Here is a 230,686-nt window from a genome sequence, read left to right on the forward strand (position 1 = left end):
TACGAAGGAGCAGTTTTCCACCGCCGAATATCCCAAAATCTTTGACCTTCAAATGCCAATTCAATCAAACGTTCCCTATGGATAATTTCTCTCATTCCATCCTGTGTGAGATATTTTTTCGTGTTAGCGAAATTGTCCCATGAATATTTGACACCTTGCAATCCTGCTCGTTGTCTTACCAAGTCGATATATGTAAATAATTCACTTTGATTTTCACCTATTGGTCCCTCGGTTTCATTAATAGCCTCGGCATACAGAAGGTATAAATCTGCCAATCGGATTACAGGCCAGGGATAGTACTCAATGTCATATCCGTTTTCGGAGGATTGCACATTTTGAAAATGCACATTTTTCTTCCACCAATATCCCGTAAATGGGCCATATTCACGACCTCTGTTTTTTCCTTGCGTACCGCCTCTGCGAGCGGCTACATAAAACAGATCGAGTGGTTTCGAATCGTCGTATTTTCCTTGTCCGTACCATATTCCGCCGTCGAACCCCAAATTGGCATAAAAGCGAGGTTCACGATTAAAATGTAATAGAATGGTTTGATATCCCTCGCGGATATAAAGATTGTCCTGTTTCCCGGCAACTTTTAGTTCTAACACATCTATTCCTGCCCATTCCGAATCTTCCTCAATGGGGACACCATGATCGGTATAGAACAATTTCGCAATTTTGAGCGGCGGTTGCAATTGCGATCTCATCTGAAAATTATCGATGTAACGGATATCCAGATTGGGCGATGCCAATCGTTGATTTTGCAGAATATTGCCACGACCGGTCTTGGTGTTTGCCCAAATGATTTCACTGTTCCATTTGTCACAAAAAGCATTTCTGATGGATAATTGAGTAGTGATCGTATCTGTCAGTTTGTATTGTTGATAATTGGGATTGTAGGTGTATAATTTCATTCCGGCACTATGACAGGTTTCAATCGCCTCTTTACATGCTGTTACGGCTTTTTCCCATTTTGATATTTCATATTGAGCTGGGAAAAGAGGTTTTCCATCCGGATTTTTCAAAGTAACCTGATCGGAATTTCCATTGAATAACGGACTGGCTGCCGTGACCAGTACCTTTGCCTTCATCGCTGCGGCAATGGGTTTAGTGATTCTCCCCAGGTCTGAGGTAGGGTTGTCTATAATCAAGGGAAGATTCGGCATAGCCCCATCAAGCAGTTCAACAATATAATGGAAACAATCATCAATGGGATTTCTATAGACTTTTACTTCATCCACACCTGCATCAATGGGTAAATTCTCTTTTATCAATGGAATTGGGCCATACATACGTACCAGGTAAAAATGGTAATAAGCTTTTAAGAAAGTGACTTCTGCTTTCCATAATTTTTTTTCCCACTCTGGTAAATCGGGAACTTTGTCTACATTTTCCAAAAAAATATTGCAATGTCTCAATGCTATATAGAGACTCACCCAATAACCGTTTCCTATAGGGTTGTTAGAGTTTTGGAATCCTTGCGCCAATCTAAACATATCCTGTCCAAATTGTGAGGGTGCAGGATCAATGAGTGACCACATCTCATCTCCGCCTATAATCGCAGGATCGGATCCCAGATTACCATCCTGAGGTAAGTATGAGTAACAGGTATACAGGTACTTCTTAGCTTCTGACCTCATGGTAAAAGCCATTTCAATAGTAGCGATATTATCTGGTACAATATCCAAATAGTCCGAACAAGAGATGCTTATTGTTCCTATGAGAAAAAATGAGACCAAATAAAGAGTGATTTTATTTCTTTTCATTTTATAAGCGATTAATTAATTGTTAAATTTATTCCAGCATTAAATACCCGCTGAATAGGATATCCCAGCCCTTCACCAGCCATTTCCACATCCCATAATTTGAATTTGCTGAATAGGAGCAAGTTGTTTCCACTCAAATACAATCTCAGATTACCTAGATGATATTTCTTTTGCCATTTTCCTGGTATTGTATATCCGATTTCGGCTTGTTTCAAGCGAACAAATGATCCATCACGCATAAACCAAGTACTTGTCTGAATATTGTTATGGTTGAGTGTTGGAGAAAGTCTTGGCCAAATGGCATACATATCCTGGTTTGCTTCCGACCAATGGCTGTCCGCATATGCTTGTAATATCTGAGTCTGGTTCCGGAATGGAGAGGTGTTTGCCGCGTTCATCCAGAATGATTCGTTCGCTGCTCCCTGAAAGAACAGGGAAAAGTCAAACCTCTTATATCCCATTGAAAAACCAAACCCATAAACAATTTCAGGGACGGTAGGGTATCCTATTGGTACTTTATCCGCTTCTGTAATTTTACCATCTCGGTTTATATCGGTATACTTTATATCTCCTCCGCCATATAAGGAACCGAATCCCTGATAGGGTGAATTATCTGCTTCCGCATCATCCATAAATAATCTTTCTGCAATATAGCCCCAGGTCTGATTCAAGGACTGCCCCACCCTTGATCTCCAATATTCATTATATTGGGGTTCTTCAAAAACCTCAAACTTACTGCTTGCATAAGTGAAATTACCTCTCGCGGATGTCCAAAAATCTTTATTCCATGATTGTTGGTAGTCTAAAGAGATATCTATTCCTTTTCCTGATGCCTCTCCAACATTTGCTCTTATTGGTGCAGTTAATCCCATGGTAGTGGGAATAGCTTCCCTTGTCATTAATATCTTGCTACGATGTTCGGTAAAATATTCGGCAATGATATTAATCTTGTTCCATAATCCAAATTCCAAAGCATAATTGTTTTTTAAAGAAGTTTCCCAGCTAATATTCGGGTTTGAATATCTCGAAATAGAAATGCCAGAAAGTCCCTTATCTACGTTGGTTCCAAATGTTGCTCCATGATTTCCATCATTCATATTTACATTGGATAGGTAGAAAAATCGATCACTGGATGTGCCTATCTGGTCATTTCCAACCAACCCATAACTATATCTTAATTTTAAGTTTGAGATGACAGGCTTTATCGGATCCCAAAAATTTTCATTGGAGACCACCCATGCAACACCGGCTGACGGAAAGAAGCCAAATCGTTTATCTTTCGAAAAGCGCTCGGAGCCATTATACCCGAAATTGAATTCTGTAAAATACCGGTTTTCATATGAATAGGTTAATCTTCCTGATAGGCCAACATTCCTCGAAGGGAGGGACAATTGAATATTTCCTGCATTAGCTTTGCTCTGATCCCGCAACATATAGACTAAAAGCCCGCTTACATTATGTTTTTCGTTGAATGTCCGTTGATAATTCAATGTGGATTCCATGTACATGATACTGGTTATATCCTTGCCCCCTTCTGAATAATTCAAATATTCTGTACCGTTATCATTCGTTTGTATCAGTTGATATTTGTCAGTTACACTGTAATAACTGCCGATTTGGTAATAATAAGGATTATAAAACCTTCGAACATCATATTTCGACACTCTTGTGATATTCATTAATCCTTTGATTGAAAGTCCTTCGGTCAAAAAATTAAGATCCTGCTTGAGCTCCAGGTGTGCCATCATTTGTGATCTTTTTTCTTCCCTATACCCTCTTACCATTTCAGCATAGGGATTGGTATATGAATCGTCATAATTCCCGAACATAATATGATTAACAAATTTATGTTCTTCATCTACCGGGTAAAAAGCGGGGAACATGACCGGATTGGCGTGCATTACCATATTATACATCTCCTTTCCTGAATAAATAGGACCTGTATAATCATCGAAATTACCGTTTAACCGGACGATCATTTCGGTTGTTTTTGTCAAATCAATATTAATATTACTTCGCAATGTGTAAATTTCAGATTTGATGTTATTATTAAAATTGTTTCTTTTATCTACATTAAGAATCCCGTTATCTACGCTATAAGAGCCAGCTACATAATATCTGGCAACGCCACCGCCACCACTAACATTGAGATTTACTCTCTGGTTAGCTGTGTAATCTTTGAACAACATATCTTTCCAATGGACGGCAGGATAGATAAGAGGGTTCATTCCTGCAGCCGTATTCTCAATTTTCTCATCACTGTACGGTAATTCGCCTAGGGGATCCCGAGTGAGCACTGCTTCATTATGGAGTTTCATATATGTTACCGGATCGGCAATTTTTATGTCTTTCGTCGGTTGAGAAATAGAGTTCTCTATGCGGACTGATATCTTCGCAGGACCTTCTTTCCCCTGTTTAGTTGTAATGAGAATGACCCCATTGGCACCTCTTGCGCCGTATAACGCGGTGGCTGTAGCATCTTTCATTACGGAGAAACTTGCAATATCATCGGGTTGTAACCTGGCTAAATCAGTAGTGGTTAGTTCAATCCCGTCAATCAATATTAAAGGATTCTTGTTCTCTCCGAAGGTGGTGATACCACGTACAAAAAAGTCAGCATAATCCTGTCCCGGTTCGCCACTTCGCTGATAGGATATAACACCAGCCATTCTACCGGCAAGAGCCGTAGTAAGATTGCTTGATGGAACTTTGAGTTCGGTCGGATTTACTGTCGTGATTGAACCTATTACACTCTCTTTCTTTTGCTTTCCGAAAGCAACAATCGTTACTTCTTCGAGTTCGCTTGTCTCCGGCCTTAAAGACGCCTCGATAAACGTTTTATTTCCAACCTCAATGGTTTGTGACTGCATCCCTAAAAACGAAAAAACGAGTTTATCGGATGTGGTCACTTTAATTTCAAATGTTCCATCTATATCCGTGGTTACTCCTCTTGTTGACTTATCTACAAGGATGCTCACGCCCGGCAACGGTTCACCGGTTTCCGCTTCTATCACTTTTCCCTTTACTTGTACCGGTTGCTGTGCAATTAACGATAATGGAAAAAGAAAAATTAAAAAAAGTAATTTCGTTTTTTTCATTAGTAAAATCTATTATAATAATTTAAGTTTGTTGATAAGCATAAGCTAAACCGGTTAACTAATCATGTATAAAAAATAGTATCTTCATGATCAATTAAGTTTTAAATAGAATGTGTAATTTCGGCATCGAGGACTAATTGTTGAATATTTTTAATCCCTTTGATCTGTTCAATCAGCATTTCAACTGCTTCCTCTCCCATTTTTTTGATCGGTTGTTCAATATAATTAATCGGAATATTGTTAATGGAAATCGTATCTATTTTATCAAAACAAAACACTTCCATCTCCTCTGAAACCTTTATATTTTCTCTATGCATATACTTTATTCCGGTAATAAACACCCTTCTGGAACAAAAAAATATAGCCTCAACCTTATCAGGATTATTTTTCAGATCTACAATAGCTTGCCTAATTTGCTCTTCTTGTTCTTCATATTTAATGTCTTTTATTAGTGCAGGATCCAATAAATTATAACGTTTCATTGTATCAATATATCCCTGCCTCCTATCCGTCAATGCATTAAGATTAATATCGTAACATATAATTGCAATTCTCCTATAGCCTTTTTCTATTAGAAACTTAACTGCATCTGTAGATGCTTTATAATTATCCACAATTATATAGCTGGCTTGAATATCCGGATAATAACGGTCAACTTGCACCATAGGGACATGTCTTTTAACGATTCTATCAGCAATTCTACCTCCTCCAGCAACAGGAACAAGAATAATTCCGTCTATCTGTTTATTTAACAATATTGTAACTACATCATCAAATTCTTCTAAAGATTCGTTCGTATTTGTGGTAATCACCACATAACCATATTTTTTGGCACGTTCTTGAATGTGAAATGTAAGATTTCCAAAGAATTCATTCGAAATATCAGTCACAATAACTCCAATAGTCATGGTCATTCCGGTACTGAGGCTACGTGCAATCTCATTCGGGTAATAATTCATCTCTTCCGCCATTCGTCTGACTTTTAAGCACATTTCTTCGCTAATACGATTACCTTTTGCCTTACCACTCAATACAAGGGAAACTGTCCCCTTTGAAACTCCTAACCTGTCTGCTATATTTTGCATTGATACCTTTTTCATATTTTTTAAACCTGAGAGCAAACGCTAAACCGGTTAACTATATATACAACAAAAAGTTCTAAGTTTTTGCAATTGTATATTAAAATCTCATACGAAACAAAATATTTAAATTTATTTTGCATCATTTAATAGACACGATAATTTACTCTTAATATATGTAAACAGCGTAAGAAACGGGCTTCAGCAGTTTTCTTATAAATGAACAACACAAAATGCAAGCAGATAACTTGATTTAAGAAAAACCCGGAGATAAATTGGACAAACCTGTCAGAAGAAAACAGAGATGTGATAAATGAGATTAAAGATATTTTGAAATTAGATTGTTGAACAGATTCTTTTATTCATTGTTTTAATTCTATATCAAAACAAAAAGGAGCCAGTAATGAAACCAAAATATTTGCCGGTCGATCACGACTATTTTGAAATCTTTGACAGAGAAATGGAAAAAGAAGAGGCAAGGGTAATATATTTTGCTTTTTCAGATGAGCCTGAACTGGAAGAGTTGCGTGGGAAGATTATGAAAATCAGAGAAATAAAAGACGAGGGGTATTATCTTTTTTTTGAAAATGGCGACAGAGTGCGTTTAGACCGGATTGTGGTTATCAATGGAATTCCAGGCCCGGCTTATGACGAATACGACTCGTATGCCCTTGCCCCTCTTACATGTCAGGCAGGTTATGACAATTGCAATTGGTAGTAAAATCATTATCTTTGCTAGTGATTTATTTTTGAACAAAGTCTTATGGCACTCAAGCAGCAACAGGAACTAAAACAAATACAGCGACTCTCCCCCTTGCAAATGCAGGTGATAAAGTTAGTGGAGTTGAACTCCATTGAGGTGGAAGACCGGATTAAACAGGAGGTTGAAGATAATCCCGCGCTGGAGACTGCCGATGCCGAGATATCGGCCGATGTCGAAAATGAAGATATGGAAAGCGGGGAGGACACGTCTCTTTCGCAGGAAGATATGATTCTTGGCGACTATTTCTCGGAGGATGACATCCCCGACTATCGCCTGAACGCAACATATCATAAAAACGAAACAAATATTGCCGAAATAAATTACTATGACGATAAATCGCTCAGCGATTACCTTCTGGAACAGATAAGGTTGTTAAATCTGGACAACCGGAAACAGTTGATCGCGGAATATATTATCGGTAGCCTCGATGAGAATGGTTATCTGCAGCGCGACCTGCAATCGATATCAGACGACCTGTTGTTCCAGCAGCAAATGGAGGTCACTCCTCTACATCTGGAAGATGTATTATATGAGATACAGGATCTCGATCCGGCTGGTGTGGGAGCCCGTGGACTGCAGGAGTGCCTGCTGATACAGCTGAATCGCTGTGAACCAACACCATCAGTAAGTCTTGCAAAAAAAATACTTAAAGATTATTTTGATGAGTTTTCACGAAAACACTACGATAAGATCATGCGACGGATGAATATTTCACAGGACGATCTACGGGATGCCATTGAAGAAATCACGTCGCTGAACCCGAAACCTGGGAATAACATTGGAGATACTATGCAGACTGCAATGAACAATATTACTCCCGATTTCATCGTAGACTCCTATAACGGTGAAGTATCTATACACCTAAATAACAGCAATATTCCTACACTGAAGGTGAGCCGCAGCTTTTCGGAAATGCTGAAAGGTTACAGCGATAATAAAGAGAGTATGTCAACCGATGATAAACAAACAATGCTTTTTATGAAACAAAAGGTTGATTCCGCTAAATGGTTCATAGATGCTGTCAGACAACGCCAAAACACACTACAAAAAACCATAGAGGCAATTGTACACATTCAGTACGACTTCTTCCTTACGGAAGATGAAAAATGCCTAAAACCTATGATCCTAAAAGATGTTGCTGAAAGAACAGGTTTCGATATTTCTACCATTTCCCGAGTAAGCAACAGCAAATATGTACAGACCAACACCGGTGTTTACCCTCTGAAGTTTTTCTTCTCCGAAGCGATGCAGACTAGAGGAGGGGAAGATATTTCTTCAACAGAGATAAAATCAATTTTAAGGGAGAGCATCGACAACGAAAACTCTTCTAAACCTCTCACAGATGAGCAACTAACTAAAATCCTCAATAATAAAGGGTATGTAATAGCACGACGCACAGTGGCGAAATATCGTGAACAATTGAACATTCCGGTAGCCCGATTGAGAAAAAAAATATAACTTTGCCGTTTCAGAAAATGAAACTTAGCAGGATGAAGTCAATTTCACACGTAATTTCCACTATTTTCCAACCATTGTTGATGCCGACCTACGGGGTATTGCTCCTATTTGTTTATACCTATTTCGGTTTGATGTATCAAAATCATTTCTGGCAAATTATTACTCCTGTAGTCGTTTTTTCATTCGTGATACCTTCTATTCTCATTTTTTTACTGTACCGAATGAAAATTATATCCGATTTATCGCTAAAGATACGCAGAGAACGTATATACCCTTATCTGATTACTGTAGTATCTTACTCAGCAATGATAGTATTCTACAACAGGATGTACATGCCCGGATGGTTTCTTATGATGCTTGCCGCATCTGTTGCAATAATGATCTTTGCAATAATTATCACGCTGAAGTGGAAGATAAGCGCACATATGTTCGGGATTGGCGGACTCATTGGCGGGGCAATGTCGATAAGCTATTTTGTGGAACGTTCAAATCCATATTACATGTTTATGGGATTGTTTATCATTGCCGGGTTGGTAGGCACATCAAGACTAATACTGCGACGCCACACACTTTCCCAGGTAATTGCCGGTTTTTTACTCGGTTTCCTGGTCTCGTTCACGTTCGTATGGTTTGGAGTGAAGATTTGAACTGAAAAGTTTGATTTTTGATAATATAGAATTAAGTTGTAAATTTACCACATGAATTAATTTTTTTAAAATTTTAATCGTTATGAATTTTCCTGAAAATGTAAAGTATTCTTCCGATCACGAATGGGTGAGAGTGGAAGGCAGTGAGGCATACGTCGGAATTACCGATTTTGCACAGGATGAGTTGGGTGAAATCGTCTATGTTGATGTAACCTCTGAGGGAGAAACCCTTGCACAGGGAGATGTTTTCGGAAGTATTGAAGCTGTGAAAACCGTATCAGACCTGATGATGCCTATGGGTGGTGAAGTGTTGGAGTTGAATCCAAAACTCGATGATGCACCTGAGCTTGTAAACAAGGACCCATACGGTGAAGGATGGATTATCAAAATCTCAGTTAAGAACAGCGAAGAACTGACAGGCTTAATGTCGGCCGAAGCATATAAAGAGTTTATAGGTAAATAAAACAAAAGGATCTGAAAATGGAGGGAATCACCAACACCAGTGATTCCTTTCTGTTTATCGCAGGAAATATGCAGTAATACCATCTGTTTTAACACAGATGGTATCTGTGAATTATATTAATCAAACGGATAATTATATTATTTATGCAACCTGTTGTAAGCATTATTATGGGCAGCACATCTGATCTGCCCGTGATGGAAAAAGCGGCACGCTTCCTCAACGAGATGGAGGTCCCTTTCGAAATGAACGCCCTGTCGGCACACCGTACACCCGAAGAGGTTGAAATATTCGCAAAAGGTGCCAAAGATAAAGGGATCAAGGTTATTATTGCCGCAGCGGGAATGGCAGCACACCTGCCAGGTGTGATTGCCTCCATGACCACCCTCCCGGTGATAGGCGTGCCCATCAATTCATCGCTCGAAGGAATGGATGCACTGCTTGCCATCGTGCAGATGCCCCCGGGTATTCCAGTAGCCACCGTAGGAATAAACGGCTCTTTGAATGCCGCTATTCTGGCACTACAGATAATTGCCGCCAACAACGAGCCTTTGCAGAAAAAAATGTCTGACTATAAAAACAGCCTGAAAAACAAAATAAAGGAAGCCAATAAAGAGCTGGCATCGGTTTCCTATAAATTCAAAACAAACTGACAACAGTAATGAATCACGAAGATATAAGCACTATACTGAAACAGGAGGCTGATGCCATCCTGAACATACCGGTAACCGACAGATATGAAAAAGCCATTGATCTGATAATAGAGAATGTACACGGGAAACGGGGAAAATTAGTAATTAGCGGCATGGGCAAAGCTGGACAGATTGGACAAAATATGGCAACCACATTTTGTTCAACAGGTACACCAGCCATTTTCCTTCATCCCAGCGAAGCGCAACATGGCGACCTCGGAGTCCTACAGGACAACGATCTGCTTTTATTGATTACCAATTCAGGGAAAACCCGCGAGATCATAGAACTGATAGATTTGGCAAGAGGGATGTATCCAAAAATTCCCATTATCGTAATCACCGGCAACAAAGAGAGTGTGCTAGCCAAAGAAGCGGATGTGACACTCCTAACCGGAAACCCGCCGGAGGTATGCCCTCTAGATCTTACTCCCACCACCTCTACCACAATAATGACAGTCATGGGAGACATACTTGTTGTAGGAACAATGAAACGGATCAACTTCACTGCAAGTGAATATGCCAAACGTCATCATGGCGGATACCTGGGAGATAAATCGAGAAATGCATGTACAAAGCCCATATCTTAAACAAATAGACAAATAGTTATAAATATGAAAAAAGTAATCTTTATGCTAACAACCTTTTTTTTGCTTTCTTCATGTATAAGCAAAAACACAGATAATCAGACGGTAGCTGATGATGGTATTGATTCCGCTTTCCAGTATAAGGTCGACCGGTTTGCCGATATAGAAATCCTCCGCTATCCAGTCCCCGGATTTAACAGCTTGCCGCTCCAGCAGAAAGAGCTGATATATTACTTGTCGCAGGCTGCATTGGAAGGCCGCGATATACTCTGGGACCAGCATAATCGGTACAACCTGACCATCCGCCGTGTTTGCGAAGGTGTATATGAAAATTATATGGGTGACAAATCTTCCACAGAGTGGGATAATTTCGAGACTTACCTTAAACAGATATGGATGGCGAACGGTATACACCACCATTATTCAGAGGACAAAATTATGCCGGAGTTTACAAGGGAGTACTTCGTGTCCATAGTGAAAAGTGTTGATCCGGGACGGATGCCTTTCCGCGATGGCATGGCTGCCGACGAAACTCTCAAAGAGATACTCCCGGTGATGTTCGATCCGGATGTTATGCCCAAAAGAATGAACCAGTCGGCCGGTGCCGATATTGTAAGAACATCGGCTGTAAACTTCTATGAAGGGGTTACTCAGAAAGAGGTGGAAGAGTTCTACAACGCCATGAAAAAGACAGACGATAACACACCTGTCTCTTACGGACTCAACAGCAAGGTAGTAAAAAAAGATGGAGTCGTTACCGAACAATTATGGAAAATAGACGGTATGTACGACAAAGCTATCGAACGTATAGTTGGATGGCTGGAGAAAGCAGCCGGCGTTGCAGAAAACGAACATCAGAAAGAGACCATCAACACGCTCATTGCGTATTACACAACAGGAGATCTGAAGATTTTCGACGATTTTTCGGTAAAATGGGTAACTGACACCGACTCGCGCGTTGATTTTGTAAACGGGTTCATCGAGACCTATACCGATCCGCTTGGCATGAAAGCCACATGGGAGGCATTGGTGAATTTCAAAAGCGAAGAGGCATCTAAGCGCACGGAATTGATCAGCAATAATGCGCAATGGTTTGAAGACAACTCTCCTATTGACAATCGTTTCAAAAAAGAGGAAGTGAAAGGAGTTTCCGCTAAAGTGATAACCGCAGCAATACTGGGAGGCGACACGTATCCGGCCACCCCTATAGGTATCAACCTGCCCAATGCAAACTGGATCCGCCGCGACCATGGCTCCAAATCGGTGACTATAGACAATATCACCTTCGCCTATGCCAAAGCAGCTGAAGGAAACGGTTTTAAAGAAGAGTTTATGTGGAGTGATGTCGAACGTGAAATTTCAATAAAATATGAAACTATTACAGATAATCTGCATACCGACTTGCACGAATGTCTGGGTCACGGTTCAGGTAAACTGCTCCCCGGTGTTGACGGAGATGCCCTGAAAGCATATGGCTCTCCCCTGGAAGAGACACGCGCCGACCTGTTTGCTCTCTACTATCTTGCAGATCCGAAGCTTGTGGAACTGGGGCTGCTGCCCGATAGCGAGGCTTATAAGGCTGAGTACTATAAATATATTATGAATGGGGCAATGACACAACTTACACGCATCCAGCCTGGCAAAGACATTGAACAAGCACACATGCGCAACCGGGCGCTTATATCGAACTGGGTAATTGAACACGGAAAGGCCGACAGTGTTGTTGTGATGCAGAAGCGCGATGATAAAACATATGTGGTGATCAGCGATTACAACAAATTGCGAACACTCTTTGGTCAGTTGCTTGCTGAAGTGCAACGTATAAAATCGGAAGGCGACTATGAAGCCGGAAAGAACCTGGTAGAGGCATACGGGGTAAAAGTGAATACTGAACTCCATTCAGAAGTATTGTCGCGCTATAAAGCCCTTGATATAGCTCCCTACAAAGGGTTCGTAAATCCCGTATACAAGCTGGTCACTGATGAGAATGGCAAGGTAACCGATGTTACGATATCATACGACGAGAACTATGTTGAACAGCAATTGCGCTATTCAAGACAATACTCGGTATTGCCACTTAAGAACTGATAGAAAAACAAATTTTTGGAATAAGCGTTTCGGTTCAGCCGAAACGCTTATTTTTGTATCAGAATTATTTAATGAATTTATGACTTACGAAGAGACTCTCAACTACCTGTACAGGCAAATGCCCGAATATCAACGAATTGGGGATAGAGCATATAAAGAAGGGCTAGACAACAGCCTCGCGTTGGACGAGATATTCGGCCATCCCCACAAGCGCTACAGAACCATACATGTAGGGGGAACAAACGGCAAGGGTTCAACCTCACATCTGCTAGCGGCTATCTTGCAGAAAGCCGGTTACAGAGTGGGACTCTATACATCACCTCACCTGATAGATTTCCGCGAGCGAATTCGTGTGAATGGAGCAATGATTGAAAAAGATTATGTTGTGGAATTCGTGGAAAAGTATAAAGATAAATTTGAACCTGTGATGCCCTCCTTTTTTGAGCTGACCATGGAGATGGCCTTTCTCTGGTTCTCCCTGCAGGAGGTTGATGTGGCAGTCGTTGAAGTGGGACTGGGCGGGCGGCTCGACAGCACTAACATCATCACTCCCGATATCAGCATCATCACCAACATTGGATTTGACCATATGAAATTTCTTGGTGATACACTGCCAAAGATAGCTGCCGAAAAGGCAGGGATAATAAAAAAACATACTCCTGTAGTGATTGGCGAGACGGACAATACGGAAGTAGCTCAGGTTTTTATTGATAAGGCACATTCCGTGAAAGCACCCATTGTATTCTCGGAACTATATATGAACGACTTTGAAGCTGAGAAGAAAGATTACGGATGGTTGTTTCAATCCGGCAAATACCCGAATCTGAAGGGCGAACTAAAGGGTATGGCACAGGACAAGAATGCCCGTACGGTATTAACAACAGTGGAGGCCCTACTTGAAACAGGGTACAACATACCGGCAGAAGCAGTTTACAAAGGGTTTGCTAACGTAACAGCTATCACCGGTTTAATGGGACGATGGCAGCAGCTACGGACTTCTCCTGAAATTATCTGTGACATAGCGCATAACGCCCATGGATTAAAGTATGTGGCGGAACAGTTGCTTTTGGAAGATTACAACAGATTGCATATTGTATTCGGAATGGCTAACGACAAGGATGTAGACTCCGTGCTTACATTAATGCCGCAAAATGCTGTTTACTATTTCACTAGGGCATCTGTAGAACGAGCATTAAACGAGAAGACGCTGGCAGGTTATGCAGCCGCACACGGGTTAGCAGGCTACATCTTTCCATCCGTTTCCCATGCTGTTGAAGCAGCACTGAAAAACGCCGGTGAAAATGACCTCATTTTCATCGGCGGCAGTTCCTTTATCGTGGCAGATGCGTTGCCGTTGTTTATATGATTACCATATTAATACAATCCGAAAATTATATGTTTGCGGTGCTGCAAGGTCTTTCGCCAATTGCGAATCCTTTATAAAAAAGGCTACCATCCTTGGCTTACCATACTGATAATCAACGCTGATAGTCTCAGTGAAATAGATAGGGTTACCATTTGAATCATCCCCATCGTAATAGGTGTTAACATAGGGAAGCAGCTTTTGAACTTCATCAACACCCTGCTCTCCTAAAAACAGATATCCGATTAATGCACCATTTTCATAGATAAACTCAGTCAGGTCAGGCAAATCATAAATTGCTTCCCATTGAGATTCATCATCGCTCCATTTCCAGTCACCTTTATTGACTGTAATATTCACAATTTTCCATTTAGTAAATTCAAGTTCTTTATTATTTTCTCTCAATGCCTCTTCAATCAATCTCCTCACCTCAAACTCATCAAGGTAATCATCGGAGGTGGAACAGGAATATCCTACAAGCATTAATGCAACAAGGACAAAAGTGGATAACAACAATTTGACTATTCTTTTTCTCATCTTCATTCGTTTTAAGTCGTTTAAATATTTTTTTACTGTTAAAGAATGTGCACTTCGCTGTATGACATAAAAAAAGCCGTTACGTTTAAATTAAACAATAAGAATGTAGAAATGTTTTAACAAAACAGATGAAAATAAACAGTCAATAATATTTATTAAAACAGCCGGATGCGATAAGGATCTGAAAATTTTGTTGACGGGAAAAAGCCATAGGCAGGAAATGCATACAATCGCAATTACTTTTCAGAAATAGATTGTATGCTTTAAAAAAAGAATTAATTTTGTCTGAAGACATTTTGACAGATACGCAAGGGACATTAAAAAATCGGTGGCAAATAATTTGATGCTGCCCTTAATGTCAACGCAGAATAATATATTAAAGCAGAATAATAGAATGAAACAATATCTTGATTTATTGCAAAGGGTGCTCGATGAGGGTGTCAGTAAGGATGACCGTACCGGTACTGGAACAATCAGTATATTTGGCCATCAGAGCCGGTATAGGATGAGCGATGGATTTCCTGTGCTCACAACAAAAAAACTCCATTTAAAATCTATTATACACGAATTGCTCTGGTTTCTGAATGGTGATACCAACATCAAATACCTGAACGAACACGGAGTAAGAATATGGAACGAATGGGCGGACGAAGATGGTGACCTGGGACATATCTACGGTTATCAGTGGCGATCATGGCCCGACTACAACGGTAGCCATATCGACCAGATATCACAGGTAATAAACACACTCAGGAAGAATCCGGACTCACGCCGAATTATTGTAAGCTCGTGGAATGTGGCCGATTTACCGAAAATGAATCTCCCACCCTGTCACACTTTTTTTCAGTTTTATGTTGCCAACGGTAAACTTAGCCTACAGCTTTATCAGCGCAGTGCCGATATATTCTTAGGTGTACCTTTCAACATTGCGTCTTATGCATTGCTCCTGAAAATGATGGCACAGGTTACAGAGCTGGAAGAAGGCGATTTTATTCATACTTTTGGCGATGCCCATATATACCTTAACCACCTGGAGCAGGTTAAGCTGCAACTCACACGTGAGCCGCGCGCACTGCCGCAAATGATAATTAACCCTGATGTGAAGGATATCTTCAGCTTCAGATATGAAGATTTTGAGCTGGTGAACTACAATCCCTATCCACATATAAAAGGAAGCGTTGCCGTATGATGAATAATGCCGTAAAAATTGCTATTATTGTTGCACTCGACGAAGATAATGGTATCGGTAGGAAAGGAGGATTGCTTTGTCATCTGTCAAACGACCTTAAGCACTTTAAAAAGATTACTACAGGACATACTGTAATAATGGGCAGGAAAACATATGAATCGCTACCAAAAGGAGCTCTGCCCTACCGTACAAATATCGTAATCACTTCAGAAAAAGCAGAAAATTTTCCCGGCTGCATTGTGGTTCATTCTCTAAAGGAAGCAGTTGAACATTGCAACAAAGAAGGTGAAGCCTACATCATTGGCGGAGGACAACTGTACCGCTCTGCTATGCCTTTGGTGAAAAAGTTATATCTTACCCGTATACACCATACTTTTGAAGATGCGGATACTTTTTTCCCGGAAATAGATTTCAATGAATGGAGACTGATCAAAAAAGAAGAACATAAAGCGGACGAAAAACATAGCTATGACTATTCTTTTCTGACCTATTCAAAAAAATAAATCGAAGAAAATGAGTAGAGAAGCCTGGCAAAAATTCCTGAAAGGAGACGAAAATGCATTCTCAGATCTTTATAGTTTCTACTTTAAAGAGCTTTTTGCGTATGGACTTAAAATAGGATTCAATGAAGATGAATGTAAAGATGCTATACAAGATGTTTTTTTTAATATCTACATTTCCAGGAAAAAACTGTCACATGTACAAAATATTGAATTTTACCTGCTTCAAAGCCTGAAAAATAAATTGTTCGACTTTCATAACCGCGAAACAAAAATCAACCGCATAAACTATGAGGATATTTTTATAAATAACGAAGATGGCATAGTTGAACAGATCATCAATAAAGAAAAACAGCTTGAAATTAAGAATATTATTTCTCAATTTCTACAAAAGCTGCCGCCAAAACAGAGAAAAATTATCTATTACCATTATCAGTTGAATCTTAATATTGAAGAGATAGCCACAATTTTAGAGATGACAACACCAGCAGTAAAAAAATCACTCTACAGGGCTCTACAGAAAATAAAGGAGACTTCATCAGATATAACGCAAAACATATTCACTCATTTTTTAACCATTGTTGGTTAATCTTCCTTAAATATGTCTTTTTTTTTATTATTCCCGGTCTTTGTATTATAAAGCCTAAGGTAGTTTGTGTTAAGAGATCTCTATAGTGTTTTTCAAAACATTCGAGACAAGAGTTCCCTTACAAAACGTTTCTACCATTGCAATTAGGTCAATTTATGTGTTGATAAACTTTATATTATGAATATTTATTATTGATATTCAGTTTTTTAGAAGAAGACTCGTAATAATAAGATTAAGATAAGACAAGATGAGCCATAATGATTTTTTGTGTGACGACCTTTTTATTTATTGGAGATTACATCCAACCAAAGAGCTGGACTCCTTTTGGGAAGAATATCTTCTTGAGAATAAGAAAGCCAGCGTCCCATTCAATGAAGCTATCGAAGCTTTCGAAATGATAAGGAACGAACAAAATAATTATCATTTCGACGAATCTTCCCTACGAGAAAAATTGAATGAGAGAATTAAAAAACATAAGAATAAAAATATTTATAGAATATTTGCCTCATCTGCAGCTGCCATATTACTAGTTACATTGATATCCACTTTTTACGTTCTTAACAGAATGGGTGATAGGGAAGGAACTGACATATCCTCAACGGGAGTGATGATCAACAATAGCAGTGTGCAGCTTGTTACTGGAAACAAAGTACTGGAAATTGACAACAACTCCACTTTAAATCTTTCTGAAAAAAAACATAGCGCATTAATTACTAATTCGCTTGCACATAAAGAGATCGATTTAAAAGACAACCAATCTAACAGACTAATAGTACCGTATGGTAAGAGATCGACTTTGGTATTGGCTGACGGATCTAAAGTACTTCTGAATTCCGGAACCAAAATGGAATTTCCTTCAATGTTTAGTGGGGAAGACAGAGAAATAAGAGTAGAAGGAGAAATATTCATCGATGTTGTAAAACAAGACAATGTACCTTTTATTATTCAAACACCTAATTCCAGAATAACTGTCTTCGGCACCTCATTTAACGTCTCTTCATATTCCGATGAGAAGAGTGAATCGGTTGTTTTGGTTGACGGTTCGGTTGAGGTAAGGAGCGGAAACAGCGCTTTGATATTAAAGCCAAATGAAATGGCAGTGATTGAAGACGGATATATTGAACATAAGACTGTTGATGTGTTAAATTATATATGCTGGACTAGTGGCTATATGCAATTGAATAAAACTCCACTAAATGATGTATTGAGAAAAATTGAAAGATACTATAATGTAAATTTTCAATACAATGATGATTTAAAATTAAACGTTCAGACCTGCTCGGGTAAATTATTTCTTTCTGACAATTTCGACGATGTACTCGAAGCGTTTTCAAAAATGACCTACTTGCAATATGAAAAGCACGATGATAAATCTATATTCATCCATAAATAATCAAGTTATTAACAAAAAAGATAAATATATATGCCTATGAGAAAAGATAAATGAAAAAAAAGTCGGATAGTGCCGCAAACACTATCCGATCAGAGTTGATTTTGATGTCAAACAGGAGCAAAATTTGTATGATTATGCCTTGCGACAACAAAATCTAAAAGTGAATCATAATTTATTGGTAACAAATTAAAATTCAATACAAAGATATGCAAGAAAAGTATAAATGTAAACAATTTGCCACGAAAAGAAACAAAAAGTTTTTAAAAATCATGAAAATCTATTTTTTGATAACTTTCCTTTGCATTTTTTCCGTTACGGCAGAAAACACATACTCCCAGTCGAAGGAGGTAAGTGCTGAATTGAGAGACGTAGCGTTAAAAGATGCATTTCGTGAATTAGAGAAAAACAGCGACTATCTCTTCCTTGTTATGGACAACACAGAGAGTTATTTAACAACTAAAGTTAACATCTCAGTCAACAATAAATCAATGGTAGAGATACTCGATTTGTTGCTTAAGAATACCAACCTGACCTACTCAATTGTTAACAGACAGATTACAATTTCGAGAAAACCGGGTATTGCTGAAAATAAGGAGATTGATGTAAAAACAAGCATCAAGGAAGTTCAACAGACAGAAAAAACAATTACAGGAGTGGTTACCGATGCGAATGGAGAAGCCATTATCGGAGCCAATATAATTGAAGTGGGAACTCCTTCCCATGGAACTATTACCGACATTAACGGAAGATTTACACTAAATGTAAGCAACAATGCATCCATTAAAGTCTCATTTATAGGATATCTGAGTCAAACAATCAATACTATTGGGAAGACCAGCTTTAATATCACCCTGGCTGAAGATACTCAGGCACTTGAGGAGGTGGTGGTGGTGGGCTATGGAACACAGCGGAAAGCAAATCTTACAGGTGCTGTATCTTCAGTAAACGTTGACGAGGTGCTGGGCAGCCGTCCGGTTGCCGACGTGGGGAGAGGGCTGCAGGGGACTATACCAGGGCTGTCAATTGTTGTCCCAAGCGGAGAAGTAGGTTCTAACCCAATTATGAAAATTCGTGGACAAATTGGCTCTATTGCAGGGTCAAGTGATCCGCTGATATTAGTGGATAATGTTGAAATACCGAATATTCAAATGATAAATCCAAATGATATAGAATCGATATCCGTTTTGAAAGATGCCGCAGCAAGTTCAATATACGGATCGAAAGCAGCATTTGGAGTAATTCTTATAACCACAAAAAAAGGAGCTAAAACTGAAAAGACAGATATAACATATTCAACCAACTTATCCTGGCAAAAACCCTTTAAAAAGATTGATATTGCAGGTATAGACGGACTGGAGTATACACTGGAAGCTCATGAGAATATGAAAGCCGGAGGTCCTGCAGGCGGTTTCTGGCGAGTAAACAGGGAAAGTTTTGAAAAAATAAAAGAGTGGCAGGATAAATACGCAGGAGTTGTAAAATACAATGATCCTGTAATTTATGGAAGGGACTGGATTTATGACGGAACTGATAAATTCGGATATAGAATTTATGATCCTGTAGAGGCCATGATCAAAAATTCAGCCTTTTCTCAAACACACAACCTATCACTTAACGGTAAAAGAAAAGATACTAATTATACATTAAGTGTAGGTTACCTTGGACAAGAGGGTATGATGAAACCAGCTGTTCATGATGATTACAGTAGGTTTACAGGCAATCTGAATTTATCTACAAAGCTCACAGATTTCTTAACAGTCAGGGGGGGAGCAATGTTTACCGATGCAACCAAAAGATACCCAAACTCGGCAACTGGGTTCGTTGCAGACCCATGGTTATATCTTTACAGATGGAGCCGCCTGTTTCCTACCGGTGCCCTTGAAAACGGAGAAGAGGTGAGAGACCCCTATTTCGACACCAAAAATGCACATACAGCGAAAGATAAGAAGAAATACACGAATCTGAATATAGGAACCACCTTTGATTTCAATGATAACTGGAACCTTCTTGCAGATTATGCATTCAGTACCCGATTAGATCAGTCAACATCGTCCAGACCCACTTTTAGCGGACGTGAACCATGGTACACACCTGTTGCCTGGAATGATGCCAACGGAAACCGTATTTATGTGGATGAAAACGGCAACATTACAAATGACGAAGGAATGCCGGGATACAGGCTCCCTTATGTAAATTATATTACATCTGATAAAACCTATTTTTACAAATACTCCTTTGTTTCCGAGAAACACACTTTCAATGCAGTGACTAATTATAATTTAAAACTGGCAGAGGACCATAATTTTAAATTTATGGCAGGTACAAATATAGAAAGTTATAAATGGGACAGTCACTGGTCTAACAAAACTGAATTAATAGATGAGAAAAATCCACAGTTTAATTTTGCCGTAGGTACTGAAACTGTAGGAGGTGGTGCCAACTGGGACTCACAGGTAGGGGTTTTCAGCCGGATAAATTACTCTTTTATGGATAAGTATCTGTTAGAGGCGAACCTGCGCTATGATGCGACTTCTAAGTTTCCAAGTAATCTGAGATGGAGATGGTATCCGTCATTTTCCGGAGGATGGGTAATCACTAATGAATCGTTTATGGCTCCATTGGATCCGATTTTGAGTTTTGCAAAAATACGTGCATCATGGGGTAAGATTGGAGATCAATCAGTTTCCAACGCATTATACCTGGCAACAATGGATATTAATAAAAATTCCTGGCTCTCTTACGACGGTGAACAGTATTTTCAGCTTAGCACTCCCAATCCTATTTCTGCAGGTATCACCTGGCAGGATATAGAATCTTTAAATATTGGTTTGGATTTGCGTTTTATCAACAATAAGATGGGGCTTGTGTTTGAATGGTTCCAGCGCGATACAAAAAACATGATTATTGCCGGTGACGCTCTTCCAGCAACATATGGAGCAAACGCTCCACAGGGAAACTATGGTAATCTGCGCACAAAAGGCTGGGAAATTGCTGCCGACTTCAACCACCGGTTCAGTAATGGATTGGGCATAAATGTAAATGCCAATATTTCAGATGCTATTACTGATATAACAAAAGGTGCTGATTGGAATACACCATGGGAGAATCGCTTGATACATAACAATTATGCTACTGGCAGGCGCTATGGTGATATATACGGATATGTTACTGATCGCCTATTTCAAAAAGAAGATTTTATTTACGACGACAACGGTAACATCCAGCAAACAATAATCATCTGGGAAGGCACTGCTAAACGAACCAACCAGCTTGCAGGCAAAAATCCGGTTTATCAGACCTATTTTGAGGATGGCAACCAGGTGTTACTGGTAGGCCCCGGTGATGTTAAGTTTGTTGATGTGAATCGTGACGGATATATCACCCCTGGTAAAAACACTTTTGGAGATCCAGGAGACCAGGTTGTTATTGGGAACTTTACACCCCGTTACGAATTCGGATTACGTCTGGGAGCCGATTATAAAGGTTTTGATGCTTCAGTTTTTTTCCAGGGAGTGGGGAAGCGAAAAATTTGGGGTGCCGGACAATTGGCCATACCCGGATTTCACGTGAAAGATGGTGCGATGCCACAAGCAATAGCTAAAGATTTTTGGAAAAAGGACAGGACAGATGCTTTCTACCCAAGGGCATGGAATTTAGGCGGTTCGAATGAAGGATTCGTGATGCGAAAGCAGTCGCGTTATATGCTAAATATGGCATATTTAAAAATTAAAAATATCACATTGGGTTATACTGTACCAAAAGATATTGTAAGCCGGATGTATTTATCGAATGCGCGCTTATATATATCATTTGAGAACTTCTTTACTTTCGACAAGTTAAGGGGTCTTCCGATAGATCCGGAAGCAATTTCCGGACATTCTATGTTATTGACCAATGGAAATTACAACCTTGGCCGAACCGGGACTTCCAATCCTACATTTAAATCAGCATCTGTAGGTTTTCAAGTTAGTTTATAATCAATTAAATTAATATTATGATGAAATTCAATAAATATAGTTTTGCCATTTTATCCTTGTTAATATTTTTCTGGGGGTGTGACAGTTTTCTTGACAGGCCGCCTCTTACTCAAGCAAATGATGAAACAGCCTGGGTAAGCGAGAATAATTTGAGATTATATGCCAATAAATTCCTTCCTGATTTTTTTATAGGGTATGGAGTAGGATGGACAAATTCCAGTGCACCGTTAATGGGATATCAGTTCAGTGATGACATTGTGCATAATGGCAATCAGGGTAACTTTACCCGTGCCGTACCCAACAGCCAAATATGGAACATGAGTCTTATCAGGTCGATAAACATTATGCTTGACAGAATTGAAAACAAGATGGGAGATGTTCTTACATCTGAGCAATATTCACACTGGACTGGTGTTGGAAGGTTTTACAGAGCGATGAGATACTCTACTCTGGTATTTGCCTATGGTGATGTACCATATTATAACCACGTGGTCTCAGATACCGATATGGATGATCTGTACAAGGCCCGTACTCCACGCAATGAGGTAATGGATTCGATATATTATGATTTGAACTATGCATTTGAAAACGTTCGGGTAAACGATGGGGAGATGAATGTAAACAGATACGTAGTTGCCGGATATATTTCAAGAATTGCGTTATATGAAGGGAGCTGGCAAAAATATTATTATAAAAACAATGAGCGGGCTCAAAAATTCCTCGAGCTTGCAATAGAGGCAGGCAACTACATAATAAACAGTGGCAGATACGATATTGTCAGCGAATTCAGAGCTCTCTTCACATCAGAAGATTTGAGAGGGAACAAAGATTGTATTTTTTACAGGCATTATGATCCTGCTGTTGGCATTACACATAGTGTAGCATCGAACAACAACCTATCGGAATCGATCAATTTCGGTCCCACAACTGCTCTGATCAAGTCGTTTATTATGAATGATGGTGATGTGTGGCAAAATACGAGCATGCCTGGAGCAAAAAACTTTGAACTGGCAAATATGATTAAAACCCGTGATCCAAGGCTGGAAGCTACTTTTTACGATAAGCCTACTCCACGGAACAAAGGATCTTTCTGGTACATTAATAAATTTTTGCCAAGAAGCGTTGCCAAATCAGTAGAAGAAGGGAATACACCTCCGGTTGAATTTACAAGTACCAATAACCGTACAGATTATCCGGTAATGAGATATGCTGAGGTTCTTCTTAACTGGATTGAAGCAAAAGCCGAACTGCAAACCATTGGCGGTGCTGCTGTAGATCAGTCAGATATTGATAAAACAATAAACAAGATAAGAAACAGGCCGATAGCTTCAGAAGCAGCGGAGATGGGAGTACAAAAAACCTCTCCTTTACTATTGGGTGAACTGCCTGATGATCCTGAAAGAGATGCCGATGTTTCTGCACTGATATGGGAAATAAGGAGAGAGAGAAGGATGGAGTTTGCTTTTGAACATTCACGTATCGCCGATTTGGAGCGTTGGCACAAACTGGAATACATGGATACAGATGCTGAAGAAGATCTACTGCATGGCGGATGGGTAAACTTCCCAAAAGAGCTTGCCGATGAATTAAATGCAGGAAATACAGGAAAATTTTCAGTGTTAAAGCTTAATGGCGATGAAGTAACTTTTAACGGAAGCAATAAAGCCGATATGGTGGGTTTCTACAGAAGTTCATCTACTAATGGACGACAGCCATTCCTGAACCAGGTAAACGTTAATCCTTACTTGTCTCCCGTAGGCAAAACACAGATTGACGATTATGCCAGTAAAGGTTATCTGTTAAAACAGACCGAAGGATGGCCGACCAACTAACAATTATAATGAAAACAGTATGAAACGAGCGGGTAAACGGTCTGCACATATGTACATGATTAAAAGCAAGTTCCATACAATACAGTTGAAAGTCAATAATTTTAATAGTATGAAAATAGCAGAAGATAAATTAAAATATTTTGGATTATTTGCCATATTAACGATATTCTTTTTCGTTTCTTGTGGCGATGATCTACCTGTAAACGTAGAATCACCTAACGAAACAGTACTTAAATCCATTAAGATTTTAAATGCTGGAGAGGGTGGCAATATAGTTATTGATGGTGTAATAGATGAGAATGCCAAGACCGTCTGGTTCCCCAGAGTTGAACCGGAAACAGATGTAAATGCCATTCGTTTTCAAGTAGAATTATCTGATGGAGCAAAATTAGATAAGGATAGCTACAGTTTCGATTTTGAAGAGGGCCAGGATGCCGCAACCATCGTAATAAAAGTGGTCAATGCGCCACGTTTTCGTGAGTACTTTGTTACTCTCAGGCTAAATGTCCCTGTATTTGGTGCAGATTTCGAAAAGCCGCAAATATATGACAACACAGCAAATGAATTGGGCAATCCACTCTATCCTACCTTTGTCTCTTCCTCGACAAGAGGCTCTGGCTTCGACGGGAAACACGTTCTTATTGTTACACGTGCCGCCGGAGGTTCACATCTTTTGGATGTAAATGATCTTAGAAAAAATGAAATAAAACCAATTCCGCTGAATCTTACAGGAGTTTCCGGGGGAACATTCCCCGTAAATCTGGGAGCTCAGATCAATGGACATACCTACATTGCCAACCTTTCAGGTGGCCTGGTATCGCCATTAAAGATCTACCATTGGTCTAATCCGGAACAAGAACCACAGGTAATCGCCAACATCAACAAAAGTGAGATCCCCGGTGCAGGAGCACGTCATGGCGATAACCTCTCTGTGAATTTAGATGAGGATGGAAATGGACACATATTTTTTGGAGATAATGCCTCTACACAAATTTTGAGATTAAAGGTCACAAATTATACTGAAATAACCGACCCAACAATAATTGAAATGCAGCCTCGCTTACTGGAACCGTTCATGAATATGAATCGGGTAGGAACATCGGATAATTATCTGTTAACCGGCCATGCCGCCCCAATCATGGTGGCAAGTGTTGAAGGAACCATTGGCTACAAAATGGCTAATTCTTCCATTCCCATCAGAAGTTGCGACCCAAGGGTTGTTTACTTCAACGGTGAAAGATATCTGCTCGTGGTTACTGCTGCAAGAGGTGCGGGAGATGCCGTTGTGATGTATCTTTATAACATAACAAAAGGCGAAACCATTACCGAAGCGCTGGAAATTTTTGAATCGGGAAATATGACGCCTATTTATCAATATCCGTTACTTGGGCCCGTAAATACGTCTCCATCCACTCAAACCGGTTGGTATGTAACAAAAGATAATGAAGGGAATGATGATACACTCATGCTTTATGGCGCCTCAAACGATGCCGGTTTTGTGCTAATTGAGTTTCCTAAAAAAACGTTGGATGATTAACAAAACGGATGATTTTAATATAAATACTTTAAATAACTTTGCCGGATATTTTTCGGCAAAGTTATTTGTTTCTGTATTATTAACAATACTTCGGTAATTTATTTAAAAATGAAAAAGTCACTATTCTACTATATCTTATTTCTGTTTGCGGCATTTGTAGTATCATGTAATGATGATACCCCAGGTACAGATAATAATGACGAACCTGAACCACCACCATCCAAACCTATTTTGAAGTTTCCCAAAAAAGAGATGCGGTCAGTATGGATCACTACAGCATGGGAATTGGACTGGCCTATGGGAAAATATGATGCCCAGTCACAAAAAAATCAGTACATCCAATATCTTGACAGATTTAAAGAAATAAATATAAATTCGGTAATTTTTCAGGTAAAACCTATGGGGGATGCTTTCTACAATTCACCATACGAGCCGTGGAGTAAATCGATAACCGGAACAAGAGGAAAAGATCCTGGCTATGATGTGTTGGCATTTTTGATTGATGAAGCACATAAACGCGACATTGAGTTCCATGCCTGGATGAACCCATACAGGATTGCAACACGTGCAGGCAATAGTACGCCATACCCTCCGTTGCATGCATCGATAAATCCGGAATGGGTAGTAAATCACGAAAAAATTCAAATCTACAATCCCGGGTTACCCGAAGTGAGACAGCGACTTGCTGACATAGTAAAAGATCTGATCACAAAATATAATGTTGATGGAATACATTTCGATGACTATTTCTATCCCGATCCATCTTCTGCAGGAGTGATGGTTTCAGATGCAGAAGACTTCAGGAAATATGGTGCTGGTTTTGCAAAAATAGAAGATTTCAGACGCGATAATGTGAATAAGGCAATAAAGGCTGTGCATGATATCATTGTCACAAACAAGCCGGATGTTGTCTTTACCATCTCTCCCACAGCGAGTCCCGATTATAATCTGAATACATTATTTGCCGATGTGACTAAATGGTGCCGTGAAGGATGGATTGACGTGGTAATGCCTCAGCTATATCAGGAGATTGGAAATCAGTATAACGATTTTCAGGCCAGACTGGGTTGGTGGACACAGTATAACTACAAAGCTGTACCAATGGTGGGACATGGATATTATAAATTCGGAGATCCGCAACAGCCGGCAGCCTTTCAGTCGGCACTTGAACTGGAAAGGCAGTTTGAATTGACACGAAGAAATCAGAAAGTATTGGGAAATGCAATGTACAGTGCTAGATATATTCTGTTCAACAAAATAAACATTACCGATAAATTGGCTACAATATACAAGAACCCTGCAGTTATTCCATTCCTGGGACGTGAGGTTGCACCAGCACCTGTCAAACCGCAGAATATAAAAATAGAAAATAACATGTTATCATGGAACAGACAGGGTGATTTGAGTTCTGTTGTATATTATTTCCCGGACCAGACAAAAGAAGGTGTTGTTTTGTCGATAACAAAAGATACAAGCTTGCCGGTTTCCTCTTCGGGATTCTATTGTGTTACCACCATCAACAAAGACAATAAAGAGAGTGAACCATCCGATGCAGTAGAGAAAAAATAAGACAGAGATTTGCAAAAACAATTATGCCAATTGTCAGAGTTTTGCTATTTTTACCGTTTTATGATTCTATTACAAAACAATAGTTCGGTATTATTTCATAAGATCAACCATAACTGATTGGTTGTTAATAACAAATATAACTTTATAAATAGCTTTAATTTCGTGATTATTTGAATATCAAGTAAAATATAGCCGTGCAATCATTTAATAATATTCACATTGAATGAATATCAACCGGACATATAATAAAAGAAACAACTTGATAAATTGAAAGAATGCTTACATGGGTAAATCAATATGTATATTAATAGGGCTCATACTCTCTTACCCGCTATTTTCCCAGGATCTTCAGGAGGATTCCCTGAAATTCAGACTTAACGGGTCGTTGACCAACATTTACCGGGAGACGCTGCTTCGCCCGGGAAAGGTGACGGTGGACAGTATCGCGCTGAATGAACATAAAAAAAGCATTGAGTTGCATACCAACCTCTCCCTCTCCTACCTGCCGATGCGCGAAAATACAGTACGCCAAATTTACGATAGCATACGATATCACTTGCCTTTGGCACAAAAGAAATATCGCATCAGCGTGTTTTCTGATAAACAGGAAATAAGGACGCTTGTTCCCAATTTTTACCGTCAATCGAAGAAGGATAAAAACCGGATGATTTCACACAAAGTGAAGCCCTCCCTCGTAACCAACTTTTCCGCACCCGAAAACTCATTCGATAAGGGTCTCACAAACAACCATATTGCACTGTGGCAAAGCCATGGTTGGTATTATGAGCAGAAGCTGGGACGTTGGGAGTGGCAGCGGGCGCGTATTTTTCAAACGGTGGAAGATCTCTATACACAGAGTTATGTGCTGCCTTTTTTGGTGCCGATGCTGGAAAATGCCGGGGCCAATGTGCTGCTTCCACGTGAGCGTGATTACAATAAACAGGAGGTCATCATCGATAACGATGGCAGCAAAAAAGGCTCTACCTATAGGGAGACGAATGGCAAAGAAACCTGGCGAAATAGCGATTCAGCCGGTTTTGCAAACCTTCGCGAGATATGGCTTGATGGCGAAAATCCTTTCCGGATGGGCACGGCAAGGCAAACAAAAACCGTCTCACGGGGTGAGGAAAGCATTGCCACCTGGACACCCGATATTCCGGAGAAAGGACGATATGCGGTGTTTGTCTCTTATCAGACGGTCAAAAACAGTAGTAACGATGCACTCTACAGCATATATCATGCCGGCGGCAAAACCGACTTCAGGGTAAATCAACAGATGGGTGGCGGCACATGGATTTTTCTTGGCAATTTTGATTTTGAAGAGGGTACCTCCCACAGAATTACCCTCTCCAACAGGAGCAAGCGAACAGGTAAAATTGTAACAGCTGATGCTGTAAAAATAGGAGGCGGCATGGGTAATATTGCCCGGATGCCTAACCCGGGTGGCTTTGAAAGGGAAAACACAAAAAGCGCTGAAGAACAAACTCAAAAAGAGATGCTGGCATCAAAAATAAACTACTCACCGGAAATAAGTGGATACCCGCGATATGCCGAAGGGGCACGCTATTGGATGCAGTGGGCAGGAGTCCCCGACACTATCTACAACCGCACAGAGGGAAAAAATGACTATACCGATGACTACGCCAGCCGCGGCGTGTGGGTAAACTGGCTGGCAGGAGGGTCGTCGGTACTGCCTGATGCCAAAGGGCTGAACATTCCCTTGGATCTGGCCTTTGCTTTCCATACCGATGCAGGTACTTTCTGGGGCGACACCATAGTAGGGACACTCGGTATATACATGACACACTTTAACAATGAAAAGTTCGAAAACGGAAGGTCGCGATGGGCATCACGAGACCTGTCGGAGTTGATAATGGAGGAGGTCACCTCAGATATACGAAGGGAGTTTGAACCCGAGTGGACACGCCGCCACCTCTGGAACCGCTCCTATGCAGAGGCGCGCATACCCAATGTTCCCACTATGCTGCTGGAACTGCTGTCACACCAGAACTTTGCCGATATGCGATATGGGCTTGACCCTTCGTTTCGTTTTACTGTAAGCCGGTCGATCTATAAGGGGATGCTCAAATTCATCGCCTCACAATACAACCGGGAATATGTGGTACAGCCACTGCCGGTAAAGGATTTCAGTTTGTCTTTTTCGGGAGAAAGAGAGGTTGAGCTAAAATGGAAGCCCACAATAGATGCAACGGAACCTTCGGCAAACCCCACGAAATATATTGTCTATACCCGTATAAACGGAAGAGGATTTGATAACGGGGTGATTGCAAATACTAACAGCTACAAAGTTTCCATACAAAAAGATCTCGTGTACAGTTTTAAAGTGGCGGCTGTGAACGAAGGAGGGGAAAGCTTTCCATCTGAAATATTGTCAGCTTGCCGTAAGTCTGATCAAAAAGGTGAAGCGCTTATCGTAAATGGATTCACCAGGGTCTCAGCCCCATTCAGTTTTGTTACCTCTGAGGATAGCATCGCCGGTTTCGCGGGAAGTGTGGACAATGGCGTGCCCTATATTGCCGATCACCACTTTATCGGGCAGATGCATGAGTTCCGGCGCATCATACCCTGGATGGATGATGATGCTTCGGGCTTTGGAGACAGCAATGCGAACTACGAAACCACCAGGATTGCCGGAAACAGTTTCGATTATCCTTTCGTTCACGGACAAGCCTTCGCAGAGGCAGGATACTCTTTTGTTTCAACTGCGGCGGATGCTGTGGAAAACGGTACTGTGAAACTGTCTGATTACGAGACTGTGGACTGGATACTGGGCAAACAGCGCGAATGGAGTATAGCCAGGGGAGCGAAACCACCGAAATTTAAAACCTTCTCACAGTTGCAGCAGAAGGCCGTAACCGATTACTGTAACGGCGGCGGCAACATCATAGTGAGCGGCGCTTTTGTGGGGACCGACCTGTGGGATAATCCGTTTGCCACAGAAAAAGACAAAGAGTGGGCACAACAAACGCTCAAATATAAATGGCGTAACAACAACGGTGCGGTGACCGGACATGTTAAGTCCGTACCCTCCCCTTTTCTCCCGATACAGGGTAATTACAGATACTACAATGAGCTGAACAGCGATAGCTATGTGGTAGAAAATCCTGATGCAATAGAACCGGCCGATAAGAACGCCTTTACTATTTTCCGCTATTCCGAGAACAACCTGAGCGCAGGTGTTCTGTACAAAGGCGAAACTTACAGTACGTGTATACTGGGTTTCCCTATTGAAGCGGTAAAAGGCCAGGATAAACGTAATGAGCTGATAAAACAGATTACAGATGCATTTAAATAACCACATCACGCGAAGAGCAGGTAGCTTTCATGACACAAACAACGCGTGATGCCTAAACAATATTGAACAATGAAGAATATAGACGCCTTTATCCTTTTCAGTCAACCTGATCAGGCAAAAAGAACAGTAGAAGAGCTCAGGCAGTCGGCATTGATAAACAACATCTTCCTGCTTTCTCCCGAAGAGATCACATCTGTTATTGAAGGATGTGAGAAGATCGTTATCGACAATTTGCAGAGTACACAAACAATTAAAAGAATCGCTCAAAAATCTACAACACCTTATACACTCATCTATCAGAAACCAACAGTGCTGAAGCCGGGGTATTTCGCCCTTGAACGGATGGTGCGTATTGCAGACGATACGCAGGCGGGAATGGTGTATGCCGACTATTATGCGGTAACCAACGGCGAAAAGAAAAATAATCCGTTAATAGAATATCAGGAGGGAAGCCTCCGTGACGATTTTAACTTCGGTTCGCTACTACTTTACAATACAACTGCATTAAAGGACGCAGCGATGAGGATGCGCGAAAACTATCCGTATGCCGGGCTGTATGACCTCAGGCTAAAAGTGTCGCAAAAGTATCCTGTTGTACATATAAACGAGTACCTTTACACCGAGATTGAAGAGGATACCCGTGCGTCGGGCCAGAAAATATTCGACTATGTAGATCCTAAAAACCGGCAGGTGCAGATAGAGATGGAACAGGCCTGCACACAACATCTGAAAGATGTGGGAGCATTTCTGGAACCTGCATTCGAAAAGATTGAATTTAACCGGGGAGATTTTGAATACGAAGCGTCGGTAATTATTCCGGTACGAAACCGTATCAAAACCATCAGAGATGCAATCTCCTCTGTTCTGATGCAAAAGGCTGATTTTCCATTCAACCTGATAGTGGTTGACAACCATTCAACCGATGGCACCACTGAGGCTATCGATTCTTTTAAAAATGATGAGCGGTTGATACATATAGTCCCTGAAAGAGACGACCTGGGCATCGGAGGCTGCTGGAACATGGGTGTACATCACACAAAATGCGGAAAGTTTGCCGTGCAGTTAGACAGCGACGATGTGTACAGCGGAGAGGACACGCTACAGAAAATTGTAAATGCTTTTTACGAACAGAACTGCGCCATGGTGGTAGGGACCTATCAGATGACCGACTTCCATATGGAAGAGATACCGCCGGGGATCATCGACCACCGCGAGTGGACTCCCGAAAACGGAAGGAACAACGCGCTTCGCATAAACGGGCTTGGGGCGCCACGGGCTTTCTATACGCCAGTACTGCGAGAAATCAAGGTGCCCAACACCAGCTACGGAGAGGATTACGCACTCGGGCTCAACATTTCTCGTCGTTATCAGATAGGACGCATTTATGATATATTGTACCTTTGCCGCCGCTGGGAGGATAACAGCGACGCTTCGCTGGACATTGTGAAAATGAATGCACATAACCTTTACAAAGACAAAATAAGGACATGGGAGCTACAGGCCAGAAAAAATCGCAAATAAAGGAACCGTTTATTCACGTCGGCATTTTACTGGAACAGCCGAAGATCAACTTTTCGCTGCAGACAGCTTATAAATTTAACGGAAAAGAATACGCGCCAGGCGACTACTCGGTAGAGTTTTCGGATGGAAAGATTCTCTTCAATGGTCAATTATACGATGATATTTCTTTCGAAGCAGATCGTCCGCACAAAGATAGTTTTGAACTTAAAAATGTGATTATCGGTGTTAATTTCCACTGGGAACAAAAAGAAAATCAGAGCTTTATTGGTGGATTGAAATTTATCACAGAGAACAGTGCGGTCTCTGCAATCAACATTGTTTCACTGGAAGATTATCTCACGAGCGTTATTTCGTCAGAAATGAGTGCCACCAGCTCGGAAGAGTTGCTGAAGGCACATGCGGTAATTTCCCGGAGCTGGCTTCTGGCACAGATTCAGAAGAATAAGTTGATCAGGAAAGATTACAGTACCTCGTTCGTTAGATCTACCGAAATCGTCCGATGGTACGACCGTGAAGACCATGCCAATTTCGATGTTTGTGCAGATGACCATTGTCAGCGTTATCAAGGAGTTACTAAACAATCGACGCCGTTGGTGAAGCAAGTTGTCGAGCAAACACGTGGCGAAGTGCTCACATTTAACGGGACAATTTGCGATGCCCGCTTCTCGAAATGTTGCGGAGGGGTGACGGAGACATTTGAAAATGTATGGGAACCGGTCATCCACCCCTACCTGCAGGCTAAACCAGATAGTGAAGCAGGGGCACTTCCCGCGGATCTCACCGGTGAAGAGAGTGCCGAAAAATGGATACGCACCTCTCCCCCAGCCTATTGTAACACGCAGAATGCGAAAGTACTGAAACAGGTTTTAAACGACTACGACCAGGAAACCTCCGACTTTTACCGTTGGAAGGTGGACTATTCTCAACATGAATTGGCAAATCTTATCAGAGAACGGTCAGGTATCGATTTTGGAGAGATTATCGATATGCAGCCACTCGAAAGGGGCACATCGGGCCGTATTATCCGGCTGAAGATTATCGGTACAAAACGGGTTATGACCATCGGCAAAGAGCTCGAAATAAGGCGTACACTTTCAAGATCGCACCTCTACAGCTCTGCCTTCGTGGTGGATGCCTATGATGAAAACAATGAGGGAGTGCCGCAACTGTTCACACTCACAGGGGCCGGATGGGGACACGGTGTGGGATTGTGCCAGATCGGAGCTGCCATGATGGCGGAGAAAGGGTACAGCTACGAAGAGATACTGCACCACTATTTCCCCGACACGAAAATCAACAATAAATACTAAAACACAATGCAAATGAATCAATCTACACGATCCCCCTGGTCTTGGATACCAACCCTTTACTTCGCCGAAGGCCTGCCATACGTGGCAGTAATGACCGTTTCGGTTATCATGTACAAGCGTTTCGGACTGTCAAACACAGAGATAGCCCTGTACACAAGCTGGTTATACCTTCCATGGGTAATCAAACCCTTCTGGAGCCCGTTTGTGGATATCCTGAGAACCAAACGGTGGTGGATCATCTCCATGCAATTGTTGATAGGTGCCGGGCTTGCAGGGGTGGCTTTTACCCTCCCTACTCCCTTCTATCTGCAGGCATCACTTGCCTTCTTCTGGCTGATGGCTTTCAGTTCGGCCACTCATGATATCGCAGCAGACGGTTTTTATATGCTTGCCCTTGACGATTCACAACAATCCTTCTTCGTTGGTATACGCAGCACCTTCTATCGCCTTGCCTCAATAACCGGTCAAGGATTACTGGTTGTTCTGGCTGGATTCCTGGAAAAATCGACCGGCAAAATTCCTTATGCATGGAGCATCACCTTTTTTATCCTGGCGGGACTTTTTCTGACATTTTTCGTCTATCACCGCTTTGTTTTGCCTTACCCGCACGCTGATACCGGAAAATCAGCCCACACACCACAGGAGGTGATGACTGAGTTTGGAAATACCTTCAAATCTTTTTTTACTAAAAAAGGAATAGGGCTGGCAATCGCTTTCATGCTACTGTACAGGCTGGCCGAAGCGATGCTTGTCAAACTGGCATCACCATTTTTATTAGACAGCCGTGATATGGGCGGATTGGGACTACACACTTCTGAAGTAGGCATAACCTATGGTACGGTGGGCGTGATCGCCCTTACACTTGGCGGAATCATCGGCGGAATTGTGGCTTCCCGTCAGGGATTGAAATTCTGGTTGTGGCCGATGGCATTGGCCATTACGTTGCCCAATGCGGCTTATCTTCTCCTTGCGTACTTTCAGCCTGATAGTTTCATATGGGTGAATGTGGCTGTAGCTGTTGAACAGCTTGGATACGGTTTCGGATTTACGGCATATATGCTATACCTTATCTATTTCTCACAGGGTGAACACAAAACAGCTCACTATTCCATCTGCACGGGAATTATGGCACTCGGAATGATGCTTCCGGGGATGGCTGCAGGATGGATACAGGAACAACTGGGATACCAGCACTTTTTTATCTTTATCATGATTGCTACAATCCCTACATTACTGTTGATTCCTTTCATGAAAGTGGACAAAGATTTCGGAAAATCAAAGAAAACACCTTTGCCGGGTGAAGAAGTCACTACTGAACAGTAACCATTCCGGCAAATAAATAGGAATTAATCATTAATCCAGTAAAAAAACAAACTCAAAAAAAATGCACCGGTTAATAATCACAAAAATAAATAATTTAGGCAACTCCTGCTTTTTATTAACTAAAACAGTAGCAGCTATGGCATTAATGCTTTACTGTATGACAATCACATCATCAGCTTTTGCCCGGAATATACGTGTCAAAACCGGAATTGAAGTGCTGAAGGAGTCTAACTTCAAGATCCTTCAGGGAAAACGTGTGGGACTGATCACCAACCCTACCGGAGTGGATAATGACCTGAAATCGACGATAGATATTCTGCATGAAGCTCCCGGCGTGCAGCTTGTAGCGCTTTACGGGCCCGAACACGGTGTGCGCGGCGATGTGCATGCCGGCGACAAAATCGATTCATTCACCGATTCCAATACGGGTGTGCCCGTTTATTCCCTCTATGGTGCCACTCGAAAACCGAGCAAAGAAATGTTGAACGGTGTAGATGTCCTCGTCTACGATATTCAAGACATCGGATGCCGGTCATACACCTATATCTCAACCATGTATCTGGCAATGCAGGCGGCTGCTGAAAACGATATTGAATTTGTGGTGCTCGACCGCCCAAACCCGTTAAGCGGTTTGAAAGTAGAAGGAAATCTTGTGGAGGAGGGATTTGTTTCGTTTGTGAGCCAGCTAAGGATTCCTTATATTTACGGCCTTACCTGTGGCGAGCTGGCAGAGATGATAATTGGCGAACAGATGATATCAAGGCCTTGTAAGCTGACAGTGGTGAAGATGAAAAAGTGGCACCGGAAGATGAACTTCGAGGATACCGGACTACCCTGGGTGCCCACCTCGCCACACATCCCGTTTTCTCATTCTGCATTTTTTTATCCTGTATCAGGCATTTTAGGTGAACTGGGATATATGTCTATCGGCGTTGGATATACGCTGCCGTTCGAGATGTTTGCCGCTGAATGGATCAACGCAGAAGAGTTTGCCAGGACGCTGAATGCAAAACAGCTGCCGGGTGTCATTTTCCGCCCCATACACCTGAAGCCCTATTATTCAGTTGGACAGGGACAGGACTTTCAGGGAGTACAGATATATCTTACCGATTTTTTCAGTGCGCGTCTGTCGGATATCCAGTTCCATGTAATGGAGGTGTCTGCGCAGCTCTATCCAGACAGAAAAGTGTTCGAGCGTGCTCCCGAAAACCGATTCAATATGTTCGACAAGGTATGCGGTAGCGATTTTATCCGTCTGGAATTTTCCAAGAACCATCGTTTTGCCGACATTCAATCTTATTGGACAAAAGATGAAAAGTCGTTCAGATTATTATCAAAGAAATATTACCTTTACCGGTAAACTTCGTAAAAAGAAGTTTTTTGCACAATGGTACTAACATAATACTTGCATAAACCGGGTTTATGCATTCAATAAATAATTCAACAACAATATATTATTGAAAGATGAACAGAATTACTTCACCTGATAAAAGCGGAAGGCTGCTTTCGCTTGATATTCTGCGCGGAATAACTATAGCGGGTATGATAATGGTCAACAATCCAGGCTCATGGAGCTACGCCTATGCGCCACTCAAACATGCTCATTGGCATGGACTTACACCGACCGATCTTGTATTCCCGTTCTTTATGTTTATTATGGGTGTATCCACCTTTTTGTCGCTGCGAAAATTCAACTTTGAACCTTCAAGAGCAGCAGTATGGAAAATTGTACGGCGTACCTTCCTCATTTTCGTGATGGGACTGGCACTGGGATGGTTCGGGCAGTTATGCAGGGGATTGGCTTCGGGAGAGTCTTTTTTTGAGGCATCAACCCATTTCAACACCCTCCGCATACTCGGAGTACTGCAAAGGCTGGCGCTGGCATACGGGTTTGCCGCCCTGGCCGCAGTTCTGGTGAAGGGCAAACTGCTGCCGTGGGTGGTTGGCATCCTGCTTCTGGGGTATTACCTGATTCTTCGTTTCGGAAAAGGGTTTGAGATGTCGGAAGAGAATATTATAGCGGTGGTGGACAAAGCACTTCTGGGGACTGCCCATATGTATAGAGACACCACGCCGGAAGGGGTACGCATAGCATTTGAACCAGAAGGGTTGCTTAGCACCCTCCCCTCCGTCGCCCATGTACTGATCGGTTTTCTTTCAGGGAAACTGATTGTGGAGAACAAAGACAACCACACACGGGTGGAGAAGCTGCTTATATGGGGAACTGTACTTGCTTTCTCAGGCTTATTGCTGCAATATGGATGCCCAATAAATAAGAAAATATGGAGCCCCACCTTCGTGCTCGTCACCACCGGCTTTGCCGCGCAACTGCTGGGACTGCTGATCTGGATCATCGATATCCATCAAAAAGAGAGATGGAGCCGTTTCTTTCACGCCTTCGGAGTGAACCCGCTCATTGTATATGTTTTTGCAGGCGTAATGGCCAACCTGGTCGCCAACATCCGGCTTAACTGGCAGGGAGAGATAATCTCTGTAAAAGGGTTTATTTACGAAGTGCTGCTGCGCCCGTGGGCGGGGGACTATTTCGGATCGCTGCTCTATGCGCTGCTGTTCATCACTGTATGCTGGCTGTTCGGATATATTTTATACAAAAAGGATATCTATATAAAAATTTAGCATTTTAATTGATTCGAAACTCTTTTAAAGATGAGCAAATCAAAATTTTTCACCTCTTCAGGTTCAGAAGAAATAACAGACCCCATTCTTATTGCCGACAGTGGTGCCACCAAAACCGACTGGTGCCTGACTAAAAAAGGGGAGATACTTCACAGGTTTACAAGTAGAGGGATAAGTCCAATTTTTCAGACTCAGGAAGAGATAGCCGAAGAGATAAGATTGCGTGTTTATCCTAATTTGGAAAAAACTGAAATTCAGGCACTCTTTTTTTACGGAAGCGGCTGCATCCCGGAGAAAACAGAACAGGTGCGCAGCGCCATCTATCAGTCATTTCCTATTAATACCATCCATGTAAATAGCGATCTGGTAGCAGCTGCTCACAGCCTGTGCGGCCACAAGCCCGGCATTGCCTGCATCATGGGTACCGGCAGCAATTCATGTGAATGGAGCGGATCTGCAATAGTAAAACAGATATCACCACTCGGTTTTATTCTGGGTGATGAAGGCAGCGGGGCCTCATTAGGAAAAAAGCTGGTGAGCGATGCGTTAAAAAATCAATTATCCAAAGGTTTAAAAGAGGAGTTTCTGGATGAATACGGGCTTACCCCCTCTCTTATTATCGACAGGGTGTATAAGCAACCCTTCCCAAGTCGTTTTCTGGCAAGCCTCTCGCCCTTTCTGCTTAAACATATCAATGATCAGAGTATTCGCCGTATTGTTACCGGCAGCTTTTCAGATTTCTTCGAGAGAAACGTTATGCAATACGATTATCAGAAAAATAAGGTTAATTTTGTAGGATCAATCGCTTGGCACTACTCTGACCTGCTGAAGGAGATAGCAATAGAAAAAGGAATTGAGATTGGGAAGATATCACAATCGCCCATGGAGGGATTGATAGAATATTATATATGAATATGGCTTTTATAAAAGTAACAGAACAATCATCTTTATACGATGATCTGGAGAAAAAAACGGTTCTCGAAATTCTGACAGAAATCAATCAGGAGGATCACAAAGTGGCAGCAGCTGTCCAAAATACTATTCCCGAAATTGAGAAGCTCGTAACAGGTATCGTTGAAAGGATGCGGCGGGGAGGACGGCTTTTTTACATTGGTGCCGGGACAAGCGGCAGGCTTGGTGTACTTGACGCCTCGGAGATACCACCCACTTTCGGTATGCCCAACACCTATGTGATAGGGCTGATAGCAGGAGGCGACACAGCACTGCGTAACCCGGTTGAAGCAGCTGAAGACGATCCTGACAAAGGATGGGAGGAGCTTATGGAACACAAAATAAATGAGAACGATGTACTTGTGGGCATTGCCGCATCGGGTACAACACCCTACGTGGCAGGTGCGCTACGGCATGCGCGTAAAAAGGGAATACTTACCGGTGCTATCAGTTGCAACCCAGGCTCACCCGTAGCAGCTGAAGCTGAAATAAAAATAGAACCCGTTGTGGGACCGGAATATGTTACCGGGAGTACGCGAATGAAATCCGGGACGGCTCAGAAAATGGTATTGAATATGATCACCACCGGCACTATGATTAAACTTGGCAGGGTGAAAGGCAACCGCATGGTCAATATGCAACTTACAAACCAAAAGCTTGTGGATAGAGGTACCCGGATAATTGTAGATGAACTGGGCCTTTCATATGGACAGGCGAAAAATCTGCTGCTTTTACACGGATCCGTCAAAAAAGCAATTGACAGCTATAAAAATCAGCAAAAACTGTAATCAGAATGGCTATAATTGTTCATACCGACAACCCTCACCTTCTGCTGGACAAGATTTACGAAGCAATAGATTCAAGAAAGGCTGATAAATGGATACTTACAACTGACGGGCGTCTTACCTACGGTTCCCTTTTATGGAAAAACGAAGCTTTTTTCAAACCAGAGATATGGGTTGATGACAACGAGTTGCGCTTTGGGTTGCATAAAAGGAAAGATAGGAGGCACATCTCTTCTAAGCTCTACACAACATTTCATGCAAAAATGACAGAGTTGCTCCTGGCTCATTTCGACAGGGATTTCAGGAGTGTGACCGCTTCAGCAGCACGCACAGAGCCTGACAATTTCTAATCTTTCTTAATTCTCATTTATAGACTGTCACTATCTTTTTTACTTTTATGTTTTTCAGTCACGACCCGGATTACAACTCTCATAATGCTCATCGTTTCATTCACATAAAAATAGCGGTCGTACTTGCACTTTCATCCGGTCAATTTCAACCCACATGATGCCCATAGTTTCATTCACATATGCGATAGCAAAGGAAACTAAATAAAAAAACTTTCCAACATACCCTATTATGCCTGATAAATGAACCTTTAAGTTAACTATATCACGCTAAGTGCAACTTTCCGCTAAGTTCAATTTAGAAGTGCAACTTTCCCGGTAAGTTTTATTTAGATTTTTTTTAGCCGACTTATTTTGGCTACCTTTGCGGGTTTAAAATGCAAATGGTATGTTAACGAACATTCGTTCAAAAGGGACGGAAGAACTTTATGCCACACCCATTTTACAGCAGACAGCTTTCTGGTCGGCAGTGAAGAGAACACTTGGAGCAGAGGCGATAGCAATTAACTTCTCGTCGCGAAGATCCGGAATGTACTCAGTTTCAGGAAAAGATAGCGACTATGTTATAAAGTCTGATGTGCTGGTTATACTTCAGCAAATAGACAGGAATCACTCCGTGGCATATGTTCCATACGGGCCGGAAATTGAACCCGATGACGAGTTTCAGGGATTGTTTCTGGAAGAGTTATCTGAATGTCTGCGCTCATTTTTACCTAAAGAGTGTATTCTCATCCGATACGACCTGTGCTGGGAATCGTATTGGGCAAAAGAGAAAGATTATTTCGATGAGAACGGTATGTGGAAAGGTGAACCTGAAATCCATACACAGGAGTTGCGTTTCAACTTCAACACGCACAACTGGAATTTCAAAAAAGCCTGTTCCAATATCTTGCCGGCAAATACTATTTATCTGGATCTGACACACGATGCTGACACCCTTTTAAAACTTATGAAACCTAAAACACGTTACAACATAGGTTTGTCTAAACGCAAAGGAGTAAATGTAAGATCGATGGGAATGGAAGGTATTGATATCTGGTACGATCTTTACAAAGAAACGGCAGAAAGAAACAATATTCTCCTCAACGACATAAAATACTTCAATGCAGTACTTACAGCACGCACCGATAACACCAGCTCACCGGCAAACGTGAAACTATTAGTGGCGGAATTCAAAGGAAAACCGCTGGCGGCCATGTTTCTGGTTATAAGTGGTAACAGGGGTTCGTACCTTTACGGCGCATCTTCATCGCAACACCGGAACCTTATGGCAACCTATGCATTACAGTGGGAGGCCATCATGCAGTCAAGAAACGCAGGCTGTACAGAATACGATATGTTTGGCATCTCTCCTTCTCCTGAACCTTGTCATCCGCTTTACGGGTTGTACAGATTCAAGTCAGGTTTCGGCGGCGAAATTTTTCACAGCCTCGGCTGTTGGGATTATCCCCTTAACAGCGAAATGTATACACTTTTCCGTGCATCGGAGTTGAACAGTCAGGGATATCATTTAAGTTAAATAATATATATGAATATCAAAAGATTAACACATGTAGATGAAAGCATTGCCACTGCTTTCAAAAAACTAATGCCTCAGCTGACCGGCAAGGAGGAATACCCCTCTTGTGAAGAACTGGAAATGGTGATTAGTAAGGAAGATACCTATCTTTTTGTTGCTACCGGGGAAGATGAAGTGATCGGCACCCTTACACTCGTTTTTTACCGTATCCCATCGGGATTGAAGGTTTGGATTGAAGATGTTATAGTGAATGAAAACTCTCGCGGGAAAGGGGTTGCTACTGCCCTGATATGGCACGCACTGCAGGTTGCCCGCGACAAAGGGGCGAAGAAAGTGGATCTTACATCGGCTATCGGTCGAGAATCAGCCAACAGGTTGTATCAAAAGTTGGGTTTCGAACAGCGTGAAACAAATGTTTACAGGTATCACCTGTCAGGAAAATAAAAACCCCATGCATAGGTATGCAAGGGGTGAATATTTATTACTGTTTATAACTATACCATCTGCTTTAGGCAATCATCTCAGGGAATTCTGTAAACAATGCTGTTGATGTTCATTCCCGCTCCTACCGAGGCAAGTACAATATTATCGCCGCTTTTCAATTCATGACCGTTCATCTTCTTGCGGGTAATCATATCTAACAGTGTAGGTACGGTTGCTACCGAAGAGTTGCCTAACCATGAGATGGTCATCGGCATAATGGTTTTGGGCACATCTTTTATATTGTATAGCTTAAACAGGCGTTGCAGGATAGCATCATCCATTTTCCCGTTTGCCTGATGAAGAAGCACCTTACTTATTTCAGATATGTGTAGTTTAAGCTTATCCAGGCCGGCTTTAACCGTTTTCGGTACATTCTCAAGAGCGTACTGATATAAACGGCGGCCGTTCATCTTAAGGTAATAATCTTTCTTCTCTGCCAGCTTTGGATTATATGAGTATCCCATATGGAGCATATTCACATAATTGAGGGCATCACTGCGTGAGTTGTGTCCAATAATTCCTATGGGTGAGCTACTCTCCCGTGCCTCCATAATTGCTGCTCCCGCGCCATCAGCATATATCATACTGTCACGGTCGTGCGGATCAGCTATCCGTGATAATACATCAGCGCCTACCACCAAAATCTTTTTTGCATCCCCTGAGCGTATATAGTAGTCGGCCTGAATTACTGCCTGTATCCATCCGGGACAGCCATACAGAGTGTCGTATGCCACAGAAAAAGGATTTTCGATACCCAGCTTGTTTTTCAAACGTGACGCCATCGTTGGCAATATATCTATCCGCACATTATTTTTAAGTGTCTCCCCGAAATTGTGAGCGAAAATTATATAATCGAGTTCTTCCTTGTCAACTCCCGAAGCTTCAAGTGCCCTTTGCGCTGCTATAAGCGCCAGATCGGTTGTTACCTGATCATCTTCGGCGTACCTTCTCTCGGCAATAGTAGTAATCTCTTCAAATTTTCTTGTGATCTCTTCATTTGGTGTAGGCAGCTTCTCACCTTGTGAGTCAAAAAACTTATAAGTATGAAAATAATCGTTTGTGATCTGCTTTGTAGGCACATAGCTCCCTGTCCCTGTAAAAACGCTGTAAAGCTTACTCATTTGTACTATTTTTTATTATTAAGATAGTTAAGCATTATTGCAAGATATATTACATCACAAAAAAGTATGAAACCATTTCAACAAATTGAAAGTAATATCCTATAGTGCGTACCCATCATTTTCACCGATAACCCTTTTTTTGTTCGGATTTTCCACATAATATACTTCAACAGACAAAGGTAAAAAATTTAATCGATATAAAATCCAATTTTTAAACGCTATAAGAAAAAATAAGCTGATGCATCAGAAAAGGCAGCAAATTACAACTCTGCTTCTTGATCGGTTTCTCCATACGAGACATAAATGCATAATTATACACATGCTCGCAAAACAGAATACAAAAATATTAACCTGCTGCACACAATATAGCCGAATATATCGGAAACAATTATACCGTACTCTATCTATTTTATACTCTACATACAAAGATACGATTTTTTGAAGACTTACTCAAAATTGCAAATTTTAAACACAAAGCAACTCTGTTTCACAGATTCATTGTATATTTGCGGTAAATCGGGCGTCAAGCCAACCGTTATAATAACAGTTATAGGGCAAGGGTGTTATACTGTCACTCTGCAAATAACAGTCCGTAAAGAGTACTGTCAGGTTAACGATGTGCCGGTGTAAAGCTCTATGGTAAACAGAGCTGGATTTGACAAATAATATTATAAACGAAAATATGGGAAAAGTACTTATTATTGGCGCCGGAGGTGTGGGAACGGTGGTTGCCAACAAGGTGGCACAAAATAACGATGTGTTTACTGAAATTATGCTGGCGAGCCGCACCAAAAGCAAATGTGATGCTATTGCCGAAGATGTGAGACGCAGAACAGGCGTTACCATAACAACTGCAAAAGTTGATGCAGACAAAGTGTCAGAACTGGTTGCATTATTTAATGAGTTTAAACCAGAGATAGTAATTAATGTAGCACTCCCTTATCAGGATCTTACCATTATGGATGCTTGCCTTGAGTGTGGCGTGAATTATCTTGATACAGCCAACTATGAACCTAAGGATGTGGCTAAGTTCGAATACAAATGGCAGTGGGCTTATAAAGATAAATTCGAGAAAGCGGGACTTACAGCTATCCTTGGTTGCGGGTTCGACCCGGGTGTAACAAGCATATTCACTGCTTATGCGGCCAAGCATCATTTCGATGAGATTAATTATCTGGATATCGTGGACTGTAACGCAGGCGATCACGGCAAAGCGTTTGCCACCAACTTCAACCCCGAAATCAACATTCGGGAGGTTACACAGAAAGGGAAATACTGGGATAACGGCCAGTGGGTGGAAACAGAACCGCATGAGATCAACAGGACTCTCACCTACCCGGATATCGGGCCAAAAGAATCATACTTGATCTATCACGAAGAGCTGGAGTCGCTTGTAAAAAACTTTCCTACCCTCAAGCGAGCCCGTTTCTGGATGACATTCGGGCAGGAGTACCTAACTCACCTGCGTGTTATACAGAATATCGGTATGGCACGAATTGATGAAGTGGAATACAACGGGCAGAAGATTGTTCCAATTCAGTTCCTGAAAGCAGTGCTCCCCGATCCCGGTGAGCTGGGAGAAAATTATACGGGCCAGACCTCTATCGGATGCCGTATTCGCGGACTAAAAGACAGCAAAAAGCGCACCTATTACGTCTATAACAATTGCAGCCACGAAGAGGCTTACAAAGAGACCGGGGCTCAGGGAGTCAGTTACACCACAGGCGTTCCAGCAACCATCGGTGCCATGATGTTTCTACAGGGTATATGGAAGAAACCGGGAGTATTCAATGTAGAAGAGTTCAATCCGGATCCTTTCATGGAACAACTCAAAAAACAGGGATTACCCTGGCATGAGCTGTTCGATGTAGATCTGGAGGTCTGTTAAACAAATTACAACCCTGTGTTTACCTGCTTTTGCCGGTAAATTACACCTATCACGTAAAATAAGCAAGATGAGCCCAAAAAGTTTTGTAAATATTGGCGATTATGACCAGGATGATATTTTTCGTATTCTTGAGAGTGCATCCCGGTTCAAACAAAATCCAAATCGTAGCCTGCTAAAGGGAAGGGTATGTGCCACATTATTCTTTGAACCTTCCACACGTACACGTCTCAGTTTTGAAACAGCTGTCAACAGGCTGGGTGGACGAATAATTGGTTTTTCTGATTCGGCTACCAGCAGTTCAACCAAAGGTGAATCGCTGAAAGACACCATTATAATGGTGGGTAACTATGCCGACATCATTATCATGCGCCACCACCTTGAGGGGTCGGCGCGTTATGCATCTGAGATATCACCTGTACCAATTATCAATGCAGGTGACGGATCCAATCAGCATCCCACACAAACGATGCTTGACCTTTTCACGATTTACGAAACACAAGGATCTCTTGAGAATCTAACAATTACTATCGTGGGAGACCTCAAGTACGGGCGAGCGGTACACTCACTCATTCAGGGATTATCATACTTTAATCCTAAATTCAACTTCGTGGCACCTGAGGAGCTGCATATACCGGAAAAGTACAAAGCATTTTGCAATAATAAAAATATTGAATACAGAGAATATACAGACTTCTCTTCCGAATCGATCAACAGTGCCGATATACTATATATGACACGGGTACAGAAAGAACGTTTTACCGACCTTATGGAGTACGAAAAGGTAAAAAACGTCTATATACTGCATAACAAAATGCTTAATGATTCCAAAGAGAACCTGCGGGTGATGCATCCGCTTCCCCGTGTAAAGGAGATAAGCCAGGATGTGGACGACAACCCTAAAGCCTACTATTTTCAACAGGCTAAAAACGGGATGTATATACGTCAGGCGATCATTTGCGATTTGATGGGAATCGAAGTTAAATAATAAACCCAAATAGATTATGAGAAAAGAATTGCAAGTTGCGGCACTCGAGAACGGAACCGCCATCGATCATATACCCACCGAAGCCGTATTCAAGGTAGTTTCTCTGCTCAAGCTGGAAAAACTGAAAAACAGGATAACCATCGGGAACAACCTAAGAAGCAACAAGATGGGCAAAAAAGGGATTATAAAAGTCTCCGATAAGTTCTTTAGGGAAGACGAAATAAATCGTATAGCTCTGATAGCACCGAATGTAAATTTAAACATAATAAGAAACTTCGAGGTAGTAGAGAAAAAAAAAGTTACCCTTCCTGATGAAATCGTAGAAATTGTTGTATGTAACAACCCGAAATGCATCACAAACAACGAACCGATGAAAACTAGGTTTCACGTAATCGATAAGGAAAAAGTGGAGCTTCAGTGCCACTACTGCGAATTAAAAATTAAAAAAGAAGAAATCGTGTTATTGTAGATCTTTACTTTTTCTCAACGAGTCTCCTAAGAGAAATCTCTTTAATTGGAAGCAGGCCAATATACATATTGATAATCAAAACATTACATATTTTTACTCCTGACATTCAAGGTTATTGGGGAGAACTTATCATATTAAAAAAAGGCCTGAAGCAAGTAGCAATGAAGTAACCGTTCTTTGCATTATTAAAAATTGAATTATGCCTCTGAATTTACCCGATAAATTACCTGCAATAGAGATATTAAAAAAGGAACACATTTTCGTGATGGATGACCTTCGTGCTTCCACACAAGACATACGTCCGCTTAAAATACTAATTTTAAACCTTATGCCGTTAAAGATCACCACAGAAACCGATCTTATACGGCTGCTATCAAACTCTCCTCTTCAAATTGAAATTGAGTTTCTGGGGTTATCAACACATACCCCCAAGAATACACCCATTGAACATCTGATGTCTTTTTATACCAAGTTCTCAAAAATAAAGAGCGCATACTACGACGGGATGATTATCACCGGTGCTCCGGTAGAAATGATGCCTTTTGAGGAGGTTAAATACTGGAATGAACTTACGAATATACTGGACTGGGCCCGTAAACATGTCACCTCAACCTTTTACATATGCTGGGGTGCCCAGGCTGCTTTATATCACTTCTTCGGAATCAACAAATTCCCTCTTGAGAAAAAGCTGTTTGGAGTTTTCAGCCACACGATCAACGATCCCTCTTTTCCTCTGTTCCGCGGATTCGACGATGAATTCTATGCGCCTCACAGCCGCCATACAACTATCAATGCCGACGAAATCAGTCTTCATCCGGAGCTGACTATCCTATCTGAATCTGAAGAGGCAGGTGTTTATATTATCTGTTCCCGTGGAGGAAGGGAGTTTTATGTAACCGGCCATTCCGAATATTCACCCCTTACCCTGCACAATGAATATACCCGCGATATGAAAAAAGGGATGAACAACGTAACAATACCTGTAAATTATTATAGAGACAATGACCCGAAAAAACCACCTATGGTTCAGTGGCGTTCTCATGCAAATCTTTTATATATTAACTGGCTGAATTACTTTGTTTATCAAGCCACACCATTCAATATCAATAAAATTGAGCTGTTGGGAGAATTATAAACAATTGCACCTTTAAAACGCAGGTGAGGAAACTGCACTTTTTTTTGAGCATATTCCCTCACCTGATATGTTTTACATTTTTGCCTCCGACCGATCATTCAACCGATTTTACCTCGACATATTCTTCTATGCCCCACATATAGGCGGCTACCAGTTCACCATTGTTGAACGCTGCAGCATTCATCTTATTAATTTCATTTATCAACTCTTCCGCTTTCGCCGGATCAGCCTCCTGCACAACAATAGCAGAGTTATAGCCGGGCCATACAGGAGTATTTTGCCGTGGTTCACCCCAGCGACTCTTTGCTGTTACCTGCTCAATTACCTGATAATCGGCAAACTCCTTTTCATCAAGTAAAAGTGTCAGGGTCTCCAGCATACTTACATTACATGTGATATAGATAAACTTCATATTCAAAACTATGATTGGTATTGATAGCGGGAGACGACTTGTTGCCGACTTCCGCTAAAAAAAGATTATAAATTACAATTGACCTTATTAATTTTTACTGTTCCCTTCAGATTTATTCAGTTTCTTCCTCAACCGGACAAGAGTACGATCACTAATCAGTGTACGGTGATAGATAGTGGCATACATTGTTGGTACCATAATCAGGGTAGTTAATACAGAAATAAACAGTCCGCCAATAATCGTGATCCCAAGCGGGGCATACATCTCTTTTCCCATTCCTGTACTGAGTGCCATTGGCAACATGCCAAGAATGGTAGTAAGCGAGGTCATCAGCACGGGGCGAAGACGCGAACGGCCCGCCTCCATCACTGCGTCACGGAGTGAATAGTCCCTCTTACGCAACATGTTGGTATAGTCAACCAACACAATTCCATTATTCACCACAATCCCTACAAGCATAATAAGCCCGATAAAGGTTACAACACTCAACGTGATATTAGTGATAAAGAATGCCAGGATAACTCCCACAAGGGTAAATGGAATTGCAAAAAGGATTATGAAGGGGTCTTTAAACGATTCAAACTGGGCCGCCATCACCATATATACAAGAGCGATACCTAAAAAGAAAATCAGATAGAGTGATTGAAATGATGATGACTGGTCATCTACCTGCCCACCTATCTCAACAGTTACACCCTCAGGTACAGTGGTTTCAGCGATCAGTTTTTCAGCCAGCTGAGTGGCTTCACCCAGAGATATTTCGTTCAAATTAGCGACAGCTTTCACATATCTCTCCTGTGAAAGACGCTGTATCTCAATAGGGCCGCTCTCTTCCACTATGTCGGCTACTGACGAAAGGGGAATCTGCTGACCCAGCAGGTTGGTAATCTGCATTTCATTGAGCTTAGATACTTCATTCCGAAACTCCGGCGCATATTGTATAACTACTTCGTAATCGTTTCCCTCTTCTGTAAAGTCGCCCGATTCTGTACCAAACAAGTTCTGACGCACCTGTAATCCGACCATGGCAACATTCAGTGCCATCTGCGATGCCTTTTCCTTGTCTACACGTACCTGAACTTCCAGTTTACCCGGATCTACAGTGGTTGTAACATCTGTAAACGAATTCTCGGCTTTCATTTTTTCCTCAAAATCAAGTGCCACAGCCTTTATTTGCTCCAGGTCGTTGCCGGAAACAATAATTTCAATAGGTTTTTTATTTCCAGTTACGGCAGTAGCCAATGCACTACCACCCTGAACACTCACCTCATCTATTTGCGGTATAGCTTCCACACGATCACGAATAGCATCGGCTATTTCGCCGGCAGAGCGACTCCTTTTATCAACAGGTACAAGGTGACACAGTACCGTACCCACGTTTTTACCCTCTTTAAAGCCAACGGTCGTGAGCACACCATCACGTGTCTGCCCCGAGATGGCGGCGATGGCTCCATCAGCCATTTCAGGAATCTCATCGAGCAGGATTTTCAATATCTGCTGCCCTACACTGTCTGTTTGTTCTGCAGCTGTACCCACTTCGGTCTTGAAGACCACCGATACCGTTCCCGCATCAAAATCGGGAATATAGTCGGTACCTATTCGCTTACCTAACCACATTGTTACAACAAAAACAAATAGTGCTATACCCAGCGTAAGCCCTTTATGAAAAACAGCCCATCCAAGTACTTTTTTGTACCATTCTTCAATATTGCTGAAAATCTTCTCACTGGCAATATACAATTTTGAACGACGTTTTGCCTCATTACCGCGAGGAGCTCTTTTCAGCAGCTGCGACGAAAGCATCGGAGTTAGTGTGAGTGCCGTAAACAGCGACATAGTCATACAAACAACCGTAAGAATGGCTAGCTGTTTAAACATTATCCCGACAATGCCCTCCATAAAAAGAAGAGGAAGAAACACCACCAGGGTAGTTGCCGTTGAAGCTGCAATAGCCATGCCCATCTCCGATGTTCCAAAGATGGCAGCCTGTTTTGGATCGGCTCCCTTTTCAATATGCTGAGTAATATTTTCGAGTACCACAATGGCATTATCCACCACCATTCCTATGGCGATAACAAGCGACATCAGAGAAAATATATTGATGGTGTAATCCATAATATACATCGCTATAAAAGCGGAAATCAGTGACACCGGCATGGTTATGAAAACAATAAAACTCGATTTCCACTCGCGCAGAAACATAAGAACAACCAGCGTTACAAAGATAAGGGCGTACCAAATAGAAGAGGTTAGGTTGTTAACAGAACCGGTTACGATCTCTTCAGAGCTTAATACCTCATGCACCTGAAAATCGTCGGGTAGCTGTTTTTGAAGCTCTCTCATCTTATCACGGACCGCATGAACCACATCAACGGTGTTTGCGCCGGACTGTTTCTGTACCATCAATGCCACTCCCTCACCAACGTGATTACGGGCAAACGACTCTTTTTCCTTGAATGAATCTTCAACCACGGCAACATCTTTAAGCCTGACAACCTTACCGTTGAACGCTTTTAATACCGTATTGCCTATTTCATCAACCGTTTCGAACTTCCCCGGCACACGAACAGAGAAATCGTAAACTCCCAAATTGATGTTTCCGGCAGGGACATTAATATTGTTGGCCTTGAGCATTGATGATATCTGTGATGTTGACAGCCCGTATGCCTTCATCTGCTGCGGGTTGATAGATACCTTAATTTCACGTTCCGGCTGGCCCAGATAAAGTACTGTACCCACTCCATCTACCTTGCGCAATACAGTTGCTATGTCCTCCTCTACAATATGTTCAATGCCACTGTAGTGAGCATCGGCATTAATAGCATACACAAGCACTGGCATCATTGAGGAGTTAATCTTGTAGATAATTGGTTGCTGTGCTGCTACAGGAAGACGGCTCTTTGCCAACTCTATAAGGTCACGTGCATTATTTGCCGCGGAGGTAACATCGCCTCCCCACTCATAACTTAGTTGAATGAATGATACATTCTCTTTCGATGTAGATTTAATTTCCGTCAGATACTCTGCGGCAGATAGCACGGTTTCCAACGGCTTTGAGACCTGCTCTTCCACCTCGTTTGCCGAGGCACCGGGATATACGGTAATCACCGTTATGGAGGGGAACTCCATTTCAGGCATGAGGTCAAGCGGCAACATCTTGAGCGATACTACTCCAAGCAGAAGTATAGCTATGAATATCATAGCGGTTGCCACAGGTCTTTTTACACCTATTTCAGGTAATTTCATTTGTATGTTGTTTATTAGATTATCAAAAGAAGTATAAACTCACTGTTAGCTATTAACTATTTCAATGGGTGAACCTTCGTTCAATTTATTTTTCCCATCAATAACGACAGATTCGTTAACCTTGATTTCGGGAATACGTATAAAATTCTCTTTAGACTCTCCTCGGGTTACTCTGCGGCGGGTTACTTTATTTTCATCTGTAACGATAAAGAGGTAGTCTTCGCCGGTTCCCTGCTGTCTGTATAGTGCATTTACGGGTACAAATACACCTTTTGACTGCGGCATGGAGACTGAAACCCTGCAAAACATTCCGGGTTTCAGTTTCATCTCTCTGTTTGGAATAGTTACCTCAACTGTTGCAGTGCGGGTTGTCGGCGACAAAACTGGTGAAATGTAGTTCACCTTCCCCGAAACAAGTTCACCGGGATATGCATCAAACAACACATCCGCATGCTGCCCCCTGCTGATTAAAACGATCTCTTTTTCGTTCACCTCTATAGAAATTTTCAGAGGATTGAGCTGGCGTATGGTAGCTATACCGCTCTGTACCTTTAGATCGGAGCTTATAGAAGGCACAAAAGAATAATTCTCCCCCTCATCAACAGTTATATCGGTTAATACACCTCCGAACGGTGCAGTAATAGATGTATTCTTTTTCAGCATGTTTACTTTTGTTTGAGATGCGTCAAACTTTGCCTTTATATGGTCATAGTCCATGACACTTATACTCTCTTTTTCTCTCAGACGGCTTATTCGTTCAAAATCCTTACGGATCGCTTCAAGCTCAATTTGAGCCTGAATAAGCATTTCGTCTGACATCTCGGCTATCACAGCCCCTTCAGGGACATAACTGCCCTTGGTGAAGTGAATCTTCTCTACCCGTCCCGGGATTGAAGCTCCCAAGTTAGCCTCCCTGTTTGCTTCTGCCGTTCCTGTAAAATTCAGCACAGGTACATAATCCATCTCTTTGGCAACATAAACGGTTACTTTAGTTGCAGTTGCCGAAGTTGCAGCTTTATCGCTGTTCTCTGTCGTTTTTTTTCCGCATCCGCTAGCTAAAAGGGCGAGCAGACAGGTTGTATAAGCAATTTTATTTGTCAGTTGCATCATTGTAATGTATATTATTTGTTTAAAGGGTTGTTATCATATAAATACGGAGTTCCATCTTCCCGGCTCCTGCCTTAAATCCATTTATGAATTTTTATTATCACATGTATAAGGAATTAAGCAGACATTTTTCATACACCTTTGCAGGAGCCCTCTGATACAGATCCGTGTTATTACAACTCTGAAGTTTAAAATGGAACAAAAAAGTATTAATATTGATAATTGTAGATCTCACCTGTTGATTTATCCAATTCCAGGAGAGTTGTTCTTATCTCAACAAGTGCATCGATATGTTCCGAGGAGGCATTCTCCCACTGCAACTGAGCTTCAAGCAGTTCAGTCAGACGGCTTCGTCCTTCCATCAGGTTTTCTTTTGTAATACGCATATTTTCTTCAGCCTGCTCTCTTGAGAGCCCTGTCATCTCAGCTTTTTTCAATGCCTCGCTGTAGCGATAACGATTCTGCCGGATTTGCAGGTCTATCTTTTCACGGGCTTCGTTAAGTTCAAACTGCGCATTCTCCATTTTCAGTTTAGCAGCATGCAGATCGTGACGGCGTTCACCCCATGTAAAAACTGGTATCGACACCACGACCCCAACATTCCAATTTCCACCGAACTCACTTTTCAACCCTTTGTAGGGATTGGGATTCATCCAGCCATAACCACCGGTGAGCATAACATCAGGCATAAATTTTGAACGTTCAATATTTTTTTTCGATTCCATAATGGCTGTCTTCTCCTTTAGCATTGATATTTCAGCCCTGTTATCAGGAGAGATCTCCTGCATGAATGATAACGGCATTTCAACAGGCGGCTCTTCAATATTATCTGAGTTAATTTCTATAGCGTCATCATCTATCCCAATAATCTGTGCCAGCGCCATTTTTGAGAGTGCAACGCCATTTTCGGCCTGCAATGTTTTCAGCTTTGCCTCGTTTTGTTTTACCTGGGCTTTCAATACATCGTTTCTTGTAATTATACCCTCGGCATACATATTTTGGAGATCTGTGACAAGCCTGTCGAGCAATGCTTCATAAGCGTTTGCAAGCTTCAGCTTCTCCTGAACCGACACCACACGCCAGAAGGCTTCATCGGTCCTGGCGAGAATCTCAGCCCTTGTCAGCACCTCTTTCTCTTTTGCAATGTTTTCGGCTCGCTTGGCAATATGATTCGCTTCAGTAATTTTAAAGCCTGTAAAAAGCGGCTGATTAACGTTGAAGCGGGCGAAATAACTGTTTTTATTATCAAAAACAAGTTTATCGGAAGGTAGCAATGCATAATTCTTGAATATTGGATTCCCCGCCTGATCAACCATGGGTGCTCCCGTTTGAGGATTGATGACAAGTGCATTCATAGCAGTCTCAGGATCTTTTAATGCTTCAGGTTTAAACTTCCCGGTCGCGGGATCTATGGTGTTAAAAGGAACTACCGGTAGAAACAGATCGTTCTCAAGCAGTTGAATAGACTTACCGGAATGCAACCATGCACCACCGAAGTTAATCTTTGGAAGGTAATGTGTTTGCGCTGATTTCCTGGCAGATTCGGCTGCCTTCGACTCGTTTTGTGCAATACGTACCTCTCTGTTCTGTTTAAGCGCCATCGTACGACACTCATCGAGTGTGAGTTTTTGCTGTGCAGAGAGAGAGGGGACAAAGAGTGTTATCAGTATCAGCAAACAGGTAAATTGCTGTTTGTATGGGTTCATAATTGTTATTTTCATCTGTTTTAGCTGTTGTTTTCTTTCTACATTTACGGCTGCAAAATTATAACATAACAGCTCGAAATGATCCTAAAAAAATGCTGAGAGGTGCAAATTCAGTACCCAAGCGGCATAAATGCATCCTGAAGCGTCATTTTTGTTGAAAAATTACCTCTTTCTAAATAGCAGCCATTAACACTGCTTTACCCTGAGTAAGATCCTATCCCTCTTTCTGATCCTCTGGATTTAGAGCAATAAAGTATCACAAAAAAGTGATTTGAAATCGAAAAACATATATTTGCCGTACCTAAATTTTCAGATCTACAAGTCATCACTCTTCCTTATGAACGAAGAGTTGCTCATTTGGAACTTAAGTACCGCCAGTTGTGAAGATAGATGAATTTAACTGACAATGATGTTTCTTTACAATAATAAAGGGAAAAAGGACTACCTGAAGGATTTATGTTATGTATGAACAGGAGGAAAACGGGATGAGAAAAGAAATCATGTGGCATTATCCATATACCAGTTTCTAAATTCCTTGTTTCGTGCACGGCTTACAATTATTCGTTCAGGCGTTTGCACCGAAAGATTTACCGCAAGCTTGCCTCCGAACCAAACCGACATATCGACTATGGCGCAATGAGATACAATGTATTGCCTGTTGGCACGAAAGAAATGAGCAGGATTCAAGTGACTCATTAATTCATCTAACGAGCTGTCAAGAGTATAAGTTCTTCGATTGAAACAAACAATTGATGTTATTTTATATTCGGTATATATATATGCAATTTCATCGACCGACAGCGGGATTAGCTTATCTTTATAAGGAATAAGGAAGTGCCTCTTATATAAGCTTTTGGCTTCATGTATTGAGCTCACAATTTGTGAGACAAGCTCCGTGTTGTTTTGTTTGAATGTAAATGACTTGAGCTTGTTCAGTGCCTTCTCGAGATTCTGCCTGTTTATTGGCTTCAGCAAATAGTCGATGCTGTTGACCTCAAATGCTTTTAATGCGTATTCATCGTACGCGGTAGTAAATATAATCGGGCTGTGGACCTCAATCTTATCAAAAACCGAAAAAACATCACCATCGGCCAGATGAATATCCATAAAAACAACATCGGGAGAAGAGTTAATCGAGAACCACTCAATGCACTCCTCAACACTTTGCAGCACAGTCAATATTTCCATATTTCCATCCACAGTATGAATCATCCGCTCCAGGTTTCGAGCAGCAACAAACTCATCTTCTACTATTACTACTTTCATTAAATGTGGTTTAATTTTCGTCTATAAATATTTATATCTTTTATAAGAGGAATCTCAACGGAGAACGTTTCATCTGAATAATATACAATAATCTCTTTCCCGAACATCAAACGGTATTGCTCGTTAAGATTGGTCAACCCTAAACCGTTACTCGATCTATCCCCCGTTTTTATCTGAAGATTATTTTTCACTCGTACTTTATTGTCATCCAGGCTTTCAATAACAATACGGAGAGGGTTTTTCCGACTAATAACATTATGCTTAATGGCGTTCTCAATAAGTATTTGAAGTCCTGACGGTATAATATAATACCCCTTTTTATCATCTTCAATACTTATCTGAACATCCAAACCATCGTTATATCGTATCTTCATCATATATATATATGCCTCTGCAAACTCCAACTCATCGGACAATTTTGACACCTCCTTGTTCTGCATTGTATAACGGAAAACATTGGAGAGTTGTTCTAAATAATCACTGGCACGTTGATCATCATATCCGATGAGCCCGTTCAACGTATTAAGCGAATTGAAAAGAAAGTGCGGATCGGTCTGGTTCTTTAGTGCATTGTACCTGTTTTGCAGATTTTCGAAAACAAGATGCTGATTTTCTGTCACCCTCATTTGGTTCTGATTGATAAAATAAATCAATAACGTGAATAGGAAAGATATGATAAGTATAATCAGGTCTTTAACATAGTGAAGCGTTGAATAGGCTCCGGGTGATACCTCATCGCGAAACCACCACCACTGCATCTGTGAAAAAAGTGGACTCAAGAATATAATAACCACAAAAAGTCCTAATAAGATCAGCCACATTTTATACGGCCTGTCAAGGAAATGCGTTACCGCCCAAAATTGCACACGAAAAAGAAAATAGAAAAACAGAGTATTGAATAAAAGAGTTACAACAGACTCCGGAGTGATAATATCAATCAACCCCACTCTGCTGTTTTTATCTAAAGATATGGCGTAATACATCGATGACGACAACATGACAAACGCCAGTATAAAACTTATTACGATAGAAGCGGTTAGTGCCGTTTTTTTATCGTAATTGAGTATAAAAAATCGTTCTTTTCGTAGTTTCATTTTTTCAATTGCTGTTACTTTTATAACAGACTTGCAAATATACAGAAAAAGAGAGAAAAAGACCCGATAAACATCTGTCATGCGGATGTTCATCGGGATCAAAAAAAGGAAGGTGTTTGTTCGAGGAGATTGTCTCATTTATTCACCTGAATCAAACTACGGCTCACCTCTACGTCGTCACTCAGTTTTCTTCAAGCCTATAATTAAACAGGTTTTATTTCCGGCAATCATTGCTGGATTATGAGACAATCTCTTTTAGTTAAATATCCTTATATTATCAAAAACGAAATCCTATCCCCAGGTTCACAGTTTGAGTTTTCATTTTGGCATCGTCTGTACCGCTGATTACATCTTTCAATCCAGATAAATCGTCCACCTGATTAACCAGTCCGATCTGATATCCTGCGTTCACTTGTATACCATTGTCAAACTCATATCCCAGTAGGAGTCCGAGACCAAAGTCCCAGCGTTTCATAGGAGTTTTATCCGCAGATTTTTTGTATAAGTCTATGTCAAGGTCATCGAGAGTTGCATCAAAGCCCAATCCCACAAACGGCCCAATACCTCCGTAGAATAAACCGTTATATGCTTTATACTGTCCCAAAGCGTATATAGGAAGCTGCATTCCCCACTGCTGGAATGTATCTTTTTTATCTGAGTCAACTTTCATTTTCATTTTTGAATTTCTATAGAAAAAAGAAAGTTCAGGCTGAATTGCAAAATTTTCATTCAATTCTACTCTCATAAACCCACCTAAATTTGGACCTACCTTCATTCTACTCTTAAGCGTTTTAAAATCGCTTAGCAAAAAATTCGACATATTCATTTCACCCTTCACACCCCAATATATAGGTGTTTGAGCTTTTACACTTGTTGTCCCTATGGTTATAAGGGCAATTAAGCTTAATAAAATTGTTTTTTTCTTCATTTCTTAATTATTTAATTTTTAGATGTCTTCTCAATCTTTCTAATAAAGGTTGACGATACAAAAATAGTATGAGAAATAACTCCTGGTTCAGAAAAGACATCCAAACGAATAATTAGAGACTTGAAACGTTAAAAAAGCATTCTGAAATGAAATTAGAATCTATATAAAATGAGTCTGCTAATAAAAAAACAAACATCTAAAATGATTATTTATAATGTATTCAATATCAACATCTGTTATGACCCGATTGCAATTAAATAGACTTTTAGAGGGAAGTTGATAAATATTACTGTAAATAGAAAAACGATATAATGTTTTATTTAACATTGTTATAAAATGATATTTATCTGGTCATTTTAATTTAAGCATATCAATTCTTTAAAGTACTTTTTGCTGGTTTATTATAATATTGTACCTTAGCAATTCAGAAGAACAACTCCATTGGTAAATAACATATTATAAAAGGTGGCTATCAACATTTTATTGGTACTTGAGTCCACTTTAAAAAGTCCCTGACTTTAATTTTGTTGTTTTATTTCCGTTTTTTGTTGATAAAACGCTCTGAAAATCCCTTGTTATCAGATAAAAAAATCGTATTTTGCATCACCTAAAAGAGAAGAAATCATGTTCAAGAAGACATCTGTAAATCCACAATATGACATGTTTTCCACACCTTCCACCCAAATGGGTAAGCGTGAGGCAAAAAAATATGATGATCCTGCGGCGTGGCACAACCGGTTTTATGCAAACGTCACCTCCCAAATAGACGAAACCATATTTGCTCCCCTTTTCAAACAGGGTAACATGGGCGCTCCCAATGCTTCCATACGGGTGATTATCGGAATGTCCATCATCAAGGAGGGTTTTGGCTGTAGCGATGAAGATCTGTTCGATAAATGCCAGTTCGATCTCCTGGTGCGTAAAGCCCTGGGTCTAGTCTCCCTGAGTGATGTTGCACCCTCTATCGATACTTATTATTTACTGAGAAGGCGTATTTGTGAATACGAAAACCGGTATGGTGTAAACCTGATGGAAAAGAGCTTCGAGCAGCTCACTGGCGACCAACTCTCCACCTTCAAGATATCCGGCAAATCTGTCCGTATGGACAGTAAGCTCATTGGCAGCAACATCGCCTGGTACTCCCGTTTCGAGATCATTCACAACACTTTCCGCGGGTTTATCAAGGACCTGGGCGATAGGGGGATGCTTCTTTTGAACCCCAGGCTCAGGAAACAGGTACTTCTATTTTTTAGAAGAAGATGCTCAGAATATGGTTTACCGCTTAAACAGTGAAACTCTCGGCGAGAAAATCTCTTCCCTGGGTGGGCTCATTTATCAGGTTCTTAAACGCCTTGCAGAGACCACTACCGGCTACGACCTTCTTCACCGTGTCTTCCACGAGCAATACGAGGTGGTCAAGGGACAGGCTATCCTTCGTCCCAAAGAGGACATCACGGCCAGGAGCGTTCAAAACCACAATGACCCCGATGCCGATTATCGAAAAAAAAGGAGACCAGAAGGTAAAGGGCTACAGTGTGAACATCACCGAGACCTGTGATGACACTGATGAACAGAAGGACAAACCCAACCTGATCGTAAACGTTCAGGTGAAACCGGCAAGTGCTGCAGACAATGGCTACCTGAAGGATGCCGTTACCAACATCCAGGAGAAGGTAAGCACCGATATAATAGAGAAAGTCTATGCCGATGGTGCTTATCAATCCCCCTGGTAACAGGGAGTTTGCCGATATGAACTCAATTGAACTTATAACAAGCGGATTACAAGGGAGACAATCTAAATATGACCTGGAGATGAAGGAGGGTGAGCTGGTTGTCACCCATATCGAAACCGGAGAGATTATCCCTGCATACAAAACCGGGGATAAATGGAGGATTGCCACCACAGGCAAGAGCAAGTACCGGTATTTTACGAACGAACAGATAGCAACTGCAGAACTAAGACACGAACTCGCGGCTATCCCCGGGCAGGAACAGATGAAAAGAAACAACGTGGAGGCAACCATCTTTCAGTATTGCTTCCATACGAGGAACAACAAAACACGATACAGAGGTTTGCTCAGGCACAAATTATTTACTTTCGCCAGATGTTTATGGATAAACCATGTCCGCCTTGGAAATTATCTGATAACAATAAGTCAAAGAGCGCATGAAAATGGTTTAATAACCGATTTTCGCTATATAAAGACCTCCATAAGGGAGAAACTTTTTATCGTGTTTGATTTTTTACTTCCTTGCTTCTCAAAAATAGGAAATGAAAAATCAACGAATTACTTTTTTAAACTTAAAATTGCCACTATTTAAAGTGGACTCGTACTTTAATAATGGAAAATATAAATGGAAAAGTCAGATTTTTTTGAATCCTCTCTTTTTGATAGGATATCCTAAAACGAAGCTGAAAAAGCTACAATGAAAGTCAGCGGTTTTTCTAACAGATATCCTTGAAAAGTTTATGAGATGATTGATTTTGTAAAAAAATATAAGCCATATTTAATAGCGGTATTGCTTGTAACAGTTTCACTTTTGATAGCGAGATTTGTATGTTCAATTGATTTCAAATCACTCAAAAACTATTTAAGTGAAATGCCAGGGATGTTTGCCGGAGTTATTACGGCGTCTCTCTGCGCCTATATCTCCTCTACTCTGTCATGGAGGTTGTGTATGGGTAATGAGGGCAAAAAAGTGCCTTTTATAGAGTTGTTCATGTACAGGCATGTTGGAGAGATGCTATCTTTTTTTAATCCAACCAGCATAGTTGCAGGTGAGAGCCTGAAAGCTATCATACTTGCCAAGAAAGGAGTCTCTGCCAAGCATGGAATTAGTTCCATCCTGCTGCAGAGGGTTCTGATTATTTTCTCGGGACTCTTTCTGGGTGTAGTCACCATGATGTATCTTACCCTTGGACATATATTAAACAGCAGGAATGTGCTTATGGTTATTATTGTGTCAGCACTGCCACTTTTAATGGCACATCAGGTAATGCGCTTTCTAGTACATCCGAAACTTTTCATTGGTAAAACGATGGAGAACCTGAAGAAAAAAACCGGCTGGCCAGTTTTTTCAGATAACCTAATTACTTCCGCTTATGAAATGAACGAGGCCTCTTCTATTTTTTTCCACGAAAACAAGATGAAGTTCTTTTTGGCATTTCTCATGTGCATTATTTACTGGTTATTTGGTGCAGCTGAATTTTACATTATTCTAAACATGATGGGTATGGAGATATCCATCATTCAAGCCTCGGCAGTAGAGATGGGGGTGATGTTGTTTAAAGCTGCAGGAGCTATTGTTCCCGGGCAGATAGGCGTAGAAGAGTATGGCAACAAAGTAATGTTGGATGTCATAGGAATTGTAAGTAACGAAATATGGCTTGTAGTCACTCTTATAAGAAGGGGGCGTCAGCTTTTATGGCTAATGATTGCCGGAATATTTATGTTGATCATATCAAAAACATTGAGTCCCCTCCGATAAGTCTTTTTTTGCTGAAAATTCCGCAAAGAGCGCCATTGATTTTCTGCGAGTTGCGACCTTCTGAAATCGGGTTTTGGAGTTTTCGGAGCAGACTCAACATTACAAATAAAACTAAATAAATAACCAAAATCATTTATGAGTCCCATTAAATAAGTCAATTATCTCCAAAATTCACATAACACATACTTATTATCAGCATGTTCCAGTCTATTAGAATCTGGGTTAAGGGTTTTTGACAGACTCATTAGGGAGGCTAACTTTGGAGCTTCAATACCGGTACGTGTAATGTTATTCATAACCTCCAACCTATTCAGCAGAAGTCGCAAACTTCAAACATACAGGCATGCTGATATAAATATCCTTGTTTATATCTGTCAATAATCCTGTTTCTTCATTAATACGAAATACCTGAATCACATTATCATCTCTGCAGGCAACCAGCAGAAACTTTCCATTAGGTGTAATTACGAAATTCCTGGGATGTTTACCTGTAGGCTGATAACCCACTTTTTCCAGTGTCCCGTCATCGCTATTAATTGAAAAGATGGACACACCATCTGCCTGAAGGCGGTTGGAAGCATAAAGGTAACGTCCATCCGGAGAAACATGTATATCAGCACTGCCACGTGCTCCGACAGTGTCGGAGGCAATAACCTGCTTTTGTTGAAGCTCTCCGAAATGGTAGTCATACACTATAATCTCACCAGACAACTCACCCAGCAAGTAAAGATACCTTCCACCGTCAGGATGAAAGTCGAAATGACGCGGACCGGTTCCGGCAGGGGCAGCAAACTCTGTTAAACTGCTTTCATATATTGATGGCTGCCCTTCGAACGGGGTATCGCTAACACTGAAACGATACAGTTTATCTGTCCCCAGATCGGTTGCAAAGAGGAAATGCCCGTCGGGAGAATATCTCACAGAATGCAAATGCGGGCTCTCCTGGCGTTTTGTATCAGGACCGGAACCTTCAAACAACATCACCGATGTTGCAGGTGTGAGGCTTCCATCACTTTTCACCTGAAACGACGAGATGCTGCCACCGCCATAGTTTGCAGTATGCACATTTTTACCCCTGTTGTCAATTGTAATATAACAAGGACCCGCGCTGTTGGTAAGCTGCGAATTTATATTTGTAAGGTTACCGTTTTTTTTATCGAAAGCGAAAGCATGGACTGCGCTGTTTCCCTTATCATTCTCTCCCACTGTATAAACATACTTTTCGTCAGGGCTGAGAACAAGGTACGACGGGTTTGACACAACTGCCATGCTAATCTGGCCTGATTCGCCTGTAACGGTATCGAACCGGTAAACATAAACACCTTTGCTCCCTTCTGCAGAAGTGTAGGTGCCGGCCAGAAGGAACATTTCACCCTCTTTTGCCATCACCACAGATTTCTCACTTCGTGGTGCTTTTGTGGCATCGGGTTTACCGGAACAATTTCCGGTGCAAGAAGCCGACAAAGCACCAATCAAACAAACCATTGCTAAATTTTTATACATTACTGTTATTTTATTGTTGTTGACACGAAATTAGGCTAATTTCCTGAGAATATATCACTTTTTTCAAAATATTTGATTCATAAAGGCAGGAAATAATCAATTCAAGTTTCACATGTTAAGTATTCAACTAAATATTAAACTGACAATGTTTTGTGACCCATTTTCCGATTTGCAGGCTATCTGATAAATAACTTGCTTTGCTCAAACAGCTTATCAGATCACGCCTGTTTCATCGAATGGGTTCACGCTAAATATTTCATATGTCTCATACTTAGCTGTATATGTTTTAATTTATACATACAAAACTTAAGTAATCAATATTATATAAATATTTTAAGTTCCGCATGTATACATTTTGATGTGAATATAACTTGTTATCATATATTTATATATTTTCGAAGCATCTGAATCATATGAAACAATTATGCCCGTTATGTAAACCCGGCATTTACGTGATGTAAAACATTGCCAGCAGTAAAATTTATCTGAAATAGTGTCATAAGCAAAAGTTGAAGTATTAAGTACAAATTTAGAAAACTGTTACAGTTGATGTATAATCTGTAACCATTTTTTAGAATTCATTTTGTTTTAAAAGTTGCGAATATGGCTTTGTCTGCTTACTTTTGCATTTTAAAAAACGCAAACTTTGAACATAATTTTATCATGTTATCAAAAATATTATCTGTAACGGGACGTCCCGGCTTGTTTAAACTCATATCAACCGGCAAAAATCTGAATATTGTAGAATCGCTAAACGACAGTAAACGCATTCCTGTTTACGCACATGAAAAAGTGGTTGCATTGAGCGATGTATCGATGTACACAATGGATAGCGACGTTCCCCTGCGGGATGTTTTAAAAAAGATAAAAGAGAAAGAGAACGGAAACAGGGTCACTATTGGCTCCAAATCATCGGCAAAAGAGCTCTTCGCTTTCCTTGAAGAGATCCTTCCGGATTACAACAAAGAGAGTGTCTATGCTTCTGATGTAAAAAAATTGATCTCATGGTATAACATTCTTATGGAAAGCGACATCGATCTGGAGGAGGAAGAGAAAACGGAAGAAACCCCATCAGAGAATCCCGAAGCCGGGGAAGAAGCGGAAGAAACCCCATCAGAAAATTCCGAAGCCGGGGAAATAACTAAACAAAAAGATTAGACATTATCGTTCATATATACAGCAATTGCACCTGTAAGACAATACTATGTAACAGAGAAAACAAATCTGCGATTGAAAGAACTTTTTAGATTGGGAATTTAACTTTTCCGTAAATAAACCGTATCTTTGCATGTTTAAAAACTATTTTGAATTTGAACTTAAAAAACTTAATTACACGTGCAGTGGCCGGGATAATCTATATACTGGTCGTGCTTTTGGGTATATTGGGGGGAAGGTTTTCATTTTTAGCCATCTTCGGAGCCATTTTAGGAACTGGTTTATTTGAGTTTTACCGGATGGTAGAAAAAGACACTTCTCATGCTATAAGTAAAATATTCAATATTGTGATGGGATTGCTTATATTCGTAGCAGTCTTCCTTTATCAGGAAAATATAAACAACTATGCACTTCCTGTGATGATAATGCTATATATGCTTGTTCTTATAGCATCCTCTGTATTCATACGCAGGCACGATATTCTTCATGGGATCATCTACTCTGTCTTTGGACAGGTATATATAACAATGCCTCTGAGCCTGCTTATGTTTATCTCCTATTCGTATCATGCAGAACTTACTGGGGGCGGATACGATTGGGTTCCCATACTTGCATTGTTTGTTTTTCTATGGGTAAACGATACTGCAGCATACTTTATTGGATCTATAATCGGAAAACACAAACTAATAGAACATATCTCTCCCAAAAAGTCGGTCGAAGGTTTTATCGCCGGTATACTTTTTACGCTCCTGGCATCAATTATATATGCCCGCGTATATACAGAATTCTCGACCTTCTTCTGGATGGGTTTTGCCTTTGTTGTATCCCTGTCAGGCACTCTTGGCGATCTATTTGAGTCGCTCATAAAACGTACATGTGCAGTAAAAGACGCCGGACAACTTATCCCGGGACACGGAGGCATTCTTGACAGGATAGACAGCCTTATTGTAGCAGTACCTGCTGTATACCTTTATCTGATAATCTTCCTCTCTTTTTAGACACTTTCAGTATCAATTTAAGAACAAAATCCTTATTACAAATGTTTTTATGATATCATAGAGCAAATTATCGGTTTTCTGTTTAGAATTTTACAGTACAGCTCTTTCATCTTTTAAAGAGGTAGGACGATGAACAAAAAAATAATTGGAACGAACGCAAGGATAATCTGGAATCTCCTGAATAACAGCCAGAAGTGGAATGTATCACAGTTATGCGAAGCGTCAGGGCTGTCTGAAAAGGAAATATATACCGCTATAGGCTGGTTAGCCAGAGAAAATAAGATTGAGATAGAGAAATCCCCAGGCGGAAATGAAGATTACTATTTGGTGATAGAGTATTACTTCTGACCATTCTTTCGGCATAGATAAAAAAAGTCTGAAATTAACCATTCAGACTTTTTAGGGACTATCAGTTTCACATCACCCCTTTTTCTCGCAACCTCAGCTGCCACTTCCAGGCTGATGCCATTGTATCTTCAATTGTCTCCCTGGCTTTCCATCCCAACACATTGTTTGCCTTATCGGGTTGAGCCCAGATTTGTTCAATATCTCCCTCACGGCGTCCTACAACCTTGTAGTTCAAAGCTTCACCGGATACTTTTTCAAATACATGAATCAGCTCCAGCACTGACAATCCGTTACCTGTTCCCAGATTAAAGATCTCCACTTTTTCTGCAGATTTATCTTCGAGCATCCTTTCAATAGCAATCACATGGGCTTTTGCAAGATCAACCACATTTATAAAGTCACGTATACAGGTTCCATCGGGAGTATTATAATCATCACCAAAGACACTTAACTGCTGCCTGATGCCAATACCTGTCTGAGTTATATAAGGAACCAGATTCTGAGGAACGCCAAGCGGCAACTCTCCAATTTCTGCAGAGGGGTGAGAACCTATGGGATTGAAGTAACGAAGGATTATGCTTTTAATGGGTGCACCAGAATGAACAAAATCCTGTATAATCTCCTCGTTTATCTGTTTTGTATTTCCATAGGGTGATGCTGCAGGTTTAATAGGTGCATTTTCGTCGATCGGATTTATATCGGGCTCTCCATAAACAGTACAGGATGAAGAGAAAACTATTCCCTTGACGTTGTATTGTGGCATTAACTCCAACAGATTGATCAAAGAAACCAGGTTGTTGCGATAATACATGAGCGGTTTTTGTACCGACTCGCCTACGGCCTTGCTGGCTGCAAAATGAATGATTCCGTCGAAGGAATATTTCTTAAACAAAGACTTCATCGCCTCAAAATCAGTACAGTCTAGTTTATCGAAAATAGGGCGTTTGCCGGTAATTCGCGTTATACCTTCAAGAACATCGGCATTGGAATTTGACAGATTATCAATAATAATCACTTCGTAACCGGCTTGTTGCAACTCTACCACTGTGTGAGACCCGATATATCCGGTTCCCCCCGTCACAAGAATTCTTTTTGACATAAAAATATAAAAGTTTTTGTGTTAATATCTGCTGAATACAAAAATACGAAATAAAAAACTATCAGTCCGGCTTTTTTATGATAAAATATTGCCAGGATCTATTTATTTCCAGATAGCTCAAGGCTTTAATAACTTATGAAAAACCATTGTGTATCGATTTTTTTTATTATTTTTGTTATAATTAATATGTGTGGAATTGACATGTCTTTTTTCTCATGACAAAATACAATGTAAAAACATACTATAAAAAGGATGATCTCCCTCCACTGGAGGAGCGCAATTTTTTTCACTTTTCTGCATCATTCGACTGGTATGGAAATTCCCCTACTTACACCCCTTTCATGCTTGTTGCTTTTGAAAAAGAGAGGCCTGTGGCTGCAATGTTTGCAATTATTATGCGCATAAACCACTTCTTCAGAGGTTCTTTATTCAAGCGGTGCTTTATCTCCCAACAACCCGATTTCTTTGAAGAAGGACTTCCCCAAATAGAGATATTCGAGTTACTAATAACACAACTTGTAAAGGAGGTGCGAAAGAAGGTTTTTCTGATCCGATACGAAAATCTGGGTAACGCTATTTTCGGATATAAGGGCTTTAGAGATAACCATTTCTACTCGGTGAAGTGGATTAACATAAGGAACTCTTTACAACGTAAAAGAAAAATATGGGATCAGCTCTCACCATCGAGAAAAAATCAGGTAAATAAAGCTATAAGAAAGGGCGTGGTGATGGAAGAGTTTACTTCTGAAGAGAACTTACACGAGATATACAATCTAATTCAGAATACCAATAACAAAAAAATATCGAGACGCTTCCCTCCATATAAATATTTTGAAAACTTTTTCCATTATTACATTAAGACAGGGAAAGGTAAAATAATGATTACTCGTTATCAAGGCAAAATAATAGGAGGAGCCATTTTGGGATTCGAAAAAAACAATACTGTGTACTGCCTCTACTATTGGGGGAAAACGAAAAGATACAAAATGCTATATCCTACAATATTCACAATATATTCAGCTATGAAAATGGCGGAAGAGAACGGATTCAGATATTTTGATTTTATGGATGTGGTTTTTTTAAATAAAAATGCCGGAAGATCACGTTTCCTGCTCCAGTTTGGCGGAAAACAAAGAGCTACGAGACGCTGGTACAGGTTCAATTGGGGACTACTAAACTTCTTTGCAAACCGAATATACGATTAAAATTAAAATTGGGATAGAAATACAATTCATCAAAATATGCAAACAAAAATAAACAATTCACGGACTCTGACAATTATCGACAAACAAATACTAAATATGTTTAAATGACTGATATTTCTCATCAAAACATTTGGAAAAAAGAAAAGGAAAGTGTAATTTTGCTACGTGTTTTTCATGGTATTAGATTTAAGGTTAACAATGAAGATTGGTTGTCGTGAGACAACCATTCCTTTTTTATATAGGTTTATACCTGATTGCTCGCATTTTAAATCAAACTAAATTATCTCCTGTTATTTATATTTTTCCCACAATGACTTATGGATAGTCTCTTTTGTACGTTCAATCAATTGTGGAATGTCTGCTTCAGAAAGGTTTTCGGTAGGTATAGGTTCATGGATTATAAGTTCCATTTTCTTACAAAGCCTTAACCGCAAAGAGTTTCTTACCAGAACTTCATACGAGCCATTGATAGTTAACGGAACAATCGGCAGCTTCATATCATATGCAATATGGTAAGCACCCTTTTTGAAGCGCCCCATTTTACCTGTTACGGTACGTGCCCCCTCGGGAAAGATAACCATTGATGAACCATCGGCAATTTGTTCTTTAGCTTTTTCAATTGTAGCTTTTCTAGAGGCAAGCGTTGAGTTATCAACAAAAACATGTCCTGCTTTTTTAGATGCAAATCCCACAAAGGGGATGTTTCGCAAACTTTGTTTTTGTACCCATTTGATATTCTGATTTAAAAAGCCATAAACCAGAAAAATATCAAAAGCTCCCTGATGATTGGCAATAAACACATAGGATTGTTGCGGATCGAGATTTTCATACCCTTTCGTTTTAATGCGGCATAAAGCAAGACGGCAGGTAAGCTTCGACCACCATTTCGGGGGGAAATACCCCCAGAACCTGCTCCCGAAAATGGGAGCCATAGTTATAACGATCAGCGCCGTTAGAAGAGTAAACAAAATGAATACCGGCACGAAAATAATCCATTGATATAAAAAACGCAGTATCTCTTTCACAACTTTTATAATCTTTTCTGTTCCCGATTACAAAAATAAACATTTTCGCATATTGTCAGGACAAAAAAGAATAGTTATTTGCTCAGCCCGGTCATTTTTGTGATTAAAGTAAATTTTTATGCAAAATAATTTCCTCGTTTGTTGAATTTTGTGTTTATTTGCGTTACGAAATCAAAAACATAATTATTATACACACATGAAAGAGTTAGCAAAATACATCGGGGTAATAGTAATGCTCATTGGCGTTGCTTTTTTAATAGTACCTTTTTTAATGGGAACAACCAATAACTCCAATCTGATAATTGGATTGGTATTGGTTATTGAAGGAATGCTGGGCTATATTTATGTGAACAATATGAAAAGAGGGTCCCTCTTCAGCAATATCCTCTGGGCAATTGTTCTGTTAGTAGTGCCATTTATCATTTTCTTCTTTGCAAAACGCAGAGCCTACTCAGAAAAAGAAATTGCTGCATACAATTAATAAAAACAAGGTGTATTTTTTAGTAAACAATAAACCCTGAGATTAATTTCTCAGGGTTTATTGTTTTTACCTTGACCGTCTCAAATATTCCAACGCTCTTTGCATATCTTCAGGTGTATCGATGCCTATTGTCTCATGCTCAGTCACTGCCACCTTTATACGATATCCATTTTCAATCCATCGAAGCTGTTCCAGGGACTCTGCCTTTTCCAGAGCAGATGGTAGCAGCTTCGTAATCTCCACCAGTATATCTGTTCTATAACCGTATATGCCAATATGTTTGTAGAAAAGATGTTTCTTTAACCATTCGCCATAATCCGCATCCCGGATATAGGGAATTACAGAACGGCTGAAATAGATAGCTTCGCTATTTTTATTGACTACAACTTTGGGTGATGATGGATTAAACAATGCTTCAAAACCATCCTCCACTGAAAAAGATTTCACCAAAGTTGCAATTTGCACATCAGGGTCTGAGAAACAACCTATCAGCAATTCTATTTGCGATGGATGGATAAAGGGCTCATCTCCTTGAATATTAAGGACTACATCGAAATGCAACCCTGTAGCATTTACCGCTTCACAACAACGGTCGGTGCCGCTTCTGTGCTTTTCGGATGTCATCAGAGCATTACCTCCAAAATTTTTTACAGCATCAAAAATACGGATTTCATCAGTGGCTACATACACATCGTTAACCACTTTTCTCACCTGTTCATACACACGTCTGATCATGGGTTTGCCATCCATGTCGGCAAGCGGTTTCCCTGGAAAGCGCGAAGATGCATACCGCGCCGGTATAATTGCTACAACTTTCATTTTCCAAATAAATATTATTCCTACTGTTATTATAACCTAATTAAATCAACTTCAAAAAAGTAATTGTTCCATAAAGCAATTTTTGACTACCAGTCAGTTAAACATTTATAAAGTCTGATTTCAGATATTTTTAACGGGCTTATTGTTTTAAATCTCAAATTTTCCGTACAACATATAACTGAGAATTCTCATAACGTTTAACAACAACCTCCTCGTCTTTATCAACAAACCCCTTCAGTGAGATAGCATCGTAATACTCTCCTTCTACGTACACCCGTCCCGATGGCCGTAAAACAGTTGCCGCCACCCCTGTTTTACCTACCATGGCCAACGGCTCCATGGGTACCGATACAAAACCCTCCTGATCTGCATGCAATGCTGCAAAGTTAAGAAATCCGGGCTTCCCAATCCTACCCGACAGATAGATAATAAGGACAACACTCAACCCCATTCCTCCAAGCACTGTCATCACCGCCCTAAACATCTCTGTGGCAGGGAGCCCTTCAAAATTGAACCGTACATTTCCTATAAGGGCCAGCACTAATGCAGATATAACAAACAGAATTCCCAGTATTCCGGTGACACCAAAGCCGGGAATGACAAATATCTCAAAAACAATGAATATTAGTCCCAGTACAAAAAGTAGCACTTCCCAATTCTGGGCATATCCTGTGAGATACAACGGGGTAAAGTAGAGTAGTGCCGCCGTAATAGCCATTGCAGATGGAAATCCTACACCGGGTGACTGCAGTTCAAAATAGATACCTCCTATAATAAACATGATCAAAAAAGCTTGTACCAGCCCATTGGTAAGAAAACCTTTTATCTTATCATAGAAAGAGGGATTGTAGGTTTCGAACGTATAGTCGTTATAACCCAAATATGTGACAACCAGTTCATGAACATTCTCTGCAATACCGTCACAATATCCCAGCTCAACAGCCTGATTAGCAGTTAAAGTAAGTACTCTTGTAGAATCGTCATAACCCGGTATTACTGTTCTTTCATCAACCATTGCCTCAGCTATAGCCGGGTCGCGCTTCCATTTTGTAATGGTATCACCATTTTGCACTATCACTGTTTTGCCGTGACTCTCTGCAGTAGCACGTATAATACCTCTCATATACGACTGGTATTTATCGGGAGACTGGGCTCCGGTAGCTCCGTCAACGACAGTTGCCGCACCAATTGACGCGCTGCTGCGCATGAAGATACTGTCACAGGCTATCGAAATAAGAGCGCCGGCTGACGCTGCATTATTATCTATAAACACATACACGGGAATTTGGAAATTGAGTATTGCCGTTCGCATGGAATCTGCCTCGAGAACGCTTCCGCCATAAGTGTTCATATGCAGGAGTACGGCATGGGCATTTTTCTCCATTGCATTGTGAAGTCCGTTCTGGAGATATATCCATGTGTTACTCCCTATATTTTCCTTGACATTTATCCGGTAGATCAATGGCTTTGATTCCTGTGCCTGAATACTGAAAGAGAGGATCAGGATAAACAGCAAACATGCAACTTGTAATTTTTTCATTTTTAACAGGTTTGATTAGACAAAGATAATAGATTTTGCTTTTATGCGTACATTTTCATTATAAATGTGTATATTTGTATTTCAATTTACCTGTATGATTACAATTTTACTTAGCATAGGATCAAACACATTCGCCAAAACAAATATCGATAAAGCTAAGCGAATGCTTACCCGTCAATTTCCCAATATTGTTTTCAGTGACCCCATATTAACAGAGCCGGAGGATGATAAGTATTCTTATCTTTTCCGTAATATTCTAGCCAAAGTTGAGACAGGGATGTTACCTGATCAGATTATTGAAAAGATAAAGCAAACAGAACGGGCAGTAGGACGCACCCCAAAGGATAAATACCTGGGTAAAGTGGTTATCGATATCGATCTTATTAAATATGGAGACGATATTCTCCGCCCGCTTGATTACGAAAGAGAGTATGTGCAGCAACTGATTGGTACATTTGACACACTATCACCTTCTGACTCTGCTTCTGACTCTGCTTCTGACTCTGAGCCGGGAACTGATGATTAATATCACTTCCGCCAGCCCTATACAGAACACCACATTTTAGTGACAGGTATCTGATTGATCTCCGTCACTTTCATCTTAATTCAGTCTTGTAACAGATTTTACACCCTTAACTGCTTTGAGTTTTTTGATAAGCTGTTCAAGCATGGAGGTATTGGCAAGCATTACTGTTATGTTTCCCTGAAACAAACCGTCGTTTGAATCGATTGATATGGAGCGCATCTGTACCCCCTCTTCCTTAGAGATGATTGACATTAGGTTGGCTACAATATTGATCTGATCGTTGCCGATTATTCTTAGTACAATAGTATAGCTGGAAGAGCCAGTTGTGCCTGACCAGCGCGCTTTTAACACCCGATAACCGAACCTCGAAAACAGATCGTGCGCATTGGGACAACATACCCTGTGGATCTTTATCCCCTGGGATGAAACAAAGCCAAAGATATCATCCCCGAATATGGGATTGCAGCATTTTGCAAGTTTATAATCCACACCAGTCAGATTCCGGTCGATAATCAGTTCATCAGTGCTCTTTAGCTCCTGCAAGGGTTGTTTTAAAGTAAAAAGTCCCGCGCTAACCACAGTATGTGTGTCTTTTGTTTCGGCTTCTTTGCTCTCTGACTCAAGATACCGGTCTATAACCCAGTTCACATCTGTCTTTCCAGTAGCTATATCCACGTAAAAATCGGTAACAGTCTTGTATCTGAGCTTTTTGATCAACTGCATAAGATGAGCTTCATCAACTTCTATCTTGCGGTTTTTCATCCTACGGGAAAGAGTTTCTTTTGCAATATCAACCTGTTTTACTGCCTCTTCTTTTAAAAGCTGACGAATTTTAGTACGCGCCTTGGAGGTAACAACAATATTAAGCCAGTCCTGCTTGGGCGACTGATGCGTGGAGGTGTTGATCTCCACTTGATCGCCGCTTTTAAGGACGTGCTTGATAGGAACGTTTTTACCGTTCACCCTGCCCGACATGCATGAAGCCCCCAGATTGGTATGAATAGCAAAAGCAAAATCGAGTACTGTTGCCCCCATGGGAAGTTTAAAAAGATCACCTTTGGGAGTAAAGACAAAGATCTCTTTATCGTATAGATCGAGTTTGAAATCTGTAAGCTTCTGACTAAGGTTTGTTTCGTTATCACCCAGCGACTCCCTAAGAGTACTCAACCAGTTATCTAATGTAGATTCCTCTTTTACACCTTTATATTTCCAGTGTGCTGCAAGACCACGCTCAGCAATGTCGTCCATACGCCGTGTACGGATCTGCACTTCCACCCATCTGGAATCGGGTCCCATCACGGTAATATGCAGCGACTCATACCCGTTGCTTTTAGGTATTGAGAGCCAGTCTTTCAGGCGTTTGGGATTGGGTTGGTACATATCAGTTATTACGGAATAGACTTGCCAGCACTGGGCTTTCTCCTGTTCTGGAGGTGAATCAAGAATCACACGAATAGCAAACAGATCGTAAATGCTTTCGAATTCTATTCTCTGCTTTTTAAGTTTATTATTGATGGAGTGAATTGATTTGGTGCGACCCTTTATATCGTATTTAAGCCCGGTCTTGTCTAGGCGATCCTTCACAGGCTGAATAAACTCCTTTATATACTTATCGCGAGACCTCTTTGTTTCATTAAGCTTTTGAGCGATATAGTCATATGTTTCACGATCAGTATATTTTAAAGAGAGGTCCTCGAGTTCAGACTTGATACTGTAAAGGCCGAGCCTGTGTGCAAGTGGTGCATAAAGGTATATGGACTCAACGGACAGGTCAAGCTTCTCCTGGCTATCGGCTATCTTGGCAAAGCGCATCAATTGTAGCTGCCGGGCAATCATTATGAATACAACCCTTATATCCTCCGCAAACGAAAGAAGCAGCTTTATATAATTCTCTGATTCAACAGCGCTCTTCTTGTCACTGAACTGGTTAACTTTCTTCAACCCTCGCAGAATAGCCTCTACATCGGCACCAAAATAGAGCTCTGTCTCTGACGGTGATATATGTTTTTTTAAAAAAGGATGGAAAAGAAGCACGGCAGAAACAGTTGATTGTTTCAAACCGATCTCATCAATGATGATCACAGCCGTTCTCATCTGTGAAAGTAAATCATACATCGCAACGCTTCCATCCTCTCCCTGCGACTTCACAAAAGACCTGTACAATATCTCTTTCAGGCGTGAAGTTTTATCCATGCTCCATACCTCTCTAAAAAAAGTATAGAGCTTACGATAGTGCTGAAGAAAATCCTCGCGTTCTATTAATGATATATCCTGCATTTTTATCGAATTGAAACGTTACTGAAATACAAATTTACAATTTTCCACATATTTCTTATCTTTGCAAATCAGAAATCTTAGTTTAAATCGATTTAATATGACACGAAAAATATTGTTTCTACTATCCATTTGGATACCAGCATTATTAGTTGCACAAAATAGGGAGGTTCTATCACTGAACGAAGGATGGCAGTTCTCACAGATGAACAAGGGCCAATGGTACGATGCAAAGGTTCCCGGTTCGGTACAGCATGACCTGGTGCGACACAACATCTTGCCAGATCCATATTACGGAATCAACGAAACCAAAATTCAGTGGGTAGAGGATGAAAACTGGGATTTCAAAAAATCTTTTACCGTTTCAGCAGAACAGATGAAATATGATGATGCGGTTATCTTCTTTGAAGGGCTGGATACCCATGCCGATATTTTTTTAAACGGCTCACATATTCTGCGTTCGCAGAATATGTTCACAGGTCACAAAGTGCCTGTAAAAAACATGCTCAAGGAGGGAAAAAACATGCTTTATATACGTTTCTATTCTCCTGTACAAACAATGATGCCCGCACGTGCAACGTATGGCTATGATTACCCTGCGGGCAACGATCACCGGGAAGAGAAGCTGAGCGTATATAATCGCAAGGCACCCTACCACTTTGGGTGGGACTGGGGTATCCGTATTGTTCAGATGGGTATATGGAAGCCTGTTTCTCTTCTTTTCTATAACGATATGCAGATTGAGGACTACTATGTGAAGCAGTCCGTAATCACCAAGGAGAAAGCCGAGATCGAGCATCAGATCCAGATAAATTCTCTAACCGGGGGAGAAGCAACCCTTGTTTACGGCTATACGTTTGAGGGTAAGCAGCTCTCCTTGGGTCGCAAGGATATATGCCTTACAAAAGGGGAAAACCTCATTAATGTTCCTACAATCATAAACAACCCCAAGCTCTGGATGCCGGTCAATTGGGGTGAACAGCACCTTTATGATTTTTTTGTAAAGATCAATATTGGAGACCGGTGTGTTGCCGAAAAAGAGGTTAGGACAGGCCTCCGATCTGTCCGCTTGGTACAGGAACCTGATGAACACGGAAGATCGTTTTATTTCGAAGTAAACGGAATCCCTTTCTTCGCCAAAGGTTCAAATTACATACCCGGTGAAATTTTTACTACTAATCAGGACAAAGACTACTATAACAAGATCTTCGATCATATCACCGGAGCCAATATGAACTTTGTCCGCGTCTGGGGGGGTGGTATCTATGAGAATGAAGAGTTCTACCGGCAGGCCGATGAGAGAGGTATCCTGGTGTGGCAAGATTTTATTTTCGGATGTGTACCCTACCCTTCCGACAATGCTTTCCTGGCAAACGTGAAAGAAGAAGCCATTTATAACATCAAACGGCTCCGCAATCACCCCTCACTGGCTTTCTGGTGCGGCAACAACGAAGTGGAAGAAGGGTTGCGGCACTGGGGCTGGCAGAAGGAGTACCCTGCTGAAATAATGGACTCCTGGTTCAGGGGATACGACAAAACCTTCCGGGAACTGCTTCCCGTGCTGGTGGACGAGTATGATGGCACACGCAGCTACATACACGGGTCGCCCTACGACTCAAACTGGGGAAACCCTGAGAAGTTTTCCGCAAGTGACGTGCACGACTGGGGCTTATGGTACGGAAACCTTCCATTCGAGGCTATGGCCGACAGGTTACCGCGCTTTGCCAGTGAATTCGGTTTTCAGTCGTTCCCCGAGATGAAAACTATTCGCTCCTTTGCTCCGGAAGATCAGTGGGAGCTTGAGAGTGAGGTAATGAAAGTACACCAGAAAGCTTCTACAGGCAACTCACTGATAAAAAAATACATGGATATGTATTACCAAGAGCCGAAGAATTTTGAGGATTTTGTCTATGTGGGCCTGGTGATGCAGGGCAACGGCATGGAGGAGTCGGTGGAAGCGATGCGGCGCGGCAGGCCTTACTGCATGGGTGCCCTCTACTGGCAGATTAACGATGACTGGCCCGTAGTCTCCTGGTCGAGTATCGATTACTACGACAATTGGAAAGCTCAACACTACCGGATGAGGGATGTATTCGCTCCTCTCGCCCTGGGTGTTAAATTCATTGATAACAAGTTGAATTACTATACTATGTCAGATTATCTGTATGACAATAACAATCTGCGCCTTACTGTTCAGGTTATCGATTTCTCCAGAGGAAAACAAAAGGAGATCACAGAAAGAGTGACTGCCAAAGCCAACTCTAGCAACATCGTAAAAACTTTCAACGTATCTGACCTGGTTACGGAGGCAGAAAAATCGCATACTGTTATCCACGCTTTTCTTACCGATAACAATGGAAACAAAATCTCAACAAAAGATTATTTTTTCTATTGGCCAAATATGTTGGAACTACCGGAAACAAAGGTGAACAGCAAGGTGCAATATAGCGATGGTGAATACAGGGTTACCCTTTCGAGCAAAGGGCTGGCGAAAGATGTTTTTGTGGAGATCCCCGTGCAGGGAGCCCGCTACAGCGACAACTTCATTGATCTGCTGCCAGGAGAGAAGAAAACAATTATCATCACCTCTCCCAATCTGAAAGCCGCCAATAGGACACCCATCACTGTAACACATATCAGAGAGACTTATTAATTTAAGTTTTGCTTGTGCTTGTATCTAAGTTACAGATATATATTGCTAAACATAAGACATGCATATGTTTTGTGCAACACACGTCAGATGAAACAGGTCACTAAGCATTGTCATTTGCGAGATTCGGCTGTTATCGCAACAGATGCGAAAGTTCAATTATTATTAAGTACTGTAGCGTATTTTTTATAATCAAGGATGAACAAAATTCAAGTGCTTAAAAAAAGAGAAGGTCTATCAATTCTGCTGGTAGTGGCTGTAACATCATTTATGGGTACCTTTCTGGTATCATCGGTGAATATAGCCCTTCCAACCATTGAAAGGGACTTCTCTCTAAACGCCATTGAGCTGAGCTGGATAATTACCTCCTTCATGCTGGCTACAGCACTTTTTATGCTGCCTGCAGGAGCATGGGGCGACAGAAAAGACAATGGAAAACTATTTAAGCTGGGGGTCCTGATTTTTACGCTGGCGTCAGTCGTCTGTTACACGGCTCCAAGCGGGAACTGGCTTATTGCCGGGCGTTTTCTGCAGGGGGTGGGCACTGCATTTACCAGCACCACCGGACAGGCTATACTGGTGGCGTCATTCCCAGTTGAAAAAAGGGGACAGGTCCTCGGTATCTCGGTAGCATCGGTTTACGGAGGGCTTGCATTAGGACCGCTTATCGGGGGAATACTCACACTACACACCGGATGGAGATCACTCTTTCTCATCTCGGTAATACTTGGAGTTATTACTATCTTTATCTCGTTCATCTTCCTCAAGAGCGAATCTAATAGAGCCGCCACCACTAAAAAGGCAGACAGAAAAGGAACTTTCCTATTTATGACCGGGCTCACCGCGCTCGTTTACGGATCCTCCCAGATTCCCTCCCTGGCAGGGTGGGGATTAATGGGCGGGGCTGTGATACTTCTTCTCCTTTTCTGGAAATTTGAGAGCAATACAGAATACCCGCTTCTTGATACAAAACTTTTCTCACATAACCGGCTCTTCACATACTCCAGCCTATCGGCTCTGATAAACTATACATCAACATTCGCTATTGTTTTTTTCCTAAGCCTCTATCTCCAGAAGGTGCATGGGCTATCGCCGCGTGACGCCGGTGCAATAATAATTTCACAGCCGGTAGTAATGGCAATCTTCTCACCGGTAATGGGAAAATTATCCGATAAATTTCAACCGCGTTATTTCGCCACCACCGGCATGGCCATATGTTCATCGGGACTGGCAATGCTGGCTTTCATCGGTCCCGACACACCGCTGGGAGTAATTATTGCCATACTCGTATGGGTGGGACTTGGCTTTGCACTTTTCTCCTCACCCAACATGAGCACAATCATGAGTTCAGTAGACCGGAAACAATATGGGCAGGCATCCGGACTAGCTGCTTCTATGAGGGTTTTCGGCCAGATCATAAGTATGAGTATAGTCACACTTATCTTCTCTCTGATGTTTGGAGACCTATCTGTGGAAGCTGTCCCCGACACAGTTTTCATGTCGGCGATGCGATGGGGGTTTATTATTTTCGCGCTTATAGGAATACCTGGCGTATATTTCTCTTATAATCGCGGTAACTTGAAATGGAGGTAATAACAGATGCCACCTTTTCATTTTTACACCTTTTCATTTTTACACCTTACTACTTTATTATTATCTTTGCAACCGCAAACAAAAAATGGAAATTTAACGAAATGGCTAAAGAATTGAAGGAGCTCACGCCCCAAAGCATAGATTATTCGCAGTGGTATCTCGATTTGGTAATCAAGGCCGAACTGGCAGAAAACTCAGCCGTAAGAGGCTGTATGGTAATAAAACCTTACGGCTTTGCCATCTGGGAGAAGATTCAGCGCCAGCTGGACGACATGTTTAAGGAGACCGGGCATGTGAATGCCTATTTCCCATTGTTTATACCAAAATCATTTCTTAGCCGTGAAGCTGATCATGTGGAAGGTTTCGCAAAAGAGTGCGCCGTTGTGACCCACTACAGGTTGAAAAACGACCCTGAAGGCAATGGTGTTGTGGTAGATCCTGAAGCGAAACTCGAAGAAGAGCTGGTGGTACGCCCCACCTCTGAAACCATCATATGGAGCACATATAAAAACTGGATACAATCCTACCGGGATCTTCCTATTCTCATCAATCAGTGGGCCAACGTGGTTCGCTGGGAGATGCGTACACGCCTCTTTCTCCGCACAACGGAATTCCTGTGGCAGGAAGGCCATACGGCACATGCTACAAAAGATGAGGCAATTGAAGAGGCGGAAAGGATGATTAATATTTACGCCGAATTTGCAGAGAAGTATATGGCCATGCCAGTAGTAAAAGGCTTTAAGTCGGAATCTGAACGATTCGCAGGCGCAGTTGACACATACACTATAGAAGCATTAATGCAGGATGGGAAGGCACTGCAGTCAGGTACCTCCCATTTCCTGGGACAGAACTTTGCCAAAGCTTTCGATGTGCAGTTCACCGATAAGAACGGGAACCGCGATTACGTTTGGGCAACCTCATGGGGTGTCTCTACCCGGCTGATGGGAGCGCTAATCATGTCGCACTCAGACGACAACGGGCTTGTACTCCCCCCAAAGCTTGCACCTTATCAGGTGGTGATTGTGCCTATTTACAAGAATGCAGGACAGTTGGAGCAGATTGACAGGAAAGTTGCTGGTATTGTTGAACGTTTAAAAGCTCTGGGTATAAGCGTTAAATACGACAATAACGATAACAAAAAACCGGGCTGGAAATTCTCTGAATATGAGCTCAAGGGTGTACCTGTACGTCTTGCCATTGGTGCACGTGACTTAGAAAACAATACCATTGAGGTTGCACGTCGCGACACTCTAACAAAAGAGACACTGCCATGCGATAATATTGAGAACCATATTAAAGCGCTTTTAGAAGAGATACAAGATAATATATACAAGAAAGCGCTCGATTTCCGCACTGCACAAACAAGAGAGGTGAACTCTTACGACGAGTTCAAAGAGGAGATTGAAAAAGGTGGATTCCTGCTTTGCCACTGGGACGGGACACCCGAAACCGAAGAGCTTATAAAGGATGAGACCAAGGCAACTATTCGCTGCATACCGCTTGAGGGTGACAAAACACCCGGTAAATGCATTGTCAGCGGCAAACCTTCGGCACAGAGAGTTATATTCGCACGTGCTTATTAAGTGTTATCCCTCAATAAATGGCAACAGCAAAAGTTTGGATATCGGCATTCAGGCTGCGTACGCTTTTTCTCGCAATGGCTACAGTTATCCTGGGGAGCGGTCTGGCATGGCACGAAGGTAATTTCAGTTTACGTACATTTATCATCGCATCGATACTAGCTGTAACTATACAAATCCTGGCGAATCTGGCAAACGATCTTGGCGATTTTCAGAAAGGCGCCGATGTTACCGGAAAGCGACAGGGGCCAACCAGGGCAATACAGAGCGGGAAAATATCTCCCCTGGAAATGAAAAGAGCAATCTTCATATTTTCTGTCATATCTGTTGTTACCGGACTTTCCCTTGTGATAAGTGTGCTCGACTATATCGACCGGCAGGCTGCACTTATACTTATTGGCCTGGGTGGAGCCAGCATTCTGGCAGCTCTTTTTTACACGATGGGTAAATTTGCTTATGGTTACAGAGGCTGGGGCGATCTTTTCGCCTTCATCTTCTTCGGCCCCGTACCTGTTGCAGGTACCTTTTTCCTTCATACCCACTCATTTAGTATTCTGCCGTTACTACCTGCAACAGGCATGGGACTTATAAGCACTATGATTCTGAATATAAACAATATGAGGGATATAGAAAACGATAAATTTTCCGGAAAAATCACCTTGGCCGTGAAATTGGGACTTAACGGTGCTAAAGCCTATCATTCCGGTTTAACTCTCTTCACACTTTTCTGCTTTCTCGGCTATAACCTTATGTATGAAATATTACCCTGGTATCGTTACTTATATCTGTTTGTTTTCATTCTCCTGTTTAAAATACTAAAAGATATACTTCGAAAAAACGGCCAAACACTCGACCCCTACCTCAAGTACACATCGCTGTCGGGTTTTTTGCTCGCGATAATGTTCTCATTGTGCATAAATATCTGATCTGTTAATAAAAAAAATCAACATCATATAAGGATTTGATTCTTCCGTTTTTTCAGCAGCCTTATTAATAAGGCTTTTTCTATTCATAATAAATTATTGCTCCAAGTTGATTAATGGACAGACAGTTGCCATTAGAAAGTGCAATTTCCGGAGATTTCAATTTGTCGCTAGGATTGAATATTGACAATCACACGGACAAGGGGAATCGACAAAGTGCAAACAATAACGCAGCACCAAAAATAAATCTTACTTTAGAAAGATTGATAAACCAGGGCATATCACTTGTATATGCCCTGAATAATCTGATTCGCTTTTCAAGGGAGTATCCCAATAAGTGTGTAAATAGCAATAGAAGGGTTTTGACAGGCTCTTTCGCTTGGGCACAAGGCGGGCTAGAAGCTGCTGTCCCGATCCTGGGGAACGTTAATGCGGGGCAAGCCTATTCTCCTGCCGGTGTCACTAAATTAAAAGCACGCCTTGCAATAAGAATGATCGATCTATCCCTAACAACCGCGATAGTTCGTTGAAAGATACTTCGTGCCCTACTTGCAAAGCAAGAGCCTGAAGAAGTTTCTCGATCACTTCTGGTTTTCTAATATCCTGAAAATCAAATATATCTTTAAATAGATAACTTGATACGATGTTAGTTAGTATTTCTCTTTCGTTTCCAAGGTTATTGACTACATCTGGATAGGAACCAAAAACAATTCGATTTTATAATATTCTCAAGTTCTCGTTTTATCATTTTAACTCTGTATGCACTCAAAAGTATAATTATTTGTGGATGTAACCAACAAATATTATGTTTTCAGCAGAATTAGGGTAAATAATGGAACTTTTAGTCTGTATTCAGTTTTCTATCTTGTAATCCAAATAGAAAGAGAATAATTATATTTTTTAATTCATGCTATTATCTTTGCATCCAATGAGTTGAGAGGGAAGCGAGCTCTGCCGAGGAGCAACTCGCCAGCAATAAACTCCCTGCTTTACACCGTAACACTTTCAGGGCCGGGACTTTTGTTAATGCCCTTCGTGCATAGTACTTAACTTGGTGGTGGAAATCCACTATGGGGGTTTGTAATCGCCCACCATTAGCTGAAGACAATAGTGTCTATCGCGAGATGGAATCTGAAGGAAATCGTAGACAAAGTTCCACCCCGAGGAACACGAATCATATCAGGCATAACCGTCGGGATGAGGCTAAATAACAAGTCAAAGTCCAAAGATTACACGGACTGCGGGATGTAAATATTGCGGGGACATGGAATGAAAGTGAAGTATCTTGCCATGGGAGGTCTCACGGACGTACAGAAGCAGTGTAAGAAGTACGGACAACAGTTGTCATGAGAAGTCAGCAGACGCCATAGTAGTATTGAAACGATCCATTATAGAAAAATGGAAGTCTCACACTGCGAGATTATTCACATGCCCGATATACAAAAAATAGGGTTTCCGAAGAAGTATGTTAAGCGTCTTTTTCGGTAAAAAATAAACTCTCAACACAAATATATGTAGGAGTAATCAAAGCAAAACTGTATCTTTGCCTTCTCATAAAAAAACATCATGATCGAACAAAACAGAGAAGAGGCCACAGAACAAAAAACCATCAGTCCGGTAGTAGACTGGTTCGTCCGTTTGATAAAAGGCACTCTTGTTGGCATAGGATTTATTCTTCCAGGATTATCAGGAGGCGTACTGGCAGTCATCTTCGGCATCTATAACCCTCTGATTAGGTTTCTCGCCAATCTGCGGCATAAGTTCCTGAAAAACATTTTCTACTTTCTCCCTGTCGCCATCGGTGCTGCTATTGGCATTGTCCTTTTTGCAGTTGTGGTGGAAAAAGCATTCGGAAGGTATGCAGCTCAGTTTGTATGCCTCTTTGTGGGTTTTGTGGCAGGCACCTTTCCCTCTCTCTATAAAACGGCTGGGAAAGAGGGCAGGAAATCCTCTGACTTGTGGATACTTATCGCCGCTACACTGGTTATTTTTACGCTAATGCTCTTTGGAGGACAACAGCTGACAGAGATAAAACCCAACTTCATGGTTTGGCTGGGATCAGGATTGCTTATGGGACTCGGGTTGATAGTCCCGGGGATGAGCCCTTCCAATTTTCTTATCTACTTTGGACTTTACGATAAAATGGCCATAGGAATAAAAGATTTCGATTTTGGTGTTATTATCCCACTTATTATTGGATTTATCATTTGTGTTCTGCTTTTCGCTAAAGCAGCCTCATGGCTTTTCCGAAAATACTATTCAGGTATGTACCACTTTATCCTTGGAATGGTAATTGGTTCCTCACTAGCTATCTTTCCCACAGTAGTCTTTCCGGCCTTTGCTTCCGAACAGCTTGCTATTGCAGGGTTAAATTTCGGTGGCGCCTTTCTTTTTTGTGTATTACTTTTTATCACAGGCACATATGCATCTTACCTTTTCAGCAAGGTAGAAGAAAAATATCCCAGGGAAGAGATATTCTAGATACACCAGGGAATATATATATCTTGGGGAAATATTTATAACTCGCTCTCTTCAAGTATTCTTATTCTAGGATTTCGTTCTTTCAGTTCGGCTATCAGAGAGTCAATATCCGATTCATTCACTCTCAACACCTCAAAACCACGAACCTTGTCGATACGTAGAAGGTTTTTTTTCAACTTTTTCATGCCTACTATATCTCCAATGGCTATACGTCTTTTTTTTGAGAACAGTTTCAATAAAAAACGAATCTCTAGAAAATTCTGGTGTGTGATGGCATACTCTTTTATTGTAACCGACAATATAAAAACGATTGAAAACGCGAAGTAAAGGGAAACGAGCCAAATACTTTCTCTATGTGTAAACTTGTATATCAGAATACCCAGCAGTATCAGCGTCATAATTCCCCAAAAGATATTCCCAAGCCCGTTATCTGCTTTGTATTTTTTCTCCACAACTTTTCTGTTTATTGCTTACAAAGATAATATCAACTAAACGATTTTCCTTGAACCTCTGCACAAAATTTCAACCGGTGTTAATTTATGAGACAACATTTGCCAGTTAACTACTGTTTTTCATGAAGGTTATTGTTAATAAATGCAAATATGATTGATAATAGACAAATAAGTTGTTTTTGTCGACGAACTGGTACTTTATATATATCAACATTCTCAAAAACTCTATATAATACTGTAAACAGGCTGATTAAAGATATAGAATGAAAGTTAAACAGCTACTGCCATATTAAACATTTCCTTACCTTTAAACGTCATAACAGCAGATATTTTATTTTTATTATTCACTTTTAAAATTTTTAGTATATGAGAAAAATTGCAATGATGGCTTTGGCTGCAATATTTATTATGAGTCTCCAGGCAATGGCTCAGAACAATCCTCGCAATACAAGACAGGATAACCGTCGTAGCCAAACCGAGATGAGGTGGACAGCCAAGGAGCGTGCCGAAAATATGGCAAAACAGCTTAATCTGACAAATGATGAAACAGCAAAGGTGCAGGCGCTGTTTGAAAAACAAGATGCAGAACGTGCAGAACAGATAGTCAAACACAGGGCTGAAAGACAAAATGTTATGCAGGATAGAGAGCAGCGTCGCACTGAGATGCAAGCACTTCGTGAAAAAGCAGTTGCCGAAAACGATGCTGAACTAGAAAAGATTATCGGGAAAGAAAAATTTGAGCAATGGAAAGAGTATCGTTCTGAACAGCAAAAAAAATTTCGAGATGCAAACCGTCAGGGAAGACGTAACATTAATGCGCCCGGAGCAGGTAAATAAGTAAACGTTATTATTTTTAAAAGCAAGAGAGGCTGACACCCGGGTGTCAGTCTCTTTTTATCTACTCAAACAATTGATATATAAACCATTACTCAAAAGCTTTTCGTCTTTTCCAACTATACTTGTTCTTGCACGCTTGAAAAAATCCCCGACTCATTACCCAACGACTCTCCTCTTCTTCAAGTGTATGTAAGTAACATTTTTATTGCACTTTAGCCGGTTTTACGATAAAAGCAAAATCTCTTGATTAACAATGTTTCGTGACCCGACAAATAAAAATATTATCGATTTATCTTAAGATTAATGCTTCGTTAAAACTTCATTTATAATACTGACAGTCAACAATTTATGTCAGATCCTCAAAAAAGCGCCATAATCTATTGATATTCAGTGAATTATAAGAACTATTTTAAAAAATTACCGAAGTATTGTTAAGATAATACTTATCGAAAATCTGATTATATTCTTTCGTTGTCTTAAATCGGTCAAGCCAGCTATTCAGGCTGTCAAGCAATACCGGCGAATCTCTGCGTACTGCCCACGACTCCAGTTGTGTAAAACTTATATCAGTATCAATATCTATCTCGGGAAGAGCTTTGGCAAGTAGAGTGGCCACCTTTTCGTCACATACTGTAAAATCTATATCTCCTGATGCCACCATCATTACAAGCTGTTCAACCTCGTAGGTCTGATCCTCTTTAATAATAATAGTGTCACCTATTTCATGTGCAAGATTATTCAACCTGAGAATAACAGGCGAATCTTTTGCTACATAAACAATTTTTTTTGCAAGATTCAGGTGCTGCCGGATTGGCTCTATATTATTGTTAAACGCGGCCTTACGCTGTACCAGTACCTGTTTATTGAGGGTTATGGGATCTGTAAAGGCAAATGTATCTCTCAAATGCACGTTTACTGGAATATTCCTTGCTACCAAGTCGTACCGCAATGACAATAATCCCTCCAGATTCTCATCAAGGCTGTTCTCGAGAAAAAGATTAACTTTTATCCCCCACTCCTTCTCAAGCGCCTTCATCAGCTCCAACTGAAAACCTTCAGCAGAATCGCTTGAAACATAATATCCAATGGTGTTATAGTCGGTAACCACATTAATCATGCCAGATGATATAATCTCCGGATAATCTCGAAATCCTAAAGGCACTTTAGAAGGGCGACTTATCAAGATCAGTAATATCACCAAAATGCAAAGTACAGAAAATAAAAGTAAAAAGAAGAAGCGTTTTTTTAATTCCAAGATTGAAAAATGTTAGTTGTGAAGATTAACTGATAATCCCATTTTGAAAACAAAGGGATTAACCGGATAGCCAGGGAGTGAAAAATACTCACGCGGCTTCAAAACTTGCGATGCAACATTGTAGAACATTAAAAAGAAGCGTGTCTGCTTAAGATGCATGTTGGCATAGATGGTAGCAATGGGATAATTTCCAATCTCTTTCTCCTTCTGGTTATAAAACTGCAACAAGGCAGGCTCATAACCGGGAACAAAATATTTGGTATGATAATGTGTATCTATTCCCAACTGAAGAGTAAGCTCGTTTACAATTTTTGCCTTCAGATACATATTGGAATATAGGCTGATCATGGGAACAGGTATCACATCTTGATTGCTAGAGGTTTGATATACAGCCTGATTATCCCAGTTGAATATACCAAGACTCAGATTCTGGTCCACTCGTGCCGATAGAACCTGTATATTGTTGCTCTCCTGCGCTATGTTCTTATCCTGACCGTAATAAATAAAGTTCTGCAGATTTTCAACACCTACGCTTAGAGTGGTGTTCGTAAAAGGTATATGTAGTTTTCCGCCCGCATAAACTCTTCGTATATCTCCAAAATCGTGATTCCAGCTGAAATATTTTGAGTAGTAGTTATTCTGAAGGTACTTTGGCTTCAGATTTTTAATGTATGCTTCAGCATACAATGTAGTACGTCTGTTGGCGATGAAGAAACCGGTCTCCACGTCAGCCAGCGCTCTGAATTCTCCCAGATTTTCCCCCAGGACACCCAGGTCGGCACGAATATTGAACAGCAGGTTTTCACCCTGTTGCTTATTGAGTACACCTCCTATAGTGACTGCGCTTTCGCGATGATTCTTCCACTCCGCGCCTTCACTGTCTCTTGTTGAATAGTTGCGCAAATCGTACTCGAGAAAAGCGGCAAGGCCAAACTTCACCCAATCTTTGAACCCTTCCCTCAGGCTCAGAGAAACACTGTTTTTAAACGATGAATAGTGGATACTGTCATCCACTGCCCCCTCGTAAAAACGGTTTTCATAAAACCGGTCAATGTGCTGCATCTGAACTCCATCAACATTAACATAGGTGGTATCATACGACAAAAAACGGCGATGCTGCTGAGTATAATGTGATGAGAAACCAATGCTTGCTACAGGTACAAACTGTCCAGGCCCTTTGTGGAGCGAGTCGGTTGCAATCTCCCTGTATCCCAAATTATATCTTCCTGATAAAAAGTAGCGGTTGTTGCGCAAAGAATTCCAGGTATTGGTAAATTTCACCGGGATTTCTCTCGGAGTAAAACTTTGCTGTATGGCATCGGGATCGGTAATAAACATCTCGTTGGTTATTCCTCCATTTTCAAAATTCGACAATGATCCCTGATTCATAAAAGCATGTATTTCAATCCTGTCGGACAGATAGTTGCCAAAAAGGGTGAAATTGTTGTGCTTTACAGCCTGAGAATTGTAAAACCCTTTGGCGTTGATCAGATTCAAGTCCATACCAACATTCAGGCTCTTCCCGAAATTAGATGTAAGCCTTGCATCAAAAGTCTCTTCCCTGTTTTGTTTTGAACCTGCGCGATTATAGTTCAGCCTTGAATAGGGCACGCGCGTATTAACAAATAGCAGTTTTTCGGGATCTTTCAAATAGTTGTGGTAAGCATTGTTAAATATAAAATGCCCGGTTTCGGGGCGGTCGAAAAATATTTTGGAAATCGAGGGTGAGCCAATCGGAGCAAGGAAGCCCATAGCTACCGATTCTCCATCCGGCAACGTTGTTTGCTGGTAATTATGGAGCAAGGTGTCGGGAATTGCGAGCAAACGGTTACCCGTTCGTGCTTCTACTGTCCAGACAGTCATACGTGCAATACGTTGCAACGAGTCGGCCATCGCACCATGATCGTTTAACAGATGGTCGAGATGAGATGATTGGGCTGGCTGCTTATCTGACTCTACCTTCCTTGGAAGCAGATCCAGCGAATCGGGATTCGTTGTGATCTGCGATGAATCGGGCAATATGATACGTGCCTGCGGGTATGCAGCCATAGTGTATATGATACATGCCAGAAGAGATATGAACAGCTTTACTTTCATCGGGTGCAAACTTACATAAAAAATTGTCACGAGAGATAATTCATATTCATTTTCTATACTTTTTGAAGTTTTTTAGTAAGATATAATCCCAATTTCAACCATTAAAAGTCAAATAAATCTATCTTTCATTTTTAACTGAATAAAAAAATCTTTTTATATGGCATTTCAAATAATTCCATTATCTTTGCACCATCAAAACAGTAAAAATGAAAGCAAACATGTTCCATCATCATCATTTTCATACTTGCAATCGGGCGAGTTGAGATAGATATGTACGAACATAAGAGAATATATTTATAGACCCGTCTGAATAGCATCAGACGGGTTTTTTATTAAAAAGAACGCTGATGCTATCTGGTAAAACAAATAAGAAATGGAAAAAATAAATATCGCTATCCAGAAAAGCGGCAGGCTGAGTGAAAAATCGCTCAATCTGCTTACAGAGTGCGGGATAAAAGTATCTAACGGCGACCGCAAATTAAAAACTGAAGCACGGAATTTTCCTATGGAGATTCTCTTCCTTCGTGATGATGATATTCCGCAATATGTGGAACAGGGCGTGGCAGATATTGGCATTCTGGGTGAAAACGAAGTGTGGGAGAAAGAAAAAGACGTAAGGGTTGTTGAAAAATTAGGTTTCGGAAACTGCCGCTTGTCACTTGCTATTCCAAAAGATGAGGAGTACACGGGACTGGATTATTTCAACGGCAAGCGTATTGCCACGAGCTACCCTAAAATATTGAGAAACTATTTTACGGTAAAAGGCATTAAGGTACAAATAGAGGAGCTGGGCGGGAGCGTTGAGATTGCCACCGGCATTGGGCTGGCAGACGCAATTTTTGATATAGTGAGCACCGGAAGCACACTCATCATGAATGGATTGAAAGAGGCTGAACCAATCATTAAAAGCGAAGCTGTGCTAATCAGCAACAAAAACCTCTCGCCTACTAAATCCGAACTGCTTGATAAATTGTTATTCCGTATAAAAGCCTATAAGAACGGGCAAGGAAAAAAATACGTTTTGCTGAACGCACCCAACGGGATAATTCCCAAAATTGTGAAGTTGTTGCCCGGAATGCGCTCACCCAGTATTCTCCCGTTAGCCGACAAAGGCTGGAGTAGCGTTCACTCGGTGATAAAAGATGATGATTTCTGGGCAATTATCGATGAACTGAAGCTACTTGGAGCCGAAGGTATTTTAGTTGTACCTATAGAAAAAATGATTCTTTAGTACTCTGACTTCGCACCTTTTCTGTTTTCGCCTTTCACCGTGTTATCAAAAAAGATGATTCTTTAGTGCTTTAAGATGTGGTTGCGTAAAGATGACAATAAAACTGCAGTAAGTTGAAAAAAATAAACGTAAAAAAACTGATATGAAAACAATCTCAAACCCTTCACATACCAAATGGAAAAAATTGGCAGAACGCCCTATGATCAGGCAACAAAAGCTGATGAATACAGTTGAAAAAATGTTCTATGATATTAACCGAAAAGGTGATAAGGCAGTTATTTCATTCAGCAGGAAGTACGATTATTCCGAACAGGATAAGCTTGTTTTGGATCAAGATACAATAAATAAAGCTGCAGATCAGATCTCTGAACAATTGAAACTGGCAATCGACCTGGCACGAAAAAACATCGAAGCTTTTCACCTACAGCAAAGGGAAAAGATAGAGAAGGTTGAGACCGCCCCCGGAGTTTTTTGCTGGCGTGAATCGAGGCCTATCGAGCGTATCGGCATCTATATCCCCGGCGGCTCAGCCCCGCTCTTTTCAACTGTGCTAATGCTTGCCGTCCCGGCTAAGATAGCCGGATGCCGTGAGATTGTGATGTGTACGCCCCCAAATCAGAAGGGAGAAATTCATCCCGCTATACTCTACACTGCTCAACTGGCAGGCGTAACAAAAATCTTTGCTGCAGGAGGTATTCAAGCTATCGGCGCAATGACTTTCGGTACGGAAAGCATACCCAAGGTTGATAAAATATTCGGTCCCGGCAATCAATATGTGATGGCTGCAAAACGTTCTGCACAGTATTACGGCACAGCTATCGACATGCCAGCCGGGCCCAGTGAGTTACTTGTGATTGCCGACTCAAGCTGTAATCCCGCATTCGTAGCTGCCGACCTGCTCTCGCAGGCAGAACACGGCCCGGACAGCCAGGTAATATTGTTGTCTGATAACAGACAGGTTATTAAGAATGTAAAAAAAGAGATCGATATCCAGCTGGACAACCTTCCCCGCAAGGAGATTATCTTGCAATCGCTCAAAAACAGCAAAGCCATTCTTTTCAAAGAGCTAGGTGAAAGCGTTGCTTTCAGCAATTTCTATGCTCCTGAGCATCTTATACTGGCAACAAACAAAGCGGTACTACTGAGTCGTGATGTAATAAATGCCGGCTCAGTTTTCCTTGGCAACTTCAGTTGCGAGAGTGCGGGAGATTACGCAAGCGGGACCAATCACACGCTTCCTACAGGCGGAAATGCCAGAGCCTACAGCGGCGTTTCGCTGGACAGTTTCGTAAAAAAAATCACTTTCCAGCAACTCAATGAGGAAGGGATTATGAGCATTGGCAGTGCAGTTGAAGTAATGGCGGAAGAGGAACAGCTTTACGGCCACAAGAATGCCATTACACTTCGCTTAGGAGCTGCGACAACAAAATATCTACAAATTAACAATCAAGTGAATCCAGATGAACAACTTTGATTTAAATACTCTGGTACGCCCCAATATCCGTGCGCTTAAGCCCTACTCAAGTGCGAGAGACGAGTTCTCAGGCGACAAAGGTATTTTTTTAGATGCCAATGAAAACCCTTTCGGTAAAATGAACAGGTATCCCGATCCACATCAACGTATGTTGAAAAAAAAATTGTCGGAAAGAAAGAAGGTAGCGGAAGAGAATATTTTTATCGGAAACGGTAGTGATGAAGTGATCGACCTGGTTTATCGGATATTCTGCGAACCGTCAAGAGACAGCGTAATCCTGTGCCCTCCGACATATGGAATGTATGAGGTGTCTGCAAATATCAACAATGTGAACGTGATTAGCGTGCCGCTTACCGGTGACTTTGAATTGAATATTGATGAAATTCTGCAACAATCTGCAAAATGCATTTTCCTATGCTCTCCCAACAATCCCTCTGGAAACCGGTTAAAAGATGTGGAAAGAGTGTTAAATGAGTTTCAGGGGATTGTTGTTGTAGATGAAGCATATATAGATTTTTGCATAGGCAGCACTTTTCTATCAAAGCTTTCGTCCTACCCCAATCTCATTGTTATGCAGACCTTCAGCAAAGCATGGGCGCTTGCCGGTGCACGTATTGGAGTAGCCTATGCCGGTGCAGAGATTGTAAGGCTGATGGATAAGACAAAGCCTCCCTACAACGTGAGTGCTCTTAATCAGGAAGAGGCTCTAAAAGCACTTTCTAAACCGCAGAAGTTTGAATACCGGCTGGCCATAATACTGGAACAGAGATTCTTTCTTAAAAAAGAATTGACAAAATTACCCATTGTACGTAGGATATATCCTTCAGATGCAAATTTCCTGCTGGTGGAGGTGACTGATGCCGATAAAATTTACAATTATCTGGTTACAAAAAAGGTGATAGTCCGGAACCGCAATGCTGTTGTCCGCAACTCTATCCGTATAACAGTGGGAAAGCCCGAAGAAAACCGGAAATTGTTGGAAGAATTAAAAAATTATAGTGAAATATGAAGAAAGTATTATTCATAGATCGTGACGGAACACTAATTATAGAGCCGGAAGACGAACAGATTGACAGTCTGGAAAAGTTGGAGTTTTACCCGCGAGTATTTCAATCGCTCTCAAGCATCGCCGATGAACTGGAATATGAACTGGTAATGGTCACCAATCAGGATGGTTTGGGCAGTGCTTCATTTCCCGAGGAGACTTTCTGGCCGGCTCAGAATAAGATTATCAAGGCCTTTGAAAACGAAGGAATTAATTTCAGTGAAATATTAATCGATCGTTCCTTCCCCAACGACAACCAACCAACCAGAAAACCGGGCATTGGCATGCTCACACACTACCTGAAAGGGGGATATGACCTGGAAAATTCATTTGTCATAGGGGACAGAGTGACGGATGTACAATTAGCTGAGAACATAGGATGTAAGTCTATCTTTTTAAGTGATATTCCACATCCTGGCGCACTCCTTTGCACAACCGACTGGCGAGAGATTTATAATTTTCTGAAAGCAAAGCCCCGTACCGGAAGGGTATACAGAAAAACATCAGAAACAGAGATTCTCGCAGAGTTGAATCTCGACGGGAATGGGAAAAGCAATATTACTACAGGATTAGGATTCTTCGATCATATGCTCAATCAGATTGCCCGCCACGGGAACATCGATCTTATAATTCAATCGAAAGGAGACCTGCATGTTGATGAACACCACACCATAGAGGATGTGGGTATCGCGCTGGGAGAAGCTATCTTGCAGGCAATTGGCAGTAAAAAGGGGATTTCCCGTTATGGCTTCTTGTTACCTATGGACGACAGCCTGGCTCAGGTGGCAATAGACTTTGGAGGCCGCCCCTGGCTGGTGTGGAATGTGGAATTTAAGCGTGAATTCATAGGCGATATGCCCACGGAGATGTTTATGCATTTTTTCAAGTCGTTCAGTGACAATGCGAAGTGCAACCTCAACATCAAAGCTGAAGGCGACAATGAGCACCACAAAATAGAAGCCATCTTTAAAGCCTTTGCCAGATCAGTAAAGATGGCGGTGAGACGGGGTGAAACTTCCGGTATTCCCAGTACAAAAGGAACTCTTTGAAAGTAAAAACTAACGGTCAATAACCGAAGCAAACAGATGATTGCTATCATAAAATACAATGCTGGAAATATTACGTCGGTCTACAATGCAGTAAAGCGACTGGGCTACACATGCATAGTGACGGACAATATTGATGAAATCCTGCAGGCGGGGAAAGTTATATTCCCCGGAGTGGGAGAAGCCCGGTCTGCCATGTTGTATCTGAAAAAGAGATGTCTGGATACAACCCTGAAATCGCTGAAACAGCCAACACTGGGTATATGCCTGGGCCTACAACTCATGTGTAATTATTCCGAAGAAGGTGATACGGAGTGTTTCGGCATTTTTGATGCTGTAGTAAAAAAGTTTCCTTCAGGGGAGATCGTTCCTCACATGGGCTGGAACAGCTTAAGCTTGACTAAGGTAAATGACCCCCTTTTCGATGGATTCGGCACCGGTGAGACAGTCTATTTTGTGCACAGTTATTACGCCGGTATATGCCCTCAGACAATTGCAAAGTGCAATTATATTTTGCCGTTCAGTGCAGCCATGCATAAAGATAATTTTTATGCCACACAGTTTCACCCCGAAAAATCGGGCAGTGTGGGAGAAAGAATATTAAAAAATTTTTTAAAACTATAGACTTTTATGAGAATTATTCCGGCAATAGACATTATCGACGGAAAATGTGTGCGTCTTACCAGGGGCGACTACAACACACAAAAAACGTATCATGAAAATCCTCTTGATATAGCCAAAAATTTCGAGGCTAACGGCATACGGTACCTGCACCTGGTGGACCTGGATGGAGCAAAATCCAAACATATTGTCAACCACTGCGTATTATATGAAATAGCATCCGGCACATCGCTGAAGATTGATTTCGGTGGTGGGATCAAGTCGGATGATGATGTGCGGATTGCTTTTGAGAACGGAGCTGAACAGATTACAGGAGGGAGTATTGCAGTGCAGCAACCGGAACTGTTTTCACGGTGGCTATCGCACTACGGGCCTGATAAGATCATCCTGGGGGCAGACAGCCATCATCGCAAGATAGCTACTCACGGATGGCAGCGGCAATCGGATACAGATGTAGTAGATTTTATCTCGGAATACGAAAAAAGAGGTATTTGTTACACCATCTGTACAGATATATCGAAAGACGGAATGCTGGAAGGCCCTTCTGTTGAGCTGTATGAAGAGATACTTGACAAAACTCGCGTTCACCTTATTGCCAGTGGCGGAATCACCACAATGGATGATATTCTTTTGCTACAGCAAATTGGATGTGAAGGAGCTATCATCGGTAAAGCTATATATGAAGGACGAATAACGATGAAAGATTTATCCGGCTTTTTTCTGAACAATCCTTTGAAGGAACAATTCAAGAAAAAAACTGTTCTGATCGGGATCTGAATCCCATCATTATTGTCAGTAAAAAAAAATTGAAAACAAACAGTTCACATCAAATCAACAATTATAAAAAATGCTAAAAAAAAGAATTATACCATGCCTTGATATAAAAGACGGACGCACAGTCAAAGGTGTTAATTTCGTTGGCCTTCGTGATGCCGGCGACGCTGTGGAGCTGGCAAAGCGATATGTGGAAGAGGGAGCTGATGAGCTTGTTTTTCTGGATATTACTGCTACGATAGAAAACCGGAAAACTCTCACCGCCCTGGTACAGCGAATAGCCCAGGAAATCAATATTCCTTTCACTGTTGGAGGTGGCATACACTCCGCCATGGATGCGGTTTCTATTATCAAAGCCGGAGCCGATAAGGTAAGTATCAACACATCGGCAGTAAAACATCCTGAGCTGATTACTGAAATTGCGGAACAATTTGGTAGTCAGTGTGTAGTGCTTGCCATCGACACAAAATTAGAGGAGAATGGAGAGTGGATGGTATATATACATGGCGGGCGCACCTCCGCTAATCTCCGTACTGTCGACTGGGCAAAAGAGGGGGAAAAAAGGGGCGCGGGAGAGATACTGCTCACTTCGATGAATAATGACGGCACCCGAAATGGTTTTGCCATCGATATAACTCACGCTATAAGTGAAGCGGTAAATATTCCCGTAATAGCCTCCGGTGGGGCAGGAACGCCGGAACATTTCGCTGAGGTATTCACAAAGACAAAAGCCAGTGCTGCCTTAGGTGCCTCTGTCTTCCATTTTGGAGAGATCACTATTCCGGCATTAAAACAATATTTAAAAGAACAAAATATACCCGTACGATAACCTATTGAAAAAGGAGACGGTTTTATTAACAAACAAAAAGGACAAAAGTGAACATTGATTTTAAGAAAAACGGAGGATTGGCCCCGGTCGTCATACAGCATGCGAATACGCTACAGGTACTGATGCTGGGCTATATGAATGAAGAGGCTCTTGAGAAAACCATTGCAGAAGGTAAGGTAACTTTTTTCAGCCGCAGCAGACAGCGGTTATGGACCAAGGGAGAGACATCGGGTAACTTCCTTTTCGTGGAAGAGATACTTCAGGATTGCGACGATGACACGCTGCTTATAAAGGTTATTCCGCAAGGGCCTACCTGCCACACCGGTGCCACTTCCTGCTTTAAAGAGGAGACTTCGAAAGGTTTTCTGTATGAATTGGAGAAGGTTATTGAGCAACGCATCTCCGATAATCAGGAAGGTTCTTATACCGCCCGACTATTCAGCCGAGGAGTGAACAAAGTTGCGCAGAAGGTGGGAGAAGAGGCTGTGGAGTTGGTTATTGAGTCAAAAGACAACAATATTGACCTGTTTAAAAACGAAGCAGCAGATCTGCTCTACCATTTCCTTATTTTGCTGAAAACTAAAAGCCTGAAGCTACAGGATATTGAAGAGATATTATCAGGAAGGCATAAATAACTGATTATTAAAGATATGATATCTTATTTTGTGGCTGAAATGTTAAGTATTCAAGTTTCGCATATACAAATTAAACCATATACAGCTAAATATGAGATCTATGCCTTGAATCAGTGAAGTTTTATGCTTTGCCGTTTGCCTTCCCGCTATCTTGGTGAGCAATAAAGGCATATCTTCTCCCGAATAACGGAGTGCCAGCTCGTGCACATTAATGTTTTCGTTAGAAAGGATAATTTTTTTGTGTAACAGATAACAGCATACGAAAAAAGAACAACCTACTATTTAAAAGCAGGTTGTTCTAATCAACTAAAAAATTATTATTTTATGGTTCAAGTTCCCTTTAACCGGGACAAAGACATTCGCAATTACGCTTCTGCCTGTGCCTGTGGCTGAACTGATACGAATGAGCGATTATTCCTTTTCTTGCGAAATATCACAATGCCATCGGTCAGTGCAAACAGGGTATGGTCTTTTCCCATACCAACATTTTCTCCAGGGTGATGCGCTGTTCCACGTTGACGCACGAGGATGTTTCCGGCTTTCACCGTTTCACCACCGAATATCTTAACGCCCAATCGTTTACTTTCCGATTCACGGCCGTTCTTCGAACTACCTACACCTTTTTTATGTGCCATTTTCTTCTGATTTTAACTGATTAAGCTATAATTTCTTTTACTCTTATCTCAGAAAATTGTTGACGGTGACCGTTCAATCTTCTGTATCCTTTTCTCCTTTTTTTCTTGAAAATAAGAACTTTATCTCCTTTCACATGAGAAAGTACCTCTACTACTACTTTTGCTCCATCCACAACCGGTGCACCTACAGTTACATCGCCGTCTTTGTCGATGAGCATCACTTTTTCGAACTCCACTTCACTACCCTGATCGGCGTTGATCCTGTGGACAAATAATTTTTGGTCTTGCTGCACTTTAAACTGCTGACCCTGAATATCTACAATTACGTACATATAAGAATAACTTGACGTTATACGCCTGAGGCGAGTCGCTATATGCGCCTTCTTTCCAAGCCTATTGGCAAAATGAGGTGCAAAAATACATAATTAATTCATAAATTACAAATGAATCACATATTTTTTTCCAAAATGCTGTATGCGTTGCCTATATTATCGATGATGTCAGAAGCAATAAAAGCCCGGGGATGAATTTTATGCTGCGTCAGATCAGCCGTCATTCCGTGAAGATACACCCCCACCCTGGTTGCATCTAACGGTTCATAACCCTGTGCAAGCAAGCTCGTAATAATTCCCGTCAGTACATCTCCGCTTCCGGCTGTCGCCAATGCCGGGGTTCCGGTGCTATTCACATAGATATTTTCCTGATCAATAATCAGCGAATAAGCCCCTTTTATTATCACAATAAGACCATATTTCTCAGCAAACTGTTTTGTTTTCAGTATTTTGTCATAGTCGTCGCTCCATTCACCTATAAGCCTTGAAAGCTCTTTCGGATGAGGTGTCAGAATAGTTTTTGGGGGAATGAGAGTGAGCCAATCCTTATGCCTGGACAATATGTTCAAGCCATCTGCGTCTATAACCAGCGGCGTATTATTCTTTTGCAAAAATTCGAAGAATGCATGCTGTGTATCATCATGTTGCCCCATTCCAATACCTATACCAATTGCATCCGGTTTCATTTCATAATTTATATAAGAGATATGCTTTTCTCCTCTATCCTCAATCACCATCGCTTCGGGAAAATTTGACTGCACTACTACTACCCCACATTTTGGCATATAAGCGGTAACCAGTCCGCATCCCGCCTTCATAGCCGCCTTTGAGGCAAGACAGGCCGACCCGCACTTACCAAGGCTTCCTCCTATAATAAGTACATGCCCTTCGGTCCCCTTATGAGCAAATCTGGAAAGCGGTTTTAACAAAGGCCGGATCTGTTTTTTTTCAGTATAAAAAATATTACTCTCTGCTTCTTCAATGGCTTGTTCATTCAATCCAATGCCGACTATTGACACATCACCTGCATAATTTTGATTTTCGGGAAGATAAAGTGCAAGCTTAGGTATCTGAAACGTAATGGTATTTTTAGCCTGTATAGCGTACAACGTTTTTCTGTCAAGAAACATCCCGCTTGGCACATCAATGCTGATAACAGGCTTGTCACTATCATTAATATGCTGAATCACCTTTGCAGCTATACCATCCACTTCTCTGGAGAGTCCGGTTCCAAAGATCCCGTCAATCACAACATCATACCTCTTTATATCGGGAATATCTTTTTCAGAGATAACCTTTTTGCAGGTTATGTTTTCCGCTCTTACACGGCGAAGATTGTGCTCACAATCTTCTGTATATTTCTCGCTGTATTCCACAACAGACACTGTAACATTATAGCCAGACTTATGTAACAGGCGGGCTGCTGCAAGCGCATCGCCACCATTATTACCCACCCCCGCAAAAATAAGCAAAGAGATGTTTTTCGCGTATCTGCCAGTAAACCAGTCACAGAAAGCAGTAGCTGCCCTCTTCATCAATTCGAGAGAGGGTATCCCTTCCCTTGAAATTGTTTCTGCATCAATTTTACGAATTTGCTCCGATGTAAGAATTTTCATTTAAAATTTAATTTATGGTCAAATATGGGTGAAATAACTTTACAATGCGACAAAAATAATATACACACCTGTTTTTATACCTGTTTACAGCAAAAATATTTTTCTGCTAAGATAGAAAAATATTTTTGTATTTTTGTATTACAGGTTTTGGATAGCCATATTATGAAATCGGGTCAATTATACCTTTGCTGCGGCAAGCGAAAGCGTGACTTTAGTGATAATTTGCATTAAGTCAAAAAATAATCAATATTGGAAACATGAAGCTTGCTTCAATGTTTTAGTAATGCAGGTACTTGTGGTTCCCTGACTACCCTCGGGTACCATGAAGCCAGTTTTAACTTTTTAGTCAAGCTGAATAAGCATAATCCGAACTTGTTTGAATGATGTCGTTCACAGAAGTTGCCTGAAAGGCAGAAAGGAAACAACCAACATTAGTGAACAAATGAAATGAATGATATGGAGAATAAAATTTTCTCATCGAGTGTTATCGTTGTTGTAAATAATAAAATCCTTTTAATACAACGCAGTAATTATGACGGACAGGGTGAACTATGGAACACTCCTGCGGGGCACTTTAAAGAAGGAGAAACAGCAATAGAATGTGCGGTAAGGGAGTTATACGAAGAGACTAAGATTTCAGTAAAAGAAGATGATTTTATTTTTTTCACTGACTTTGAATCCTCAATAGGTAAAGTTTATTTTTACATTCTACGTCTGGAAAATTTTCCTGAAATTGTTCTGTCCGCTGAATCACTGAGATACGAATGGGTGACTCTGAATGATTTGAACAAATACAACTTTCTGTATGATAAACAAAAGGAAATCCTTGAAATGTTCATTAAGAATAAGGGACCGGGTAGGTAAACTAAAATAGCATTAATACCTTAGTTGAAACAAATACCACATCAACCGGTCAAATCCGGGTTATGTAATTAATATTTTTTCTATAATAAATAAAGTACCGAAAGGTAATTTCTTACTGTCATTATAAAATGTTTCATTAAATTTGGCAATTATTTTAAATACATCTATGGTCAATTACATTTTAAATATTACCATGATATGAAGAAAACCGGCCTTTTTTTAATTCTTATAATGCTTGTACATTCTATCAGTGCACAAGAGCCGGCAATAGTGTCAGATTCTGTCGAATTACTTCTCCGCCAACAATTGATTGCTTTTCCACAGGAGAAACTGTATGTGCAGACTGACAAATCGGGATACCTCTCTGGTGAACGTATCTGGTTCCGTGCACATATGGTGGATGCGCTCACTCATCGTCCTGTTTTTATTAGCCGTTATATTTATGTTGAATTGATCAATCCTCTTGACGATCTGGTAAAGCGAGTAAAGATACGTCCCGACAGTACCGGAGCTTATTCCGGATATATCGACCTGGAAGATGATCTTGTACAGGGAGCTTACACACTGCGAGCCTACACTCAATTTATGCGGAACATGGACGAGGACTTTTTCTTCAGAAAATTTATACAGGTACTCGATCCGTTTTCATTGCAAATAGAACCTCTGTTGACATTTGATGTCGAGAAAAACGACATTCGCATCTCTCTTCATTTCATTGACCGTCAAAACAGCGATACCATACAACCTGAGGTTGTTACCTGCAAAATCGGGTACGGAGCCTTGAAAACTCTTCGGCCAAAGGAGAACGGATTTTATCGCCTTGATGCAAGGTTATCGGAAAAGGAAAAGAACAGAACCATGCTTCTGAGCCTAATTCACAAGGGCCGTAAATACAACCGGTACTATACTATTCCTTCCGATCCCGCCGAATATGATGTGATGTTTTTCCCCGAAGGTGGATATCTTATTCCCGGGGTTTCTTCACAGGTCGCTTTCAAAGCACTGAATGCGGATGGATTGAGCACACCCGTTTCAGGAACATTATATGATTCGTCGAGTAATGAGATCCTCTCATTCGAAAGTATACATCAGGGAATGGGCTTATTCCATTTTGTACCATCCGGGAATGAGTCGTATTATGTTATCTGCCATAATCAATCAGGGACTGCAAAACGTTTCGACCTGCCTTCTTCTAAAACGGAAGCAAGCATTATTTCGGCACGTACTGCAGGTGACTGGATCAAAATTTCTTGCCTTAAAGGCATTGAATCACAGCAGGACTCTCTATCACTGCTAATACACTACAAAGGGCAAGTTTTGCTTCACAGAATGTGGAATCCTGAGGTTGAAATGTATAATATTGCTGCCGGAGAACTACCATCAGGAATAATACATATCCTGTTGCTGAACTCAAGACAGGAGGTGCTGAGCGAACGTCTTCTTTTTAACCTGAATGAAAATGAGTTTGCCCTCATGCAGGCCACTACTCCCGAATCCACCTACAAACGAAGAGAACACATTTCTATTAGACTGAAGATGAACGACCCGGATCTTACTCCCTCTACCGGAAATATTGCCGTTTCAGTAACAGATAAAGAGAACGTTGTACGCGACAGCACGATAAACCTTATAAGTACAATGCTCTTGTCGTCGGAATTAAAAGGACATATAGAATCACCCGTTTCTTATTTTGCAGACGGAAAAGTCAACAAATATGCTCTCGATGCCCTGATGCTGACACAAGGGTGGAACAGATACGATATTCCTGGAGTTTTACAGGGAAAAATACGAACGCCAGATGCATTTACTCCCGAACTGTCACAAAGAGTAACCGGCAAGGCCTCTGGACTTTTTAGATCGCTAAAGGAAGGGCAAATCAGCCTGCTTGCCAAGCTCGACACTTTGGTCAGCACTATTACCACACAGGCTGACGAGAAAGGGCGGTTTACTTTCAACGTTGAATATCCGGAGGGAACCACAATCCTTGTTCAATCGAGAAGTAAAAAAGGTGGAAAACTAAATGTTATCAACATCGATCAGGAAGTATTTCCTCCTCTTCAGGGTGCCGGAATTACCAATAGATCGGAAGCTATAAACCAGTTCTCCTCCACGCAAGACTCCTATCTAAAAATAGCTGATGAAGACTATACACAGAAAAATGGCATCCGGACAATTTTGCTGGATGAAGTGACTATTACGGCACAAAGTCTGGAAAAGTATAAGGAATCAACTTTTTATTCTCCCATCAGTGCAGTAGGGTTAAAAACAGCCAAAGACATTGAGAAGATGGTAGTATCAGATTTGCGGTCGTTGCTATACCATCAACCTGGAATTATAATCAGAGGGGATGAAGTGACCACTACACGTTCAGACTTACCTGTGCTTTTTGTTATCGACAATGTTAATTATGAAGATTTCTCCAGTTATCTTGACAACATTGAAGTCAATTCTATCGAAAGCATATTTGTATTGAGAGATAATACCACAATGCCCGGTTATTACCCTAACACAAGTGGCGCAATAGTTATCACCACTAAGTCAGGCAACTACAAAACCGATACACACAGGCCTCCTAGCATTGATGAGATTGTTCCTCTTGGTTATCAGCAGGCAGCCGAATTCTACTCTCCCAAATACGAAACACCGGAGCAAATAGAATCATCGTTACCAGATCTCCGTACCACAATCTATTGGAAGCCAAATGTACTGTTCTCTGAAAAGGGCGAAGCTGTTATCAATTTTTATACTGCCGATTATCCGGCAGTATATCTGCTGACAGCCGAGGGTGTAAACAACAACGGGAAGCTGATTCGTTTCACAAAGGAAATAACAGTAGAAGGCAGCAATAGCCGATAATTTTTTGAAAATCTATAAACAGCTCTTTAGTCAAGTTCTTTGATCCTGATATTTCTGAATTTAACCACGGAGTTGTGCCCCAGAAATGCAATATGTCCTTTCTTATACAACAAAGATTTAGGTATTTTATTCTCTGGCACATCCTTGACGGCCTCCTGAATATCAGTATCCAGAATGGTAGTCCCGTTTAATATAATTTTTATTTTACTTCCTTCTGCAATTACTTCCTGGTAATTCCATTCTCCAGCAGGTTTCAAGTATCCCCTTTTGGCCGGAACCCATCCGTAGAGAGAGCCATGATACTGATACGGTTTTAAGTTTGCATATATTGGAGCCGAATTGTCAAGAATCTGCAATTCCATACCGTCATAGCCGCTTTTAGTAGTTATCATCTTATGTCTCAGGCCAAGCCCGCTGTTAGCTTCCGGAGTGAGTAAAAATTCAAATCGTAGAATAAAGTTATCATATTCTTTTTTAGTGTATAAATTACCATGCCCATCAGCTGGTTGCATTACTATACATCCATCCTCAAGTTTATATTCATCGGTATTACTTGTCCAGCGTAACATATCTTTTCCATCGAAAAGTATTTCATATCCGGCTTTCTTCTCTTCTGCAGACAAACTGAAACGATCTCTGTTTCCTCTCAAATTTATGGACGAACAGCCTGTAGTAATCACAAGCAAAGCTATCAATAAATATTGTTTCATACTATGATTTAGTTTTATTAAATTTTGTTCCTTTTATTATATTTAAGAATAAGTTCCCTTTAAAATTATCTGGAATCAGCGGTTTGTATACTTAACAGGCTGATATACAAAAAGCAGTTTCATAAACAACTGTTTTTGTCAGGTGGGTTCAAGATTGTTTTTTTAATGTTAGTTCCCCTGCATTCCAGTAAAGGGCCTGATTGCGCTGACAACTCTCGTAACTTAACAGAGCTGGTGCGCTGGATCGTACACCGAAAAGTACATCAGCGGTCAGCTGTTGATTATTTTTTATCCCGTCAAAGAAGTTCAGGAAGTGGTGGTAATGTCCTCCTCTGTATTCCTCTTCTGCCTGATATAAGTACTCTCGCGACGATATTTTCTGAACTTTTTGGAGATATCCTCCAACCTCTTCCCGAATGTCTGCTTTTTTTTCATCAATATCGTAGGTAGTTTTGAGTCTCACCTCATTCCAGCCTACCTCAAGTGAGCCAAGTGAACCATTTATACGGAAGTTGGTACTCCCCCATTTATTGGAAATACCATCCACATAATTAGCTCCCAATGAAAGCGTGAATGCTCCCATGTTGTTCCTGTCGGGATAATCGAAATAACCGAGCATTATATCCGGTGTATCACGTGATCCATCGGTATAGTGATGAATACCTCCGGTAGTATATATTTTTTCGGGCCCTAACGCATCCATGATGTAATGAACACTTGAGATAACATGTACAAACAAATCTCCCGCAATTGTTGTACCATAGTCTTTCCAGTTGCGCCATGCAAAAAATCGCTGGGCATCGAAAGACCTTTTGGGTGCATTTCCAAGGAATCTTTCCCACCAAATTGTTTGTGGGTTGGCACTTTCTGGAGCATTAAATGAATTAAGTACACGGGGACCACCGGTAAACTGACCGTCGATAAGATTCACTTTACCAACAATGCCTTTCTTAATCAGAATTTTAGCTGTCTTATTGCCCACAGAAGCCATTCCCTGACTTCCTATCTGAAAATATGTTTTATTTTTCTGCTGAGCTGCTACCAGTTTTTTCCCCTCACCCAATTTATGGATGACCGGTTTTTCACAATACACATGTTTACCGGCATTCATAGCCTCAATTGCAATCGGCTGGTGCCAGTGATCCGGTGTGGCAATGATCACTGCATCCAAATGTTTCAAAGCCAATATCTCACGGTAATCCTTTGTAATAAACAGATCATTACCCCATTGTCTCTTAGCCTCTTCCAAACGTTGATCGTATAAATCACAAACAGCAACCAATTTCACGCCGCCGACAGATAAAGCAGTCCTCGTATCAGAGGTTCCCATACCACCCTTTCCTATCAGAGCAATATTGATAAAAGAGTTGGGTGATACCGACCTATTTATTGAACTGATAAAAGTATCAGGGGATGGAAATAGAGACGATGTGTAAAGAGCGGAGGTCCCCAATACTATATTTTTGATAAATTTCCTCCTTGTTGTGTTTTTGTTCATAAGATTTTTGTTTATTTAGTGAATAAATGCAGATTCTTTATATAACTCATTTATAAAAAAAATTTATTCATCGAATTCTGAATAAACCCCAGATATTTATATGACAAAAATAGTTTATTATTCAATAGAAAAATTAATTTTATTATTTGATTTAACAGGATTTTTATTGAATAACTTTATTTCAATAATAAGCTATTATAAAAAAGAATAAGATGGGATATCCCATCTTATTCTTTTTTATTCATATCTTAGTATCCGGGGTTTTGGACAAGTCCCGGTTCCACTTTCAGGCTGTTCTCATGGAACGGCCATAGGTAGTTGTGGGGTTTAAAGGACCGGTCCTCCACCTTTAATGTTTCCTTACGTCCCTCAACGATCTTCGTATGTCCTTCTGCCGGCTTGTTTAAAACATTCTCTGCAATCTTCCAACGGATAATATCATCATAACGTTGACCTTCTGCAGCAAGTTCCAACCTTCGTTCATTCCGGATCAACTCAACCCACTGTTGTTGAGTATACGAAGCATACGCAGGAAGAGTAACATCGGCAAAATTCATATCCAGACCAGCTCTTCTTCTTACTTCATTGATACATTTCTTTGCCAGATCATCGATCTGGTTCAGCATGATCTTTGCTTCGGCGTAGGTCAGTAATACCTCGGCATAACGCAGTAATGGGAAATCCATATTACCACCGCTTTTGAAAGCATCCGTTTCATCCACAAACTTTTTGAACCAGAAACCCGTTCTGCTGGACCTCAATTTTTGATAGAACATTGGAGAGTTTTCATTGTAAATATCTATTTCCTCACCATAAAAATTATCTCCATGACCCATAATTGACGCACTGTAACGGGGATCTCTGTTTAGAGATGGGTTTAGTTCATACTCCTCTTTAGTATGCAACGGACATTCATCAATGGGCCTTCCCTGTGCGGTCCAGTAAGCATCGACCAATGCTTTCGTAGGCACACAGTATGATTGTCCGGGTCCTGTCCTATAATGAGGCCCTAAATGCTGGAACGACTGTGTGGCGCTGTTGCCGTGACTGGCCATATCAAACCATATGATAAATTCATTATTCGCTTTTGCAGCCTGGTAATTAAAAAGATCACCATATACCGGATGGAGGGAATATTTCTTACTGTCCATAATCTCTTTTGCCAGTTTTGCAGCCAACTCATACCTGCCGTTATAGAGAGCATAACGCATAGTAAGCGCTTTAAATGAGTATCTGTTGAACATATATTTATCGGAAGTATATTCATCGGACGGCAATTTAGCTGCTATCTCGTCGGCCAAAGGGAACAAAGTTTTTAGAATCTCTTCTTTGGGTGTGGCCGGTTGACGTGCAGTCTCCAGATCAGCCGGTTCCAGGACAAAGGGAACATTCCCCCATCGCATGGTCAGCCTGAAATAGTGCCACACCCGCAACGCTTCGAGTATGCCTTGGTATTTATCACGCACACTCTCATCTTCCACATACGGCACATCTGTATTAGCAATAAACGTGTTCAATCGTCCCAGATGTTTCATATAAAGCTCATAATAATAGAGAAAATCATAAGTATTGCTGTTGAAATTTCCGTTGGCAATATTCTGATGCCTGTCTCCTTCAAGCCTACTGTATGCATTATCCGACTTTGCTTCATCCATATAGAAAATAATTCCTCTTGAAGTTGGATGTGTAAAAACATCCAGATAACTGCTATACACAACCCTTCGTAAGTCTTCCTCGTCATTGAAGAACTCGACGAATGATGTGGCAGTAGGATCTTTTTTATCCAGAAAGTCATTACAAGCACTTGCCGTGAACAATATTAATATTGAGTATAGAATTTTTTTCATCATTGCATAGTTTTAATGTTAGAATAATGTCACCTGAAAACCAACGCTGTAAGTAGCCATCCTAGGGTATGCCCCATTACCACCGTCACGCTCCGGCTCAAGTCCCTCCCAATTGGTAAAGGTGAGAAAATCCTGAGCATTGAAATATACACGAAGATTTCTTATATTGTTCCTCACCTTAGGTATAGTATAACCCAACTGAAGCGATTTAATGCGGAAGAAAGAAGCGTCGCTCAGCCACACATCACTTAAATATGTATTCGTGCTTGAGCCTGTCCAGACACGGGGGAAACGGCTATTCGGCGTCTCTGGCGTCCAACGGTTATCGGCATAGTATTGACGGGGAGCACCTAGATTATTGCTCCCTCCATCCACAAACACCGGATAACCTTCCTGACCTCCCAGTCTGCCCACTCTCTTTCCTACACCTTGACCAAGCAAACTGAAATCCCAATTTTTGTAACGCATATCTAACGTAACAGAATAGTTGTAGTGAGGTGCGGTATCACCTAAGTAGGCCCTATCTTCATCATTTAATATACCATCTCCGTTCTGGTCTACGTACTTAATATCTCCAGGGAGCGTATTGGGAAATTTTGCTGCTGTTGCGTCAACCTCTTCCTGATTTTGGAAATAACCGTCGGTTCGGTAACCGTAATAGTTATTAATGGGGATACCCCGATACCAAATCCGGTCGTTCGTTCCTTTGAATATCAATGTATCCGTGGTGTTATACCCGGCCTTAAGAACCTGATTCCTGTTGTCGAACAACATCCCGCCTATACTGTACGAGAACTCATCAAGCTGGTCTGTCCATTTTGCCGAGATCTCCCATCCCTTGTTTTCAACCTCCCCAATATTTACTGAGGATGTCAGATAATACGATCCTGTTAACGGCGGAACCGGAAAGTCGGAGTATATCAGGTCAAATGAATGCTTTTTATAAATATCGGCAGTGACTGTCAAGCGGTTATTCAACACCCCCAAATCCAACCCAAGGTTCCCTTGATTCTGCTTTTCCCAGGTAAAATCCAGATTCGGCACTCGCATAGTCCATCCCCAGGTATTCACTACTTCCTGCCACAAATAGGGATCTACATTCTCATTTCCGATTCTTCCCCAGGAAGCCCTTATTTTAAGATTAGAGATAGCCCCCGATTCTTTCAATGGCCTCATAAAAGCTTCATTATGAGCATTCCACCCAAAAGAGGCTGAAGGGAAAAAACCCCACTGACGGCCGGGAGCGAACTTGCTGCTTCCATCGGTTCTGACAGTTGCTTCCAGCAAATATCTGTCATCAAAAGAGTAGTTTAGCTTGGAGAAAAAGGATGCTTTAGTTATTTCCCGATAATCTGTGAATATATAGGACATTACTTCTGTCCCCCCCACGGCATAAAGTTTATCCTTACCTCCCCTCAATTCTTTTTCGAAATTCAACAGGGCCCTTCCGGTCAACTGGCTCTGACTCACGTTCTGTTCAGCACCAATATCATTACCCCATGTTGTCACCGGCTTGCCGTCTCCATCGAAAAACTTATGTGTTAAACGTCTCCATTTGCTTGCTGATTTATCAATCATATACGATACGTTTCCCTCAAAATTGAGATCATCCGTAATATAATAACGCGGGCGCAGATTGATCGTACTCTTATCATACATATAGTTCCAGGTTCCTCCCTTATCAATAAAGGCCACAGGGTTCATATCATTGTGAAGAATATAATGGTTAGGGATATCCGTGTCTTTATAAAACACCCCCTGAGTAGGATTCATTCTCCAGGCAATCTGATACAATCCATGCCCGTCATTGTTCCTTCTAAGCCTGTCTACTTTCAATCGATGCGCATAAAAGTCGGCCAAAAGAATAAACCGGTCCGCAATATTGATATTTGTATTAAAACGGGCACTAAACTTATCAGAACCTTCAATCTTATTCATCCCGTTCTCTTCAATATAACCAAGCATGAGGTTAAATGTTCCTACACCTCCCCCTCCGGAAATACTGGCCGTTGTATTGTAAGCCGTGGCTTGCCTTTCCATAATCTCTTTCACCCAATCGGTATTAGGGGTAACGCCCTCTTCTGCCTGACTGATATCCAAATCCGTATAAAGCAGAGGCTGACCTTGTAACGTATGTGCTTCATTTCTGAGTTTCATAAAATCGGCCGAGTTTACAAACTTCGGCAGATTGAGAGGGTTTTGAATAGCAAACCATGAATTCACATTCACCCTGAACTGCCCCGTCGTTCCTCTGTTAGTCTCAATGATAATAACTCCGTTTGCGCCTCTTGATCCATACATAGAGGCAGCAGCAGCATCCTTTAGAATATTAATACTCTTAATCTGATTCGGATCCACGTCGGTAAGAGGCTGCTCCATACCATCTACAATCACTAAAGGAGCAGCATTTTGAAGAGTACTGACTCCTCGAATAGAGATACTTCCTGGAACAGATCCGGGGAGATTACTGCCCTGTAGCATAGTCACGCCGGGAATAGTTCCGGCAAAAGCTTCCTCCAGTTTAACTATAGGACGACTCACAACTCTTTCCATATTTACAGACTCAATAGAAGACGCTAAATGCCTTCTTTCCACCGTATTATATCCGGTTACAACAACCTCTTCCAGCCTTACAGTATTCTCTAACAGGATGACATCGATCTTTGTCTTTCCAGCTGTTGTTACTTCATAATCTCTAAACCCCATGTAACTAAAAATCAGTGTTACATCTCCGTCTACATTAATTTCATAAATACCATTTTCATCAGTAGTCGTACCGATATTGGTTCCTTTAATAACTACAGTGACGTAAGGTAAAGTTTCACCTTTCTGGTCAGTTACTATTCCATATACCCTCTTTTGTTGCTCCACATTTACTTCACTGGAATGTAGAGTGACCGCTTCTTTTCTTGCTCCTTTTGCGTTTTCGCACAACAACCATGAACAAAGAACGAAAAAGACAATAAAAACATTGAACTTACTCATATTCATTATTTTAATCTGGTTACTTTAATTTCATTTATCAAACCTTGTTCGGTTACAATAAACTGTGCTTTCTTTATTTTCTTTAAACGGGATGCGGCAGCCCTGACAGAACTGGAATTAATCGTTCTCGCAGATATCATCACAGTTTCACCTACCTTTAAACTTAATAGTGTATCGGGTATCGATATTTTAGTAACCGGTTTTATGGTATTTGCCTGATTATTCATATCTTTGTGAAATGTCTAATTTTGTTGCAACGCATTAAACATTAATTAACAATGCAAATATACTGTATATATTCAGTGATGGCAAGTAAAAAGCGAATTTATGGTGTAATTTATACTGTTTCTAAATAACAAAAAATCGATAATTACCTGAGGAACAATACAAAATATGGAATTCATAGACAGGTTAAAATTATTCATAAAATCAAAAGGACTGGGACAAACTAAATTTGAAGAGCGGGTTGGTTTTTCGCGGGGATATATCAGTAAGGTAAAAACTTCGATTGGTGCGGACAAACTGTCCAATATCGTGGAAGCTTTCCCCGACCTGAACCTTGATTGGCTTATCACGGGAAAGGGGAAGATGACAAGCACTCCGGTTCAGCCAGCCGCTGTCGAACAAACAACCGACACCTTGGAAGAAAACTCCGTAAAATATAAAAACAAATACCTGGAGATGCTGGAAGAAAACAGGAAACTCCGAATTGAGATAGAAAGACTTCGCAAGATAAAAAAGTAACGGTCGAAAGAATCATGTGTACAGAAAACATGAAGGCAACAAAAAATACTCATTAGATCATGAAAAATATATTGCAGATAAGGTCTTGGCGGAAGTGTAAAGAGAATAACAAAACAATGAAAAATTCAAAAGTAAGGTGAGAGAACTATTCCAAATGGTACGAAAAAAATATAAGAACAACATGTGACTGAGAATCAACAAAGTGCGCAGGATGAGAGTCGAACTCACACGCCGTAACCGGCACTACCCCCTCAAAGTAGCGTGTATACCAATTTCACCACCTGCGCATTGCAGTGCCCGGAACAGGGGTCGAACCTGCACGTTGTTGCCAACACTAGTCCCTGAAACTAGCGCGTCTGCCAATTCCGCCATCCGGGCTCATAACTTACCAATATATTAAAAGGCCTCCGCCTGATAACGCATCAGAAAAATAAAAACACCAATGTTTTTGTTTCCGTAGCTCAACGGCCATACTTCCCCTACTCAGGGAAAGGCTGGCCGTACAGCTTTTTCTGAATTGCGGATGCAAAGATACAAGATTTTTTAAATTGAACCCAATATTTTTTGAATTTTATTTTATGTCGAACTGTTTTAAATTCAATTTCGGGTCAATCCGATGCGGTGTGTATATCAGTTCGTCCCATGTGACCTTCTCCTGCCTGGAAGCCGCCTCTCTTCCCAAGATAGCACTTAAGGTAGAATTACATCCAGATTCAAGCTGATTCATATATACTCCTCCTGTTATACTATCAATAAAAGCCTTGCCTTTATTGATATCAGCATCGTCTAATGACGACGAGCTGGCGCCTTTTGCAATAGATTCAGGCGTAAGCTCCGACGAAGAACGTACAACTCCAGAATCCCATTTATTCTCGCCCATAATAAACACTCCCCCGCTGTAATGTGCTTCAGCAATACCTTTTGTCCCAATAAACCTGGCACAAACATCACCGAAAACTTTCCCGAATTTACTGGAATGTACCGAAACATTCACATCATTCGGATACTTATAAATTACCTGATAGTTTGTCCATGCATTACCAAAGTCTGGACCTCCTTTCCTGCTTCCTTCACCTATGGCATATAAAGGATTGGCACCCAAAATCCAATTGCATGTATCGATCATATGAATGGCCTGATCGAGATAACATCCGCCTGAAATTTCATGGAAATGGTAATGATTACGAATACGTGTTTCGTCGTACGACATTCCTTCGTGGGGAATAATTACAGCACCCGATGAAAAATAATAGAGCTGTACCGTGACAAGGTCACCAATATCACCTCTTTTAATTCTTTTTGCCATTTCTGCATAAGGAGTAGCATAACGAATCTGGAAACCGTCGAACGCCGATACTTTTCCATTAATGTTCTTCCCTGTTCTGAGTACCTGCCTGCATCCGTCGGCATCTACAGCCATAGGTTTTTCACAATAAACATGCTTCCCCGCAGCAACCGTATCTTCCAGAATTTGAGGATGTGAATAGCCTGGAGATGCAATAATTACAGCATCAACATCTTGGTTTTCCAATAATCTAAGATATGCTTCAGATCCTGTATAGGTTCTATTCTTCGGAACAGGAGCATAGCCTCTTTTTTTGTTAAGTACATTGGCAAAGTCGATCCCCTTTACGAGCTTATCTTCAAAAAGATCAGCCAATGCGGTAATCTGAATATTTGAGCTTTCAGACATACTATTAAGGATTCCCGTTGCACGTGAACCGCACCCCACAAGCCCTACCCTCACAGCAGAATTATTACCTGATGCAAAAACTATCTCCGGTTTTAATACGGTAAGTGTTGAAATGGCGGAAACATTCCTAATGAAATTTCTTCTGTTCATAGTATATATTATTATATATTGTTCCTTTACGTTACCAGATTTATAGCATTTTAATTATTTTCTTACTGCGGATTGGTTCCGTGTAAGTTCAGCCTTAGCTAATATAACATATAGAAAATGTTTATTGTGCAAAAATAAACATTATTTTGATAATTACACACTAAAAAGGGCCGCCATATGGGGCAGCCCTAAAGAACGACAATGAAAAGTTATGTAAAATAAAAATTACTACTAAACCGTATCTCTTTTTTCTATGTTCTCAAATTCTTGTCCCGAGGTTTCGGCTTCAACGGGAAAATATGTACGGGAAAAGGTTCTGACTCTTTTCCTTACAACTGAGGGTGTTTGATTATTTTTGTACTCCCTCAGTGCATCGCTAACTTCAACTTTTTTTCCTGCCGGGACAAATATTTCAATGGTTATACTCTGATCCCTGAAGCCCTGATTTACCGGTACTGCCAGAAATTCAGGCAGGAACAGTACGGAGTCTTTCTGGACAATGTTATAGGTAAACTGCTCAATATCGGCTTTTGCACTGCGAAGATTTCTGCCTCTTGAAGCTGCAATCGTCCTTATGTGAAATAGTGAATCTGAACTTTTCCCTATCTGCAGATTGATTTTTCTGAAAAGTAGTGAATCTTCGTTAACTGTGGTATATGGTAGCTCATCGATCTCTGAACCTAATCCAAAACCGTATCCTAATTTAAACTCGGAAAAATCCTCTCTGTAGGTCTCCATTTCAACATAGAGCTTACCTGAATTAACCGGCGATAGTGCTACTATCTCTTCGCGGGAACTTTCAACGTTGAATTTTTTTGCAACACTTGTAGCAAGTACGCCCATTATCGCAAGACCGGCAAACCACAGGACAGTTGCAACAACACCTATTATAGGCCGTGATTTTACTTTCATCACTCGACGAATAACCCAAATTATTACAGAAATGAGGGGCACAAGAGTTATCATAGCTATTGATGTGAAAAGCAGATTAGTCTCGTACCCGGGATCAATAAAGAGTGATTTCAACGGCATAAATTGCGATCCGGCAAAAAGTAGTCCGAAAAATAGTACCACCAGCATGAGCGCGAAGATCCCCACGAAAGAGAAAAAGATGATTTTCAGAAATATAACCAAAACGTTCAGACATCCCGATCTATCCGGTTGTGGATATTGTGCGGTCCTTGAATTAGGACGGGGAGGTTCGGGTGGCATATTCTCCGAAGAGGGTTTTTGGTCATTATCTATTTTTAAACCCGAAGAAGCAAATCCAGTATTTGCATCATAGCGGCCCGTATCTGTACGGCTTTTTGCACTCGCCACATTATCAGTCACTTTATCTCTTATGGATTGGATATAGTCGTCCTCTCCCATCATCTCAAGTTTCTGCTTCACGGTCTTTGCTTCGGGAATAATTATCCACAACACCACGTACAAAAGTACAACTCCCAGATTAATATTCCAGTTGAAGCCTATATTATGAAAAAAGGTGCTCAAAGGAAAAATTGATACCATTCCAACCACATTCAACATAATGGGCAGCAAGAAAAGAAGACGTGGTATCCATGACTCTATTTTGAAGTATGCACCTATACCTCCGCAAACACCACTTAAATATCGATCGTTGGGATTTCGATAAAGACGTTTGGTAACATTAGATTCGAGGGGTTTAGATTTTAGCACGATCCACAAAACGATATAAACCCAAAAAAGAACACCGAAAAACAATACGAAGAGAATTCGAATCCATGCAGGGTCAGTCTTGAAATAATGCGCCAGGCCACTGCAGACACCACCAATAATCTGATCATTAGCATTTCTGTTGAGTGAGCGGGATTCACCTGATGTTACCTGTTCGGATAAGTTTGCTCCGTTATCGGAACATACACCTGTTGTTGATGAAGATTCTCCGGCACCACGTTCTCTCTGAGAAGATTCATAATAATCTGAATCGAAATCCTTAGGTCTGCCGATACTGCTGATGATAACTTCCACATCTTCATCAGTGATGCAGTTGATACCGTGCTTTAAACGGTTACCGAAAAGTTCAGCGATACGGCATTCAATATCGTTAACAATCTCATCACCACCCTCCTCTCGTGAAAAGTACTCTTTGAGACTGTCGATATACTGTTTCAATATTTCGTAAGCAGTCTCTTCAATGGCAATTACCTGTCCTTGAAAATTAATGTTGATTACCTTCTTCATATATTGATGTTATTCTGATGGATTTTGATCCGGTTGATTATTATACATTTCGTCAGTCTTTCGCGTTAAGCATTCTACCCCGCCGGCAAGTTCATTCCAGGTGGTTTGTAAAAGTGTATAGAATATTTCCCCTTTTCCGGTAAGCTGAAAGTATTTACGTGGCGGGCCCGAAGTGCTTTCAACCCATCTGTATGTAAGTATCTCAGCATTCTTCAGTCGATTAAGCAAAGGATAGAGTGTCCCCTCCAGAAGTTGCAACCCGGCACTTTTCATCTCATCAATGATATCACCCGGATAAGCCTCTCCTCTCTTTATAATGGAAAGAATACAGTATTCCAGTACCCCCTTTCGCATTTGACTCTGCGTATTTTCAATATTCATATTCTTTTTATTTTCACTTTTACAATTTTCTTATACAATATTCTATTCAACTGTTTTTATATGGATACTGTTATTTTGCGCTTTATAAACTCTGTATTAATTACCTAATGTGTAATTTACTCTATTGGAACTATTAAAAACCATAAACAATAGTCTTTCGATACAAAATTACTCAAAGCAAAGTATTATGCAATACAAAGTACCATATATATTTATATATTTAGCGTTATTTAACATTGCGGAAATATTGAGATCGTTGAATGAGTTAAACTGAATTTTCTAATTTAACGATATTTTGTTGGCAGCAGCTGTGAAAGTTGAACAGTTTCTATCGTTTCATTGGCGGGGTTCAGAAAATTCGGCTATATTTGCAACGGTTAAATCAACAGTTATGTCGCTGAGGGGAAAACATATTGTTTTGGGAATTACAGGCAGCATCGCGGCCTACAAATCGGCAATTATCACCCGGTTATTGATAAAAAAGGGCGCAGAAGTGCAGATCGTTATCACTCCTTCCGGAAAAGAATTCATTACACCGGTAACACTGTCTGCCCTGTCAGGCAAACCGGTAATAAGTGAGTTTTTTGCCACGGGTGACGGCACCTGGCATAGCCATGTGGATCTGGGTTTGTGGGCCGATCTGATGGTCGTTGCTCCAGCCACGGCATCCACCATCGGCAAGATGGCAAACGGCATTGCCGACAATATGCTTATCACCACCTACCTATCCATGAGAGCTCCTGTATTTGTTGCACCGGCTATGGATCTCGATATGTACAGGCACATAACAACCCAGCGTAATCTGGAAATACTGAAGAGTGACGGGGTGCGGATTATTGAGCCTGCCGAGGGAGAGCTGGCCAGTCATCTCGAAGGCAAAGGGCGGATGGAAGAGCCTGAAAATATTGTAGCTATTCTGGAACAGTTTTTCGCATTACGGAACAATCTTCACAAAAAAAAGGTTCTGATTACTGCAGGCCCCACCTATGAGCGCATCGACCCGGTTCGTTTTATCGGTAATTTCTCATCAGGGAAGATGGGTTTTGCACTGGCTGAAGAGTGTGCTTTACGCGGTGCTGAGGTCTTGCTGATAACCGGTCCAACAGCACAATTAGTTTCTCATCATGGTATACGGAGAATAGACGTTGAATCGGCAAAAGATATGTATGATGCCACCATGAAGCATTTCCCTCAAATGGATGCTGCCATTCTCTCTGCTGCTGTGGCCGATTACCGTCCTGAACAGAAACAGGATGAAAAGATAAAACGGAATGAGCTGGAGAGTATTACCCTCACCCTGACAGCCAATCCCGATATTGCCGCATCGTTGGGAGAAATGAAAAAGACACACCAGCTGATCATCGGTTTTGCATTGGAGACCAACGATGAGGAGGCTAATGCCATTAAAAAGCTAGAGAAGAAAAACCTTGATTTCATCGTGCTCAATTCACTGCAGGACAAAGGTGCCGGATTTGGGCATGACACAAACAAGGTAACGATACTTTCCCGTGACGGAGGAAAAAGATCGTTCGATTTAAAATCAAAAAAAGAGGTTGCAAAAGATATTATTGATACGGTGTTCATCTCTTTTTCGAACAAAACAACGTAAGATGAAACAATTTTGCTTTTTATTATCATATCTCTTTTTTTTTGCTACTTCACTTCTATCCTTTTCACAGCAATACATAAATCCATTAAATATACCCCCTGCGCTGAGTGGCAACTTCGGCGAACTAAGAGGCAATCATTTTCATTCCGGAGTGGATTTCAAAACACAAGGTGTGACGGGGAAACCAGTTTTAGCAGTCGAAGATGGATATATATCCCGCATAAGTGTTTCACCTGGAGGCTATGGATTGGCACTCTATGTTGATCATCCGGCAACAGGCCATACCAGCGTTTATGCCCATTTGAAAAGCTTTTCAAAAAAAATTGCCGACTGGGTTATTATTAAGCAATATGAACAGGAGAGCTTTCAAGTAAACCTTCACCCTGAGAAGGGAATGATGCCTGTAAAGCGGGGTGAGCAGATCGCATTGAGCGGTAATACTGGGAGTTCGGGAGGGCCACATCTCCATCTCGAAATCCGGGATACCCACACACAGGAGCCGCTGGATGTACTGGAATACATAGGGCAGGTACCCGACACACAAAAGCCCGACCTGAGGGGAATTGCCATATATCCGGTTGCAGGCAAGGGAATTGTCAACGGAAGCGGTAATACTCTGAGAATGAATATTGGTAAGGACAAAGCTGGCAATCCGTCAAGTCCGGGAAAAACTGTGAATGCATGGGGACGTATAGGTACAGGTGTAAAGGCATATGACCGGATGAATGGCCAGTCAAATATATATGGCGTGAAATATATTCGTCTGTTCGTAGACGACAAACAGATATTCAGCAGCACCATAGGACGTTATTCTTTTAATGACACACGCATGCTGAACTCCTTCATCGACTTTGAGGATTGGAAGAACCGTCGTTCATTTTTTATGAATTCATTTATTGAGCCCGGCAACAGGCTTCCGTTTTATGAATCAGCAAACAGAGGATATATAGATATTGACGAGGAGAGAGCCTATCGGTTCAGATACGAGCTGGAAGACCTTTATGGAAATATGCTTTCATACTCTTTCACTGTAAACGGTCAACGGCAGGAGATACCTGAAGAACCCGGCTGCTCAAAATGGATGGCATGGAACCTGCATAACTCGTTTTTAGATTTGGGATTTTCACTGTCAATACCTACAGGGAATTTATATGATAATTTCTGTTATTCCCACTTCATCACAAAAAAACCTACCTACTATTCAGATGTGCACCATGTAAATAATAATCCCGTTCCACTACATAAAAGCGGAACAATCTGGATTAAACTGCATACAGATACGCTGCAAAACCGCAACCAGTACGGTATAGTAAAAATAAGCGACAACGGTAACGAAAGCTGGATAGGAGGCAGTTACAAACGCGGTGGAGTGGAAGCTTCAATTAGGGAGCTGGGTGACAGGTATGCAGTAAGCTCTGACACGGTAGCTCCTGTTATCACACCACTGGAACCTGCCGGGTGGGTAAGCCAGAAAAAAATACGCATAAGGCTCAGCGACGATAAAAGCGGGATAGCTTATTTCAGGGGAGAGATAAACGGGAAGTACGTACTTTTTACACACGATTCAAAATCACCGGTCTATACCTACATTTTTGACGATTCACGGCTAATAAAAGGAGAGAAACAGATATTGGTATTCAGGGCAACGGATAGAGCAGGAAACAGCAGCGAATACAGTTACTCATTCCACTATTAATAAATCATCTCCATGCCGGCAGGAATGAGGCATCATTTTCACACACTATATGGGCATTCACTTTACTTAATATGAATTACTAATTGCATTTTCTTAAAGGCCCAGCGTCTCCTTCACCAGGGTTATCTCACGTTCACTTCCTGTATGCTTTCCTTCCACATCAGACAGCTTAACGCACTCCTGCCACTCCTCCCTGGCAATCATCTTGCATCTGAAAAGCTTCATTACAATATTCATCCCTTTTATATCATTTCCCACATCATTAGTCAGATTGGTACCAATGCCAAAAGTGGCACCAATGCGGTCGCCACAATAGTCCTTGATGCGGATAGCCTTCTCTACGTCAAGGCTATCTGAAAAGACCAGGTATTTCATTTTGGGATTTACACGAAGCTCTTCGTACCGTTTGATAACTTTATCGATAAAAATAAACGGATCGCCGCTATCATGCCTCAAGCTGGTAAAAAGTGCCGCATGCTTCTTGCTGAAATTACGCAAGAACACACCGGTAGTATAAGTATCGGTAAGTACGGTTCCCAGATCGCCATCAAACACGTTGATCCAATCCTCCATAGACATGTAATTTGCCATCTTGTAACCGTAGATAGAACCGTGGAACTGCACCCACTCATGCGGGTGGGTGCCCGATACGTTCAGTTTGTGTTTGAACGCCATATAAACATTACTAGTTCCATACAAGCTCTTTCCGGCATGAATCTTCAGAAGCTCCGTCACTCTGTCCTCTACATCAAAGCTAAATCTTCGCCTCATCCCGAAGAGAGAAAATGTGATACCGTGCTCTTTCATCTTCAAAGCTTTTTCTATTGCTGACGCCTCCATATATTCCAGATCGGGGTGCTGCCCTGTCTCCCGGAAAAAGAGTTCGGAGATTGTAGCCAAAACCGGCGTTTCCCACATAGTAACCCTATAAAGTAAACCGCTAGCTTTGACATGCAGCTTGTTGCCATCCATCCATATATCCACTTCCGACGGATCAAAACGGAATCCTTTCAGGAAGTCAATATAAATTGGTGGCAGATATGGCATCTGCTTTCTAATAAAAACTTCTTCGTCATTTGTCAACACCAGAGCTGACATCTCCTCCAGCTCCTTTCGCAGTAGCTGATCAAATCCCTGTGGATAATCTCCGTTGCTTCTGTCCACAAATTCAAATTCACCATAAGCGCGTGGAAAGAGTTTTGAATATGCATAACTGGTAGTAAATTTATAAAGATCCGTATCGAGGATACTTCTGATGATTCCCATTTCAATTATTGTTTAATTAGTTATATTAATGCTTCGTTAAAACTTCATTTATAATACTGACAGTCAATAATTTATTGGTCGACTTGCAGCTAAAAAAAACTCCACGGGGGGGGCTTATATATAAACTGTAAAACATTTATAAACCGATTCGGTTCACAGAAAATCAAACGGTTGATGATAGTCAGTTCTTATCAGGTTATTTGCTGCAATTAGTTATTTGCTACAATTAGTACTTTGCAGCCTCCGTGTTCCGCTGTGCCATATATTTTTAGGCTTATAACTATATCATATCTTCCACGTTCCATACGAAGGCACGCAACCCCAGGTTTGCGGACTCTTCATCCTGTTTTTTCAGATAATTCAACAACAGGTGAACTCTATCATCATCTACAATGGTAAGGATAGCATTATTCACCGAAGGCCAAGCATGTGATCCATAATGCGGGTATCCATCTTTACTTCCTTTTCCGTAAACCTCTTTCCATGAAGTAAACCCACGAATATTCAATGAGCTCAGGTCGTTCACAATCTTTTCATAGTGCGCCTGGTCTAAAATTATCATTACAGCTTTCATACAATTAAAATTATTTATTCCTTTCAATTTGACACTACTTTCCCTTAAACATTATCAGTCAGAATATCGCGATGTTTCTTACGCTTTCTGCGCACGCCGTAACCGGCCATGATGGAATAGAGTGCCGGAATGAGAACAAGGGTAATAATTGTAGAAAATGTCATACCCCCAATGATGGAGATACCCAATGATTTCCACATCTCTGACCCCTGTCCTGTCCCTACCGCTAACGGTATCATTCCCAGTATTGTTGTAAGGGTAGTCATCAATACGGGACGAAGCCTCGAACGTCCTCCGTGCACCACAGCAGTGATAATAGTCATACCTCTTTCGCGGTTCAGATTGATGTAATCAATAAGCACGATGGCATTCTTCACCACCATTCCCACAAGCATGATCAACCCCACGAATCCCATTATACCAAGCGGCTCGCGGGTAATAGAAAGCATCAGGATAGATCCGGTAAAGGCAAATGGGACTGTAAGAATAATCATAAAAGGATAAGTAAGCGATTCAAACTGTGATGCAAGCACGATATATACCAACAGTGAAACTATCAACAGCAGCAAAGTCAATTCAGAAAATGCCTCCTGCTGGTCTTCTAACGAGCCGCCCATCTCCAGCTGCACACCTGTAGGCGGATCTACTTCTGCCAATATTTTATTTACATCTGCAACCACCTCACTCAAAGCACGCCCGTAGATTGTTCCGGTAACAGACACAATACGTTCCCTGTCCTGCCGGTCTATCTGAGGGAGTGTGGAAGTCTCCACAACCTTTCCCAGGTCACGTACACGAACACCTGCTCCCATAGGGTTGTAGATAAGAATATTTTCGATATCTTCAATCGACTGCCTGTATTGTTCTTCGAACCTGACACGAATATTATACTCCTCTCCCTCTTCGCGGTAGCGTGACATGGTGAGCCCGTTGATCCTGTTTCTTACCGCATTGGCTGCAGTGGTCATATTCAACCCGTTAAGAGCAAGCTTTTCACGATCGAACTGAATCTGGTACTCCATCCGGTAATCTTTCCTGGATACAACGATATCTCTAAGCCCCTTCACTTTTTCCAATTCAGAACGCAAACCTGCCGCTATCTTATCGGTTGCAGCCAGGTCGTAGCCATAAACATTTACTGCTATATTGCTTCCACCTGTCATGCCCATATCGCCACCTCCCGGCATTACCTGAAAACGATATAGTTCAGGCATGTCAGCAAGGTCTGCACGAATCTCATCAGATATATCATAAATATTTTTCTTTCTGTTTTTTGCTTCTGTCAGCCTCATTCTATAAGTTATTATATTTGAAGCGTTGTCCTGCATCGCTGCCCATGCGTTATCCTCATCAGCTGCACCCACACTGAAAGAGATGATCTCAATTTCAGGATATTTCTCCTTCATCACTTGTGCGATGCGGTGTCCAGTTTCTCGTGCGACTTCCATACGAGTCCCTGTAGGCATCTCCACGGTTATGGCAATGGAGTTATTGTCCGATGCCGGCATAAACTCTGTCTTCAGTGTAACAGCGCTAATTACCACGCTCACAATAAAAATCATCAGCACGAAAAATAACGCAAGTCTTCTCTTTCTTGCTACCTTGTTTACCAAGCGTGAATAACCGTGATCGAGCTTGTTCAGAAGTGGAAGGATATTCTTATTGTACCACCTGTCGAATCGGTTGACTTTCATATCCTTTTCGCCTCTCATCATCTTTGCACTCATCATCGGCGTCAACGTAAGGGCTATGATCAATGATAGCGAGATGATAATAGTTACCATCCATCCCAGCTGTTTAAACATAACACCGGCAAAACCGCCAACCATGGTCATGGGAAGAAACACCGCGATAATGGTCAGCGTGGATGCAATAACGGAAAGCGACACCTCTTCCGTACCGTAAACGGCAGCCTGTCTTGGACGACTTCCACGTTCAATATGTGTGGTGATATTCTCCAGCACCACAATAGCATCGTCAACCACCATTCCTATAGTGATGGAGAGTGCCGATAGCGATATAATATTTATTGTGTTTCCAGTAAGACGGAGGTAAATAAACGATCCTATGAGAGAGATAGGTATCGTTACCATGATAATTACGGTTGCACGCCATCTGCCAAGAAATAATAGCACAATGATCCCGACAATTATCAGTGCCAGAATAATTGTTTCTAACAAGCTTTCAATAGATACCTTTATATACTCCGATGTGTCCATTACCGTTTCTATCCTGATATCGGGAGGCAGGTTTTCTTGCAGTTCAGGCAGTCGCGTCCTTACGGCATCGGCAATGGCTACGGTGTTGGCACCAGACTGTTTCTGTACAACTATGCTGGCGCTTCGTTGACCGTTCGTGTAATTCTCCTGCACTCGTGTCTCAACAGTATCTTTCACGGTAGCCACATCACGCAGGTAGATGGAACGCCCCTGATTGTTACCCACAACAATATTGTTCAGGTCGCGGCTTTCTTTGAACTCACCCTCAAGACGCAGCATATAAGTCTGCGAACCTATATCGAAATTGCCTGCCGGGACATTCACATTCTCGGTAGCAATCACCTGGGCTATCTGCTCAAGCGAGATATTGTATGCCTCCAGTTTATCGGGTATCACATTCACCTGAATCTCTCTCTGTGGTGCTCCGGCCACAGATACCGTACCCACTCCGGTAATACGGTTGAGAGGATTTGCAACCTGCTCATCGAGTATTTTATACAATGCACCAGCACTCTCTTGCGCCGTTGCAGAGAGAATGACAACAGGTATCATATCGGAGCTGAACTTAAGGATCATCGGATCTTCCGTTCCATCAGGAAGAAATCCCGACACTATATCCACTTTATCCCTGACATCATTCATCACGGCATCCATGTCGGTGCCAAAATCGAACTCAAGCATAATCATAGACATTCCGTCTCTCGATTGTGATGTGATCTCTTTCAATTTTTCGGTTGTGTTAAGCACATCTTCAAGGGGACGGGTTACGTTAGCCTCAACATCCTCTGCTCCTGCACCCGCATAAGAGGTGATGACCGATACGATATTCAGGTCGATATTGGGATAAAGGTCGATGGGAAGCTGTCTGTAAAACAATATCCCGATCAAAACCACTCCGATAAATATTAATGATGTTCCCACGGGATTTTTCACCGAGGTTTCATATATCTTCATATAACAAATCTATTATATCATTTTTAAGTTTATAGGAACCCGGTCAACCTCACTTCTTAACTTCAGCATTAAAGGTACTACTTATACTCCGGGTTTGAAAAATTCTCCTTATTGTTTAATCTCTATCACTGCACTACCTGCACATCCGTACCATCAATCAATCCGGTATTTCCATGTACAATTACCCTGTCACCTGCTTTTAGTCCCGACAAAATTTCATATTTCCCGCCAACACGCACACCCAGCTCAACCAGCGTATAAACGGCTTTACCATCTCTCTCCACAAAAACATAACGATCGTTAGATCCAACCTGCTTCAATACTGCCATATCTGACAGAAGCGGGCTGTCATTAGTGCCAAAATTTATTTTCACGCGTGAAAACATACCAGGACGCAGGCGGTGGTCGCCGTTTGGGACGGAAATTTCTACCGCAAAGGTGTGTGAAACAGGATCGAGCGTAGGATGAATCAGAGATATAACCCCCTTGAATATTTCATTACCGAGTGCATCTGCCTGTACCTCAACCGGCATCCCCTTTAACACCTTGCTATAGTATGATTCTGATACATTTACCTTTACTTTAACAGGATTTATATTTTCGATAGTTAGAATTGGTAGCTGCATCACCACATCACCCGGATCGTAATTACGGGCTGTTACCAAACCGCTTACAGGACTGATTAGTGTGGTATTCTCAGCCAGATTGCTCAGGGCATACTCAGCAACATCAAGCTGCGTTTTAGCCTGGTCAAGCTGCTGTTTGGAAATTCCGCCCACTTCATAGAGCTCTTTATAGCGTTCGTAGTCTCTTTTTAATGTTGCCACCTGTGTCTGCTGCTGTGATAAATTAGCTCCGTCCATGGCCACAACTGCCTGTCCGCTGCGCACATTAGCCCCCACATCAACATAGATTCTTCGAATACGCCCACCCATAGCGGGTGCAATATTGTTTACCTGGTTAGCCTCAACCGTAGCGGTAAAGGTGGACACCTGTTCTACCGGCACCAACACCACCTCCTCAACACGCACCTTTTCAACCTGCTGAGAATCGCTTTCAGCTGTGCCGGACTTGTCTTTTACGCCGCACGAAGCAAGTAATGCTGCAGCCAGTAAAGGAGTAAACTGTAATAACTCTTTCAGTTTCATAAGATTTATTTAATTTTTTTCTATTTTTTTCTATCTGATTCAATTTGCATCCACAGGGGTAATATCGTAGCCAAGCACTTTCTCTAGATCTGCTTTAGCTGCCAGATAATCATATATCGCGTTCCTGTATTGCAGTTCAGCATTAAGCACAGCAAGAGCAGCAGCATTTACATCCACTATTGTCCCCATCCCGGTTTCATACCGTTTCAGGGTTATCTCATGTCCCTTGCGTGCCTGGCCAACTGATGATTGTGTTGCCATTACCTGCTCAATATTCTTATTAATAAGGTCGTAGCTATTCTTTATGGAAAGCTTCAATCCTCTTTCAATATCTTTTCGTTGCTCACTCAATTGCCAAAGCTGGATTTTCGACTGTTTCACATTATGATAACGTTGCCCCCCGTTAAAGATAGGTATCTGCAATGTAACACCCAGCATGGAATAGGGATCCCAGCGATATTCTCTAAACCTGAAGTCGTTGTTCTGGCTCATATAGGTCCAGTTAAACGAGGTAACAAGGGTAGGAGAAAACTGAAGCTTCTGCATCTCATAAGCGTTATGTGCCTGCTCAGCCTGCAGATCGAACTGCTTTATATCGCTGTTGTTGGTTAGTGAAGTATCAGCAGGTATAATTGCATTAAACATAGTCTGCTCATATTCATCAAGCGTGCCAATCACTTTAAGCGGCATTTCTCCATCAACACCCATCAGCATCTTTAACTGAAGCTCGGCTATCTTCATCATATTTTCCGACTGAAGGATACCGGGTATAAGACTCTTAAGCCTTACATCTGCCGTAATCACATCATATTCGGCCACAATCCCCTGGTTATATCTGTTACGGATATTTTCCAGATTAACGGAGTCTGTTTCATATGTTTTTTTGAACACGCTATAACTATCCTGTGCAAGCATCAGGCTAAAGAAGGCCTTCTTTACCTGATTCACCAGATCTATGCGGGAGGCACGCGCCTTTTCCATTGCCAGTCTAATATCCACTTCGCTCATCTGTATATTTTTCCAAAGTGAAGGTACCACAACTGGAAGGCTCACATTCAAACCTGCCGACCATACATTAAAACGCCCCATCTGAAATCCTTTTCCCGATGTTTCCGGATCGGGCATCATCACCTTGCTCAGCACCTTCAGTATCTCCAGCTCCTCTGGTGTATACTGGGTTGGGTCGATACTACCGCCACCAAGGCCAAAACCTTCATCAAAATAGACTGTCTGTCTTTTAATGGCACGCTGATACTGCCCGATAACATCAAGCTGAGGGAGAAGAGCCCCGTATGCCGATTTTTGGGCATACTGTTTCTTGGTAATCTCCATATCGGCAACCTTTACCGTAGGGTTCTCACTCAAAGCTATTTCCAGGGCTCTATTCAAGTCGATCAGCAAGCTGTCCGGCTCTTGAGCTGATGCCGTTAATATGCCTGTAAGGCCTATTATCAGCACAGCGAAACGCGTTAATATTTGTGGTCTGTTCATATCTTTCTTAATTATAATATTCTATTTTTAGCTTTCTGCTGTTCTAAATACGCATCAATAATTTTTATTCCTTTTTCGGTAGAGATACCGCGTACAAAGTTTATCATCATTGTATAAAAAAGTTCTGAAAAAGTAAAGGGGGGTTTATCAAGCGAAGTAGCACGAATGTAAATATGTGTACTCTGTTCCACCAGAAAAGCTGCTGCATCAACGTTTAAATCTTCCCTTATATATCCCTGCTCAATACCTTTTTTGAGAAAATTACTCAAAAATGTCTTGTTTTTATTAACATCATCCTGAAGATAATTGTTAGCTTCAGGATAATACTTATATATATCCTCGAAAAACTTCACATTGCAAATGGGTGTGGATTGCTGTATCTCAATAACTTTCACAAATATTTCCACAACATTGTTGTTATCTGATATAAGCGAGGTGAAAATTTTTTTTCGTTCATCCCTGAGCCTGACAAGCAGTGACAACAAAATTTCCTCTTTATCCTTAAAATTCTTGTAAATAGTTCTTTTTGAGATACCCAATGAAGAGGCCAGCTCATCCATTGATACACTTTTTATACCATACTGGAAGAACAGATCTCCGGCTTTGACAATAATTCTTTCTTTAATTCCCATTTAGTTGCAATTGAAAAACTCACAAAGGTAAAACGTAAAACTAATAACATCAAATTAGTTTTCTTAGTTTTAACATACTTTAGATTAAGATTATGTTACATATTTCAAAACTTCGGTAATTATTTTTTAAAACACCTGACAATCAGCAAAAAAGTACTACATGATTTTGGATAGATCTGTTTTGTTGTTAATTAATCGATTACATTGCATTTCGATACTTTCTACCTGACTGTCGATATTTCAGAACAGAATGAAAATCATGGAACATAAAGTGTGTCGTTAATCATGAACAGTTATATTTTCCCTACAAATGAATCTATTTATCCTTTAAATGAACACCGTTTTTTCCTCATCCTGAAAAAATAGTTATCTTTGAAATCGAATTCAAAAATGAGTCTGCTCCTAAAACCCCAAAACCCGATTTCAGGAGGTCGCAACTCGCTGGAAATCAATGGCACTTTTTGTGGAATTTTCAGCAAAAAAGACTTATCGGAGGGGACTCAAAAATTAAACCAGCAACGGAAACAAAAATATCAATAATCATTTATTCCCGATCAGATATCGGAAACGTAAGATCACAATTCTTTAAAAAAAACAGGCAACAGTATGAAACTAAACAAACATTTTAATCTCTTCATTGCACTGACAACTATTTTATTCCTGTATACAAACTGTACGGGCAACAGAGTAATGAACGTAGACGATCTGCTGAAGAATGCAGAATCACTGGTAGGCCAAGACGTTGTTGTAGAAGGCCTTTGCACACACGTATGTGCCAAAAGCGGCATGAAGCTTTTTCTGCAGGGATCGGACAAGCAGCAGACACTACGTGCCGAATCGGGAAGTTCTCTGGGCAAATTCAATCCCGAAAGTATAGATAAACAAGTTATGGTGAGAGGGAAGCTGGTGGAAGAACGCATAGATGAAGCATATGTGAAGGAACTGGAAAAAGAGATCCTTGAAAAGACAAAGGTGAGTCACGGTGAGGGCGAGGCAGGATGTGCTACCGAACAGGCTGCAGAGGGGGTTACCGCCGGCAGTTCCGAGATGGAGAGGATTGACAGTTTCCGTGCCCGCATAGCTGAGCGCAAAGCCAATGAAGGGAAAGAGTGGCTATCGCTCTATCATATAGTGGTGGAATCATACCAGATCATCGACTGACAAAAAAGCAAACATAAGGGAAAAAACACACTCTTTTCTCCTGTTTTCTTAAAAGATTTTTCATTTAACGGACTTAAGGTAATAGTTAAGCCGGATTATAACTATTAACGCTCTCATGGATTTTACTATTGAGTGGCGGGTAATTGTATTGTTTACAGTATGATGTTCGAATCTGTTCGACGAAAATTGATAAGGTAGTTGAATATATATTATAATCTGTCACATTATTTTTATAATTTTGCATCTATTCTCATTTTTACCACACAATTATTATCAAAATGGCAAATAATAAACTACGCGACGACGCACTTGCCTATCATTCGCAGGGGCGTCCCGGAAAAATTGAAGTCGTTCCTACAAAACCCCATAGCTCACAACGCGATCTCTCTCTAGCCTATTCCCCAGGTGTTGCAGAACCATGCCTTGAAATAGAGAAAAACGAACAGAAGGTCTACGATTACACATCGAAAGGGAACCTGGTAGCAGTGATCTCTAACGGTACTGCTGTACTGGGATTGGGTAATATCGGGGCAATGGCAGGTAAACCGGTAATGGAGGGCAAAGGATTACTTTTTAAAATATTCGCGGGAATAGATGTATTCGATATAGAGGTGAATGAAAAAGATCCGGAAAAATTCATACAGGTGGTGAAAGCCATCTCTCCCACATTCGGTGGTATCAACCTGGAGGATATTAAAGCACCGGAATGCTTCGAGATTGAAGAACGGCTGAAGAACGAACTGGATATCCCTATAATGCACGACGACCAGCATGGGACAGCAATTATTTCAGCCTGTGGACTGCTTAACGCGCTGGAGTTGAATGGCAAGAAGATTGAAGATATAAATATTGTTGTAAATGGTGCCGGCGCTGCTGCAAACTCATGCACGAAGCTATACATGTCGTTGGGGGCCAAACCGGAAAATATTGTGATGCTTGATTCAAAAGGGGTTATAAATACCTCAAGAACCGATTTGAACGACCGTAAAAAACCTTTTGCCACAACCAGAAACATCAATACACTGGAGGAAGCCGTAAAAGATGCAGATGTATTTTTGGGTCTCTCCGTGGCTGATGTACTTACACCGGAAATGTTGCAGTCCATGAATCACGATCCAATCGTTTTCGCACTGGCAAACCCTAGCCCCGAGATTTCCTACGATCTGGCCATGTCATCGAGAAAAGATATCATCTTCGCTACGGGTCGTTCTGATTACCCCAATCAGATAAACAATGTACTTGGTTTTCCATATATCTTCAGAGGAGCATTGGATGTGCAGGCTAAATGCATCAACGAGGAGATGAAGATAGCCACGGTATATGCATTGGCGGAACTAACAAAAAAAGCGGTTCCAGACGTGGTAAATGCTGCTTACAGCACAAAACAGCTTCGCTTCGGAAGAGATTACATTATTCCAAAACCACTCGATCCGCGGTTATTGACAACAGTGGCACCGGCAGTGGCAAAAGCTGCCATTGCATCGGGTGTTGCACGTAAGCCCATAACCGACTGGGAAGAATATGATCATAAGCTGCGTGAACTGATGGGGCTAGATAACAAAATGCTCCGTCGCCTCTATGATATGGCACGGCAGAATCCCAAGCGGGTGGTCTTCTCGGAGTCAAACCACCTGAATATGCTCAGGGCGGCAGAAACAGCTTATGCCGAAGGTATCTGCAAACCCATACTGCTGGGTAACGAAGAAAAGATAGCGAGCGTAGCACGCGAAAATCTGATCAGCCTGGAGGGAATTGAGATAGTGAACCTGCGTCACGACAGGGAGGAAGAGCGCAGGTTACGCTATGCGGAAATCCTTACAGAGAAGAGAAGGCGTCAGGGGATGACTCTGGACGAGGCTACAGAGAAGATGTTCGAACGGAACTATTTCGGCATGATGATGGTGGAAACAGGCGATGCTGACGCCATGATTACAGGTGTATTCAGCAAATACCTGAACACTACGGATATCGCAAAAGAGGTGATTGGAATTCGTGACGGACTGAAGCATATCGGCGCCATGCATATTGTAAACACCAAAAAGGGTGTATTTTTTCTTGCCGACACACTTTTCAACCGGCATCCCGATACAGAGGCCCTTATAGATATAACCAGGCTGGCAAATTCCACAGTTAAATTTTTCGCTCATAACCCGGTGATTGCTATGGTATCTTATTCAAATTTCGGGGCAGACACCATAGGGAGCCCCGCAAGTGTTCATAAGGTGGTTGAAACTCTGCACGATAGGTACCCCGAAATGATTGTGGATGGAGAGATGCAGGTGAATTACGCGTTTAACAAGAAGCTGCGAGATAAAAAATATCCATTCACCAAGCTGAAAGACAAAGAGGTAAACACCCTGATATTTCCCAATTTAAGTTCTGCCAACTCAGCTTATAAACTTTTGAAAGAGATTGGTATGGATGATCTGATAGGCCCGATACAGATGGGACTGAACAAACCTGTACATATACTGGACGTTGACACATCAGTGCGAGATATAGTGAACATGGTGGCGGTAGCAGTTATAGATGCAATAGTGGAAGAGAATATCCGTTTAAATAATCTAACAAGAATTGAATAAATCGAGGTTATTCGCCTCCTCACTTTTGACATAAGTAAAACTGTTTTAAAACAACAATATCAAACTAAACAAAATATAACGATGGAAAAGAGAAAAAAATTCATGCTCCCGGAGGCAGATATTCCCACACAGTGGTACAACATAACTGCCGAAATGAAAAACAAACCTAAGCCAATGATCAATCCACAGACAAAAGCGCCTTTAAAAGCAGAGGACCTTTATCCTCTCTTCTCCGAGGAGCTGTCACGTCAGGAGATGAACCAGACAGATGCCTGGATAGATATTCCTGAAGAGGTGAGGGATAAATACAAGATCTACCGCCCTACTCCGCTGGTAAGGGCTACCGAACTGGAAAAAGCATTAGACACACCGGCGCATATCTACTTCAAAAACGAAAGCGTGAGCCCTGTCGGTTCACACAAACTCAACTCGGCGTTGCCGCAGGCATACTATAATAAGATTGAAGGAATAACAAACATTACCACCGAAACAGGTGCAGGGCAATGGGGTACAGCGCTGGCATTCGCCGCCAGGACGTTCGGGTTGGAGCTGGCTGTATATATGGTAAAGATAAGCTATGAACAAAAGCCTTACCGGCGTTCACTGATGCAGACCTGGGGGGCACAGGTAATCGCTTCGCCCAGCATGTCAACCAAAGCAGGGCGGAAGATCATAACCGAAAATCCCAACTACCAGGGTAGCTTGGGTACAGCCATATCAGAAGCAATAGAGCTGGCTATGCAGACACAGAAGTGCAAATACACGCTAGGGAGTGTACTGAATCATGTAGCTCTTCATCAGACTATTATTGGTCTGGAAGCCGAAAAACAGATGGCCATGGCTGAAGAGTATCCCGATGTGGTTATCGGTTGTTTCGGTGGCGGCTCAAACTTCTCTGGAATATCCTTTCCCTTTTTGCGTCACAACATGGCAGGAAAAGCAAATACCCGCTTCGTTGCTGCCGAACCTGCATCATGCCCAAAGCTTACAAGGGGGCAGTTTCAGTACGACTTCGGCGATGAAACCGGTTACACTCCACTTATCCCTATGTATACACTGGGACATAAGTTTGCCCCGGCAAATATTCACGCCGGCGGCCTGCGCTATCATGGCGCCGGCAGCATCGTAAGCCAGCTGCTGAAAGACGGAATGGTGGAAGCAGTGGATATCAAACAGCTTGATACATTTGAAGCAGGAGTGCTTTTTGCCCGTACCGAAGGTATTATTCCGGCTCCGGAATCTACCCACGCCATTGCCGCAGCCATAAGGGAAGCGCAGCAGGCAAAAGAGGAGGGCAAAAAAAGAGTGATTCTGTTCAATTTATCCGGACACGGCCTGATAGATATGAGCGCCTACGATCAATTTCTTGCCGGAGATCTGGCAAATCACGAAGTAACTGATGAAGATATTAACAGGTTTTTAGCAAAAAATTAGTTTTACTGGTTAATAACTATTTAGCATGAAAAGGTGGTTAAAGGGGAAAAAAATGTCACAAAATATTTGGATATTAAGTTTAGACAATCTATCTTTGGGTATATAAAATGAATGAGTTATTGCCGCATTGGTCGATTGGGAAACTCATCAATTACATTTTATAAACCGAGACTCGTTTTTGGTATCGATGGCGGGCCGCAGCCTTCGGGATTCGTCTTCGGGCGGACAGCGGATTACAAAGATACCGGGACACTCAAATCCTGTCATAAGGAGTTTCGTCTTATTCCACCGGTGCGGCTTCTTATAAAAAGCAGATTAGCAACAGATTACATCTTATTGCAGTCTGCTTTTGCTTTATATATAGTCTTCAAATGAGAGTATTAAAACAGTATTGGGAACTTTTTCTGGTTTTTTTTAAGATCGGAGCTTTTACGTTTGGGGGCGGATATGCAATGATACCACTTATAAGAAACGAGGTGGTAAATAAAAAACTGTGGCTTGATGACAGCGAATTTATGGATATGCTTGCCATTGCCCAGTCCATGCCTGGCCCCATTGCATTGAACACGGCGCTTTTTGTAGGTAATAAACGGTCTGGATTCAAAGGAAGCATCTTTTCCGGAGCTGGGGTTATCTTACCCTCGTTTATAGTAATCCTGCTTATCGCAATGGTATTTACCCGGTTCAGGGAAAACCACGTGGTTGAACGTATTTTTAGAGGTATACGACCCGCTGTGGTGGCACTTATCGTGTCACCGCTACTTGGACTGGGCAAGTCGGCCGGAGTGAATTTTAAAAACATCTGGATCCCTTTGGTTGTAGCACTATCGGTTTGGCTACTAAAAATCTCCCCTGTCTATATCATTCTTACAGCTATCATACTGGGGATTTTCCATTTTATTCATGTGAAACAGATAATGAAAAAATAAGATGGAACTCCTTGATCTCTATTTGGCTCTATTTGCATCGTTTTTCAAAATCGGACTTTTCGGTTTCGGTGGTGGATATGCCATGCTACCGCTCATACAGCGTGAAGTTGTGGATGTGCATCAGTGGATATCGGTAAATGACTTCACCGATATTGTGGCTATCTCGCAGACCACTCCCGGACCCATCGCGTTCAACTCAGCCACTTACATCGGATACACTACGGTCACGGATATGGGATTTGCAGCCGGTTACGGTGTTTTAGGCTCCGCCATTTGCACTCTTGCCGTAAGCATACCCTCTCTGGTAATCATGACCGTTGTTTGCGCATTCTTCTCACGTCTCAAGGAGAACCCCTGGATGAGGGCCGCTCTTTCAGTACTGAAGCCGGCTATCATAGGACTTATTGCTTCTGCTGCCCTGATGTTGATGAACGGCAATAATTTTATTGATTATAAAAGCTGGATAATCTTTAGTGTGGTTCTTGTGGCTTCCATAAAAAAAGTAGATCCCATATTGCTGATAGTGCTATCAGGTGTTGCCGGACTATTGCTCTACCCTATGCAGGTATAAACACTGAAGGGCTTTAGCATAAATAATATTGTAACCAGCTATTGCTCTACCCTTTGCTGGTTTAAGATTCAGTTTTCTGATAAGCCAGCCGTTCTGTCCCATCTAAAACATATATGATGCCGCAAAAAGTGAAATCCAGCTTCGAAAGTATATGCTGCATAACACGGTTGTCGCGGTGTGTATCCACCCTGATATTGCGGCATTGTTTAAAGCACCATCGAAAACAGGCTTCTGCTACCCCTTTTTCCTTCCCGGCCGATGCTATTCTGTGTACCGTCCCGTAACGATCGTTATTGAGCCACTTCCCCTCGTAAATATTTGCGTAAGTGGAATCGTCCCCTATGATAAAGCAAAAGGTGCCGACAAGCCCACCCGTTTCGTTTTCACACACAAAACTGTGGCCCGCATCAATCTCTTCACGAATATACAGCTCTGAGGGGTATCCCGAATCCCATTGTGAAGCATTACCACTGCTACGCATAAATTCACGGGCAACAGCATACATCTCCATCACTATCGGAAGGTCTGCATGGGTCGAAGGACTGATGCGTGTGATCATGTCACTGTTTTTTCACCGTAGTTTTTCCGGAAGACGCTTTTCCGGAAGACCCCCGGGTTGTTGTCTTTTTTCCCTCATCTGTTTTAGCAGTTCTCTTTCCAGACGTTTTTGATGCTGCTTTCCCAGCTGTCTTTCCACCTGTTTTTCCCGTTTTTGCCTCTTTACCCTTATCGGTATCGGCAATTATCTGTCTGCAATCCTCCAGTGTCAACTCTTCCGGTTTAAGTTTTTTCGGTATCTTGTAGTTCTTCTTTTTATAGGCTATATAGGGCCCGTAACGTCCGTTCAACACCTGCAGTTCGGGTTCTTCCTCAAAAGTACTGATAATCTTTTCCAGATCTTTTTTCTCCTTCTCCTCAATCAGTTCAATTGCCTCGTCAAGTTGGATCTCCAAAGGATCAGCTCCTTTAGGCAATGAAACGAACTTGTTGTTGTGGCGGATATAGGGACCGAATCGTCCTACACCCACAATCACCTCTTTGTTCCTGAATTCACCGAGTTTCCTGGGCAGTTCAAAAAGCTTTAGCGTTTCTTCAAGAGTGATAGTCTCAATAGATTGTGACTTCTGCAAAGAGGCAAAGAGCGGTTTTTCCTCTTCGTCGGGCGTACCAATCTGCGCCATGGCACCGTAACGCCCTATCTTCACCGAAACTTGGCGTCCCGTCTTGGGATCCGTACCCAGTACCCGTTCACCTGCCTTGTGCTCGGTACGCATCTTGGATGTTTCCTCCACTATCGGGTGAAACACTTTATAAAAATCGGCTATCGATTTGTTCCATTGTTCCTTCCCCTCCGCAATCTGGTCGAAATTTTTCTCTACCTTAGCAGTAAAGTTATAATCGATAATTGAAGGAAAATACTCCACAAGGAAATCATTTACAACCATACCTATGTCAGTAGGCACCAGTTTGTTCTTATCGGCACCGGCAATCTCCTTTTTGTCGGTATCTTTAATAGTCCCTTTTTTGAGAGTAAGAATATTATAGATCCTCTCCTCTCCATCCACGTTTCTTTTTTCAACATACTCGCGGTTGATAATAGTAGAGATTGTGGGTGCATAGGTAGAGGGACGGCCGATACCCAGCTCTTCCATCTTTCTTACAAGCGCCGCCTCGGTATAGCGTGGGGGGCGCTGTGTAAAACGCTCCGTTGCAATGGTCTCCTGCATGGCAAGCAGCTCGCCCTTTTTCATTGGAGGCAGTATAGCCTCATCGTTTTCTCCATTTTCCTCATCGGTACCCTCAAGATAAACGTGCAGAAAACCATCAAATCTGATCACCTCGCCGCTTGCAACAAATTTGCCTTCGGTATTTGATATGATAATATTGGCAGTAGTACGTTCCAGTTGAGCGTCAGCCATCTGCGAAGCTATTGTACGCTTCCAGATCAGTTCATAGAGCCTTTTCTCCTGAGCGGTACCATCTATCTCGTGCTGGCTGATATAGGTAGGTCTAATGGCTTCGTGAGCCTCCTGTGCTCCTTTCGACTGAGTTGCATACTGACGGCTCTTCAGATATTCTTCACCATACTGAGTGGAGATCTCCGTTTTTGCAGTACCGATGGCCAGTCCCGATAAATGTACCGAGTCGGTACGCATATAGGTAATTTTACCCGACTCATAGAGCCGCTGCGCCACCATCATGGTCTGTCCCACCGAGAACCCCAGCTTTCGGGATGCCTCCTGTTGCAGAGTAGAGGTGGTAAACGGGGGTGCGGGCGATTTCTTTACAGGCCGGGTGGTAACATCTTCAACAGTGAAATGTGAAGATTTGAGTTTCTCCAGCAGAGCCAAAGCCTCTTCCTTGGTTTTAAGCCTTCTGTTGTATTCAGCTTTTATTTCATACTGATGACCATTCTCTTCTTTTGTAAAATGTGCAATTATACGATAAGCTGCTTCAGACTGGAAATTTTGTATCTCCCGCTCCCTTTCAACGATCAGGCGCACGGCGACCGACTGAACTCGCCCGGCCGACAGAGCAGGTTTTATCTTCCTCCAAAGCACCGGCGACAGCTCAAAGCCAACAATACGGTCGAGCACCCTGCGTGCTTGCTGCGCATCTACGAGATTCTGATCTATAGCACGGGGATTTTTAATTGCTTCCTGAATAGCATCTTTGGTTATTTCGTGAAAGACTATGCGCCTAGTGTTCTCCTCTTTGAGCTCCAGGGCATCGAACAGGTGCCACGAGATTGCCTCTCCCTCACGGTCTTCATCGGATGCGAGCCACACAGTATCGACTTTTTTTGCTGCCGCTTTAAGTTCGTTAACAACCTTTTTCTTATCTGAGGGGATCTCATATATAGGTTTGAAACCATTCTCTATATCTATGCTGAAATCTTTTTTCTTCAAATCACGGATATGTCCGTAGCTCGACATAACGTGAAAATCCTTTCCTAGAAATTTCTCAATTGTCTTTGCTTTTGCAGGCGACTCAACGATAACCAGGTTTTTTTCCATTCAAAATTGTCTTTCTTCTTTAATTTATTGAAAATATTCTACTTCCAATCAAGTGGAATACTACTCCTTTTAGGGTGCAAAAGTAGTAATTTTGTGTAAGGAACAACACATTTTTAAGAAATTCCTTCTTTATTAAGATTTTTTTGTGGATTGTCAAAGGATACACCGTGGATTGATTCCAGCATCCCGGTAAGTTGCGAAGCAAGCGAACGGCGTATCTGTAGTCGCATACGGCAACTTTCTCTGAAATCATGCGTCCATTGAAGCGAGTCAAATTGTTTTAACACACGCATAACCTCGTTCATCAGCGGATAATCAAACACTATATCAATAATGTCATCCACCGTCTTCTCTGTGATCCCGGCATTGGCGATGGCATCGGCTGCCGCCTCTTTATATGCCTTTATCAGTCCACCAGTTCCTAGTAAAGTACCCCCGAAATAACGAACAACTACAACCAACACATCGGTGAGTCCAGCAGAGTTGATCTGACCCAGAATAGGCTTACCTGCTGTACCCGATGGCTCTCCGTCGTCGTTTGCACGAAACTCTTCCCGTTGCCATCCCAGCATATATGCCCAACAAATGTGGCGGGCATCATAGTATTTCTTGCGCTGTTCTTCCAGGATCTCTTTCACTTCTTCAGCACTCTTTACCGGAAAAATATAAGAGATAAACTTGCTCTTCTTCTCGGTAACATACCCTTCTGCAGGCCGGTCAACAGTTTTATACGTATCATTCATACTGCAAAAATAGTAAAAGTGCTTGAATATACCCATCAGCATACCAGTTAACTGAAAACAGACAGCGATACTTTTCAGGCATCGCTGTTCTATTATTACTGATAAGTGTGCTTCCTATGTGACTGTTCAGGTGTAAATCAGTCACTGGTACCATCTATTACCCGCATTTGGATGCGCCGCAGTTCCTGCATTTCAGACACCCCTCTTCATAAACCAGCGTTTCCTGTCCACAAACGGGGCATTTTTGCCCTTTAACTTCGGTTTCGTTGGGGAGATATCTCTTCAACGCCCGCTCCACACCATTCTTCCAAGTGTTGATGGTTTCGCTGTCAAGCTCGAGTCCCGACACCAGTTTTATCACCTGGTCGATGGGCATCCCGTATCGTAGCACACCCGAGATCAACTTCGCATAGTTCCAGTATTCAGGATTAAACTTTCCGTCCAGCCCTTCAATAGTTACCTTATAACCTCGACGGTTTTGGAACTGAAAATCATAATGTTTACGACCATCATTATCGTATGCTTTAATGATCTTCCCGGACGTGACGTTCTTGGGCACCATGATACCGTCGTCTTCATCGTTGATACCAGTAAAGATCTCGTAAGGCCTTCCATTTAACAACCCGATAAAGGCGATCCATTTCTCCTTGTTGTTCTGAAACTTTATCACATCGGCTTCAAGCTCTATGGGTCGTGAAGTAACAATCTGCGGCAGTTCGTAGCAACCATCCTCTTTTTCTTCTTTTTCCTCTTTACTTTCGTCATCACCGTTAGAGATAAGCACGCCCGCCCGCGACCCTTCACGATAAACCGTACATCCTTTACATCCGCTCTTCCAAGCCTCCATATAAAGCTCTCCAACAAGCTCTTCCGATACATCATTCGGCAGGTTGATAGTTACGCTGATGGAGTGGTCTACCCACTTTTGCACGCGTCCCTGCATCCTCACCTTCTGCAGCCAATCCACATCGTTTGATGTTGCTTTGTAATAGGGTGATTTGGCTACCAGCTCATCAATCTCCTCTTTTCTGTAGCGCTTGGTAGTGGGATAACCATTGGCCTCCATCCAGGCAACGAATTTGTGGTGAAAGACCGTATATTCTTCCCAAGAGTCACCATTTTCGTCCACGAAATCGATTTTTACATCCTTATCGTTAGGGTTTACTTTGCGGCGGCGCGTGTATACAGGCAGGAAGACCGGCTCAATGCCCGATGTAGTCTGCGACATAAGGCTTGTGGTTCCGGTAGGGGCAATGGTTAGAAGTGCAATATTGCGCCTGCCATATTTCACCATATCTTCATAAAGATCAGGATCGGCCTCTTTCAGACGATTGATAAAAGGGTTGTTTTTTTCTCTTTCGGCATCGTAAATTTCAAAAGCGCCACGCTCTTTTGCCATCTCTACAGACGAGGCATAAGCATTGAGAGCCACAACGCGGTGAACTTTTTCCGAGAAGTCGTTCCCTTCATCCGTTCCATAGCGAATACCTAATGCTGCCAGCATATCACCCTCGGCAGTAATACCCACGCCGGTACGGCGCCCCTGCATTGTTTTGCGCTGAATCTTTTTCCACAGGTTGCGCTCCGAATATTTTACCTCTTCCGACTCGGGGTCAGCATCTATTTTCTCCAGTATCAGGTCGATCTTCTCAGACTCCAGGTCCACAATATCGTCCATAATACGTTGTGCCAACCGCACATGTTTTTCGAAGAGGCCAAAATCGAAATAGGCATCTTTTTTAAACGGATTTACAACATAGGAGTATAGGTTGATAGCCAATAGCCGGCAGCTGTCGTATGGACACAACGGGATCTCACCGCATGGATTGGTAGAGACAGTTCTGAAGCCAAGATCGGCATAACAGTCGGCCACCGACTCACGGATAATGGTATCCCAGAAGAGAACACCCGGTTCGGCCGACCGCCATGCGTTGTGCACGATCTTTTTCCACAGCTCTTGCGGATCAATAGTTTTTTTATATTTTGGCTCTTGTGAGTCGATTGGGAACTGCTGCACATAGGGTTTCCCTTCTGAGGCAGCTTTCATAAACTCATCATCTATCTTCACCGAGATATTGGCTCCGGTAACTTTTCCCTGCTCCAGCTTAGCATCAATAAAATCCTCGGAGTCGGGATGCTTGATAGATACGCTGAGCATAAGGGCGCCGCGCCTACCATCCTGTGCCACCTCTCGTGTTGAGTTGGAGTAACGCTCCATGAAAGGCACCAGTCCTGTGGATGTGAGTGCAGAATTCTTCACAGGCGAACCTTTTGGCCTAATATGTGACAAATCATGCCCAACACCGCCACGGCGCTTCATTAGCTGAACCTGCTCTTCATCGATACGAATTATTGCCCCGTAAGAGTCGGCACATCCTTCCATACCAATTACAAAACAGTTCGATAGCGAGGCCACCTGGTAATCGTTTCCAATTCCCGTCATGGGGCTCCCCTGGGGAATAATATATCTGAAGCGATCGAAAAGGGCGAACAGTTCATTCTCACTCAATGGATTGGCATATTTTTTTTCTATGCGGCTAATTTCTTTTACCATCCGCCAGTGCATATCCTCAGGTGTTTTTTCGTATATTTTCCCCTGGCTGTCCTTGAGGGCGTACTTGCTAACCCACACCTTGGCAGCAAGTTCGTCGCCTCTGAAATAGTCCATCGAAGCTTTAAATGCTTCGTTGAAAGTGTATGTCTCCTTTTTCATCTTTATTAATTAAATAACTGAAACGATTTTTAAAATATCAATAACTTTCCTGTTCCGAAAAGATAATTTTCTAAACATTATTCCGTTTGGCAATACAAGTTTATGGAAAGTTTCCAAGAATGCAAAATATTTCCTTATTATTTTATCATAAAAATATAAAGTTTCCCTATTTTTTCCGTAAATATTTGTCTATGTGCGCGTTAACATTTTAATAAGTGTAGAATGTTTCCCTTTTGGTACAACTTCATTGAAATTCAAATAGATATAATTCACTATATATAATTTCCAGGAAAGGGACAAATTTAAAAAGATATTTAAAGCGCCGAACAATCCTATTCATTAAAACCCTTTACTGCTCCCATGAAAAGAATTGAACCGGTTGAATTTTCCTGTATTATATAGATAAATGGCCTGTTGGCGTTAAATGTAACCGTTTTGGGCGGTTGATACGAAGTTAATTCAACCCCGACCACTGTAACAGCGGCAGCCTCTGTCCCCACCTCATCTGTATTGATATATGTAAACTGATCTACAAAAGAGATAAAGGCACTTATATCAGACATACGGGAGAAATTTGCCTGGCCGGGCTTGAAAGCTATCTCCATACCCATATTTTTAAGTACATCATTTAAACGTTTACTGTATTCCGTTTTGAACCTGGGCATAAAAATATCGACTTGCGTATTGCTCAATCCAGATTTCAGGCTGCTCAACGCATCATTATTTTGTAGAATGGCAGTGATATCGGTGATCTTTTTCCCCTCATTGGGCAACAATAACAACATGCTGAATGCCTGATTTCCGTACGGAAGCTGTACCATTTGAAATGTTTGATTGCCGGTATAGTTGAAATCCGACTTCTGATGCATCATTTCCACACTCTTCACAGTGCCGTTTTCGCAGGTAAACGGTTTTTTAGATGTATTCTTGGGATCGAATTTCGAAGTCCAAATTCCTTTAAAATATATGGCATTCAATAAATACATCAGATCCATCGGGTTGGTCTTATCCAACACATGATCAATAAGGTTATTTGTATTGTCTGCAGCCCACCGGTTGATTCGATTAACAGTATTGACATCGGTAAAGTCGGCAGACTCAACTGTTGAGCTGAAATAATCTTTATTAGCACTGATAAATTCAGGCTTTATGGGCACGTTCCGGTTAGTCCAGATAGAGTTAGCGATAGCCAGTTTTGTAGAGGGATCGGTCTTAAGCAAAGCGTCCCTCAGCTTCTTGTAATATTGGTTTATTTCTTCATCGTTTTTAAATTGCGATAACTTCAATGTTTTCTGAATGGCATCTTTGGTTTCACCATCAGCTCCGTTCCATGTCATAGCCAGCGCCATGCTAAGGCTCAGTGGAGACACCATGAAGTTTTTATCTTTATCAGCAGACTCTTCAACAAACACTTTTTCAAAAAACTCAAATGCGAATGAGTGATCTGACTTTAACATTTCCTGTTCAGTCAAGCGCAGATTAATTTTAATGGGCTTGGGCAAATTATCACCATCTAAAACAGTACTGTTTTTATCGCATGATGTGCAGGCAAGCAAACTTACAGCAGTCACAAACGCAAGTTGGAGGGGGTAGGTTTTAAATCGCATAGAATTATAATTTTTTAAAGTAACTGTTCTTTTACATATATATATATATGATGCTTTTAAGCAGTAAAAGTTGCATGTTTATCATTAAAAAAAGTTATAATATACTTTACTTCCTGATATATCTGCATAAACAATTTGTTTTCCATATCATTTTAACCATTGCAACATTAAATGACAAAATTAATCACTATTTTTGTGTGCTGATTTGTCAGTTTTAATGTATCACCTTTAATTAGTGTTTGTTGGAATGAGAAAATGGCGAATTGAAGATTCGGAAGAGTTGTATAATATCAACGGATGGGGAAATGGTTATTTCTCCATAAACGAAAAGGGGCATGTTCAGGTTACACCACGTAAAAAAGAGGGCAGTAGCGTTGATCTGAGCGATCTGATGCGTGAACTTTATCTTCGAGATGTTTCCTCTCCTGTACTGATACGTTTTCCCGAGATACTTGATAACAGAATCGAAAAAATATCCAACAGTTTCGCCATTGCCTCAAAAGAGTATGAATACGAAGCCCAGCACTATATTATCTACCCCATCAAGGTAAACCAGATGCGCCAGGTAGTTGAAGAGATCGTATCAAGCGGAAAGCGATTCCACATAGGACTGGAAGCAGGCTCAAAACCGGAACTCCATGCAGTGCTTGCCATCAACACGGAAAGCAACTCCTTTATTATCTGTAACGGCTATAAAGATGAAAGTTATATAGAACTGGCTCTACTTGCACAAAAGATGGGTAAAAAAGTGTTTATAGTGGTGGAAAAGCTGAATGAGCTGGGCCTGACCATCAAGATAGCTAAGCGGCTGAAAGTAAAGCCAAACATAGGCATACGTGTGAAGCTGGCCAGTTCCGGAAGCGGCAAGTGGGAGGAGTCGGGCGGTGACGGCAGCAAGTTCGGGCTCAATTCCAGTGAACTGCTGGAAGCTTTGGAAGTACTCAGAGATAATAACCTGAGCGAATGTTTCAGGCTGATTCACTTTCATATCGGTAGTCAGATCACAAAGATACGCCGCATCAAGACAGCCCTTCGCGAAGCAGCCCAGTTCTACGTGCAACTGCATTCTATGGGTTTTAAAATTGAGTTCGTAGATATCGGCGGTGGCCTGGGGGTTGATTATGACGGAACCCGCTCCTCTTTTACCGAAAACAGCATCAACTATTCAATACAGGAGTATGTAAACGACTCAATCTTCACTTTCGTGGATGCTGCCAACAAGAATGGAATACCCCACCCAAATATTATTACCGAATCGGGGCGAGCGCTCACGGCACACCATTCGGTGCTGATTTTTGAAGTACTGGAAACCGCTACACTTCCCGAATGGTCGGAGGAGATGGATATTGAGGATAACGATCACGAGCTGGTAAAAGAGCTCTATAACATATGGGATTCACTTACACAGGCACGCATGCTGGAAGCCTGGCATGATGCTCAGCAAATACGTGAAGAATCCCTCGACCTTTTCAGCCTGGGTATGCTCGATTTGAAGACCAGGGCACAAGTTGAACAGCTATACTTTTCAATTGCTCGAGAGATCAACATTACCAGCAATCGTTCTAAACATGCACCCGAAGAATTGCGCCAGTTATCGAGTCTGCTACCAGACAAATATTTCTGCAACTTCTCTCTGTTTCAGTCGCTTCCCGACTCATGGGCTATTGACCAGGTATTTCCCATAATTCCTATTCATCGATTAGACGAAAGACCCGACAAAACAGCCACTCTACAGGATATCACATGTGATTCGGATGGAAAAATTGCCAATTTTGCCTCTCAGGATGGCTTCCGTTCATCATATCTCCCCGTTCACTCTCTAAAAAAGAACGAATCTTATTATATTGGCGTATTTCTAGTAGGAGCTTATCAGGAGATATTGGGCGATCTGCACAACCTGTTCGGCGACACCAATGTAGTGCACGTATCCACCAGTGAAACAGGCTACAAAATAGACCAGGTGATTGATGGTGAGTCGGTAGCCGAAGTGCTGGAGTATGCTCAATACAACCCGAAAAAACTTGTGCGGACTGTAGAAACATGGGTGATGAGTTCTGTGAAACAGGGAAAAATCTCAGTGGAGGAAGGGAAGGAGTTCCTCTCAAACTACCGCTCAGGATTGTACGGGTATACTTATTTGGAATAATCTGTTCAAGGTAAGCAGATATGTCTGTTTACGAAACAGGTGTAATATTTATCAGCAATCTTCCAAAGCACAATCCTCGTCATACGATTCAAGTTCTATTGTAGAATGCTGTATTCCCATAGACATTAATCTTTTACGGATAAGTAGTTTCAGACGTTGGTGCTCTTCCATAGTTAGGGCATCTTTAAGTACAACATGGATAGTCATGACGTTGTATTCACCATCTACCGACCAGGCATGTATATCATGCACGCTCTGAACCTCATTGATATCCATGATCGACTGCTTCACCTCTTCCATATCCAATTCAAGGGGACTTCCCTGCAGAATGATATGCAGACTCCGACGAATATTACTGTACACATTATAAAGGATGAAAAGAGATATGGCAACGGAAAGCAGAGGATCGATAAAGGGAGCATCGATGAAATACATTATACCCGCTCCTATAAGTACAGCCATCCATCCCAGCACATCTTCAAGCATATGCAGAGATACTACCCGTTCATTAATAGAACTTCCCTTTCTCAGGCGAATGACCGCCAGTCCGTTGATAATCACGCCCAACACTGCGAGCAGCAACATACCCTTCACATCGGGTTGCTGAGGGTTGAACAGACGGGGAATGGCGTGAGCAAGGATTACCACGCTTCCCACTATCAGTACTAACGAATTTATTACTGCACCCAACAACGAAAATCGTTTGAAGCCATATGTATACTCCTTTGTACGCGGTTTTTTCGCAACTTTCTGAAAATACCATGATAAGCCGAGCGAAAAGCTGTCGCCCAGGTCGTGAACGGCATCCGAAAGTATCGCTACGCTGTTGGTCAGCAGCCCTCCGGCAAGCTCGATAAACGTAAAAGTTAGATTCAGGAAAAATGCCGCTTTGATGTTCTTCACATCTTCGTGCCGAGGTTTTTGTTCGTGTGAATGCATTTCAATCATCAAGTTCAGATTATAACGTTATGAGAAAAAGATTGTTCATATAGTTTTCTCAAAAGAAATGTGTACTTTTGCTCTTTATTATATGAAAAATTGTTATGAGACGATCAATCAGGTCTTTTATATTTATATTACTGCTTCTTTCTCTGACTTTTTGTGATAGGGGTTCAAAAAACAATGTTTATAAAGAGATCGAAACAGATAAAGAGGCTATAATGCCAGCCGCCACGCTTCCGGTAACTTCAGAAGCAGGAGATAGGGATACTCAAATTCAGGAGCGAAAACTTACCAAAACGGGTACAATTCGTTTTCGCACTTCGGACATGAACAAAACAGAAAATGATATAAACAGAACTGTTACTGATTTAAAAGGTTATATATCAAATGAAACCACGTCAGGATATGAAAATAGGACAGAGAATACACTCACGATTCGCGTTCCATCAGAAAATTTTGATAATCTGTTGCAAAAAATCGAATCCTTCTCATTAAAAATTGACTATAAAAGTTTTGATGTACATGACGTTACCCAGGAATATTATGACCTGGTCACACGTATTAATACAAAAAAAGAGATTGAAGCACGTTATCAGGAACTGTTGAAACGCGCCAATACAGTGGAAGATATCCTGAAGATTGAAGAGCAAATAGGAAAAATTCAAACTGAGATTGAATCTGCAGAAGGCAGTATGCGTTATCTTTCCAAACAGGTTGATTACAGCACACTAACGGTTACTTATTACGTCATAAACAGACAATTCAGTTTTTTTGATAAAATAAGCAACGCATTCAAAAACGGATGGAGCAACCTGCTCTGGGTGCTGATAGGCATCACTAATCTATGGGCTATTATCTTATTATCTTTTATTCTTTGGTTATCAGCCGTTTATATAAAAAAAGAGAAGAGGAAGAAGAAAAAGGAATAATATATAAAATCTTAATTGAACTTATCATGAAATCAAAAAATTTAATTGCAGTCTACGCAATGGCATTATTATCTCTATCGTGCAATCCTAAAAAAGAAGAAGTGAAGATTTTAAAGCAATCCGATTTTCCTGCCCCCCCGGTGGCAGAAATAAATTCCGTTACGTTTACAAATTTCGGAAAACAACGCATCGACAACTACTATTGGCTGAAGGACAAAAAAAATCCTAAGGTGATAGATTATCTGAAAGCCGAGAATGCATATACAGATAGCTTAATGGCTTCTACGGAAACTCTCAGGCAAACCATCTACAATGAAATTGTAGGGCGCATAAAAGAGGACGATGAAACATATCCCTCTTTTAGCGATGGCTATTACTACTACAGCCGTACGGAAAAAGGGAAACAGTACCGTACCTATTGTCGCCGCAAAGGTACAATGGAGGCACCGGAAGAGATTATCTTTGATGTGAACAGGATGGCTGAAGGTAAACCGGCATTTATTTTTGCAGGGTATTCCATCAGCCCCGACAACAGCAAAGCAGCCTATTTTTTCAATGAAACAGGTTCGTATGCCGAGTTCATGATGAAAGTGAAAGATCTCGCCTCTGGCGAAGAGGTGGGTTTCAGTGTCAGTGGAGCTACCTCTGCAGCATGGGCAAACGACAACGAAACGCTATTTTACAGCACTATAGACAACACATTACGTTCCTGTTATATATATCGGCGTATGCTCGACTCTCCCGAAGGTACGCTTGTCTATGAAGAGACGGACAACAAATTCAGTACATACGTTTCAGGCAGTAAAACCAAAGAGTATATTTTTATAGGCTGTACCAGCTCAACTACATCTGAAGAACGATACATTAGGGCCGATCGTCCGATGGATGAATTCAAAATTTTCTTTCCCCGTGTAAAAGATGTAGAATACAGCATTTATCCTCATAAAGAGAAATTTTTTATGCGCTATAAGGATAAAGAAAACCTGAACGGGATGATTTTTGAACTTCCGCTCAATGGATACGAGGAGCGGTCGGCCTGGAAAGTTTTTGTGCCACATAACAAAAATGTTCGCATAGAAGGGATTGATATCCTGAAAGACTATGTGTCGATGGAATTGCGCAAAAACGGACTTACTGAGATACAGGTCAAACCTGTTTCGGGCAATAATGTAAAGACCATTGCTTTTCCTGAGCCAGTCTATTCTGCATGGCTAAGTGGAAATCCGGAGTATGATGCCATTACCTTCCGCTATTCCTACACATCTCTCAACCGGCCCACCACGCTTTATGAGTACAATATTGAAACGGGAAAAACAGAGAAACTGAAGGAACAGGAGATACCGTCAGGGTTCAATCCAGATGATTATTCAGTAGAACGCCTCTGGGCGACCGCTCCGGATGGAGTAAAGGTCCCGATGGCAGTTGTTTATAAAAAGGGATTGAAGAAAGATGGTAGCAGCCCTGCACTTATCTACTCATACGGAAGTTACGGCAGCAGCTCTGATGTTTATTTCAGTGCAAGCATGTATAGCCTGATAGATAGAGGATTCGTGTACGCTATCGCCCAGATCCGGGGTGGCAGTGATCTTGGAGAACAGTGGTACGAGGATGGGAAGTTGCTCAGGAAAAAGAACACTTTCAACGATTTCATTGCCTGCAGTGAGAAACTGGTGCAAGAGGGTTATACCTCCCCCTGCAAGCTGGCTGCCATGGGAGGAAGTGCGGGCGGACTGCTGATGGGTGCAGTTGCGAATATGCGCCCGGACCTATATAATACCATCGTAGCACAGGTACCCTTTGTGGATGTTATAAACACAATGCTCGACGACACACTGCCGCTAACGACCGGCGAATACGAGGAGTGGGGTAACCCCAACGAGGAGGAGTATTATAACTATATCCTCTCCTACTCGCCATATGACAATATAAAGGCTCAAGATTATCCAAACATTCTAGTGACAGGTGGAATAAACGACTCACAGGTGTTATTCCACGAACCCGCCAAGTACGTGGCAAAACTCCGGTCGCTAAAAACCGACAATAATATCCTGCTGCTTCGTATTAATATGGACTCGGGACACGGAGGGGCCACCGGACGTTACGAAGGAATAAAAGACACCGCTTTCGAGTTCGCCTTCATCCTGAACCGCGCAGGAATAGCGAAGCAGATCTGAACTTACAGGACAACTTATTCGTTATAACCTGGGAACCGGTTAGTTTCCGGAAACGAATAATGACTTACCCTTCAACCATAGAAGGAGGGAAGAATAATCCTGAATAAACAATGATCGGAATTAAGCGTATATATGAACAATTGGGCGACGACGGCTACCGTATATTGATAGACAGACTCTGGCCACGCGGTTTATCGAAAGAAAAAGTACATGTAGATCTCTGGATGAAAGAGATAGCTCCGTCAACAGAGTTACGGAAATGGTTTCATCACGATCCCGCCAAATGGAACGAGTTTGACAGGTTATACAGGAAAGAGCTGACCGAAAAGGGAGAGCTTCTGCAACAGATAAAAGATCTGGAAAAGGAGCATGGAAAAGTCACATTGCTCTATGCTGCAAAGGACGGGGATCATTCTCAGGCAGCGGTTCTGATTGAGGTATTATCCGGCAGAGAGGTTTTATCATCCTGAAAAGAGACTCGATGTCAAGCGAAGAAAAGAAATAGAAAATCAACCACCATTAAAAAGATGTTCCAGCAATATTTTCAATCCTATTACTGTAAGGATAACTCCACCTAAAATCTCGAAATTGAATCTGAATTTATTTCCAAGACGAACACCAAGAAAGATACCTGTGAAGGAAAAAAGAATTGTTACCAATGCAATAGCAACTACTGCTGAGAGTATTGTTCCGGGATAAGTGGCAAAGATTAACCCTGTTGCCATGGCATCAATACTTGTAGCAACAGCCAGTATACATACTCTCTTCCAATCGATGGACAGATTTGCTCTGCAATCACAGCCTATACAGTCTGGTTCACCTTCAGGCAATAAACCTTCGTATATCATTTTAAATCCCAAAAGAACTAAAATACCGAATGCGACCCAATGATCAAGCTGCTTTATCCAGGCCGACAGCCCAATACCCAGCAGATATCCCGCCAGAGGCATCAAACCCTGGAACAGACCAAATACGATGGCAATCTTGAGTGATCTCCAGACGTAAAAACGTTTACGACACATGCCCTTGCCAATGCAGACAGCAAAAGAGTCCATCGCCAGTCCTACGGCAATAATGATTATTGAAAGTAAATCCACTTATATCTTAAAAGAGGTGCAAAGTTACCATTTTAGCCGGAATTATTCGCGATATTTTCTGAAAACCACGCCTGAGCGTTGAACTTCTGAGTAGATCTTAACCGGAAATGGTGTTCTTATGAACCGAATTTAATCGAAAAAATTGGACTTATAAGTTGAACTTAACCTCTGGTTATTGCATCTCTTTATCTAACCTATCCGTAAACTAACATTGCTGTTACGGTTTAAGATTCTACACGTGAGTCTCCTCCGATAAGTCTTTTTTCTTGAAAATTTCAAAAGATGATCATTGATTTTCAACTTATTGAAAATCAATAAAATTGGGTTTCGAGGTTTTCGGAGAGGACTCACACGTTAAAATAATAAATAGATGTACAAACATGTTGTTTAAGAATAAATTGCTACCTTTGGGGCCGAAATAATTTCTTTTTTTATAGCAATATGGATATAACACAAAAAAATAGCGTGTTATCATCCCTTGCCTTTCTGTTACAACAAAACAGGAAGGAGATCATGGATGCCAATAACACCGATATGCTGGCTTTTCCCGATATGGACGATTCAATGAAAGATCGCCTGAAGGTAGATGAGAAAAAAATTGAAGGGATGATACGCTCACTCGAGGAGGTGGCTTTACAACCCGACCCCGAAGGAAAAATATTGTATGAGATTGCACGTGAAGACGGGTTAAGGATTGTAAACAGAACAGTCCCGTTTGGGACAATTCTTATTATTTACGAGTCGCGTCCCGATGTTACCATTGAAGCGGCGGCTACCGCTTTCAAAGCTGGTAACCGCATTCTGCTTAAAGGAGGCAAAGAGGCTTCTAATACTAACATTTTGCTTACAGAGCTTTGGCAACGGGCGCTGTCGGAAAATGGAGCCGACAAAAGTTATGTGAAATACCTGAGCCTGTCCCGCGAAGAGACCCAGATGCTTATCAAGGAAAACAGTCATAAGGCGGATCTGATAATTCCGCGTGGTGGAGAAGGGCTAATCAGGTTTGTGCAGGAGAACTCTTCCGTTCCGGTGATTGTAAGCGGCAGGGGGAACAATTTTCTGTATGTGGATGATGATTCAGATTTCAAAATGGCCATTCAGCTGATATTGAATGGTAAAAAGCGTATAAGCGTATGCAACGCTATCGATAAGGTGCTCATAAACAAAAGACTGCATCAGCTGGAGAAAAAGCTTAATGACCTTGTAACGCAACTATTGGAGAATAGTATCGAGGTATGGGGAAACAGGGAGATAGCATCCCTTTGCCATTTCATCAAGGAGGAGAACGATGCACATACACTTTGTGAGGAGTACCTGGCTCCGAAACTCTACCTTTCTCTCGTAGATACTGAATCTGAAGCCATTGAAATGATCAACCGCTACTCCGGAGGGCATACTGCGGTAATCGTCACCAATAATTCAGGGAAAGCAGGAGATTTCATGCAAAAGGTGGACTGTGCAGCAGTGTATCATAACGCCTCTTCACGTTTTACCGACGGTGGACAGTTTGGCGTAGGTGCTGAAATAGCTATCAGCACGCAAAAACTTCACTTCCGCGGTCCCCTGGGGACACAGGAGCTTGTGACAAACAAATGGTTCGTCTTTGGAAACGGACATATCAGGGAATAATATGAAAAAGAAACTGATCATAAAAATTGGCACTTCCACGCTGACGGCAGGAACAAACAGAATATCATTTGCCGTAATCGAGAGTCTGGCACGTCAGATCGTGGAGTTGAAGAACGAATATGATGTGGTAATCGTATCATCAGGAGCTATAGCTACCGCTAGGCAATTTGTTGAGATCAACGGATTTAACAAACGGGTAGATTCAAAACAGGCTATGGCTGCTATCGGTCAGACCAAGTTGATTGAGCTTTACGACACTATCTTCCGTACTTTTGGATTGAATATCGCTCAGATACTTCTTACCTACCGCGACTTTGAGAACCCGGTTGCTAACGAAAATACCCGGAACACCATCAAAAGGCTGTGGCATGCCGATTATATACCGATAGTGAATGAGAACGACACTGTTTCCATCGAGGAGATCGTACTGGGAGATAACGATAAGCTGTCGGCACTTGTTGCTGTGATTACGGAAGCGGATCTGCTGATCATTGTATCGGATATTGATGGAATATTCAACAAAAACCCTCACCTTCACCCTGATGCACAGCTTATTACAGATGTGGCTGATTTAAACTCTATCGAAGGATGCATAGAAGAAAAGGAATCTACTCTGGGCACAGGAGGTATGTCATCTAAAGTGCATGCTGCTGAAATATGTATGAAGAGCGGAGTAGAGATGTGGATAGTTAACGGACAGCGTGCTAATTATATAATTAAGGCTCTGAAAAAACAGATTCCTTTCACAAAATTTAAGTAAAGTAAATACTCACAGAGTTACATAGAAGATCTAAAAATAGAAATATTCACGTAGTATTAAAGATTAAGAGTCAAAAACAGAAGGCAATGAAACATGGATTTATAGGATTCGGCAATCTGGCAAGAGCGGTTTATCATGGATTGAAAGATGAGAAAGAGATGGAGTTCGCCTATTTTAACAGAAACCGAAAAGAGGTTGATATATTATTTTGTGATAAAATGGAAGACCTGGTCACCTTTTCCGATGTCATATGGCTGGCGGTAAAGCCACAGGACCTTGCCGGTATATTAGATCAGTTGAAGAAGTTCGATATAAAAGGGAAGGCTATCGTTTCACCTGTAGCAGGAAAGAGTATTTCATATATTGAAAAGTATTTGGGAAAGGAGCATCTTATAGTGCGTATTATGCCCAATCTGGCTATGGCTTATCGCAAATCGGTGACAGCTTTTGCCACCAACCGTCCGGGCAACAAAAAGGCTATGTATGTTTGCCGTATTATGGGTAAGCTGGGAAAAGTAGTACAGCTTGAGGAGAGCGGGTTCGACCTTTTTACCTCTGTGTTCGGAAGTGGCCCGGCATTTATACTGGCGTTTATTCAGATCTTCAAGAATAAGATGCAGGAATTTAATCTGCCCGGGCCTCTCCTTGACGAACTTTTGCTTGAACTTACACAGGGGACCACAATATATTTTGCCCAAAACCAGAAGCAATACAGCATTGAAGAGCTGATAAGAAATATTACAAGCAAGGGAGGCACCACGCAGGCAGGATTGGATTATTTCCGCTTACACGAGTTGGGAAAGCATTTCGAGGGTGTACTCGATGCCGCCAGAAACAGGTCGGCTGAAATGAGCAGTAACGGGAATTAGTTTTTTTCTGCTTTGGCTTTATATGCAATAGCATAATAACGGATCTGTTTAATTACTGAGAGCAGCCCGTTGGAGCGTGTTGGTGAAAGATGTTCGGTAAGTCCTATCTCTTTCATAAAACGCAAATCCACACTGATAATCTCATCCGGAGTGCGCCCATTAAACACACGCAGTACAAGCGCCAGAAGGCCTTTAACAATAATAGCATCGCTCTCGGCCTGAAAATAGAGCTTGCCGTCACAATAATCTGTCTGCAACCAGACCCTGCTCTGACATCCCTGGATGATATTCTCGGGAATCTTGTATTTCTCATCTAGAGGCTGCAGGGCATTACCCTGTTCTATGATGATCGCGTATTTATCCATCCAGTCATCGTAAATGCTGAATTCTTCAATAATCTCTTGTTGTACTTCGTTTATCGTCTGCATTTTCACTATTTTGTCTTATCATTACCTACTTTTTCCGGTAGCTGAATCAACGGATTTTTTCCGAGTAGACTACCTCCATTACTGTAATACCTACTACTTCCAACGTATTCCGGTCGATATTTCGCATATCATCGCTGAGTGTATGCCAATAAGGAACAAATCCGGTAGGGGAATCCTTTTTCAGATTTATGATGTTTATGCTTGGAGCAAGTTTCATTTGGTTCACCATCAGATGATCATCGGTAATATATCCTCCACTGCCGGAAGAGAAATAACTACCAAAGCCCATTTTGGAAGCTATGCCCCACACTTTTTCCACAACATACGGAGCATATTTCATTGAATACCCCTCTTTCAAAAATGTAGCATTTGCACCACCCACCATATCCAGCAGAATTCCGAAAGAAGCTTTATAACCTTCAACATGCGGCTGTTCAGACCAATATTGGGAACCAAGACACCACCAGTCACCCTCTACCCATTCGCTTTCGAAAGAGGGTTGCCCCCAATCTTCCAGATCGAAGAATATAATATCAATACCCACTTCAGGCGGTTGTTGATGCAGCTGGCGGGCAATCTCAAGCAGTACACCTACACCGCTTGCGCCATCGTCGGCACCCTGAACAGGCTGACGTTGCCTGCCGACATCTGTCTCCTCATCGGCAAAGGGGCGCGAGTCCCAATGGGCAAAAAGCAATACTCTCTTCTCTTTTTCTGGTTGATAGCTCCCAATGATATTGCGTACGGTCAAATTTTTGCCATCGTAGTGAGTAATATTGGCGCGCTGTTCTACTACCCGGGCACCAAATTCAGTCAGTTTTGCAACGAGATAATCGCCACAGGCATTGTGAGCTTCCGTACCGGGAACCCTGGGACCAAAACGCACCTGCTTCTCCACAAACAGATAGGCACTGTCGGCGTTAAATCCAGGTGATAGCCGCCGGTATGGCTCCATAACAACAGTATTCTTGCTTGACTGGCATGAGTTACACGAAATGGTAAACAGCAACCCGGTTATCAATAAAACCGGTATATATATTTTAGTTTTCACTTTCCTCTATTTTTTATTTCTGCAAAGTTATGACTTTCTAATCCGAAAATCTTTATAAATCAAACTTTATTATTACTAGTCTCCAATCAGCTGGCTCTGTTTCGTTCTTTTTCCTCCGGATTTTTTTCAGCCAATATTTTCTCTACTGATTCAATTACTTTCCCGTCAGTAAATCTTTAATTTGTAACGCTTCAACCTGTTCTGGCTACTCTTATTCTCACAATAAATGTCACTTGCATACAGCAAGAAGGTGAAAAATCAAAGGTATACCCTACTTATTCTTCTGATATGAGAAATCTGAAATTCCTATGTTGGAATATGTTTCTTTTAGTGCATCTTCGTCATCAGAAATAACCAATAGTTTATCTCCTGCATGCAGTTCGGTTTGACCGGTCGGCACAAAATACTGCTCTTCTCGTTTAATCATAACCACCAGAGTTTTGTCGGGCAGCGGCATCTCTATCAGATTTTTACCATATGTCAATGTCTCTTCGGTAATTAAAATCTCTGTCATAGCAGATTTTATCTCTTCTGCAAACTCCACATCGAAATCTTCGAAAGCTTTATATTTTGGAGGATTTTCAGCCAGCCCCAGACACCTTGCAACAATAGGCAGGGAAGTCCCCTGTACAAGCAGGGAGACAATAGTTATTACGAATACAATATTGAAAATCCATCTTGCATCCTGCACTCCGGCTGCAAGAGGCAGAATAGCAAAAATAATTGGTACGGCACCTCTCAACCCGACCCAGGATACGTATAGTTTATCTTTGAGGCCTATCTCGCGGAAAGGAGTCAGCGAAAGAAAGACGGCTACCGGACGGCCGATAAATAACAAAAAAAATGATATAATCAATGCCGGTACCAGAACTTGCACCAGCTCGCCCGGGTTAACAAGCAATCCCAGTGTTAGAAAGAGCAGTATCTGGCTCATCCAGGCGAAACCATCCATAAACTTCATAGAAGTACGCTTATGAGAGAATTTTGAGTTCCCGATCACCAATCCGGCAATATATACAGCAAGATATCCGTTACCTTTCAGATAGTAGGTTAACGCAAAGATAAACACACCGAAAGTTAACAGTAAAATTGGATAAAGTGAGGCGTTATCCATTCTGATGCGGTTGATAATGATTACCGCAGCTCTTCCAAGAAGATAACCCATTGCCGTACCTACCACCAGCTGAACAAGTATGTTAAAGGCTACCATTCCGATATTGGGATCACCTCCCGACTGAATGATGCTCATAAACATAAGGGTAAGCATATACGCCATGGGGTCGTTACTACCACTCTCAAGCTCAAGCAAAGGCCTCAGATTATTCTTTAGTACCAATCCTTTGGAGCGAAGTATCCCGAAAACAGAAGCTGAATCGGTAGAAGAGAAGGTAGAGGCTAGCAGCATAGCTGTCAGCAGGCTTATTCCCAAAGAAGGAAACATAAGTCCCGACAACCAGTAGGTGAAAAATCCTGTAAGTATAGCTGTAATTAGTACGCCTAACGTGGCAAGAACTGCACCCGGCCATATTACCGGCCTTATCTCAGTAAACCTGGTATCTAACCCTCCGGAAAAAAGGATGATAGTCAAACAGATTGTTCCTATAGTCTGTGCGGTTTGAACATTGTCGAAAATCAAACCGAACCCATCGGATCCGAAAACCATTCCCACAACTAGAAAAAGCAACAATACAGGAACACCAAAACGATGTCCGGCCTTTCCGACCAGCATGCTTATAAAAAACAAGACAGATCCTACAAGTAACATCAACTCTGTACTGATCGTCATTATGAATAATTTTGTTTATTGAATGAATGTGATATAATCACCACCTATGTTCAACGAGGCATGTTCACCCATGATAAGAGGGTAGTTCTGTTTCACATGCCCCACCGGAAAATCAAAACATACCGGAAAATCGTATTCTCTCACTGCATTGAATATCGATTCTTGTAATGATGAGTACATCCGGGCATCCTCTTCGTAGCCAGTGAACTGTCCAACGATCAACCCTCCGGTTTTCTCAAAGACACCTGAAAGCTTTAACTGATATATCATCCTGTCAACCCGGTATGGAGCTTCACCGATATCCTCTATAAACAAGATGCCTTTGTTGGGGATTTTTACAAACTTAGTACCCATAAGAGCACAAAAGACTGACAGGTTGCCTCCGAAGAGCCTGCCTTCAGCAGTTCCCCTGCGATTCAGAATATCATACTGCCTCACAGGCATCCGATACTCAACAGATTCACCAAACAGGAGACTTCGCATATATCTGACAGCTTCATCTTCTGCTCCTTCGTCAGACAAATGCTTAGCCATAGGCCCATGTACTGACGCAATGCCATTCACCTGCAAAGCGGCGTGAAGAGCAGTGATATCACTAAAACCCACCACCCACTTCGGAAATCTCTTTATACCGGAATAATTAAGCTTATTGAGCATATGAACAACGCCATAACCTCCTCTTGAGCAAAAAACAAGCCTTACTGACGGATCGTCGAATGCTCTTTGCAAATCAGACATCCTTTCCTCTACAGAGCCGCTGAAACGCCCGTTTTCGCAAAGAGCGTTTTCACCTGTCTCAGGCACCAGCCCCCAGGATTCCAATATGGCAACTGCATCCCGTACAACATTTTCGTCAATGTTTCCCGCGGGAGACAAAATGATGGCTCTATCGCCGGATTGCAGTGATGGAGGACGTTTCATCCGTAAAAATCAGATCATTTATGCATCTATATTTGCGTAGGTGGCATTATCTTCAATAAACTCCCTTCGCGGAGCCACCTCCTCGCCCATAAGCATGGAGAATATAATGTCGGCATCGGCAGCATTCTCAATTGTAACCTGTTTCAGGGTACGGTGCTCAGGATTCATTGTTGTTTCCCAGAGTTGTTCTGCATTCATCTCTCCAAGGCCCTTGTAACGCTGTGTATGGATAGCGTTTTCGTTCCCTTCGCCATACTTGTCAATAAAAACCTGTCTCTGGCGATCGTTATAACAGTACTCCTCAATTTTGCCTTTTTTGCAAAGATAGAGTGGCGGAGTTGCTATATATACGTAGCCATTCTCGATGAGAGGCCGCATATAGCGGAAGAAAAATGTAAGAATAAGAGTGTCGATGTGGCTTCCGTCGACATCGGCATCGGTCATCAAAATAATCTTATGATATCTAAGTTTCTCAATATTGAGCTCCTTGGAGTCTTCTTCTGTTCCTATTGATACACCAAGAGCGGTATAAATATTCTTTATCTCTTCGCTCTCCAGTACCTTGTGCGGCATTGCCTTTTCCACGTTGAGTATCTTACCGCGCAATGGCAGAATAGCCTGAAACATGCGGTTACGCCCCTGTTTTGCCGTACCGCCTGCAGAATCGCCCTCCACAAGGAATATCTCACTCTGAACTGGATCTTTGCTAGAGCAGTCGGCCAACTTTCCTGGTAGGCCTGCGCCTGATAGAGGCGATTTGCGCTGAACCATTTCACGGGCTTTACGGGCGGCATGACGTGCTGTAGCTGCCAGGATAACCTTCTCAACAATCACCTTTGCCTCTCTTGGATGCTCTTCCAGATAATTTCTAAGAGCCTCTCCTGTTGCCTGATCCACGGCACCAATCACCTCACTGTTTCCCAGTTTTGTTTTGGTTTGTCCTTCGAACTGTGGTTCGGCAACCTTCACTGAAAGCACCGCGGTAATTCCTTCACGGAAGTCGTCGCCGCTTACCTCCACCTTCACTTTTTCAAGCATTTTGGAGTCTTCAGCATACTTCTTCAGTGTACGCGAGAGGCCTCTCCGGAAACCGGTCAGATGTGTTCCTCCCTCTATAGTATTTATATTATTTACATAAGAGAATATATTCTCATTATAGGTGTCGTTATATGTTAACGCTATCTCAATGGGAATTTCGTTTTTCTCCGTAACTATATGAATAGGTTCACTGATAAGAGGGTCTTTATTTTTATCGATATATCTGACAAACTCCTCCAGGCCCGTTTCGGAATAAAAGCGTTCTGCCTTGAACGACCCGTCATCCCTCACTACCCTTTTATCGGTAAGTGTCAGCGTTATGCCTGCATTCAAATATGCAAGCTCCCGGAGGCGGGTAGCTAGAATGTCATAGCGGTATTCCAATATTGTAAAAATGGAATTATCGGGTTTAAAGGTAATCACCGTGCCGGTCTCTTTTGTTTCGCCAACAATCTTCACATCTGAATAGGGCTTTCCCTGTGAGTATTCCTGTACATATATTTTACCGTTTATGTGAATCTCAGCCTTCAGATATATAGAAAGCGCGTTCACACAGGAGACACCCACACCATGTAGCCCTCCGGAGACCTTATAGGTTCCCTTGTCGAACTTACCACCTGCATGCAGGACCGTAAGCACCACTTCAAGAGCCGATTTTTTCTCTTTTTCGTGATAGTCTACCGGGATTCCGCGTCCGTTGTCTCTTACGGTAACAGAATTATCTTCATTGATAATCACATCTATTTCGGAACAATATCCGGCAAGAGCTTCGTCGATGGAGTTATCCACTACTTCGTACACCAGGTGATGAAGCCCCTTCTCGCTCACATCGCCGATATACATGGCAGGACGTTTACGCACTGCCTCAAGGCCTTCGAGTACCTGTATATTTTGCGCAGAATAACTTCCGCTTGCCGATTTTTTTTCTTCTTCTGACATTTCTTGATTTTTTGTTGAACTATCTCTCTATTCGTCAATTATGATGAGTTATACGGATATTTTTAATGAGAACAAAAGTACGAAAAATTTGTCTCTTCACCAACCATTTTTGGCTTTTTTTGAACTGGATTATATCACCGATAAAAGGTGATTAACTTAACTGAAAGCCTCATCGTTATTGGGTACGATGGTTGCTCTATTTCAATTACAACATGCAATGAAACACCCTTGCCCGTAGCTAATGGCTGGTGCCCATACCCCCCAAGCATGCTTTAACAACGGATGTTATCCATTCAATGCATACAACCAAAAAAAGCGGACTTTTTGTCCGCTTTTTTTGATAATCGTATTATGTAGATAACGATTTTTAAAATTCGTAATCAATTGCCGCCCTTTCGGTTCTTACTTTTACTATAAACTCCCCAACTGCGATATGTTCAGGGTGGCGGGCATAAATTTTCAGATCGTCCAGTGTTTCAAATTCGCTGTCGAGTAAAATATCATAATTGACGCACGAAGCTTCAACATGATTTATAAACACTTCCATCTTTCGGATTACCGGAATAACATTTTTCAGGGCCTCCAGCTTCTCCTTAATAATGATAGCATTGGCTTCTTTCGAGTTCCCTTCAGCCTCATCCGCCAGCTTGAACAACACCAAGTGTTTTATCATATCAACTCAGGCTATTCACATGAGCAGCTAATTTTGATTTCAGATTGCCAGCTTTATTTTTGTGAATAACACTGTTTTTTGCCAATTTATCCAACATAGAGCAAACTTCGGGGTACATCTTAATCGCCTCCTCTTTGGAGGTTACTGCACGTAATTTACGAACCTTGTTCCTAGTCGTACGAGATGCATACCTGTTGGTCAACCGGCGCAATTTAGTCTGTCTGATCCTTTTTTCTGATGATTTGTGATTTGCCATTCTCTTGATGCGTATGTTTAAATCTTTTTTATTAGTAGCCCATAGGGGAATCGAACCCCTCTTTCAAGAATGAAAATCTTGCGTCCTAGCCGATAGACGAATGGGCCATTACCGGGCGTTAACCCTATTGTTAAAATTATTACTACCCAAATTGCGGGTGCAAATATAGAACGATTTTCCCAAAACACAAAACTTTTCTCTTAATTTTCCAGCGATTATTCTGTTTTTTCTTTATGTCATGTGGTACTTACAGATAATCATGACATTTAACAAGGCTTATTTTATTACGGTATCGATCCTGGCGCCTGGCCTGTTCCGTGATGATAGCGTACTATGCCACTTTGGGCATTATCAAGACAGAGCTCAAAAAAAAAAGAACAAAAATCATATATCTAACGCCAGTGAAATACTTAGCTGTAATCTCAAAACAGCCGAAAGTTGAATTTATTATTTATAAAATTGGTTCATTCAAATATTTTATCTAATTTTGCAGCCCGGTATAAAGAATAAACAAAAATATAACATATACACAGGTGGAGTAACATGCACCGGGTTATTTTTACAATAACAAGTAATGGTAGCAAGTTTCATGCACCTTAAGAAAAAGTAGGACAATCGTATGAAAAGAACATTCCAACCCTCTAACAGAAAGAGAAAAAACAAACATGGATTCCGTTCCAGAATGGCTACGAAAAACGGAAGGAAAGTACTTGCCTCACGTAGAGCAAAAGGCAGAGCAAGATTAACCATTTCCGACGAATATTAAGAAATAACTCCATTGGTAAAACAGGAATGCGATCATCGTATTCCTGTTTTTTATTTATCCAGATCAGGAACTGTTTAATTCAAATTAATAACTCTTTTTGGTTTCTCTTCCCTCCTGCTCTCATTTTTTTTGTACATTTGTATCCATAAAAGCTTACGTACATTATTGTCAATTGTCATGGGCAAAAAACGAACTGAAAAAACTCTTTTTGACAACAGCATACTTAAAAATCTGCTGATAATCATTGCTTGCGGTGCACTGCTTGTTGTATTTGCGTTGCTATTCCTGAATATTTACACAAGACACGGACAGAATGTAGTGGTCCCCCCGCTTGAAGGGCTTCAGGCAGATGAGGCTAATGCCATCCTCAGGTCGAGGGGATTACATGCCGAAATAGTAGATTCCGTTTATGAACGCGATGCCGTTCCAGGAGCAATCATTGACCAGACACCAAAAGTAAACAATAAAGTAAAAGAAGGGCGCGCAATATATATTACAATATATTCAAAAACCCCACAAGAGGTTGCCGTGCCTGGATTGACAGACTACTCCAGCCGCCAGGCTGCGGCACTACTGAACTCTCTGGGCTTCACTCAGCTGTCAATTGTCGAGGTGCCTGCTGAATACTCGGGCCTGGTAAGGGCCGTTGAGTTCAGGGGAAAGACACTAGCCCCGGATGAGAAGGTACCCGCCGGATCACCGTTAACTCTGATTGTCACCAGTGGTGCACTCGCTGATTCACTGAAAGTGGATAATGAATATATTGTTCCTCCCGGGCATACAAACAATAATAACATGGTGCCGCCAGAAGGCGCTAAAATTGACGATTCATTTTTCTAAAAAAATTGTCTTGTGGCCGAAAACAATTTTGATGATCTCGATTTCCTGACAGAGGATGATGATAATATAACGGAAGACTCACGGAATGATGATCAAATGTATGAACACTATCGGTTTGTAGCAGATAAAGGACAAAATTTGCTGCGAATCGATAAGTTTTTGTCGGTACGCATTGAGGGTATTTCAAGGAACCGGATTCAGAAGGCTGCCGATGCAGACTCTATTCTGGTGAACGGAACAGCTGTAAAATCGAGCTATAAAGTTAAGCCGTTAGATGTAATCTCCATTGTGATGGACAGGCCAAGGCGTGAACTGGAGATCATCCCTGAGAATATCCCTTTGGACATTGTTTTTGAAGATGATGCGCTCATGGTCATCAACAAACCGGCAGGAATGGTGGTACACCCCGGACACGGCAACTACACAGGAACGCTAGTAAACGCAGTTGCATTTCATCTAAAACAGAAAGGAATTAAAGATGTAAATGACCCAAGACTTGGGCTGGTTCACAGAATAGACAAGGATACCTCGGGACTGCTTCTCGTAGCTAAAACACAGACGGCCAAAGCACATCTCTCTGCGCAATTTTTCAACAAAGAGACAAAACGGATATATGTTGCGCTTGTTTGGGGGAATATTGAAAAAGACAACGGCACCGTTGAAGGAAATATAGGACGCGATCCTAAAGACCGTATGCTTATGCGGGTTTTCCCTGATGGAGATCAGGGAAAGACAGCAGTCACCCATTACAGTGTTCTGGAACGATTCGGTTACGTAACACTGGTTCAGTGCCGTCTCGAAACAGGCCGCACACATCAAATACGTGTGCATATGAAACATATAGGGCATACTCTGTTTAACGATGAACGCTATGGTGGCAACGAAGTACTTCGCGGTACACGTTTTGCAAAATACAAACAATTTGTCTATAATTGTTTCGCAATTTGCCCGCGTCAGTGCCTTCATGCTGCCACTCTGGGGTTCAGACATCCGGTAACCAATGAGGAGCTATATTTTGAAAGTAAGATTCCGGAAGACATACAGGGAGTTATAGAGAAATGGCGTACATATACATTAATAAACACCTGAATAAAAAGATCAATTAATCATATGAAAAATGTTGCTATTGTTTGGGGAGGATACTCTTCTGAATTTATTATATCCGAAAAAAGTGCCGCAGGTATCAGCTCCTTCATCGATAAAGAAAAATACAATGTATATAATGTAAGGATCGACATGACATCGTGGAATGTTGAATTTAACGACAAAATGATCCCGATTGATAAAAACAGTTTCAGTTTTACCACAGAAGGAGATGTAGTTGCATTCGATTTTGCATACATTACCATTCACGGAGCCCCTGGGGAAGATGGGAAACTGCAAGGTTACTTCGATATGCTTGGCATCCCCTACTCCAATTGTGGCGTGCTTGCATCAGCGCTGACCTTCAATAAATTTGCATGCAACAATTTTTTGAAGAGTTTCGGAATTGAGGTGCCACCATCGGTAGTCATCAGAAAAAGAGACACTTCATGTGCAAACGAAATAATCAATGAATTGGGACTGCCTCTTTTTGTGAAGCCCAACATGGGAGGCTCCAGCTTTGCAACCACTAAAGTTAAAGAAGCATCTCAGCTGGAAAGCGCTATATATGAAGCCTTTTCGGAGGCGCCCGAGGTGATTGCCGAGCGCTTTATTAAAGGCTGTGAGGTAACCTGCGGCTGCTTTGAGACAGAAGATGGTATCACTGTGTTGCCATTGACCGAAGTGGTTACCACTAATGAATTTTTCGATTACAACGCAAAATATAAAGGCCAGGTTGAAGAGATCACTCCAGCAAGAATTCCAGATAATATTGCAAAAACTATCCGCGAGGAGACTAAAAAGATCTATCGGCTCATCGGCGCAAAGGGAATCATAAGGGCCGATTACATCATTTCGGGTGACAAGCCGGTTCTTCTTGAAGTTAACACTACTCCCGGGATGACCGAAACCAGCTTTATTCCTCAACAGGTTGCTGCAGCCGGACTCTCAATGAAAGAGGTATTGACGAATATTATTGAAACAGAACTTAATAAGGCAACAAAAAAATAAAGCTTCAAAACAAACGTTAGACAATGGAAATAACAACCAACCGTTTTGACGACATACGTCCGTTACTTGACAGTGAAGTACCTGAAACAATCTCTCATCTTATCTCCAACGATTATTTCAGGCGGACTGCAGAACCTTTTGTAAAACCTTATACATGGGAAGAGTTTTCTGTACTTATGGGAGGTTGTAAATCGAAAGACGACTTTCAACACTACATTATATATCCGGTAATGAAGCGGCTAATTGAAAAAACGACGAAAGAGATGTGCGGATTCGGCTGGGAAAAGATTAGTACTGACAGAAGCTGCATGTTTATCTCCAATCACCGGGATATTGTACTGGATGCTGCTTTCCTAAATATATTGTTTTTTGACAAGAGCATACCCACCACCGAAATAGCTATTGGAGACAACCTGCTAATCTATCCCTGGATAGAAGAGTTGGTACGGCTCAATAAAAGTTTTATCGTGAAGCGGGGGGTAAACGTTAGACAGATGCTGGAAGTATCAAAACATCTTTCAGACTATATCCACTATACCATAAGAGAACGGAATCAATCTGTCTGGATAGCACAGCGAGAAGGGCGTGCGAAAGACTCAAATGACAAAACCCAGACAAGCCTTCTCAAGATGCTCACACTTCATGACAGCGCCAATCCTTCCGATGCATTGAAGAAACTCAATATTGTGCCGTTGTCCATCACATACGAATTTGATCCATGTGATTATCTGAAGGCCAAAGAATATCAGCTTAAGCGTGATAATCCGGGACACAGGAAGTCCAAAGCCGATGATATAGAGAACATGATCGCGGGAATTATGGGTTACAAGGGTCGCGTGCATTTTCGTTTCGGAAATAATATCAATCGGTTCATCAGTAATTTATCCAGAGGTACCGGAAGAAACGAACTGCTCAATATTGCGGCTTCAGCAATTGATGATGAGATTTACAGAAACTACTCCTTTTTCCCTTTTAATTATGTTGCGTATGACCTCATGACGGATACCGGCACATTTGCCACGGAATACTCCGACGAAGATCGCTCGCGGTTTGAATCATACCTGCAGGGACAAATCAATAAAATAGATATCCCGGGCAAAGACGAATATTACCTGCGCGAAAAAATGATAGAGATGTATGGAAACACGGTTAAAAACAATCTGGAGACCCGTCATATTGAACCATAAACAGCTCTTTCTGGTTTCACTCCTTTTTTTCATCTTATCTGGATGCGACAAGGAGGTGGAACGTCTTGACGATTATCTGGTGGAGATTGCCACCGTACAGAAAGAAAACGCAACCTATCGTTTTAAACTCGATAACAATAGGATACTCATACCCGAAGAGATAAAAAACTACAGCGGCAATGATGGGCAGCGTGTGATTCTGAGATACGTTCCGCTAAAAGACAACAATATTAGGATTATCAACATCTCCAACATTTTTACAGCCGGAATTCAACATGAAGGATATCCGGAAAAGTATTCGGATGATCCTGTAAAAATACAAAGTGTGTGGGTAGGCAGTGATTATCTGAATCTTATACTTGAGATAGAATACCACAGCGTGCCACATGGAGTGGCACTGCTTCGAAATAACTCATCCACCTCGGTTGACCTCTATTTCAGTCATTCCAGGAACAACGATCCCAGGGGATACCCTCAAACTATGCATGCTTCTTTTTCGCTGAAGGACCTCCACTCCTTATCAAACACTTTTCCCGTTCCATTCCGCCTGTTTATCAACACCCACTCAGGAATGCGCGAGTTTTGGTTTGAATTGAAATAACTGTTTTCTCACTCAGATTTTGTAAAGGGCGGTATAGGATCCTCATCAATGGTAAAATCTATCGGCAGAAGGCATTTTACATTTACCTTCTCACCCCCATTCTCGCCTGGAATCCATTTTGGCATCAACCCCAGCACACGCACAGCTTCACTATCGAGTGAAGGATCAAGTCCTTCCACCACCTCAATATTGGAAATTGAGCCATCTGCGCCGACTATGAATGAGCAGAGAATTCTACCTTCAATCCCTTCTTGCCTTGCTTCACGGGGATAACGTATATTGTGTGAAATAAATGCACCAAGACCACTCTCACCGTAAGAATACTGAGGCATCTTATCCACAATTGTATAGATGTCGTTGTTTTCCATAATTGAGCGATCGGTTTTGGCGTAGTTGCGCGTTACCGTTGTCTTGGAAGCTTTGCTGGCTGCAATAGCATTTTTGTTCAACCTGAAATACATGGGAACATATGTTTCAGCCCGCACAATCTCCCCCCTGTGCCTTGCAGGACGCCATGGAGGCATTGCCTCAAGAATACGCAATGCTTCTTTATTCAACAACGAATCGGCACGATGAATTATGTTAAAATTTGAAAGGGTCCCATCTTTTTCCACAACAAAGGTGTAAACCACTAATCCCTGAGCATTACGTTCAACAGCTTCGGGCGGATACTTCAAGGTATTGAAAATAAAACGGTTCATCTCCCCCGATCCACCGGTAAACATTGGTATAATATCAGGATCCTCAAAAATTCTGTCGCTTTTTGAAATGGGCGGTTCCTGCGCCATCAGGCACGTGTGTGCAACAGTAGCACTGCCGGCTAAAATAAACAGCGCCGCCAGAAGAAGAATTTTACGTAAATTCATGAAACAATTTTGAACTGAATGATTAAATTTTTTTGAAAGGCAAAGATACAAAAAACAAACAAATCATTGAAATAGAAATGTTAATTTCCGAAATTTCCAATCATTCCCATCATCAGTCCGTAAAAAAATTTCGATAAACCACTTAATTTACCAATTATCCGCAAAACAAACATAAACCGTTTTCCTTTCGTGACTTTACGCAGGCTCGCTTAATCTACTAATAATCCTCAAAATAAACCCGATCAAGGGAAATAAGCTTTTTTTTGCTGATTGAATAATGAAAAAGGTCTCTGGGCTTCAATCTCACAGCTTTCTTTTGTTACGTAATACAAACAATAAAATCATATATTTTAATAAACAGGCAGACATATATGAATAAATAGCCTAAAAAAACGTATCTTTGCGGAACAAAAAGATTGTTTTAAATGCAGAATATCCGAAATATTGCTATTATAGCCCACGTAGATCACGGCAAAACCACCTTGGTTGACAAAATGCTTATGGCCGGGAATCTCTTCAGGGATAACCAACAGACCAATGCCCTTATACTCGACAACAACGACCTGGAGCGTGAGCGGGGTATCACTATTTTATCAAAAAATGTATCCATCAGATATAACAACACAAAGATAAATATTATTGATACGCCGGGACATGCCGACTTTGGCGGGGAGGTAGAGCGGGTGCTCAATATGGCTGACGGATGCCTCCTTGTTGTGGATGCTTTTGAAGGGCCCATGCCGCAGACGCGCTTTGTATTGCAGAAAGCACTTGAGATAGGATTAAAACCGATTCTGGTGATAAACAAAGTGGATAAACCTAACTGTCGTCCAGAAGAGGTTCAGGAGAAGGTGTTCGACCTGATGTTCAGTCTCGATGGTACCGAGGAACAGCTCGATTTCCCCACTCTTTACGGATCGGCAAAGCATGGATGGATGTCGAACGACTGGAAAAAGCCATCAGACAGTATCACTCCACTTCTTGATGCGATCATAAAGCATATCCCTGCCCCGAAAGTGCTGGAGGGGACGCCTCAGATGCTTATCACCTCTCTCGATTACTCAAACTACCTGGGACGTATTGCCGTGGGGCGTGTGCACCGCGGATCCATAAGCTTTAATAAAGATTATGCGCTTTGTAAACGTGACGGAACTGTAAAAAAGATCCGAATAAAAGAGGTGGACCTTTTTGAGGGATTGGAACGTATTAAGGTTGAAGAAGCTACCTCAGGCGATATTTGCGCGCTTGTAGGTATTGAAGGGTTCGATATTGGCGACAGTATAACCGACCTGGAAAAACCCGACCCGCTTGATCCTATAGCTATCGATGAGCCTACAATGTCGATGTTATTCACTATAAACAATTCTCCCTTCTTCGGACAGGATGGAAAGTATGTAACTTCGCGCCATATATACGACCGGCTGATGCGCGAGCTCGACAAAAATCTGGCTCTTCGTGTTGAGGAGACCGAAAACTCTGATTCATGGATTGTTTACGGACGCGGTGTACTCCATCTCTCTGTCCTTATAGAGACCATGCGCCGCGAAGGTTATGAACTGCAGGTAGGGCAGCCACAGGTGATAATCAAGGAGATAGGAGCCGAGAAACATGAGCCTGTTGAACAACTGACAGTTAACCTCCCTGAGGAGTCGGCCAGCAAGGTCATAGACGTAATTACCCGCCGCAAGGGCGAACTACTTACCATGGAAAATAAAGGAAATCGCATGCACATGGAGTTCATTATTCCGTCGCGAGGCATTATAGGCCTGAATAATATTGTTCTCACACTCTCTTCTGGTGAAGCTATCATGGCGCACCGCTTTCTGGAATTTCAGCCCTGGAAGGGAAATATCGAGAAGAGACAAAACGGCTCCATCATTGCCGGGGAATCGGGAAATGCGTATGCTTACGCTTTGGACAAGTTGCAGGACAGAGGAAGATTCTTTATTGAACCTCAGACTGATGTATATGCAGGACAGGTTGTAGGGGAGAACAATAAAGAGGGCGACCTGGTAGTCAACGTAACCAAATCAAAAAAGCTGACAAACGTTCGTGCGTCGGGAACCGACGACAAGGCACAACTGGCTCCTCCCGTTATTTTCAGCTTAGAGGAAGCACTTGAATATATCAAGGAAGATGAATATGTGGAGGTAACACCCAAGCATATGCGTATCCGCAAAATCATGCTGGACGAAACCGACCGAAAGCGGGTATCAAAAAAATGATAAAGACTATTTTATCAACGCGATAAACTCCTCTCGCGTTCTCTGTTCACGAAACACGCCGGTGAAATCGGATGTAGTGGTTACAGAATGCTGTTTTTCCACACCCCTCATCTGCATGCACATATGCTGGGCTTCAATAACTACCATCACCCCCATAGGGTTCAGTGTTTTCTGAATGCACTCTTTTATTTGAGTGGTGAGTCGCTCCTGTACCTGTAAACGACGGGAATACACCTCAACAACACGGGCTATTTTGCTCAGTCCGGTAATGTAGCCATCGGGTATATAAGCAACGTGTGCCTTTCCAAAAAATGGGAGCATATGATGTTCACACAATGAAAACAGGTCAATGTCCTTTACTATCACCATCTGCCGATAGTTTTCCCTGAACAGGGCGGAACGCAGTATCTCCTCCGGGTCCTGCCAATATCCTCTGGTAAGATACTGCATGGCTTTTGCAACCCTTTCGGGTGTTTTAACAAGCCCCTCGCGGCCATCATTCTCTCCTAGAAGAGAAAGAATACCTCTCATATGATCCGCTATCACGGATCTGTTTTTTTCTATTTCTTCGGAAGACATCTCTTTTTGTTTCTACTGTTACTGACGATCATCACTTTCGAACGTCTTATTAATAGGAATTTTCACCTCATCCACTACAATATACATCTCTTTACCAAAAGAGGGAAACGCTCTTCTCAACTCTTTCATCATCTCTTCGGCCTGAGCCCTGTCTTCAAAATTACCGATACGTAAACGCCAAAACGGAGATTCAAACAGTACTACTGTCTCCTGACCGGGAAAAGCACTATTAATTAGCCCTTGCTTATGGAGTGCCTCGTTTTTGGATGTACGCTGATTGTTTCCGGAAAAGGCCTGAATCTTGTAACCACGCATCTTATAATATTGAATTGAGCCATCAGCACTTGAATAGACAGTCCTGGGAGGTGCCATATGGCGTCCCAATATGTGTTTGATGCTCTCATCCTCGTAAATGGTAACACGTCCTTTACCCGGGACAATTGAATTCAACTCATTCAGTATTTCTTTCTTTTGCGAAGAATGCTGTGCCCCAGCTTCTGCAGAGAGAGATAACAACATAAAAATAGTTATTACATGAGGAAAATAGTTCATACGATTATTTTTATATAAACTCTTGATTTGGAACCTGAATCACTAATCATGAGATCTGAAATTTTTGAATTACAAATAAAGAGTGAAAAAACAAAAGTTTTTTGGTTCCATTAATAACTGAGTTTTTATTGCATCCTGTTAATTAATTTTCTGCAAAGGTAAAAAAATACCACAGACCCATGAGGAATCTGTGGTAAAATTCTGTTAATCGATTAAAAAGCCTCAATAATAGGCAGGAATTTATTCACACCAAGTGATGCGCCGCCAATAAGTCCGCCATCAACGTCGGGATTTGAGAAAAGTTCCTTAGCATTGCCGGCATTGGCACTTCCTCCGTAAAGGATGGAGGTATTATCGGCAATTTTTTCTCCATATTTTTCTGACAGGGTTTTACGTATGAAAGCGTGCATTTCCTGAGCCTGCCCGGCAGTAGCTGTTTTACCAGTGCCTATTGCCCACACCGGTTCATATGCCAGTATAATCTTAGTAAAATCTTCCGGCGAAAGATCAAAAAGCGATGATTCAACCTGCGACTTAACTACGTCGAAATGTCTCCCCGATTCCCTCTCTTGCAGTACCTCCCCAACACAGAAAATTGGGGTAAGGCCATTAGCTAGCGCCAACAACACTTTTTCCTTCAGTATCTCCGGCGTTTCGTGGTAGTATGCACGACGTTCGCTATGCCCCAAAATCACATATTTTGCACCTGTTGATGCTACCATCTCTGCAGACACCTCACCGGTATAAGCTCCGGAAGCTTTATCGGCACAATTCTGTGCGGCTACACCTATTTTAGTAGTATCTACACTGGCTACTACACTAGCAAGGTGGATAAACGGTGTTCCTATTACCACATCGCAATTCACTGTTTTACCTTTTAGTGCTTCATTCAATTCCTTTGCCAGTTCAAGGCCTTCCTGCAGGTTTTTATTCATTTTCCAGTTACCTGCCACAATGTTTTTTCTCATACAATCAATATATAATTAATAAAAAATTATTCCACTTTTTTCCGGACTAACATTTTTCGATCGCCCAATTTTATCAGTAAAAGAGGTATCAAAAAAAGAAGTGCTATAATGAACAACTTCACTGTTCCCGTTGTTCCCGTATTATTCAACTCAGCTATAATGTCAGTCTGCTCAGCGACTGAGGCCATATCGCCAATTAACGGCACGCTGCTGTCGTCCCATTTATTGATAACCGTGCCCCCTTTCAACAATATTAGTCCGGGATTGGAGCGAATCATCGTCTCCAGTACCTTTTCATCGGAATGACAAAACTGAAAACCGCTTCTGTTCGACTTCTCCCAATTTTCCACAACATCGGTGCCAGATGAGGTAATCAGATAAAAAGGCCAACCGTTATCAATTGCATAGGTGCTAACCTTTTTAAACCGGTTTAAATGCTTCATATTCATCTCTTCGAGAGAAGAGGCGACCATAAGGAAAAGATATGAAGGCTCGGAAAGAATAATATCAGTGATATCGCTGCCGATATTCCATGAACCGGATGATTCGTCGTAATATAAAGCGTCCACTGAAAAATCCTCTATTTTAGGTTTTTCACCCTCTTTCACAAGGTGAGTCTTCATATCCACGTATGTCCAGGTGGAGTCGTTCCACGGATAGTTCTCTTCAGTAAATTCTTGTTGTACACCGTTCTTACTATAGAGAAATATAGTTTCATAAATATCGGCTTTCTCAGGATCAACATGCATCTGTTCAGGTATATTGGCTCCTATTCGGTAAGGCCTAAAATCAAATACCGGAAGCTTATAAATATTATAGAGAGCAAAAAACAATACAAAAAGAGCTGTGAACAGAACTGCAAGGGGAGCTGTTTTCAATGAAAACAGAGTATTTATAAGCTTCCACTTTGCAATAAGCAAGACAGTACCAGCAAGAAGAACAATATTCTTGTAAAAAGTATTCCAATTACTAATAATAAATGCATCACCGAAACACCCGCAATCTTCAACAGGGTTGGTTACGGCTATCCACAAAGTGAGCGGAGTGAAGAACAACATGAACAGACCTGTAAAGCGGGTTGTCCACTTACTGTAAACCCCAAGCAGAAGGAGAACACCCAACAAGAATTCTGACACAATAATTAAGAGCGCGACAGGTAAAGCAAGTGAAAAAACTTCAGTTAAATTTAACTCTATAAGGTAATCCTGTATCTTGTAGGTAAATCCCATAGGATCGACAGCTTTCACAAAACCCGATAAAACAAACGTTGCCCCCACAATAATGCGGGACAATTCCACAAAGATATTCACTGTTTTACTGGTTGCCTTCATTCGAATTTATCTAAACTCTTCACTCTTTTTTACCGTCAAAATGAAGTTTAATCAAGCCAAAAACAGCATAATTAACCATATCTTTATAGTTAGCATCTATCCCTTCGGAGATAAGTGTTTCCCCGTAATGGCTCTCTATCTTTTTTATGCGATAAATCTTCGTGAGGATAAGATCGGTATAGGAACTTACGCGCATGCTTCTCCAAGCCTCATCGTAATCATGATTTTTAGCACTCATAAGGTTTTTCGTTTCTGCAACGTAGCCATCGTAAAGTTCTAGAGCCCTTTCTGGTGTAATATCAACGTCATCCGAATATCCCATTTGAAGCTGGATAAGTCCGATAATACCATAATTTACAATGCCAATATATTCAGGAAAGACACCTTCATTCACCTTGTTCATTTTTTTAACTTCGAGTGTACGGATGCGGTTTGCTTTGATAAAAATCTGATCGGTAACAGACTCCGGGCGGAGTATACGCCATGATGCCCCATAATCCTGTAATTTTTTGGCAAATATCTCTCGACATATAGCTATTACTTCGTCAAATTGTCTACTGGTTACATCCATTGTGAATTGTGCAAATTGTTTAACATATAATATCCAAACAAAGATAATCAAAAAAAAGGTACAAGTCAGAAATCTTGTACCTTTTTCTATAAAACCGCCAGGTCTGTAAATGTCAGGAAATGCGGATTGACCTTCCTATACGTAATGTTGTCCTGGTATTCATATTATTCAACGTGCAGAGCTTATTGACAGATACACCATATTTTCTGGCAATGGCACCAAGAGTATCTCCTTTTTTAATACGGTGGTATTTAACATCTCCAGATACATATTTGTTAGGTGCATCGGCTACGGCTTTACCAGCCGGAGAGTTATTTGACACAAGAACCCTGCTGCTGTTTGATGTTTTCCGGTAACTGGAATTAGTCACCAGATATTCATCGCGGTGTGTTACCTTGTTCTGAAAATCTATAATGAAATTGGGGTTGATTGGCTTGCCAAGAAAACGTGTTTCGAAGTGAAGGTGAGATCCGAATGATCGCCCTGTATTGCCTGCCAGGCCGATAGGCTGACCAGATAGGACAAAATCATTTTCATCGACAAGAAATTTAGATAGGTGGCCATAAACAGTCTCCAAGCCATTCACATGTCTGATTACAACATAATAGCCATATCCTCCTCTTTCATATTGCTTTACCCTTACCTTACCATCGAAAGCAGCATAAATTGTGTCACCGGTATGGGCTTTCAGGTCTATTCCATAGTGATAGCGACGACTTCCTCTTCTGCCAAAATTCGAGGTCATATGACCATCAACCGGCATTGTAAAATTTTCCAGATCCACTATGAATGTGTCGGGGGCATTTTTCAGACTTCCGTAGATATTCACGTGTCTGTTGATCCACATGCCTTCATAAATATCATCTGCAGGAATTTCGTCGGGATTGAACTCTTCTCTGCTCTCTTCAACTTCCTCCAAAATAGACAGATCCATCTTAAGTTTTAATCCGTCGGCAAATAATCCCGGCTGATCACTTAGGCTGGAACTGTGTAACTGTCTATAAGACACTTCCGGCCTGGATTTGCCGGAAGATTCCGAAGCAGATTGAGAGAAAGCATTCAGCGTTACGAACACCAGTGCTGCCGATAATATGCTCTTTGCTTTAATAAAAAAATGCTCTGTCTCCATTGCTACCTTACTGATTTAAAATAATTCATATCAGAATATTTAATTTCGCAATTATGATTCATCGTTCGCGTAAATATACGGATCAAGAAACTGGTTGTAACTAAAAATCTCATCGTCCGAGAAAAAGCGTTTCAGTTCAGCATCTGCAGTTTCCGGTGAATCGGATGCATGCACAATATTTTCCTGTATACTATTACAGAAATCACCTCTTATTGTGCCGGGTTGCGCCTCTCTCCCATTTGTCACACCGGTCAGTTTCCGTACTACATTTACTGCATCAACACCCTTTAGAGCCATCACTACAACAGGGCTTGCCTGCATAGAATTTTTAATGCGGCAAAAAAACGGCTTGTCTACTAAGTGTGAATAATGTTCCCGCAATTTCTCATCGGTCATCCGTACCATCTTCATTGCGACAATCTGAATTCCTTTCTTTTCGAAGCGTGAAATAACCTCTCCGATGATCCCGCGTTGAACTGCTGATGGTTTTAGAATTACTAGTGTAATCTCCATGAATAATAAACTATTACAAATAATAAACTATTACGAAAATGACCTTTTAATTATTGATTTTTTTCCTTAATCATCGTCAAAGTAAACTTTTTATTATTTCTCTTCCAAATATTTTATCCTCTTTTTTTCAAATCAAAATCATTCAATAAAAAAACAAATGTATTATTTGCCTGTATATCTGTTTGTTAACCAAATATATGTTATAAAACATATTCTCTTGATATTAAGCGCACTAAACATTAATTAACTATTGTTTAACATCTCCAATATTAGTTTTATCTTCCATGAATTGAGAACGAAATTCAAACCCTAAACCTTACCTTGAATTGCAGGGTAAGAAGTTTTGTCCTTCAAATATTGTGACCAGGAAAAATTACAAGTGCAACTTATCTCCAGATGCGTAAAAGAGTGAACAAAATAATATGCCGCGACAATGGCGTCAGGAAAAACCTACAGATTTACATATTTTAAACAATTTATCATCAAATGCTTTTTATATACTGAATCAAAATAAATAGTTTTCAGTATCTTTGCTCAAATTTTGCAAAAGATCCGTATGATTCAGTTTGAGATCAGGAATTAAAAAATCAATGAAAAGAATGAACAAATATAAGTTTATAAACAATGTCGCAGGTTGGTTGGTATTTACCGTTGCTGCTATTGTTTACCTTCTAACCATTGAACCTACAGCAAGTTTTTGGGACTGTGGCGAATTCATTACATCGGCATACAAGCTTGAAGTGGGACACCCCCCTGGAGCACCTATTTTTATGCTAACAGCTAATCTGTTTACTCAGCTGGCACAAGATCCTTCACAAGTAGCAAAGATGGTAAACAGCATGTCGGCGCTTTTGAGTGCATTTACAATTCTTTTCCTTTTCTGGACTATAACACATCTCACTCGCAAGCTGATAATTTCAAAGGATGAAAGAGAGCTAACCTTAGGGCAAACTATAGTTGTAATGGGAAGTGGACTGGCCGGCGCACTGGTATATACTTTTTCCGACACATTCTGGTTCTCCGCCGTGGAAGGTGAAGTTTATGCATTCTCATCTATGCTTACTGCATTAGTATTCTGGCTGATACTCAAATGGGAGGACAATGCCGACAGGCCCAATTCAGATAAGTGGCTTGTACTGATAGCATACATCATGGGATTATCCATTGGTGTTCACCTGCTTAATTTGTTGTGTATCCCGGCCATCGTACTAGTCTATTATTTCAAGAAAAATGACAACCCCGGTTGGAAAGGAACACTTATATCTCTTCTGATCTCATTCGGGCTTATAGCTATACTTATGTGGGGAATCATCCCCGGTTTCACAAAAGTGGGAGGATGGTTTGAACTCTTCTTTGTGAATACGCTTGGAATGTCGTACAACTCGGGAGTATTAGTTTACCTTGTCCTGTTAGTTGCAAGCATTTCATGGGCAATATACGAAACACTCTCAAAAAAAGGTAAAGAGAAACGTGCACGTACAGCTTTCTTCATAAGCCTGGGCCTTTCCGGCATTCTCTTCATTGGAGGTAAAATTTTTTTATGGATAGTGTTGATTGCTATAGGGGCATTTTTTTCATTTAAATACAAAAAAATAAATACCAGGTTCATCCATCTGTCAATGTCTTCTCTGATGGTCATCCTAATTGGATTTTCAGCATACGCGCTAATTCCTATCCGATCGAGCGCTAATCCCCCCCTCGACCTGAACTCGCCTGAAGATGTTTTCGCTCTGGGCAGTTACCTGAACCGCGAGCAATACGGGCAGACCCCGCTTGTGCATGGCACAACCTATGCTTCACAGATAGCAAGGAATGCCAACGGTACAGCAATTATTGAAGGCGAACGCAAATCATACAATAAAATTGTAAAAACAACACCCGATCAGAAAGACGAATATGTAAAGGTTACAACACCTGTTTACAAGTATACTAACACAATGCTGTTCCCCAGGATGCATTCAAATTCCAACAATCCCTCTTTTAGAAATCATAGTATTGGTTACGAACGGTGGGGCGGTGTGACCGAAATGAATCAAAAGCCTACAGTATTACAGAATCTGAAGTTTCTTATCAGTTACCAGATCAACTATATGTACTGGCGCTATTTCATGTGGAACTTTTCAGGGAGACAGAACGATATCCAGGGTGATGGAGGAATTACTGCCGGAAATTGGATCACGGGTATATCATTCATAGATAAAAATATACTGGGACTTGGGCCGCAAGACAACATTGCACCCGATATAGCCAACAATAAGGGACACAATAAATATTATATGCTTCCACTACTGCTCGGAATCATTGGTATATTGTATCAATTGAGGTTAAAAGAAAAAGGGCTGCAGAGTTTCTCCATCGTATTCATGCTTTTTTTCATGACAGGCCTTGCCATTATCCTATACCTCAATCAAACACCGTTTGAACCGAGGGAACGCGATTACGCTTATGCCGGCTCTTTTTATGCCTTCGCTATATGGGTGGGAATGGGAGTAGCCGGTATCAGCCTCTTCCTGAGAAAATATTTGAAAAACACCACTGCAGCCGCTTCAATTGCAACTGTGGCAGCCCTTTTTGTTCCTATCCAGATGGCTTCACAGAACTGGGACGATCACGACCGTTCCGGAAGGACACTGGCACGTGACACCGGCATGAACTATCTGAGCTGCGTGGGTGAGAACGCTATTCTCTTTACCAATGGCGACAACGACACCTATCCGCTTTGGTATGTGCAGGAGACTGAAGGATTCCGTACCGATGTGCGGGTTACCAACCTAAGCTTCCTTCAGACAGAATGGTATATCGATCAGCTGGTGCGTCCTGCATATGAATCGAAGCCTCTGCCTATAAAATGGACACGTCCGCTATATTCAGGCGAAGCCGGTAGTGCTGCCTTTATCATCTCTAGACAGGAGATAGAGAACGTGTTACGGCAAAACAAAATACCACCTGTATCTTTTGGCACCTACTATGATGTAAACGCATTCAAAGATACGCTTTCGCTCAAGCAGACAATGGAAAGCCTGAGAACCGGTAATTTTAAACCGGTAAATCCGTTCAACACCGGGAATACTCAGATCATCCCCGGGAATGTACTTGCATTAGATGTAGATACAACCTTAGTAGACTGGAAATCGATAGCAGCAAAACCTGCAGCCAGGATGTATATCAATCTGGGCGATAAATCGGCTCTCTATCGACAGGAACTGATGATCCTGGAGATGCTCGGCAACATAAACGACGACAACTGGCAGCGCCCCATCCATTTCGCTACAACAATCACTCCTTCTCTGTATATGAACCTTCAGGATAGCAACTTCTCTCTTAATGGCCTTACCTACCAGGTGGTTCCAGGGACACCACTGTATAAAGGGGTAAACATAGAAAAGGCCTACGATAATATGGTGAATAAATTCAGATGGGGGGGGCTGGAAGAGAATCAGGACATATATCTAGATGAAACCAGCAGAAGGATGCTTTCTACCTTCCGTCTATACTTCACGCAATTAGTCGGCGCATTGATAGATGCCGGCGAAAATGATAAAGCCCTTTCCGCACTGGACAAGGTTACCACGATGATCCCCTCCTCTGCCGTGCACTACGGCACAGACGGGTTGTTGTTCGCCAGAGCATACTACAGTTTGGGTGAAAAGGATAAGGCTGCGGCCATCATCACTGAAATTGGCGATAGGATTAATGGGAACCTGGACTGGTTTTCACGACTGAAACCCCTTCAGATATCAAATACTATGTCCGACGTGATATACAATAATATCAACCCGATAATTCTCATAGCAAGTATATATCAACAATATGATAAAGTGAAATACCAGATGATGGTTGATGATATGCTTCAACGGGCTCAGACCTTTTACACGCTTGGAGTTCCATACATTGGAGATACTATTTTGAAAGAGATAACCGATGGTTCGGTACGCGGTTTTTATTCTACTCCCGCAGAGGATACTCTAACAAGGAGCACCGAAGAGGAGATAATGCAAAAAGCTTTAGGTATGATGCAGCAATTCAGCCCCAGACTATTGGAGCAATACCAATCAAAAAATCAGCAATAGAATAATAAGATGGGGCTGTGGGGTATCTCCCCACAGCCCCATCTTATTTCAATATTCACCACTACAACTATATTCATGTTAATAGAACAACCACCTATTATATATAGATTACTTTATCCGAAAACGCTCTGGCGCGTGAAAGTCCCCCTGCAAAAAACTGTGTACCTAACGTTCGACGACGGTCCCATTCCTGAAATCACACCCTGGGTACTGGATGTGCTTGACACATATGATGTGAAAGCCACTTTTTTTTGTGTTGGAGATAATGTCCGCAAATATGGATACCTATTTGAAGAGATACTAGAAAGTGGCCATTCTGTGGGCAACCATACCTTTCACCATCTGCAGGGATGGCTTAACACACCCAAAAAGTTTCTGAGTGATACCCGTGAAGCAAACAGCCTTATACGTTCAGGGCTTTTCCGCCCTCCTCACGGCCATATGATTATACCTCAACCCTTGCTGCTCAGAAAAAGCGGGTACAAGATTGTGATGTGGGATGTGGTAACACGCGATTATAATGCCAAACTCTCGCCTGAAAGGGTGCTTGAAAATGTTAAAAAATACACGCGTGACGGGTCCATCATAGTATTTCACGATTCACTGAAAGCCAAAAAAAATATGATGTACGCTATGCCACGTGCCATAGAGTGGTTGCTGGGCGAAGGATATACATTTGAACTTATTCCCGACACTGCAAGATTTACACCACTATGAGCTTGTCACGCAGATAAGATGCCACTTATCATAGAAATATGAAATATTTGTCACCCTTTATAATTCCTTTTCTTTTATTTCATACTTCTGCTCCGCATTATTATACGGCTGCTTTTGTATGTGCATATGTGATTATTAAATTCATTATATTTTATTGATATATAGGCTATTATGGAACAGACAGCAATCGCATCATTTATCAACGTATCATTGGTAATAAAGCTTCGTTAAAACCTCATTTATAGCGCTGACAGTCAATAAGTTATGCCAGATCCTAAGAAGCGTCATACTCTATTGATATTCAGCGTATTATAAGAATTATTTAAATAATAATTGCCGAAGTATTCTGATAATGTAAACAAAGATTAATAATATTTACACCTTAAAACTATAAATAATGTTAAATAGATAAATATTATAGTATTATGTATTGCATAGTACAATGTTTTGGCATACATTTGTGCAGTTCTTAAAATTCAAGTAATGAAGATGAGGCCGGTATGATTATGATAATCGTTGATAATCAGTGGTTCCATCTGACAGTAGAAAGAAAATAAAAATAAAAGGATATAAATTCTGTAACCAATTCAATCATACATATGTCTAATAAGAGACAATAAAACAGCATAAAGATGATCCATATCAGGCAACTGCACAAATCATATCATACCGAAGCACTATCACTTCACGTACTCAAGGGAATCGATCTCGATATAGAGGCGGGGGAATATGTCTCCGTAATGGGAGCTTCGGGATCGGGCAAATCCACACTTCTAAACATACTGGGAATTTTAGATGCATACGATTCTGGTGATTATCAACTTAACGGCACATTGATAAAGAATCTAACCGAGAGACAAGCAGCAAATTACCGCAACGAGATGATTGGTTTTGTCTTCCAGTCGTTCAACCTTATCAACTTCAAAAATGCTCTCGAGAATGTAGCTCTACCTCTATATTATAAAAAAGTAAGCCGTAAAAAACGCAATATCATTGCGATGGAGCATCTCGACAGAATGGGGCTGAAAGATTGGGCGCACCATCTGCCGAGCGAACTATCGGGGGGACAGAAACAACGTGTTGCAATAGCCCGAGCCCTGATATCCAATCCCAAAATAATTCTCGCGGATGAACCCACCGGCGCTTTAGACAGTAAAACTACCGTAGAGGTGATGGATGTGCTGACTGGCCTCAACAGGCAGGGAATAACTACTATCATTGTTACGCACGAAGCTTCGGTTTCAAACTCCACTAACCGCATCATCCATCTGAAAGACGGGATGATTGAATATGAAACACGTAAAAACAACGGGGTGCACGAATCACTCCAACCTGCAGGAACAGACACAATATGATTGACCAGTTTCAGGAAATTATCAGCACGTTAAAGAAGAACAAGATGCGAACGACTCTTACGGGCCTGTCCGTATCATGGGGTATCTTCATTCTCATTGTGCTGCTGGGGGCAGGCAACGGACTGAAAAACGGTGTAATGCTAAACTTCAGTTCACGGGCCGTAAACCGTATTAACCTGTGGTCGGGTACAACCTCAATGCCTTACAACGGATTGAAATCGGAACGCCGTCTGCGTTTTTCGGAAAGTGAGGTAGAACTGATCAAAAACGAGGTGGAGGAGAGCCGACTTATCACAGCAAGAATAAACACAAGACAAACAATTACTTTCGGAAGCGAATACGGCTCATACGAGGTGAGAGGTGTGATGCCTAACTATTTAAATATTGAGAAACTGATAATCCGACCCGGGGAAGGACGGTTCATCAATCAGCTGGATATGAAAGAGGCTAACAAGGTGATTGTTTTGGATAAAAAGATTGCTGATCTTCTTTTCAGGAATGAATCACCATTAGGCAATTATGTGAAGGTAGGCCAGATTATGTTCAAGGTAATCGGTATTAATTCCAAGAAAGAGGACTGGGGAGGCTCAAATGCCTACATCCCTTTCTCCGCGTCACAGGCAATCTTCAATCCTGACCGTAAGTTTTACCAAATCACCTTCACTGTGGACGGGCTCGACACTAAAGCTGCAAACGACAGTTTTGATGAATCACTTAGGGCATTAATGGGAAAGCAACTTAACTTTAATCCCGAAGACAGGCAGGCATTATGGGTCAACAACGCCCAATCGGAGTACGTGGAAACAATGAAGATTTTTGGTGGAATTACTTTCTTTGTCACCATCATCGGCATCCTTACACTTATTGCCGGAATAGTGGGGGTAAGCAATATCATGCTTGTGTCGGTGAAAGAACGTACACGCGAAATAGGTATCCGTAAAGCTATAGGTGCTACACCTCTTTCCATACTTAAAACCATTATTCTGGAGTCTATACTTATCACCACTATCTTCGGATACATAGGATTATTTATGGGGATAGGGCTCACAGAAGTGATTAATTTCTTCATGGAACAATCGGCAAACGGGCAACCTGTTACTGATGGACCGCAAATGTCGGTATTCAGCAATCCGACTGTCGACTTGGGGTATGCCATTTTTGCGACAGCAGTTTTAATCATATCCGGGGTAATCGCCGGCTACCTGCCCGCACGTAAGGCGGTGAGTGTACAACCTATAGAAGCAATGAGGCAGGAATGAGGATGTGAAAATGTAAAAGAGTGAACGCTGAACGCTAAAAATATACAGTTATGTTTGATTTAGACAGATGGCAGGAGATTTGGATCACCATTACGCACAACAAATCGCGCAGTGTACTCACCGCATTTGGTGTTTTTTGGGGTATGCTGATGCTGGTGCTGATGGTGGGTGCCGGGAACGCGCTTGAAAAAGGGATCTCGTCTCAGATAGAAGGATTTGCAACCAACTCCTGCTTTTTTGCAGCAGAAAATACGACGCTCCCTTACAAAGGTTTCCGTAAAGGAAGAAGATGGAACATGACCAACAGCGATTTACCCGTTATCAGACAAAGGGTAGATGAGCTGCAGTACATCTCTCCAATGCTGTTCAGCGGAGGAAACGACAGAAATGTGGTAAGAGGTGACAAAAACGGCTCTTACCTGGTGAAAGGTTGTTATCCGGAATACGATCTGATAGAGAAAAGCAAAATACTTTACGGCAGATATGTGAACGACATTGATATTGCCGGAAAAAGAAAGGTGTGTGTTATTGGTGAACGAATTTATGAAGTGCTCTTTCAGAAGGGCGAAGACCCCACGGGAAAGCTTATCAGGGTGAATGGGATTTATTTTCAGGTAATCGGGGTTGCCAGAAGCTCATCGGGTGTAAGCATAGGTGGTAACACTGCCGAAACGGTGGTTCTCCCCTTTTCTACTATGCAGCAAGCTTTCAACCAGGGTAATATTATCCACTTTCTGGCTGCTACGGCCAAGGATGGAGTACCGGTAAAAGTGGTTCAGAACAAAATTCTGGAGATACTGAAACAACAACACCAGATAGCACCTGACGACAAGGATGCGTTGTTTACCATGAATATAGAGGAGCAGTTTAAAATGTTCAACTACCTGGGAATAGGAATTGCCTCTTTGATCTGGATCGTGGGACTGGGAACACTCTTTGCCGGAGCTGTCGGCGTGAGTAACATCATGCTGGTAACAGTACGCGAACGGACTAAAGAGATCGGGATCAGGCGCGCATTGGGGGCGACACCCGGAAACATTATCGGGCAAATTCTAAGTGAAAGCGTGGTGCTAACCGTCTTGGCGGGAATACTCGGTATTGTGGTGGGTGTGGGATTGCTCAGAGCTACGGGTATAGTGCTTAGCCAGGGTGATCAGTTCTTTAAAGATCCGCAAATATCGTTCGGTATGGCAGTTATCTCCCTATTTATTCTGATAGTGATAGGTACAATGGCAGGATATGTACCCGCACAACGGGCAATGATGATTAAACCGGTAGAGGCCATCAGTGAAGAGTAAAAAAAATGGGAACTGGGACTGAAGCTGGAGACTGGAAATTACGACAATAAAACGAGAAATAAATGATCAATAATAAATAAATGGCATGAAACGAGTATTAAGAATTGCAGGATTGGCTCTGTTGGGGCTTTTGGTAATATCCACCTTCGTATTTCTGTGGCAGAAATCACGCCCCAGAACAGTTACCTACAAAATTGAGACAGCGGCAAAGGGAGATATAGAAAAAAGAACCGTAGCCACGGGAAAGGTTGAGCCACGCAACGAGATCCTTATAAAGCCACAGATGTCTGGCATCATTTCCGAAGTTTACAAGGAGGCCGGTGATATTGTGCAGGCCGGTGATATTATTGCCAAGATTCAGGTAGTACCCGATATGGTAAATCTCAGTAGTGCCGAATCGCGTGTAGAGAGGGCGCAACTAGCTGCCAATCAAAGCCGGAGCAATTATGAAAGAGACAAGAAGCTATATGAGAACGAAGTGATCTCTAAAGAGGAGTTCGATAAGGTGGAGTTACAGTACAAAAACGATCAGGAAGAGTTGCGCGCGGCCAATGACAATCTGAGCCTTGTTAGAACGGGAATTACCAAGAGTTCAGCAAAAACCAGCAACACTTTGGTGCGCTCCACCGTAAGTGGTACTATCCTCGATATTCCTATCAAGGTTGGTAACTCGGTAATCCAGTCCAACAACTTCAACGACGGCACAACGGTGGCATCAGTGGCAAACCTTAGCGACATGCTCTTTGTGGGGAAGATTGACGAAACGGAAGTGGGAAAACTATCGGTGGGAATGCCCATGGAAATCACTATCGGAGCTATCCAGGACAGGAAAGTGCCTGCCAGTTTGGAGTATGTATCGCCAAAAGGTGTTGAAGAAAGCGGTGCTATTCTGTTCGAGATGAAAGCTGCTATGGAACTACCTGCCGATGTATTTATCCGTGCCGGTTACAGTGCCAATGCCGATATCATTCTCGATAAACGAGCTGCAGTGGTGACTATTCCGGAAAGTTCAGTAGAGTTCAGTGGAGATTCTGCATTTGTTTACATGGTTAAAAACGAAAAACCGCAGGAGTTTGAAAGACGACATGTAAAAATCGGCCTCTCCGACGGTATCAATATTGAGGTGACTGAAGGATTGAAAGAGAGTGACAAAATTCGCGGAACGGAAATTATAGAAGAAAAGAAATCATAAGATGAATATTAAAACAATACTTATCATTATAGTGATAGCAGGATCGTTGTTCCCGGTTACCGCACAGCAACAATTTACGCTGTTAGAATGTATAGATATTGCTCTGGAAAACAACCGCAATATAAAACAGCAGGAGCTGAACAAACAACAGAGGGAGATAGCCTACAGCCAGGCACGCACCGACCTGCTTCCAAACCTGAATGCATCAGCCGGACAAAACTTTGTGTTCGGACGCTCTATCGGACTTGACAACGTTTATCAAAATACCAACTCATCACAGACAAGTTTAGGTATCGGAGCGGACATCACCCTTTTTGACGGACTGCGCATGAAACATAATATCGATGCAAGAAAAGCCGATATGCATGCATCGGAAGCCGATCTGGAAAAGATGCGCGATGATATTATCATGAGTGTTTCAACGGCATTTTTACAGGCATTACTCAACAGGGAGTTATTACAGATAGCCGAGAGCCAGCTTGGTATTACCAAAGCCGGACTGTCACAACGCTCCGAACTGGTTAGAAGCGGCAAAATGGCACAGGGTGAACTGTATGAACTGGAGGCACAACAGGCTAAGGAGGAATTAAACAGGGTGCAGGCAGAAAGTAATCTCAAGCTGGCTCTGCTTGACCTGGCACAAATCATGGAGCTGGAGGAGTTCAATAATTTCGATATCACGGCACCATCAGCCGAGGACCTGATTAACGAAACCGCACTCCTTTCCTCAGAAGCAGTCTACGAGAGCGCACTGATGAACCGTCCCGAAATTCGCAGTATGCTCTACCGGCTTGAAAGTAGCCGTAAAGAGCTGCTGATGGCAAAAGCTCAATATTACCCCACACTTTCGTTCGGAGCCAATATGGGTACAGGATATTACAATATGAGCGGAAGAGATAACGACTCTTTCAGTTCGCAATTGCGTAATAACATAAGCAATTCGCTCGGTTTCAACCTTCGTATTCCAATATTCAACAGATTTCAGATCAGAAACAGTGTTCATAATGCCGAACTGATCATTGCCAACACACGGCTGGAGATGGATAAAACGAAACTGGAACTGCGAAAAAAGATTGAACAGGCCTATTATAATGCAATAGGAGCAAGAAGCCGGTGGAACGCTGCTCAAAAATCGGTCATAGCCAGCCGCGAAGCATACCGTTTTGCGGAACAAAAACATGAGAGTGGCAGGGCTAACTCATATGAGCTCTTCCTTGCCAAGAACAATCTCACTCAGGTTCTGGGAGAAGAAGCGCAAGCCAAATATGAATATGCTTTCCGGTTGAAAATCCTGGAGTTGTTGAAAGATTGAATCATTTTGATAAATAACTGGTTCCAGACAGAGTTTCAGATTCTCCTGAACCTGCTCTCGCCTGACTGTTATTTCGGCTTTACAAAAAAACAGATTTTTTTTGTAACCGTTGTAACCATTATTCAGTCAAATAAATAAAAAATAAACTATATGCGAACAACACTTACATTTACACTAATATTATTGCTTTGCACAATCAGCAGCACTTCTTGTGCCCAACAACGCAAAGCAACGGATCAATTCGAGGTAACCGGTTTCACGGCTATCAAATCGTCGGTGGTCGCCAATATTATGATCATGCAATCCGATAAAACAAGCGTTACCGCCGAAGGAAGTGAAGAGCTGCTTAATATTCTTGAAGTGAGAATGGACGATGGCAAACTCATTCTGGAGATGGAAAAGAGTTTTTGGAAACAGTTTAATAAAAAAGCTGACAAGCTGCTGATCTCCATCTCCACCCCTACCCTTACAAAAATCGACTTTGATGGAGTAGGAAACATCAATATTAAGGGATCCTTCTCTTCCCCTGGACTAATTGTCAACTCTAAGGGGGTAGGTAACTTTACTGCCAGGGAGCTTGATGGAGGACATGTTCATATCTCTTCCGAAGGAGTTGGTAACATCTCTATCGCTGGCACAGCAGACAGTGTGGAGATAAGGTCTGAAGGTGTGGGCAACATAGATGCTGGAGAGCTGAAATCCCGAAGGGCTACCGTTTATTCACAGGGAGTGGGGAATGTAAGTTGTTTTGCATCGGAGTTTCTCAAAGCACGTTCTGGTGGCATTGGCAACATAACCTACTACGGAAAGCCAAGCGAAACAGACCTCTCCAAAGACGGCATAGGAAAAATCAGGGCGGGAAATTAAAACCTGCCGGTTAAAACAAATACTCTACTTCTAATTACAAAAATTCCGAAAATGGGGGCTTGCGAAAGCCTCCGTTTTCACTACTTGTTCACTTGTTCTATCATACCCATATCACGAAGCCAGGAGAGTCCCCTGAAAAGTAAAAATAAAGATACCGTTTTCGAATTAACTCTTTGTCAATTCGATGCTTCATTTTGCTAAATCCTCCGTATCTTTGTAGTTTAATAACTATTGCAGCAAATGGATCAAAAACAATATCTACTCGGCATGACACTTGCCGAAATCACGGAAAAAGTTACTGAACTGGGCCTTCCCAAATTTACCGCCAAACAGATTGCCCACTGGGTCTATCTGAAGCGAGTGAAGGACATCAATGAGATGACCAATATCTCTCTGAAGAACAGGCAGATTCTCTCAGAGAAATTCGACACGGGAAGATCAGAACCGCTCGATGTGAAAACATCTGTCGATGGAACAAGAAAAATGCTGTTCAAGACAGGTAGCGGAAAGTTTATCGAGACTGTCACCATACCTGAATCCGACCGCCTGACTATCTGTGTCTCCTCACAAGTAGGATGCCGGATGAACTGTGATTTTTGCATGACAGGAAAACAGGGATTCCATGACAACCTCACTGCTACGGAAATTCTTAACCAGGTATATTCGGTACCCGATTCTGAAACGATCACCAACCTGGTTTTTATGGGTATGGGAGAGCCGCTGGACAACTATAAGCAGGTAAATAAGGCTTCGGAACTGCTGATGGCTGAATACAGCCTTGCATGGAGTCCAAAACGAATCACCCTCTCTACCATCGGACTAACGTCAAACCTGAAAAGTTTTCTCGACGAAAGCAAATGCCATCTGGCCATCAGTTTGCATAATCCTATTCCGGAACAACGACAGACCATTATGCCGATCGAGAAATCGGCACCCATTACCTCGGTGATTGAAATGCTGCATAAATATGACTGGAGTCACCAAAGACGGTTATCTTTTGAATATATCATGTTTGACGGGGTGAACGACTCGTTGCTTTACGCACGGGAACTAACCAAACTGCTGGCAGGCCTGGACTGCCGCATTAACCTGATCAGGTTTCATGTAATCCCGATGAGTAGCCTCAGGCCCTCAACAGAAGAGAATATGATTAGGTTTCGAGACTTTCTCTCTGCTAAAGGATTCATCAGCACCATACGTGCATCCAGAGGAGAAGATATCTTTGCAGCCTGCGGCATGTTATCAACTGCAAAACTGGAACAACACTAATTTTTCATAAATTAAAAGCGATGGATTTCATTTTCTCACAAATAGTTGTATATTTGTTAAATAATAGGCAAATAATCACCTTATGAAACATTTTAGAATTTTTCTACCTTTCGTGGCCGCCATCCTCTTTTTCACATCGTGCGACGGCGGCGGAGGATTTTTCTCCGCTTCAGGAACAACTAATGAAGTAATGGTACTGATCGATGACACTGCCTGGAAAAGTACAGCCGGAATAGCATTGTTCAATGTACTCAACTCGAATGCAAAAGCACTACCACAACCGGAACCGAATTTCAGAATACTGCAAATTGTCCCGGAAAATTTCAGTAGTACCTTTAAAATGGCACGCAATATAATTATTCCAGAAATATCGAACATTTACAGCTATCCGAAACTTACAGCCGATATCGACAAATATGCCGTGGGACAGGTAATAATGAATATTCATGCTCCCGACACCGCCACTTTTGTGAAGTTTGTAACCGAAAACAAAGAAAGCATTGTAGATTACTTTGTCACAAAAGAGCTCGAGCGAAATGGCAAATATCTTAAAAACCTGACGGATCCGGTAACACGTATAAATCAGGTTTTTGGAGTAAACATCCATTTTCCAAAAGGCTTATCGAATGTAACTGAGCACAAAAACTTCTACTGGGCCACCAACAATGCGCCCCGGTCACGCCAGGACATTGTTATCTACCAGTTTCCTTATACCACGGAAGCCGTCTTCGAAAAAGATTCTCTTATAAATATCCGCAATCGCGTGCTGGGGGAGTATATCAAAGGTTCTTTCGATTCAGAGATGACTACTGCCATACATTCGTATATGCCCGACTACCGGCGTATTGAAGTGGAAAGTATATTTCGTGCCGAACTGCGCGGATTGTGGGAGATGACTACCGATATGATGGGCGGCCCCTTCGTGATGCAGGCATTTGTAAATGAAAACAGCGGCATGGTAGTGGTTGTGGAAACATTCATCTACGCACCCGAAACAACAAAGCGCAACCTTATGCGCAATCTGGAATCCACACTTTACACCATCAGCATACCCGAAGTAAAAAAAAGATCATAACAATAAGTCAGTCAAAAATAAAGATGTCAGAATTAATAAAAATAGGTATCACACATGGTGATGTCAATGGTATTGGATATGAAATCCTGTTAAAAGCTTTTTCTGATGCGAGGATGCTTGAGTTGTTCCATCCCGTGATATACGGGTCATCTAAATCGGCCTCGTACCATCGTAAGGCCCTGAACAGCAACTCCGTGAATTTTCATATAATTTCCAGAGTCGAGGAATCTCAGGAGGGAAAAATCAATCTTGTTAACTGTGTAAAGGAGGAGATAAAGATTGAATTGGGCAAAGCAAGCATAGAAGCCGGAGAATCAGCATACATGGCATTAGACCATGCTGTCCGTGATCTTGCAGCAAATAAAATAGACCTGCTGATTACTCTGCCCATCAATAAAGATACAATCCAAAACGAACGTTTCCATTTTCCCGGCCATACGGAGTTTCTGCAGGAGAGGTTTTCAGGAAATGGAGAGAAAGCCCTGATGATCATGGCAACAGAAAATTTGCGTGTGGCACTGGTAACCACCCATATACCTCTTTCAGAGGTTTCGTCAAAACTCTCAAAAGAGCTGATAATGGAGAAGCTGAAAACCCTTGATCTCTCTTTGAAACGGGATTTCAGAATAGAGAATCCACGTATCGCCGTACTGGGGCTGAATCCTCATGCCGGTGAAAACGGATTACTGGGAAAGGAAGAGTCAGAGATCATTTCACCAGTTGTGAAAGAAGCGCAAGACAACAAAATACTATGTGCGGGGCCATTTGCCTCAGACGGTTTTTTTGGAACCGGCCATTTTAAAGATTTTGATGCCATACTAGCAATGTATCATGACCAGGGTCTGATTCCTTTCAAAACGCTGTCTATGGATTCAGGAGTTAATTTCACAGCAGGATTACCCATTGTAAGGACCTCTCCCGACCACGGTACGGCTTACGATATTGCAGGAAAGAACCTGGCTTCGGATGAGTCGTTCAGGCAGGCTATATTTATGGGTATTGACATCTTCAGAAACAGAAAAGCCTATGATGAAGCGCGCAAAAACCCGCTCCGCAAAATGTTTTTCGACAGAGGAAAGGACGATGAAAAACTTGACCTGACAAAAGAAGAAGCTGAGGAGCAGCTTTAGTTCAGTGATATGTAGCTCAAATTCTTATTACAGCTTAGCTGCAATCTGATTCTCCAGCTTCAGCAGATCTTTGGTGAAATTACGAATGCCTTCGGCCAGTTTTTCGGTAGCCATAGCATCTTCATTCATCATCCAGCGGAAAGTTTTTTCATCAAGTGATATTTTTTCCATGTTCATTTCACAGGCCGCTTTGGAGTCAAGTTTTTTTGTTAATATACCCTCAGTCTGTTCCAGCTCATTCAAAAGCTTGGGAGAGATGGTGAGAAGATCGCATCCTGCCAGTTCGCATATCTCTCCAATATTCCTGAAACTGGCACCCATGACCTGAGTTGGATAGCCAAACTTCTTGTAATAGTTAAATATACCGGTCACCGAAAGGACACCCGGGTCTTCCTGTGCGGGTATTACTGATACGCCACGGTTCTTTAAATGCCAATCGAGAATCCTCCCCACAAACGGTGAAATCAGCCGCACCCCCGCTTCGGCACAAGCTATAGCCTGTGCTTGAGAGAAAAGAAGTGTGAGGTTACAGTGAATACTTTCCCTTTCAAGTATTTCGGCTGCTTTAATCCCTTCCCATGTAGAGGCTACCTTTATTAATATCCTTTCGCGCGAAATACCGGCCTCTTCATAAAGAGCAATCAGTTCCCGTGCTTTTTTGACAGTAGCGGCGGTGTCGAACGAAAGGCGGGCATCCACTTCGGTAGATACACGCCCCGGAACTATTTTCAAAATCTCCAGTCCGAAATTTACGGCCAGCTTGTCCATCGCCTTCTGTAGCTGAGTGGTTTTCTCAGACGATGACTGTTTGGCAAAACCAATAGCATTTTCAATCAGGTTTTTGTATTTTTCATCTTGCGAAGCCGCATAGATTAACGATGGGTTGGTGGTTGCATCTATAGGTGTGTAAGCTTCAATAGAAGCAAAATCTCCAGTATCGGCAACCACTTTGGTGAATGTTTTCAGTTGTTCAAGTAAGTTCATAATTTTCCGGGTTTAGATTTTTTCAAACGATTTTCACCAAAGATAGGAAACAATTGCAAAAAAACAAAAAAGAGGCTCGGGTTTAGCATTAATAAATAAATCACAATATATTTCACTACCGAAAACGGTTTCCAGTAGTGAAATAGAGGATTAATTACCTCCTGAATAAATTATAAATATTAAACCTGTAACAAAAAACAAGAACATCAATGTCAACAATTGATTAACTTTTTTCGGGGCACCTCTGAATTCTTTCCAGATTAATAACCCCCAGAGTGCGGCCACCATTGGAGCAGTTTGACCCAATGCATATGAAATAGCAGCACCTGCTGTGCCCGCGGCTATATAGCTGGATGCCGTACCTATACCCCAGATAAGGCCACCCAGGATACCCACAAAATGAGTTTCTGGATTCCCTGCAAAATATTGCTTATACGACAAAGGTTCACCTATAAAGGGTTTCTTCATGATCCAGGTATTAAAAATAAAATTACTTGCAAATATTCCGAGTGCAAAGATAAAAAATGCCGCATATGGAGTCAACATACCAGTAGCAGGGGATGCCATGTTTTCCAGATCCATTGCAGATGCCACAAACCTATAGAAGAAAGACATCAGTATACCTGCGAAAATTGCAATTATTATTCCTTTTTTCTTTGTACTGTTCTCACTTTCTCCCTTTATCATCTTACCCGAAGCAATTCCATTAAAAATAATAGCAGCAATGATAAATGCAACTCCGGCAAAGAGAATTACAGGATCACCCTTTGGAGTACTGAAATAATTTATAAACACACCCAGTGTCAACGCCAGGCCAACCCCTATGGGGAAAGCTACTGACATACCAGCATATGAGATTGCAGAAGAGAGTAAAATATTTGATGCATTAAAGATTATTCCTCCTGTAAATGCGCTCCAGAAGTTTCTTGAATTAACTTGCATCAGATCATCAGTAAATCCTCTCCCCTGCTCCCCGATGCTTCCTAATGTGAATCCCAGAATAATTGAAAACAACAAAATCCCTATCACGTAATCCCAGTAAAAAAGCTCGTACCTCCAGGTTTTTGCCGCCAGTTTTTGTGTGTTCCCCCAGGAACCCCAACAAAGCATTGTCACAAAGCAAAGGACAACTGCCAATAAATAGCTGTTTACGATAAACATATTAGTTATTTTTATATAATTTGTTGTTATTTAAAAAATTACGCACTTCTGATTCGGTCGGAATTGAGGGTTGTGCACCCATTCTTGTGACACAAATAGCTGAAGCGGCAGTCGCAAATGTAAGAGCATCTTCCCAATTGTTTTCTCTTGCTAACTCAGCAGCAAATGCACCACAAAATGTATCACCTGCTGCAGTAGTATCAACAGTATTAACTCTATATGCCGGTATATGCTTATAAACATTGCCATTTTTTAAAATGGACCCTCTGTCTCCCAGAGTCATGATCACATTTTTTACACCCATATTCAACAATTTATCCAGAACGATTTCAATATTTTCTCCATCAACCTTTATACCCGATATAGTTTCTGCCTCAACTTCATTTACTACCAGAATATCTATTTTATCAATAATATTTCGATCTAGCGACCTTGCAGGAGCAACATTCAGTATAATTTTTTTCCCATGTTTAAATGCAACTTCACATATAGTTTTAACAGTTTCATATGGAATTTCCATTTGCAATAATACTATATCTACCTTTCTGATAGCAGTCTCAATATCTGGCTTGAAAACCAGTTCAGATGTAAACATCCTATTTGCCCCGGGATTAATTACAATACAGTTTTCCCCATTTTTGTTTACCCAGATCATTGCACTACCTGTTGGTGTACCTTCGGCAATCATTGGAACTACTTTTAAGCTTTGCTCCTTATAATATTTCAATAAATTTTTTCCTGCTGAATCGGATCCCAGCGATGTTACAAATATTACATCCCCGCCCAGTTTATGTGCTGCTAAAGCCTGATTCGCACCCTTGCCCCCCATTGCCTGCATGAACGCTGAAGCTTCAACAGTCTCTCCCGGTACAGGGAACTCATTCATCTTCAATATGTAATCAATATTAGCACTCCCTATAATCATTATTTTCTTCATACCATTATTTTATTTTTCATTTATGGTGCATGAAACTCGCAATAATCATTTACTTGAACGCAACTGATTTTCATGATCGTTTCATAATTATTTGCGATATCATAGACAGCCTAATAATACACTTTTACCTGTGGTTCTTTACAAGAATATATAATAAGGTTTAAAACATCTATGTGATAATTGCCAGGTATATTCCGGCTTTTTAAAGTAATATTATGATCTCCTTCCAGAAGATTATAATTCCACGCTACCTCAGTACGCTTCAACAGTGTTTGTGTTGGCATCTTTATAGTCTCAATTAGGTTATCATCGATATAAAGATCAACCTCCAAAACTTCATCACCATGTCCGTTTTCTGCAAAAGCATATCCGGTTAAAACAAACCCGGAACCGTTGAAACTAACAGTAGCCTCTTTTTCTTTTTCACTTATTCTTTTGTTCACACTTCTGCGCTCTGATGGGAATAATCCTTCAAAACTAGCTTCCATTGGAACTGTCTGTGGAACCTGGTATTTAATAACCAGTGAATCGTCATTCTCCCTTCCTCCATTTCTCCTGATCATATCAACGGCATGCTGAAAACCTATATCATATACTTTTTTTAGAGACATTTCAGTATACTGGAAATTAATTTTTTCAACCTTCTCAAGACCTTGTTTCCAATAATCAGGTATATTGCTGTACCCTATCATAGTCCCCAGTATTCCGGCGGCATTCGCAGGATTACAATCCGAGTCGTAGCCGCACCTTGTGCTGATATCTATTGTTGCACCATAATTACCTTTCCCGTAAAGTAATCCGATTACAATATATGCAGCGTTGATTTTTGCATCAATATTAAGAGGCGCAAATACTCCGTCGGGACAACCTTTATCATGGGTCCATTTTTTCTGCGCTTCAAACCAGGCATACTTCCAATCGTCCGGCTTTTGTTTGTACCTTTGAATAACATCGGAGATACAGTGAAAGAAGTCGCTCTCTTCGGGGATAACCTTCAAAGCTTCTTCAACAATAAACTCAATATCATTATATACAAAAGCCAAAGAATACATTGATGCTACAAACATTCCTCCAAACAATCCATCTCCATAATTCATAATCCGCCCGATTTTGTTACATATTTCAACAGCTGAATTAATCATTCCCGGCGACATTAATCCTGCAAAGTCGGCTTCAATCTGAAAGTCGATATCATCTGCATGTGGATTATTTTTCCAATAACCCGAAGCTGGAGGCATTATGCCGTTAAGGATATTATAACGTGCCGCCTGATTGGCATGCCATAGCGGATATTCAGCATTTGCAAATGCAATTGCATGCAGTGAGTCAGGTGCATCTAAACCATGTTTTTGGAAAACATCAACAAAAGTCAAGTCCATGTATATATCGTCATATAAACCAGGAAAATTTTCAAAATACCACAACATACGCATATCATCCCATGGGATTGGCACATGGTCGTCTATCATAGTACCATTCCATATAAATTCGGTAGGCCCTCCGTACGTACATCCTATTACTTGTCCTGCCCATCCTCCTTTTATTTTGTCAAACAAATCAGCCTTGCTAATTGCCGATTCATTCAACTTAAGATTATCGTTTTTCTTCGAATCACAGCCAGCTGACATGCAGAATAAAACAAAGGCTACTACTCCTGTGAAACCGGCTATGACTAGCTTGTAAAATTGTTGCATAATAATATTATTTAGTTTACTGATAAATAATCGAATATATTTTATCTTCACTGTAATATCTCTTCGGCTATTTCATTAAAATAATCAATCGATTCTTTTATCTCGGGCAGGTTATTTTCCCAGTTAGCCTCGTACTCTATGGTGAAGTATCCCTTGAAATTTTGTCGTTTGAGCTCCTCCATCATTGCTTTCACGTTCAGGATCCCGGTTCCCCAGACAACATCTTCAAGCGTGCCCTCTGCACCTTGTGGGGCTATATCTTTGAAATGCATGGCAACAAGCCTCCCCTGCAGTTCCCGTAAAGCAGGTACCGGCTCAATCCCCATTCGCTTGAAGTGGCCAACATCGGCGCTCGATCCCAGCAATCCATCCCTTTGCCCGATGTACTCCAGCAGTATTTCCGGCTTCCAGTATGAAGCCTCGTTTGGATGGTTGTGGCAGGCTACCTTTATCCCCTGCTTTTTTGCCAGGCTCTCCACTATATCCCAGTCCTCACGCGCCGGCTCGGCACTGATAAACTCCATCTCCATGCCTTTTGCGAACTCGAACACCTTTTCCCATTCGTCGCGTGCGGGTGTCCATACCCCCGAAGATACAATTTTCACCCCTTTCTCCTTTGCCAGCTCTTTCAGCCGGTCTTGCTCAACGGTTGTCAGGTTATAACCGAAAACGGCGTCCCCGAAGCCCTCTCCCATCTTTTTGCCCGGGATAGATCTCAATATAATGCAATCCCAGTTCTTTCGTCTTGTCGAGTGATTCCGTTACCGAAAACAGATGAAAGGTATAGGATTGCATTGATAGTTTCCATCCCTGTTTTTCGGCTTTTGTTTCGGGTTGCGCTTTTGTTTTCATTGAACCGGTGCAGGCCAGCAGCCCGCAAGTGAAAAGAAGAAACAGTAGTCTATTGATTTTCATGTGATTATTTTATTTTTCTTTTATGATGTATGTAGCTCGCATGTTATCATGTTCTTGAGTGGAAACGATTCACATGCCCGTTTCATACGATTATTTTTATTTTCAAAGTAAAACAGGGGGGCCGGGTTTTCAGCCCCTCCCCCTTGAATTGGTCCGGATTTAAATTTCAGGCATCAGTGGCAGCGTGAAGCCGTTTTGGTATGTATGCCTTATCCACTCGTTTGCCATCTCCAGGGCGTTGAATTCGGCAAACCGGCGGTCGAACTTCGGATCCCCGTCTATCACCGCGTACTCATCCACCGTTACAATCTTTATCTTGTCCGTAGGGGAAATGTTTGTGAACTTCATATTTTCACCGTCCCACTTTAATTCCCGGTGCAACCCGTGTAATCCGGAGAGCCTGGTTGCCAGGACACCCATCACTACCATCTCGTTGAAAGGTCCCGAGAACTGGAAGTTGGACGAAGACTCCCTCCTGCTATTGGCGGGCTCCTTGCATGCCCTTATCCAGTCCTGTTCGTGGGCATCGGTAGCCCAAATATTTCCGTTTCCCCCCTTGACCCTGGGAATAGTGGGCTCGGGCTGTTTAAAGTCTGCCATCAGGGATGTGGGCAGGAGCGTCGGATTCATACCGTAACATCCTGTCATTATTTTCCCCTTTGTTCCCACTAAGATGATACCTCCGTTTTCATCCCCCATCATTTCGCCATCTTTCAATTCTTCCGGACGGTCGGGAACCAACCCGCCATCGTACCAGTAAACAGTTAATTCGGGCATTTCTACTTTTCCCTTAGGTGGCCGTGCCGGGAACTTATAAGTGACTTTTTGAGCCTGTGGCGGTGAATAAAGGTTTGAGAGTGTTGAGCTGGCCTCAACGCTAACTGGATACTTCAAATCCAATGCCCAGTATAGCGGGTCCATGATGTGACAGGCCATATCACCCAGGGCGCCTGTACCGAAATCCCAGAAACCGCGCCAGTTCCATGGCGTGTATGCCGGGTCGTAAGGCCGTTTTGCGGCCGGCCCGATGAACAAATCCCAGTCGAGGGTCGCAGGAACGGGAACACCCCCCTTTGGTTCGGCCAGCCCTTGCGGCCATATTGGGCGGTCTGTCCAGCAGTGAGCCTCGTAGACGTCGCCAATGACGCCCGACTCGACCCACTCTGCCACTTGCCGGCACCAGTCGAACGAGTTGCCCTGGTTACCCATCTGGGTGGCAACCTTGTGCTTTTTTGCCAGCCTGGTAAGCAGCCTGGATTCATACACGCTGTGTGTCAGCGGTTTTTGCACGTAGGTGTGTTTCCCTGAAGTGATGGCATGAGCAGCCACTCCCGCGTGTGTGTGATCGGGCGTTGCCACCATGATTGCATCTATGGTGTTACCCATTTTGTCGAACATCTCCCGCCAGTCTTTAAACTGCCTGGCCTTGGGATAATCGCTGAATGTCTTTGCGGCATATTTCCAGTCCACGTCGCAAAGGGCAACGATGTTCTCCGTCTTCATGTTCGCCAGGTTGCGGCGTCCCATCCCGCCAACGCCAACGCCCGCGATGTTGAGCTTGTCGCTGGGAGCCATATGCCCGAATGATTTACCTAATATGCTGTTAGGTACGATAGTCAGCCCGGCGGCGCCTGCCGCAGCTGTTTTTAAAAATTTTCTTCGTGAATAGATTGTCATAGGATATCTGTTAATTATTTAACTTTCAAATGTATGAGTCTGCTCTGAAAACCCCATTTTTTCAAATTGCTGAAAAATGAAGTTTAACCGGACAAATGTGATTGTTTTTATTAATTGAAAGTATGTTTACAATAATATACATATTGAAACATAAATTAATTATATATTGTGGCAGTTTTTGCCAAAAAAGCGCTCTTTGACTTATTCGCGTCATATAATTCACTATCCTGACGAAGTTTATCCACAACGAGCGGGAGTATGCCCATAGTTTGTGCTTGGCAAGTGACCTGTAACGGCTCTTGTCATTCGGGTAATGGTATCCTAACTGGAAAATGCTTGCTTCGACATTGTTCCTGATATTTTTTTCATCTATCGGGATATCGTCCAATTTCTTCCTCAGAGCGGCAGCCCTGAGGTTATCCTCATCGAAGTAGCGGTATTTTCCTTCTTCAGTCTTGATCCTCCATTTCCTCTGTGTTTTGTCTTTGCGGAGTTTTACCCGTTGTGCCTGTATTGTTGTTCCTGTTTTGTTGTCGGTTACTATTAAATTGATTTCATTCTGTTCGTCCAAACGGATGTCATATCTCGGTGCGGGGCCTTGCATGCCTGTGAGTATCAGCTCGATGCCATTTTTTATCGCTTTGGCAATACTCCTGATTATCAGCACTGTGGTAAGCCCCGTCGGCATATACTTTCTCTATTTTGTCGGATATTATTTCCTGTGTCCGATCCAGGGCTTGTTCAAGGAAGCCGTTGTCCGGAGCCGATGCCACCGTTACCTCGGTATCGGTTATCAGGTTCAATGCCGTATCTTTGTCATCTCCCGGTTGGTCGCATGTCTCGGTGACGTTCACCGAATACCCTTTGACCTTGTTGCCGTCTTTGTCACGGTAATGGCAGTCGGTGTCATGGGGTGACTGTATGGATTTGGCGCTGACTTTCTCCTTTTCCAGAGGAACGACAGTTTTGTCCCTGCCAACCGAGTATTGTTGTTCGAAAACCGCTTTAAGGGTCTGGTAATGACCATAGTCATGCTTCTTGAAGAGCCCTATAAAACGGTACATCAGTTTGCCCAGTTCAACGAACCTGGCATCAACCTCGGCCTTTGTACTGCGGTACACCACCTTGTTGCCCGTTTCACCCTGTATGCTTTCGATAAGGGAAAACATCTCTTTGGACAGGCTCTTATTGAAGATATGTTCCTCCCTTTCATTGATAAACAGACGCAGGGTTTCATGAATCAACTCGTAACGGGAGTACCAGGCGATATTGCTGCCGACCAGTTTACTGTCCATGCGCACCTGCTTGCCGCTCACCTCAAACTCCAATAGCTGGTCACGGGTGATTTGCCCCTGGCACTTTTTGAACAGGTCTTCGCCGTGTTCCCTTGCATAGTCAACCAGATTGCGACGGAAAAGGTAGTAAGTGGATGAAACAGGCTCAGCGTCCTCTAACGACATCAGACCCAGAGCACTGCGAACAAGTAAATTGTATGCGCAGTTCTCAAACAATTGTGCGTCGCTCCATCCCTGGCCTTCCTTGAGGATCATCATACCGACCAAAATACGGATAGAGGCATTAGGAGCCCCCGTTCCATTAGAATAAAGTGGTCTGAAAATAGACTCATCCACACGCATTACAACATGGTTTCGGAACCGGTTATGCCAGGAGTCATTTTTTAGGTATTCTTTCTTCTTAGAGTCTCTGAAGTACTCCGTCGGTGATGAAAAAATGCCCAATTGAGGGTTTTCGTCCGATTTTTTGAACATATTATACAGTTTTAAGCCCTACTAAGGTAGTGAATAATAGCTATATACGCAAATATTTCAAAGAACTTTTCAGGTGAAATTTACCTGATTTATAAAATTTATTGTACAAAAAATTTTAAACTAAATTATCACTCCGACTTTTCGGAGCGGACTCAATGTATTGTAATAACAACTAAATCTTGAGACCACAAACAAATTAAGAATAAAATTAATCACCCTTTTTAAATACGCGAATATTATCAAAAGAAAAATTACGAGCAATATTCGGATCAATCTCTAGACGCATATTAAAAGAATGGTAGTAATAGTTGTCCTTGTATGTACTCGACCGGTTTACAACAAAAGGTAAGGTAATGGTTTCCCATCTATTGAAGTTTTGAATAGTGAAATCTGTAGGCTTCCATTCCATTGGAGCTGCGTCCCAGAACAGATAGCTGAGAATTCTGATTCTACCTTCAATAAACTGGTTAGCTGTTCTGAATTCACATTTTATCACATAATTCTGATAATTGTCAAGCATATCATCAGTGTAAGGTACACCACCCTTCTCTGCAATATACCACCAGCCCGAGTATGCTGAAGTATGGTCAATGCGCAGAAAATTTCCACTCAAACGTTGTTTATCTGCCGGATCAGTAACAACATTAACTGGATTGCTTGGCATTAATTCATCAAAATCCATTATCATACACTCCCTGTCATAATAACGTCCCGGGCAAACAGCCTCAACATTATACTTCAGACCTTTAACTTTTACTTTAATGTTCTTATCCACATCTTTAGGTACCTGAGCTGTTAAATAATTATTGGCTGAAGAAATTACCTTACTTGTTTTTCCATTAAAATCCACAACAGCGTTTATTGAATTAATCTCATACAAAGAGAAGAAATCACCGTAAATCATAATTGTATCACCAGGCTTTGTATATTCATTGAACATACGGTCTAGTTTAAGATCAGGCGCAAGTGCCTGAAACGGAATCTCCTGAATACCCAACTTATTGTAGACATAGATTTTATTTGTTTCAATTACAGGAAGTTTTACCGGAATTTTCATATAAAGTATGTCATTTTCAGTATATACTTCCAGCATATCTACTCTCACGTCATTAATCAAAATTGAATCAATGTTATCTATGTCAAGGCCTGTACCATGAATCGCAATAAAATCGCCTAATGCAGCCTTTGTGATAGTAGTACTTAAATCTTTTATCGTGGTTATCTTTGATAATGAAATTAAATCTACTTTTTCGCTATCAACTGAGCAAGAGGCAATTGTTAAAACAGATAATAATGCTCCAATTAACCATGATAAACTCTTGGCGTAAATATTTTTTTTCATAACTATTCGCTTTTGTCGTTAATAAATATAATCACCATCCCGGATTATTGGTTTCGATATAAGGATTTGCGTTTACCTCATTTGGTGGTAACGGAATCAACAGATGTTTCTGTTCACGCCTCTTGATAACTCCATTTTCGTCGGTTGTTCCAATAGCATTCATAACCTGCAAGTAGATACCCCAACGTATAAGGTCTGTTCTGCGATGGCCTTCGGCAGCTAACTCCTTTGCCCGTTCTTCCAGTATATAGGAACGAAAAGATTCCAGAGTAAATGGTTGTTTTTTATTCCTGTCGATAACTGTTGAACTATTATTACGTGTGTTTAATTGACTTATTATATTCAAAGCCTCTGCAGAAGGGCCGTTATTTACTTCATTATCTGCTTCGGCAAAGATTAGCAATGTTTCAGCGTAACGCATATATGGCCAGTTGAAATCTGTTCTATTACCATCGATAGGGGTAGTTACAGCCGTAAACTTCCTCAGTTTTGATCCATACAGATGTGCATCGTACCGCACAATATCGGTAGGGCTATATCCTTTTTCACCTTTTTTTACGTACACGCTATCTCGCTCAGGATAAAAGCAATATGTCATTTTCCCGGTCTCCTGGTTATATGAAAGAGGGACACGGTGCATGATTCCCCAGTTAATACGGTCATCATCCCAGTCATCAAAAGTTTGCAACCAATGATCTCTCTGAATATAATATCCACTACTCCAAACATTATTTTCATTTGCTCTCGGGTATCCCCAATAATCTGATGTTATGTAATTATAATAGAGTGTCCCTTCTTTAATAGTTTGCAGACAGAATTGAAATTCAGGGCCATTTTTATATTCAGGACTCCATAATTGACTTTGTGAAACTGCCAGCTGGAACTCATTATCGTTAATAACTTCCAATGCTTTCTCTCTCGCCAAACGATAATACTCTTTGGAGTCAAAAACTTCATATCCTGAAACCAGGTCTTTCTTGTGTGTAATAGCTTGTGGCATAAGACGAGACTTAGTTCCATCAGGATTGGTTACTGAACCAGGCCCTCCTTTCACAATAATATTACCGCTTTTCATTGAAGCAGAACCTATGGTTGCATAAACTTTGGCTAATAATGCTTTAGCTGTACCGCGACACACATGTCCTTTTTTATATTCAGAATCAGTGCGAGGGATCAAAAGAGTCTCAGCCTCTTTTAAAGTTTCGATAATGTGTTCATAAACCTCTTTAACCGAAGACCTGGGTAGTTCAGGTACATTACCTTCTCCAATAGATGTTTTAAACAGTGGTATTGGCCCATAAAACTGAACCAGTTGAAATTGTGACCATGCCTTTAAAAAACGGAGCTCACCCAAAGCATTGTTTTTTGTTTTTTCAGGAATGCCATTTATAAGGCTTACCAAATAATAATGATAATTAGCTCGGTGAATAGATTGACTGTAGTATTTGAAAAAATTATTGGCAGAGCCTGAATCATAAAAGTTCCCGGCACCAATCTCACCAAATGCCCAAGTAGGGCCTGTTTGGTAATCACAATCAAAGTTAACCAAATTATGGTAATTACCCCATTCGAAAGGAAAGTCCAAAGTGAGGTAAGCTCCCGCAACCAATTGATCATAGCTACGTGCAGCTGCAACATCTTCACCTGAAACAAAAGTAAAGGTCTTTTCATCTAAGGAACACGCCCCTAATATAAATAAACTTATAGCATATACAGCTAATAATTTTGAGAGTTTCATATTTTTACTTTTTAAAATGCTAATTGAATACCAAAATTAAATGTGCGTGCACTTGGGTAGGATGCCAGGTCCACTCCTCTGCGTGACGCATCACTGCCGAAAGTGTTAACATCAGGATCATACCAATCATATGAACTGATAGTAAACAAATTTGTTACACTGGAAACAAAGTTAATGGATTCAATATATTTGAAGGGAGGCGTCCACCTGTAACTTAGGCTGACATTCTTACACCTCAAGTAAGAACCGTCTACCACATAGCGGTCAGAAGGCTTCATTGATCGCGTATAGGTTCCGTCTGAACGTGGCCACAAAGCATTTGCTCTGTTATCTGCTGTCCAGCGATTATCCCAAACAAACTTCGGCATATTATTACTGCCTGCCATCTCAAAACTCTTTAAATTAACATTAAGGATATCATTCCCATGTGTCCCTTGTAAAAAGAAGCTAAAAGTAAAATCTTTATAAATTAAAGTATTGGTTATACCGTATTGGTAGTCAGGATTGGTGTTTCCAATAATTGTCTTATCACGATCATCGATAACGGGATCATCATCCATGTTTTTGTATTTGACCTGTCCAACCATACTTTTAACTTTCGATGCACTTTCATTAGTATAATATCTGTCGGCTCTCACTTCTGCTTCATTATCATAGAAGCCATCTTCAACATAACCATACAGTGTTCCAATAGGATATCCATTCCTTCTTAAAAACATGCTTTCAATACCCCAGGCAACATCAGAGAACTGATCTGCATTTAATCCCTCTACCCTATTTTTGTTAAAAGAGATATTTGCATCAAATCTCCAAATAAAATCTTTTGTTTTTACCGGAATGAAATTTCCGCTTATTTCCAACCCTTTATTAATTACTGAACCGTAGTTGGAAGCAATTTCCGCGAATCCTGAACTCATTGGGATCAACTTGTACTGTAACAGATCCGAAGTCTTTTTGTAATAAACATCAAAGACCAGATTTACACGGTTATTAAAAAAAGCAGCGTCTAAACCTAAATCATACTGTATTGTCGTCTCCCACTTCAAATCGGGTGCAGCAGGGCCTCCCCAGCGATCTTCAGCCATGCCGCTTGTAAAAGTGCCATCAAATGGATAGTTAGAGGATACGAATCGAGAACGGGTTGCATATGCGTTTACGCCCTGATTACCGGTCTGTCCCGCACTAAACCGTAATTTCAAGTTATCAAAAAAGTTCAGTGATTTAATGAGCTCTTCGTCCGACAAACGCCATGCAATGGCCCCAGAATAGAAGTTGTTCCAGCGATTTAGTGAAGAAAGTCGGCTGGAGCCGTCACGACGCATTGAAAATGTCAACAAATACCGATCCATGAGATTATAATTTGTACGGAACAGATAAGACATCAACTGAGATTGTCCTTTTCCACTACTGATCTCTTTTGCTCCGATAGCTGCATTAATGTCGTTATCTTCAGTATCATCAGAAGGAAAGTTCTTAGCATTCATAGATTTATTTTTCCACATAACTTTTTCATAAGTCAAACCTAAAACAGCATTTACAGCATGAATACCAAATTTTTTATCGTAATTAAGTAAAGATTCGGTCGTTAAACTTTCGTATGCATTATCTGATTTAACTCCATAGCCGTTTGTTGGATATTGTCCCGAACCTGTCCAGCGATTATAGTACTGATTACGTTCATTAAAGCTATAACTATAACCAAAATTTTGACGGAACTTCAACCAATCAGTAAATGTAAGCTCACCAAATCCTGAAGTAAAAGCAGAAACAGATTCCAGTAAGTTCTTTTCGGTATGGACAGTAAGGTACGGATTAGCCAATCCCGACGAGAAATCTTCAGAAAATCCGGAGTCCTTGCTTGGGTCAAATACCGGACGTGTTGGATTGAAAGATATTGCAGAAGCAATTACACCATAATTCTCACTGTTTGTTCGTGCCAACCTGTTATCGGAACTTGTGAAACTAATGTTAGCTCCAATTTCCAGTAAATCGTTGACCTTACGAGTATTATTTGCACGTACTGAATAACGCTTGTAATATGAATTTACAATAACGCCCTGATTGTCCAAGTATCCACCTGAATACATGTAAGAGCCGTTTTTGTCACCTCCGGATACAGTAAGATTGTACTCTTTACTTATAGCTGTATGGAATATTTCATCTTGCCAGTTGGTCCCGTAAAACATCTGATCGTTAAGCAGAAAACCTGTTCTGAAATCATCAGGACTTGGTAAATATTCTCTTTTAACAACCACTTCTTCTCCCGTTTCGGGATCTTTCTCTATTGTTTCACTCCAGCGGCCAGGAAGAGGATAAGGCAACTGAGAGGGATCCACGTACTCTTTTCCATCATACATATATCCATTAGTTACCAGCTCATTACGAAACTCAGCATATTCTGCCGCACTTAAAACGTCAATTGTTTTAACCGGATTAGATATACTTAAGTTTGAACTGAACTGTACTCTTGCTTTCCCCTCTTTCCCTGATTTGGTAGTAATAATAACTACTCCATTTGCTGCACGTGAACCATAAATGGCTGTGGCTGATGCATCTTTTAAGACCTCAATAGATTGTATATCCTGTGGGCTGATCATGCTTAAAGGGTTGTTTTTCTGTTTCGTACCATAGTCAGTTGCCGGTGCTTCCCCAACAGAGAATGGCATTCCGTCAATAATATACAACGGCTCCGTGCTTGTTGTAAATGAGTTAGCTCCGCGAATTTGAATATTGATCCCTGCTCCCGGTGCTCCATCAGCCTGAGAAACATTGACACCGGCCAGCTTTCCCTGTAAACCCTGATTAACACTTACCGGATTGGTTTTTAACAGGGCATCACCTGCCAGAGAAGATACAGCACCAGTCAAGTCCCTCTTTCTAACACTGCCATATCCAATTACGACCATCTCCTCAAGCAATTGAGTGTCTTCCTGCATAATAACATTAATAATGCTTCTATTTCTTACTAAAATCTCTTGAGTTCTGTAACCAACAAAAGAAAAAACCAAAGTAGCGTTCTCATTCGCGTTAATTGAGTAATGCCCCTTGACATCTGTAACAGTACCCAAATTCATGTTTTTCACACGTACTGTTACACCGGTCATAGGCTCGCCCAATTCATCCATTACAATTCCTTCGATTCTGCCAGACTGAAACTGCTCCATATTTTCAGCCAGCAAATTATTAGGAATAGTCATTGATACTATTAGCAGTATCATTACGACTCCTGACAAATAATTACACAATCTTTTCATAAATTAATTTTTCAATAGATATATTTAAATATTTTACTCGCAAAAACAGATCCCTATCAATGCCGTAACAGTCAGAAATCTTTTCCAGACTGCACTTTACTCCGATTTTTTACTTCAACTCTGCTTTCGTTTTCTCAGACTCCTCACCCATAACGTTGTAAGCTGAAATTTCATACACATTATTTACACTACCGTCCTTATCTGAAAAATTTGTTTGAAATTTACCATTACGCAACTGAAGCTTATATATAAGTATTCCATCTTTATATATATTATATCCGTCTGTTGCAGCAAAACCCTGAGGTGCCCATTTAATTTCAGTTCCAGTCGGGGATTTGGTGATGCTTGCATTTATAACCTTTTTAGGAAGAGGTATCTTAGGTAACTCTCCTGTTTTACAGTACTGCAAATAGAGATCATGATATTCTTTATTTACTACAAAAGGACTATTATAATGACTATACGCAAAACAGATAATATTGCCTACATATCCGTTTACAATCTCCAATTGTTTTTGGACACGAGCCATAGGAGCGCTTGTCCAAAAACGCTGATCAAACGTTTCAACATTTCCCCAGAATTTTAATCCAGGTTTGCTGTTGACAGCCTGTTTCAACTTTGAAAACCATTCTCGTAAATTATCCAAAGTAAGCCCTCCTGCACCAATACAATCTTGAGGAGCAAAAATATCTCCTATTCTGAAATGAGTTTGGGCAAAAACATTCTCCCACATTACGGCATATTCCTGAGCATTTCCCCCGACCCGATAATTCATGAACGGAGACATCATAAATGGCATGTCAGGAGTAATTTCAGTTAGGTGATCAAGGTTAATATTCAATGCCTTGGCAAGAGCATCCTGACATTCGGATGTCATACAGTTCAGGTTATCAACCTCCCAAACCCAATACCAGCCATACATGGTTCTGTTATATTTCTCTTTGTACAAAGCAACTAATTCATCTGCAACTTTATTGCCGGCCTCCATCTGATTAAACAGCCATTCAGAGTCATAATCGGTTTTCCACCATCTTTCATTAAAATTAATCCCGATGAATACTTTTATACCATACTTTTGAGCACTACGTAAACATCTCTCAATCCTGTCTTTTTGCGCATTTTTCTTTACTAAAGGAGAAGGATAGTAAGCGGTTGCTCTTCCTTTCTCGTTTGTCAAAAGAGCTGGTGCATATATTAAATATGTGATGCCCGCTTCATTCAGCATTGCCATTTCCTGATCCCAACGTTCGTCATTCCACCCGGCAACTAAGAACTCTTGAATAAAAGTCCCGTTGAAACGAGGCGTATTGGAACCTTTATTCTTCTGTTCAAACTTATAATGGAAATAAGTTCCATTTAAATCTCTTGTATAGGTGTCAAAACCAGCCTCATCTTCATATAAATTAATTATACGCACACCTCTGTCAAGTGTTTCGTTGTAGGCGGAAGGATATCCCGTTTTACGACCGTAAGCAAGGGCTATATTGCCATCCAGATCAATCATGTAATCGTTATTATGATCATGCCCTGCAAAAACACCTATAACATCTCTTTTTTCAATGAACGATGAAAAAAGGCCCGTATTCAACCCGGGAGCGCAAACTCCTTCCTGCCTCTCACCGAATTCACGGCACACCCATCTTGCCGTTTCATATTCGGGCAAAGGAATATGAAAGAATGCCAGCGAAGGTAATTTTCGTTTATTATGAGCAGTAAAATAATCACTGCTATTCCTGTACCAATCAATTTGATCATGTTTAATCCAATCGTAATAACCAAAAGAGCGATCGTCAGTTATATTATGAGAGTCAAATAAATACAAAATCCATTTTTCTGTTGTCCCGTCTGAGGATAAAACAGGGAGAGTACAGTTTCCAACACCTGGCAGGGTGCCTTTCCGGGCATCATAAGTAAGGTTATACGGGTTAGTTCGCAAATATTCCAGAATTTCGGTTTTACTAACATCTGTCTCCCCATCATGGTTACCAAAAGCAACAGCAAATGGCGTTTTTTCTTCAGAGAACAGCCCAGACAGTTTTTCCCACCCAGAAAGGGCTGGAATTCCAACTACAATATCACCTGTAAGTACAACCAGGTCGGGATGCTCTATATGAATCATTTCACGAATCAAATTATAAGTACTATCATTCGCTGATTTATAGCGCTCACCCTCTATCCAATGGGTATCGGTTATTTGCAAAATTTTAAACTCACCACCACTGAATCTTAAATTTTCCACCTGTGATAAAGAGCATAAAGAGACAATCAAACAGAATAAAAGTATTAAGAAGTATCTTTTCATGTGATTATTTTTTTGAACATATTTGAAAAAGTCATTTTCCTACGAAACAGCTATTGATATGAGTATATTAAGCATCCAAAAACTCTGATTTCAGACATTTTTAAATGGGATTCATGAATTTAAATTTAAATTATAGTCAATAACCCAAAAATCCCATTCAACTTTTTAACAGCTGGTGAAAATTATTCTTATTCAACTTCAATAATTTAAAAAACCTTCGCTATATTGCACCTTGCTGTTAACATTCGTTTCCGGCAGTTCCAACATATTTGGCCAATAGAAAAAATAATCTTTTGTTGAGATTTTGTTTCCATCAACATATTTATAAATATTATTCATTAATACAATTATTAAATATGTTTTACATCAATAAACTGTAAATGTAGATAAAAACTACAAAAGCGCAATCGTTTGCGCGTTTTATTATTGTTAAACTTTGTTACTTTTTTAAAATTGGTTTCTTTTAAGTCTCGTTTGTAATAGCTTTGTTTTAACTTTATATTGAACTTATGTATGTATCAATTCGATTCGTATAAACTAAATATAAGATGCTTCGATGTTTCACGGGGTAACTGTTGCAAGCGAAGGGCGTTAAAAGAAAGGGACATGTTTAAACTTTTGCATTAAACAATGGCATTGTAAATTATTTTGCTATGCCGGCTGGAGGAAAAACATTTTGCTTTTACAAATGCAATAATTCTTTTAGCTTTGCTGTTTATGACCGGTAATTCTAATTGCTAACATAGGAAATAGTTTCATTGAAAAAAAATAGCTTATATAGTATGATACAAAAGATTAATATTGCCGATATTGCAAGAATAACAGGCTACTCAACCTCAACCGTTTCCAGAGTATTAAACGGAAAAGCAGATAACTATAGAATTTCAAAAGCTACACAAGAGAAAATTAAATCAACTGCCGATGAATATAACTACACGCCAAATGAATTTGCAAGAAATCTCAGAAAAGGATCAGGTCGGACAATTGCCTTAATCGTACCCTCATTAAAAAATCCTTTTTTCGCGGAAATGGCGAGCGCTATAAACTTAGAAGCAAGCAAGGCAAATTATATAACACTTATTGGCGACAGCGATGATAATATTACAATAGAACGGGAAACTGTTAAACAATTGACATCAAGGAGTATAGACGGAATGATTATTGTGCCTTGCAGTAATGTTTCAGACCATCTGTTGCAATTAAAAAAAAGGGGGATGCCACTCATTTGTATCGACAGGTATTTTGAAAATCAGGATTTGAGTTTTGTAACCTCCGATAATTATAACGGCGCATATTTGGCCGCAAAATATCTAATTGAACTCGGTCACACCAACATAGCCTGTATTCAAGGCGTAAAAGACTCTACACCAAATACACAGCGTGTAAAAGGTTTTAAAGATGCCATGTCGGACCATGGCATTAATACATACTCGGTAACCGGTGATTCTTTCAGTGAACAAAACGGATATCTGGAAACCAAACTGTTGCTCCAAACAGAAAACAGGCCTACTGCAATATTTGCCTTCAGCAATACAATAGCAATGGGTTCTTTGAAAGCTATAAGAGAAGAAGAATTAAAAATACCAGATGAGATTTCCCTTATTACATTTGACAATAATCCATATCTTGATTATATTGATCCACCTTTAACATGTGTTTCACAACCAATTGAAGAGATTTGCAAGATGGCTATAAGAATTTTATTTACAAAAATAAACGATAAAGAGAATACAACGAAACGTGTTTTTCTAAAAACCAGATTAATGATTAAAGAATCAGCGAAAAGTATCATACAAAAATAAGACATTGTTAATACACGGCGATTAAAATTCAGTATGTAATAATTGAGCTGGAATTTTCACCTGGTTAATTGCATTGCACAGCGCATCAAAAAAGAGACTCGGGTTTTTAAGCCTGTGTCTCTTTTATAAATGTAAATGCTGTATCGGTTTTTTATTTGATCTTTCAGTCAATGAAAAACATTGTTTACAAACAACAAACCAATTAAAAGAGTTCAATTGTTCTCAGGACGCAGTTTCCTGACTACTGCTCCGGCCTGCCACATCTCGCTTTCACGAAGGGCTTTAAGTTCAACCTCCAGCTTTTGGCGATAATCGGGTTGCGAGTTACTGTCAATAGAGCGCTGTGCTTCGTTGCCGCTTGCCACCTCCTTATATAGTTTTTCGAAAACAGGTTTGGTAGCATCATGGAACGGCCCCATCCAGTCCAAAGCGCCACGTTGAGCTGTAGTGGAGCAGTTAGCATACATCCAGTCCATCCCGTTTTCCGCAAATAAAGGCATAAGCGACTGGGTAAGCTCTTCCACTGTTTCGTTAAATGCTTCAGAAGGGGTATGCCCGTTCTCGCGCAACACTTCATATTGAGCCAGCAACAGTCCCTGGATAGCACCCATAAGCGTACCACGCTCGCCTGTAAGGTCGGAATATACCTCACGCTTGAAGTCGGTTTCAAACAGGTATCCTGATCCCACGCCAATACCGAGAGCTACCACGCGCTCATAAGCTTTTCCAGTGGCATCCTGAAAGATAGCATAGCTTGAGTTCAGTCCCCTGCCTTCAAGAAACATTTTTCGAAGGCTTGTACCCGAGCCTTTAGGTGCTACCAGTATTACATCAACATCGGGAGGAGGGACAATGCCAGTACGCTCTTTATAGGTAATGCCAAAACCATGTGAAAAATAGAGTGCTTTACCAGGTGTAAGATGCTTTTTTACTGTGCTCCAAAGCGTAATCTGTGCCGCATCTGACAAGAGGTACTGGATAATTGTGCCGCGTTTGCATGCCTCCTCTATCTCAAAAAGGGTTTCTCCCGGAACCCATCCGTCGGCCACAGCCTTATCCCAGGTCTTGCTGTTCTTCCGTTGACCCACAATCACGTTAAACCCGTTATCACGCAGGTTGAGAGACTGTCCCGGCCCTTGTACTCCGTAACCGATTACTGCTATTGTTTCATTCTTCAACACTTCCTGAGCTTTGCTCAATGGAAACTCGTCGCGGGTAACTACATTTTCCTCTACCCTACCAAAATTCATTTTTGCCATATTTTTTTGACTATTTGAGTCAAGAGTCACAACTTAAACATTATATATGAGCAGTCTTTCAGATATCAAAAATCTTGATCACTGAGCTTTGTGACTGATTAAAATGTGAGGTGTGTACTCATCGACCATTATTATAATATAATTAATTTATCCTTTTATAAATCTCCTGCTAAAATTCTCTTTTACTGCAGAGGGACCAAAATACATAGTGATATTCAATGTATTAAAATAATCATTTTTGATATTCATGGTTCCCGGAGCAGTCTCATTTATTCATTCTCAACAATCCCGTTGAGTACTTGTTCATGCTTTGCCAGCATATCGCTCAGCCGCTCCAATTTAGATTTCGTGATTGCAATCCTGCCGGAACGGACAAACTGCAAAACACCTATAGTTGAGGCCAGCTCATCAAAAAGCCCCTGTGTCTCGGCATAATGACCTGCTTTAAGAAACACAACACAATCTTTGGACACCTCCAGTATGCGGATGTTGTACTTCCTCACCAGATACTCTATGGAACCGTGTTCCAGCACCTTCTCGGTTGAGAGTTTGTAAAGCGCCAGCTCCTGGTGCACAAGATCTTCGTTGGTATTATAATAAGCCTTCAGAATATCCACACGTTTATCAATAAGCCGCACCAACTTCTTCATCACCTCCTCATCATCGGAAAAGGTGGTTATGGTAAACTTGTGAATCCCTTTTATTGCCGATGGCGAAACAGACAGTGTTTCTATATTCAACTGCCGACGGGTGAAAATAGTAGTGATCTGATTGAGTACGCCTACAGTATTTTCTGAAAATACTGTGATGGTATATAATGTTTTATTCTCATTCATAGTTCAGTTTTTATTAATTGTTTTCACTCACTTTTAAAGCTTGTGCCCGTTTCCGAGTAAAATGTCGGTAACGGTACCACCGGCGGGCACCATGGGATAAACCATCCCCTTTGTTTCCACTTTCACCTCCAGCAGATATGCCCCGTTATGCTCCAGCATCTCATTAATGGCTTCATCCAGCTCTTCACGCTTTGTCACCTTACGTCCTTTGATGTTGTAGGCATCAGCAATCTTGACGAAGTCCGGGTTTTTCAAGTGTGTTTCGGAATATCGCTCATCAAAAAACAATTCCTGCCATTGGCGCACCATCCCCAGATAACTATTGTTCAGAAGAATGATCTTTACATTCAAATTATATTCCATAATGGTTCCAAACTCCTGAATGGTCATCTGCAACCCTCCATCGCCCACAAAGATACAAACTGTTCTGTCAGGTGCACCGTATTTGGCACCAATTCCGGCAGGCAACCCGAAACCCATCGTCCCCAGCCCGCCTGATGTGACTATGCTACGGGTTTTATTAAATCTGAAATAACGCGTTGCCATCATCTGATGTTGTCCCACATCGGTCACACATATAGCATTATTATGTGTCGCCTCGGTGATTTTGTTAACCACCTCGCCCATTTTTATTTCTCCATTTTCTGGATACAGTTCATTTCTGATAATGCAATCATACTCTTTCTGTTCATAGGGTTGAAACTCAGCCAGCCACTTTGTATGCGATCGATTTTCCAGCAGGGCGGTAACTAAAGGAAGTGTTTTTTTTGCATCACCACGAACTTTGGCAGATGTCTTTACATTCTTATCTAGTTCAGCGGGATCGATATCGAAATGTATTACCTTTGCCTGTCTGGCATATGTCTTCAGATTTCCCGTCACACGATCGTCGAACCTCATCCCTATAGCGATCAACACATCACAACTGTTGGTCATCATGTTAGGCGCCACATTCCCATGCATCCCCAGCATTCCATGATTCAAATGGTGACCGGAGGGCATGGCTGACAATCCCAGTATGGTGGAACCGAACGGAATATCTCCTTTTTCCAGGAATGCACGCAACTCCTCCTCCGCATTTCCCAGAATAACACCCTGCCCTACCAGCGCAAAAGGTTTTTGGGCACTGTTTATAATGGCTGCCGCCTTCCGTATCTGATCAGTATCAGGCTCAGGAAAGGGTATATAACTCCGTAGGAAGGTAGTCTTCTGATAGAAATATTCGCATCTGTTTGTCTGCGCATCTTTGGCTATATCAAGCACTACAGGTCCGGGACGACCGCTAGATGCAATGTAAAATGCCCTGGAAACGGCCCATGCAATATCTTCCGTTCGCCTTATCTGGTAAGCCCATTTAGTTATGGGCTGTGTTACTCCAATTACATCGGCTTCCTGAAAAGCATCCGAGCCCAGCAAACCTGAAGCTACCTGTCCTGAGATGACTACCAGGGGAGTGCTATCCATCATTGCATCAGTGATACCGGTGATGGTGTTAGTTGCTCCGGGGCCCGACGTAACAAGTGCTACACCCACTTTTTCAGATACACGTGCATAACCCTGCGCAGCATGTACAGCACCCTGTTCGTGGCGCACCAGAATATGTTTTATCTTATCTTTATGATCGTACAAAGCATCGAACACGGGCATAATAGCTCCACCCGGGTACCCGAACATAGTATCCACTCCTTCCGCGATAAGCGAACGGATAAGGATCTCACTGCCCTGAATAGTCCCGGCTTCTTCCGAAGGGGACATCACTGTTTGGGTCTGTTTCTCTCTATTCATAATATTCATTGTTGATTGTTATAAAAAAGTACCGTTACGGGTAACTTTACACAATTAATTATGGACCTTATAACCCTAATCTATAAAACTTAAGTGCTGAATTTAAAAAATATCTAAATGATTCTCACTGCACCCAGATCGGCAGAACTGACAAAAGCAGCATAAGCCCTCAAAGCTTTGGACACTTTCCTTTCCCGTATGGGACGGAAAGCCTCTTCTCCCCTGGCCTCCTCCGTCCGTCTTCTTTCGGCAAGCTCTTCGTCACTGACTTTCAAATTAATGGATCGCCCGGGAATATCTATCTCAATAATATCTCCGTCACGTACCAGCCCTATATTACCACCGGCAGCAGCTTCAGGTGAGATGTGCCCTATGGAGAGTCCCGAGGTACCACCGGAGAAACGCCCGTCAGTAATAAGGGCACACTCTTTTCCCAGATGTTTTGCTTTGATGTAGGATGTGGGATATAGCATCTCCTGCATTCCCGGTCCCCCTTTAGGGCCTTCATAGATAATAACAACCACATCTCCTGCCCTGACATCTCCATTAAGGATAGCGCTACAAGCGTCTTCCTGTGAGTGATACACTTTAGCTTTTCCATTAAACTTCCAGACACCCTCGTCCACGCCCGCTGTCTTCACCACACAGCCGTTGCGGGCAATATTACCCTTCAGGATAGCCAGTCCCCCATCTTTTGTATAAGCATGCTCCACACTACGGATGCAGCCATTTGCCCTGTCTGTATCGAGCTCTTTGAACCTCGCATTCTGCGATCCCATTACAATATTATACCGGTTCCCGGGTGCGGACGAAAAGATTGTTACAGCCTCTTCCGAAGAATTGCCTGAAGTTATATCATATTTTCCAATGGCTTCCCCCAAAGTAAGGCCATCAGCACGGTGTACCGAGGTATTAACCAGTCCCGCCTTTGCCAGTTCGTTCATTATGCCCATAATTCCCCCAGCACGGTTCACATCCTGGATATGGTACTTTTTTGTGTTGGGTGCCACCTTGCAGATACATGGGACGCGCCTCGAAAGCGCATCTATATCTTCGAGTGTGAAGTCGATCTCCCCTTCATGTGCGATAGCGAGCGTATGGAGTATTGTATTGGTAGAACCTCCCATGGCAATATCAAGCGTCATGGCGTTCAGGAACGCTTCACGGGTAGCGATATTTCTGGGAAGTACCGTTTCGTCGCCATCAAAATAGTATCGGTAAGCATTCTCCACTATCTGCCGTGCAGCTTTCACAAACAGTTCTTTCCTGTTGACATGAGTAGCCAGAACGGTTCCATTGCCTGGCAGTGCTAGTCCTATTGCCTCATTGAGACAGTTCATGGAGTTTGCGGTAAACATCCCGGAACAGGAGCCACAGGTGGGACAGGCCAGCTGTTCCAATTGAGCTACACGTTCGCTGGAAACAGCCTCATCAGCCGACTCAATCATCGCGTCGATAAGGTCGATCTGTTCATCACCAATTATTCCTGCTTCCATCGGCCCTCCCGAAACAAAAATAGCAGGTATATTCAACCGCATTGCAGCTATAAGCATCCCCGGAGTAATCTTGTCACAATTGCTTATGCAGACCATAGCATCTGCCTTATGGGCATTGACCATATATTCCACCGAATCGGCAATCAGGTCTCTCGACGGCAGGGAATACAACATACCGTCATGCCCCATGGCAATGCCGTCGTCAATGGCGATAGTGTTAAACTCAGCTGCGAAACAGCCCAGCTTCTCAACCTCTTTTTTCACCAGCTGTCCTATTTCGTGCAGATGCACATGCCCCGGTACAAACTGAGTGAAGGAGTTAACTATAGCTATAATGGGTTTGCCCAACTGTTCGCGTGTCATACCATTGGCATGCCAGAGGGCCCTTGCCCCTGCCATACGGCGACCCCTGGTGCTCGTCGCACTACGTAGGCTACCCTTGCCTTCCGCAGTCATTTTTACGACTTCTTTATTATTGCCTATGTCCATTATTTCTTTTCCTTTATATATCCAGCAATCCATTCTCCAACCTCACAGGTCTTATATGCTTTTCCTCCGTCTGCAATATCTTCTGTAACGACACCTGCTTCGAGGCTCGCATTTACAGCTTCTCTAATAATAGCTCCCTCGTCCATTAGGTTAAAGCCATACTCGAACATAAGTGCAGCAGAAAGAATCATTGCAATTGGATTAGCAATATTTTTACCTGCAGCCTGTGGATAGGATCCATGAATAGGCTCAAACAATGATGTATGCAGTCCGATGGACGCCGAAGGCAGCAGTCCCAGAGAGCCGGTAATCACAGAGGCCTCATCGGTTAGAATATCTCCGAACAGGTTCTCGGTAACCAGCACATCAAAACTTTTGGGCCATTGGATAATACGCATAGCCGCATTGTCGACGAAGAGATAGTTGGTCTCAATATCGGGGTACTGAAGAGAAAGCTCCCGTGCAATCTGCCGCCACAACCGCGAAGTAGCAAGCACATTAGCTTTGTCCACTACCGTCACCTTTTTACGTCTCTGCCCGGCAAACCTGTATGCAAGATGCAAAACACGCTCCACCTCTTCACGGGTATATTGACATGTGTCGTACGCTGTATTGCCATCCTCGCTCCTACCCTGCGGGCGACCGAAATACATACCTCCGGTGAGCTCCCTAATGCATACAAAGTCGGTCCCTTCAACCAGTTCTGCGCGCAGCGGCGACTTATGAACAAGAGAGGGAAAGGTTACCACGGGACGGATATTCCCATACAGCCCCAGTTGTTTTCGCATTCTTAGCAATCCCTGTTCGGGGCGCACACTGGCATTAGGATTATTGTCATACTCCGGATCGCCAATGGCGCCAAAAAGTACTGCGTCACTCTTCATGCAAAGATTGTGTGTTTCAGCAGGATAAGGATCTTCCACGGCATCAATGGCGCATGCTCCCACAATACCTACACTGTAGGTTAATACATGTTCGAATTTTTCACAAACGGCTTTCGTAACTTCCAGCGCTTGAGTCATAATCTCCGGGCCTATTCCATCACCCGGCAATACAGCTATATTCAGTTTCATTTTTTTTCTGATAATACTTTATACTTATACTTGGCACCTATTCCATATTAAAGGTTCTGAAATCTGATGCTACCGTTACGGTAACTGCAGATAATTTATATTGGGAATACTCCCGCTTTCAATCATGTTCAACATCTTCATTGTAGCCTTGATAGCCGCGACGGTCTGGTCTATGTCGAGTGCACGGGTTTTAAACACCTTGCCCTCATACTTCCATGTAATTACTGTCTGCACATATGCGTTTGTTTTCCCTCCCGGAGGGATAACCACCTCATAGTCGATCAACTCAGGTACAGGTTTGTTGAGCCTCCTGTAAATTTTGTACATCGCCTTTGAGAATGCGTGATACTGCCCCTCTCCTGCTGCCGTCTCCTGGTATACTTCTCCTTTAATCGATATCTTCACCGTAGCCGTTGGCCGAAGCCCATCGGTGAGCGTAAGTGAATAGTTAAGCATCAGGATATCCTTGTTATCAAGACCATTTTTCAACACATCGGAGACAATGTAAGGAAGCTCATCGAGATTTACGATCTCTTTTTTATCGCCCAACTCAATAATGCGGGCTGTCACTTTCCTCGTTGCTTCGTCGTCAAGCTGAATACCTAGAGCCTCCAGATTCTTGGTAATATTGGACCGACCTGAATTTTTCCCCAATGCATATTCACGATAGCGGCCGAAACGTTCAGGCATCAAATCGTTGAAATAGAGATTTTTCTTTTTGTCCCCATCAGCATGAATGCCTGCCACCTGTGTAAATACATTGTCGCCTATGATAGGTTTATTTTTGGGAATACGTATCCCCGAATAGCTTTCAACAACCTTGCTCACATTATAAAGATTAGACTCGTCAACATTGGTCCGCAGGCCCATATGGTCGTGTATCAGCGCAATCACGCTTGTGAGTGGAGCATTGCCCGCACGCTCTCCAAGCCCGTTCACGGTTACATGCACCCCCTGGGCACCTGCTTTTACAGCTTCATAAACATTGGCAACTGCCAGATCATAGTCGTTATGTGCATGAAAATCGAAATGAATTCCAGGATAACGTCCAATCATTTCGGAACAGAATTGTCTGGTTTCATCGGGGTTGAGCACTCCAAGCGTATCAGGAAGCATAAAACGCTTAACAGGCTCATCTTTAAGTCCGTCCATCATATGGAACACATAATCTTTAGAATTGCGCATCCCGTTGGACCAATCCTCAAGGTATATATTGACAGTCAATCCCATCTCCTTTGCCGTAGAAATACTTTTCCTAACATCAGCCAGATGCTCTCCGGGGGTCTTGCTAAGCTGATAGGTGCAGTGCTCCAACGAACCTTTAATAAGCAGGTTTATCACCTTGCACCCGGTATTGGCTATCCATTCCAGCGAAGAGGTTCCGTCAACAAATCCCAGCACCTCCAACCTTTCGATATAACCATGTGCTTGTGCCCATTGGGCTATCTTCTGAACTGAACGGAATTCACCCTCTGATACCCGGGCGGAGGCGATCTCCACCCTGTCTACTTTCAGCTCTTCCAGCAAAAGGCTCACAATACTCACCTTCTCCTGAGCCGCAAAGGATACCCCTGATGTCTGTTCACCATCACGCAGAGTAGTATCCATGATCTCTATCTTTCTTACTTCTCCCAAAACAATCTATATTTACCGGTTTAGTTTGAAATGATCGTATAAGTAAATTGCCTTCAGCAGATGACCTTGCGGCAATTACACAAACAATTAATATACATAAGTACGACGTTTCTCATATTCTTCTATCTTCTCTCTGTTCGACAGCAGAAAATCAATATCATCCAATCCTTTCAGCAGGCACTCTTTCTTATATGGATTGATTTCAAACGATTCAATTTTACCCGTTTCATTATTAGATATTGTTTGCTCCTCTAAGTTTACCGTAACGGTAGCCTTCGCATTGCTGTCTGATGCTGCAAACAGTCCACTTAGAAACTCTTCGCTTACAACAACCGGCAGGATACCGTTGTTGAGTGCATTATTGCGAAAGATATCGGCAAAAAAGCTCGACACCACCACCTTGAATCCATACCCTGCAATTGCCCAGGCAGCATGTTCCCGGCTACTTCCGCTCCCGAAATTCTTACCTGCCACTAATACCTGGCCTGTGTAGGCGGGATTATTGAGCACGAAACCGCTTCTTGGCCTGCCCTCCTTGTCATATCGCCAGTCGGCAAAAAGGTTGTTGCCAAATCCTTCCCGGGTGGTTGCTTTCAGAAAACGGGCCGGTATAATCTGGTCGGTATCCACATTTTCAATGGGAAGCGGAACATATGTTGATGTGATTGTTTGAAATTTTTCCATTTTTTATTTTTTCTATCATTTACTATTTTTGTCGAATATCCGGGGACATTAGCCGCCTGAAGTTAGGGTTGGGTTATTTTTCCGTTTACAGCCGCCGCAGCCGCCACCAGCGGACCCGCCAATATGGTCCTTGAACCGGGACCCTGGCGACCTTCGAAGTTGCGGTTAGATGTAGATACAGCATACTTCCCTGTAGGAACCTTATCATCGTTCATAGCCAGACATGCAGAGCACCCTGGCTGCCGGAGTTCAAAACCTGCCTCTTTGAGGATCATGTCCAACCCTTCCGCCTCAATCTGCTTGCGTACCTGCCAGCTGCCGGGTACCAACCAGGCCGTTACATTATCGGCTTTCTTTTTCCCTTTAACATAGTTGGCGAACACCCTGAAGTCCTCAATACGCCCGTTGGTACAACTACCAAGAAAGACATAATCTATCTGTTTCCCTTCAAGTTTCTCTCCTGGAACAAATCCCATGTAATTCAGTGATTTTTTGAATGATATTTTTCCTGTCTCATCGATATCTTCCAATAGCGGTATGTTGCCATCGACGGGCATTCCCATTCCCGGATTGGTTCCATAGGTAATCATCGGACGAATCTGTGATACATCAATCGTAATCTCTTTATCGAAAATAGCTCCTTCATCAGTCTTCAACGTTTTCCAATAATCCACTGCCTTGTTCCATTTCTCTCCCTTTGGAGCAAACTTGCGTCCCTTAACATAACTAAACGTTATTTCATCGGGAGCGATAAGCCCTCCTCGTGCACCCATTTCAATACTCATGTTACAAAGTGTCATCCGTTGCTCCATTGTTAAATGGCGAACAGCCTCGCCGGCATATTCTACAAAATATCCCGTGGCACCTCCGGTTGTTAGCTGTGAGATCATATAAAGCGCCATATCTTTGGCACTCACATTATCATTCAACTTACCTTCAAAATTGATGCGCATGGTCCCGGGCCGTGACTGCAGGATACATTGAGACGCCAGCACCATTTCTACCTCGCTGGTACCAATACCAAAAGCGATGGCTCCAAAGGCTCCGTGTGTAGAGGTGTGACTGTCTCCGCACACGATGGTCATTCCCGGCTGAGTATAACCATTTTCCGGGCCTATAACATGTACAATACCGTTCCCGGGATCGTTGAGCCCATAATAGGTCAATCCGAAATCCCTGGCGTTTTTTGCGAGGGTGTCTACCTGAAAACGTGAAATCTGATCACGGATTGGCTTATCCTGCCCGATGGTAGGAATGTTGTGATCAGCCGTAAGGGTGGTCTGGTCAGGCCGGAATACTTGCAGCCCTCGTGCACGAAGGCCTGCAAATGCTTGGGGACTTGTCACCTCGTGACATAAATGTCTGTCTATATACAATTGAGTGGGGCCATCTTTCACTGTGGTAACCACGTGAGCATCCCATATCTTGTCAAAAAGAGTTTTCATTATTTAATTCATTCTAAAAATTTAATTCTTATTTAAGATCTCCCCGCACCACTGAATATAAATTCTTTTTTTTGTTTTCAACTTTGAGTCGCCTGCTAAAAGTCTCCTTAATTGCAATCGGACCAAAATACATATTAATATTTAACATATTATAGTGCTTCGTTAAATCTTCATTTATAACACTAACAGCCAATAAGTTATGCTAGATCCTCAAAGATGCCATACTCTGTTGATATTCAGCAAATTAAAAAAATCCACCGAAGTATTGTTACAAACAATCTTTTTAGATATTCAGCGCTTTCGGAACAGATTTGACTATCAAGCTGACTTAAATTCTATTTAATCACCAGGAGTAATTAGCAGCTTTTCTCTTCTATTCAACAAACTTATTCACCGCATCGATAAACGCTTCTACCGAGGCTGCCACGATATCGGTATTTGCAGCGAAGCCGTAATACAACATATCGTTGTGTTCAACCTGCATATGAACTTTGCCAACGTCATCACTACCATGATCGATTGCCTGGATGAGAAACTCCTGAATTCTTATTTTTCTTCGAATAATATTTTTGACTGCCCTGATAGCTGCATCAACCGGGCCATTACCGGTTGCAGTAGCCTCGAAACGTTCGCCGGCAATATTCAAGCCGATACTTGCCACATCGCGGACTCCTATTCCGCATACTACCTGCAGATATTCCACTTTTATCCTGTGCAAACGTGCCTCTTTACCCACAAGCATAAGTATATCATCGTCGTTCACACTCTTTTTCCTGTCTGCCAGCTCCAGAAAGTTCTGGTAGACCTTATCCAGTTCTTCGCCATCGAGCTTTACTCCAAGGAGCGACAAACGGTTTTTCAGTGCGGCACGTCCGCTGCGGGCGGTCAGCACAATAGCATTATCATCGATACCAACATCCCTGGGATTAATTATCTCATAAGTTTCTACATTTTTCAATACCCCATCCTGATGTATTCCGGAAGAGTGTGCAAACGCGTTTCTTCCCACGATCGCCTTGTTGGGCTGTACCGGCATATTCATCAAGCTTGACACCAGACGGCTTGTAGAGTAGATATGATGTGTATTGATATTGGTTTCGAATCCCCTGTCTTTATGGCTTTTGAGTGCCATCACCACCTCTTCGAGAGAGGTATTGCCGGCCCTCTCGCCAATACCGTTAACCGTTACCTCTATCTGCCTAGCTCCGTTGATAACCCCGGCAATTGTATTGGCGGTAGCCATTCCCAGATCCTGGTGACAGTGTGTTGATAATATCGCGTTTTTTAAATCAACGTTCTCAACAAGGTATCTTATTTTCGCTCCAAACTCATCGGGGAAACAATAACCGGTAGTATCGGGGATATTTACAACAGTAGCACCCGCATTCACCACTGCCTGTACTACGCGGGCAAGGTACTCATTGCATGTACGGCCCGCATCCTCGGCATAGAACTCAACATCGTCGACAAAACGCCGGGCATACTTCACCGCACTCACCGCCCGCTCAATGATATCTTCCCTATTAGAATTGAATTTGTGCCTAATGTGATAATCTGAAGTACCGATCCCTGTGTGAATACGTTTGCGTTTTGCATATTTCAGGGCTTCGGCAGCTACTTCTATGTCTTTCTCCACGGCACGGGTAAGTGCACAAATAACCGGCCAGGTCACAGCCTTGGCGATCTCAACTACCGAGTTGAAATCGCCGGGACTTGAGACCGGGAAACCGGCTTCAATCACGTCTACCCCCAACAGTTCGAGAGCCTGGGCAATCTGAATCTTCTCTATTGTGTTCAACTGGCAGCCGGGGACCTGTTCGCCATCTCTCAACGTTGTGTCAAATACATAAATTCGCTCCATGTTGTAAACTAAATATTTCTCTGTTTATATAATAAAAAAAAACCTTTCCCACGTGGTGAGAAAAGTTATCTGTATTTTTACTGTCTTTGTAAATGTATCGATATGCCAGTCTCACCCTCCGAAGTTTTCCAGAAGTAGAATAGAAATGACTAGAATATCTATTTGATTATACACTTTACTTACAGTTTGAATGATTTTCTTGCTTAATGGTTGCAAAGTAAAAGCAAAAATCTATATCTGCAAAATTTTTTCACAATTTTCTTTGAAAAAAATTGATCTTGTACAATAAAAAATATTTTTTTCACCATTTAACCACGTCTTCCTTGCACAGCACAAGTAAAAAATATTATCGTGAAACAGTAAATCATATTTCAGCAAACACCTTTAAAACATAGTAAAAATGGTATTTAAAAGAATTTGTCCGGGTCAATTTTTAAAGCATTAAACCCGGACAAATATATTCTTAGCTTAGAAAAAGATTGGAGATTCCCTCTTCTTTAATTTTAAAACAGTTCGTTAGAAAAGTCTCAATATATTTGAATGCCAATATTGTCAACGGAATAAATCTCATCGAGATTCTATATCCATACAAGCTACTATCTGTGGTTAAATTGGATATCTACCGGATAATTGATAATAAAACATCCGGAATAAATTGACCAATTAGCCAAAATCATCGAACATAATCATTTCGAGCGGAACACCCAGGCTGTCGAGCATTCGTTTAACTGCATTTGCCATAGGACCAGGGCCGCACATGTAATACTCAATATCCTCCGGGGCCTCGTGATCTTTCAGATAGGTGTCAAAAATTACCTGATGTACAAAGCCGGGAGTATACTTCACGCCTGCGGCATCAGCTGCCGGATCGGGCCTGTCGAGTGCCAGATGGAATGAGAAATTTGAAAATTCGCGCTCCAGTTCGTAGAAATCTTCAAGATAGAATGCCTCAACCAAGGCTCTTGCTCCATAGAAATACGACATCTTGCGATCGGTTGTTTTCAATGTCTTGGTCATATGCATAATTTGCGAGCGCAGAGGAGCCATACCGGCACCACCGCCTACCCAGAGCATTTCGCGTTTACTGTCTAAAACGGGATGGAAATCTCCGAACGGGCCTGACATCATCACCTTGTCTCCTGGTTGCAGATTGAATATATATGATGATACTACACCTGGATTCACATTCATCCAGGTACCCTTGGCTCTGTCGAAAGGAGGTGTTGCCACACGCACGTTAAGTGTGATGATATTACCTTCGGCAGGATAGTTGGCCATTGAATAGGCACGTACAGTATCTTCTTCGTTGGTGGCTGCAAGGTCCCACATTTTAAGCTTGTCCCACTCACCTTTGTACTTATCGTCAATATGAAAATCGGAATATTTTATCTTGTCAAATTTAGGGACCCTGATCTGGCTGTATGAACCCGGTTTAAAATCGAGCTTTTCTCCTTCGGGCAACTTAACAACAAACTCCTTGATAAACGATGCCACGTTACGGTTTGAAATCACCTCGCACTCCCATTCTTTAATTCCAAATACCTCCTCAGGAATAATAATGGACATATCTTCCTTCACTTTCACCTGACAGCTCAAACGCCAGTTATTCAACTGCTCTTTACGGTTGAAATGCCCCTTTTCAGTAGGCAGGATATCACCGCCACCATCTACAACTCGGCAACGGCACTGGCCACATGTACCCCCGCCGCCGCAGGCAGATGAAAGGAAAATATTCTGCGACTGCAATGTGTTCAACAACGTGCTTCCCATCGGCACGCTCAGTTCTTTCTCATCGTTTACAGTAATTTTCACATTGCCTGACGGCATCAATTTCGCTTTAGCTATAAGAATGATTAAAACAAGGATAAGAATGATAAGCAGGAACACAATAACACTCGTCCATATCGTTAATCCGGCCACGCTCAATAATACGCTCATACTTATGTGCTTAAATAATTATATTGTATATTTAAAAGTCTTATTCAATTAAATGTTGATTCCTGAGAAACTCATGAAACCGATAGCCATTAATGCAGTAATAATAAATGTGATACCTAATCCCTTCAGAGCTTTAGGCACGTTGGAGTATTCCAGCTTTTCCCTAATAGCAGCCATACCTACTATAGCCAGCAACCAGCCGATACCTGAACCGAATGCATAAGAGGTAGCCAAGCCTAAATTGGCGAATTCACGTTGTTGCATGAACAAAGAACCTCCAAGAATAGCACAGTTTACGGCTATGAGGGGAAGAAAAATACCAAGTGAATTATAAAGTGCGGGGCTGAATCGTTCAATAATCATCTCCACCAACTGTGTAAAGGATGCGATTACCGCGATGAATATAAGCAAACTGAAAACACTTAAATCTACATCTGCAAATTCTTCACCCAGCCATACTAATGCCCCCGCTTTGAGAACATAGTTTTCAAGCAGATAATTAAGAGGGAGTGTAATAACAAGCACGAAGGTTACGGCAATGCCCAGTCCCAGTGCTGTTTTTACATTTTTCGATACCGCCAGGAATGAGCACATCCCCAAGAAGTAAGCGAAAATCATATTATCAACAAAGATCGATCGTACAATTAAATTAATTGCGTCCATATACTATATATTGTAATAAACTATTTTTTTATCAATTGGTCTCTTCCTGCAGTTCCTTGTTCTTCGACCGGTGAATCCAAATAATACAAGCTACCAGTAATATTGCCATCGGGGCAAGCATCATAAGCCCGTTGTTTTCGTAACCTGCGTTGTAGAACGACTGTGGAATGACATGGTAACCATAGAGAGTGCCTGAGCCCAGAAGTTCTCGGAAGAAACCCACAACTACCAGTATCCACCCGTACCCCAGACCATTCCCTATGCCATCGAGAAAAGAAGGCCAGGGCCCGTTGCCCAGTGCAAATGCTTCCAGGCGGCCCATAAGGATACAGTTGGTAACAATCAAACCGACAAAAACTGACAGCTGTTTATTAACATCATACGCGAAAGCTTTCAACACCTCGCTAACAATTGTCACCAATGCGGCTACAACAACAAGTTGCACGATTATACGAATACGGTTGGGAATGGTTTTGCGCAACAAAGATATTATTACATTGCCGAAAGCTGTTACAATTGTTACGGCTATAGCCATCACAATAGCGGGCTCAAGTTTTGATGTTACTGCCAGAGCTGAGCAGATACCCAGAACCTGAACAATAATGGGGTTATTTTTATTCAGCGGTCCTAATAAAACCGCCTTTGTTTTACTTGATAATGCCATTTTATTTCTGTTTTAATTAAACTGTCCTTAATTGGCAGCATTCAAATTCATTAAAAAACTCTTATATTTTCCAACACTGGTTAGCAACATGTGATCAACACCCTTACTAGTAATGGTACCACCTGATATGCCATCAACATAATCTCTACCAGCTACAGATTGACCGGGTTTTACCACTGCAATGGACATGAACACTCCGCTTTTTAACAATTCTCTCCCTTTAAACTGGTTACGGAATGCTGGACTCACTATCTCGGCTCCCAGCCCGGGAGTCTCTCCAGCATGCCCGAATTCGGAACCGTAAACAGTACTTCCGTCCGCCTCTACTGAAAGATATCCCCATATTGGTCCCCAAAGTCCGGCGCCACTCATTGGAATAATATATCTGACTGCTCCGTCAATTTCTGCTTCGTAAACTGGCAAAACCTCTGCATTCTCATCGCTCAGTTCGGCAGTGAAAGCAGGATCGAAAGGAGAAGTACCCTCCGTACCTTCCACTTTAACACCTTCAATGTTTATGAGATAGGCATTTTTCACCAGATCATTGTATTTCTCCTCTGCTTCGGCAGGTTTTGCATCGATGTTGAGCGAACGCAAGATCTGCTGCATTTTATCGATGTTCACGTTTGCTGTCTGCCGGTCGCTAAGTACCTGGTGTGTAAAGGCCAGTCCAAGAGCAACAATAATTACCATTACCGATGCATATATGATTGTATATCCACTATTTTCTCTGTTCATAGCTCTTCTCTATTTTTATTGTTGTACCCTCTTTGCAGTTACTGTTGCTCTTTTCATCCGCCGTTTAACATTCGCATCAACTACATAGAAATCGATAAGCGGTGCAAACGCATTCATAAACAGTATTGCGAGCATCATACCTTCAGGATACCCTGGATTAAACACGCGAATAGCAATCGCAAGCAAACCTATTAGAAAACCGTAAATCCATTTTCCTTTTTCTGTTCTGGAAGAGGTCACCGGATCGGTTGCCATAAATACTGCACCGAAAGCAAATCCTCCCAGTAAGAAGTGATAATATGCCGGCATTTCCATAATGGCATTATTTGCAAACAAGTTCACCAGCAACACACCTGTCAAGCCTCCGATAAATACTGATAGCATTGTCTTCCAACTCCCTACACCAGTCGCAATCAACAGAATAGCCCCCAATAAAATTGCAAATGTAGATACCTCTCCGACCGATCCGGGGATAAATCCAAAAAACATATCACTTATTGAGAGGGGCTGCCCTGTAATACCCTGGAAAGTGAACTCTCCGAAACCAACTGCATCGGTTGTCGACAACTGTCCCAGCGGAGTTGCTCCGGAAAAACCGTCAACGACTGTCCCCTGTCCCATTCCGAAAGTATTTCCGGTACGCACCCAAACCTGGTCGCCCGACATTTTAGAGGGATAAGAGAAAAACAGGAAAGCACGTGTAATCAATGCCACGTTGAAAATATTATATCCGGTGCCACCAAACACCTCTTTGGCAAAAATCACCGCAAAGGCGGTCGCCACAGCGATCATCCATAATGGTGTATCTACCGGCACAATCATCGGGATAAGGATACCAGTTACCAGAAATCCTTCGGCAACCTCCTCTTTCTTAACCTGTGCTGCGGCAAACTCGATACCCAATCCAACCACATATGAAACAACAAGCTGAGGCAGAACGGCCAGAAATCCGAATATAAACTTTGTGAGAAATGATACATCCTGCCCGATTGCCATATAATGTTGCAGGCCCACGTTATACATACCTGCAAGAAATGCAGGTATAAGTGCAATAATCACAATGACCATCGTACGTTTAGAGTCACGCGCATCATGAATGTGCACCCCCGATTTCGATGTAGTACCAGGTACAAAAAGGAATGTCTCAAATGCATCGTATGTTGAATGAAGCCAATGCAGTTTACCACCTTCCTCGAAATTAGGTTTTATCTTATCAAGATACTTTCTTAACGCTTTCAAAGTCCTATATTTTATATATTTGTTATTACTATTTATTTATACGGCTACTCCATCTCCTTGCGAAGCAGGTCAAGCCCCGTGCGGACAATATGCTGCAGTTCAAGTTTGGAAGTGTCTACAAATTCGCAAAGTGCAAAATCTTCAGGAGCCACCTCGTATATGCCGAGTTGCTCCATCTTGTCTATATTGAATGCAATAATAGCTTTTATGAGCTGCTCAGGATAAATATCCATCGGAAACACCTTATCATATTCGTTGGAGACGATAATTGCCCTGGGCCCACCCATCAGGCGAGCATCAAGACGGTATTTTTTGTTATATTTTGGATATGTACCACCTGAACTGTAGCGTCCGGGAGAAAAAGATGCCCAGCCAAAAGCCTCGTGCACATCGTCACCCTCGGGAATAACAGTCACCTGTGAATCGTATGCCCTTAGCACACCCTCCTTCTCTATCTTGCGCCCGGTAAGCGGGTTACCGCTGATATATCTTAATGAAGCACCTTCTGTTACGTTGTTCTCGAATAGTGACTTTAACTCAGTACCTATGAGCATCTTGTAATACCCTGTCTGCTTTATTTCTGATCCAGTGAGTGCTATTGTACGTGTAAGATCTGTAACACCTTTATTGAACAGGCGGCCTATTACAGCTACATCCAGCGCGTTCAGTGTCCAAACCACTTCACCACGGTTCACCGGTTTAAGCCGGTTAATATGCACACCAACGTTTCCTGCCGGGTGTGGTCCATCAAACTCAGTGACAATAACATTTTTTGCTTCACGCAATGACTTGCTTGTTGTCTTTGTACTAATTGAAAGATAAACATCCCCTTCTGTCAGCTTTGCCAGCGCATCCAGTCCTGTCTGCAGATCTTCTTCATGGCCGTTCAAGAGAAAGTCGTAGGAGGGCGCCAGGGGGGCCGAATCGAAGCCGGTGACAAAAATATCACGTGGTTGTTTATCCGGCATCGCAACGATATCATAAGGCCTTTGTTTTATCAAGAACCAGATCCCAGCATCGAGAATAGACTGTCTTATCTCTTCAGGGGAGAGTGGAGTGATCTCTTTCTTACCGAAGACTTTATACTCTACAGTACTATCAGCCTTCACAACTATGTTAAGAATACGGCGTTTTTCACCGCGCTCAATCTCTGTAACAATACCGCTTGCAGGTGAAGCAAAAAGCATCTCCGGATGATTCTTTTCGTAGAAAAGTGCTGATCCGGCTTTCACAGCATCATTCACCCTGACGGCTAACTTGGGAGTGACACCTTGAAAATCTTCCGGACAAATTTTCACAAATTCGCTCGTCACCGTACCTCTTAGTGTCTCTTCCGATTCACCAATCAACGGAATCTGCAAGCCTTTCTTAATTTTGATTCGATTAGCCATATATGTTATAATAAGTAATCTTGCTTGAAATCATTTTGATCAACCATTATAATCAAAAGGTTTTTTTTAGTAAGAAGTGTATGAAAAACGAAGTATCTTTCTCTGAGAGCGCAAAGATACACCTTTTCCATCCAAAAAAAGAAAATTTTAAAACAAAATAGAGAAATAATTCTCTATTTAAATTCTGACCGGTATTCTTTTTTTTGTTATTCCTAACAGATAATAATGTTATTTCTCGGTGATACCTGCCATCTCAGGATCTATCATTATCCGGCCGCAATACTCGCACACAATGATTTTCTTTCCAAGTTTGATATCCATCTGTTTCTGAGGTGGTATTTTGTTAAAACATCCGCCACAGGCACCACGTTGAATGGGTACTACTCCCAAGCCGTTCCTGGCATTTTTACGAATACGTTTAAAAGCCGCCAGCAGGCGCGGGTCAATGGAGGTCTCGGTTTTTTTAGCCTTTTCACGAATTTTCTCTTCCTGTGCTTTCGTTTCAGAGACTATATCGTCAAGCTCCCTTTTTTTGTGTTCCAGGTCGGAAGTTTTTTCCTCCAACAATTCACCGGCTGCTTTAATCTGCTCTTTAATCATCGCAGACTCCTGCGCGTACTCTCGGATATGTTTTTCGGAAAGCTCTATCTCCAGTGTTTCAAACTCTATCTCCTTGGAAAGATGGTCATACTCCTTACTGTTGCGTACGTTGTCAAGCTGCTTTGTATACTTCTCTATCTTCACCTTGCTGGTCTCTATCTTTCCCTTCTGCAACTTCGTGTTATCATCTAACTGTTTCAGCTCAAGTTCAAAATTGTTAATACGGGTACCTAACCCTGCAATCTCATCATCGAGGTCTGCAACCTCAAGGGGAAGCTCCCCACGCAGGGTTTTTATGCGGTCTATTTCCGACAGATAGGATTGAAGCTTGAAAAGAGATTTCAATTTATCTTCAACCGATACTTCCAGTTCTACATTTTTTTTTCTAGTTGCCATGATGTTATATGTTTATTGATTTATATTTTATTTCAGAAATGAACCACACGTACCTGTTAGAAGGGATCTGTTCTCAACAAAAAATGCAGTAATCAAACGAAAATATAATCGTTTCATTACCACATTTTTCCGTAACTGCGGGAACAAGTCGGACCGCTCTTTTACAGATATTTCACGGGATTCGAATCGAACGCCGATTTATACAGTGCAAAGGTAGGAAATTTTCTCGAAATCAGATCAAAAAAAATCTCTTTTGTGCAAATTTCCGATTCATAATGTCCCACTACTGCAAGCAACAAACGTCCCTCAACATCATAGAAGTCGTTATATTTCGCCTCTCCCGTCACAAAAGCATCGGCGCCGTAAGCAATGGCTCTGGGAATGAGAAAGGCTCCTGCCCCTCCGCACACTGCCACATCCCTGATCTCCTTCCTCTCAATTTTTGAATGTCGTATAGTGGGCAGGTTAAAAATATCCTTCAGCATATATAGAAACTCCTGTCCCGGCATAGTTTCGGGGAGTACACCCACTATCCCGCCTCCGTTCTGCTCCCATTCGTTGTTTATAGGGTAAAGGTCGAACACAGGCTCTTCATACGGATGAACCGCCAATAATGCACGCAACACCTCTTCTTTTTTCATGACAGGTATCACTGTTTCTATTCTTACTTCCGGTTCAAAATGCAGTTGATTAATTTCTCCGATATTGGGATTGGCTCCCGGCCTTGCTCTGAATGTACCTTCACCAGATAAGTTGTAGCTGCAGCTGTCATAGTTTCCTATGTGCCCTGCCCCGGCATTAAACAGCGCGTTTCTCACGCTTTCTGCATGCTGCACCGGAACAGTTGTAACAACTTTAAGCAATGCGTGCTCCATCGGATTCAGCACCTTCACATTTTGAAGTTCCAGCATCTCGGCCAGTTTAAAGTTAACTCCGCCCTGTGCGTTATCAAGATTGGTATGAGCTGCATAGATCACGATATCGTTTTTAATCGCCTGCACGATACATCGTTCCACATAGTTTTTTCCTGTAATCGATTTAAATGGCCTGAAAGCCAATGGGTGATGCGAAATAATAAGATTACATTCCAGCGCCACAGCTTCGTCAATCACATTTTCTGTCACATCTATAGCCAGAAGAGCTCCTGATGCCTCCCTGCCGGGATCACCAACCTGCAACCCGCTGTTATCATACTCTTCCTGTAACGGCAGAGGGGCAAGATTTTCTATTGCCTGGATGATATCTTTTATACGCATATAATAATCATGTTTATCGTGTTGTCTCCACAAATATAATAGATTTTTGTATATTTACGCAAAATATACATAACAAACAAAAGTTAAGCGAAATTATGAAAAAACTAACATTCATACTGATCTTTTTTGTCGTCGCATGCACACTTTCGGCACAACGCACAAAAAAAGCCGTGACCATAAATATGTTCCGGGACACTCCAATACTCTTCAACCCTTCCGACTATCCCGACGGAGTAATTGAAAAAGATGGACTCATATACCTTGGTAACGGACGTATTGTGCTGAAAAAGTTAACTGTCCCGAAATTTAAACATTATACGAAAGCTGAAATAAAAATCACACTGGTTTCCAATGGCGACCCATGGGATAAATCGGGTTCCTGCTTTGTTATTCCACAAAATTCAAAAATATCGATGCTGGACATTGCGTCCGGCAGAGCCTCTTACCCTCAGCAAGACACAACCCGGTTTGAGGACCTAACAGGCATAGTACAAGGTAAAGATTATCTGCCTACTGTAGAGTTGATGCGTTTTATGACACCATTCGGAGTGGGCTATTTCAGCAGTAATGAAGACTCTGTCTCTTCACGCCGCCGCCCTGTATACGTTGATGGCTGGGCAAAGGAGGTATCATGGACCCAGGATATCACCGATCTGCTTCCACTGCTTGAAGGTGAAGCATATGCAGGGATTTATATCGATACATGGACAAAAGAGGGCTATAAAGTAAATGCAGAACTCTCCCTTACCGAGAGCAATATTAAAGGCGACAAGAAACCAAACATTCATGTTGAGCCACTTATAAACACAAACTACTATGTAGGTCAGAAGCATCCCGACATCTTTTCCCGGCGTAATGTGGAGATACCCTTCACCCTCCCGGCTCATGTGAAGAATGTACGGCTGAAGTATATCGCCACCGGCCATGGCGGCCACTCAGGGGGAGACGAGTTTCATCCGCAGGAAAACATCCTAACGATCGACGGCAACGAGGTGCTCCGCTTCACGCCCTGGCGTACCGACTGCGCTTCGTTCAGACGCTTCAGCCCCACCTCGGGTGTGTGGCTTCAAAAACGATCAATGGCTTACATCAGTCACGACGGCAAGCGCGCAGAAAAAGAGATCGAGGAGCCACTGGCCTCGTCTGACCTTTCACGCAGTAACTGGTGTCCCGGGAGTGACGTACCTCCGGTTGAGGTGAACTTACCCTGCCTCAAAGGCGGGAGCCATATCCTTTCCATCAGCATCCCCGAGTCCACCGCCATTTCCGATAACAAACTCAATCACTGGTTGGTGTCCGCCTACCTTGTATGGGAGGAGTAGTTTGCTCCCTTGATCACGAGGTACCTTGCAATAGCAACCTTATTTTACGACGGGATGGAACGGTGGGGCTATACAGCCTTAATCGCTATCTTTGAGGATAAGCCTCAGCGAATTATTCCTGGTAAAATAATTCCACGCCCAGTTTATAAAAACAATGAGTTTATTGCGGACGCTGAGGATAAGCATAAGGTGGAAAAACATCCAAACGAACCAGGCAAAACGACCTTTGAACCTCACGAACGGGAGGTCCACCACCGCTTTGTTACGACCTACAGTAGCCATGGTGCCCAGGTTGCGGTACTCATATTGCCTCAGCGGCTTTATTCTATTTTCCATCCTTTGCAGGTTACGTGCCAGATTCTTACCCTGCCCGATAGCCACGTTAGCAAGTTGCGGATGTCCTCGCGGATAACGTTCAGTCTCCATATATGACACATCACCGATAGCGAAGACATTGTGCATCCCCTCTACCATATTTATGCGGTTTACCTTAATTCGCCCGTTTTGCAATACCGCACCTTCCGGAATACCCCCAATGGCATTTCCCTTAACACCGGCCGACCAGATTACGTTTCTGGCAGGAATAACCTCTCCACTCTGAAGTGTGAGCACCTCTCCATCGTAATTTTGAACAATGGCGCCTGTCTTCACTATCACACCCATTGAACGTAGATAACTTTCGGAGTATTTCTGGGCAAAAGGGCTCATGGCAGCAAGAGTATGCTTCCCTCCTTCAAGCAGATATACGTTAACTTTTCCGGGATCAATGTTTGGATAGTCTTTTGGAAGTATATCCTTCGTCATTTCGGCAAAAGCACCGGCAAGTTCAACACCTGTGGCACCACCTCCCACAATGATTATATTGTACAATCCCTCTTTATTCACGGCATAGAGCAATTTTTCGAAATTGTTAAGAATAACATTTCTTACATTGATTGACTGATAGGTGGATTTTAGCACCAATGCATTATTCTCTATCTGTCCGTTACCATAAAAATTAGTGGTACTACCGGTAGCAATAACAAGGTAATCGTAACCGAACCTACCGATTGAGGTATCAATATATTTCTCAGAATCATTTACCGAATAGACCTGTGCCAGACGAATACGTACGTCTCTTCTCTTTTGAAATATTTTTCTGATGGGAAACGAAATGGTGGACGGTTCAATCTGCGATGCTGCTACCTGATAAAAAAGCGGGGGAAACTGATGATGGTTTATCTTATCAATGATTAATATATCGAATAGCCCCTTATCCAAATGCCGGACAAGTTGTAATCCACCAAAACCGCATCCTGCAACAACAATCTTCTTCATAATTCTCTTTTTTTACTCAATAAAATCAGTATTATTAAGCAGGGAGCTATTGATCCAGTTATAAGAAAGTGAATATTTCCATACTTTAACCTGACTTATTTCA

The 230,686-nt window shown here is 41.8% G+C and carries 185 protein-coding genes and 3 tRNA genes (1 of these 188 only partly in view); 94 read left to right on the forward strand and 94 right to left on the reverse strand.

The window, feature by feature from the left end; genetic code table 11:
• From KDN43_RS13875 to KDN43_RS13885, 3 genes are all read right to left on the reverse strand, one after another.
• Positions 1 to 1,766, reverse strand: partial view of a RagB/SusD family nutrient uptake outer membrane protein gene (locus KDN43_RS13875; protein WP_238867055.1) — the 5' portion only. The gene continues 169 nt to the left of window position 1, outside the view; the window shows 1,766 of its 1,935 coding nt (coding positions 1-1,766); its start codon is at positions 1,764 to 1,766; the stop codon falls past the left edge of the window.
• An 11-nt stretch (positions 1,767 to 1,777) separates the two neighbouring features.
• Entirely contained in the window at positions 1,778 to 4,864 is a 3,087-nt protein-coding gene (locus KDN43_RS13880; protein ID WP_238867057.1) for a SusC/RagA family TonB-linked outer membrane protein, read from the reverse strand.
• A 101-nt stretch (positions 4,865 to 4,965) separates the two neighbouring features.
• On the reverse strand, positions 4,966 to 5,964 hold the full coding sequence (locus KDN43_RS13885; protein ID WP_238867059.1) for a LacI family DNA-binding transcriptional regulator: 999 nt from the start codon (positions 5,962 to 5,964) through the stop codon (positions 4,966 to 4,968).
• 382 nt (positions 5,965 to 6,346) lie between these two features.
• Between KDN43_RS13885 and KDN43_RS13890 the strand changes: the two genes are divergently transcribed.
• From KDN43_RS13890 to KDN43_RS13925, 8 genes are all read left to right on the forward strand, one after another.
• A complete protein-coding gene (locus tag KDN43_RS13890) occupies positions 6,347 to 6,661 on the forward strand; it encodes a hypothetical protein (protein WP_238867061.1) in 315 nt (104 codons plus the stop codon).
• A gap of 45 nt (positions 6,662 to 6,706) precedes the next feature.
• Positions 6,707 to 8,164 (forward strand): RNA polymerase factor sigma-54, encoded by a 1,458-nt coding sequence (rpoN, locus tag KDN43_RS13895; RefSeq protein ID WP_238867063.1) that lies wholly within the window; start codon positions 6,707 to 6,709, stop codon positions 8,162 to 8,164.
• 32 nt (positions 8,165 to 8,196) lie between these two features.
• Positions 8,197 to 8,811 carry a phosphatase PAP2 family protein gene (locus KDN43_RS13900; RefSeq protein WP_238867065.1) on the forward strand — a complete coding sequence of 205 codons (615 nt, stop codon included), beginning with the start codon at positions 8,197 to 8,199 and terminating at the stop codon, positions 8,809 to 8,811.
• An 82-nt stretch (positions 8,812 to 8,893) separates the two neighbouring features.
• Complete coding sequence (gene gcvH / locus KDN43_RS13905; RefSeq protein WP_238867067.1) at positions 8,894 to 9,274, forward strand: glycine cleavage system protein GcvH; 381 nt, start codon at positions 8,894 to 8,896, stop codon at positions 9,272 to 9,274.
• Positions 9,275 to 9,417: 143 nt separating this feature from the next.
• The gene (gene purE / locus KDN43_RS13910) at positions 9,418 to 9,924 is read left to right on the forward strand and encodes a 5-(carboxyamino)imidazole ribonucleotide mutase (protein WP_238867069.1); all 507 of its coding nucleotides are present in this window, start codon (positions 9,418 to 9,420) and stop codon (positions 9,922 to 9,924) included.
• Positions 9,925 to 9,932: 8 nt separating this feature from the next.
• Positions 9,933 to 10,550 (forward strand): SIS domain-containing protein, encoded by a 618-nt coding sequence (locus KDN43_RS13915; RefSeq protein WP_238867070.1) that lies wholly within the window; start codon positions 9,933 to 9,935, stop codon positions 10,548 to 10,550.
• Positions 10,551 to 10,574: 24 nt separating this feature from the next.
• Positions 10,575 to 12,635: a dipeptidyl peptidase 3 gene (locus KDN43_RS13920; protein ID WP_238867071.1), complete on the forward strand. Its 2,061-nt coding sequence runs from the start codon at positions 10,575 to 10,577 to the stop codon at positions 12,633 to 12,635.
• 79 nt (positions 12,636 to 12,714) lie between these two features.
• Positions 12,715 to 14,001, forward strand: coding sequence for a bifunctional folylpolyglutamate synthase/dihydrofolate synthase (locus KDN43_RS13925; RefSeq protein WP_238867072.1), 1,287 nt, complete (start codon positions 12,715 to 12,717; stop codon positions 13,999 to 14,001).
• Here KDN43_RS13925 and KDN43_RS13930 read toward each other — a convergent pair whose 3' ends face one another.
• A complete protein-coding gene (locus KDN43_RS13930; protein WP_238867073.1) occupies positions 14,002 to 14,535 on the reverse strand; it encodes a hypothetical protein in 534 nt (177 codons plus the stop codon). It lies immediately after the preceding gene.
• A 394-nt stretch (positions 14,536 to 14,929) separates the two neighbouring features.
• On the opposite strand from KDN43_RS13930, the gene KDN43_RS13935 reads away from it, so the two are divergent.
• The 19 genes from KDN43_RS13935 (at position 14,930) to KDN43_RS14025 (ending at position 41,274) form a co-directional block, all read left to right on the forward strand.
• Positions 14,930 to 15,724, forward strand: a complete 795-nt coding sequence (locus tag KDN43_RS13935) for a thymidylate synthase (protein ID WP_238867074.1) — start codon at positions 14,930 to 14,932, stop codon at positions 15,722 to 15,724.
• Positions 15,721 to 16,227, forward strand: a complete 507-nt coding sequence (locus tag KDN43_RS13940; protein WP_238867075.1) for a dihydrofolate reductase — start codon at positions 15,721 to 15,723, stop codon at positions 16,225 to 16,227. Before KDN43_RS13935 ends, KDN43_RS13940 begins: the two co-directional genes overlap by 4 nt.
• 10 nt (positions 16,228 to 16,237) lie before the next feature.
• Positions 16,238 to 16,813, forward strand: coding sequence for an RNA polymerase sigma factor (locus KDN43_RS13945; protein ID WP_238867076.1), 576 nt, complete (start codon positions 16,238 to 16,240; stop codon positions 16,811 to 16,813).
• Between the two features lie 247 nt (positions 16,814 to 17,060).
• A complete protein-coding gene (locus KDN43_RS13950; protein ID WP_238867078.1) occupies positions 17,061 to 18,206 on the forward strand; it encodes a FecR family protein in 1,146 nt (381 codons plus the stop codon).
• A gap of 269 nt (positions 18,207 to 18,475) precedes the next feature.
• Positions 18,476 to 22,183, forward strand: a complete 3,708-nt coding sequence (locus KDN43_RS13955; protein ID WP_238867080.1) for a TonB-dependent receptor — start codon at positions 18,476 to 18,478, stop codon at positions 22,181 to 22,183.
• A 20-nt stretch (positions 22,184 to 22,203) separates the two neighbouring features.
• Complete coding sequence (locus KDN43_RS13960) at positions 22,204 to 24,015, forward strand: RagB/SusD family nutrient uptake outer membrane protein (protein WP_238869491.1); 1,812 nt, start codon at positions 22,204 to 22,206, stop codon at positions 24,013 to 24,015.
• 109 nt (positions 24,016 to 24,124) lie between these two features.
• Positions 24,125 to 25,552: a DUF4623 domain-containing protein gene (locus KDN43_RS13965; RefSeq protein ID WP_238867082.1), complete on the forward strand. Its 1,428-nt coding sequence runs from the start codon at positions 24,125 to 24,127 to the stop codon at positions 25,550 to 25,552.
• A gap of 108 nt (positions 25,553 to 25,660) precedes the next feature.
• Positions 25,661 to 27,121, forward strand: a complete 1,461-nt coding sequence (locus KDN43_RS13970) for a glycoside hydrolase family 10 protein (RefSeq protein WP_238867084.1) — start codon at positions 25,661 to 25,663, stop codon at positions 27,119 to 27,121.
• 283 nt (positions 27,122 to 27,404) lie between these two features.
• On the forward strand, positions 27,405 to 30,437 hold the full coding sequence (locus tag KDN43_RS13975; RefSeq protein WP_238867086.1) for a golvesin C-terminal-like domain-containing protein: 3,033 nt from the start codon (positions 27,405 to 27,407) through the stop codon (positions 30,435 to 30,437).
• A 69-nt stretch (positions 30,438 to 30,506) separates the two neighbouring features.
• Positions 30,507 to 31,958 (forward strand): glycosyltransferase family 2 protein, encoded by a 1,452-nt coding sequence (locus KDN43_RS13980; RefSeq protein ID WP_238867088.1) that lies wholly within the window; start codon positions 30,507 to 30,509, stop codon positions 31,956 to 31,958.
• Entirely contained in the window at positions 31,955 to 33,268 is a 1,314-nt protein-coding gene (locus KDN43_RS13985) for a SpoIID/LytB domain-containing protein (RefSeq protein WP_238869492.1), read from the forward strand. Before KDN43_RS13980 ends, KDN43_RS13985 begins: the two co-directional genes overlap by 4 nt.
• A gap of 12 nt (positions 33,269 to 33,280) precedes the next feature.
• Positions 33,281 to 34,591, forward strand: coding sequence for an AmpG family muropeptide MFS transporter (locus KDN43_RS13990; protein WP_238867090.1), 1,311 nt, complete (start codon positions 33,281 to 33,283; stop codon positions 34,589 to 34,591).
• Positions 34,592 to 34,727: 136 nt separating this feature from the next.
• The gene (locus KDN43_RS13995) at positions 34,728 to 35,951 is read left to right on the forward strand and encodes an exo-beta-N-acetylmuramidase NamZ family protein (protein ID WP_238867091.1); all 1,224 of its coding nucleotides are present in this window, start codon (positions 34,728 to 34,730) and stop codon (positions 35,949 to 35,951) included.
• Between the two features lie 104 nt (positions 35,952 to 36,055).
• Positions 36,056 to 37,228, forward strand: a complete 1,173-nt coding sequence (locus KDN43_RS14000) for an acyltransferase family protein (protein WP_238867094.1) — start codon at positions 36,056 to 36,058, stop codon at positions 37,226 to 37,228.
• Between the two features lie 30 nt (positions 37,229 to 37,258).
• Positions 37,259 to 38,140 carry an ATPase gene (locus KDN43_RS14005; protein WP_238867096.1) on the forward strand — a complete coding sequence of 294 codons (882 nt, stop codon included), beginning with the start codon at positions 37,259 to 37,261 and terminating at the stop codon, positions 38,138 to 38,140.
• Positions 38,141 to 38,142: 2 nt separating this feature from the next.
• The gene (gene murQ, locus KDN43_RS14010; protein ID WP_238867098.1) at positions 38,143 to 38,967 is read left to right on the forward strand and encodes an N-acetylmuramic acid 6-phosphate etherase; all 825 of its coding nucleotides are present in this window, start codon (positions 38,143 to 38,145) and stop codon (positions 38,965 to 38,967) included.
• A gap of 5 nt (positions 38,968 to 38,972) precedes the next feature.
• A complete protein-coding gene (locus tag KDN43_RS14015) occupies positions 38,973 to 39,314 on the forward strand; it encodes a hypothetical protein (protein ID WP_238867100.1) in 342 nt (113 codons plus the stop codon).
• Between the two features lie 385 nt (positions 39,315 to 39,699).
• Positions 39,700 to 40,830, forward strand: coding sequence for a lipid II:glycine glycyltransferase FemX (locus tag KDN43_RS14020; RefSeq protein ID WP_238867102.1), 1,131 nt, complete (start codon positions 39,700 to 39,702; stop codon positions 40,828 to 40,830).
• 9 nt (positions 40,831 to 40,839) lie between these two features.
• Positions 40,840 to 41,274, forward strand: coding sequence for a GNAT family N-acetyltransferase (locus KDN43_RS14025; protein ID WP_238867104.1), 435 nt, complete (start codon positions 40,840 to 40,842; stop codon positions 41,272 to 41,274).
• A gap of 77 nt (positions 41,275 to 41,351) precedes the next feature.
• Here the strand turns inward: KDN43_RS14025 and KDN43_RS14030 are convergent, their stop codons facing one another.
• Positions 41,352 to 42,434: a 3-oxoacyl-ACP synthase III family protein gene (locus tag KDN43_RS14030; RefSeq protein WP_238867106.1), complete on the reverse strand. Its 1,083-nt coding sequence runs from the start codon at positions 42,432 to 42,434 to the stop codon at positions 41,352 to 41,354.
• A 682-nt stretch (positions 42,435 to 43,116) separates the two neighbouring features.
• On the opposite strand from KDN43_RS14030, the gene KDN43_RS14035 reads away from it, so the two are divergent.
• The 4 genes from KDN43_RS14035 (at position 43,117) to metA (ending at position 46,911) form a co-directional block, all read left to right on the forward strand.
• Complete coding sequence (locus KDN43_RS14035; RefSeq protein WP_238867108.1) at positions 43,117 to 44,322, forward strand: saccharopine dehydrogenase family protein; 1,206 nt, start codon at positions 43,117 to 43,119, stop codon at positions 44,320 to 44,322.
• Between the two features lie 67 nt (positions 44,323 to 44,389).
• Entirely contained in the window at positions 44,390 to 45,307 is a 918-nt protein-coding gene (pyrB, locus tag KDN43_RS14040) for an aspartate carbamoyltransferase (RefSeq protein WP_238867110.1), read from the forward strand.
• Between the two features lie 16 nt (positions 45,308 to 45,323).
• Positions 45,324 to 45,776, forward strand: a complete 453-nt coding sequence (gene pyrI / locus KDN43_RS14045; protein WP_238867112.1) for an aspartate carbamoyltransferase regulatory subunit — start codon at positions 45,324 to 45,326, stop codon at positions 45,774 to 45,776.
• A 199-nt stretch (positions 45,777 to 45,975) separates the two neighbouring features.
• Positions 45,976 to 46,911: a homoserine O-acetyltransferase MetA gene (gene metA / locus KDN43_RS14050; protein ID WP_238867113.1), complete on the forward strand. Its 936-nt coding sequence runs from the start codon at positions 45,976 to 45,978 to the stop codon at positions 46,909 to 46,911.
• A gap of 94 nt (positions 46,912 to 47,005) precedes the next feature.
• On the opposite strand, the gene KDN43_RS14055 is transcribed toward metA, so the two are convergent.
• From KDN43_RS14055 to KDN43_RS14085, 7 genes are all read right to left on the reverse strand, one after another.
• The gene (locus KDN43_RS14055) at positions 47,006 to 47,323 is read right to left on the reverse strand and encodes a PG0541 family transporter-associated protein (protein ID WP_238867115.1); all 318 of its coding nucleotides are present in this window, start codon (positions 47,321 to 47,323) and stop codon (positions 47,006 to 47,008) included.
• Positions 47,324 to 47,410: 87 nt separating this feature from the next.
• Complete coding sequence (locus tag KDN43_RS14060) at positions 47,411 to 50,569, reverse strand: efflux RND transporter permease subunit (protein ID WP_238867116.1); 3,159 nt, start codon at positions 50,567 to 50,569, stop codon at positions 47,411 to 47,413.
• Between the two features lie 45 nt (positions 50,570 to 50,614).
• A complete protein-coding gene (locus KDN43_RS14065; RefSeq protein WP_238867118.1) occupies positions 50,615 to 51,679 on the reverse strand; it encodes an efflux RND transporter periplasmic adaptor subunit in 1,065 nt (354 codons plus the stop codon).
• A 206-nt stretch (positions 51,680 to 51,885) separates the two neighbouring features.
• A complete protein-coding gene (locus KDN43_RS14070; protein WP_238867120.1) occupies positions 51,886 to 53,397 on the reverse strand; it encodes a TolC family protein in 1,512 nt (503 codons plus the stop codon).
• Between the two features lie 483 nt (positions 53,398 to 53,880).
• A complete protein-coding gene (locus KDN43_RS14075; protein ID WP_238867122.1) occupies positions 53,881 to 54,648 on the reverse strand; it encodes a LytR/AlgR family response regulator transcription factor in 768 nt (255 codons plus the stop codon).
• Entirely contained in the window at positions 54,648 to 55,742 is a 1,095-nt protein-coding gene (locus tag KDN43_RS14080) for a sensor histidine kinase (protein WP_238867124.1), read from the reverse strand. Before KDN43_RS14080 ends, KDN43_RS14075 begins: the two co-directional genes overlap by 1 nt.
• A gap of 277 nt (positions 55,743 to 56,019) precedes the next feature.
• Positions 56,020 to 56,670 (reverse strand): porin family protein, encoded by a 651-nt coding sequence (locus KDN43_RS14085; protein WP_238867125.1) that lies wholly within the window; start codon positions 56,668 to 56,670, stop codon positions 56,020 to 56,022.
• A gap of 624 nt (positions 56,671 to 57,294) precedes the next feature.
• Between KDN43_RS14085 and KDN43_RS14090 the strand changes: the two genes are divergently transcribed.
• The 5 genes from KDN43_RS14090 to KDN43_RS14110 all read left to right on the forward strand — a co-directional run bounded on the left by KDN43_RS14090 (position 57,295) and on the right by KDN43_RS14110 (position 60,159).
• Positions 57,295 to 57,963: a transposase gene (locus KDN43_RS14090; protein WP_238865744.1), complete on the forward strand. Its 669-nt coding sequence runs from the start codon at positions 57,295 to 57,297 to the stop codon at positions 57,961 to 57,963.
• Positions 57,941 to 58,228 carry a hypothetical protein gene (locus KDN43_RS14095; RefSeq protein ID WP_238866127.1) on the forward strand — a complete coding sequence of 96 codons (288 nt, stop codon included), beginning with the start codon at positions 57,941 to 57,943 and terminating at the stop codon, positions 58,226 to 58,228. The genes KDN43_RS14090 and KDN43_RS14095 overlap by 23 nt, the downstream gene beginning before the upstream one ends.
• Positions 58,206 to 58,403 carry a hypothetical protein gene (locus KDN43_RS14100; RefSeq protein ID WP_238866128.1) on the forward strand — a complete coding sequence of 66 codons (198 nt, stop codon included), beginning with the start codon at positions 58,206 to 58,208 and terminating at the stop codon, positions 58,401 to 58,403. Before KDN43_RS14095 ends, KDN43_RS14100 begins: the two co-directional genes overlap by 23 nt.
• Positions 58,378 to 58,992 carry a hypothetical protein gene (locus tag KDN43_RS14105; RefSeq protein ID WP_238866130.1) on the forward strand — a complete coding sequence of 205 codons (615 nt, stop codon included), beginning with the start codon at positions 58,378 to 58,380 and terminating at the stop codon, positions 58,990 to 58,992. The genes KDN43_RS14100 and KDN43_RS14105 overlap by 26 nt, the downstream gene beginning before the upstream one ends.
• A 153-nt stretch (positions 58,993 to 59,145) precedes the next feature.
• Positions 59,146 to 60,159, forward strand: coding sequence for a lysylphosphatidylglycerol synthase transmembrane domain-containing protein (locus KDN43_RS14110; protein WP_238867126.1), 1,014 nt, complete (start codon positions 59,146 to 59,148; stop codon positions 60,157 to 60,159).
• Positions 60,160 to 60,465: 306 nt separating this feature from the next.
• Here the strand turns inward: KDN43_RS14110 and KDN43_RS14115 are convergent, their stop codons facing one another.
• On the reverse strand, positions 60,466 to 61,662 hold the full coding sequence (locus tag KDN43_RS14115) for a lactonase family protein (RefSeq protein WP_238867127.1): 1,197 nt from the start codon (positions 61,660 to 61,662) through the stop codon (positions 60,466 to 60,468).
• A 663-nt stretch (positions 61,663 to 62,325) separates the two neighbouring features.
• Here KDN43_RS14115 and KDN43_RS14120 point away from each other — a divergent pair.
• The 3 genes from KDN43_RS14120 (at position 62,326) to KDN43_RS14130 (ending at position 64,163) form a co-directional block, all read left to right on the forward strand.
• Complete coding sequence (locus tag KDN43_RS14120) at positions 62,326 to 62,820, forward strand: DUF5606 family protein (RefSeq protein ID WP_238867128.1); 495 nt, start codon at positions 62,326 to 62,328, stop codon at positions 62,818 to 62,820.
• 152 nt (positions 62,821 to 62,972) lie between these two features.
• On the forward strand, positions 62,973 to 63,815 hold the full coding sequence (locus KDN43_RS14125) for a phosphatidate cytidylyltransferase (RefSeq protein WP_238867129.1): 843 nt from the start codon (positions 62,973 to 62,975) through the stop codon (positions 63,813 to 63,815).
• 129 nt (positions 63,816 to 63,944) lie between these two features.
• Positions 63,945 to 64,163 carry a winged helix-turn-helix domain-containing protein gene (locus tag KDN43_RS14130; protein WP_238867130.1) on the forward strand — a complete coding sequence of 73 codons (219 nt, stop codon included), beginning with the start codon at positions 63,945 to 63,947 and terminating at the stop codon, positions 64,161 to 64,163.
• Positions 64,164 to 64,230: 67 nt separating this feature from the next.
• Here KDN43_RS14130 and galE read toward each other — a convergent pair whose 3' ends face one another.
• Positions 64,231 to 65,262: a UDP-glucose 4-epimerase GalE gene (gene galE, locus KDN43_RS14135; protein ID WP_238867132.1), complete on the reverse strand. Its 1,032-nt coding sequence runs from the start codon at positions 65,260 to 65,262 to the stop codon at positions 64,231 to 64,233.
• A gap of 215 nt (positions 65,263 to 65,477) precedes the next feature.
• Between galE and KDN43_RS14140 the strand changes: the two genes are divergently transcribed.
• Positions 65,478 to 66,467: a peptidoglycan bridge formation glycyltransferase FemA/FemB family protein gene (locus tag KDN43_RS14140; protein ID WP_238867134.1), complete on the forward strand. Its 990-nt coding sequence runs from the start codon at positions 65,478 to 65,480 to the stop codon at positions 66,465 to 66,467.
• 290 nt (positions 66,468 to 66,757) lie between these two features.
• Here KDN43_RS14140 and KDN43_RS14145 read toward each other — a convergent pair whose 3' ends face one another.
• A complete protein-coding gene (locus tag KDN43_RS14145) occupies positions 66,758 to 67,492 on the reverse strand; it encodes a lysophospholipid acyltransferase family protein (RefSeq protein WP_238867136.1) in 735 nt (244 codons plus the stop codon).
• 196 nt (positions 67,493 to 67,688) lie between these two features.
• Between KDN43_RS14145 and KDN43_RS14150 the strand changes: the two genes are divergently transcribed.
• Positions 67,689 to 67,973, forward strand: coding sequence for a hypothetical protein (locus tag KDN43_RS14150; protein WP_238867138.1), 285 nt, complete (start codon positions 67,689 to 67,691; stop codon positions 67,971 to 67,973).
• Between the two features lie 66 nt (positions 67,974 to 68,039).
• Here KDN43_RS14150 and kdsB read toward each other — a convergent pair whose 3' ends face one another.
• Together kdsB and KDN43_RS14160 are read right to left on the reverse strand one after the other, a co-directional pair.
• Positions 68,040 to 68,792 (reverse strand): 3-deoxy-manno-octulosonate cytidylyltransferase, encoded by a 753-nt coding sequence (kdsB, locus tag KDN43_RS14155; RefSeq protein ID WP_238867140.1) that lies wholly within the window; start codon positions 68,790 to 68,792, stop codon positions 68,040 to 68,042.
• Between the two features lie 154 nt (positions 68,793 to 68,946).
• On the reverse strand, positions 68,947 to 70,332 hold the full coding sequence (locus KDN43_RS14160; RefSeq protein ID WP_238867142.1) for an NfeD family protein: 1,386 nt from the start codon (positions 70,330 to 70,332) through the stop codon (positions 68,947 to 68,949).
• A 94-nt stretch (positions 70,333 to 70,426) separates the two neighbouring features.
• Between KDN43_RS14160 and KDN43_RS14165 the strand changes: the two genes are divergently transcribed.
• Positions 70,427 to 70,858 (forward strand): 2-amino-4-hydroxy-6-hydroxymethyldihydropteridine diphosphokinase, encoded by a 432-nt coding sequence (locus tag KDN43_RS14165; protein WP_238867144.1) that lies wholly within the window; start codon positions 70,427 to 70,429, stop codon positions 70,856 to 70,858.
• A 75-nt stretch (positions 70,859 to 70,933) separates the two neighbouring features.
• Here the strand turns inward: KDN43_RS14165 and KDN43_RS14170 are convergent, their stop codons facing one another.
• The gene (locus tag KDN43_RS14170; protein WP_238867146.1) at positions 70,934 to 73,135 is read right to left on the reverse strand and encodes a RelA/SpoT family protein; all 2,202 of its coding nucleotides are present in this window, start codon (positions 73,133 to 73,135) and stop codon (positions 70,934 to 70,936) included.
• 97 nt (positions 73,136 to 73,232) lie between these two features.
• Between KDN43_RS14170 and KDN43_RS14175 the strand changes: the two genes are divergently transcribed.
• The 6 genes from KDN43_RS14175 to KDN43_RS14200 all read left to right on the forward strand — a co-directional run bounded on the left by KDN43_RS14175 (position 73,233) and on the right by KDN43_RS14200 (position 82,359).
• A complete protein-coding gene (locus KDN43_RS14175) occupies positions 73,233 to 75,785 on the forward strand; it encodes a beta-mannosidase (protein ID WP_238867148.1) in 2,553 nt (850 codons plus the stop codon).
• 195 nt (positions 75,786 to 75,980) lie between these two features.
• Positions 75,981 to 77,375, forward strand: coding sequence for an MFS transporter (locus KDN43_RS14180; RefSeq protein WP_238867149.1), 1,395 nt, complete (start codon positions 75,981 to 75,983; stop codon positions 77,373 to 77,375).
• A 101-nt stretch (positions 77,376 to 77,476) separates the two neighbouring features.
• Positions 77,477 to 78,958: a proline--tRNA ligase gene (proS, locus tag KDN43_RS14185; protein ID WP_238869493.1), complete on the forward strand. Its 1,482-nt coding sequence runs from the start codon at positions 77,477 to 77,479 to the stop codon at positions 78,956 to 78,958.
• A gap of 17 nt (positions 78,959 to 78,975) precedes the next feature.
• The gene (gene menA / locus KDN43_RS14190) at positions 78,976 to 79,881 is read left to right on the forward strand and encodes a 1,4-dihydroxy-2-naphthoate octaprenyltransferase (RefSeq protein WP_238867150.1); all 906 of its coding nucleotides are present in this window, start codon (positions 78,976 to 78,978) and stop codon (positions 79,879 to 79,881) included.
• A 113-nt stretch (positions 79,882 to 79,994) separates the two neighbouring features.
• Positions 79,995 to 80,408, forward strand: a complete 414-nt coding sequence (locus KDN43_RS14195) for a hypothetical protein (protein WP_238867151.1) — start codon at positions 79,995 to 79,997, stop codon at positions 80,406 to 80,408.
• A 1,036-nt stretch (positions 80,409 to 81,444) separates the two neighbouring features.
• Entirely contained in the window at positions 81,445 to 82,359 is a 915-nt protein-coding gene (locus KDN43_RS14200) for a DUF368 domain-containing protein (protein ID WP_238867152.1), read from the forward strand.
• Positions 82,360 to 82,394: 35 nt separating this feature from the next.
• On the opposite strand, the gene KDN43_RS14205 is transcribed toward KDN43_RS14200, so the two are convergent.
• Entirely contained in the window at positions 82,395 to 82,811 is a 417-nt protein-coding gene (locus KDN43_RS14205; RefSeq protein WP_238867153.1) for a hypothetical protein, read from the reverse strand.
• Between the two features lie 366 nt (positions 82,812 to 83,177).
• Here KDN43_RS14205 and KDN43_RS14210 point away from each other — a divergent pair, with 366 nt between their 5' ends.
• Positions 83,178 to 83,648 carry a hypothetical protein gene (locus KDN43_RS14210; RefSeq protein ID WP_238867154.1) on the forward strand — a complete coding sequence of 157 codons (471 nt, stop codon included), beginning with the start codon at positions 83,178 to 83,180 and terminating at the stop codon, positions 83,646 to 83,648.
• 409 nt (positions 83,649 to 84,057) lie between these two features.
• On the opposite strand, the gene KDN43_RS14215 is transcribed toward KDN43_RS14210, so the two are convergent.
• Entirely contained in the window at positions 84,058 to 84,846 is a 789-nt protein-coding gene (locus KDN43_RS14215) for a transporter substrate-binding domain-containing protein (protein WP_238867155.1), read from the reverse strand.
• Between the two features lie 69 nt (positions 84,847 to 84,915).
• Positions 84,916 to 87,000, reverse strand: coding sequence for a putative porin (locus KDN43_RS14220; RefSeq protein ID WP_238867156.1), 2,085 nt, complete (start codon positions 86,998 to 87,000; stop codon positions 84,916 to 84,918).
• Positions 87,001 to 87,373: 373 nt separating this feature from the next.
• On the opposite strand from KDN43_RS14220, the gene hisG reads away from it, so the two are divergent.
• The 8 genes from hisG (at position 87,374) to hisIE (ending at position 94,655) form a co-directional block, all read left to right on the forward strand.
• Entirely contained in the window at positions 87,374 to 88,231 is an 858-nt protein-coding gene (gene hisG / locus KDN43_RS14225) for an ATP phosphoribosyltransferase (protein ID WP_238867158.1), read from the forward strand.
• A gap of 142 nt (positions 88,232 to 88,373) precedes the next feature.
• Positions 88,374 to 89,705 carry a histidinol dehydrogenase gene (gene hisD, locus KDN43_RS14230; protein ID WP_238867160.1) on the forward strand — a complete coding sequence of 444 codons (1,332 nt, stop codon included), beginning with the start codon at positions 88,374 to 88,376 and terminating at the stop codon, positions 89,703 to 89,705.
• Positions 89,692 to 90,714, forward strand: a complete 1,023-nt coding sequence (gene hisC, locus KDN43_RS14235; protein ID WP_238867162.1) for a histidinol-phosphate transaminase — start codon at positions 89,692 to 89,694, stop codon at positions 90,712 to 90,714. The genes hisD and hisC overlap by 14 nt, the downstream gene beginning before the upstream one ends.
• Complete coding sequence (hisB, locus tag KDN43_RS14240) at positions 90,711 to 91,799, forward strand: bifunctional histidinol-phosphatase/imidazoleglycerol-phosphate dehydratase HisB (protein WP_238867164.1); 1,089 nt, start codon at positions 90,711 to 90,713, stop codon at positions 91,797 to 91,799. The genes hisC and hisB overlap by 4 nt, the downstream gene beginning before the upstream one ends.
• A gap of 36 nt (positions 91,800 to 91,835) precedes the next feature.
• Positions 91,836 to 92,420, forward strand: coding sequence for an imidazole glycerol phosphate synthase subunit HisH (gene hisH, locus KDN43_RS14245; RefSeq protein WP_238867166.1), 585 nt, complete (start codon positions 91,836 to 91,838; stop codon positions 92,418 to 92,420).
• A gap of 6 nt (positions 92,421 to 92,426) precedes the next feature.
• A complete protein-coding gene (gene hisA, locus KDN43_RS14250) occupies positions 92,427 to 93,194 on the forward strand; it encodes a 1-(5-phosphoribosyl)-5-[(5-phosphoribosylamino)methylideneamino]imidazole-4-carboxamide isomerase (RefSeq protein WP_238867169.1) in 768 nt (255 codons plus the stop codon).
• 70 nt (positions 93,195 to 93,264) lie between these two features.
• On the forward strand, positions 93,265 to 94,020 hold the full coding sequence (gene hisF / locus KDN43_RS14255; protein ID WP_238867172.1) for an imidazole glycerol phosphate synthase subunit HisF: 756 nt from the start codon (positions 93,265 to 93,267) through the stop codon (positions 94,018 to 94,020).
• Positions 94,021 to 94,067: 47 nt separating this feature from the next.
• Positions 94,068 to 94,655, forward strand: a complete 588-nt coding sequence (gene hisIE / locus KDN43_RS14260) for a bifunctional phosphoribosyl-AMP cyclohydrolase/phosphoribosyl-ATP diphosphatase HisIE (RefSeq protein ID WP_238867174.1) — start codon at positions 94,068 to 94,070, stop codon at positions 94,653 to 94,655.
• A gap of 365 nt (positions 94,656 to 95,020) precedes the next feature.
• Here the strand turns inward: hisIE and rpmA are convergent, their stop codons facing one another.
• The 3 genes from rpmA to KDN43_RS14275 form a co-directional block, all read right to left on the reverse strand.
• Positions 95,021 to 95,290: a 50S ribosomal protein L27 gene (gene rpmA / locus KDN43_RS14265; protein WP_238867175.1), complete on the reverse strand. Its 270-nt coding sequence runs from the start codon at positions 95,288 to 95,290 to the stop codon at positions 95,021 to 95,023.
• 20 nt (positions 95,291 to 95,310) lie between these two features.
• The gene (gene rplU, locus KDN43_RS14270) at positions 95,311 to 95,622 is read right to left on the reverse strand and encodes a 50S ribosomal protein L21 (RefSeq protein WP_238867177.1); all 312 of its coding nucleotides are present in this window, start codon (positions 95,620 to 95,622) and stop codon (positions 95,311 to 95,313) included.
• 116 nt (positions 95,623 to 95,738) lie between these two features.
• The gene (locus tag KDN43_RS14275; protein WP_238867179.1) at positions 95,739 to 97,238 is read right to left on the reverse strand and encodes an NAD(P)H-hydrate dehydratase; all 1,500 of its coding nucleotides are present in this window, start codon (positions 97,236 to 97,238) and stop codon (positions 95,739 to 95,741) included.
• 456 nt (positions 97,239 to 97,694) lie between these two features.
• Between KDN43_RS14275 and KDN43_RS14280 the strand changes: the two genes are divergently transcribed.
• Positions 97,695 to 98,102, forward strand: a complete 408-nt coding sequence (locus KDN43_RS14280; protein ID WP_238867181.1) for an NUDIX hydrolase — start codon at positions 97,695 to 97,697, stop codon at positions 98,100 to 98,102.
• 198 nt (positions 98,103 to 98,300) lie between these two features.
• Positions 98,301 to 100,958, forward strand: a complete 2,658-nt coding sequence (locus KDN43_RS14285) for a Plug domain-containing protein (protein ID WP_238867183.1) — start codon at positions 98,301 to 98,303, stop codon at positions 100,956 to 100,958.
• Positions 100,959 to 100,984: 26 nt separating this feature from the next.
• Here the strand turns inward: KDN43_RS14285 and KDN43_RS14290 are convergent, their stop codons facing one another.
• The 5 genes from KDN43_RS14290 to KDN43_RS14310 form a co-directional block, all read right to left on the reverse strand.
• Positions 100,985 to 101,668, reverse strand: coding sequence for a 3-keto-disaccharide hydrolase (locus KDN43_RS14290; protein WP_238867184.1), 684 nt, complete (start codon positions 101,666 to 101,668; stop codon positions 100,985 to 100,987).
• A gap of 148 nt (positions 101,669 to 101,816) precedes the next feature.
• Entirely contained in the window at positions 101,817 to 103,166 is a 1,350-nt protein-coding gene (locus KDN43_RS14295; protein ID WP_238867185.1) for a Gfo/Idh/MocA family protein, read from the reverse strand.
• Positions 103,167 to 103,414: 248 nt separating this feature from the next.
• Positions 103,415 to 105,016, reverse strand: a complete 1,602-nt coding sequence (locus KDN43_RS14300; protein ID WP_238867186.1) for a RagB/SusD family nutrient uptake outer membrane protein — start codon at positions 105,014 to 105,016, stop codon at positions 103,415 to 103,417.
• Positions 105,017 to 105,031: 15 nt separating this feature from the next.
• A complete protein-coding gene (locus tag KDN43_RS14305) occupies positions 105,032 to 107,998 on the reverse strand; it encodes a SusC/RagA family TonB-linked outer membrane protein (protein WP_238867188.1) in 2,967 nt (988 codons plus the stop codon).
• A 5-nt stretch (positions 107,999 to 108,003) separates the two neighbouring features.
• Positions 108,004 to 108,225, reverse strand: coding sequence for a hypothetical protein (locus KDN43_RS14310; RefSeq protein WP_238867192.1), 222 nt, complete (start codon positions 108,223 to 108,225; stop codon positions 108,004 to 108,006).
• A gap of 166 nt (positions 108,226 to 108,391) precedes the next feature.
• Between KDN43_RS14310 and KDN43_RS14315 the strand changes: the two genes are divergently transcribed.
• Positions 108,392 to 108,742 carry a helix-turn-helix domain-containing protein gene (locus KDN43_RS14315; RefSeq protein ID WP_238867194.1) on the forward strand — a complete coding sequence of 117 codons (351 nt, stop codon included), beginning with the start codon at positions 108,392 to 108,394 and terminating at the stop codon, positions 108,740 to 108,742.
• A gap of 203 nt (positions 108,743 to 108,945) precedes the next feature.
• Here the strand turns inward: KDN43_RS14315 and KDN43_RS14320 are convergent.
• The 5 genes from KDN43_RS14320 to KDN43_RS14340 all read right to left on the reverse strand — a co-directional run bounded on the left by KDN43_RS14320 (position 108,946) and on the right by KDN43_RS14340 (position 113,171).
• Positions 108,946 to 109,029: transfer RNA gene (locus KDN43_RS14320), tRNA-Leu, on the reverse strand.
• 7 nt (positions 109,030 to 109,036) lie between these two features.
• Positions 109,037 to 109,120, reverse strand: a tRNA-Leu gene (locus KDN43_RS14325).
• Between the two features lie 193 nt (positions 109,121 to 109,313).
• A complete protein-coding gene (locus KDN43_RS14330) occupies positions 109,314 to 110,585 on the reverse strand; it encodes a Gfo/Idh/MocA family protein (protein WP_238867196.1) in 1,272 nt (423 codons plus the stop codon).
• Positions 110,586 to 110,816: 231 nt separating this feature from the next.
• Entirely contained in the window at positions 110,817 to 112,790 is a 1,974-nt protein-coding gene (locus tag KDN43_RS14335) for a PspC domain-containing protein (RefSeq protein ID WP_238867198.1), read from the reverse strand.
• A gap of 9 nt (positions 112,791 to 112,799) precedes the next feature.
• Positions 112,800 to 113,171: a PadR family transcriptional regulator gene (locus KDN43_RS14340; RefSeq protein ID WP_238867200.1), complete on the reverse strand. Its 372-nt coding sequence runs from the start codon at positions 113,169 to 113,171 to the stop codon at positions 112,800 to 112,802.
• Positions 113,172 to 113,562: 391 nt separating this feature from the next.
• Here KDN43_RS14340 and coaBC point away from each other — a divergent pair, with 391 nt between their 5' ends.
• Positions 113,563 to 114,780 (forward strand): bifunctional phosphopantothenoylcysteine decarboxylase/phosphopantothenate--cysteine ligase CoaBC, encoded by a 1,218-nt coding sequence (gene coaBC, locus KDN43_RS14345; RefSeq protein WP_238867202.1) that lies wholly within the window; start codon positions 113,563 to 113,565, stop codon positions 114,778 to 114,780.
• A 1-nt stretch (position 114,781) separates the two neighbouring features.
• Positions 114,782 to 116,476, forward strand: coding sequence for a M23 family metallopeptidase (locus KDN43_RS14350; RefSeq protein ID WP_238867204.1), 1,695 nt, complete (start codon positions 114,782 to 114,784; stop codon positions 116,474 to 116,476).
• Between the two features lie 93 nt (positions 116,477 to 116,569).
• Here the strand turns inward: KDN43_RS14350 and pncB are convergent, their stop codons facing one another.
• From pncB to KDN43_RS14380, 6 genes are all read right to left on the reverse strand, one after another.
• Positions 116,570 to 117,742, reverse strand: a complete 1,173-nt coding sequence (gene pncB, locus KDN43_RS14355) for a nicotinate phosphoribosyltransferase (protein WP_238867205.1) — start codon at positions 117,740 to 117,742, stop codon at positions 116,570 to 116,572.
• Positions 117,743 to 118,022: 280 nt separating this feature from the next.
• Positions 118,023 to 118,316, reverse strand: coding sequence for a PG0541 family transporter-associated protein (locus tag KDN43_RS14360; protein ID WP_238867206.1), 294 nt, complete (start codon positions 118,314 to 118,316; stop codon positions 118,023 to 118,025).
• A 44-nt stretch (positions 118,317 to 118,360) separates the two neighbouring features.
• Positions 118,361 to 121,489, reverse strand: a complete 3,129-nt coding sequence (locus KDN43_RS14365) for an efflux RND transporter permease subunit (protein WP_238867207.1) — start codon at positions 121,487 to 121,489, stop codon at positions 118,361 to 118,363.
• Positions 121,490 to 121,614: 125 nt separating this feature from the next.
• Positions 121,615 to 122,637 (reverse strand): efflux RND transporter periplasmic adaptor subunit, encoded by a 1,023-nt coding sequence (locus KDN43_RS14370; protein ID WP_238867208.1) that lies wholly within the window; start codon positions 122,635 to 122,637, stop codon positions 121,615 to 121,617.
• Between the two features lie 39 nt (positions 122,638 to 122,676).
• Positions 122,677 to 124,128: a TolC family protein gene (locus KDN43_RS14375; protein ID WP_238867209.1), complete on the reverse strand. Its 1,452-nt coding sequence runs from the start codon at positions 124,126 to 124,128 to the stop codon at positions 122,677 to 122,679.
• Positions 124,129 to 124,139: 11 nt separating this feature from the next.
• Entirely contained in the window at positions 124,140 to 124,760 is a 621-nt protein-coding gene (locus tag KDN43_RS14380; protein ID WP_238867210.1) for a TetR/AcrR family transcriptional regulator, read from the reverse strand.
• 606 nt (positions 124,761 to 125,366) lie between these two features.
• Between KDN43_RS14380 and KDN43_RS14385 the strand changes: the two genes are divergently transcribed.
• From KDN43_RS14385 to KDN43_RS14405, 5 genes are all read left to right on the forward strand, one after another.
• Positions 125,367 to 125,921 (forward strand): hypothetical protein, encoded by a 555-nt coding sequence (locus tag KDN43_RS14385; protein WP_238867211.1) that lies wholly within the window; start codon positions 125,367 to 125,369, stop codon positions 125,919 to 125,921.
• Between the two features lie 278 nt (positions 125,922 to 126,199).
• Positions 126,200 to 128,503 (forward strand): NADP-dependent malic enzyme, encoded by a 2,304-nt coding sequence (locus KDN43_RS14390; protein WP_238867213.1) that lies wholly within the window; start codon positions 126,200 to 126,202, stop codon positions 128,501 to 128,503.
• Between the two features lie 81 nt (positions 128,504 to 128,584).
• The gene (locus tag KDN43_RS14395) at positions 128,585 to 129,937 is read left to right on the forward strand and encodes a TrpB-like pyridoxal phosphate-dependent enzyme (RefSeq protein WP_238867215.1); all 1,353 of its coding nucleotides are present in this window, start codon (positions 128,585 to 128,587) and stop codon (positions 129,935 to 129,937) included.
• A 371-nt stretch (positions 129,938 to 130,308) separates the two neighbouring features.
• Positions 130,309 to 130,866 carry a chromate transporter gene (locus KDN43_RS14400; protein ID WP_238867217.1) on the forward strand — a complete coding sequence of 186 codons (558 nt, stop codon included), beginning with the start codon at positions 130,309 to 130,311 and terminating at the stop codon, positions 130,864 to 130,866.
• A gap of 1 nt (position 130,867) precedes the next feature.
• Positions 130,868 to 131,437, forward strand: coding sequence for a chromate transporter (locus tag KDN43_RS14405; RefSeq protein WP_238867218.1), 570 nt, complete (start codon positions 130,868 to 130,870; stop codon positions 131,435 to 131,437).
• A 61-nt stretch (positions 131,438 to 131,498) separates the two neighbouring features.
• Here KDN43_RS14405 and KDN43_RS14410 read toward each other — a convergent pair whose 3' ends face one another.
• The 5 genes from KDN43_RS14410 to KDN43_RS14430 all read right to left on the reverse strand — a co-directional run bounded on the left by KDN43_RS14410 (position 131,499) and on the right by KDN43_RS14430 (position 139,517).
• The gene (locus KDN43_RS14410; protein WP_238867220.1) at positions 131,499 to 131,996 is read right to left on the reverse strand and encodes a GNAT family N-acetyltransferase; all 498 of its coding nucleotides are present in this window, start codon (positions 131,994 to 131,996) and stop codon (positions 131,499 to 131,501) included.
• Between the two features lies 1 nt (position 131,997).
• Positions 131,998 to 134,454 (reverse strand): type I DNA topoisomerase, encoded by a 2,457-nt coding sequence (topA, locus tag KDN43_RS14415; RefSeq protein WP_238867222.1) that lies wholly within the window; start codon positions 134,452 to 134,454, stop codon positions 131,998 to 132,000.
• A gap of 113 nt (positions 134,455 to 134,567) precedes the next feature.
• A complete protein-coding gene (locus KDN43_RS14420; RefSeq protein ID WP_238867224.1) occupies positions 134,568 to 135,197 on the reverse strand; it encodes an IMPACT family protein in 630 nt (209 codons plus the stop codon).
• Between the two features lie 157 nt (positions 135,198 to 135,354).
• Positions 135,355 to 137,910: an adenosylcobalamin-dependent ribonucleoside-diphosphate reductase gene (locus KDN43_RS14425; RefSeq protein WP_238867226.1), complete on the reverse strand. Its 2,556-nt coding sequence runs from the start codon at positions 137,908 to 137,910 to the stop codon at positions 135,355 to 135,357.
• A 332-nt stretch (positions 137,911 to 138,242) separates the two neighbouring features.
• Positions 138,243 to 139,517, reverse strand: a complete 1,275-nt coding sequence (locus tag KDN43_RS14430) for a serpin family protein (protein WP_238867228.1) — start codon at positions 139,515 to 139,517, stop codon at positions 138,243 to 138,245.
• 247 nt (positions 139,518 to 139,764) lie between these two features.
• Here KDN43_RS14430 and speA point away from each other — a divergent pair, with 247 nt between their 5' ends.
• Positions 139,765 to 141,663 carry a biosynthetic arginine decarboxylase gene (speA, locus tag KDN43_RS14435; RefSeq protein ID WP_238867230.1) on the forward strand — a complete coding sequence of 633 codons (1,899 nt, stop codon included), beginning with the start codon at positions 139,765 to 139,767 and terminating at the stop codon, positions 141,661 to 141,663.
• Positions 141,664 to 141,714: 51 nt separating this feature from the next.
• On the opposite strand, the gene KDN43_RS14440 is transcribed toward speA, so the two are convergent.
• Positions 141,715 to 142,611 carry a cation diffusion facilitator family transporter gene (locus tag KDN43_RS14440; RefSeq protein WP_238867232.1) on the reverse strand — a complete coding sequence of 299 codons (897 nt, stop codon included), beginning with the start codon at positions 142,609 to 142,611 and terminating at the stop codon, positions 141,715 to 141,717.
• 95 nt (positions 142,612 to 142,706) lie between these two features.
• Here KDN43_RS14440 and KDN43_RS14445 point away from each other — a divergent pair, with 95 nt between their 5' ends.
• From KDN43_RS14445 to KDN43_RS14455, 3 genes are all read left to right on the forward strand, one after another.
• Positions 142,707 to 143,534 carry a DUF4349 domain-containing protein gene (locus KDN43_RS14445; RefSeq protein WP_238867234.1) on the forward strand — a complete coding sequence of 276 codons (828 nt, stop codon included), beginning with the start codon at positions 142,707 to 142,709 and terminating at the stop codon, positions 143,532 to 143,534.
• A 26-nt stretch (positions 143,535 to 143,560) separates the two neighbouring features.
• On the forward strand, positions 143,561 to 145,708 hold the full coding sequence (locus KDN43_RS14450) for a S9 family peptidase (RefSeq protein ID WP_238867235.1): 2,148 nt from the start codon (positions 143,561 to 143,563) through the stop codon (positions 145,706 to 145,708).
• Positions 145,709 to 145,818: 110 nt separating this feature from the next.
• Positions 145,819 to 146,178 (forward strand): DUF488 domain-containing protein, encoded by a 360-nt coding sequence (locus KDN43_RS14455; RefSeq protein ID WP_238867237.1) that lies wholly within the window; start codon positions 145,819 to 145,821, stop codon positions 146,176 to 146,178.
• A 39-nt stretch (positions 146,179 to 146,217) separates the two neighbouring features.
• Here the strand turns inward: KDN43_RS14455 and KDN43_RS14460 are convergent, their stop codons facing one another.
• A complete protein-coding gene (locus KDN43_RS14460; RefSeq protein WP_238867239.1) occupies positions 146,218 to 146,805 on the reverse strand; it encodes a manganese efflux pump MntP in 588 nt (195 codons plus the stop codon).
• A gap of 441 nt (positions 146,806 to 147,246) precedes the next feature.
• On the opposite strand from KDN43_RS14460, the gene KDN43_RS14465 reads away from it, so the two are divergent.
• The 3 genes from KDN43_RS14465 (at position 147,247) to KDN43_RS14475 (ending at position 150,063) form a co-directional block, all read left to right on the forward strand.
• A complete protein-coding gene (locus KDN43_RS14465; protein ID WP_238867241.1) occupies positions 147,247 to 148,434 on the forward strand; it encodes a glutamate-5-semialdehyde dehydrogenase in 1,188 nt (395 codons plus the stop codon).
• A 1-nt stretch (position 148,435) separates the two neighbouring features.
• A complete protein-coding gene (gene proB, locus KDN43_RS14470; RefSeq protein WP_238867243.1) occupies positions 148,436 to 149,194 on the forward strand; it encodes a glutamate 5-kinase in 759 nt (252 codons plus the stop codon).
• An 86-nt stretch (positions 149,195 to 149,280) separates the two neighbouring features.
• The gene (locus tag KDN43_RS14475; protein ID WP_238867246.1) at positions 149,281 to 150,063 is read left to right on the forward strand and encodes a pyrroline-5-carboxylate reductase family protein; all 783 of its coding nucleotides are present in this window, start codon (positions 149,281 to 149,283) and stop codon (positions 150,061 to 150,063) included.
• On the opposite strand, the gene KDN43_RS14480 is transcribed toward KDN43_RS14475, so the two are convergent.
• The 8 genes from KDN43_RS14480 to KDN43_RS14515 all read right to left on the reverse strand — a co-directional run bounded on the left by KDN43_RS14480 (position 150,060) and on the right by KDN43_RS14515 (position 157,262).
• Entirely contained in the window at positions 150,060 to 150,491 is a 432-nt protein-coding gene (locus KDN43_RS14480) for a SufE family protein (RefSeq protein WP_238867248.1), read from the reverse strand. The two genes, KDN43_RS14475 and KDN43_RS14480, sit on opposite strands and share 4 nt — an antisense overlap.
• Positions 150,492 to 150,537: 46 nt before the next feature.
• Positions 150,538 to 151,542 carry a M28 family peptidase gene (locus tag KDN43_RS14485; RefSeq protein WP_238867250.1) on the reverse strand — a complete coding sequence of 335 codons (1,005 nt, stop codon included), beginning with the start codon at positions 151,540 to 151,542 and terminating at the stop codon, positions 150,538 to 150,540.
• 271 nt (positions 151,543 to 151,813) lie between these two features.
• Positions 151,814 to 153,328, reverse strand: coding sequence for a potassium/proton antiporter (locus KDN43_RS14490; RefSeq protein ID WP_238867252.1), 1,515 nt, complete (start codon positions 153,326 to 153,328; stop codon positions 151,814 to 151,816).
• A gap of 15 nt (positions 153,329 to 153,343) precedes the next feature.
• A complete protein-coding gene (locus KDN43_RS14495) occupies positions 153,344 to 154,249 on the reverse strand; it encodes a S66 peptidase family protein (RefSeq protein ID WP_238867254.1) in 906 nt (301 codons plus the stop codon).
• Positions 154,250 to 154,267: 18 nt separating this feature from the next.
• On the reverse strand, positions 154,268 to 156,226 hold the full coding sequence (gene gyrB, locus KDN43_RS14500) for a DNA topoisomerase (ATP-hydrolyzing) subunit B (RefSeq protein WP_238867256.1): 1,959 nt from the start codon (positions 156,224 to 156,226) through the stop codon (positions 154,268 to 154,270).
• Positions 156,227 to 156,593: 367 nt separating this feature from the next.
• Complete coding sequence (locus tag KDN43_RS14505) at positions 156,594 to 156,899, reverse strand: Dabb family protein (protein WP_238867257.1); 306 nt, start codon at positions 156,897 to 156,899, stop codon at positions 156,594 to 156,596.
• Between the two features lies 1 nt (position 156,900).
• On the reverse strand, positions 156,901 to 157,155 hold the full coding sequence (gene rpsT, locus KDN43_RS14510; RefSeq protein WP_238867258.1) for a 30S ribosomal protein S20: 255 nt from the start codon (positions 157,153 to 157,155) through the stop codon (positions 156,901 to 156,903).
• 35 nt (positions 157,156 to 157,190) lie between these two features.
• A tRNA-Glu gene (locus KDN43_RS14515) sits at positions 157,191 to 157,262 on the reverse strand.
• A 512-nt stretch (positions 157,263 to 157,774) separates the two neighbouring features.
• Here KDN43_RS14515 and rpmH point away from each other — a divergent pair.
• The 6 genes from rpmH (at position 157,775) to KDN43_RS14545 (ending at position 162,643) form a co-directional block, all read left to right on the forward strand.
• Positions 157,775 to 157,921, forward strand: coding sequence for a 50S ribosomal protein L34 (rpmH, locus tag KDN43_RS14520; protein ID WP_238867259.1), 147 nt, complete (start codon positions 157,775 to 157,777; stop codon positions 157,919 to 157,921).
• Positions 157,922 to 158,098: 177 nt separating this feature from the next.
• On the forward strand, positions 158,099 to 158,761 hold the full coding sequence (locus tag KDN43_RS14525; RefSeq protein WP_238867260.1) for a PASTA domain-containing protein: 663 nt from the start codon (positions 158,099 to 158,101) through the stop codon (positions 158,759 to 158,761).
• Between the two features lie 45 nt (positions 158,762 to 158,806).
• Positions 158,807 to 159,850 carry an RluA family pseudouridine synthase gene (locus KDN43_RS14530; RefSeq protein WP_238869495.1) on the forward strand — a complete coding sequence of 348 codons (1,044 nt, stop codon included), beginning with the start codon at positions 158,807 to 158,809 and terminating at the stop codon, positions 159,848 to 159,850.
• 21 nt (positions 159,851 to 159,871) lie between these two features.
• Positions 159,872 to 160,855, forward strand: a complete 984-nt coding sequence (locus tag KDN43_RS14535; protein WP_238867261.1) for a D-alanine--D-alanine ligase — start codon at positions 159,872 to 159,874, stop codon at positions 160,853 to 160,855.
• Between the two features lie 23 nt (positions 160,856 to 160,878).
• Positions 160,879 to 162,042: a 1-acyl-sn-glycerol-3-phosphate acyltransferase gene (locus tag KDN43_RS14540; protein ID WP_238867262.1), complete on the forward strand. Its 1,164-nt coding sequence runs from the start codon at positions 160,879 to 160,881 to the stop codon at positions 162,040 to 162,042.
• A complete protein-coding gene (locus KDN43_RS14545; protein WP_238867264.1) occupies positions 161,993 to 162,643 on the forward strand; it encodes a NigD1/NigD2 family lipoprotein in 651 nt (216 codons plus the stop codon). Before KDN43_RS14540 ends, KDN43_RS14545 begins: the two co-directional genes overlap by 50 nt.
• An 8-nt stretch (positions 162,644 to 162,651) precedes the next feature.
• On the opposite strand, the gene KDN43_RS14550 is transcribed toward KDN43_RS14545, so the two are convergent.
• Positions 162,652 to 163,509 (reverse strand): energy transducer TonB, encoded by an 858-nt coding sequence (locus tag KDN43_RS14550; RefSeq protein ID WP_238867266.1) that lies wholly within the window; start codon positions 163,507 to 163,509, stop codon positions 162,652 to 162,654.
• A gap of 425 nt (positions 163,510 to 163,934) precedes the next feature.
• Between KDN43_RS14550 and typA the strand changes: the two genes are divergently transcribed.
• Positions 163,935 to 165,734 (forward strand): translational GTPase TypA, encoded by a 1,800-nt coding sequence (gene typA / locus KDN43_RS14555; protein WP_238867268.1) that lies wholly within the window; start codon positions 163,935 to 163,937, stop codon positions 165,732 to 165,734.
• Between the two features lie 6 nt (positions 165,735 to 165,740).
• Here typA and folE read toward each other — a convergent pair whose 3' ends face one another.
• The 7 genes from folE to ndk all read right to left on the reverse strand — a co-directional run bounded on the left by folE (position 165,741) and on the right by ndk (position 171,377).
• Positions 165,741 to 166,313, reverse strand: a complete 573-nt coding sequence (gene folE, locus KDN43_RS14560) for a GTP cyclohydrolase I FolE (RefSeq protein ID WP_238867270.1) — start codon at positions 166,311 to 166,313, stop codon at positions 165,741 to 165,743.
• An 18-nt stretch (positions 166,314 to 166,331) separates the two neighbouring features.
• Positions 166,332 to 166,865, reverse strand: a complete 534-nt coding sequence (locus tag KDN43_RS14565; RefSeq protein WP_238867273.1) for an SPOR domain-containing protein — start codon at positions 166,863 to 166,865, stop codon at positions 166,332 to 166,334.
• Positions 166,866 to 167,077: 212 nt separating this feature from the next.
• Positions 167,078 to 167,833: a triose-phosphate isomerase gene (tpiA, locus tag KDN43_RS14570; RefSeq protein ID WP_238867275.1), complete on the reverse strand. Its 756-nt coding sequence runs from the start codon at positions 167,831 to 167,833 to the stop codon at positions 167,078 to 167,080.
• Between the two features lie 26 nt (positions 167,834 to 167,859).
• Positions 167,860 to 169,164, reverse strand: a complete 1,305-nt coding sequence (locus tag KDN43_RS14575; RefSeq protein WP_238867277.1) for a BT_3928 family protein — start codon at positions 169,162 to 169,164, stop codon at positions 167,860 to 167,862.
• Between the two features lie 19 nt (positions 169,165 to 169,183).
• Positions 169,184 to 169,735, reverse strand: coding sequence for a DUF1599 domain-containing protein (locus KDN43_RS14580; protein ID WP_238867279.1), 552 nt, complete (start codon positions 169,733 to 169,735; stop codon positions 169,184 to 169,186).
• A 112-nt stretch (positions 169,736 to 169,847) separates the two neighbouring features.
• Positions 169,848 to 170,864: a peptidoglycan DD-metalloendopeptidase family protein gene (locus KDN43_RS14585; protein WP_238867281.1), complete on the reverse strand. Its 1,017-nt coding sequence runs from the start codon at positions 170,862 to 170,864 to the stop codon at positions 169,848 to 169,850.
• 51 nt (positions 170,865 to 170,915) lie between these two features.
• The gene (ndk, locus tag KDN43_RS14590; protein ID WP_238867283.1) at positions 170,916 to 171,377 is read right to left on the reverse strand and encodes a nucleoside-diphosphate kinase; all 462 of its coding nucleotides are present in this window, start codon (positions 171,375 to 171,377) and stop codon (positions 170,916 to 170,918) included.
• 599 nt (positions 171,378 to 171,976) lie between these two features.
• Here ndk and KDN43_RS14595 point away from each other — a divergent pair.
• The 11 genes from KDN43_RS14595 (at position 171,977) to pdxA (ending at position 186,921) form a co-directional block, all read left to right on the forward strand.
• Positions 171,977 to 175,447: a glycosyltransferase family 117 protein gene (locus KDN43_RS14595; RefSeq protein ID WP_286846775.1), complete on the forward strand. Its 3,471-nt coding sequence runs from the start codon at positions 171,977 to 171,979 to the stop codon at positions 175,445 to 175,447.
• A gap of 75 nt (positions 175,448 to 175,522) precedes the next feature.
• Positions 175,523 to 176,164, forward strand: a complete 642-nt coding sequence (locus KDN43_RS14600) for a polysaccharide deacetylase family protein (protein ID WP_238867287.1) — start codon at positions 175,523 to 175,525, stop codon at positions 176,162 to 176,164.
• 632 nt (positions 176,165 to 176,796) lie between these two features.
• The gene (locus KDN43_RS14605) at positions 176,797 to 177,519 is read left to right on the forward strand and encodes an ABC transporter ATP-binding protein (protein ID WP_238867288.1); all 723 of its coding nucleotides are present in this window, start codon (positions 176,797 to 176,799) and stop codon (positions 177,517 to 177,519) included.
• The gene (locus tag KDN43_RS14610; RefSeq protein WP_238867289.1) at positions 177,516 to 178,778 is read left to right on the forward strand and encodes an ABC transporter permease; all 1,263 of its coding nucleotides are present in this window, start codon (positions 177,516 to 177,518) and stop codon (positions 178,776 to 178,778) included. The genes KDN43_RS14605 and KDN43_RS14610 overlap by 4 nt, the downstream gene beginning before the upstream one ends.
• Before the next feature lie 50 nt (positions 178,779 to 178,828).
• Positions 178,829 to 180,076, forward strand: a complete 1,248-nt coding sequence (locus KDN43_RS14615; protein ID WP_238867290.1) for an ABC transporter permease — start codon at positions 178,829 to 178,831, stop codon at positions 180,074 to 180,076.
• Positions 180,077 to 180,161: 85 nt separating this feature from the next.
• Positions 180,162 to 181,268 carry an efflux RND transporter periplasmic adaptor subunit gene (locus KDN43_RS14620; protein WP_238867291.1) on the forward strand — a complete coding sequence of 369 codons (1,107 nt, stop codon included), beginning with the start codon at positions 180,162 to 180,164 and terminating at the stop codon, positions 181,266 to 181,268.
• A 1-nt stretch (position 181,269) separates the two neighbouring features.
• Positions 181,270 to 182,580: a TolC family protein gene (locus KDN43_RS14625; RefSeq protein ID WP_238867292.1), complete on the forward strand. Its 1,311-nt coding sequence runs from the start codon at positions 181,270 to 181,272 to the stop codon at positions 182,578 to 182,580.
• 150 nt (positions 182,581 to 182,730) lie between these two features.
• Positions 182,731 to 183,447, forward strand: coding sequence for a head GIN domain-containing protein (locus KDN43_RS14630; RefSeq protein WP_238867293.1), 717 nt, complete (start codon positions 182,731 to 182,733; stop codon positions 183,445 to 183,447).
• A gap of 240 nt (positions 183,448 to 183,687) precedes the next feature.
• Positions 183,688 to 184,716 (forward strand): 23S rRNA (adenine(2503)-C(2))-methyltransferase RlmN, encoded by a 1,029-nt coding sequence (rlmN, locus tag KDN43_RS14635; protein ID WP_238867295.1) that lies wholly within the window; start codon positions 183,688 to 183,690, stop codon positions 184,714 to 184,716.
• An 82-nt stretch (positions 184,717 to 184,798) separates the two neighbouring features.
• Positions 184,799 to 185,791: a DUF4837 family protein gene (locus tag KDN43_RS14640; RefSeq protein WP_238867297.1), complete on the forward strand. Its 993-nt coding sequence runs from the start codon at positions 184,799 to 184,801 to the stop codon at positions 185,789 to 185,791.
• A gap of 23 nt (positions 185,792 to 185,814) precedes the next feature.
• On the forward strand, positions 185,815 to 186,921 hold the full coding sequence (pdxA, locus tag KDN43_RS14645) for a 4-hydroxythreonine-4-phosphate dehydrogenase PdxA (protein WP_238867298.1): 1,107 nt from the start codon (positions 185,815 to 185,817) through the stop codon (positions 186,919 to 186,921).
• A 27-nt stretch (positions 186,922 to 186,948) separates the two neighbouring features.
• Here pdxA and tal read toward each other — a convergent pair whose 3' ends face one another.
• The 13 genes from tal to KDN43_RS14710 form a co-directional block, all read right to left on the reverse strand.
• Positions 186,949 to 187,905: a transaldolase gene (tal, locus tag KDN43_RS14650; RefSeq protein WP_238867300.1), complete on the reverse strand. Its 957-nt coding sequence runs from the start codon at positions 187,903 to 187,905 to the stop codon at positions 186,949 to 186,951.
• A 150-nt stretch (positions 187,906 to 188,055) separates the two neighbouring features.
• Entirely contained in the window at positions 188,056 to 189,066 is a 1,011-nt protein-coding gene (locus tag KDN43_RS14655; RefSeq protein WP_238867302.1) for a GRP family sugar transporter, read from the reverse strand.
• A 1-nt stretch (position 189,067) separates the two neighbouring features.
• On the reverse strand, positions 189,068 to 190,003 hold the full coding sequence (gene rbsK, locus KDN43_RS14660; RefSeq protein ID WP_238867304.1) for a ribokinase: 936 nt from the start codon (positions 190,001 to 190,003) through the stop codon (positions 189,068 to 189,070).
• 110 nt (positions 190,004 to 190,113) lie between these two features.
• Positions 190,114 to 191,697, reverse strand: coding sequence for an ADP-ribosylglycohydrolase family protein (locus KDN43_RS14665; RefSeq protein ID WP_238867306.1), 1,584 nt, complete (start codon positions 191,695 to 191,697; stop codon positions 190,114 to 190,116).
• Between the two features lie 47 nt (positions 191,698 to 191,744).
• Positions 191,745 to 192,392 (reverse strand): sugar phosphate isomerase/epimerase family protein, encoded by a 648-nt coding sequence (locus KDN43_RS14670; protein ID WP_238867308.1) that lies wholly within the window; start codon positions 192,390 to 192,392, stop codon positions 191,745 to 191,747.
• Positions 192,355 to 192,612: a hypothetical protein gene (locus KDN43_RS14675; RefSeq protein WP_238867310.1), complete on the reverse strand. Its 258-nt coding sequence runs from the start codon at positions 192,610 to 192,612 to the stop codon at positions 192,355 to 192,357. The genes KDN43_RS14670 and KDN43_RS14675 overlap by 38 nt, the downstream gene beginning before the upstream one ends.
• 159 nt (positions 192,613 to 192,771) lie before the next feature.
• Positions 192,772 to 194,289: a Gfo/Idh/MocA family protein gene (locus KDN43_RS14680; protein WP_238867311.1), complete on the reverse strand. Its 1,518-nt coding sequence runs from the start codon at positions 194,287 to 194,289 to the stop codon at positions 192,772 to 192,774.
• Between the two features lie 61 nt (positions 194,290 to 194,350).
• Positions 194,351 to 194,893 carry a hypothetical protein gene (locus KDN43_RS14685; protein WP_238866877.1) on the reverse strand — a complete coding sequence of 181 codons (543 nt, stop codon included), beginning with the start codon at positions 194,891 to 194,893 and terminating at the stop codon, positions 194,351 to 194,353.
• Complete coding sequence (locus tag KDN43_RS14690) at positions 194,868 to 196,058, reverse strand: transposase (RefSeq protein WP_238866875.1); 1,191 nt, start codon at positions 196,056 to 196,058, stop codon at positions 194,868 to 194,870. The genes KDN43_RS14685 and KDN43_RS14690 overlap by 26 nt, the downstream gene beginning before the upstream one ends.
• A gap of 208 nt (positions 196,059 to 196,266) precedes the next feature.
• On the reverse strand, positions 196,267 to 197,400 hold the full coding sequence (locus tag KDN43_RS14695) for a glycan-binding surface protein (RefSeq protein ID WP_238867312.1): 1,134 nt from the start codon (positions 197,398 to 197,400) through the stop codon (positions 196,267 to 196,269).
• Between the two features lie 31 nt (positions 197,401 to 197,431).
• Positions 197,432 to 199,138: a RagB/SusD family nutrient uptake outer membrane protein gene (locus KDN43_RS14700; protein ID WP_238867313.1), complete on the reverse strand. Its 1,707-nt coding sequence runs from the start codon at positions 199,136 to 199,138 to the stop codon at positions 197,432 to 197,434.
• A gap of 11 nt (positions 199,139 to 199,149) precedes the next feature.
• A complete protein-coding gene (locus tag KDN43_RS14705; protein WP_238867314.1) occupies positions 199,150 to 202,392 on the reverse strand; it encodes a SusC/RagA family TonB-linked outer membrane protein in 3,243 nt (1,080 codons plus the stop codon).
• 109 nt (positions 202,393 to 202,501) lie between these two features.
• Positions 202,502 to 204,694, reverse strand: coding sequence for a DUF4434 domain-containing protein (locus KDN43_RS14710; RefSeq protein WP_238867315.1), 2,193 nt, complete (start codon positions 204,692 to 204,694; stop codon positions 202,502 to 202,504).
• Positions 204,695 to 205,452: 758 nt separating this feature from the next.
• Between KDN43_RS14710 and KDN43_RS14715 the strand changes: the two genes are divergently transcribed.
• A complete protein-coding gene (locus tag KDN43_RS14715; protein ID WP_238867318.1) occupies positions 205,453 to 206,496 on the forward strand; it encodes a LacI family DNA-binding transcriptional regulator in 1,044 nt (347 codons plus the stop codon).
• A gap of 212 nt (positions 206,497 to 206,708) precedes the next feature.
• Here KDN43_RS14715 and ilvC read toward each other — a convergent pair whose 3' ends face one another.
• The 17 genes from ilvC to KDN43_RS14800 all read right to left on the reverse strand — a co-directional run bounded on the left by ilvC (position 206,709) and on the right by KDN43_RS14800 (position 227,944).
• Positions 206,709 to 207,755 carry a ketol-acid reductoisomerase gene (gene ilvC / locus KDN43_RS14720; RefSeq protein WP_238867320.1) on the reverse strand — a complete coding sequence of 349 codons (1,047 nt, stop codon included), beginning with the start codon at positions 207,753 to 207,755 and terminating at the stop codon, positions 206,709 to 206,711.
• Positions 207,756 to 208,024: 269 nt separating this feature from the next.
• On the reverse strand, positions 208,025 to 208,591 hold the full coding sequence (gene ilvN, locus KDN43_RS14725; protein WP_238867322.1) for an acetolactate synthase small subunit: 567 nt from the start codon (positions 208,589 to 208,591) through the stop codon (positions 208,025 to 208,027).
• A 33-nt stretch (positions 208,592 to 208,624) separates the two neighbouring features.
• Positions 208,625 to 210,376, reverse strand: a complete 1,752-nt coding sequence (gene ilvB / locus KDN43_RS14730; protein ID WP_407681771.1) for a biosynthetic-type acetolactate synthase large subunit — start codon at positions 210,374 to 210,376, stop codon at positions 208,625 to 208,627.
• A 113-nt stretch (positions 210,377 to 210,489) separates the two neighbouring features.
• On the reverse strand, positions 210,490 to 212,328 hold the full coding sequence (gene ilvD, locus KDN43_RS14735; protein ID WP_238869497.1) for a dihydroxy-acid dehydratase: 1,839 nt from the start codon (positions 212,326 to 212,328) through the stop codon (positions 210,490 to 210,492).
• A 32-nt stretch (positions 212,329 to 212,360) separates the two neighbouring features.
• Entirely contained in the window at positions 212,361 to 213,434 is a 1,074-nt protein-coding gene (gene leuB, locus KDN43_RS14740; protein WP_238867324.1) for a 3-isopropylmalate dehydrogenase, read from the reverse strand.
• 75 nt (positions 213,435 to 213,509) lie between these two features.
• Positions 213,510 to 215,042 (reverse strand): alpha-isopropylmalate synthase regulatory domain-containing protein, encoded by a 1,533-nt coding sequence (locus tag KDN43_RS14745; RefSeq protein ID WP_238869498.1) that lies wholly within the window; start codon positions 215,040 to 215,042, stop codon positions 213,510 to 213,512.
• Between the two features lie 114 nt (positions 215,043 to 215,156).
• Positions 215,157 to 215,753 carry a 3-isopropylmalate dehydratase small subunit gene (gene leuD, locus KDN43_RS14750; RefSeq protein WP_238867327.1) on the reverse strand — a complete coding sequence of 199 codons (597 nt, stop codon included), beginning with the start codon at positions 215,751 to 215,753 and terminating at the stop codon, positions 215,157 to 215,159.
• 62 nt (positions 215,754 to 215,815) lie between these two features.
• Positions 215,816 to 217,198: a 3-isopropylmalate dehydratase large subunit gene (leuC, locus tag KDN43_RS14755; protein WP_238867329.1), complete on the reverse strand. Its 1,383-nt coding sequence runs from the start codon at positions 217,196 to 217,198 to the stop codon at positions 215,816 to 215,818.
• Between the two features lie 373 nt (positions 217,199 to 217,571).
• Entirely contained in the window at positions 217,572 to 219,059 is a 1,488-nt protein-coding gene (locus KDN43_RS14760; protein ID WP_238867331.1) for a 2-isopropylmalate synthase, read from the reverse strand.
• A 663-nt stretch (positions 219,060 to 219,722) separates the two neighbouring features.
• Positions 219,723 to 220,997, reverse strand: coding sequence for an NADH:ubiquinone reductase (Na(+)-transporting) subunit F (gene nqrF, locus KDN43_RS14765; RefSeq protein ID WP_238867333.1), 1,275 nt, complete (start codon positions 220,995 to 220,997; stop codon positions 219,723 to 219,725).
• A gap of 48 nt (positions 220,998 to 221,045) precedes the next feature.
• Positions 221,046 to 221,660: an NADH:ubiquinone reductase (Na(+)-transporting) subunit E gene (nqrE, locus tag KDN43_RS14770; protein WP_238867334.1), complete on the reverse strand. Its 615-nt coding sequence runs from the start codon at positions 221,658 to 221,660 to the stop codon at positions 221,046 to 221,048.
• Positions 221,661 to 221,691: 31 nt separating this feature from the next.
• Positions 221,692 to 222,324 (reverse strand): NADH:ubiquinone reductase (Na(+)-transporting) subunit D, encoded by a 633-nt coding sequence (gene nqrD, locus KDN43_RS14775; RefSeq protein ID WP_238867336.1) that lies wholly within the window; start codon positions 222,322 to 222,324, stop codon positions 221,692 to 221,694.
• 27 nt (positions 222,325 to 222,351) lie between these two features.
• Positions 222,352 to 223,062 (reverse strand): NADH:ubiquinone reductase (Na(+)-transporting) subunit C, encoded by a 711-nt coding sequence (gene nqrC, locus KDN43_RS14780; RefSeq protein ID WP_238867338.1) that lies wholly within the window; start codon positions 223,060 to 223,062, stop codon positions 222,352 to 222,354.
• 15 nt (positions 223,063 to 223,077) lie between these two features.
• Complete coding sequence (locus KDN43_RS14785; RefSeq protein ID WP_238867340.1) at positions 223,078 to 224,301, reverse strand: NADH:ubiquinone reductase (Na(+)-transporting) subunit B; 1,224 nt, start codon at positions 224,299 to 224,301, stop codon at positions 223,078 to 223,080.
• A 44-nt stretch (positions 224,302 to 224,345) separates the two neighbouring features.
• Positions 224,346 to 225,692 carry a Na(+)-translocating NADH-quinone reductase subunit A gene (locus KDN43_RS14790; protein ID WP_238867342.1) on the reverse strand — a complete coding sequence of 449 codons (1,347 nt, stop codon included), beginning with the start codon at positions 225,690 to 225,692 and terminating at the stop codon, positions 224,346 to 224,348.
• A 228-nt stretch (positions 225,693 to 225,920) separates the two neighbouring features.
• On the reverse strand, positions 225,921 to 226,688 hold the full coding sequence (locus tag KDN43_RS14795) for a zinc ribbon domain-containing protein (RefSeq protein ID WP_238867344.1): 768 nt from the start codon (positions 226,686 to 226,688) through the stop codon (positions 225,921 to 225,923).
• Positions 226,689 to 226,849: 161 nt separating this feature from the next.
• Positions 226,850 to 227,944 (reverse strand): Nif3-like dinuclear metal center hexameric protein, encoded by a 1,095-nt coding sequence (locus KDN43_RS14800; RefSeq protein ID WP_238867347.1) that lies wholly within the window; start codon positions 227,942 to 227,944, stop codon positions 226,850 to 226,852.
• Positions 227,945 to 228,039: 95 nt separating this feature from the next.
• On the opposite strand from KDN43_RS14800, the gene KDN43_RS14805 reads away from it, so the two are divergent.
• Positions 228,040 to 229,266 (forward strand): PNGase F N-terminal domain-containing protein, encoded by a 1,227-nt coding sequence (locus KDN43_RS14805; protein WP_238867349.1) that lies wholly within the window; start codon positions 228,040 to 228,042, stop codon positions 229,264 to 229,266.
• A 78-nt stretch (positions 229,267 to 229,344) separates the two neighbouring features.
• On the opposite strand, the gene KDN43_RS14810 is transcribed toward KDN43_RS14805, so the two are convergent.
• Positions 229,345 to 230,583 carry an NAD(P)/FAD-dependent oxidoreductase gene (locus KDN43_RS14810; RefSeq protein ID WP_238867351.1) on the reverse strand — a complete coding sequence of 413 codons (1,239 nt, stop codon included), beginning with the start codon at positions 230,581 to 230,583 and terminating at the stop codon, positions 229,345 to 229,347.
• Positions 230,584 to 230,686: the final 103 nt, after the last annotated feature.

Origin of the sequence: Proteiniphilum propionicum, assembly GCF_022267555.1 — a bacterium.
Classification (GTDB): Bacteria; Bacteroidota; Bacteroidia; order Bacteroidales; family Dysgonomonadaceae; genus Proteiniphilum; species Proteiniphilum propionicum.

Excerpts from the sequence above, each read along its gene's own strand:
- KDN43_RS13880 (WP_238867057.1), bottom strand. The coding sequence starts at position 4,864 with ATGAAAAAAACGAAATTACTTTTTTTAATTTTTCTTTTTCCATTATCG.
- KDN43_RS13885 (WP_238867059.1), bottom strand. The coding sequence starts at position 5,964 with ATGAAAAAGGTATCAATGCAAAATATAGCAGACAGGTTAGGAGTTTCA.
- KDN43_RS13890 (WP_238867061.1), top strand. The coding sequence starts at position 6,347 with ATGAAACCAAAATATTTGCCGGTCGATCACGACTATTTTGAAATCTTT.
- rpoN (WP_238867063.1), top strand. The coding sequence starts at position 6,707 with ATGGCACTCAAGCAGCAACAGGAACTAAAACAAATACAGCGACTCTCC.
- KDN43_RS13900 (WP_238867065.1), top strand. The coding sequence starts at position 8,197 with ATGAAGTCAATTTCACACGTAATTTCCACTATTTTCCAACCATTGTTG.
- gcvH (WP_238867067.1), top strand. The coding sequence starts at position 8,894 with ATGAATTTTCCTGAAAATGTAAAGTATTCTTCCGATCACGAATGGGTG.
- purE (WP_238867069.1), top strand. The coding sequence starts at position 9,418 with ATGCAACCTGTTGTAAGCATTATTATGGGCAGCACATCTGATCTGCCC.
- KDN43_RS13915 (WP_238867070.1), top strand. The coding sequence starts at position 9,933 with ATGAATCACGAAGATATAAGCACTATACTGAAACAGGAGGCTGATGCC.
- KDN43_RS13920 (WP_238867071.1), top strand. The coding sequence starts at position 10,575 with ATGAAAAAAGTAATCTTTATGCTAACAACCTTTTTTTTGCTTTCTTCA.
- KDN43_RS13925 (WP_238867072.1), top strand. The coding sequence starts at position 12,715 with ATGACTTACGAAGAGACTCTCAACTACCTGTACAGGCAAATGCCCGAA.
- KDN43_RS13930 (WP_238867073.1), bottom strand. The coding sequence starts at position 14,535 with ATGAGAAAAAGAATAGTCAAATTGTTGTTATCCACTTTTGTCCTTGTT.
- KDN43_RS13935 (WP_238867074.1), top strand. The coding sequence starts at position 14,930 with ATGAAACAATATCTTGATTTATTGCAAAGGGTGCTCGATGAGGGTGTC.
- KDN43_RS13940 (WP_238867075.1), top strand. The coding sequence starts at position 15,721 with ATGATGAATAATGCCGTAAAAATTGCTATTATTGTTGCACTCGACGAA.
- KDN43_RS13945 (WP_238867076.1), top strand. The coding sequence starts at position 16,238 with ATGAGTAGAGAAGCCTGGCAAAAATTCCTGAAAGGAGACGAAAATGCA.
- KDN43_RS13950 (WP_238867078.1), top strand. The coding sequence starts at position 17,061 with ATGAGCCATAATGATTTTTTGTGTGACGACCTTTTTATTTATTGGAGA.
- KDN43_RS13955 (WP_238867080.1), top strand. The coding sequence starts at position 18,476 with ATGAAAATCTATTTTTTGATAACTTTCCTTTGCATTTTTTCCGTTACG.
- KDN43_RS13960 (WP_238869491.1), top strand. The coding sequence starts at position 22,204 with ATGAAATTCAATAAATATAGTTTTGCCATTTTATCCTTGTTAATATTT.
- KDN43_RS13965 (WP_238867082.1), top strand. The coding sequence starts at position 24,125 with ATGAAAATAGCAGAAGATAAATTAAAATATTTTGGATTATTTGCCATA.
- KDN43_RS13970 (WP_238867084.1), top strand. The coding sequence starts at position 25,661 with ATGAAAAAGTCACTATTCTACTATATCTTATTTCTGTTTGCGGCATTT.
- KDN43_RS13975 (WP_238867086.1), top strand. The coding sequence starts at position 27,405 with ATGGGTAAATCAATATGTATATTAATAGGGCTCATACTCTCTTACCCG.
- KDN43_RS13980 (WP_238867088.1), top strand. The coding sequence starts at position 30,507 with ATGAAGAATATAGACGCCTTTATCCTTTTCAGTCAACCTGATCAGGCA.
- KDN43_RS13990 (WP_238867090.1), top strand. The coding sequence starts at position 33,281 with ATGAATCAATCTACACGATCCCCCTGGTCTTGGATACCAACCCTTTAC.
- KDN43_RS13995 (WP_238867091.1), top strand. The coding sequence starts at position 34,728 with ATGGCATTAATGCTTTACTGTATGACAATCACATCATCAGCTTTTGCC.
- KDN43_RS14000 (WP_238867094.1), top strand. The coding sequence starts at position 36,056 with ATGAACAGAATTACTTCACCTGATAAAAGCGGAAGGCTGCTTTCGCTT.
- KDN43_RS14005 (WP_238867096.1), top strand. The coding sequence starts at position 37,259 with ATGAGCAAATCAAAATTTTTCACCTCTTCAGGTTCAGAAGAAATAACA.
- murQ (WP_238867098.1), top strand. The coding sequence starts at position 38,143 with ATGGCTTTTATAAAAGTAACAGAACAATCATCTTTATACGATGATCTG.
- KDN43_RS14015 (WP_238867100.1), top strand. The coding sequence starts at position 38,973 with ATGGCTATAATTGTTCATACCGACAACCCTCACCTTCTGCTGGACAAG.
- KDN43_RS14020 (WP_238867102.1), top strand. The coding sequence starts at position 39,700 with ATGTTAACGAACATTCGTTCAAAAGGGACGGAAGAACTTTATGCCACA.
- KDN43_RS14025 (WP_238867104.1), top strand. The coding sequence starts at position 40,840 with ATGAATATCAAAAGATTAACACATGTAGATGAAAGCATTGCCACTGCT.
- KDN43_RS14030 (WP_238867106.1), bottom strand. The coding sequence starts at position 42,434 with ATGAGTAAGCTTTACAGCGTTTTTACAGGGACAGGGAGCTATGTGCCT.
- KDN43_RS14035 (WP_238867108.1), top strand. The coding sequence starts at position 43,117 with ATGGGAAAAGTACTTATTATTGGCGCCGGAGGTGTGGGAACGGTGGTT.
- pyrB (WP_238867110.1), top strand. The coding sequence starts at position 44,390 with ATGAGCCCAAAAAGTTTTGTAAATATTGGCGATTATGACCAGGATGAT.
- pyrI (WP_238867112.1), top strand. The coding sequence starts at position 45,324 with ATGAGAAAAGAATTGCAAGTTGCGGCACTCGAGAACGGAACCGCCATC.
- metA (WP_238867113.1), top strand. The coding sequence starts at position 45,976 with ATGCCTCTGAATTTACCCGATAAATTACCTGCAATAGAGATATTAAAA.
- KDN43_RS14055 (WP_238867115.1), bottom strand. The coding sequence starts at position 47,323 with ATGAAGTTTATCTATATCACATGTAATGTAAGTATGCTGGAGACCCTG.
- KDN43_RS14060 (WP_238867116.1), bottom strand. The coding sequence starts at position 50,569 with ATGAAATTACCTGAAATAGGTGTAAAAAGACCTGTGGCAACCGCTATG.
- KDN43_RS14065 (WP_238867118.1), bottom strand. The coding sequence starts at position 51,679 with ATGATGCAACTGACAAATAAAATTGCTTATACAACCTGTCTGCTCGCC.
- KDN43_RS14070 (WP_238867120.1), bottom strand. The coding sequence starts at position 53,397 with ATGAAAATAACAATTATGAACCCATACAAACAGCAATTTACCTGTTTG.
- KDN43_RS14075 (WP_238867122.1), bottom strand. The coding sequence starts at position 54,648 with ATGAAAGTAGTAATAGTAGAAGATGAGTTTGTTGCTGCTCGAAACCTG.
- KDN43_RS14080 (WP_238867124.1), bottom strand. The coding sequence starts at position 55,742 with ATGAAACTACGAAAAGAACGATTTTTTATACTCAATTACGATAAAAAA.
- KDN43_RS14085 (WP_238867125.1), bottom strand. The coding sequence starts at position 56,670 with ATGAAGAAAAAAACAATTTTATTAAGCTTAATTGCCCTTATAACCATA.
- KDN43_RS14090 (WP_238865744.1), top strand. The coding sequence starts at position 57,295 with ATGTTCAAGAAGACATCTGTAAATCCACAATATGACATGTTTTCCACA.
- KDN43_RS14095 (WP_238866127.1), top strand. The coding sequence starts at position 57,941 with ATGGTTTACCGCTTAAACAGTGAAACTCTCGGCGAGAAAATCTCTTCC.
- KDN43_RS14105 (WP_238866130.1), top strand. The coding sequence starts at position 58,378 with ATGGTGCTTATCAATCCCCCTGGTAACAGGGAGTTTGCCGATATGAAC.
- KDN43_RS14110 (WP_238867126.1), top strand. The coding sequence starts at position 59,146 with ATGATTGATTTTGTAAAAAAATATAAGCCATATTTAATAGCGGTATTG.
- KDN43_RS14115 (WP_238867127.1), bottom strand. The coding sequence starts at position 61,662 with ATGTATAAAAATTTAGCAATGGTTTGTTTGATTGGTGCTTTGTCGGCT.
- KDN43_RS14120 (WP_238867128.1), top strand. The coding sequence starts at position 62,326 with ATGTTATCAAAAATATTATCTGTAACGGGACGTCCCGGCTTGTTTAAA.
- KDN43_RS14130 (WP_238867130.1), top strand. The coding sequence starts at position 63,945 with ATGAACAAAAAAATAATTGGAACGAACGCAAGGATAATCTGGAATCTC.
- galE (WP_238867132.1), bottom strand. The coding sequence starts at position 65,262 with ATGTCAAAAAGAATTCTTGTGACGGGGGGAACCGGATATATCGGGTCT.
- KDN43_RS14140 (WP_238867134.1), top strand. The coding sequence starts at position 65,478 with ATGACAAAATACAATGTAAAAACATACTATAAAAAGGATGATCTCCCT.
- KDN43_RS14150 (WP_238867138.1), top strand. The coding sequence starts at position 67,689 with ATGAAAGAGTTAGCAAAATACATCGGGGTAATAGTAATGCTCATTGGC.
- kdsB (WP_238867140.1), bottom strand. The coding sequence starts at position 68,792 with ATGAAAGTTGTAGCAATTATACCGGCGCGGTATGCATCTTCGCGCTTT.
- KDN43_RS14160 (WP_238867142.1), bottom strand. The coding sequence starts at position 70,332 with ATGAAAAAATTACAAGTTGCATGTTTGCTGTTTATCCTGATCCTCTCT.
- KDN43_RS14165 (WP_238867144.1), top strand. The coding sequence starts at position 70,427 with ATGATTACAATTTTACTTAGCATAGGATCAAACACATTCGCCAAAACA.
- KDN43_RS14170 (WP_238867146.1), bottom strand. The coding sequence starts at position 73,135 with ATGCAGGATATATCATTAATAGAACGCGAGGATTTTCTTCAGCACTAT.
- KDN43_RS14175 (WP_238867148.1), top strand. The coding sequence starts at position 73,233 with ATGACACGAAAAATATTGTTTCTACTATCCATTTGGATACCAGCATTA.
- KDN43_RS14180 (WP_238867149.1), top strand. The coding sequence starts at position 75,981 with ATGAACAAAATTCAAGTGCTTAAAAAAAGAGAAGGTCTATCAATTCTG.
- proS (WP_238869493.1), top strand. The coding sequence starts at position 77,477 with ATGGCTAAAGAATTGAAGGAGCTCACGCCCCAAAGCATAGATTATTCG.
- menA (WP_238867150.1), top strand. The coding sequence starts at position 78,976 with ATGGCAACAGCAAAAGTTTGGATATCGGCATTCAGGCTGCGTACGCTT.
- KDN43_RS14195 (WP_238867151.1), top strand. The coding sequence starts at position 79,995 with ATGGACAGACAGTTGCCATTAGAAAGTGCAATTTCCGGAGATTTCAAT.
- KDN43_RS14200 (WP_238867152.1), top strand. The coding sequence starts at position 81,445 with ATGATCGAACAAAACAGAGAAGAGGCCACAGAACAAAAAACCATCAGT.
- KDN43_RS14210 (WP_238867154.1), top strand. The coding sequence starts at position 83,178 with ATGAGAAAAATTGCAATGATGGCTTTGGCTGCAATATTTATTATGAGT.
- KDN43_RS14220 (WP_238867156.1), bottom strand. The coding sequence starts at position 87,000 with ATGAAAGTAAAGCTGTTCATATCTCTTCTGGCATGTATCATATACACT.
- hisG (WP_238867158.1), top strand. The coding sequence starts at position 87,374 with ATGGAAAAAATAAATATCGCTATCCAGAAAAGCGGCAGGCTGAGTGAA.
- hisD (WP_238867160.1), top strand. The coding sequence starts at position 88,374 with ATGAAAACAATCTCAAACCCTTCACATACCAAATGGAAAAAATTGGCA.
- hisC (WP_238867162.1), top strand. The coding sequence starts at position 89,692 with ATGAACAACTTTGATTTAAATACTCTGGTACGCCCCAATATCCGTGCG.
- hisB (WP_238867164.1), top strand. The coding sequence starts at position 90,711 with ATGAAGAAAGTATTATTCATAGATCGTGACGGAACACTAATTATAGAG.
- hisH (WP_238867166.1), top strand. The coding sequence starts at position 91,836 with ATGATTGCTATCATAAAATACAATGCTGGAAATATTACGTCGGTCTAC.
- hisA (WP_238867169.1), top strand. The coding sequence starts at position 92,427 with ATGAGAATTATTCCGGCAATAGACATTATCGACGGAAAATGTGTGCGT.
- hisF (WP_238867172.1), top strand. The coding sequence starts at position 93,265 with ATGCTAAAAAAAAGAATTATACCATGCCTTGATATAAAAGACGGACGC.
- rpmA (WP_238867175.1), bottom strand. The coding sequence starts at position 95,290 with ATGGCACATAAAAAAGGTGTAGGTAGTTCGAAGAACGGCCGTGAATCG.
- rplU (WP_238867177.1), bottom strand. The coding sequence starts at position 95,622 with ATGTACGTAATTGTAGATATTCAGGGTCAGCAGTTTAAAGTGCAGCAA.
- KDN43_RS14275 (WP_238867179.1), bottom strand. The coding sequence starts at position 97,238 with ATGAAAATTCTTACATCGGAGCAAATTCGTAAAATTGATGCAGAAACA.
- KDN43_RS14280 (WP_238867181.1), top strand. The coding sequence starts at position 97,695 with ATGGAGAATAAAATTTTCTCATCGAGTGTTATCGTTGTTGTAAATAAT.
- KDN43_RS14285 (WP_238867183.1), top strand. The coding sequence starts at position 98,301 with ATGAAGAAAACCGGCCTTTTTTTAATTCTTATAATGCTTGTACATTCT.
- KDN43_RS14290 (WP_238867184.1), bottom strand. The coding sequence starts at position 101,668 with ATGAAACAATATTTATTGATAGCTTTGCTTGTGATTACTACAGGCTGT.
- KDN43_RS14295 (WP_238867185.1), bottom strand. The coding sequence starts at position 103,166 with ATGAACAAAAACACAACAAGGAGGAAATTTATCAAAAATATAGTATTG.
- KDN43_RS14300 (WP_238867186.1), bottom strand. The coding sequence starts at position 105,016 with ATGATGAAAAAAATTCTATACTCAATATTAATATTGTTCACGGCAAGT.
- KDN43_RS14305 (WP_238867188.1), bottom strand. The coding sequence starts at position 107,998 with ATGAGTAAGTTCAATGTTTTTATTGTCTTTTTCGTTCTTTGTTCATGG.
- KDN43_RS14310 (WP_238867192.1), bottom strand. The coding sequence starts at position 108,225 with ATGAATAATCAGGCAAATACCATAAAACCGGTTACTAAAATATCGATA.
- KDN43_RS14315 (WP_238867194.1), top strand. The coding sequence starts at position 108,392 with ATGGAATTCATAGACAGGTTAAAATTATTCATAAAATCAAAAGGACTG.
- KDN43_RS14330 (WP_238867196.1), bottom strand. The coding sequence starts at position 110,585 with ATGAACAGAAGAAATTTCATTAGGAATGTTTCCGCCATTTCAACACTT.
- KDN43_RS14335 (WP_238867198.1), bottom strand. The coding sequence starts at position 112,790 with ATGAAGAAGGTAATCAACATTAATTTTCAAGGACAGGTAATTGCCATT.
- KDN43_RS14340 (WP_238867200.1), bottom strand. The coding sequence starts at position 113,171 with ATGAATATTGAAAATACGCAGAGTCAAATGCGAAAGGGGGTACTGGAA.
- coaBC (WP_238867202.1), top strand. The coding sequence starts at position 113,563 with ATGTCGCTGAGGGGAAAACATATTGTTTTGGGAATTACAGGCAGCATC.
- KDN43_RS14350 (WP_238867204.1), top strand. The coding sequence starts at position 114,782 with ATGAAACAATTTTGCTTTTTATTATCATATCTCTTTTTTTTTGCTACT.
- pncB (WP_238867205.1), bottom strand. The coding sequence starts at position 117,742 with ATGGGAATCATCAGAAGTATCCTCGATACGGATCTTTATAAATTTACT.
- KDN43_RS14360 (WP_238867206.1), bottom strand. The coding sequence starts at position 118,316 with ATGAAAGCTGTAATGATAATTTTAGACCAGGCGCACTATGAAAAGATT.
- KDN43_RS14365 (WP_238867207.1), bottom strand. The coding sequence starts at position 121,489 with ATGAAGATATATGAAACCTCGGTGAAAAATCCCGTGGGAACATCATTA.
- KDN43_RS14370 (WP_238867208.1), bottom strand. The coding sequence starts at position 122,637 with ATGAAACTGAAAGAGTTATTACAGTTTACTCCTTTACTGGCTGCAGCA.
- KDN43_RS14375 (WP_238867209.1), bottom strand. The coding sequence starts at position 124,128 with ATGAACAGACCACAAATATTAACGCGTTTCGCTGTGCTGATAATAGGC.
- KDN43_RS14380 (WP_238867210.1), bottom strand. The coding sequence starts at position 124,760 with ATGGGAATTAAAGAAAGAATTATTGTCAAAGCCGGAGATCTGTTCTTC.
- KDN43_RS14385 (WP_238867211.1), top strand. The coding sequence starts at position 125,367 with ATGAAACTAAACAAACATTTTAATCTCTTCATTGCACTGACAACTATT.
- KDN43_RS14390 (WP_238867213.1), top strand. The coding sequence starts at position 126,200 with ATGGCAAATAATAAACTACGCGACGACGCACTTGCCTATCATTCGCAG.
- KDN43_RS14395 (WP_238867215.1), top strand. The coding sequence starts at position 128,585 with ATGGAAAAGAGAAAAAAATTCATGCTCCCGGAGGCAGATATTCCCACA.
- KDN43_RS14400 (WP_238867217.1), top strand. The coding sequence starts at position 130,309 with ATGAGAGTATTAAAACAGTATTGGGAACTTTTTCTGGTTTTTTTTAAG.
- KDN43_RS14405 (WP_238867218.1), top strand. The coding sequence starts at position 130,868 with ATGGAACTCCTTGATCTCTATTTGGCTCTATTTGCATCGTTTTTCAAA.
- KDN43_RS14410 (WP_238867220.1), bottom strand. The coding sequence starts at position 131,996 with ATGATCACACGCATCAGTCCTTCGACCCATGCAGACCTTCCGATAGTG.
- topA (WP_238867222.1), bottom strand. The coding sequence starts at position 134,454 with ATGGAAAAAAACCTGGTTATCGTTGAGTCGCCTGCAAAAGCAAAGACA.
- KDN43_RS14420 (WP_238867224.1), bottom strand. The coding sequence starts at position 135,197 with ATGAATGATACGTATAAAACTGTTGACCGGCCTGCAGAAGGGTATGTT.
- KDN43_RS14425 (WP_238867226.1), bottom strand. The coding sequence starts at position 137,910 with ATGAAAAAGGAGACATACACTTTCAACGAAGCATTTAAAGCTTCGATG.
- KDN43_RS14430 (WP_238867228.1), bottom strand. The coding sequence starts at position 139,517 with ATGCGATTTAAAACCTACCCCCTCCAACTTGCGTTTGTGACTGCTGTA.
- speA (WP_238867230.1), top strand. The coding sequence starts at position 139,765 with ATGAGAAAATGGCGAATTGAAGATTCGGAAGAGTTGTATAATATCAAC.
- KDN43_RS14440 (WP_238867232.1), bottom strand. The coding sequence starts at position 142,611 with ATGATTGAAATGCATTCACACGAACAAAAACCTCGGCACGAAGATGTG.
- KDN43_RS14445 (WP_238867234.1), top strand. The coding sequence starts at position 142,707 with ATGAGACGATCAATCAGGTCTTTTATATTTATATTACTGCTTCTTTCT.
- KDN43_RS14450 (WP_238867235.1), top strand. The coding sequence starts at position 143,561 with ATGAAATCAAAAAATTTAATTGCAGTCTACGCAATGGCATTATTATCT.
- KDN43_RS14455 (WP_238867237.1), top strand. The coding sequence starts at position 145,819 with ATGATCGGAATTAAGCGTATATATGAACAATTGGGCGACGACGGCTAC.
- KDN43_RS14465 (WP_238867241.1), top strand. The coding sequence starts at position 147,247 with ATGGATATAACACAAAAAAATAGCGTGTTATCATCCCTTGCCTTTCTG.
- proB (WP_238867243.1), top strand. The coding sequence starts at position 148,436 with ATGAAAAAGAAACTGATCATAAAAATTGGCACTTCCACGCTGACGGCA.
- KDN43_RS14475 (WP_238867246.1), top strand. The coding sequence starts at position 149,281 with ATGAAACATGGATTTATAGGATTCGGCAATCTGGCAAGAGCGGTTTAT.
- KDN43_RS14480 (WP_238867248.1), bottom strand. The coding sequence starts at position 150,491 with ATGCAGACGATAAACGAAGTACAACAAGAGATTATTGAAGAATTCAGC.
- KDN43_RS14490 (WP_238867252.1), bottom strand. The coding sequence starts at position 153,328 with ATGACGATCAGTACAGAGTTGATGTTACTTGTAGGATCTGTCTTGTTT.
- KDN43_RS14495 (WP_238867254.1), bottom strand. The coding sequence starts at position 154,249 with ATGAAACGTCCTCCATCACTGCAATCCGGCGATAGAGCCATCATTTTG.
- gyrB (WP_238867256.1), bottom strand. The coding sequence starts at position 156,226 with ATGTCAGAAGAAGAAAAAAAATCGGCAAGCGGAAGTTATTCTGCGCAA.
- KDN43_RS14505 (WP_238867257.1), bottom strand. The coding sequence starts at position 156,899 with ATGATAAAACACTTGGTGTTGTTCAAGCTGGCGGATGAGGCTGAAGGG.
- rpsT (WP_238867258.1), bottom strand. The coding sequence starts at position 157,155 with ATGGCAAATCACAAATCATCAGAAAAAAGGATCAGACAGACTAAATTG.
- rpmH (WP_238867259.1), top strand. The coding sequence starts at position 157,775 with ATGAAAAGAACATTCCAACCCTCTAACAGAAAGAGAAAAAACAAACAT.
- KDN43_RS14525 (WP_238867260.1), top strand. The coding sequence starts at position 158,099 with ATGGGCAAAAAACGAACTGAAAAAACTCTTTTTGACAACAGCATACTT.
- KDN43_RS14535 (WP_238867261.1), top strand. The coding sequence starts at position 159,872 with ATGAAAAATGTTGCTATTGTTTGGGGAGGATACTCTTCTGAATTTATT.
- KDN43_RS14540 (WP_238867262.1), top strand. The coding sequence starts at position 160,879 with ATGGAAATAACAACCAACCGTTTTGACGACATACGTCCGTTACTTGAC.
- KDN43_RS14545 (WP_238867264.1), top strand. The coding sequence starts at position 161,993 with ATGGAAACACGGTTAAAAACAATCTGGAGACCCGTCATATTGAACCAT.
- KDN43_RS14550 (WP_238867266.1), bottom strand. The coding sequence starts at position 163,509 with ATGAATTTACGTAAAATTCTTCTTCTGGCGGCGCTGTTTATTTTAGCC.
- typA (WP_238867268.1), top strand. The coding sequence starts at position 163,935 with ATGCAGAATATCCGAAATATTGCTATTATAGCCCACGTAGATCACGGC.
- folE (WP_238867270.1), bottom strand. The coding sequence starts at position 166,313 with ATGTCTTCCGAAGAAATAGAAAAAAACAGATCCGTGATAGCGGATCAT.
- KDN43_RS14565 (WP_238867273.1), bottom strand. The coding sequence starts at position 166,865 with ATGAACTATTTTCCTCATGTAATAACTATTTTTATGTTGTTATCTCTC.
- tpiA (WP_238867275.1), bottom strand. The coding sequence starts at position 167,833 with ATGAGAAAAAACATTGTGGCAGGTAACTGGAAAATGAATAAAAACCTG.
- KDN43_RS14575 (WP_238867277.1), bottom strand. The coding sequence starts at position 169,164 with ATGAAGGCAACCAGTAAAACAGTGAATATCTTTGTGGAATTGTCCCGC.
- KDN43_RS14580 (WP_238867279.1), bottom strand. The coding sequence starts at position 169,735 with ATGGATGTAACCAGTAGACAATTTGACGAAGTAATAGCTATATGTCGA.
- KDN43_RS14585 (WP_238867281.1), bottom strand. The coding sequence starts at position 170,864 with ATGGAGACAGAGCATTTTTTTATTAAAGCAAAGAGCATATTATCGGCA.
- ndk (WP_238867283.1), bottom strand. The coding sequence starts at position 171,377 with ATGGAGATTACACTAGTAATTCTAAAACCATCAGCAGTTCAACGCGGG.
- KDN43_RS14595 (WP_286846775.1), top strand. The coding sequence starts at position 171,977 with ATGAACAAATATAAGTTTATAAACAATGTCGCAGGTTGGTTGGTATTT.
- KDN43_RS14600 (WP_238867287.1), top strand. The coding sequence starts at position 175,523 with ATGTTAATAGAACAACCACCTATTATATATAGATTACTTTATCCGAAA.
- KDN43_RS14605 (WP_238867288.1), top strand. The coding sequence starts at position 176,797 with ATGATCCATATCAGGCAACTGCACAAATCATATCATACCGAAGCACTA.
- KDN43_RS14610 (WP_238867289.1), top strand. The coding sequence starts at position 177,516 with ATGATTGACCAGTTTCAGGAAATTATCAGCACGTTAAAGAAGAACAAG.
- KDN43_RS14615 (WP_238867290.1), top strand. The coding sequence starts at position 178,829 with ATGTTTGATTTAGACAGATGGCAGGAGATTTGGATCACCATTACGCAC.
- KDN43_RS14620 (WP_238867291.1), top strand. The coding sequence starts at position 180,162 with ATGAAACGAGTATTAAGAATTGCAGGATTGGCTCTGTTGGGGCTTTTG.
- KDN43_RS14625 (WP_238867292.1), top strand. The coding sequence starts at position 181,270 with ATGAATATTAAAACAATACTTATCATTATAGTGATAGCAGGATCGTTG.
- KDN43_RS14630 (WP_238867293.1), top strand. The coding sequence starts at position 182,731 with ATGCGAACAACACTTACATTTACACTAATATTATTGCTTTGCACAATC.
- rlmN (WP_238867295.1), top strand. The coding sequence starts at position 183,688 with ATGGATCAAAAACAATATCTACTCGGCATGACACTTGCCGAAATCACG.
- KDN43_RS14640 (WP_238867297.1), top strand. The coding sequence starts at position 184,799 with ATGAAACATTTTAGAATTTTTCTACCTTTCGTGGCCGCCATCCTCTTT.
- pdxA (WP_238867298.1), top strand. The coding sequence starts at position 185,815 with ATGTCAGAATTAATAAAAATAGGTATCACACATGGTGATGTCAATGGT.
- tal (WP_238867300.1), bottom strand. The coding sequence starts at position 187,905 with ATGAACTTACTTGAACAACTGAAAACATTCACCAAAGTGGTTGCCGAT.
- KDN43_RS14655 (WP_238867302.1), bottom strand. The coding sequence starts at position 189,066 with ATGTTTATCGTAAACAGCTATTTATTGGCAGTTGTCCTTTGCTTTGTG.
- rbsK (WP_238867304.1), bottom strand. The coding sequence starts at position 190,003 with ATGAAGAAAATAATGATTATAGGGAGTGCTAATATTGATTACATATTG.
- KDN43_RS14665 (WP_238867306.1), bottom strand. The coding sequence starts at position 191,697 with ATGCAACAATTTTACAAGCTAGTCATAGCCGGTTTCACAGGAGTAGTA.
- KDN43_RS14670 (WP_238867308.1), bottom strand. The coding sequence starts at position 192,392 with ATGGGAGAGGGCTTCGGGGACGCCGTTTTCGGTTATAACCTGACAACC.
- KDN43_RS14675 (WP_238867310.1), bottom strand. The coding sequence starts at position 192,612 with ATGAAAATCAATAGACTACTGTTTCTTCTTTTCACTTGCGGGCTGCTG.
- KDN43_RS14680 (WP_238867311.1), bottom strand. The coding sequence starts at position 194,289 with ATGACAATCTATTCACGAAGAAAATTTTTAAAAACAGCTGCGGCAGGC.
- KDN43_RS14685 (WP_238866877.1), bottom strand. The coding sequence starts at position 194,893 with ATGCAAGGCCCCGCACCGAGATATGACATCCGTTTGGACGAACAGAAT.
- KDN43_RS14690 (WP_238866875.1), bottom strand. The coding sequence starts at position 196,058 with ATGTTCAAAAAATCGGACGAAAACCCTCAATTGGGCATTTTTTCATCA.
- KDN43_RS14695 (WP_238867312.1), bottom strand. The coding sequence starts at position 197,400 with ATGAAAAAAAATATTTACGCCAAGAGTTTATCATGGTTAATTGGAGCA.
- KDN43_RS14700 (WP_238867313.1), bottom strand. The coding sequence starts at position 199,138 with ATGAAACTCTCAAAATTATTAGCTGTATATGCTATAAGTTTATTTATA.
- KDN43_RS14705 (WP_238867314.1), bottom strand. The coding sequence starts at position 202,392 with ATGAAAAGATTGTGTAATTATTTGTCAGGAGTCGTAATGATACTGCTA.
- KDN43_RS14710 (WP_238867315.1), bottom strand. The coding sequence starts at position 204,694 with ATGAAAAGATACTTCTTAATACTTTTATTCTGTTTGATTGTCTCTTTA.
- ilvC (WP_238867320.1), bottom strand. The coding sequence starts at position 207,755 with ATGGCAAAAATGAATTTTGGTAGGGTAGAGGAAAATGTAGTTACCCGC.
- ilvN (WP_238867322.1), bottom strand. The coding sequence starts at position 208,591 with ATGAATGAGAATAAAACATTATATACCATCACAGTATTTTCAGAAAAT.
- ilvB (WP_407681771.1), bottom strand. The coding sequence starts at position 210,376 with ATGAATAGAGAGAAACAGACCCAAACAGTGATGTCCCCTTCGGAAGAA.
- ilvD (WP_238869497.1), bottom strand. The coding sequence starts at position 212,328 with ATGACTGCGGAAGGCAAGGGTAGCCTACGTAGTGCGACGAGCACCAGG.
- leuB (WP_238867324.1), bottom strand. The coding sequence starts at position 213,434 with ATGAAACTGAATATAGCTGTATTGCCGGGTGATGGAATAGGCCCGGAG.
- KDN43_RS14745 (WP_238869498.1), bottom strand. The coding sequence starts at position 215,042 with ATGGATACTACTCTGCGTGATGGTGAACAGACATCAGGGGTATCCTTT.
- leuD (WP_238867327.1), bottom strand. The coding sequence starts at position 215,753 with ATGGAAAAATTTCAAACAATCACATCAACATATGTTCCGCTTCCCATT.
- leuC (WP_238867329.1), bottom strand. The coding sequence starts at position 217,198 with ATGAAAACTCTTTTTGACAAGATATGGGATGCTCACGTGGTTACCACA.
- KDN43_RS14760 (WP_238867331.1), bottom strand. The coding sequence starts at position 219,059 with ATGGAGCGAATTTATGTATTTGACACAACGTTGAGAGATGGCGAACAG.
- nqrF (WP_238867333.1), bottom strand. The coding sequence starts at position 220,997 with ATGAGCGTATTATTGAGCGTGGCCGGATTAACGATATGGACGAGTGTT.
- nqrE (WP_238867334.1), bottom strand. The coding sequence starts at position 221,660 with ATGGACGCAATTAATTTAATTGTACGATCGATCTTTGTTGATAATATG.
- nqrD (WP_238867336.1), bottom strand. The coding sequence starts at position 222,324 with ATGGCATTATCAAGTAAAACAAAGGCGGTTTTATTAGGACCGCTGAAT.
- nqrC (WP_238867338.1), bottom strand. The coding sequence starts at position 223,062 with ATGAACAGAGAAAATAGTGGATATACAATCATATATGCATCGGTAATG.
- KDN43_RS14790 (WP_238867342.1), bottom strand. The coding sequence starts at position 225,692 with ATGGCTAATCGAATCAAAATTAAGAAAGGCTTGCAGATTCCGTTGATT.
- KDN43_RS14795 (WP_238867344.1), bottom strand. The coding sequence starts at position 226,688 with ATGGCAACTAGAAAAAAAAATGTAGAACTGGAAGTATCGGTTGAAGAT.
- KDN43_RS14800 (WP_238867347.1), bottom strand. The coding sequence starts at position 227,944 with ATGCGTATAAAAGATATCATCCAGGCAATAGAAAATCTTGCCCCTCTG.
- KDN43_RS14805 (WP_238867349.1), top strand. The coding sequence starts at position 228,040 with ATGAAAAAACTAACATTCATACTGATCTTTTTTGTCGTCGCATGCACA.
- KDN43_RS14810 (WP_238867351.1), bottom strand. The coding sequence starts at position 230,583 with ATGAAGAAGATTGTTGTTGCAGGATGCGGTTTTGGTGGATTACAACTT.